Source organism: Chryseobacterium sp. AG363 (genome assembly GCF_003610675.1).
Taxonomy (GTDB): Bacteria; Bacteroidota; Bacteroidia; order Flavobacteriales; family Weeksellaceae; genus Chryseobacterium; species Chryseobacterium cucumeris.
This window is the reverse complement of the sequence record NZ_RAQF01000002.1, coordinates 2,056,228-2,286,913: the sequence shown is the minus strand read 5'-3', so window position 1 is coordinate 2,286,913 and position 230,686 is coordinate 2,056,228. Positions and strand designations below refer to the sequence as shown.

The window sequence follows — 230,686 nt, the reverse complement described above, 5'->3', positions numbered from 1 at the left end:
CATCAGCTGGAAATAAAAAGCAACGGAAAAGAATGGTCATTGGAAGAAGATGCACTTGCATATCTTACCGATGCCGGATTGGTAGGGAGGAATGTAATGTCCCATCAGAAAACATGGCTGAAGAAAGATTCAGCAGAAGAACTGGAGCATAAATTAGCCGAAAATATCTGGTGGCTGATTGTTCTGGCAGACCGTACAGGAATTAATATTAACGAAGCCATGGACAAATTTTTAACGAAAACAGAAAATATATTGTAATGAGTTATTGTTTAGCAATAGAAGGAATGCAGCCCGAAAGCAGAAAAGGACTGCACAAAAATTACCATGACCATTATTATGGGTTTCCTATTCATGATGATAATGAATTGTTTGGAAGACTGATTCTTGAAATCAATCAGGCAGGATTAAGCTGGGAAACGGTTCTGAAAAAAGAAGGCAGTTTCAGAAAAGCATATGACCAATTTGATATTCAGAAAATAGCAGATTATACAGAAGAAGACCGTGAAAGATTATTGAGCGATCCGGGAATTATAAGGAATAAGCTAAAAGTAAATGCTGCCATTGAAAATGCTAAAACAATCATTGCATTACAAAAGGAATTTGGTTCTTTTGAAAAATGGCTGGAGCATCATCATCCACTGACTTTGCAGGAATGGATGAAGCTTTTCAAAAAAACATTCAAATTCACTGGTGGAGAAATTGTAAACGAATTTCTTATGAGCACCGGATATCTAAAAGGCGCTCATCATGAAAGCTGCCCGATTCACGCAAAAGTATTAGCTCAAAAGCCTTTGTGGAAGAAAAAACAGTGAAATAATATATAGGGATTACTACGGAGTGACAGATAGAAGTATTTAACATTATGCATACACTCAGTCATTCCGCAGGAATCTCATTTTTCAATTATCTTTTGATGCTTGTTTCATCAGTTCTTTATGCTCATTTCCCCATTTTTCAAATTCAAGAATGATAGGCTTCAACTTATAGCCAATTTCTGTAAGTTCATATTCTACTCTTGGCGGAACTTCTGCATATACGGTTCTGGTAATAATTTTGTCTTCTTCCAGTCTGCGGAGCTGAAGTGTAAGCATACGTTCAGTAATATTCTGAAGCTTTTTTCTAAGTTCTCCGAATCTCATTTTCCCATTGATCAGATAACAACAGATGGCCAATGCCCATTGCCCTCCGATAGTGTTGGAGGCATAGATTTCCGGACATTCATCAGCAAGGGCTTTCTTATTGGCAAAATTGGTAGAGGTTTCCTTTATTTTAGTCATTACTTACATTTTTTATAGTACCATACAATAGGTTGCTAATGTACAAAATGTAAGTTACATGTTGTAATTTTGTAACAGAAATTTAAACAGAATGAAGACTTTAGTAATTGTTACCCATCCTGATATTGAAAAATCAGTGATTAATAAAAAATGGATTGACGAGTTAAAAAAATATCCTGAAAAATACACGGTTCATCAACTGTACGAAGCTTATCCTGATGGAAAAATCAATGTGGCAGAAGAGCAGAAGATGATGGAATCGTATGACAAGATTGTATTTCAGTTTCCTTTTTATTGGTTCAGCAGCCCGCCGCTTTTAAAACAATGGCTGGATGAAGTCGTTTTATACGGCTGGGCGTATGGAAGCAACAGCGGTTTCAAACTGGCCGGAAAGAAAATGACACTGGCTGTTACCGCAGGAATAGATGAAGATGGATATTCTGAAACAGGGGAATATAAATACACGATGAATGAACTTTTCCGACCTTATGAACTGACTTTCGATTATATAAAAGCCGATTATAAAAAACCATTCGTGTATTATGGAATTGAAAGAGATTCTTCCGATGAATGGATCAACAGAAGTGTTCCGATGTATCTGGAGTTTCTGGACAATTTATAACTGAATGAGAGTAAAATTGAACTTGAATTAAAACGGGTTCAATTTACTTTTGTATGTATTCAAAAGGTTCCACATTCCAGTCCTGTACATATTTCTTTATGATATTACTGTCAATATTAAAGGGAACATCCTGATATTTCCAGCCTTTTGAAGGAACTTTTACATCTATAAGGTAGTTTTCAATAGAATAGATGTCAAGTATCGCTGAATTATTGGGTTTTATAGAATCAAAAATGATCAGAAATTTATCTCCTTTCTTATAAGAGAAATTGGCCGTTTTAGAATAGGTAATACCATTAACATCATATTTGTAATCTATTCCTACGCCATTATTGTTTTTGTGATGCCAGTCTGATATAGCTTCTCCAATGGTATATTTAGGGTTTTTAAGGATGCCATTATTTCCTAAATTGGCACTAATTAAACAGAATATGATACATCCTAAAGTGAGTATCAAAAGAATAATATGAAATTTTTCTGAGATCAATTTTTTCATGCTCCAGTTCTATATTTCTCGTTGAACTTCTGCAGATCTATTGCCTGCTCCTGGAAGTATTCTTTAAATGTATCTGAAAGATTTATATCTTTAAATTTCACAAGGGTATATCCGCTGTCAAAAGCAATAATTTCTAAAATGCTTTCCTGAATTAAAAAATGATCAGGTTTCCAAACACTTGTATCTTCAACAGATAAGATAGAAAAGGCTGAAGTATCGGGTTCAATAGTATTTGGAACGGCTGAAATGATCCCCCAAATGATCTGAGTATTACTTTGATAGAGCTGTTCAAATTCCGGATGATCCAACACAAAATAATCTTCATCAAAATTAATGGGAAGAGTCTGATCAGATATAAAATCTAAATCCGTCAAAATCCATTTATAAATGGCAAGATCATTCCATATAGGTTTCAAAACCTCTTGAAGATTGGTATGGAATTTAACCTTTTTTGTACTTCTGATAATCCAGTTCATTTATTCTTTATTTAAAACCCTATTTATTCTTTTCTCTGCTTCTTCTTTTGTAATGCCATTATAAAAGTCGTATACAAACGGATGCTCATAGCTTTGGTGAGGATAACAAATGGACGCCCGATAGAATTATTGACTACCACGGTTGTAGGAACACTTTCCTCAAACTCATAATCCGGAAGATAGGTGGAAAGCCATCCGAAATATTCAGCTTCAAATTCCTTGTTATCATAGTTTTCAACATATTCATTAAAGTTTTTTTCACTCAGTGAAACCCAGATTCCATAATCCAGATCTCTGCAGTCATCCGTAACTTCCTGTACCAGAACAGTACGGATAAATCTATGGGTATCTTCAGGATCTTCAACGACACATACATCTGAGGTAAGTTCAGTATTTTTTAACTCCTCTTCCGATAAGCAGTAATAGAAATAAGGGGCATTATAGGCTATCGCAGGCCAGTCTTCTTTCTCTTCACCGCAGCATTGGCAGATGTATTTCGTCATCGTATTTTATTTGTAATGTTGGTAAAATTTAAAAACTAAAATCCTTATCCCACCGTAGGAGTATCCTCTTCTTTGAGTATTTTTTTCTCCTTCATCGTAAGCATCATTCTTTCATATTTGTACTTTTCCCAATCAAATGTGTTGAGAAAATCAAGGGCAGCCTGAAAACCTCTGTTGAAGAGTTCTTCCTTTTCTTCTCTTTTCATAAAGAAATTCAGCCAGCTGCTGGTCCCACAGTTAACGGTCTGTATGCTGTATAGCTTATAAAAAGTATGTTTGGTAAGGAATGTTTTATCATTAAACCCTTTCAGAGTGCTGATGATATTTCCAGCATAGCTGAACGGTGTTTTAAGAATTTCTTCACTGGTTTTCCCTTTTTCAGAAAGAATGGCAGAATCACTGGTTAGCTGTACCCCAAAAAGTGGCATTCTCGGATAAAAAACTTCATCAGCATGAAATAAGTCAATAGGAAAATTGGAAATACTGCCGCCATCAATGAAAACTCCTGCAGGGTTGATGTCTTCAGGTTGGGTATTCATCCAGTATCTCCATGCATATTTTACAGAATCATCATCTTTATTGATTTGTTTCTGGAAAGGTTCAAAGAAAAAAGGAACTGCCATAGAAGCCCTTACAAATTCAGCAGGGCTGATGTGCTTCAGTTCCTCTTCAGACCAGTAGAGATTAGCCATCGTAGGAAGTTCTACTTTAATTTTAGCATTGATATCTGTGGTAATAATTACATATTCAGACTTCAGAAGGTAGAAGGGATTGTTTTTATAATAATCATTGTTGACGGCGCTTTCGTAGAAAATTCTGTATCGGGTTTGGTCGATATGTTCCTGATTTTTGACTTTAATTTTTTCAATGCTTTGCAAAGCCATAAGATAATATTCCTGCCCGTTCCCATAGCGGTAGCTGAGATTAAGGTCTTTTTCTTTCTGAATGAATTTTTCGTTAAGATGGGCAACTGTTTTTATTCCAAATTGATCCAGCGCATTTTGCATGGTATTTTGAAAAATATTTCCGGGATTCAGTCCGCTGTTTTCTTTCCTGAAATTATTATACAGTTTTTGGATGCAGAAAAAGAGGATGACAGCCGGAATCAAGGGAATCAGAAACATCAGTTTGGCATTCTGGATCGTAGTTGAAGGTGCCAGAAAAGGAATGCTGATCAGAATTATAAAAAGGATAACGGCAATAACAGCATTGATCTTAAAGAAATCCTTATTGTTTAGCATAGCATGGAGCGTCGTTTTTACATACGTTTTCCCATCCATAAAATCCGCAAAATTCCAGCTGAAAAGTATATCCTTGATCAGCTCACTTTTAGCTTCTTCTTTGGTTTTGCAGGCTGCAATAAGCATGGTGTTAATAGCTCCGGCACTCGTTCCTGCTACTTTCAGAAAACGGATCCCGAATATTTCCAGACCATAAAGATAGCCAACCAGTGCACTTCCCCAGACACCGCCACCTTCCTGTACAAATTCTATATACTGATTACCGGACTGATCCAGAAGATCAGAGAATTCTTTGGCAGCTATATTTCCGTGTAAAGCAAGCAATTTATCTTTGGATGTCTGTGAAAGAGAAGGATCTTCCAGAATTTTGTTGAGGTTTTCGGTAGTCATGGTATTTTGTTTTGAGGATGTGCCGGTAAAAGACAAAGATGATCAATTGGGTGATCAAAATCTTTGTGCCTATGTATTGATATAAAAACGAATCACCACTGTTTTCGCCTTACATAAATAAATGTACTGATCACAACAGTAGCCATCGCTCCCAATGTTATAAAATAGCCATACTTATGATGAAGCTCAGGCATATTATCGAAATTCATCCCATAAACCCCGGCAATGAAAGTGATGGGTAAAAAGTAAACAGAATAAATGGCCAACACCTTCATCACCTGGTTGGCTTTTTGGTCCGAAAGTGCCAGGAACATGGAAATAAGGTTGGTAATTTGAATGTTTAAATGATCAAAATCGGCAACTACATCCTTATGCTTATCTTTCAAATCGACAATTTCTGAGTCCTGTAAATTCAGCAGTTTAAATTTATCAATAGCATCCGTGGAGATTACCAGTACGCGGGAGTTTAATCCAGATTTTCTTTTCAGCTTGTAAAGGCGGCGGATCTGGCTGGTATGATTGGTATTTTTAAGGAAAATCTCATTCTCAATATTGTCCATCGTTTCGAACAGGCTTAAAGATTCATCATCAAAACTTTTCATGATCAATATAGCAATCATCAGCATGATTTGCTGAGGTTTAAGATCTTCCTGAATCAAAGACACTTTTTTCTTGGTCTCGGAAATACTTCTGGTTTTCATCCTGTGGATAGTAATAATGGTATTTTCCACAAGAAAGATTCCGATTTTGGTGCTGATATCACTGATGGTATTCAAATTCTTTCTTTCCAGTTCGGTACTTTCTCGGAGTAAAAAGAATTTTACATTCCCGTCTTCTTCATATTTCGGAAGGTGATTAGGATCCATCGTATCTTCCAGAAGAAGGTTGTTGATTTCATATCTTTCATGAAGAAATTTCAGGTCTTCTAAAGTAGGAGCCTCTACATCTACCCATTCGCACTGGGAGGTTCTGTATATCGTATCAATTGGCATAAAGTAAAAATACTAATATTTTGAAAAACTATGTGTTAAATAAGTTTTATCTTTGCCAAAATTAAAAAACTATATGATTAAAAGTACAATAAAAGGTGTGGGATTTTATGTTCCAGATAACGTTGTTACAAATGATGATTTAGCAAAACTAATGACTACCAATGACGAGTGGATTACGGAAAGAACAGGTATCAAGGAAAGAAGACACAGAAAAAACAGATATGACTCTCAGGAAACCAGCGCTTATCTAGGTTTTAAAGCTGCAGAAAAAGCCATCCGTAATGCTGGTCTTACCTCAAAAGATATTGATTACATTGTTTTTGCAACACTTTCACCGGATTATTATTTTCCGGGATGTGGTGTCCTGCTTCAGGATATGCTGGGATGTGATACGATCGGAGCATTGGATGTAAGAAATCAGTGTTCAGGATTTGTGTATTCTATGAGTGTGGCCAATGCATTCATCAAATCAGGTACCTATAAAAATATTCTTGTGGTAGGAGCAGAGGTTCACTCCTTCGGACTGGATTTTTCTGACGAAGGTAGAGGAGTGTCGGTTATTTTTGGTGATGGGGCAGGAGCAATCGTTCTTTCTGCATCAGAAGATGAAAATGCAGGAGATATTTTAGCGATGAATATGCATTCTGAAGGAAAATATGCTGACGATCTTTGTACCCAGTTCCCGGGTTCAAAATTCGGATGGAGTGACAGAATGAGAAAAGATCCTGAAAATGTAACGAACAAAGAAGTATATCCGATCATGAATGGAAACTTCGTATTCAAGCATGCGGTAACAAGATTCCCCGAAACCATGATGGAAGCTTTGAACAAAGCCGGAAAGACGGTTGAAGATCTTGATATGTTTATTCCGCACCAGGCGAACCTGAGAATTGCCCAGTTTGTACAGGAAAAATTCGGCTTACCGAATGAGAAAGTCTTCAACAATATCCAGAAATATGGAAATACAACAGCAGCTTCTATTCCCATTGCTTTAAGTGAAGCAATTGAACAGGGAAAAATAAAAAGAGGTGATCTTGTACTTCTTTCAGCATTTGGAAGTGGATTTACATGGGGAAGTGTTTTGTTTGAATTTTAACTTTTTGAATATATTGTAAATTAAATGAGTTGATTTCATAGATTTTTTTCGATTAACCGTTGTGTTTTTATTAATTGTTACAGATGTTGTATTTTTTAATATAACTTTGTCCCGGTAATTTTATAAAAACACAACGAATGAAAAAACACTTATTTTTTGGGACTTTATTATTCCCTTTGTCCCTATGTGCTCAAGTAGGTATTAAAACTGCAACCCCTCAAAAAAGCTTACATGTCAATGGTTCATTACAGGTAGTAAATGAAATAAATGTAGGAGGAAATGCCACTACAGCTGGTTCTCCGGGTACAACAGGGCAAATTTTGACTTCTCAGGGGAGTGGTGTTGCTCCGGTATGGCAAACACTGAATACAATAAGCGGAACCATTAATAACGCTTATTATGTACAGGGAACTACTGAAGCAACAGCAGCTCAGGGTACAACAATTGACGTACCTGGAGCAACAATTACCTTAACAGTACCAACAGGTCGTACCCAAACTTTTCTGTTTACCATTCTTGGATATGCTACTAATTTCCCTAGTGGTGGTGTTTCCAGTCAAGGAGTTTTTATTCTGGCCCAGAATAATGTTAAAATATCGTCAGCGTATACCACCAAAATAGGAAATGGAGGAGGATTGGTAGACCTTCCCGTTCCGGTAACTTTTCTAAAATCGGTGACGCTTCCTGCGGGTACATATACTTTTAAAGTACAGTATGCTGCGTGGTCAGGTACTGCAAAAGTAAATGTAAATCCTACTACTTACGGTGGATATAATGGGGATACAGAGTCTATGCTTACCAAGATGCAGGTTTTAGTCTATAATAATTAAATATTAATAAGTAAACAAAAACCATTAGCTTTAGTTTATGGTTTTTGCTTTATAAAGGCTTTTGACCTCTTTTTATGTTAACCTTAATAATTGATTTAGGTATTTGAACATGAAAAAATCATGAAGCTTTTGTTAATTTTGAAAATATTATTTGTATTATAGAATTTATAATACAATTTATTGTTTTTGATTGAAAATATTCATTATTGTGTAATTTTTTCGATTGTTTTTTGTTGTAATTTTATTTTGTTAAAAATTCTAAAAACAAAAAAATGAAAAACTATTTATTACTTGGAGCTTTTTTAGTTCCCTTATCCTTCTGTGCACAGGTGGGGATACAGACCTCTACTCCTCAGAAAACCTTGCACGTTAACGGTTCATTACAGGTAGTAAATGAATTAAATGTAGGAGGAAATGCCACAACTGCAGGTTCAGCAGGAACCACCGGTCAGATTTTAACTTCTAATGGTGCAGCGACAGCTCCTTCATGGCAAACCCTGAATACGATAAGCGGAACCATTAACAGTGCTTATTATGTGCAGGGAACTACAGAAGCAACCGCAGCTCAGGGAACAACAATTGACGTACCTGGAGCAACAATTACCTTAACAGTGCCAACAGGACGTACCCAAACTTTTTTGTTTACCATTCTTGGATATGCCACTAATTTCCCTAGTGGTGGCGTTTCCAGTCAGGGGGTTTTTATTCTGGCTCAGAATAATGTTAAAATATCGTCAGCGTATACCACCAAAATAGGAAATGGAGGAGGATTAGTAGACCTTCCCGTTCCGGTAACCTTTCTAAAATCGGTGACGCTTCCTGCGGGTACATATACTTTTAAAGTTCAGTATGCCGCCTGGTCAGGTACTGCAAAAGTAAATGTAAATCCTACTACTTACGGTGGATATAATGGGGATACAGAGTCTATGCTTACCAAGATGCAGGTTTTAGTCTATAATAATTAAGATCAAAATAAAAACCATAAGCTTTAGTTTAAGGTTTTTGCTATATAAAGCTTTTAACTTTTTTATGTTAAATGTAATAATTGGTTTGGGTATTTGAATGTGAAAAAAGATCATGAAACTTTTTATTAGTTTTAAATTATAGATATTGTAATGAAATTTATTTTTTATAATTTAAAATATTTATCATAATGTAATTGTTTTTAATTATTTTTTATTGTAATTTTATTTTGTTAGGAATTCTAAAAACAAATAAATGAAAAACTATTTATTACTTGGAACTTTTTTAGTTCCCTTATCCTTCTGTGCGCAGGTGGGGATACAGACCTCTACTCCTCAGAAAACTTTGCACGTTAACGGTTCATTACAGGTAGTGAATGAATTAAATGTAGGAGGAAATGCCACAACTGCAGGTTCAGCAGGAACCACCGGTCAGATTTTAACTTCTAATGGTGCAGCGGCAGCTCCTTCATGGCAAACCCTGAATACGATAAGCGGAACCATTAACAGTGCTTATTATGTGCAGGGAACTACCGAAGCAACCGCAGCTCAGGGAACAACAATTGACGTACCTGGAGTAACAATTACCTTAACAGTGCCAACAGGACGTACCCAAACTTTTCTGTTTACCATTCTTGGATATGCCACTAATTTCCCTAGTGGTGGCGTTTCCAGTCAGGGGGTTTTTATCTTAGCACAGAATAATGTTAAAATATCATCAGCCTATACCACTAAAATAGGAGCTGGAGGAGGTTTGAATGATCTTCCTACACCGGTAACTTTTCTAAAATCGGTGACGCTTCCTGCGGGTACATATACTTTTAAAGTTCAGTATGCCGCCTGGTCAGGTCTTGCAAAAGTAAATGTAAATCCTACTACTTACTCTGGATATAATGGTGACGTAGAATCAATGCTTACCAAGATGCAGGTTTTAGTCTATAATAATTAAGTATTAATAAAATAAACAAAAACCGCAGGACCTCAGTTCTGCGGTTTTTTGTATTATAAACAGAGCCTTATTTAAAGGCTTTTTAATAATTTTTCTGTGTCGGAAGAATCTTGTCCTGTGCTTTTTGCCAGTTCAATAGACTTTTCGGCCCACATTTTTGCATTTTTCTTATCACCAACCTTATTGTAAAGATTAGCTAAGGTATCTGTATTGGCAAAGTTCTGGTCTTTCTTTACAGATTCCTGCGCCCATGCAATGGCCTTTTCCAGAGAAGCTTTATTGCTCACATTTTCAAAAAAGTTCCAGGCAAGAGAATTCAGTTCTTCAGAGCCAACTGCAGAATAATCTTTGTAAAGGTCAAGAATTAGTTTTTCGTATTCAGGAATATCTTTATTCTTCAAAGCTCTGTTGGCTTTCATTCTTTTTAAGATCTTGTCAGCTTCCTCTTTGCTTAGAAATTTTTGGGTTTCAGCCATGAAATAGTTATCATCCCATTTCTTTGTATCCGGATTATAGGCTTTTTTAGAAACAGTATTCAGTTTAATATTTTTATCAAACTTTTCATATTTATCTTCCGGGAAGAATTTAACGATATCAGCTTTCTTATCCTGGAAAATTTTATACAAAGGACTATCTGTAGTTTGTACTCCTGAAAGAAGCATTTGGATATCTTCCTGGTCTAAACTTGTTTTCTGCTGAAAGTAACGGTTAAGAACTTTCCCGGCAAACTCAGCATCGTTATACATGGTAAGGCCCGCAAGATTCTTTAAAAACTCAGGATCTTTTTCTCCTTTTTCAAACTGTTGCTTCAGAGAAGTCAGTCTTTTGTTGGGATCTTCCGCGTCTTTTGCAAACTGGATAAAGTCTTTTTCTTCCACATATCCTAAAGTTCTGTGTACAGCTTCACCATTTCCATCAATAAACAGGTAAGTAGGGAATGCTTTTACATTATATTTTTTGGCCAGCTCAATTCCTTCTCCTTTTTCCATATCAATTTTAGCATTGATAAAGTGAGAATTGTAATAATCTCCTACAGACTGAAGTGGAAAAATATTTTTAACCATCAGTTTACAAGGTCCACACCATGAGGCATATGCGTCAATAAAGACCAGTTTTTTTTCTTTTTTTGCTTTGGCCAGAATAGAGGCAAAATTGCCTTCTTCAAATTTAATTCCCTGTGCCCACGCAAGGACCCCTATAAAGATTGAGGAAAGTATTGCTATTTTTTTCATAAAAACTTTTTATTCCATGCAAATGTAATAAATATGATGACACATGAGCCGTTCATATTGAAAATAATTATACAGGAACTTTGGTTTTAAAACAGGCATCAGATTATATTAAAGATAATCATCTATTATTTTAGTCTTATTATTAAAATTAATGTAAATTGCTATTCTGGGTTAAATGATTAAATTTCAATATAATATTTTAATAAAAAATAAAATATCACTAGTTTTGTAAAAAACAAAAAGACACTCCGTGAAATCAATGATGAATTATTATAAAATCAAAATAATAATTTATTTTTCTATGCCTAAAAGTCTTTTGCAATTTTTATTTCTGCTGGCAACAGCAGTTCCCATATTCGCTCAGAAAAAAAATAACTTTGATCTTATCTGTGAGAAGACCTCTTCTGTTACAGCGTATAAAGATTTACCCAAAGCAATCAAAACTGCAGATTCGCTCTATATGAAGGCGCAAAAACCTTCAGAGAAAATAAAATGCCTTGTGCTTTCTTCAGAATTATACCATCATGCAGGTGAACTTAAAAAAGCAATCTGTTACAGTGAAAATGCCCACTCGGTAATCAATCAGATCAATGACCCGGAATGGATGGCTGTGGTGACCAGATTACTTGCGCGGCAATATAGACAGGTAGGGTTATACGAAAGATCAAAAAAATATATTATAAAAGGACTTCAGGCTTCAGGTCAGATTGTTGATTTTCAGAAAAGGAGTGAAGCTGCAGGATTGCTGAATCAGGAAATGGCCTTCTATGAAATGGAAATGGGAAATTTTCCCAATGCAATACGTAATATTGAGTCTTCTCTGAAATATTTTGGAAAAATAAACAGCCAGAACGGAAACAGAACAGCCGCAGCTTCTTATCAGCTGCTGGGAGATGTCTATTTCAAGCTTAATGATTATACTGTTTCCGAAGACTATTATCGAAAAGCAGAAAGCCTGCTGAACAATGGAAGTTGTACACTGGGGTTGGTGTATAATGGATTAGGAGGCATTCGCCTGAAGCAGAAAAACTGGAAAGATGCTGAGCTATATCTTAAAAAAGCAGAAAAAATTGCAGATACATCCAGGAGCCTTAAGCTTAAAAAAGCTGTTTATTCCAATATTAATGATTATTACGAAGGAATTGGAGACAATTTTAAAGCTTCATTATATGCGGTGAAATATATACGTGCTTATGATAGTATTGCAGCCCGTAACCAGAGTTTTGCCATAAAAGATTTTGAAAATCCAAAAGGAAAGGCTAATAAAAAAAATGCGCAGATGAATGGAGTAAAGAATGCCGCTATTGTCATTCTGTCCATTTCATTGGTTGGTCTGTTTATTTTTATTAGAAGGAAACAGAAGAAACAGCGGTCAAGGCTTAGAAATATCATCAGAACTCAGTTTAACATGATCGGTAACAGGACACACTATCCTTTAAAACAATCTGGTGATTTTGAGTTTTCCAATATTTTTGTGGAAGAAATAGATGAGAAAGATTCAGAGACAGACAGAAGAAGAAATGATTCTCTGATGACCCCTGAAACAGAATCAAAACTGCTGGAACTGCTTGAGGATTTTGAAAAAGGTGATCTTTATAACAATAAAGGCATGTCCCTTTCTTTTCTTGCAGGTGAACTGAATACCAATACAAAATATCTTTCGTATGTAATCAATCAACACAAAAATGCGGATTTCAAAACCTATGTCAACCGTTTAAGAATCAATTATATTGTAGACAAACTGATCAATGATGAGAAGTACAGACAGTATAAAATAAGTATCCTTGCTGATGAATGCGGATTTTCTTCCCACAGTAAATTTGCTGCAGTCTTTAAGGCGGTCACAGACCATTCTCCATCAGCTTACATTAAATATCTGGATAATGAACCCGGATCATATAAAAGTAGTCATTTTCCCGAAAATGATTAAAAACGGGCATTTTATTCAATTCTATATTGCTATTTTCACGAAAATGAACAACCTATTATTTTAAAGGAAAGCCTTGCTATCATATCTTTGCGCCAGTTTCGCAGTGCACAAGACAATTCTGTTACAGCTTATCGCTTTTATTTCATTTCTGAACTAAGATCATTATAAGAGAAACTGCATTCCCATTTTTAAATTTTTAAAGGAAATATTCTGATCAGAATATCTGCTATATGCTATAATCGGGGTTGATTGCCCGGTTTTTTTTCAGTCAAGTTTTTTTAAGTGCAAATCCACAGAACTTCTGTGGATTTGTGATTTTATTTAACTTTTATACTGTCGGTTTTTACTTTTGCAGTATCGGAGGTTGCGGGTGAAGGTATGGAGTTCGCTACGGCAGAATCACCCATTCTGTTTCTTAAAGAATCTTTATCGTGAGCATCTTTATATTCCTCTCTTTTTTCTTTGTTTTGAGCACAGCTTCCAAGGAAAAGAAGTCCAAGAACTGTTCCTATCCATAATTTTCTCATAATAGTTAATTTTTATTGTTGATGTTAATCAAATATAAGGATTTAATTAAAAGATAAAAGATAAAAGATAAAAGATAAAAGATAAAAGATAAAAGATAAAAGATAAAAGATAAAAGATGTTTTAATAAGATTCAAATAGGGCTGGGCTTAACCTAGCTAACCGTAAATAATCTATCCATTTGTTTTAGGAAAACTTAAAAAAATAAGCATCTTTCAAAACAAAACTTAATTATCACTTCATATTTTAATTTCTGATCTTTCAACAAAAAAAATCTGCAGAGCTTTCATCTGCAGATTTCCATTTTTAGATTGAATGTTATCATTACTACTTGACAGGAGACGTTGCCATAGAATCCCTTTTTATCTTGGTAGTATCAGGATTCGTCATTTTTGTAGTCATTGTATCAGTAGTGGAAGGTGTCATACTTTTCTGCGTATTACCTACTGCCGCTGAATCCCGGCTACTCGTTGACATTGTCGATTCTTTGGTTCCACAGCTCACTGCAAATATTCCTATTCCAACGGCTGTTAGCAATAACTTTTTCATATTCTTCTATTTTGTGGTGTTGTACTAATGAAAAATCAACAATTATTCCTAACAGGGTCTGCAGAATCGTAAAATATAGGTAAAGTTTGTTAAAAGATGTTAGGTAACAGGTAACAGAGATTAGATATTAGGAGTTTAAAGTTTAAAGTGATAATCCGGAATACTTTATTGCCACCATACTCTCCACTCTCAAACTCCCAAACGCTACAAAAAAGCCCCGAAACCGAAATTCCGAGGCTGTATTCAAAGAACTGACAACAATTACTCATTGCCTATTACTCATTATTTATTAATTACCCAAGGTATGGATATTTGTAGTTTTTTGGAGAAACAAAAGTCTCTTTTACGCTTCTTACAGACGTCCATCTTAGAAGATTCATTTTTGAACCTGCTTTATCATTAGTTCCTGAAGCTCTACCACCACCGAAAGGCTGCTGTCCTACTACGGCACCCGTTGGTTTATCATTGATGTAGAAGTTACCGGATGCGTTCTCTAAAGCCTTGTAAGCTTCGTTAATTGCGTAACGGTCTTGTGAGAATACAGAACCTGTCAATGAATATGGAGAAGAAGAATCTACTAACTTAAGGGTCTCTTTCCAGTCTTGATCTTCATATACAAATACAGAAAGGATTGGGCCGAAGATCTCTTCTACCATACTTTCGTATTGAGGATTTGTAGTTTCAATTACTGTTGGGTGTACAAACCATCCTTTAGAATCATCTACTTTACCACCGATAGCTACAGTAGCTTCACCTGAAGCATTAGCTCTGTCGATATATCCTTTACATTTCTCGAAAGAATTCTTGTCGATGACAGCGTTTACGAAGTTAGAAGGATCTTCCGGAGAACCTATTTTGATGGTGCTCATCTGAGCTTCCATCACTTTTTTCACATCAGCCCAAAGAGACTTAGGAATATAAGCTCTTGAAGCAGCAGAACATTTCTGTCCCTGATATTCGAAAGCACCTCTTACCAATGCAGTTGCTACAGCTTCTACGTTAGCAGAAGGGTGAGCAATCACAAAGTCTTTACCCCCTGTTTCTCCAACGATTCTTGGATATGTTCTGTAGTTGTGGATATTATCACCGATCATTTTCCACATTCCCTGGAATACTTTTGTAGACCCTGTGAAGTGAAGACCAGCGAAATCTCTGTGCGCTAATACTTTTTCAGCAGTTTCCTTTCCATCAGTAAAGATCATGTTGATAACTCCTGCAGGAAGACCCGCTTCAATTAATACATCCATGATGACTTTTGCAGAATATACCTGTTTGTCAGACGGCTTCCAAACCACTACGTTTCCTAGCATGGCCATACAAGTCGGAAGGTTTCCTGAAATCGCTGTAAAGTTGAATGGAGTTACCGCAAAGCAGAACCCTTCTAATGGTCTGTACTCAACACGGTTCCAGATTCCGTTGTCAGAAACCGGCTGCTCAGCATACATTTCTGTCATGAACTCTACATTGAATCTTAAGAAGTCGATAAACTCACAAGCAGAATCAATTTCAGCCTGGTGAACATTTTTAGACTGTCCGATCATTGTCGCTGCATTAATTACATCTCTGTAAGGACCAGCCAAAAGATCAGCTGCCTTTAAGAAAATTGCTGCACGCTGTTCCCAGCCTAGTTCATTCCATTCCTGTTTAGCTGCCAATGCCGCGTTGATAGCGTCATCCACATGCTGCATACCACCCTGATAGTAGAATCCGAAATCATGCGTATGATCCTGTGGAGACTGAAGCTGTACTTTTGTTTCAGTTTTTACTTCTTTTCCGTTGATGATCATTGGGATTTCTACCTTTTCAGCCCACATTTTTTTATACGTGTCGATAAGGCTTTTAACTTCCGGAGATCCCGGTTCATATGAGTTTACAGGCTCGTTTACCGCTAATGGTACTTGCGAAATTGCTTTTGACATATTACGTTTTATTATTTTATTAAATTAAATAAGATGTGTATACAAATTTACAATAATTATAAAGAAAGAAAAAATGACATCTGTTTTTGTCAAATAAAATATAAAATGAATTTTCTGATGATATTTAAGCTTTTTTTGATGATAGATTTTATTAAATCCTGGAATGTTTTGATGATTTTTTAGCTTTTAGAAAAAAATGCGTCATTTTATTGTAATTATAGGAATTAGGACAATAAAATATTTGTCATAGTTTAAAAATAGCTATTAATGGCTGTAAATAAGGGATTTATAATGGAATGTTAAAATTATATAAATTCACTTTTGTTGCGATTTTGAACATTTTAAATAATTTTTTTGATACCCGGAGGGATAAGATTGTTCTAATTTTACACCATTATTATCAGGTATGAAAAAAAGAGTCTTATTTTTCTCTTTTGTGATATTTTTCTCAACGTTGTGTGCAGGTCTTTTTGCACATAAGGGGAAAACTCAGCCATATTCTGATATCCTTTCAAAAATTCATCTTTTACAACAGAAATCTGATCAGCAGACCCAGCCTGAAATCTATAGTTTTTCAGATGCGCAGGATGTACAGGATTCCAATGACTGGGAGAAAGTAAAATTTGATTATTCAATACTTGCACAGCAGTGGTTCCACTATTTCTTTGCAGATTATACTTACAACACACGGGTTGCGGCCGTTCAAAACCGTATTTACATTACAGCGCCAAGGTACATTCTGTATCATTCCCTGCAGATAGCGGGCTGCTAATTCTTTTTAATTTTTAATGATCCGCTATGGTTTGTATTCCCATGAGTACAGACTCGTAAAAATCATTCCCGATTTACATTTTTGAACATGTCTGTTTGCCTTTACGGAGAGGTGAATAGGACATTGTTTGTCCAATTTTAAATAAAAAATATTATGCACTTAACACCGAGAGAAACGGAGAAGCTTATGCTATTTCTGGCAGGCGAACTCGCTCTGAAAAGAAAGGCAAGAGGCCTTAAATTAAACTACCCGGAATCAATAGCTCTGATCAGCCACTTTCTGCTTGAAGGAGCGAGAGATGGGAAAAAAGTAGCTGAACTGATGCAGGAAGGAGCCAACCTTCTTACCAAAGAAGATGTGATGCCAGGCGTTTCAGAAATGATCCACGATGTTCAGATTGAAGCAACCTTCCCGGATGGGACAAAACTGGTAACCGTACACAATCCAATCCGCTAATACTACTGATTATGATACCAGGAGAAATTTTTGTAAAAGAAGGAACAATTATCTGCAATGAAGGCAGAGAAACTGTGAAAATAAAAGTAACCAATACAGGTGACAGACCTATTCAGGTAGGTTCACACTTCCATTTTTTTGAAGTTAATAAAGCGATGAGCTTTGACCGGGAAAAAGCTTTCGGAAAGAGACTGAATATTGTAGCAAGTACTGCAGTACGTTTCGAACCGGGAGAAGAAAAAGAAGTGGAATTGGTAGAAATAGGAGGAACCAAAAAAGCAATGGGCTTCAATAATCTTGTCGATGGGCAGGTAGATTCTGAAGAACAGAAAAAAGTAAGCCTTGCAAAAGTTGAAGAGTTAAACTTTAAAAATCATTAAGATGAGCTTACACGTAGACAGAAAACAATACGCCAATATATTAGGTCCTACAGCCGGAGATAAAATCAGACTGGGCGATACTGAAATTATTATTGAAATCGAAAAAGATTTCACCCATTACGGAGACGAAGCCGTTTTCGGCGGAGGAAAAACCGTTCGTGACGGGATGGGACAGAATGTCACGGCCAAAAGAGACGAAGGCGTTCTGGATCTTTGCATCACAGGAGCGGTAATTATTGACCATTGGGGAATTGTAAAAGGAGATATCGGAATCAAAGACGGAAAGATCGTAGGAATCGGAAAAGCCGGAAATCCTGATACGATGGACGGTGTAACACCTAATATGATCATCGGCGCCTCAACGGAAGTTCACGGAGGGAAAGGATATATTGTAACTGCCGGAGGAATTGACACTCACATTCACTACATCTGCCCTCAACAGATTGAAACATCTCTTTACAGCGGAATCACCACAATGATTGGTGGTGGTACAGGCCCCAATGACGGAACCAATGCTACAACAGTTACTCCCGGAAGATTCAATATGCAGAAAATGCTGGAAGCAGCAGAAGAATATCCTATGAATCTTGGTTTCTTCGGAAAAGGAAACTGCTCGGCAGAAGAACCTATCGAAGAACAGGTAGAAGCAGGTGCTTTGGGAGTGAAAATTCACGAAGACTGGGGAGCAACTCCTGCAACCATTGATGCTGCATTGAAAGTAGCTGATAAATATGATGTTCAGGTGGCCATCCACACCGATACTCTGAATGAAGGAGGATTCCTTGAAGACACCATGAGAGCCATCAACGGAAGAGTAATCCATACTTTCCACACAGAAGGAGCAGGTGGAGGTCACGCACCGGACATTATTAAAGCTGCTATGTATCCGAATGTATTGCCGGCTTCAACAAATCCTACGCGCCCTTACACCGTAAATACAATTGATGAGCACCTGGATATGCTGATGGTTTGCCATCATTTGAGTAAAAACATTCCTGAGGATGTAGCGTTTGCAGATTCACGTATCCGCCCCGAAACCATTGCAGCAGAAGATATTCTTCATGATATGGGCGTTTTCAGTATCATGAGTTCAGACTCTCAGGCGATGGGAAGACCGGGAGAAGTGATTACCAGAACATGGCAGACGGCAAGCAAAATGAAAGAGCAGAGAGGTGATCTTACTGAAGATAAAGACAGTGGAAATGACAATTACCGTGCAAAAAGATATGTAGCGAAGTATACCATCAACCCGGCTATTGCTCATGGTATTTCAGAATATGTAGGATCTGTTGAAGAAGGAAAATTAGCGGATTTGGTGATCTGGAAACCAGCCTTATTTGGAGTAAAACCGGAAATGATTGTAAAAGGAGGATTTGTTATTGCTGCTAAAATGGGAGATCCTAATGCTTCTATTCCAACACCTCAGCCTATTATTTACAGAAATATGTTTGGAGCCCATGGAAGAGCTAAGTTTGGTACTTGTGCGAACTTTGTTTCTCAGATTTCTATTGACAATGGAACCATTGCTTCTTACAAACTTGAAAAAATGATTCTTCCGGTGAAAAACTGTAGAAATATTGGTAAAAAAGACCTTATCCATAATGATAAGACACCTTTAATTGAAGTGAATCCTGAAAACTATAAAGTAACGGTAGACGGAGAATACATCACTTGTGAACCGGCAGAAACACTTCCTTTAACACAGTTGTATTACTTGTTCTAAGATAAATTTTACAAATAAACCTAACAGGTTTCAAAAACCTGTTAGGTTTATTTAACAACAAAAAAAGATTTATCAGACTCTATTTTAAACAATTATAGAACTAAGTGTAAAATGAAATATTTAAATAAAACAGTTGTTTCTCTTGCGATAGCCGGAATGTCATTACTTTCCGGTAATGTAAGTGCCCAGTTTTTGGGCGGACACAGGCTTAAAAGTGATGAAGACGGACCAAAAGGGCAGTTTATGGTGTACGGTTCATTAGACTATTCTAAAATTACAACACCATCAAGCAGCAGCAGTACCGTTTCCAGTGCACCGCTTGGAGTAGGGTACTTCATCAATAATAATGACCTTATCGGAGTTAATTATGCTTACTCGCAGAATACAGTGGACCACAATGTAGTTTACAAGCAAAATGAAGCAGGAATCTGGTATAGTCCTTCAGTAATGCTTGGAAAATATTTTATGTTGATTGGTCAGGTGGATGCCCACTATGTTTGGGGACAGCAACTTTCAACAGCAGCGGATGCTATGCAGAATTTTAACGGATTCCGTCTTCGTGCCTATCCTTTGATCGGAATAGTATTAGGAGGAGGCTGGGCCCTGAAATTCAAATTTGCAGAACTTTCAATGCTTCAGACCAAAACAAAAGAAGAAGGCTGGACGAAAAGCTACGTAGCAGGAATCAGCGGTTCAACATTCGGGGTGGGAATCTCCAAAAACTTAGACTTCAGAAAAAAAAACAAAAATGATCATTAATCAAATCATAGGCAATCTTGCTGAAAATCCTACGGAGAAAGCCATAGACTATCTTGATCTGGAATGGTTTGAAACCACCAAAAGAATCCAGCGTAAAAAAACCAGACAGGGAATTGATGTTGCCATCAAATTTCTCAGAGAAGGACAACGATTACGTGAAGGAGATATTCTTTTTGAGGATGCCGAAAAAATAATTGCAATCAACGTTCTGGAAACGGAAGCTATTGTGATGTCACCAGTTTCACTGCTGGAAATGGGAACTGTATGTTATGAGATCGGAAACAAACATATTCCGCTTTTTATTCAGAATGACAAAGTTTTGCTCCCTTTTGAAATGCCGATGTTCAGATGGCTGGAAGCAAGTGGTTTCAAACCGGAGAAACAATCTGTGAAACTGCTTAATCTTCTTAAATCTAATGTAGAGCCTCATGGACATGGAAGTCTCGGCTCCACAATCTTTACAAAAATCTTAAAAATGGCGGCTCCGAAAGATGAATAATATAAATTTCCTGTCAGGATTGCTTCACCTTGCAGATCCTACACTTCCCATCGGAGGATATACCCATTCCAACGGACTTGAAACGTATGTGCAGGAAAGAATTGTACATGATCTGGCAACCGCGAAAGAATTTGTACAGAACATGCTTCAGTACAACCTTAAATTCAATGACGGTGCTTTTGTAAAACTGGCTTATGATGCAGCACAAAAGGGAGATTTGCAGCAGCTTTTAGAACTGGATAATGAATGTAATGCTATAAAATGTCCAAAGGAAATCCGCCAGGCGAGCCAGAAACTGGGTCTCAGACTGATTAAAATCTTCAAAAGAAGAGAAAATTCTCCTTTAATGGAAGCTTTTGAGAAAGCCATTCAGCATAAAGAAGCCAATTCTCATTACTGTATTGTGTTCGGAGTGTATGCTTATTTAATGAAAATTCCTTTGTTCGAAGCCCTTTTAGGATTTTATTACACTTCGGTTGCCGGGATGATTACCAACGCTGTAAAGCTTGTTCCTCTTGGACAGCTGGATGGACAGGATATTCTATTTTCACTATATCCCGTCATGGAAAAAACAGCTTTAGAAACTATAGATCTGGACAGAGACATGGTGGGACTTTGTAATACGGCCTTTGATATCAGATGTATGCAGCATGAGAGGCTTTATTCAAGACTTTATATGTCGTAGAAGGTAAAAGGTAAAAGAGCAAATTGACGAATTGCCCATTGAGTGAAACGTCCTTGCGATCGAAAAATATTCACAATCAAAAAAACTTAGCGCATATAGCGTTAAAAAATAAAATTTAAATAAAATGGAAAACAGAAAATATATAAAAGTAGGAGTAGCAGGACCTGTAGGTTCAGGAAAAACTGCATTATTGGAACGTTTAAGCAGAAAATTATTCGGGACTTATGATCTTGGAGTCATCACGAATGATATTTATACCAAAGAAGATGCTGAATTTATGGCGAAAAATAGTCTTCTTCCTCATGACAGAATTATCGGAGTAGAAACAGGAGGCTGTCCTCATACCGCCATCCGTGAAGATGCAAGTATGAACCTTGAAGCGGTAGACGAACTGGCAGCACGTTTTCCGGAAATCGAACTGGTTTTGATTGAAAGTGGAGGTGATAACCTTTCAGCGACATTCAGCCCGGACCTTGCAGATGTTACCATCTTTATCATCGACGTAGCAGAAGGAGAAAAAATCCCTAGAAAAGGAGGTCCTGGTATTACAAGATCAGATTTACTGATCATCAATAAAATTGATCTTGCCCCTTACGTAGGTGCCAGCCTTGAAGTGATGGAAAATGATGCCCGAAGAATGAGAAAAGGAAATCCTTTCGTGTTCACCAACCTCAAAACAGATGAAGGACTGGATAAAGTAATAGGTTGGATTAAAAAATATGCCCTTTTAGAAGAAATTGAAGAACCGAATTTGGTAAGATAAATGGATAGTCATTTAAAAATTATTGCAGGATTTAAGGGAGGAGAATCCTATGTGAAAGACCTTTATGTCTCGCTTCCTTTCAGAGTAGTTTCTGTTGGGCAGCGAAAAAGTGACAAAAAGCTCTATCAGATGGTGATGAGCTCCTCTCCGGGAATTCTGGATGGAGATCACTATCATTTGGATGTTGCGCTTGAAAAAGGAGCTGCGCTTCAGTTGCAGTCACAATCCTACCAAAGGCTTTTCAACATGCAGAACAAAGCGCTTCAGGAACTCAATGTTTCTATGGAGGATGAAACTTCTTTCGCTTATGTTCCTCATCCGATTGTTCCTCACGAGGATTCCAACTTTAAAAGTAAAGCCAATATTCATGTTGGTAAAAACAGTCAGATCATCATCAGCGAGATTATTACCTGTGGGAGAAAACATTATGGAGAAGTTTTTAAACTGAAACGTTTTCAGAATATCATGGAAATCTATCATAACAACAAGCTTGTAGTGAAAGATAACGTTCTGATTCAACCTGACATGATCCCGATCAGCAGCATCGGAAATCTGGAACAGTATACGCACCAGGGAACTCTGATCTTCTATAGTACAAAGGAAAATGTAGACAAAAATGGATTGATTGAAGAGATTGTTGAAGCCGCCGCACAGCACCATGAGCAAATGGAAGTAGGGGTTTCTGCAATGGATGAAAATGGTTTTGTAGTAAGAGCTTTGGGAGATGGAGGAGAGTTGATGTACAACTTCTTCCTGCATATTCAGGAGATTCTCTGGTCGTTGGAGTGAAAAGAGGTCCTTGTCAAGGTTCAACCTCATGATGATTCGTCTACAAAATTTGAAAGAAGCATATTCAATAGAAGCGGGCTTTAGACCGCTTAACAAAAAGAAATCTTCCATTGGCTTCAGTCAAAACTTAATAAAAAATCTGAAATAACAGAATTAATAAAAAATGGATAGTACAGTTTGGGCACTTCTTGTAAGCGCCGTTTCAATAAGTTTTATACACACCGCTTCAGGGCCGGATCATTACCTGCCTTTCATAGTGATCTCAAAATCTAAGAAGTGGAGTGGCATGAAAACAGCCATATTAACGGTTGTCTGCGGTTTCGGACACGTATTCAGTTCTCTGATTTTAGGTTTTATCGGAGTTTTCCTCGGATGGCAGCTGAATAAAATCTCCTGGTTTCAGGATATGAGAGGGAATTTCTCAGGATGGGCACTGCTGATCTTTGGCGGTGTTTACCTTGTGTACGGCCTCATCCAGGCGATCAGAAACAAACCGCATAAGCATTTTGATGTAATGGGTGATGATGTGTATGTATACGAACATAACCACAGCGAAATCGTAATGCCTCAAAAAAGAATAAAAGTAACACCACTTGTTCTGTTCATGATTTTCGTGATGGGACCAAGTGAACCTTTGATCCCCCTATTATTTTATTCAGGAGTAAAACATTCCATGTCTGAAATTGCCGTACTGGTAACCTCTTTCACAGCAACTACAGTATTAACCATGCTTGGGATGGTTCTTTTGGGGCGTTATGGTTACTCAACATTATTCAATACGGAAAAACTTGAAAGATATATGGGAGTAGTAAGTGGAGCAGTAGTAACCGTTTGCGGAGTTGGAATGGTCTTTCTTGGATGGTAAACGGGTTTCGGGTTTCGGGATTCGAGTGGGAGAGTTTGAGGGTAAGAGAGTTTGAGAGTTTTGATGTGGATTCCGAAACCCGCACCTCGCAACCCGTAACAAAAAACAGCCCGCAACGAAAAACAACCCACAACCCCATTATTAATAAATTAAAAAAACTATGGACGAATTTTTCAAAAAACTGCCTTTTTTAGACAATATTTTAAAAGGAATCGGGCAGATTATGCTCCAGGAAAACAGATGGACAGGACTTCTGTTTTTAATAGGAATTTTTATGGGAAGCTGGCAGTGCGGAGTGGCGGTATTGCTTTCAACAGCAGCCGGAACTTTTATCGCAATGAAGCTTAATTATGACAAATCTGAAATCAATGCGGGACTTTATGGTTTCAGTGCAGCTCTTGTAGGGGTAGCATTGGCATTTCTATTTGAGACAACCTTGCTGATCTGGATTTTAATAGTTTTGGGCGGAGCGTTAGCGGCTGTTATTCAGCATTTCTTTATCCAAAAGAAAATACCGGTGTTTACTTTTCCTTTTATCATTATTACATGGATATTGGTATTTGTACTCCATCATCTTACCAATATTCCGCCTTCTGAAATGCTAAGCAGTGAAGTGGTTCCTTCAGAATATGATGACTTTCTTACCTGTACCAATGGCTTTGGGGAAGTGATATTTCAGGGAGGAGTGCTTTCCGGGATTATTTTCTTTCTGGCTGTTTTTATTAGCTCTCCGATAGCTGCTTTATATGGATTGGCAGCGTCTATTTTGGGTGCAGGATTATCACAGTTGAATGGCGAACCCATCAAAGAAATCCACATGGGATTATTTGGTTTTAATGCAGTGCTTTCCGCAATTGTTTTTTCCGGAGTCAAAAAAACGGATGGTTTATGGGTATTGATCGCCATTCTCATTACCATTGCCATTGATGATCTTTTAATAGACAATCACTGTCTGGATATGGTGGGCGGAGTATTTACTTTCCCATTTGTAGCCGGAACATGGATTACACTTTTGATTCAAAAAATATTTCTTAAAACAAAAAAATAAAAAGTTGAAGAGTCTTAGAGTTTAAGAGTGAGAAAGTTCAATGTTTAAGGTTTTTTCATAATGATTGACAATTCACTTGCGAAGCAAAATTCACCATTGATATTCCTCTAACTTCTAACCTCTGGTTTCTAAAATCAAAATATAATTAAACTAAAAAATGAAAGTAACAAAAATAGCAGCCGTATTTCTGGCTATGGCATTCAGTGGAAAAATGATGGCGCAGGAAGCAGAAAAACAGTTGCTGATAAAAGATGCAGATGACAAATTTCCCATTGCCGATGCTTTGGTAAAATATGACCACGGAAACAGCCATACCCACACAGGAACAGACGGAACATTTGCCGTTCCTGTAAAATCCCTTCCTGATACCCTTGTGATCAGCCGTCAGGGATACGATGAGGTAAAATGGGTGGTGACCAATGATGATGATAAAAATAAAGTTATTTTTTTACAGCATAAGCCCTTTCAGATTTCTGAAGTAGCCATCAATCACAGTTCATTTCTGTCTGCTATTACAAAAGTTGATCTGAATAAATTTCCGGTCAATTCAGCGCAGGATCTGTTGAGAAAAGTTCCCGGATTATTTATTGCACAGCATGCCGGAGGAGGAAAAGCAGAACAGCTTTTTCTAAGAGGATTTGATGCGGATCATGGTACCGATGTAAGCGTCAATGTAGACGGAATGCCTGTGAACATTGTTTCTCACGCCCACGGTCAGGGATATTCTGATTTACATTTTGTGATTCCTGAAACAGTAAACAATATCGATTTTGGAAAAGGAGCCTATTACATGGACCGTGGGGACTTTAATACCGCTGGTTATGTTGATTTTCAGACTTACAATGGCTTGAAAAACAGTATGATTAAACTGGAAGGAGGTTCTTTCAACTCCAAAAGAGTATTGGGAATGTTCAATATCTTACATGATGATCTGGGAAGAAAAAATGCTTACATAGCTGCAGAATACAATTATACAGACGGACCTTTTGATGTAAAACAGAATTTTAACAGGGTTAATATCTTCGGTAAATACAATCAATGGCTGACTGACAAAGATTACTTCAATATCCAGTTCTCAACATTCAATTCTTCATGGAATGCTTCCGGACAGATTCCGGAACGTGCTGTAGACGAAGGAATCATTGGCCGATGGGGAAGTATAGATCCTACTGAAGGTGGGAAAACTTCCAGAACAAACCTCCAGATGAACTTTAAGCACATTATTTCTCCTTCCGAGCAGATTGATGCGATGGCTTTTTATTCAAAATACAATTTCAACCTGTATTCCGATTTTACCTTTAATTTAAAGGATAAAGAGCATGGAGACGAAATTCAGCAGACGGATGGAAGAAATATTTACGGTGCTGAAGTAAAGTATACAAAGACTTTTTCTTTTGCCAACAGCTCTTTAAACTGGACTTCAGGAATCGGACTAAGAAATGATGATATCAATACCTTACAGCTTAATCACGTTTATCATAGAGACCTTCTGCTGGACAGACTATCCGATGTGACAGGAACGGAAACCAATCTTCATGCCTATTCAGGATTGATATGGAAGACAGGAAAATGGACCATCAATCCGGCTTTGAGAGTGGATCATTTTATATTTAATATGCACAATCTGCTGGATGTGGAGCAATTACCTTCCGGACAGTCGAAAGAAGCAACAAGGCTGAGTCCCAAACTGAATTTTTCCTATGCTCAGAATGACAATGTCATGTGGTTCCTGAAAACAGGAATGGGTTTCCACTCCAATGACCTGAGGGTTGTAGTTCCCAATAAGAACGAAAATACCCTTCCGTACTCCATCGGAGCGGACTTCGGGGTGAGATTACACCCGTTAAAATCCTTGATCATTACTCCGGCATTATGGTATATGGATCTTCAGCAGGAATTTGTGTATGTAGGAGATGATGCAGTAGTAGAACCTTCCGGAAAATCAAGACGTTTCGGGGCTGATCTTGGTGTTCGTTTCCAGCTGTTGGAAAATTTTTACCTGAATGCAGATATCAATTATTCCCATGCCAGATTTACTGAAGAAGAAAAAGGTCAGGACTACGTTCCACTGGCTCCGGTAGTTACCAGTACCGGATCTGTCAACTGGGACTTCCTGAATGGTTTTTCTCTGGGACTTCAGTACAGATATCTGGGAGCAAGACCCGCTGTTGAGGATAACAGCATCAGAACAAAAGCCTATTTTGTGAATGATTTGATGCTTTCCTATAACCGTCAGAAATGGGGAGCGAATATTCAGATGAACAACCTTTTCAATGTAAAATGGAATGAAGCTCAGTTTGCCACAGAAACGCAGTTAAAAGGAGAAGCAGAACCCATTACAGATCTTACTTATACACCAGGAAGTCCTTTTGGAGTGAGAGTAGGAGTGTATTATAAGTTCTAAACATGAGAGTGGGAGAGTAGTAGAGTGAGAGGGTGAGAGAGTTTGAGAGTAGAAGGGTTGAAGAGAGTAAATTATGGGTTTCGGGATACGTGTTTCGGGGTCTTTACTCTTTCCACTTTAGCTTTTTCACTCTTTTACTTACCTCCTTTGCTTTAAAATATTTTGTATAACTTTAAATAATCATAACAAGGATATGGAAGTACTATCCAATTTTCAATATAAAAAGCTCTTTCTTCCGAATATTACGGATAAGATATTGGCTAATAATGCTGATATACAACTGTATCGGATAGAAAATTATCTTAAAGGTATTCTGATGCCGGTGATTCCGTATCGTACAACGTTCAATTTTATTATTTTCGTTACCAATGGCCATATCCGACAGTATCTTGAAAATAAAGAATATCATGCTGAAAAAGGAGGCGTGATCTTTATTAAGCAAGGAACAATTACCGCAACTGTTGAATTATCAGACGATATTGAAGGCTTCTTCCTTGCTTATGAAAATAATATTCTGTCTGAACAGGAACTGCCAAAACATAAAAGCAGTATCTTTTTCATGACCCCTTTCCTTAATCTGGATAGCCTGACCTACGGAACCATCACACAGCTTCTTCCGATAATGGAACAGGAATTATGGTTGAATAATCTCAATGTGAATGATGTCGTTGTGACAATGCTTCATTTGATTCTCATCAAAATGCTGAGCACAGATTCTGATACTCATCACAAATCTGCAACCCGTCCCATGGAACTGTCTCTTCAGTTCCGGGATCTTTTGTTCAAATACCATGTCGGAGAAAAGAGAGTGGCTTTCTATGCTGATAAATTGTCTGTTACAGAAAGTTATCTGAATAAATGTGTCAAAGGAGTTACTCAGAAATCCCCAAAACAGTGGATCAATGAGATTGATATCAATTACAGCAAAGCATTGCTTCACTCCAGTAAAGATATTGCAGAGATTGCCTACGAACTGAATTTCCATACGGCTTCCCATTTTACCCAGCTTTTCAAAAAAATTGCAGGAATTACGCCAAAGGAATACAGGGTTCAGTTTTTGAATAACAGCAGGATTTCAGTCTGATATAAAGAATCGAATTTGTGTAATGTCAATGGTCAATTTTTGCTGCGTAAGTGAATAGTCAATGATGCTGAAGTACAGAATAAAAAATTCACTGCGAAGCAAAGTCACCATTCACTATTGATTGGTCTCCCTTACATCTTTTCATTTTCCAGAATCTTCAACACCAGTCTTTCTTCTTTCGTAAGATCTGCTTTTCCGTCATTTTCTTCTATGACTTCCAGTTCATCAAGATATTTTTTGATGCTATTATTCTCATAAAGGTTAATGACTAAAGGATGAACATAATACTTTCTGCAGACAGCCGATGTATTTCCCAGGTTTTCTGCCACGATATCCAGGGCTTCTTTTACCTTCTTTTTATATTCAGTGTCATTTTCCGCATACCCGATCTCTTTAAAAGCGATCAGGGCACTTACGGTTCCGGACCATGTTCTGAAATCCTTTGCTGTAAAATCTTCACCACTGATCTCTTTGATATAGTCGTTCACCATCCCTGAATCTACAGAATGACGGTTTCCTTCATCATCAAAATACTGAAAAAGCTCTTTCCCGGGAATATCCTTGCATTTCTGAATAAGCCTTGCCAGCCTTGGACTCCTGAGGTCGATTTGATGCATGATGCCTTTCTTTCCTTTAAAAGAAAAAGAAATTTTTTGTCCTTTTACCTTTACATGTTTATCCTTTAATGTGGTCAGGCCGAAAGAACCGTACAGCTTTTCGTATACATTATTTCCAATACGGATATTGGTTCTTTGCATAAGGCTTACAATTAAGGCAAGGATTTTTCGTTTCTCAAAATTTCTCAGGGCAAGATCCTGTTCTATATGCAGACGGATGTCCGGTAATGCATACCCGAACTGAAGCATTCTGTAAAATTTTGTATGATTTCTTAAAGCACTCCACAGAGGGTGGTAGCGGTACTGTTTTCTTTTTTTTACATCAAAACCTGTTGCCTGAAGATGGCCGTTATCAAGAGCACATATCCATACATTTTCCCACGCAGGCGGAATCACCAGTTTATTGATCCTGGTAATTTCTTCTTTATCCTTTATTTTTTCTCCGTCCTTATAATAGGAATATTTCTTTCCGGTTTTCTTACGGGTAATTCCGGCGGTTTCCGCATCGGTGGTATATACGAGATGTACCGCCTTTGCAGAAGCTTCCGGATCCTTCATTATTTTAACAATTTTTGAAGGCTTAAGGTGAGAAATCATCTCCAAGTCTGTATTCTTCTCCATAAAAACATGGTTAAGAGTTTTTACCCTTCGAAAAAATCAGTAAAAGAATTCCTACTATCACACAGACTAAGATTATTCCCCACCACATTCCTGCCTTAAAAATCGTTTCTACGGCTTCACAACTTGTGAGTGTCAACAACATTAATATTGTAATACTGTAAAAGCTCCATTTTTTCATAGGTGTCAATTTTTGTGGGTGTACTAGATTCGGAGCCGGTCAGCTCTCCATTTTTTGATAGACCTTTTAATTTCATCTCCTGAGATGTTTTCATGCAGTGCTCTGTATAAAAGCTCTTTGAATTCATCATCATAGGTAAATCTCAGGGCAGCAATCTGATCGAATTTCAGTTTCTCAGCAGTTTCATCAGACCTTTTATTGAAGATCTCAAAATAACGCTGTTTAAATTCCAGAACTACCATACGGTTTTGAAGTCCCAGTGCATAATGCTGCCTTGTCATAAATGCCAGATAAAAAAGCAAAAAAATCAAGACAGAAAACAATATCCAGATCAGTTGATTTCCGGGGTCGTCCCAGATTTTATAAATTCCTAAAATCTCCAATATAATGAGCAATGGAAGATAAATAAAATGATGTGGCGGATAAAATTTCCTGTGGTTATTGTAGTTTTGCTGTTTCATGCAATAAAATGTAGCAATAATCCTTCCAAAAATTTATTATTTTAATAATGTGGTAGTTTTTTTTACTTAAAAATGGTTTGTTTTGTTAAATATATTTAGTTGTTTAGTTTTTTTCAGAACACTTTAAGAATAAACAATTATTAAGCAAAATAGCCGGTAGATTTACCTTCAGACATCAAATTTTTTGTAACTTTCGGTGGTTAAAAATAAAAAGAATGACTTCAAAGGAAAAAGTTGCTGCGCTTCGTGAAGAAATGCAGAAAAATAATGTTGATGCATTTATAGTATATTCTGCAGATCCGCATATGAGCGAATACCTTCCTGAAGAATGGCAGGAGAGAGCCTGGCTGTCAGGTTTCTTAGGTTCTGCCGGTTTCGTGGTGATTACCAAAGATAAAGGTGGACTTTGGACAGACGGAAGATACTTTACACAAGCTGCTATTGAACTGGAAGGTTCCGGAATTGATCTTTTTAAAGATGGAATGGAAGGAACTCCTAATTATATCGACTGGATTATTTCAGAAATTCCAGCTGGTGGTAAAGTGGCGGTAAATGCTGTTGCAGCTTCTCATGCTAACTGGGAACTGCTTTCTCAGAAATTCAATTCCAAAAATATTACACTTGCAGATGCTCCGCTTTTAAAAGAAGTATGGAAAGACAGAGGAACTCCGTCTGCTAATCCTATTTTTGTTCATCTGGTAGAAAGAGCTGGTAAATCAGTATCCGATAAAATTGCTGCAATCCGTCAGAAAATGGAAGAGCAGGAAGCTACCGTACACATTATCTCAAGTCTGGATGATGTGGCATGGACAGTGAATTTGAGAGGAAGTGATGTAGAAAGCAATCCGGTATTCTTAGGATACATTGTGATTACTAAAAATGATGCTGTTCTGTTCACAGGATTAGAAAAGATGGAAGTGGCTGCAAGAAAACAAATGGATGATTCCTTTGTAAAAATGATGCCTTACGAAGAATTCTACAATTATCTGAAAACTTTCAAAAACGAAAAAGTTTTGGTTTCTCCGAACAGCAACCAACAGATTTTTGAAACATTAAAATCAGACAATCAGTTTATCAAAGCTCCGGTTCCCGGCAACCTGATGAAAGCTCAGAAAAACGAAGCTGAGCTGAATGGTTTCAGAACAGTAATGGTAAGAGACGGAGTAGCAATGGTGAAATTCCTTTACTGGCTAACGCACAATGCAGGAAAAGAAGCCATGAATGAATATTCTATCGGGCAGAAACTGAGAGGATTCCGTGCAGAAGGTGAAAACTTTGTCGGAGAAAGCTTTGGTTCTATCGTTGGATATAAAGATAACGGTGCTATCATGCACTATTCTGCTAAAAAGGAAGGAAGCAAAGAAGTGACCAACGAGGAAACAATTCTGGTAGATTCAGGAGGCCAGTACCTTGAAGGAACTACAGATATTACGAGAACTTTTGCTTTAGGAACCCCTTCGGAAGAGTTTAAAAGAAATTCAACATTGGTGCTACAGGGATTGATCCGTTTATCTATGGTGAAATTCCCGAAAGGTACAAAAGGAGTACATCTTGATGCTATTGCAAGACTTCCGCTATGGATGGAAGGTAAAGATTTCAACCACGGAACAGGACATGGGGTAGGAAGCTTTATGAATGTACACGAAGGACCGCAAAACATCAGAAAAGATCTGAATCCTCAGGAACTTCTTCCGGGAATGGTTTGTTCAAATGAACCCGGATACTATCTTGAAGGACACTATGGAATTCGTCATGAAAACCTGATTGCAGTAAAAGAAGCAGAGAAAACAATTCACGGAACATTCTATGAATTTGAAACATTAACATTCTGCCCGTTCTTCAAAGATACTGTGGTGAAAGAGATGCTTTCAGAAAGTGAAATTGCATGGCTGAATGGTTACCATAAAACTTGTGAAGAAAAGCTTGCTCCACACCTGGATGGAGAAGTTAAAGAATGGTTCCTGCAACTGGTAAGCCCTCTTTAATAAACATTCAAAGGTGAAATCAGGTGTCAATCATCACTTTAAACCTTGAATGATAAACATTAAACTGGATATTGTTAGATAATCCAAAAGTCCTGTAAGGTATTTCCTTCAGGGCTTTTCTTTTTATACAACCGTATTTTTACGGATATAATTTTAGGGATTCCACTGATGCATAAAAAATAAGGTTCACCTATCTTTGTTACAACAAAACATCATTCATATCTTCATAAATAACTCAAGTAAATTCAAAACGGTAGATCATCTCGTCCTGAGATGATTTTTTTTGTTTTCAATTGAAATTTGTATGACTATTCCTTCTCTTAAAAAGAAGCTATCCCAAGTCTAAAAGTATCATTCTGAACACAGACTGAAAGTCTGCGAACGCAGTTCAGGAATGTAGTGAAGAATCTCACGATTCTGATTATTAATGAGATTTTTCCTTCGTCAGAAATCGAAGATTCGACATAGTCAATGACAAAAGCCAAATTATTTCACTTTTGAGATAGTCTCCGTGTTTGCTTTCTTAAAATAGAATTTTATAAAAATGAAAATGCTGCGTTTACAAAGAAGTATTTTATTTATTTTCGCTGAAACTTATTTGATATCATGGAACGTGACTATTTTCGAAGCTTTAATCTGTTTTCAGAAGATGAAATTGAAGAATTTCTGAAGTTTTCTGAGTTCAGACTTATCAATAAAAATGATTATTTCATACAGGAAGGAGAGCTTTGTAAGGAAGTAGGCTTGGTGAAGTCTGGTATTTTCCGTTCTTTTTATACTTCTGACGAGGGAAAAGATATGACATATTGCTTCAGGTTTCCCAATCATATGATCGCCGCCTATTCGTCATTTGTTTCCGGTTGTCCAAGCAAAGAAAGTATGCAGGCTATTACCAATGCTGAGGTGATTATCTTTAAAAAAGAAGCGGTAGATGAACTGGTAAAAAATAGTGTAAGCTGGACGAAATTTTTAAAGATTATCGCAGAGCAGGAATATCTTGAACTTGAAACACGGTTTTTCCAGCTCCAGAGAGACAGTGCCGGCCAGCGGTATGAAACATTATTAAAGAATCATCCTGATTATATTCAAAACATTCCATTGCAGTATCTGGCTTCCTACCTTGGCATTACCCAACGTCACCTGAGCCGTATCAGAAAGGAAATTTCTTTTTAGACATTTGTCCTGCTTATTGAAACAGCAGCGCTCTACTTTTGTCAAAAAAAGTTATGGAGCAAAATATTCTTATAATTGGAGGAAATGGATTGGTAGGTAAAACAATTTCCCGTATTCTGAAATCAAGAAATCCTCATCTTACTGTTTTCATCGGAGGAAGAAAAGGGGGGAAAACAGACAAAGACCTGAAAATCGATGTCACAGATCCTTCCTCTTTTAAAGTGATCATTGAGAAAAAAATACAACTCATCATTCTTTCTGTGAATGATAAAGAAGATCATGTACTTCGTTTTGCCATTGATCATCAAATAGATTATCTGGATATTACCAAGCCTACTCCGGCTTTGGTGAAAGCTTATGATATTGCCAGAAAATCAGACATCAACAGCAGAATTGTCTTCAGCTCAGGATGGATGGGCGGGATTGTCCCGGGATTGGCTAATATTCTTTCAGACTCAGGAGATATTAATGAAGTAAAACTCTTTGTCTATTATTCCGTAAAGGATCTTGCAGGCGAGAGTTCTGCTCACTTTATGGCAGAAAATGTAGCCGTTCCTTTTGTGCATTATAAGAATGATAAAGCGGTTTCTATCAGACATTTTTTAGATACAGAAGTTTTTAATTTTTCCTTTGGAATAGGGAAGAGAAGCGCCTATAATTTTGATGTGCCCGACTTGTATATTCTCAACAAAGTGGAAAGAATTTCCGATGTGACTGTGAAGATGACCTACAATTCAAAATTCATTACCTGGCTGCTGGGAGCATTTCAATATCTCAGAATCTACAATATTTTGTCTTTAAAAGAAAGAAAAATGATTTTTGGGTCCAGTGGAAACGGAGATCAGGCGGTCTTTGAAATTGTAGTTGATGATCATTCAGGACAAAAGAAACTGAGTTTGCAGAGTGAAAAAGGACAAGCAGAATTAACCGCTTTATCTGCTGTTTTGCACACCGAAGAACTGCTGAGAAATCCTCATGAAAACAAGGTGTATTTCAGCCATCAGCTGCATGAGCCTTTATCATTAATGGCACAGCTTAATGCCTACGATTCTATCAATATTAATGTGAAATCATGAAAAAAATAGCCATTATCAACGGGCATCCCAATAAAGATTCGTTCAATTTTGGGGTAACAGAAGCTTACAGGTTGGGAGCCTCAGAAGCAGGAGCAGAAGTGCGGGAAATCGTTATACGGGATCTCAACTTCAATCCCAATTTACAGTTTGGATATCAGAAAAGAATGGAGCTTGAGCCGGATTTACTGAAAGCCTGGGAAATTATTCAGTGGGCAGATCATCTCGTTTGGGTACATCCGGTTTGGTGGGGAGGATTTCCTGCCATAATGAAAGGATTTATAGACCGGCTTTTTTTACCGGGAATGGCTTATAAATACCGTGAAAATTCGGTATGGTGGGATAAGCTTTTAAAAGGTAAAACAGCACATATCATAACAACATTAGACCAACCGGGATGGTATTACCGTCTGTTTTTTGGCAGACCAAGCGTAAATCAGCTTAGAAAATCTATCCTTGAATACTGTGGGGTAAAACCGGTGAAAGTGACTTATGTAGGTATTATCAGAAATTCTAAAGATGAACAGAGGACTCAATGGCTTAGGAAAGTGAAGGAATTAGGAAAGAAGCATAAATAGTTTGCACCTTATTTTTTTGGTAACAGAAAATGATAACTTTATCTGGTAATAGGGTCTTTTATTATCAGATAAAGTTTCATTATTAAAGTGAAGAAGCGTTTGTTTCTCCATTTTTATAGTCCTTTTTTGCCCTCAATCCAATATGCCTGTGATTTGATACATTTTGGAGAGACGCCTCTGGCTTTAAGAAATTTTCTGATTAATGACATTCTTTCTCCGTTTCCTGTGAGATAAAAGATAACCTCATCATCAGAGATGGATTCTTTTTCTTCCCGCAGAAAATCATTCAAAGCTTCAATCATTCTCATGGTATTGTTTTTAGGACAGTGATAGCCATATAAATTAAGCTTTTCAAGAGCAGAACAATCATCAAGCTCATGAAGACAAATGAACAAAGAACCGGATTCCTCCACAGCTTCCTTGATCGAAAGAGAACTTCCCAATGATGTTTCATCTCCCAGAGAAAAATGAATCCGGGCACCTTGAGTAAAGAATTGTTTTCCTCTGGGCATTAAAAGTTTTATGGAATCTCCTTCTCTCAGTCGGGTTACAAAATGACTTCCTGCAGCAGACATGTCATGCAAATGAAACAAAACATCGAAAGTTCCTGCTTCTTTGTTAAAATTAAAAGGAGAATAATTTCTGAAATCCCTGTCGTTGATTCTTATTCCGATGGCATAGGCGGGTTCATAAGGAACATTCTCTAATTCTGTTTCAAAGCGTATCAGTCGGAGATCATTGGTGATCTGTTCTATATGGTTAACGGTGCATTCTTTGAATTTTGAGGACCAGACATTTTCTACCGTGTCGTTGATCCATTTTGGAAGGCTTGGCATACGTGATTTTTTATTGCAAAGGACGTTGCAAAATCAGAAAATACCGATAGCGGTTTCGGGGAATTAATTGGACTATTCGTGGTCGAGTATTTATTGGTGCTGATTCCGGAATTCTGATGGAGACCGGTCTTCCAGTTTTGAAAACAAACGGCTGAAATAGGTGTGATCGCTGTATCCCAGTTCATAAGCTACCTCTTTTATACTCAGATTGGTAAAGACCAGTAATCTTTTGGCTTCAATCAGAATTTCCTGGTGAATCCAGTGTTGTACAGGCTTTCCTGTGACTTCACGAACCGTTTCCGTTAAATATCCTCTTGTAATGTTTAAAGCTGCAGCATATTCAGATGGACTTTTCATGGTTTTAAAATCTTTCCGAACCAAAATTCTGAATGCTCTTGACAGCTGTAAAGCACGGTTTTCATCTGAAGCCGGAGAAATATTCTTCCGGGAATACATCAGAGCAAACATTCCGAGAAAAGCATTAAGCAGCGATTGAACGATGAGAAATCCTTCTTTAGTGGAAAGCATTTCGTTTGTATATGAGGCATGAAGTAGGCCGGCTGTCGTATTAAGGTTTTTGACAAGGTTCTTATCCACAGACAGAGGCTGTATTTCACCCAAAGATTCATCAAAAAAAGAACGTACCGTGTCAGGAACAAGTTCTGCTTTTACTGCCACAAACCATCCGCAGACATTTTTCATTAAAAGTCCCTGATGTACCTGTCCCGGCAATACGCAGAAAATAGTAGACTCTCTTGCTTCAACTGTTTTAAAATCGACCATCATTCTTACATGCCCGCTTTCCATGCAGGTGAAAATATAATGACTGTCCCGATGGATTCCTTTGTCCAGAAGAATATCCCCAGAATCATAAGGCTGTTTATCCATCCTTTTGATATGGAACTGATGATGGGTAATACCATTTAAATCATAGGTGGGAATGGTCTGTTTCATCTTTAAACCTGTTGTGATGAGGATAATACGGAACAGCAAAATTACGTATTTTCACGGTTTTACATCCCGGATTTTAATCTCAAATTCGCGGTGCATAACCATGATGCTTCTTCAAGTCAGATTTTATATGAATATACACCGGAATTCGGAACAGAAAGAGAACCTGTTCCGGATTTTATTTTGCTTTTGAAAATGCCATTTTTATAGCTAAATAAGTTAATACGCTGGCCATAAACCATTTCTGGACCTTTATCCACACCGGATTATTGGAAAAGAATACAGCAACTTTTGCAGCTGTTAATACAATGATAAAGTTGATGCTGAAGCTGATCAGAACCTGAATGATCCCTAGTTCCAGACTTTGGGTAAATATTGAGCCATACTCGGGTTTGATGAACTGAGGAAAGAAAGACAGGTAAAACACAGCCACTTTCGGATTCAGTACATTCGTTAAAAAACCAATGGTGAAAAGCTTTTTGGGACTATCATGAGCAACATTTTTGTCAACATCAAAAATATTTTTGCTTTTGGGTTTAATAGCCTGATAAGCAAGATATAAAAGATAGATAGTTCCCAGTGTTTTAAGAACGGTATACGCGAGTGGAACAGCCAGCAAAACAGCTGTAAGACCAAATGAAACCATGATGATATGGAATAAAAATCCACATACGACTCCGGCTAATGAGATAAATCCGGATTTTTTTCCCTGCGTTATAGATTTTGAAATCAGATAAATCATATTAGGACCAGGGCTGATGACTAAAATAAGTGCGGCTAGAATAAAAAATATAAGCTCGTAAAATGGAATCATGTTAGTACATATTTAAAGGGATTTCCGGTACAAAGATAAGTGGTGTTTCCGGTTTAATTTTATCAGAGATAGAAGAAAAAGTATTTTTTTCTCAAATTATATTTTATTTTCCACCTGAATGTGATTTAAAAAATAGATCAGTCTGTTTTTTTTGTAAATTTCAACTCATAAAATAATTATCATTCACAAATAAATATTATCATGACTACTGAAAACATCTTTGAAGCTATCAGAAAATGGAAACATCTTATTGATTCCTACAAAAACGGAATTGATACCAATGGAGCAGAAATTTTGAATTATTTGAATCAGGGAACTCACTTCAGCGTTTCAGGTGAAGACATTGCACTGTGGGAAAAAAATTTTGGAACTGATGACTTCAAAATGATTCATGCTTATGTAGGAATTCATGAAGGTCGGCTGAAATTTTTCCTGATTGATTCTAAAAGTGATAAAGATGCTCATTTCAATACCATTCTTGTTAAAGATTTCTTAGTAGAATTCAGTGAATCAAAAATAGAAAGCAGCAATGACATTGTGATAGATGTTCCTCCCATTACTGCTGAATCAGCCATTAACCGTAACTTCAGATGGAACATGTTTGGGACTTCCTGGCTGCAGGCTCAGAAAACAGATGATATCTTTCAATTGATTTCCATACCGTTTTCAGATTATGAGAATATTGGAATTACAGGTGGGCAGGCGTGTACCAGTTTCTTTGGACTTACAGATGATCTGGAAAAAAAAGATCCCGACTTCCCTTATCATATCGAAATCATTACAGTGAAAAGTCTGGCCATTAATCATATGAGCGAGACTGCTGAAAATTATTCCACCCCAAGGCCTCCTTTTACGATTATTGATACTCTTAATGATTATCAACTTCTGAAGCAAAGTACCAGTGTTTTCGTATAACAGCCTATCCCTGTATTTACAAATTATGATTAATCTGGTCTTATGTATCGGGCTGATTGTATTGATAAAGGAAGGGATCAAGACAAAACTTCCTGTGATTATACTGCTCACAGGAGAATTGATGCTGGAGCTAACGGACTTAACGGACCGGCTGATGAAATTAAATACACTCAATATCTACAATTATACATTAAGTCAGTTTTTTGGTTTGATGACTCTTACCGTGATTTATAATCATTATTATATCCAGCTTTCGCTTAAATTAAGATGGATGATCTATTGTTATGCTATATTGGCATTGATTACTAATCTGTTATATGTGCAAGACAATACACGGATTACTTTTTATTCCAATATTATCACCAGTATTATTATTTGTAGCTATGCCGCCTCTTATTTTATGAAAATCATCAGGCAGGGCAGGGCAGACAGGAATATGTTTATTGTGAACATTCTTGTTTTCCTGTTTTTTTCTATAGAATGTATCATATCCACTACCTTTAATTTTTTAATCAGCAATCACCTGAGCTGGGTAGCACCTATCTGGCTTTTTAGAGGGATCTTATTATTGTCTTTTTATATAGCATTTATTAATCTGGGATGTGGCGTTGGGAAAATCAGGATCAGATAGTTCTATGGATATGGATCGGTATTGGGCTGTTTTTTTTAACAACGCTATTCGTTACGTTATTGGTGATTAATTATTTGAAAAGTATAAAGAAAAACAAACAAAAGGTTTCAAAGCTGGTCCGAAATACCCAAAAAGAATATCGGGATAATATGCTGCTTTGGCAGGAACAGGACAGGGAACGCCTGGCAGAAGAACTTCATGATAATATTATTTCACAATTGAATCTTATCCGTTTGAATATCAATGATAAAAGACCGGAAGATCTTAATCATGATTTAAAAAAATCAATGCAGCTGATCCGGGAGTTATCTCATAATCTTACGCCACCTGATCTCGATGAGATAGAACTGGAAGATTTAATTGCAGACTATCTTGATCAGATCAATAAAAATGTAGAGGTTATTTTCCGTCATATGACAATAAGGACGGCCATCAGTAATCCTGTAAAACTTAATCTTTTCAGAATTGTTCAGGAACTCATCGCCAATATTTTAAAACATGCTGAAGCTACCAGAGTAGATGTTTCCCTAAGAATCTCTCTGAATTATCTGATACTAACCATAGAAGATAACGGCTGCGGATTTATCATAGAAAAACATTCAGGAGGGATCGGGCTGAGGAATATTCAGTCCAGAGCTCAAAAAATTAAAGCAATTTATAAACTTAAGACACAGCCTCAAAAAGGTACAAAATTCATTGCCTGTCTGGCATTACAATAAAAATAAACATGGAACACTCAAAAATTAAAATCGGAATTGTAGATGATGACCTGCTGTTTGTACAGCTTTTGAAAAATTATATTGAAAATAATGGAGACTTTCAGGTGTTGCTTACCTCAACAGGCGGATATCATTTTCTTAAAGAACAGGATTCTGCATCTTTAGATATCCTGATTCTGGATCTTCGGATGACCAATGGAGATGGCCTTGAAGTCATGGCTGAACTTGCTAAAAAAGAAACCGAAACAAAAATAATTGTTCTTTCCAGTTTCTACCGTCGTTCATTCATGGGGCAGATGCTGAAAATGGGTGCTCATGCTTTTTTACCCAAAGAAATTGAACTCGAAGAATTATTATCCGTAATCAAGACAGTTCATCATACCGGACATTATTTTTCCAATGACCAGATTAATGTTATGAGAACCCAGCTTTCCAATAAGCTTCCGGAATTTCATGCTTTTTCCAGAAATGAACTCACAGAAAGAGAAATAGATGTTTTAAGACTGGTCTGCCAGCAGTTGAGCACCAAAGAAATTGCAGATTCTCTGTTTATTTCACCCAAAACGGTAGAAACTCACAAGACCAATCTTATGATCAAAACCGGAGTGAAAAATATGGCAGGACTTGTTATTTATGCCGTACAGAATAAGGTGATAGATCCGGATGAGATTGTATTATTTGATAAATAGTTCGATCCAAAAAGAATCAGGGAGCACATTAATGTACTCCCTGATAACAAGAAATCTAAAAACACTATAATTTAGGATGTAAAATTTTAGCAATAGACACTGCATCTGCCACAGTATCCAGGCTGTAGATCTGGATAACACCCTGTGTAGTGGCTGCCTGACCTAAGATGTTCTGCTGGTTTTGTGCATTCACTGCATTTTCAAACATAATTCCTGTAGAATGGGCAGCAGATTGATATACGTTGGCAAGAGCCATTGCTGGAGATTCTCCTACTACTTTTACGTTCGATTGCGTTACCGCGTCTGTGATTTGTTCGTTTACTGGCATAATGATTATTGTTTATTTGGGTTAAAAACAACCGGAATTTCCGGTTGTTACGGTAATGGTATTTAAGCTATTCGCAAAAACCAATTAAGGATTAAGGATCTTAGCAATAGAAACTGCATCTGCCACAGTATCCAGGCTGTAGATCTGAGCAATACCTTGTGTCGTTGCTGCTTGCGTAACAATGTTTTGCTGATTTTGAGTATTCACTGCATTTTCAAACAGGATTCCTGTAGAATGGGCCGCTGATTGATATACGTTGGCCATCGCCATTGCAGGAGATTCTGCTACTACTTTTACGTTGGATTGCGTTACCGCGTCTGTGATTTGTTCGTTTACTGGCATAATGATTATTGTTTATTTTGGTTTAAAAAACAACCGGAGTTTCCGGCTGTTCAGATAATTGATTATAATAGTTTCGTAAAAAGTGATTACGGAGTAAGGATTTTAGCAATAGAAACCGCATCGGCTATCGTATCCAGACTGTAAATTTGAGTTACTCCCTGTGTAGTCGCTGCCTGGGTAACAATATTCTGCTGGTTTTGAGTGTTGATTGCATTTTCAAACATGATTCCTGTGGAATGTGCTGCAGATTGATACACGTTGCTTAGAGCCATTGCAGGAGATTCTGCTACTACTTTTACGTTGGATTGCGTTACTGCGTCTGTGATTTTTTCGTTTACTGGCATAATGATTATTGTTTATTTGGGTTAAAATCACCGGGTTTTCCGGCGGGTTAATGTATTCTGCGGTCTGCAGAATTGGTTTAAGGTTTAAGAATTTTAGCAATAGAAAGAGCATCAGCGATGGTGTCTTTGCTGTAGATTTGAGTCACACCCTGAGTAGTGGCTGCTTGGGTAACAATATTATGTTGATTTTGAGCGTTTGTTGCATTTTCAAACATAATTCCTGTAGAATGTGCAGCAGATTGATACACATTACTTAACGCCATTGCGGGAGATTCTGCTACTACTTTTACGTTAGACTGCGTTACCGCGTCTGTGATTTGTTCATTAACTGGCATAATGAGTAAGGTTTATTAGGTTAAAAACAACCGGGCTTTCCGGTTGAGGTTATTACTTGGATCAAATAGCTTAAAAATTAAGGCTTAAGGATCTTCGCAATAGAAACTGCGTCAGCTACAGTATCCAGGCTATAGATCTGCAGGATTCCCTGAGTGGTCGCTGCCTGGCCTAAAATATTCTGCTGATTTTGCGTATTTACCGCATTTTCAAACATGATTCCTGTAGAATGGGCTGCAGATTGATACACGTTGGCTAGTGCCATTGCAGGAGATTCTCCTACTACTTTTACGTTCGATTGTGTTACTGCGTCTGTGATTTGTTCATTAACTGGCATAATGGTAATTGTTTTTTTTGAGATCGGATCTCGGTTAATAAATTATTGAGGTAAACTAGTTTTATGTTGGAGTTTTAAACTCACCACAGATCCTGCAGATGAACATATTTCAAAAGCATTGGTATTAACAGGTTATGAATAAACTGGATCTGAAGGGTGGCTCTGAATACAATGGTTGAAACCCTATCTGTAAAACCTGTGCGAGTTTAAAGCATATTTTTTTTGTAAAAGGATGCGGTCTTTATTTTTAATATATGTCTCAAAAATAAATTCCTGCTGCGGGTATACTGGCAATGCCGGATTCCTTTGGGCTAAAGACGGATTCTGAATGATTGCTTTTGTACATTGACAGCATCTGAAAGGCGGTGCAAAAATAAATGTTGACCTGATTGTATATATGCTGAGAGCACCGGATTTCATCTTTGCAGAGAAATAAACCGCATCCGTAGTCTTTAGAGAGCTGGATTAAAAACGTTCTTTTTTAATGGCTTCCATTTGCCTGAGCTTTATATTTTTGGGACTCATTTTTTTTAATCCCATCACATAATGGCTGATCCCGGTCATAGCATTCCGTTGCTGGTTCAATGCAGAATTGATTTGCATCTGTCCGGTGGAATGTGCGCTTACCTGTGCAGAAATAGCCTGAGGTACTGCGGTAGACATTCCGGTTACGATTGTATCAATTTCGTTCATATTCATTCGTTTTGTTGGTTCTAAGGTTTGATATTACCCAATCTTGTATTCAGCTTATTCATTCGCTCCATTATTTTAAGTTCTTTCTCCTTTATTTTTGCTGTTGAGGCTTCCTGCAGTTTTTTCAGCTGTTCTTCATAATTCATTACAGGAGCATCAGGTGGTGGTGGACTGGCCACAGGAACAGGAGCTGCTTCATGCTGTTTTACGGCTTCCTCCAGTTTTTCAAGAAGAGGAGCCAGGGACTTCATGGTCTCTTTGATGGCTTTCTCCTTGATATAAGTAATGATTTCGTCTTCATGTCTTAAAACAAAAGGCATGATTTCTTTTTCTACCATTTCAGGTTCTGTCACAGGCACCGGTGGTCTGGGAGCAGGAGATTTCTTACTGATTTTTCTGCGCATACTTTATATTTTTATGAGATTAGAACATCTGTTTTTTACAGCAGATAATTAATAAATGCAGCAGCAGATCTCCAGTCCCGGTTGATTTCTTTCACTACATTATATCCGGTAATCTCCAGAGCGATACATGCTGAGATGGCACTGGCCGACAACATTTCTTTAAGCTGGTTAGAAGGAAGAGTCAGGACATAATCATCCGGAATCACGGGTGGTGTACCGTTATTTGGAGTTGTTTCGTTTACTATAATACTCAGGATTTCCTGAAAATAGTGGGCAATCAATTTGGAAGCCTGGAATTCCAGTTCTCTTTTTAATTCTATGATTTCATTCTGGCTTACCAATTCCGAAATAGCTGACACATCCACATCATGTACCGCATACTGTGCTTCCCCTGTATTAGACGGTGTAATCGTAATATCGGTTTTGAGTATACATTTTGATTTTTCAAGATTGATGGTAAGAAGCTTTGAGTCAATTTCCGGAGAAGCTACTTCACTTAAAGTGCTGAGAGGTAAAATTCTAACATTACAGTAAAAGGCTTTCGGATCATCCAGTTTGACCATGATCACAGCTATTCCCGTTGATTGATCTTTAGGTTCTACTACAAAACACTGAAAATGATTGTACCTTTTCCCTAATCTGTTGATACAGCTGACGAGTCTTATGGAAGGCTGAATATTAATGTCCGAGGTCTGAAGATTAAATATAAAACGTTCCGAATGATCGCTCTTTTTTATATCTGTACTTTTGGGATTCAGATAAAGAATATCATTGCTTCTGGTCAGATAAAGTCTTTCATTCAAATCATTTAAACTTTCCAGGTTTAAAATTTTGGCAGGTTTGGTTGCTGAGGAGTAATTCATCTCTTATTTATTTTAATTTTTTCAATGAGTTGGGCTATTATTGTTCTTTTCTTGGGATTAACTTCCGTTTCTATAGAAGAAATTACCGCTTCTTTAATCTCTGGTTTTACGAGTGGCTGTGTCAGTTTAACTGACTTTAATACTAATTTTCCCCCATGATCAGCCTTAATAGAGCTTTTTCTCATACTCTCTTTTTCTGATGAGACTTCTTCCGGAACCGGATCTACTTGTTTTTTTTTTCAGGATCTTCAGCCTCAGAGGAAACTTCCGTGTAAGATGGTGGAGAAGGAAGGGCTTCTGAGACAGGAAGCGCGTTGACATTATAAATAGTATTGGAAATTTTTGCCTTTACTTCAGCATAATCACTTACCATTTTGAATAAGTCTTTCATCATTTCATTGCCTTTTCCTGCATCCTGGCCTTGAATATTTTCAGCCATCTGAACAGAGGTCTCTTTATTGCCCGGAGCCGGCCCGAAAGTCGTTCCGTAGGTCAGGAGATTATTGGCCAATCTGCTCAAAGCAATTAAACCTACCTGCTCAAATCCTTTTAAGAATGACTGTAAATCCTGAACCATCATTCCTGTAGACTGTTCTATCATTACTTTGGTTACTCCGGTCATTGGAGAAGCTTTAGGCGGAGCCAATACCTCACTGTTCACAAATACTACAGCTTTCTCCGCCGGAGTGGTAGCATTGGCTGCCTGGAATTGTTGGGTTTCACTGTTGTTTTCACTCATGATGGTAAGGTTTTAAATTATCCTTTTAAAATTTTAATGGCATCTGCAACAATCGCAGGGTTGAGCTGGTTCAAGTTCTGCTGGTTTGTCACAGAATTCTGAATGGAAATTCCACTGGCATGCGTGGCCATCTGGTAAAGCATACTCATAGCCTGTGCGGGAGACTCACCAAGTACCGTAACGTTAGTCTGCGTTACTGCATCTGTAGTCTGGGTGTTTACTGTTTCTGCCATATTCTGGTTTTAATGGGTTACTATTTTTTTTGATTTAAATATTGACTATGAGATTGTTGATCTCTTTTGTCTGATACAAATTTCATTAAATAAAATAAATCTTCATTAAGGGAAAAAACGGAATTTTAAAAAATAAGGGAATTCTCCTATGAGTGAAATTTTAATCATGACTCTTTATGATATCTAAGAACTTAATGAATGAAATACACAAATACATTACCTGTAAATAAGGGTAAACCCCTAGTTTCTGAAAATGGGTTTTTCCCCTTTAACGAGTCAGAATGTTTCCGCAGAAATTTGTGTTATTAATATGGATAAAAACTCTGGAAGTCAGAATAGAGAAAAATTTCAGAAATCAAATAAATAACCTTAAATAAAACGATTATGAGCATTATAGGAAAATACAACAATTTGTTTTTCAGTGCAAAAGGAACAAATAACAAAGCTAAGATAGGAATCAGGCTGAAAAACGGAAAGATAAAAGCAATGACTGTGCAGGAGGTCTTCAATACCTACTTTATAAACAGCAGGGAAAACGAAAGAAAGATGCTGGAAACCCTGGAGCTGATGGGAGGAGATATAAAAGATATCATTCAGGTACTTGACATTTATAACGCAGACTATCTATCTGAAGGAGACTATAAATTCAACCATGATCAGTGGGAAAGTGACAAGTATGAAAATGAAAGAAAAGAAAAGTATGGGGATGTCAGCGAAAAGGAAAGGCATGAAGTTAATATCATTATGAATACCCAGGTTGTTACATCTTCTGTATATCGGGATCTGCAGCAATTGTTTTTTATCAAAAAATTTCATGAAAGAAGATGGGATAACGGAAGTAAAAGTAAAGAATTTATGAGGCAAAGACTTGGTTTATTGAGGAACGGAACAGAAGGCAGTCCTGATCTCCATACGATGACATTCTACAGAACAATGGGAGAAACAGAGTTTAAAGGAATAAGTGAATGGGCTGAAAAATATAGGACAGAAGGTGGAAATATTAAAACTGATCTTACTTTCCATCATGAAATAATGAATACAAAGGTATTTGCCAACGATAATATCCCGAATGAGATACCCGTTCGTCATCATTTGGGCGGATACAGCCAGGCCAGATGGTATGCGAGACCTGATAAGCATCAGTTTAAATTTCTCGTGCAGTTTGTATTGAATAAGAATGCTAAAGGATTCTTTGGAGAGCCGGAGCAGTTAGTTTTACAAAGAACATCCAAAAATAGTAATTCTGCGGTAGCAAAAATTAAATCATGGTTTGAAGATAACGAAATACCGTTTGAAGAAATAAGTAACAGTGAAGGCCAAAAAGCAGGTAGAATAGGCCTTAAAAATGAAGATAAGGAAGGAGAGGGATTAAGTATTTCGTTAGGGGAGAGCGGAGATACCCAGGAAGTATTTCAAGGTTTGCTCAGCAGAATACGGCTTATTGAAGTAATTGCTCCGGATTAGATTTTTCAAAATTAAGAATATAGTAAAAAGACAGCCCCTATCAATAAAAGGCTGTCTTTTTAATAAACAGATTACGCTGAAAGTGGGCGATCCTCCAGTTCTTTCCTCTTCCTCCAGAAGAAATAAGCCACAACAGCTGTTGCAATAGGCAGCGCAATACCAAACTCATCAATATAATAATTCGTATTTCCCGTATCTGCAGTTAGAGGAGTAAAAATAGACTGTATAAAAAGATTATGACTGGCATGTAAAATAACACCTGTCCATAAACTCCCGGATTTTAATCTTAACCATGTAAAGATGAAACAAGCTGCAAATATCATAACCGTAAAACATAGAAGAGCCAGCCATTTAGGTCCGCCTGTATTATAATTGGAAAAAAGCAGGAGAGGATAATGGTAGATCGACCAGATTACACCCATCCAAAGAGAAGTAGCGGTATAAGAATTCATTTTGGCCAGCTGAGGAGTTAAAAGACCACGCCAGCCTATTTCTTCACCTAATGCAGAGCCTACTGAACGTACCATGCCAAAACTGCTCATCAGAATAACATACAGAATGATCGTGAGACCATCTGGAAGATTCCAGCCCATTCCTTTGCCAATTTCCGCGACAAATTCATGATTATAAAAGCCGCCGGCACCGCTGATCCAGATGATGAGGTAAGGTACCAAACTATAAAGAACAGGAATACAATACGCCATAATCTGGTATTTTGTCGGTTCCCATTTCCATCCCAGGGAAGAAATGGGAATATTTCTGATACGGCAGGTAAGAAATGCAGCAATAGCGGGGCACCACATGACAATTGTTGCATAAGAGATCATTCCGCCGCCAAGTTTTCCTGTACGAATACACATATAATAGACTGGAAGACAGAAAAGCAGAGTAAGAATCAGATAAGTAGCAATATTCTTCCTGATTTCGGATTTGGATAGTGTATTTTCCATAAACTGATGTGGTGTTAGTGTTTGTAAATAACTGAAAAATAGAAAGTTATTTTTAAATAAAAATACACTTATTTTTTATATGATTAATAATTTAAATATCAGCAGAAGTAAGAAAAAATTTTAATAAGGAAAACTGTAAATTAGCCAAAACATTTTTTTCAGAATATCCCCAACGATGTCCAAGCTAAAAGCCATAAGAGAACAAAAAAATCTGACCCAGGAAGAGCTGTCAGAACAATCCAAGATTTCCGTAAGAACCATTCAAAGGATAGAATCCGGAACAGAGCCGAAGGGACATACGTTAAGATCACTGGCTCAGGCTCTGGAAATAGAAGAGATTGAATTGCAGCAGGATCAGCCGGCAGCAATTTCAGAAACAGATGAGGTTGAAATAGAAGCAAAAGAAGAGAACGCTCCAATCAATTATTCATACATTAAAATCATTAATCTTTCCTCACTCATCTTTACCCTTTTACCACCACTGAACATTTTCGTTCCACTTATTCTCATGCATAGTATGAAGCAGAGAAACAGCCTGGCCAGACAGATTATTTCAGTTCAGATGATCTGGACAGTGATGGCGCCTATTACCTTCATGCTTGGCATCTTTTTAAAGTTCGGAAAACAGTTTACCCTGATCCTGATGATCCTGATTGTGCTTTCCAATGTATTTATCATCCTTAGAAATGCAGCCGAAATAGATAAGAATAAAAAACTCTATTTCAGACTGAAATTCAGTATGATATAAAGCCTGTCATGACTTTGTCGGGTTTTTGTCGGGTTCATTTTTAGCAGAAAAACAAAAGGAAATTGAATCTTTGTCAAAAAATAACAATGACAAAGTTTTCAAGGTTCACCCTTCCTTTTTTAATGCTGTTCATGAGTGTCATGCAGGCACAGATAGAAAAAACAGATCCTCTTTATAAAACCATTATGTCGAAAGACAGCCTGTTTTTTTCTATAGGCTACAATACCTGCAACATCAAGCAGATGGAAAATCTGTTGAGCGATAGTTTTGAATTTTACCACGACAAAGGAGGTTTCGAAGACAGGAAAAATTTTATCATTGATTTTAAAAACGGATTGTGCAAATCCCCGGAAACTTATCAGCTCAAAAGAGTACTGGTTGATAAAAGCACAGAAGTTTATCCTATGTATAAAGACGGGAAGATCTATGCTGCCATTCAGAATGGAGATCATCTGTTTTATGAAAAGATGGGGAGCCAGGCGGAGAAACTAGTAGGGGAAGCAAAATTTACCCATTTATGGATACTGGAAAATGGTGAATGGAAGCTTAAAAATTCATTGAGCTTTAATCACCATCCGAAGCAGACTACCGATAGTGAAACTATGTTTGATAACGATCAGTCCATGCAAAGCTGGCTGAAAGAAAATAATATTCCAACGCTGGGATTAGGAATTATCGAAGATGGAAAATTACAGCAGGTAAAAGTTTTTGGCGGGATCAGGAAAGGAATTCCAGCAGCTCATAACGCCTTATTTAATGTAGCATCACTCACCAAACCTGTTACAGCTATGGTAGCCTTACGCCTGATAAGTTCAGGCAAGTGGAAACTGGACGAACCTCTTGATACTTACTGGATAGATCCCGATATTTCGCATGATCCAAGGCATACAAAATTAACCACCAGAATGATCCTGAGCCACCAGACAGGTTTCCCGAACTGGAGATGGATGAATGCAGATAAGAAACTGAACTTTCAGTTTGATCCCGGCACCAGATACCAATACTCAGGAGAAGGGTTTGAATACCTTCGGAAAGCACTGGAAAAGAAATTTGGGAAAACGTTGGAGAAGTTAGCACAGGAACTCATCTTCCAGCCTCTCAAAATGAAGGATACCAGTTATATTTGGGGTAAAGATACTGACGAAGCAAGATTTGTAACAGGATATAATGAAAAAGGGGAAGCTTACCCCATCGAAAAAAGTACTACAGCCAATGCTGCCGATGATCTGCATACAACGGTAGAAGATTACGGAAATTTTATGGTCAGCATTATGAAAGGGAAAAATCTGAAACCGGATGTTTTTCAGGAAATGATCAAAAAGCAGGTAAAGGTTAAAGAAAATAAATATTTCGGATTAGGTTTTGAGGTATATGATCTTGGAAATGGTGAATATGCATTATCTCATGGCGGAGCAGATCAGGGAACAAGATGTATCGCCATTGTATTGCCCGATTCAGGAAAAGGAATTGTAATTTTTACCAATGTGGATGATGGTTATAAGGTGTATGAAAAGCTTGTACTTCATTACTTAGGAGAGCAGGGACGAAAAATTATTAAGATAGAAACTAAATGATTATATCAGTGATAAAGATATTATCGCAATAATCATTGTGTATCTTTGAAAGATTAGAAATACTTGATATATAAATAATTTCTATAGTATGCTTTTAGAAAAATTACTTGAAGAGTTTGATGTAGACCCCAATACCTTTAGTTCGGAAGAATCTAAGTTATTTGATCAATATTTTGAACAGATCTCAGTCAGGAAAAATACATTTCTGATTAAAGAGGGGGAAACAGAAAAGTACAGTTATTTTGTTTTTGAAGGCTTATTGCGTTGCTGGATAATTAATCATAAAGGAGATGAACAAACGTTTTGGTTTTGTAAGAAAGGAACTTTTTCATTGTCAAATATATCCTTTACATTACAGGAAAAATCCGCTTTTAATGTACAGACCATCGTAGACAGCGTTATCTACAGGATAGACAAGAAGAAGGCCGCCGAATTATATTCTGCTATTCCCAGATTAAAGACAGTTTTTGATGACTTAACAGCTATATTACTTAATAAAATACTGAATAGAAATATTGACCTGATTAAGTATTCCCCCGAGCAGTATTACCTCCGGATGATTGATGAATATGGTGTCACTTTAAATTATATCCCCCTAAAAGACATAGCCTCTTATCTGGGGATCACACCACAAGCGCTGAGCAGAATTCGTAAACGCATTTTTTAACCTGGGTTCAGTATTTTAGATGAATAAGTTCTGACCTTTGTGATTCTAAATTTACAATTATGATCAGAGAAATTACGGTAACAGATTATCCACGTTTGATTGAGATCTGGGAGAGCGCAGTGAGGAATACCCATGATTTTCTTAAAGAAGAAGACTTTGCTTATTATAAAAAACAGCTTCCTGGCTATTTCCCGCATGTCACCCTTTCAGGGTTTGAACAAGAAGGTATTTTAGTTGGGTTTGCAGGTGTTGCGGAAGGAAACCTTGAAATGTTGTTTGTAGACAATAACTACCGAAGTACCGGAATAGGAAAAAAATTAATTGAATATGCAATATCTCATTTACAGGTAACCAAAGTGGATGTAAATGAGCAAAATAGCCAGGCTGTTGGTTTTTACAGACATATGGGGTTCAATATACTGAAGAGATCCGAACAGGATGGAGAAGGTAAAGAATATCCCGTCCTGCATATGCAATTATAGCCTATAAATAAACAGAAAATCCCTGCGTTCAAAAGAGCAGGGATTATTTTTATATAAATCTAAATTTATTTTACCTTTTCAAGGAGATATAATTTTGCTCCGGAAAAACCTAATTTAGGCATGATATTGCCTTCCAGAACCATAGTTTTATTAGTCACATCAATCACAGATATATAATTGTTGGAATTATACTCTATATAATTCTCCTTTTCTTTTGTGGATGGATTTTTTCCGAATTCCATAGAATATTTTACCCAATCTTCATCCTGTGTACTGCAGTGTACGGGCTTGAATTTGGACCTCTTAGCCTTGAAAACAATCTGATCAAAACCTTCCGTACATTCCGAAGTAAATGTTCCGTCCGGATTCTGATCTTTTGAAAAATCTTCAAAAGAACCACGGTAAACACCTACTACTTTCCAGGTACCATCCAGACGGTCTTCATCTATCTTTCCCTTAGCCTTGCTTACGGCCCAGCTAATCCCGTTTACTGTACCTTTTACCGCTTTATAACTTAAGCTTACTGCACCTGATACTACTTTTGTAGCCGTTCTTACCACACATGATTGGAGAACCAATACAACCGAAGCCAGCAATAGTATTTTTTTCATTTTGTCAATTTTTTCAGATACGAAGATAGGGTTTTTAAAAAAACTGATGGATTTCAAAGACTATTGATCAAAATAATGGGTAAGATCAGATATATTTTTGATATGAAGATCTTCAGCCTGCTTTCTTCGCATCATCAGAGCATAAGCATTATTAAATCCTAACGGTTTCAGCCATTGAATCCCATATTGTTTTTCAAACTCGGTATTCACATATTCATAGGTTGTCTCAGGACTTTTGGACACATTGCTGATGGTCTCTGTGGAAGGTTTTAAAAGCACCAGAAGCCCTGTTCCCGTATATTCAGGATAAAAGTCTATGGCATCATTCATTAACGCATCAAAACATATTTTTGTTCCCCCTAAACCCGTTTTCGTTTCCACTTTATAATCTGTATACCCTTCAATAAGCATAGTATACATTTCTGCGAGAATATATTGCTCACCAAAGATTTTTGAACCAATTCTGACTGTTCCGGAATTTCTTTTTCCAGGACTTTTATACAGATTATTTCTGATGAGAAATTCCTTTGCAATCTTTTCCGGGGTTTCATGGAGATGATCAGCTATGTAATTCAGGTCTGTCATAATGGAATCTGTGAACTTTCCTGCCAATAGATTTAAGGTTCTCTCCAGCTCCGGAAATTTTTTCAGCGTTTTGGTCTTGATAATGGGAGCCGCATAATAAGGAGGAAATATTTTTTTATCATCATCCAGTACATACAGATCATACGCTTTGATTCTGCCGTCTGTAGAATATCCGCTGATCAGATCCAGTTCATTCTCATAAGCAGCCTTATACATAATCGCATCACTTACCACAAGAGGATTTACATTGAGTCCATAGACTGAGCGAAGCCCGATATCACCATCCTGTCTACCCATAAATTCCGGTGTAAAACCCGCTTTAATCGTACGGTGTGACCCAAAAATCAGAACATATCCTATTCCCAGAATAATAAGGATAACAGGAAGAATATATTTTAGTTTTTGAAAGAACCGATAACCCGATTTCTGGATCATGGCAATAATCTGATCCAGAAAAACAGCTAATAATGCCGCCGGAATGGCTCCAGCCAGAATCATATTCGTATTGTTGAGCGAAATTCCCCCGAAGATAAACTCTCCCAAACCTCCTGCTGCCACAAAAGAGGCCAGAGTAGCCACTCCAACATTAATAACAGCAGCGGTCCTGATACCTGCTATAATAACCGGCATGGCCAAGGGAAGCTTTACCTTAAAAAGAAGCTGGTTTCTGTTCATTCCCATGGCCTTTGCAGCCTCAATCACAGCTGGATCTACACCCGTAATTCCGGTATAGGTATTCCGGATAATGGGAAGAAGGGCATAGATCAATAAAGCAGCAATGGCGGGCTTCGGACCAATGCCTAAAACAGGAATCATAAATCCCAGCAAGGCAATACTCGGAATAGTCTGTAAAATTCCGGCGATGCCCAGCACCGGACTGGAAAGCTTCTTTTTTCTGGAAATCAGTATTCCTAATGGCACTCCCACAATGATAGCCAAAAGCAGAGACAAAAAGGTAAGCCCAAGATGCTGAATGATCTGGGTGGTTAATTTTTCGTGCTGTTCCGCAATAAATTGCCAAAGACTCTGCTGCTGCGTCATACCATCTGTGATTTTCTATACTGATTAAACGCTCTAACCACTTCTTCATACACTTCAGCGTTTTGGTGATCCGAACTCAATTGCTGTAAAATATCCCATACACTTTTACTACCCGTACCGTTGGGTCTGTAGTATACATTTTCTGGTGTAAGAAACGGGCTGATGTGATGTAACGATGTTACTTTATACTCTAATAAAAGACGGTTTTTGGTGAAAAAATCACGCACAAAGTCATTTTCAGGGTGGTAAAGCATTTCTCTGGGAGTACCGGTCTGTATAATTTTTCCCTGATCCATCAGACATATCCGGTGACCCAGCTCAAAGGCTTCCTGTACATCATGAGTAACCAATATGATAGTTTTACTTTTAAGTTCTTCCAGCGATTTAAATTCCGAATGAATATCAGCCTTGGTAATCGTATCAAGCGCTCCGAAAGGTTCGTCCATCAGCAAAACAGGATTATCTGCAATCAAAGCTCTTGCAATACCTACCCGCTGCTGTTGTCCGCCGCTCAACTCGTGGGGAAACCGGGAAAGTACCTCTTCAGAAAGATGGAGTTTGGCCAAAAGCTCATCCGTTTTCCTTTTCGTCTTCTTTTTGTCCCATTTCAATAGCTCAGGAACTACTGCAATATTCTGCTGAATTGTATAATGGGGAAATAACCCCGAATGCTGCATGACAAAACCAATTCCCATTCTCAGTTCCTCAGCCTTCTGATCACGGATATTTTTGCCATCTATGAAAATATTTCCGGAATCTGCTTCTATGAGACGGTTGATCATCTTAAGCGTGGTTGTTTTCCCGCATCCGCTGGTTCCTAAAAGAACAAGAATCTCCTGATCAAATGCCTGAAAAGAAATTTGATCTACTGCCTTTTTTCCGTTAAAACTTTTTGAAATTGATTCTACTGTAATCATCGGCAAAAAATTACTGGGCAAGTCTGATTCCTGTGAACTGCCATTTTAAATTAGGCTGAAAAAAATTGCGGTATGTATTTCTGCTGTGTCCCGGAGGAGTAGCTTCCGATGCTCCTCTTAAGACCATTTGATTGATCATGAATTTTCCGTTATATTCTCCTACAGCTCCTGCTTCTTTCTTAAAATGAGGGTAGGGCAGATAAGCAGAATTCGTCCATTCCCAGCGTGTTCCCCAGTCAAAATAAACGGAAGCCGTTTCCCATTCTTCTTCAGTAGGCAGACGCATTCCTTTCCAGGAAGCAAAAGCAGACGCTTCATAGAAATTGATATGGCACAATGGGGCGTCAGGGTCTATTTCCTGTAAGCCATTGAGGGTATAATACATCCATTTATTTTCGATATAATGCCAGTACAGCGGGGATTTTGCAGCATTCTGTTTCACCCAGTCCCATCCTTCAGCATGCCAGTGTCTGAAATCTTCATATCCGCCTGCTTTCATAAATTCTAAATATTCACTATTGGTGACAAGCCGGCTGGCAATTTTAAAATCTGTAAGATATACTTTATGCCTTCCTAATTCATTATCAAAGCAAAATCCATCTCCTTTATATCCAATTTCATAGACTCCTTCAGGAAACCTGAGCATTTCCAGATCTTCGGAGTTGTTTTTTCCGGGTTTTTCTTCTTTTGTATACGCCGGGAAAAGCGGATTGTGCCCTAAAATATATTTAATGTCAGTCACTAATAATTCCTGGTGTTGCTGCTCATGGTTAAGCCCCAGTTCCAACAGCGGTTCAAGAGCTTCTGTCAGAAATGAGCTTTCAAGAAAAGCTTCCATATGCTCATCTACATATTTTCTGTATTGATACACCTCTGAAACAGAAGGACGGCTGAGGTTTCCGCGGTCGGTCCGGATCACCCTTGCTCCGATAGTTTCATAGTAGCTGTTGAAAACAAAATTATACTGTGGATCAAAAACCTTGTAATCCGGAAAATGCGGGGTAAGGATGAAAGTCTCAAAAAACCAGGTGGTATGACCAAGATGCCACTTCGGAGGGCTTACATCTACAATCGGCTGCACTACATAATCCTCGATTTCCAGCGGAGCACAGATTTCTTCAGAACGTCTGCGGATGTTCCGATACTTTTTGGTAATATCTTTTGCGATGATCTCTGGTGTCATGTCTTTTAGTTTTTAATGATTACAATTCTATGAAATAAGGATGTTTTATTTTTTCACTTTTGCAGATTGGCTGTGTGTATCATCTCTTTTTATTTTACCTGCCAGATGCTGTCTAAAAACCATTTTTTAGCATCTTTGATTTCTCCTGTGATGGTAAAACCTGATTTCTCGCCCAATTCCCTGATGTTTTCAGGAGAAAATTTCTGTGAAATTTCCATATCGATAAGTTCGTTTTCTTCAAAAGAAATCTTTGTATTGTCAATCATAACATCCTGGCTGATAAGGCTGATCAGAAAACTTCTGCAGGCTCCGGTAACAGGATCATAAGTCTGGTAATGCTGAAATTGTTTCACATCGAAATTACCACCCAGTTCATTGTTGATACGGGTCAGAAGATTAAGGTTAAAAGAAGCGGTAATTCCTTCTTTGTCATTATAAGCCTCCAGAATAATGTGCGGATTTTTCTTGAGGTCAAATCCTACCAATACACGATCTTTTGTGGATAGATTGCTATTCAAATGCAGACAGAAGTCTTCAGCCTCTTCAGGAGTCATATTCCCGATATTGCTTCCTAAAAATAAAACAACTTTTCTCCGGTCCGATAATGAAGCGGCTTTTTGAAGCATTTCAAAATAATCCCCTTCCAGACAGGTAATTTTCATTTTCGGAAGCTGATTGCTTAGTTTTTTGTGGAGTATCGAAAGGATATTTCCTGAGATATCAATCGGCATGTAAGTAAAGTCAATCCCTTTCCTGATCAGCTGTTCAAGTAAGTAGGTGGATTTTATGGCGTCTCCCGCTCCTAATTCAATCAGGTCGAAAGATTCATTTCCGGGAATAAGCAGATCAATAAGTTTATCTGTTTTATTTTTGAATATATCCAGTTCACACCGGGTCAGATAATAGGAAGGCATGGCCATGATTTCCTGAAAAAGATGATCACCTATCTTATCGTAAAAATACTTTGAAGATAATTTTTTAGGAGTATTTTGAAGTCCGTTCAAAACATCTGAACGGAAATGATCAACAGCATTCTTTTCAGTCTTAGATTGTGGGTCTAACTGTATATTCATAAGTCTTATTTTGTGTGATTTTGTAGATTATTGCAATTATCCTGCCTTTTACAACATGAAATTTTTTTGCATATATCTAATTAAATATAAACAATTTTACTTTTAATAGAATGATTATCATGATGTTTTTACAAGATGTGGTACTTTTTTATACCCCGGAAATTCTTTCTCTTGAAATTAAAACAATGAAGAAGAGTAGGGAAGTTGTCCGGTTTAACGGCCGAAAATCAGTATTCAACGTTTGATATGACCTGTTCAAAGTATTTGTTCTTATTCCGATCTCTGCTTTGCCATAATTTTACCATCACAAAACATCATTATTATGAATACTACATTGAATTTCAGTAAAAAAATACAATCCGTTTTATCCCTGTTTATTTTGATGGGAATGGGATTTTTGTTTTTAAAAGCACAGACGTATACCAAGGGTGAAAAAGACCTGGAAACATCCGTTACCTCCGCGTTTCAGAATACAAAGAACATCAGAGCCGGATTGCTGAACGTTGGATATGCAGAAGTAGGCCCGGCCAATGGAAAACCTGTTATTCTTCTTCATGGATGGCCTTATGATATCCATAGTTTTGAAGAATCCTCCGCTATACTTGCTGAAAAAGGATACCGTGTCTTAGTCCCTTATTTAAGAGGCTATGGAACCACTACCTTTATCTCACCGGATACAAAACGCAACGGTCAGCAGAGTGCTGTTGCATTGGATATCATCGCTTTTATGGATGCCCTGAAAATAGATAAGGCCATCATTGGCGGTTTCGACTGGGGTGCAAGAACCGCAGATATCATGGCTGCACTGTGGCCTGAACGATGCACAGGACTGGTAGCGGTAAGCGGCTATTTGATTGGAAGTCCAAAGGCCAATGAAAAACCTTTGCCTCCGAATGCCGAGTTGTTATGGTGGTATCAGTATTATTTTTCAACAGAAAGAGGGTATAAGGGGTATAAAGCCAATACTTTAGCCTTTAATAAACTGATATGGAAAACGGCTTCTCCAAAATGGACTTTTGATGACCAGATCTACGAGCGTTCTGCCAAAGCATTCGATAACCCTGATCATGTAGATATTGTGATCCACAATTACCGCTGGCGTCTGGGATTAGCAAAAGGAGAAAAACAATATGATGCACTTGAAGCCAGGCTGGCAAAATCTCCGTCCATTTCGGTCCCAACGGTTACTCTGGAAGGTGATGCCAACGGAGCCGCATTTCCCGCACCGGAAAGTTATGCTTCCAGATTTACAGGTCAATATGCACATCATACTTTAACGGGCGGAATTGGTCACAATTTGCCACAGGAAGCTCCAAAAGCATTTGCAGATGCAATCATAGAAGTAGATTCCATGTCACAATCCAAATAAAAATCTGAAAGAATAAAAACAAAACCACTGCTCAATAACAGTGGTTTTTTATCTTTATAGTATTCTAAACTAGTTTTTATACTCTTCTTCAACCTTCAGTTTATTCACCAAAGGATTGGCATACATTGCTAAGAAATACTCTCTGGAAACAGGATCTGAAGGATCTATGCGCATTTCAAGTCTGCGGACAAATAACTGTTTTTCCTGTTCCGTATATTCGGAAGCATATGTATTTGTGTTATGAAGCAGATCGTAAGCGATGTACTTGGTTGGCCAAAGCTTATAATTACTGATGATAGAACGGTCAATTACCTGTGCAATGGCCTGCAGCTGTTTGTTTTTATTATCAATGCTAGCTGCTATTTCATCCAGTTCTTTATCCAGAACATCACCGGCATGAAGGTGGATGCGTTTCTTTTGGCCCAGAATTCCGCTGATAATGTTGGTGAAATCTTCATTTTTCCCTTTAATGTATTCCTCATCCCTGTGCTGTGCCAGCAGTTGAGGCATTTTTAAGGAATCTGTAGGATCATATTCATAAGAGATGGAGATCGGAACAATCTTTAATATTTTAAAATAATCTGTCAATGATTGGTCTCCGGCTGCCATGGCAAGCATTTTCAAAACACCCTGCTGGGTAGAATCGTTACCATTTTTGGTACGGCCTTCACGCTGGGCAATCCATACAGAGCGGTTTTCCTGAAGGAGCAGCTCTTTAATATACTCAGACATCGTCTGTGAACTTGTCAACTGTTCACGAAGCGGCAGTCCTCTTTGTACTAGAAAGTTACGGTTCAACTTGGCCAGTACATTTAAGAAATTCTTACGTACAAGATTATCACCAATGGCAGAAGCTGTCATTACATAACCCCCTTCCAGCAATACCAGATTAAGCAGCGAAGTATCCAGAACGATATCCCTGTGGTTCGAGATGAAAAGGTAAGCAGTGTTTTTGTCCAGCTTATCAAAGCCAGAAGTCGTTAAACCGTCAGAACTTTTTGCAAGGATCTGGCGAACGGCAAAGGCCACAAACTGATGCTGAAAATCACTGATGGAATGAACATTCTTAAACTGTTCCAGCCAAACCTGCTCATCTGTATCAGGAAAAGTAAAATTCATAAAGGCTTTCATCATGGGATCACGGGCGATGCTCTGTAATCTCTCATTCACTTCCTGATCATAGAAATACCGGATTTCATCAAACTTAGACATGCGGTTAGGTAAAAATTAAAACTTTTTGCAAAAGAACGAAAATTTATCGGGGGAGAGGCTATAAAGGGTGTTAAAGTATTATGAAGGGCGTAGGAGTTTGGGTTCGGCAGCACTCTTCTATCTTAGTCTGTAGCAGAAATTCAATAGAAATGGGCTTTAGCCCATTTTAATAAGAAAACATCCCTTTGGCTTTAGCCTAAACTTAGAGGTGTTATATTGAGATTCCTGCTGAATGACAAATGTTGTGGATAGGCTAAATGAACAGTTTGTATTTTGTCTGGGGCAAGTAAGTGGCTATGCACCCACATAGAAACACTCATTCTGCAGGAATCTAAACTCTTATTTTATCCTCATTCATTATCCAATTTAAGATTTTTGATCCTATTTGATCATTTAATAGTGTATTGCAATCTTTAAAAATAGAAACTTTCCCCAGACCACATTTATGTTGATCAGCAGTATTGTCAAGTGAAACAAAACGTATGTACCCATCAAAATCATCATTACTTGACGGATACAGTAAAAGTGATTTGCTACTTTTCCAATATTCATTGTAGACGTACATTTGTCTTAGATCATGTATTGATGGTTTGTTATTGCCTATATTTTTCCATTTAGTATCAATAATAAATTGTTCTTTGTCACACAGTAATACAATATCCGGGTGTATTGAAACATTCCTCCAAAATGTTTTAGAATTTTGTCCGTAAACTTGTATATTATTATCTTTAGATGCCTGTTTTATCCGAATTAAAATATATTCTTCCCATAATTTATTCATGTCAAATAATAAGGCCAACATTTTTTCAGTTCCCTTTGAAATGTTTGGTGCATAGTTTAATATGATAAGTCTTGCTATCGAAATTGCAGTTTCGTAAGGTGCATTTTTCCTAGATCTAGGAAGCTTTGTAAATGTAGATTCAGTGGCATTAATTGATTTTACCTCTGGAAAATCTAGCTTTAATGTTTTACATTTAGCATGAAGATAACTTCCTTTAGATAAATTAGTAATAATATCTAAAGCTTGTCCTAAGACCTGATGAATAAGATGATCTTTTCCATACACTTGATGTGTAGTATAAAAACGTTCTTTGTGAGCCAGGTTTTTCTGTATATGAATTGCAAATTCCAGCTTTCCTTTTAATGCTTTTACATTTCCTGTTTGCTTATAATATTGTTTTATTAATCCCTGATGAATTAATAGTTGTACTTCACTTAAAAACCATTCAAAATAAATATCCAAAAGGGTTATGGACTGTCTTGCAACATTTGTTTGACCAGCCTCATGAATCTTTAATTTTTTAGTTAAGTGTAACATTTCAATAAGAACACTCTGCCATTTTTTTTTATTCTCTTCTGGTTCATAACGATCTATTTTGGGAAGAATCTCAATCGTAAGATTATCAACCTGAAGAACTCCAACGAATTGTTTGAAAACGACACCATTATGTTTCAAATCAAAATATTGATAGTTGTGTAAGGCATTAAGTTTAGACAACGCTATGAAATGTTTTGTATCAAAATCTCTTTCGCCTATTCGTAAAAAACTATGTTCATAGACCTGTATTCTTTTATGAGAAATCATATTCTTAGTAAAAGTTTTATTGCGTCGTCAAAATTTAATTCATCGAACGGAATTAATTCAAATGTTTTTTGAATATCAATATCATCTACGTCGTAAAAATCAGCAAAAATTTCTTTGTCTTTATGTCTGTCCTTTTCTCTAACAAATCCTTTTCCTAAAATTAATCCAATTTTGCTGTAATCACTGTAGAAATACTCCTGAAACAAAGGTATTATCTCATTTTTGAAAGAGTTTTTAAAGTCTTCTTTAATAAAGTACGAATGTCCCAGAGTATAATTTCTATCTAAAAGGAGTTCAATTCGGGTGTTGATTTTTTCCATAACATCTGCCCGTGGGTAATCATTAAATGCTTTATCCTCAATCACCTTTCTATCAGGAAGCATTTCAGTGAAACAGAATCGTCTTCTTAAAGCAGTATCTAAAGCTTCAACGCTTCTATCTGCGGTATTCATGGTTCCAATAATATATAGGTTTGGAGGAACACAAAACTGAATTTCACTTTTAGAATAGGGCAAAGTAACCCTTGTTTCATTAAGTTGGCCTAAACGCTTATCTTTTTCAATTAAAGTGATGAGTTCCCCAAATATCTGAGAAATGTTTCCTCTGTTTATTTCATCAATAAAAAGATAAAATGGCTCACTTACTTCAAATTTTGCCTTAACAACTTCTTTTGGACTTTTTAATGCGTCATTTAAATCCTCAAATCCAGCAAGATTTGCAGCCCTATCACATGCAATTTTAAAGATGCCGTCTTCAACATTATACCTTAATTCATCATCTTCATCTAAATCTGGTTTGATTCCTTCAATGAAATCTTCATAAGAGAAGGACTGATGAAAGGTTGTAAAAATACTATTATTAGATTGGGGAATCAGTTTTACAGATTCAATAGTCGTAGTATCATCAAAAACAATGTTATTTTCCTGTAATGCCTGTATTAAGGAATTCCATCTTTTACCTCCATTCAGTTTACCAAACGTAGGTGTGTAAGAAGCAGATAATAATTCAGGAGTGTCAAAAATTTTAATCCATTTTACTTCAATGGTTTGAAAATCAAAACCATTTACAACAGCTTTTGAAAAGTCATAATTATGAAGGGCTTCAGCGATACCATAAAACTTTTTACCGGAGATAATACATAGATAATCTCCTTGTTTTACATCTGAGAAATAGGTTCTCATCTTGAAATTTTCCGTATGCTTTTTATCCAGATCATTTAAATCACCAAGTCCAACTGAACACCATTCATAGCCTAGTCTGGTGCCATTTTTTAGATCATTCCATAAATATCCTCCTTGCCCTGGAGCCAGATGCCAGAATGTTTTATGGCGATCAATTTTTATAGAAGAAGTAACAGGTTCTTTAGTTTCAGTCTTTTTAGTAGAGTTTAAAAAAGAATTGATTTTATAAGTTTTCCCGGTTCCCGGAGGTCCATAGAAAATTTGATTAGGATAACTAAGATCAAAACTAGTATTTTCCTCAATGTTTATGTTCTCATTATTTTCTGTTTCACTTTTATTCCATAGGAGCTGAGTAAAATCAAAATAATCCTGATCGGCCCCTTTCTTTTGTATAATAAAACTATTGAGTGCAGGATAACTTTTGATATCCTCATCAAAACCTAAAAATTCAGCAGCATTATATAAATTGTCCCACTTATAGATATTAACAATTTTGAAATCGTTATATAAAAAGGCAATTTTCCATTTGTAAGCATCACCTAAGTTAATTTTATCAATGCTTTCCAGATCATTATTTTGTGCACTCTCAACAATTTCCAATAAAATTAATTTGATTGTTGAAAATGCTTCTTCTCTTGTTTTACCATATTTTGAATGCCAAGCATATTCATCATCTGTCATTCTATTCCCACTCACCACCTCTTTACTTTTATCTCTACGTTTGTAGATACCAAATTTATAAGAAGAGCCTCCCCAAATACTTCCTAAAAGATTTGTCTTTGCTTCAACCCAATAGCAAAAGGATGTTTTATCCAGATTAGTATATTCCTCTAATTTTAAATCCTGGATTCTTGATAAAGGCCATTCGTTAAGAAATTCTTCTTTTAATTTGTAATACTCTAAGTTTTTCATTGATTTTTGTGTAGATAATTTAATGAAGTAGGTGCTGAATCAACTATGGTTTTAATTCCTTATTATAATTTTCAAGTGTTATGGTATAATAAATATAACTGAAATAAGAACTGGAAATGAAGGTATGTAAATATTAAATATTCTATTACCATTATGTGTGATATGAAATAGTATTTGTTCTCATGGTTTTATAATTATAGATTGCAATGATAGTAAAAATCTTTAGCTCCCGCTTACGGGAAAGCGTAAATTTTCTTAAAAGTCACTATAAATATTGCTTAGAAATACCCATAGACCCTTCGGAAGTCCCTCTAGCCCCTTCACCAAGCCTCTGGAGGGCCTTCATGAACGGTCTCCACCTCCTTCATGAAGGGGCTATACCCCCTTGGGTAAGGGGGTAGACGGACTTGGATAAGGGGCTCCACCTGCTCATATAAGAGGGTAGAGACCGTTGTTCAAAGGGGTAGAGAGGGTTGCTGTACTGCCTGGAGGGTGTCAGGAAGGAGGTAAGAGGGGTAGTAGATTATTGTAAGAATCATGTGTACTATTCATATGACTTCATCAGTGGCGTAGCCGCCATTCTTTGCTCCCTCCAATCATCAATTCGAATCAATAAAACATTTGCATTTTAAAATATTCTGTTTCTTCAGATGCAATGGCTTATTATTTTGTTTTAAACGCAGGGTCGCAAAGTTTTCAATATTGGTATGTTTTTTAAGACGCAGGAAAATCAAAGATTTTCAGCAGGTAAGTATATTGGGTTATAGCAATTTTATCGGAGATAAAATCCTTGCGCCTCAAACAGCGTCCCTATAATAAGAACTTGCGTCTTTGCGATTTCCAACCAAAAATCAGCAAATGGGCGAGCACAAAAAAGCACGTTTCTCACGTGCTCTCAAAAAAGTATTTATTCTTACTGATTGTTGTTTGAACCGGATGCAGGCGGTGTTTCAGTGGGTCCTGAAGTCTGTCCCGTCACAAAAAACTGCTTCATATCATCATAAATAACATTAGTCCCCGGTACATTCTCTTCGGAAAGGTATCTGATGCTTCGGTAGAAACTGATGGCGTTATGATAGTTATCGTGATCCAGCAATACCTTGGTGTCTGAAAGCTGTTCTGTTAAAGAATCCAGCTGTTGCAGCCTTTGTTCGATCTGTTCTCTGGCGATATAATCTTTATCGAATTCTGCTTTATCCAGGAAGTTAGGAACATATTGGGCATATTGTTCCATGTAGATTTTGGCTTTATTGACGAAAAGTTTGTTCTGTTCGGCAATTCTTCCATATTGCTGTCGCTGATCCGGAGTAAGGTTGATGGTTTTTCCCAACAGTACAGACTGGATGTCCTGAATTGCTTTATCAATAGTTTCCAGATCACTTGTTGAAAAGCTTACACTGATTAAATTGTCTAGTGCCATAATATTGTGTTTTTTGGATTTGTATGATCAAATATAGCGAGTGCCAGGCATAGAAAAACAGGGGATTGTAAGATTTTTAACGCATGTTCGTCAGAAAGTGAAAACCAGATAACAGCGTTTGTTTTTTCTAACTTTTTGATGAAAAAAAGCGGGCATAAAAACGGAAATAGCGAAATAGGGGAGAAAGACCGTTTCACGGTATCAGGATGAAGAACAGAGATTGTAATTAAGCTGTTTTTTAAGGGGCATTTTTATAAATATTTTTCTATATTTAAACCTCATAAATGTTGATTTATCATGGAACATACAATACATCAGGGACGCAATGTAAAACGATTCAGGGAAATGCTGGGCATCAAGCAGGAAGCACTGGCTTTTGACCTTTCGGACGACTGGAACCAGAAGAAAATTTCTCTGCTGGAACAGAAAGAAATTATTGAAGACCCTTTACTGAAAAGAATTTCTGAAGTATTGAAAATTCCGGTGGAAGCATTTCAGAATTTTGATGAGGAGCAGGCGGTGAATATTATTTCTAATACGTTTACAGCCAGTGATAATGCTACAGGTTTTATGTATAATCATCATCCTACATTTAATCCAATAGACAAAATTGTAGAATTGTATGATCAAAAGATTGAACTTTATGAAAGGATGCTGAAGGAGAAGGATGAGATGATGGGGAGGCTGGAGAGGTTGATTGAGAAGAGATAATTTAAGATACAAAAAAGGTTCAGCACACGCTGAACCTTTTTATTTTTAATTTAAATGCAGACTTTCTTGTCTGCTTACAAAGCTGCTTACAGTCAATCTGTGTACCCCTAAGATTCTTCCAATTGCAGAATATGATACCTTTTTATCCAGAAGTTCCTGAATTTTCTTTTCTTGTCCTGTAAGTTTAGTTTTTGAAGATTTGCTTCCTCTGGGTCTGCCTAATATAACTCCTTCCGCCCGTTTTCTTGCCAATGCTTCTTTAGTTCTTTGAGAAATTAAATTTCTTTCAATCTCTGCGGAAAGTCCAAAAGCAAAAGCTAGCACCTTAGAGCTGATATCACTTCCTAACCGGTAATTATCTTTGATCGTCCAAACTTGGATATCCCGATTCATGCATTCATTAAGGATTCCCATAATCATTAATAAATTCCTTCCTAATCTTGAAAGCTCAGAGCAGATAAGGATATCTCCTTTTTTCATCTTTTTTAAGAGCTTACCAAGTTTTCTGTCATCCACATTCTTTGCACCAGAGATAGTTTCTTCAATCCATTTGTCTACTATCGTTTCTTGATGTTGGCAAAATTGATTGATTTCAAAACGTTGGTTCTCTACTGTTTGTTTGTCTGTACTTACTCTGATGTATCCGTAAATCATTGTATTTGTTGTTAAAAATTATTATGCTATTTTGATTTAATTTATACTTATACTGTCTAAAATAATTCTATGCAATAATAATAACAAGAAAATGAGCGATTATTTTAGACAGTTTGCTGTAAAATCTTTTTTTTTAAGTGCTGAAAGTTGGGTAATCTTAAGTGATATTGAGCAAAGTATAAAAACTAAAATTGAAGCAATTGGAACTCCATTAAAGGATTGGGAAATTCGTATTAATTATGGAATTAAAACTGGATATAATGAAGCTTTCATTATAGATGGAAAAAAGAAAGAAGAATTAATAGATGCAGATCCAAAATCTGCCGAAATTATTCGACCTATTTTACGTGGCAGAGACATCAGGAAATATGGATTTGATTTCGAAGATTTATGGTTAATTAATATTCATAATGGATATCGAGACTATGATGGTAATCAAATTGATATGGTAGTTATAGACCAATACCCGGCAGTAAAAAAACATTTAAATTCATATTGGACAGAAATTGAAAAAAGGTATGACAAAGGAAACACTCCTTATAATTTAAGAAATTGTGCTTATATGGAGGATTTTTATAAACAAAAAATAGTTTGGGGGAACCTTAACCTAAAAGCGTCTTACTGTATTGCCCCTGAAGGATATTTTATTAATGCTCCTAGTTCTTTTATTACTCCCGTGAGTAATTATCTTTTGGCTATATTAAATTCAAAATTGGCAGACTATTATATAAGAAGCTTAGGCGTAACTAGAAATGGTGGATATTTTGAATATAAACCTATGTTTGTTGAATTACTTCCTGTTCCATTTGCGCAAAATGAGATTGAAATATTGTTTAATAACCTTATGAAAAATAAGATTTCTGTTGAAATAGAAGAAAAGATAGATAGAATTATTTATAATATTTATAATTTAACAGAAGAAGAGATTGGCTTTATTGAATCTCAATAAAACCAATCTCTTCTTTTTCTTTGTTTGATAATTGATATAGATTAAAAATGATTTGATCTATTTCCTTCTCAATATCTGTAGACGACTTATTAATTGATTTTAAATATTGTAAATCAAGTATTAATGGCCTAATTTTATTTTCAATCTTCTCATCAATAGAAATTACAGGAATTTTTTCGAGAAAAATTTTTCTTAATTCTCTAGTTCCTCCTATTAATTCTGGAAAATTATCTATAAAACAATATTTAAATAAACTAGAATTAAAAAATGCTGTTAAAAAAAAGATATATTTTCCGGTCAGAATAAAACACTTGTTATTAACTAAAAAATTGTTCTCGTCATAAAAAAAATTTAGGAATTTGGTTATTTCGGGATAAATAATTTTTGGTCTAAAGAAATCCTCCCAATAACCTATCGCATCTTGTGTTTCAAACCATTGATTATTAGTCTTTTTACGAGCTCCTATATCACCCGTTTGCTTCAATCGGTCATAGCCAAATAAGCTAAAATGTTGTTTTATAGCTGGATACTGTTCAATATCTACTTTTAAACTGGGAAATGTTTTAATTATATATAAATCTGAAAAATCATATCCATATTTCCTGATGTCTCTACCTCTTAAAAGTGGTTTTATGATTTCAGCAGATTTTGGATCTGCACCTATTAATTCTTCTTTCTTTTTCCCATCTATAATGAAAGCTTCATTAAAACCAGTTACAATCCCCCGATAAATATTAATATCCCAATCTTTTAAAGGTGTTCCAATTGACTCTATTTTCCTTTTAATTTCTTTTTCAATAGATGATAATACCACCCAACTTTCCGAAGAACTGAAATCTGTATTTACAGCAAACTGTCTAAAATAATCGCTCAAATTTTTTAACTCCTTTTCTTTTATAATACAAGCTAAAGTTTGTTGTCTATTTTTATCCCTTGAAAACATTAAAATATTAGTATCAACAGTAGCTGTATCAAATATCTGGGTACCACCAAAATCTATTAGAATTTCTGGATTTGTTTTATCTACAAAAAATTTTCTGAGGCTTTCCCCATAAGCAGCACGCATCCATTTGTTAGAAGTGATAAATGTGAGAAGTCCTTTTTCTTTTAAGACATTATATCCTAGCTCATAGAACAAGCTGTAAATATCTCCCGTTCTGGCAAAAGTTTCATAACCTAATGTTTGTAATGCATCACTTGCAGCTCCCATTTTCTGTAATTGAATATACGGAGGATTCCCAATAATGACATCAAAACCTATGAAGTTGCCATCATTATCCAATACTTCAGGAAATTCAAAACGCCATTCAAAAGCATTGCGATAAATAACATTATTTAGAATTTCTTCTTTTTGTTTTTTAGCTTGTTCAGCCTTGATTTTGAGTTTTTTGAGTTTATCTTTTTCTGCTTTTTTTATGGTTTCACCAAAAGCAATTAAGTTATTTTGTCTTTGTTCTTCATTTTGATATTCTCCTAATGCTTTAGAAACTTTCTCTTTTTCCTTGTTGTCAAGACTAGATTTGAGATTGTTTTTGATAGTACTGATAATATCTTCAATCTCTCTCTTTTTAGTTTTGGAGTTGGTAGTTTTATAATCTTTAACAGCTTGTTTATAATCTTCAACGGAGAATGTAATTTCTTTGCTTTTAAACGCACTCTTTAAACTGTCATTCAATTTAAACTTGCTGATGAGTGAATTTCCGCATTTAATATTAATGTCAATATTAGGGAGGGTTTGCAGTTCTCCTTCATCTGTATAATAAGCATTTTTAAGGAGCTCGATCCAGAGTCGCAATCTACAGATGTTTACTGAATTAGGATTAATATCTACACCAAACAAACAGTTTTCAATAAGAGTTTCCTTTTCATGAAAAATTGCTTTTTGAATTTTTAAACTTTGTGGGTCTTTGCGGTTATAGCTGAATAGTTCTCCATCAGCATCAGAAATATAAATTTCATCATTATCAATTTCTATCGTACATGGCAGTTTTTTCCCATCTTCATCTCCCAAAATTCCTAATTCACTTTTAATAACAATCATTTCATTTAGAGCGGAAACAAGAAAATGTCCTGATCCTACCGCAGGATCACAAATTCTAATAGAGTTAACTACTTCATTGAATTTTTTACGATCTTCCTTCTTGAAAAAAGTATTACAATAATCAATAACATCTTCAAACGTTTCAATGGTCCCAGTAATTTCTTCTTTAAATTTTTGAATCACAGATTTTCTCAATGTTTCTCTACACATAAACATGGTAATAGTACCAGGAGTATAGAAAGATCCATCTTTATAACCATTAATTTTTTCAAAAATCAATCCCAGAACAGAGGCATTAATTAATGTTTTATTTTGTTGCTTATCATTAATTTCAACAGATGCATCCGCGGAAAAATCATAAGCATCTAAAAATTTAAATAGATATTCTAAAGTATTAAGCTTTCCTGTTTGTTTTTTTCCATTGGAATTTTTTAATACTGTAGATGAATAAACCTCCATTTCTTCATCCATTAATGCTGTAATGTCAAAAGTAAGATCTTCAAGTTCACTCTTTTCAAATAAGCTACTGTTTAGATAAGGAATATATTTAAATTTTTCTGCGTATCGTTGGTGACGTTCTTTTATTGGCTTTGCTAATGCTGAGAAAAACATTTCATTCAGTGCGTCAAAACCAGGAATGAATTCTGAATTTAAAAATTTATATTCCGGAGAATCATTATTATAACTTCTCAATTGAGATTCTAATAACTTTAAGAAAAGAATTCTGTTAACCCATGTCAGACAAAGTTCTAACCCAACGGTAAAAGATTTTTCTTCACTGTAAGGAATATTTTTAACCTTGATAAGATAATCTTTGTCTTCAAGGGTAAAAATTGCATTCTCTAACAAAGGACCATAATCTGCTTTTTTATTCTTTTTTCTTTGGATAATTTTTTTACCACTATCTTTTACTTCTTCAAGCCCAATGATGTGAAGTAATTCATTATAAAAAGCTTTATTAAGTTGATTACTGTCATTACCAAAGCTTTTTCCTAGTAAATGAACATCAGAGAATAACTTATAAATATTAACAAGCTCTTTGTCTTTGAATTTTGAAACTTCTTTATTTCTAAAATCAAGATAAACAAACGGAAGAGTATCTTCTACCTGTTCTATATATTTCTTTGCTATTTCATTATAGAAAAGTTCGTTCTTTATGGTGTCTTTTAGACCATCTCTAAACGCTTTGTATTCTTTAATTAATTCACTGTTTTTATAAAATAAGTTGTAGAAATCACTTGCATTGAAAAAGAACCATTCAAAACCATTGGTTATAATAAGGTGCTTAATATTGTTGTTCTTATAATCAACTCTTTCTCTAAGGTAATACAACAGCATTTCCTGAAATGCCTTTTTATTAAGTTGTTTTTCTGTCGGGAATTCAGCTCTGTTACTAGGTTTTTTGGCTTCTATTAAAACTCCCACGTCAGAAGTTGCATCTTTACCTAAATAAATTGCCAGATCAATTCTTTCCTTTGTATTTATTTCATTTTCAGAATAGAAAGTAGATGAAAGGAATTTCGATATTGGAGATTTTAAATGCTCTTCACTTTCATTTCTGCTGTCAACTAAATTAATAGCATTGATACAGTCCTGAAGTTTCACTGAAAAATCATCAATATCAGCTCTAAAAGGTTTAAATTTTTTATATGCAGGATTTAATGCTTTCTGAGGTTCGAGTTTATTAATTTTCATGTATTATTGTCTAATAAAAGAGGGGATTAATTTAGACAAAAATGTGGTACAAAACAAACGGGAAACCTTTATGTATTGATAAAATATTTGATTAATAAATAAAAATGTCAGGGTTATTCATATTGGTATCTTCAATCTCAGTATAAATATAATGAGAGATAAAGTCATTACTAATGCAGAGGAAATGCTGAGATGTCATAATTTAATTTCCAAACTTCTTCACCCTAATCACCTTTTCCCTTACCTTAATCACAAAAGGCTCCAATTGTACTATTTTCCCGGCTTCCACTTTGAAGGTATCAGTAGAGCGTTCGCAATAGGTATTGGACGGCAGGGAGTTTTTGTTCAGTTCAATCCTGTAATTTCCGGAAGGTAGGAAGGAGGCAAATTCACCATTGTCATCGGTGATGATATGATGTACTAACTGTTCATTGCGGTAAATATTGAAGAGAACACCACCGACTTTGGGCGTGAAATCTACTGCTGTTTTGGTGTCAAAATCATAGGTTATTTTTCCCTGGGTCGTTCCGTTTTGATGAAGAGGGATCTCAAAAGAGTATTGGTGTTTGTCTACCGTAAATTCGGTTTCATCGTAATACCAGCCTTGCTGGATCACCTGTTTCAGGGCATACTTTCCGTAAGGGATAGAACGATAGCTGATAGAACCTGACGGGTCGGTTTTAAATGAAATATTGTTGAGCATAATGAGATAGCCTGCCGCTTCTTTGTCGCCCTCATCATAGATATTGTTTTCGTTCAGGTCATAATAGACAAATGCTTTGATATCACCCTTTTTACCCGGATCAAGGGTGCTGTTTCTAAGGTTGACGGTCACACCGGCTTCCACGGTCAACAGATTATTGGTGAAGCTTCCTGCAGTATAGCTGAAGTAGGAAGAGTTCAGGTACAGGGCGTACTTTTCCCTTGAATACTTCAGGTTCATAAAGCCGGAAGGCGATTTTCCGTACAGAACATCATCCGTATAAGAAACCCCTGAGGTGACATTCAGTTGACGATTGAAGAAGTTTTTATTGACAAAAGCAGAAAGGGAAAGCTTTTTGTAAGGAGTGCTCTGATTCATCATTTTTGAAAAAGCATATTCGGAAAGGAAATAACTTCCATGCTGATAGATCCCGTTCACGGTAAGCCATTTGTAGCTGTAAGTTCCGCTTGCTTTCATCTGAAACTGCTGTTTGTCGTTATCCGGATATTGAACCAAGCCTGTTTCCATGCTCAAGATGGAGGAGTGTTGTTTATCAGGGCTTAGCCAGGTAAGGTATTCCGTAAAACGCTGTGCTTTCAGCTGTTTTGTGTTCTCGTAAGGCTGGGCATTGAAGAAATTATTATAAGAATTGGAGTTTTCTTCCTGGTACTGATAGCCAAGTCCCATCCCGAAATTTCCTTTTTTAGGGAAGTTGATTCCTGTATCCAGTCTTAGATTACTCGAATTCAGGGTGTTGTCGTAAAAGTAGAACTTGGGTGAAAAATGGGAAGCCGTAATGTTGGCATACACATTATGGTCTTTGAAAATCATGGTAGAGAAATTCTGCTGAATCTGCAAAATTCCCCTTCTGTTTCCGGGATAATAATCTGTGCTGTAGAAATAATTTCCGTTCAGATTGACCTTTTTGATCATTCCGGAATATTGTGATTCCAAAGCTAAAGAAGGCTTGGAGGGCTGGTTATTTTCGTAGAAACTCAGTCCGCCATACACCTTGGTGTTGGTTCTCCAGTCTTTGCCGAAAGCATACTGAAGATCTGTTCCCGCTACATGATGTGTGGCTTTTTCGTAAGGATCATCCCTGAAAATATACGTTCCGGAGATATTACGGGAAGCGTTTTGAGCCCCAAGGGTTCCTCTGGTGTAAAATCCATAACCATATTTCAGAAAAGAATTTCTTTCGATCAGGCTGTAGGTCTGGTCTACAAAACCTGCTTCAATTTTTTTGTCTTTATCCGGAGAAGTGTAGGCATATTCGAGCCCTCTTCCGAATAGGGAAAGTTCCAGTAATTTATTGATGTTTCCGATGGTGAATTCACTGTTTTTCCTGTGATAGGTCAGATAGGTATTGTTGACAATGGGATCGCTCTGGTTCTTCATGGTATAGATATTCCCCCGGATGAAAATATATCCTGAAGGAAGGTTGAAACCTCCGGAACCTACCAATTGATACATGTCCAGGTTTTCTCCGGCATGCCTGTAACTTGCCGTGATGGTATTCCTGGTAAAGTTGGAAAAAGCGGTGGATTCCATATCCTCATAACGCTGCACCGAAGAAACATTCTGGACGGAAACACTGGTATTGCCGAATATTTCTCTGTCCGGCTCTCTGAAACCTGCAATATTAACGGAAATCTGAGTGCTTCGGGATCTGATTCTGGAAGGCAGAAAACGGAACACAAAGACTGAATCTTTCTGCACGCCAATACTTCCTGTTTTCTCTATAAAAGCATTTCCCTGCTCAGCTTCTGGAATTTTAAAGACAACCGTTACATGCTGCTTTCTGTTTCCAAGATTGGAAACCCTTGCCCTTACTTCTACCGAATCGGTAGCCTTATTCACATAAATCAGAGGAGTTTCTGCCGTGATGCGCATGGCATTGTTTTCAGTAACGGTGTAAGGTATTTCTTTTTCCGCCATTGTTTTATTCTGCTGGTCCGAAAGACGGAAAGCCATACGGGATTCACCCGAAACGGCATTATTACTGACTACAATTTTTACCGGAATGAAAAGATGTTCACCGGATTTCATTTCGACCTGAAGACTGTTGCCCGAAATATTTCTGAAACCTTGAGGAATGGTAATGTTTATTTTTCCTTTGAAATCATTTGTGCTTTGATTGTCAAGGACAATGATCAGATCCAGAATGCCTGTTTTATCTGTTCTGGATTCATTACGGATATCAAGACTTATCCCGGAACTGCTTTGCGCCGGAATCCATATCTGAAACGAAATCAAAAAAATGAAAAAGATTTTTTTGAACAGGTCTTGAAGCATGGTTATTGGGGGATAATCTCGTATTGAAGAGTGGTGGAATATTCTTCCGATTTGGCATTAATCAGTCTTTCATCATTGGCTTTGGTGGAATATCGGATATCGTAATATAAGCTTGAATTTCCGGTGGAGCCTCCAGTCGCAATAAGCTGGGGAGAAGCACTCAGCAGGATAGGATATACATTCCCATTGTTTCCAGAAACGGGGATGAGATTCATTTTTACGGTTCCTAAAGCAATGTAGTTTCCGGCTGGAGAGCTGAACTGCCCCTGAAGAGAACGTAATTTGATCTGGTAATTGGTATTGCTTTTTACAATCAGTCCATTGGAATAGGTGACACTTACTCCGTTGATATAATCCGGCATACTTTTGAATTCCAGTGATCCGTTGACTGCTTTTGCGGAAAATTGAAGCGACATTTCGGGTACATCGGTCGGAGTTCCGCTGAGTGTTCCGATGTGAATCTGGAAATTATGATCAGCCCTGCCGATAATATTGTTGTACTGGTCATACGCTGTAAACTGAACCGGAACATTAAATCGGGTCCAGGAAGGATAGCTTCCCAGATAAGATCCTCCCATAACGGTCAGGCTGTATTTTACCTGCAGGTTATAATAACCGTTGGGCTGTGGGGGCTGATTGTACAACGCTGCATTGGACTGTGGAATTAAAAAGACTTCCTGGTTGGCCTGAAGAAAAGTATTTAATGGCATTCCGATCTGAGGAATGGTGGGCACAGGTCCCGGATAAGCCTGTCCTGAAGTGGAAACCGGTTGAAATGATATTTTGTTAGCAGGCATCGTATAATTTCCGTCCGTAGAAGTGATAGGCTGCTTCAGCTTCATGGATATTTTCCAGTAAGGGATATTAAATGCGCCGTTACCAGCCAGGGTAAAGGTGTATGCATCCGGATTGGTATTTCCGCTGTAGGAATTAATCTGCAGGTAACTGTTCACCCAGGAGTTGTAATTGATCTGTGAGAAGCAGTTCAGGGAAATCAACAGAAAGAAACAGAAGAGTTTTTGACTATTCATAGCTGAAACTTAATTCTCCCAATTCCAGATTGTTGTTGTCTCCATAATCAATCATTACAGAAGCGGTGTACTTTCCTTTTTCAAGGCTTGCCGGAAGAGGGATATTCATCTCTCTTTTGTTTCCGGGCATGGAATAAAAGATAACCGGATCCAGTGATACTTTTTTTCCGGTTTGGGTATTCACAAAGTCAGTGTAAATTTTTCCGTCGCCCCATATATCGCCCTGATTTTCAAAAAAGAGGTTGACTGTATTGGTTGTTTTTCCGTATACCAGATTCTGGATTTCAAGTTTTTTCGTTTTGGCGGCAGGCAGCTTGTGGAATAATTTGATTCCTGAACGGATGCTTACCTTGATGTTGGCGCCTTTATGATCCACATCATCTACCGGATTCATCTGGCTTACATACAAAACAGCCGTATGGGTAGACAGTTGATTGGAAAGTGTATTAGGAACGGTAATAGTAACCTCAATATCTTTTTTTTCTCCGGGAGCCAGCGTGAAGTAATTCTCCTCTTTTTTGACCGAAACCCAACTTGCGCAGGAAGTGGGAAGGGTATTGGCGGGATACGTTACATTCTCACCTTTGCCGTCATATTCCCAGTCTCCTAAACTTACAGCCAGATCCAGAGAATTTTTGGCACTTACATTCGTTACCGTTATTGTCTGGGTATTGCTGTTTCCGTTTCCTGACTCAAAGTACAGTCTTGGCGGTGAAACCGAAACCCCTGTTTGTGCATATCCGTGAAAAGATGATAGGAAAAGAAGACTGAAAAGGAGAAGAGAGAGTCTGCTCATGACGGAGATTAGTTTTTAAGTGTTGATAAAGTGCTGTGGTAGGTACAACACTTTATCATTACAAAATGATGTCTATTATTGAGAAATAATGGTATACGTAAGTTCAGTAGTGTATACTGTAGGATCTTGTCCGGCAATATAATTGTTCAGGTACTTATTATCTCCGGCTCCTTTGTATTCAATGTTAATTTTTTTGTCTACCCCTCCTGTAGAAGAAGTTACCAAAGTAGCTTCGTTAGTTGATAATTGTACATTCTGAGCATATTGAGCACCGTTTACAGCGTCAGAACCTGCGCTTGCTTTAATCTGGATGGTGTTAGCCTGGATGTTTTTACCTCCATACTCTAATACATCGTTACCGCCTCTTACTTTTACCTGGAATCCTCCTGTGCTGTAAATGCTTAAGTGATCTGCGTTTACAGAAGATACACCGTTGGCATAGTCATCTTTAGTGATGTAGTCTAAATTAACGACTTTTTGAGCGTTGTTAACAACAAGCGTCTGGATAGGCTTAAGTCTGACATTCAGCGTTACATTTTGTGCCTGTAATGTTGAGAATCCAAGGATAGCAAAAGATGCTAAGATAAAATTTTTCATAAGGTTAAAGACGTTTTTTTGTATTAATTGTTTTTAAAATTGCGGATGCAAAGGTAAATACAAAGAACATCAGGATCTTTGTGAAAAAATACTTATTATTTGTGAATTTTTACGAAGAAATAGGCGCGCACTGACCAGTACTTTTTATGAATAATTACATAAAAAGTATCATTTAAATGCTGATAAAATCACCATAAAGTAAAAAGAATGCTTTATTAATCTTAAACATTAATTTTACTTAATATATAGGGAATGAATAAATTGCAAGATTGTTATTCAGTGCATAGTTATTTTTTCAGGCCTTGCTTTATTTTTTACTGAGAAATTAGAGTTAATATTAAAAAATTTTCATCGTCACTTCTGTTAACGCTTAAATTTTCCATAGCATTTTCAATCTCATGTTGGATAGGATATTGCTCCTGAACCACTCCTTTAGAATGGTTGATAAGAGGATATTCTTCAAACTTTTCTCTGTTGCTTTCGGAATTACCGATTGTACTGCGATATTCATTATATTTTGCATTCAGCTGAAACCCTGTCGGACTTGAGATGGTTACAGACTGAACCTCCCGGAAGGAAGCTTCGTTTCCATCGTCCGAAAATCCTGAGCCTATAGCAAGCATCTGTACCGGATAAAGCCTTACATTAAGCCTTAAACCGTCTGCTGCCTGGGCAAATGATTTTGTAATAGCAAAATAGAACAAAATGAATATAATGTACTTTGCAAGCATATAACCTGTATTTTTCCCCAAAAGGTTACTTATGTAAATATACAAATTATTTCATTTCTGAGGGATTTTTTCCGGTATGTTTTTTAATAAAATTGGTGAAATTTCCTTCATTGCTGAAACCCAGATCATAAGATATTTCAGAGATGGTGGAATTTGAAAAATTCAGCGCTTTTTTGCATTCAATAATGAGTTTTTCAATGATGATATGCTTGGCTGTTTTGCCCAGTACATACTCTGTCATCTCGGTAAGTTTCCTTGAAGAGATATTAAGTTCTTCCGCATAGTAAGCCACTTTCTTTGCCTTTTTGTAATCTCTTTGCAGCAGAATTTTGAAGCGGTTGACATAGTACATATAGTCAAATTTGATGTCCTTTTTGATTTCTTCGGTGGGAATATGTAAAAGGGCATCCAGCATTAGCCTTTCTATGGCATTGTGGGCAGCAGATATATACAGGCTTTCATCCTTTTTTCTGAAACTTTCCATACGTTCCAGGAATATTACCCTCATCTGTTCTGCATTGAAGAAAGGAGCAATAAATATTTCAGAATTATAATTATAAAAAAGCTGTGAATTGATAAAAAGGCTGTCTTTGGTTGATCTTTCATAAAAACTGGATGAAAAAGCAATGGAATACACATCTGATCTTTTGGTCTCCCCAAAAACGATTTTCTTTTGGGGGCCAACAAAGGCAATATTTCCCCCTTTTAGCGGGTAGGGAACATTGTCTATCGTTAACTGGATATCTTCCAGAATGATATAGATACAAAAATATTCCAGGGTATTGAATTCTCTTTTGTTGTTATTTCTATTGATAAGGTAATCTAAACGATTGATACTGAATCCTATATTCTTTAACTGATCCGTTATTTTGTACATACATTGTTAGTCATTCTGTCCAAGAAGAATTCTTGTAAATTTTTCATATAAATATAAAAAATTTACCAAATATCTGGTTTTAAAGAAAAAAATTAAGTAAGTCTTTGCTTAAAAATACCCGGTGACCTTATGATCATCCGGGCATTGTTATCTTTTTTTTGATTTTAATAAAATGATATACAGTGTTATAGCTGCTTTTGTTTAAAAATCATGAATTTACCTCTGCTGGTACTGATTTCACTTTGCACATCCATCTTCTCAACCTCCAAACCGGCAGATATACAAAAATCACTGACAGAATTCCTGCCAATGTTCCCACCACGACTGCCATTGCTGTGGCGTCCAGTTTATAATCTTTTGAGAAATTATATTGTCCTATGAATAGGAGAGATAAAACTAATAGTCCTGTAATCAGACCGTGTACGATGCTAAGCCTGGTCATGAGTTTTTTAATATTCAGCTGTTCATCTACCGTAAACTCTATCGCCTCCTGGCTGGCGGCATCCGTTACTCTTTTGATGATATCAATGGTGAGAACTACCGGAAGGAAGATGGCCATCGGCAGGGTAAGACGGGCCAGATTTTGGGTTCCTGAGAAAAAATGCGTGTAGCCTAATTCTTTGAAACTGGCATAGGCAATAATGAAATTAAAAAATACATTCGGAAGGACATAGTAAATTGTACGCTTAATGAGAAAGCGTTTGAGGGTGGTTTTCTTTATTGGTTTGGGCTTCGGAGGCTTTATTTTAAATTTCATAGAGAGGTGGTCAAAAGCTCAATGGCTTTATCTTTTATCAGATGAGCTTCCTCTTTGGGAAGAAAATTTTCATTGGACATGAAAGTGAAGTCCATCTGTTGGTTGTATGTACTGGTGACTAACGTATTAGAATTCAGCCATGGGAAAGCCACGGTAGGACTAAAAACTGTTTCCAGATTGAAATTTTTATAATCATTCGGGATATTGATCTTTCCCATATTGGATAAGGTTATATCATGCCCGCCTTCGCTGGACTTCAGCATGTTGATCATCCGTTCCACAACAGGATGCATATGTTCACCCATCCAAAGGAGTTCACGGGCTTCCAGCTTGTTGATTTTCTCAATAAGATCCTTTTTGATCTCTTTGGCATTACTCAGAACATCCTGGCTGCCTTTTTTTAAGGAAAGTTCTACCGTTGGGGCAAAAGCAAACAAATGATCATCTTTAATTTCCGGGATAAAATGACGTACATCTACAGGACTGATTACCTTACCTTTGGCGCGGTCTCCCTGAACATCACGAAACGCCTGCATCACCGAAGAACAAAGTAAAGCATGCACGGAAATTCCGTTGGCTTTACATTTTTCAGTGATCATTTTGGTGTCCTTTGGAGTCATTTTCCAATGAATGGCGTAGTTTTTTCCCTGATTTCTCTTTTTACTTTTCTTCTGTATGGAAAAGAATATTTTAGCAAACAGAAGGTAAAGACCGGCCTTATATTTTTTTATTCCGATGTTAAAATCCGAAGGCAGGAAGTCATCAACAGATTCAAAAGCAACATAAGGAATTAACGGACCATAAGGATTGTCCAGTAAGCTAAGAAGTTCACGTAGTAAAGTGACCCCGGTGGTTCCATCAGATATACAGTGAGGCATAATCCAAAGGATTTCGGAAGTACCCTGTCCTTTTACCCATACTACTTCGGCCAGTGGTTTTTTGGGAGTTTCAAAAAGTTTAAACCATCCTTTTTCAGATTCTTTAAACCAATCTTCGTCTGTTTTACGCTCCACAATACGAAGGGGAATAGGTTCAATATCTCTTTGTCCCATAAAAAAAGGGTAGCGCCCTTTGTTATGATCAATATTGGTTCTCAGAATAGGATGCTTCTGTTGGATTCTTATTAAAGCCGTTTTAAAATTTTCTTCAGGAATTTCTCCCTTGATTCTTGCTGTATAAATACAATTTAAAGGTGTTTCCGGATCTACATACATGATCCTTTCCACCATCATTAAAGGTCTTTTGATCATGATACTGCAGTCTGTTTTATTTGTGATTGAATTGTTCTGATAACTTCATCACGGATGGCTACTACTTCAGTATGAGGTATATAACCTTCGCTTCCCATGATTGAAAAATCCATCCTTCCACGGTAAGTAGAAACCACCAGAGTTGTGGTATTTCCGAGCGGACCAATGACTGACGGACTGAAGATGGTCTCTACTGTAAACTCTTTATACTCATGAGGAATCTGAAGTGGTCCCAGATTAGAAAACATACAGTCGTTGGAAGATTTTCCGTTCTTTAAAAGCCTTGTGAAACTTTTCAGTGCATCATGTCCGGACTCCATCACCATCATGGTGATATAAGGATCCAGTTTTGAGGCTTTTTGTTCTACAGATTTCTGCATGGCACGGAGATTCTCTGTGAAGCTTAGCTTTTCATCCAAGGAAATCACAATCATCAGCCCGAAAGCGAAGATATGATCTGCTTTAATCTGTTTGGCAAAACGTCGGATGTCTACCGGGCAGGAAACTTTATTGAAAGATTTTTTACCTCTTACTTTTTTAAATGAATGTAACAATGCAACACTCAAAAATGTATTGACAGTAACTTCCTGCGATTTGCAATAAGTGATCACTTGCTGACTTGTTTCTTCATCCAGTTTTCCATGGATCAGGTAGTCATTCTGTCTTTCAACAGGTTTTTTGTTTACCGGAAGCCATTTGATGGCAGTAGCAGCCAGTCTTCCGATAAATCTGGCTTTCAGTTTCTGTCTTCTGCTGTTCAGAATAGGGGAAGGAACCACATCCTGAATTCCCATTATGGGATTTTCTATCCCGATATCGGCAGACGGATTGTCCAGAACGATAAGAAATTCTTTTAAAAAGGCCATTGCGGAACCACCATCGCAAAGACAATGGTGGAACGCAAACAGCATGTCAGAAACGTCTTCCCCTTTGATCCAGATAAACCGGATCAGGGGAAATTTTTCGTAATTAAAAATGGTGTTCCATTCTTTCCTGGATTCCTCCTGCCATTGATCTTCACTTTGTCTGGTGATGATTCTTACAGGAATAGAAACAGGTTTTTCAGGAACATTAAACCATGGAATATTTTTTTCATCATGGCTGATCAATGCTCTCAGCCATGGGTGTTTATTTTGGATTCGTGCCAGAGCCTGCTGGATATCTTTTAAAGTAAAGGTACCTCTCAGTCTGAACGGAATAACTGCGTTAAAGGGTTCTGAGCCGTCTCCCAATAACATACGTTCTCCAAATAGCAATCTTCTTTTAATAGGTTGATTCATAGGCTACACTGAAGCTAATATTGAATGTTCGTGTACAAAATTTTCTAATAGTTCTACGGCTTTATCATTTCCTCCGGCAAGCGTGAATGTATTGCGGACTTCCTGAGCAGCGGTTCTGTATTTTGGATTTTCCAATAATTCAAAAACAGTTTCACGAAGGGCATCTACACGAAGTCTTTTGTATCGGATGCTGATTCCGCAGCCTGCCTGCTCAATCAGTTTTGCAATATGGAAGTGGTCATATGCAATGGGAGTGATCAACATCGGTAAACCGTTACGGAAAGTATCGTTTACGGTATTGAAACCACCGTGGCAGATCACCATATCCATTTTCTGCATCACTGCAGATTGAGGGACGAAGCTGTTCACAATAAAGTTGTCCGGCCATTCTTCAAAAATTTCCGGTGGAGTAGCGGCAATTACCGTTACCGGCTGGTCTTTGAATGCAGCAATGATTTTTTCGAAGAAAGCTTTTCTGATATCTACCAACAGGGTTCCCAATGACACAAATATCTTTGGAGTGGTGGATGCATTCAGTTTATCCCAGTCAAACGGAGCATCGTTCGGACGTCCTTTTACCGGGCCTACAAATTTCATATGAGGCGGAACGGTTTCAAATCCGGCGAAAGCCTGAGAGGTAAATACCATATTCAGTTTGTGAGAATGGATATAAATTCCCTCCTCATGAATTCCCACTTCTTTTTGAAGGTCTTTGATCAGTTTTTGTTGCCATTCCCAGATTTTAGGGGCACTTTTTTCCGTGTCTCCCATCACATCCGGAGGAACAGGTGTTGTCGTTACACAAGGAATATGATGTTTATGAGCGAAAAGCGCCCCTCCGAAAGTGATACAGTCGTTCACGATCACATCCGGCATCCAGCTTTCTGTTAGTCTGGTTAATCCCGGCATCATCATTTTAGCGAAAGGAACATAGGTTTCTTCCAGAGCCAGTTTCATTACTTCAGGACCGGAACATGCAGGTCCGTCATCCTGCCTTTTCAAGATACGGGCGATTTCCTCCTGATACGGAACAAGATCTTCTTCAGGGTAGAAATGAGAACCTCCTTCAGGAATATGTTTACTGTCTAAAGGGGTTATCCCGAACCATTTAACTTCATGTCCGCGGGCAATCAGACTTGCTCCCACACTCAGAGTCGGGCTCACATGTCCGAAAAACGGAGGAACTACAAATAAAAATTTAGACGGTTTTTCAGGTTTTGAAGCCTTTGATATCGCTTGTTCCAATAAGTTAGCTGCTGTAGCTGCTCCTCCTGCTTCCACAAAAGAGTGACCTACTTTCTGAGCTGCTTCACGGTAGCTTGGAGTATTTAAAATCTGTTGTACCGCTTCTCTCAGGTGATTGGCTTTAAATCGGTTAAAATTCAGGCGCTCACCCGCTTCTGTACGCACCACACGTCCTGCAACATGCGACTGATCATACGCAATCGGAATCACGACCAAAGGAATACCGTTGGATAATGTTTCAGAAACGGTATTATGACCGCCATGGCAAACTACGCCGTCAAGATGAGGCAGCAGATCCAATTGCGGAACTTGTTGATACACCATAAAGTTATCCGGCCACAGCTCAAAAAGCTCTGGATCAGAAACGACTACAACGGTTAAATCTTCCTCTTTAAAAGCATCGATTACCTTTTGGAAAAATGCCTTTTTATGATCGTGATCGAAGGTAGTTCCGATACTTACAAAGATCTTTTTATTGTCTTTGCTTTTTAATCTCTCCCAGTCGAATTCACATGAAACACGTCTTTCCGTAAGAACCGGACCTGTGAACTGGTATTGAGACGGCAGATCCTCCATTTCCCCAAAGAAATAACCGGAAGTCAAAACCAGAGTCAGAAGGTCAGACGTCGCCAGAGAACGTTCTTCCCGGAAACCGAGTTCTTTCTGCAGATCAATGATTTGATTCACTTCCCATTCGTGTACTTTTGGAAGCTCATTCATAATTTTGATGGCTGCCGGAGCGGTAACAGAAGTGGCATAAGGAATACCAAGAGTTTTGGCTGCAACCGGAGCTGCAAATAACTGATGATCTCCGATAATCAAATCGGGCTGCTCTATTTTTAATAAAGTAACAATACCATTGTAGCAATGTCTGTTCAGCGGGATAAGAACCTCTTCATACAGGAACTTAACGCTGTCTATACCATACACTACTTTTTTGGAGATAATATCGAGATATTGTTCACTTTCTTTTTTTTCTTCGTCGGTCTGATCGTACTGGATCAGTAATAATTTTCCTCCTTCGGGAAGTTTGGCCTCTAAAGTAGGGTCAAGGCTGATCCAGGCTACTTCATGTCCTCTTTCCAGCAGCGTAGCACCGATGCTTAAGGTAGGGTTGACATGTCCTGTCAATGGTGGAACTATAAATGCAAATTTAGCCATGGTTTTGTGTTAGGATTTTAGATAAAAATTGAGCAATCGTTTCAGCGATAAGCTGAGGTTCCTGGATAGGAATATTGTGATCGCCCGGAATTAATTCAAGTTCAGATCCGCTGATTTGAGATTGCAGCCATTCACCTGTAGGTCTGCAATTGGAATCAGCGCCATAAAGCAATAGAGTAGGAGCTGTCAATTTGTTGAAGTCGGTTTCACCCAGGAAATGTTTTTCCTTAATCATATCTGCTTTAATGCTGGTTTGGTTAAACAGAAATTCATACATACGGTGGTTCTTATCCATTTGTCTTTTGCCCATCTGTACTTTGGTGGTATCTGTAAAATTGGCTACATAGTGCTCAAGAAATTCCTTGCTGTATTCATCAATGATGTTACGGGCTTTTTCATCCTGAGGATCCGGCGCTTCCATCACCACTAGCTGATTCACGCGGTCCGGGTATTCTAAAGCTGTTTTTAAAGCAATAAGACCTCCGAAGCTATAGCCGACAAGGTGTATTTTTTCCAGTTGAAGGTGATCTATTAAACCTATTAAATCGGATGACATATTGTCAAGGTCGTACCCATCCAGAAAGCGTTCACTCATACCGTGGCTTTTCAGATCGTACATCACCACATGGAAATGTTTTGCCAGAATTGGGGCAATATTAAAATAATAAATGGACAGGTTACTGAACATACCGTGGATGAGTACCACGGTTTGTTCGGCTCCTTTGTTGAGTTCCTGTATATGAACTTGTCTGTTATTGACAGTGATTATTGGCATTCGTAGATATAATTGATGATCATACTAAGGTCAAGATTAATAAGCTGGTCAAGATCCATAGATGATAACCAACCTGTAAAGTCGATCTGATCGCCAAAATGCGCCTTGATCTTTTCAGAGAAAGAGACAATCTCGATGCTGTCCATCTCAAGATCTCTGGTGAATGAACTTTCAGGAGTAATGTCCATCTCTTCTACAAATTCAGCACCTATCACTTCAGTAATAAAACCTTTTAATAAAGTAAAAAGTTCTTCGTGGTTCATTTTTAATGTTGCGTTTACAGTGTCCATCCGATAATATAATTTTTATGTTTAATAGTTTTGATTTCAATGTTGTTGATCCACAGGTGATCGTCTTTTATCAATTCGACTTCGAAGGCTTTAGGATTTCCTTTCAGTCCTGTTCCCAGAAACTTTCCATAAGCTTCTTTGGCTACCCAGAAACGGGTGGTCCATTCTGCCTGATCTCGGTCTTTTAATAAGGTTAATTCTTTGTCGGTAAATACCATGTCGTAGAATCCTGAACTGCGTTCTTCTATCAGTTCCATATCAATTCCTACAGATTTTCCATATCTCGCGATTCCCACGGCTTCTTTTCCTTTATGAGCCAGAGAAATATGGATGTTATCTGTAAAATCACTGATAAGGTAAGGTTTCCCCACTTCATCGGAACGGATTTCAAACGTAATCGGGAAGCAGGCATGATTTTTTTCTTTGCGAAGAAGATTTCTTACGGCATCTTTCACTGCCACACGGCTTACCATCCAGTTTTTCTTTTTATTAGGTAACAATTGCTGATGATGCTGTTTTTCCGTTTGGTTGAAATATCTTTTCAGGATAAAATCCCATGAAGCAACTCTTGTATAGGCCTGATGGAAGAAGAAAACTTCAGGGGCAATCTCTTCCGAAAGGCGGTTGTGCAGTGGTGACATGGAAACATTCCATAAAGCGGCATCAATTTCCAGTCTTCTGTTCTGCCATCCGGTAATCGCACACCATACTTTACCGTCTCTTTTCAGGATAATGTCTGCAATGGCGAATTCATCATTCAATTCAGTCAGCATGCAGGTACATTCAAAAATACCTTCCTGATCATGCATATCGCCGAAGAATTCAATATCTCTGATTTTTACAGGGAATGCAATACGGTCTTTCACCAACGTAAGCTGAAGCCAAAGTCCGAACAGCTGTCCTGCATTGTCAAGCAATGATCCTTTACCTCCGTTTGCTTTTATCTTCCCGATGATTCCTTTATCTCCTACGGCAGAAACTTCTGTAATTCCCTGATATTGGTCCCCATGGAACATGTGCATGTCGTAGATTTCTTCAGGGGTTCTTTCGATAGGTAAAAGATTACCGATGGAAAGATTGAAGTCAGGTGTTGGAACAGGAGCAGATTTTAAGACTACTTCTGCGTTGGCAAAATTTTCAATATCGAGATAAGCATGATTCGGTGAACGCCATTCTCCTTTTACGGTTTTTTCGAAAGGTTTGGCCACGTTCATCCATTGGAATACACTTACATTCATGATTTTATGAACTAATGTTCCCGGGATCTCTGCTTCTGCAATTTCTGCAAGCTGTTCAAAGATCATCGTCATCGGGATTACCGGTTCCATATCTGCTACATGAGCCCATCCTTTAGGCTGTCTCAATAAGCTGTGATCGATCAGGTAAGGATGACTTTCCAGCGTTACATATAAATCTTTTGTAAAATTTGTACTTCTTACGGGTTGTGGAGCAGCATGAACTACAGGTGCAGGTCTTTGGATGGTGATTTCCGGACGTTTCTGGAATAAAGTCAATACTTCTTCCTGCATACGGATCATATCGGCAACGTTATCCTGAAATGCCTGTACCAGAGGATGTCCGCTTTTTGTAGCAATAGCTGAAGCTGTTGCTGCATATTGTTTTGGCGTGTCAAAAGACTGAGCCAACGCTTTCACCTCTTTAAAATTACGGATGATAGGTGAACCTAATTCCAGCTTAATACCTTTTCCTGAAGCTTTTTTCGAATGATTCTGAATCTCCAGAAAATCAAGAGCAATTGTTTTTCCTTCTACAAATAATGAAGCAACTACTCTTTGTAATTGAGCCAATGCAGAACGGGTAGGAACGCTGGAAGCAATCGTACTGAATGCTTTTCCTTTTAACGTATCATCAATAAATCCAATCAGACCGCCAGTTCCGACCTGAATGAAGACTCTTGCGCCTTCTTCGTATAATTTATCGGTCAGCTCACGAAAACGGACAGGCTGAACCAAATGTTCTGCACTCAGTTTTCTAATCGCTGCCTGATCTGCAGAATAAGGTTCTAAAGTGGTGGCAGACCACAATGGGATTTTCGTCTGCTGGAACTGTGCTTTTTCCATTCCCGCAAGGATCACATCCAATTTATCAGCGATAAAAGGAGAGTGGAATCCAGACTGGAACGGCAATACCTGATGGAAGATCTGTTTTGCTTTTAACAAGGGAACCAACTCATCCAGAGCAGTATTGCTTCCGCAAAGAATCACCTGATTTGGGCAGTTGTCATTGGAAACATAGAGGTTTGAAATTTCTGAAATAAAAGGTTTTATCACCTCAATTCCGGCTCCTATGGCAATGAACTTGGAATCTTTTAGTTCAAAAGTTTCAGGATTCAGTACATCAATTAAGGCTTTTACAGAATTGGCTTCCGCTAATTCCGAAGAGTAACCGGCCAGCCATTCTCCTAAGCTGTGTCCTGCATTCATATCCGGAATAATTCCCAGTTTTTTAAGTGAATTATCAAGGATACTGCAGTTGTTGAAAATGTTTAAGGCATCGGTTAGAAGCCCTTCACCTTCTGTTTCGATAGGTGCTGACAATCCGAAATAACGGCTTACCGTTTCTACCTCACCTTTTGCCAGACCATCTAATCCAGGGAATACAAAGGCTACTTTACCTCCATCTTTTAATAATGGGGTAGAAGTGTACCAGATATCCTGTTTGTTTTTCCAGATGATATTTTTGGAAACAATTTTTATGGCTTTTTCTATTCTGGCAGGAGTTGGATCGAATATCGCAACTCTGAAATCTCCTTCGCCGATAGTTGTTTCATTATTTTGTAATGCAGATAGCAGTTCTTCATGAGTAGGTCTGGCCAAGATCAATACCTGATCTTTTTTAGGCATATCATACCCTTCCAAAACAACGTGTGCATTGATTCCTCCGAATCCGAAAGCATTCACTGCCGCTACTTTTGGCAGTCCTGTTTTTGACCAGTTTCTGGCTTCCTGTACCGGTTCAAACCTTGTATTCTGCATCTCCGAAGTCGGATTTTCGCAATATAGGGTTGGTGGTAAAGTATCGTGATGTAAGGCAAGACAGGTTTTAATTAATCCTGCAATTCCGGCAGCTGGCATGGCATGTCCGATATTGGACTTTACAGATCCGATACCTGCAGCCGGAGCAGCTTCTTCTTTTCCAAAGAATTGAGCCAAGGTCTGAAGTTCTGTTTTATCTCCAAGCGGTGTTCCTGTGCCGTGAGCCTCAAGATATCCCACTTTATTTTTATCTAAATCAGCATTGATCCATGCCTGTTCCAACGCTTTCAACTGACCTTTTACAGATGGGCTCATCACGCTGGTTCCGGTACCATCACTGCTTACGCCAACGCCTTTAATAACCGCATAGATCTTATCCTGATCGCGAACGGCATCTTCCAGTCTTTTTAACACTACGAAACCACAACCTTCTCCGATTAACAGACCATCAGCATCCATACTGAAAGGTTTAATCTGCTGCTGACGTGACATCGCTCCCAGCTGGGCAAAAATACTCCAGAAGGCAGCATTCTGTCCTGTGTGTACACCTCCTGCGATCATGATATCTGAACGGCCTCTCTGAAGTTCCTGCACTGCATGATCTACAGCAATTAAAGCAGAGGCACAAGCGGCATCTACAGTGAATGCAGCACCTCCCAGATTGAAACGGTTGGCGACAAGTGAAGCAACAAGATTGGGAATTAATCCCATCGCAGTATCTGCTGCAAAACGACCTTTACGTTCCTGAAATGCATGCTTTACCTTTTCAATATCGGAAGAAGAAACGTGAGGCAGTAACTCTTGTAACAATGAAGAAATCTGTTCTCCGGTTCTTACAATTTCTATAGCTCGGGTCGCACCTGGGCCTGTGTAGTTTCCTTTACCAATGATGATTCCTGTTTTTTCAAGGGAAATGTTTTTCTGAAATATACCTGCATCTTCCAGTGCTTTCTGTACCAGATCAAGGGTAAGCAGATGATCAGGTTCCGTTCCTTCAACGGCTAATGGCAAAATACCAAATGCGGTAGGATCGAAAGTATAATCAGGGATAAACCCTCCACGCTGACAGTAAAAACGGTCAACGGGACTTGTGGCATCACTGAAATGAACCGGATCTATCCGATCCGCCGGAGCGAGTTCGGTAGAATCAACTTTATTGACAATATTCTGCCAGAAAGTGTTGGCATCCTGAGCCCCGGGAAAGACACAGGATAAACCAATTACAGCAACATCTGTTTTTTTCATACTTTGTTTATACAGTGTTTTACCAATTATTTCCTGACATGATCAGCACCTGGCTTTCTGTTCCGTATTTAATTTCGTTAAGGAAGATTTCTTTTCCTTCATCCAATGGGATCATGGAAATACCTCTGCGCTCGTACTCAGATTCCAGGGTGGAAGAGACCATTCCGGCACCTTTCCATGGTCCCCAGTTGATAGAGATTACTTTTCCTTTTAACCTTTTGTTTAAAGCATTTGCGTAATCATCCAGTACACTGTTGGCTGCGGCATAATCTGTCTGACCTTTGTTACCGTATACGGAAGCAATACTTGAGAATAATACTACAAACTGACAGTCTGAACGAAGCTGTTCTGCCAATACACGAAGCGGTTTTACTTTGGTATCAAATACACGTCCGAAGGAGCTTGTCGTCTTTTGTTTGAATAATTTATCTTCTAAAAGACCTGCTCCGTGGATGACTCCATCCAGACGGTTGTATTTCTCATAAATACTGCTGATCAGATTGCTTAAACCTTCTTCATCACAAAGATCCAATGATTGGTAAATGATGGTATTTCCAAGGTTTTCCATGTCACGGATAGTACGCAGGATCTGATTATTTTTGAAAATCTTCGTCGTTTCTTTTTCTATTTCTGCAGGAGAAGTGAATTGACCAGACTTGATCAGGAAACTTCTGATTTCTTCTTTGGTTTTCATCCCCTCAAAGTCTTTAGCCGAAATCTCATTTCTCGGGTCTGCCGATCTTCCTACCAGAATATAGGTGCAAGGATAAGCCTGAGACATATGTTTTACCAATTCAGCAGTAATTCCCTGTGCGCCTCCCAATACCAATACCACAGATTTTTGATCTAGCTGGATATGGGCCTCATGTAAACTCGTGGATAACGGAGAAGGAATGATGTCTACCTGGTGTCTCTGATCATTTTTATAAATCACTTCAGCAGGTTTATCGTTGGTAAGGATCTCTTTCAATGTAATTTCAGCAATCTGATCTACTTCCTGAGGGGTGCTCAGGCTGATGAGTCTGCATGTTGTATTATCAAATTCTCTGGCTAAACTTTTGAAAAGTCCCGGATATCCCTGATGATGACGTAATATACTTGCATCTGTAATTTCCTGAATATGTGCAGGAATATCAGAAATAAGATATACCCATTTTGCTTTATCAAAATCCAGTTTCTTGATCAGATCTACATGATCGATAATACTTGGCTTATCAACGGCAGAGAATAGGTCTAACATAATTAATCCGTCGATATTTGAAAGATCTTTATCCGTATCTACTACTTCTACGATAGTTCCATGTTCTTCCAGAGTTTCTTTGATCGCAGAAGTTTGTTTGCTGTCATCCTGTGTAATGGCAAAACGTTTTCCCTGCAATACTTCAGTATTTTGTACTTTAGAAACATCGGTAGGAGTGATGTCAAAACGAAGACGTGACAATACATTTTGAGTTGGCTCTGTAGTATTTTCTTCTTTTGCTTCCGGAGCTGCTTCGTTGGTTTCCCCATTCATTTCGCTGATCCAGCTTGCCAGACCACGAAGGGTTTTAATGGCCGCCAGTTTTTCCATCACATCATCAGCCTGTTCAAGGTTTTGACCAAATCCGATCTTAGTTTTAAGATCACCGATGATTTCCATACGTTTGATGGAATCTATGCTTAAATCTGCTTCCAGATCAAGATCAAGCCCCAACATTTCTTTTGGATATCCTGTTTTTTCGCTCACGATATTCAAAATTGCATTTTGAAGGTCCTCCAGTGAGAATGCCGGCTGAGCCTGTGGTTTTGAAGGCGCTGATTCGGCCGCAGATCCATTTTTTTCTGTCGCAGCAGTTGTTTCAGCACCTGAGAATTCAGTAAGCCATGAAACTAATCCGCTTAATGTTTTTATGCCTGCCAGCTGTTCCATAACGGTGTCTTCGCTGGTGTTTCCGTTGCCCAGAGTTCCCAATTCGTTACGAAGTGTTCCGATGATCTCAACTCTCTTGATAGAGTCGATACTTAAATCCGCTTCCAAGTCCATTTCCATACCCAGCATTTCCTGAGGGTATCCTGTTTTGTCACTTACTACCTGTAGTAATAGGGATTTAATATCTCTTGACGGAGCTTGTTTTACAGGAGCTACAGCTACAGGTTGCTGATGAACTGGCTGAACCGGAATCGTAGATATAGGTTGGTGTGCAGCAGCCGGTGCTGGTGAATGGTATACAGGAGCAGGGAACGCCTGAGGATTCTGTCCCATAAAGGAAAGCATCACATCGCGTTGTGCCTGTATCATTAATTTCATGCTGTTCAAATATTCCTGCAACATGCGTTCAGCAGTAGACTGGGCTTCCGTTGCGGGTGCCTGTGGATTATTAGTAAAATTGTTCATGGGAATTGGGTTTATAAGTGGTAATGCACCATTAGATGGCAGATTACCGGTAGTTGGGTGGGCAGTTTGCCCGTTAACACGCCAGATAGCAGGGCTTTTCTTGTAAAGCTCAGGTTGGTTAAGATCAATAATCGTAACACTTCTGCCGTCAAAAAGTTTATCAATGTTAAAGCTTCTGCCTGTTCCTAAATATTGTGCCAGCATGCAAAGCAGATGGCTGAATTTATTACGGCTGTTGTCTTCAACATATAGGGTGAGCTGATCTTTTTCAAGACAGGATTTAGTCAATCCGGTAAGTACTTTTCCCGGTCCTACTTCGATGAATATTCTTGCACCGTCATTGTACATGGCCTGAAGCTGTTCTACAAATCTTACAGGCTGTACCAGATGATCAGTAAGTCTTTCTTTTATTTCTGATGGATTCGTTGGATATACTTCTGCAGTGGTATTAGACCAAACAGGAATCTGCATTTCCTGGAAAGGAACATCTTTTAAGACTTCAGCGTATAAATCTTTGGATTTCGCTAGTAATGGACTGTGGAATGCACAGGCAACTTCCAGTTTTTTAGCAGAAATACCTTCCTGTTTAAGCACTTCAAGTAATTTATTGATAGCTTCCGTACTTCCAGCAATCACACATTGAGTCGGAGCGTTGAAATTCACAGGATAGCATCCTTCAACTTTAGCAATAATAGGTTGTAAACGTTCTGCAGCAGCACTTGCGGCTAACATTGAACCCGGATCTCCGCCTTCTACTGAATCTAAGATAGATTGAGCTCTCTTAACACTCAGGTCCACCAGTTTATCCTCTCCAAATACTCCTGCAAAGCATAAAGCCGGAATTTCACCATAGCTGTGGCCTGCCAGCATATCAGGGATAATGCCTAATGATTCTAGGAATTTTGCCAATGCAAGGTCTACAATTCCTAAAAGCGGTTGTGCTAAACGGGTATCTTTAATGGTTTCTTTCTGTTGTTTTAAATCAGCTTCGTTAAAGGTTTTAGAGGGGAAAACTACTTTTTCAAGTTCAGGATATTCATCAATAATTTTACGCATAGCCGGGAAAACTACAAATAAGTCACGAGCCATATTGATTCTCTGGCTGCCCTGTCCCGGGAAGGTGAATGCTACTTTACCTTCTTTTTTATTCACGGTGAAAGTATCTTTTGTCTCAATCCCTAGCAGTACTAACTCAAGCTTCATCATCAGGTCTTCAGCGGTGTCTGCGACAATACTGAACTGGATTGGTTTTTCTGAGCTGATGCTTAAACTGTAAGCAATATCTTTTAATGGAATACCATCATTAATTTCTAATAATGCCTTAACCTGGCTTGACTGTCCTTTCGCTTCTTCATAGGTATCTCCGCGGAAGACAAACAATTCTGAAGGCCACGACTGCATGGCAATTGAATTGTCCTGTTTAGGATGGTTCGCAATAACGGTATGGAAATTCGTTCCTCCAAATCCGAAAGCACTGATTCCTGCATAACGGTTTTTCTCGCCCCATAATCCACTTTCAGCATGGAAGGCAAACGGACTGGTTTCTGCGTTATAATAAGCATTTGGCTGCTGAAGATGAAGGGTAGGTGGCTTTACACCATGATAAACGGCAAGGGAAGCCTTGATCAATCCTGCTAATCCTGCCGCACATTTTGTATGGCCGATCTGTGTTTTCACGGAACCTAAATGCGTCTGTCCTGGTAAAGCTCCTGAGCGACTGAATAAATTAGTCAGTGCACTTAATTCAGTTTTGTCACCTACTACCGTTCCTGTACCATGCGCTTCTACAAGGCCTACAGAAGCAGGACTGATCCCAGCCTGGGAATAAGCACGTTCCAGAGCTCTTACCTGACCTATTTTTCTAGGAGCAGTCAATCCAAGGGCTTTTCCGTCGCTGGATCCTCCAACTCCTTTGATTACTGAATAAATTCTGTCACCATCACGTACAGCATCTTCGTATCTTTTTAAAACAAGGATGGCGATACCTTCTCCAAGAGCAATACCGTCTGCGTCATCATCAAATGTAGCACATCTTCCTTTTCTGGATAGGGCATGCGTGCTCGAGAACATCAGGTAATCGTTAATTCCATTGTGTAAATCTGCTCCTCCGGCAAGAACCATATCAGATTTTCCTAATACAAGTTCCTGACATGCCAGATCAATGGCTGCCAAAGAAGAAGCACATGCGGCATCTACCGTAAAGTTTCTTCCACCAAGGTCTAATCTGTTCGTAATCCTACCTGCGATTACATTTGCCAGAATACCCGGAAAAGAATCTTCAGTCGTATGTGGGAAGGCTTCTTTTACTTCTTCATGAAGTTCTCCGAAAACCTGCTTATAATATCCTCTGAAACTATAGCTGTTGGCAAGGTCATTACCTCCTTCAGCACCTATAATGACAGAAATGTTTTCTCTGTTGATGTGTTTTTCTCCATATCCAGCATCTTCCATGGCACGCTTGGCAACCAATAAGGTTAACAACTGTGTAGGTTCAATAGCAGCAAGGGATTGTGGCGGAATTCCAAATGCCAATGGATCGAAATCGATTTTAGGAATAAATCCTCCCCATTTGGAATGGGATACATCCGGTTCGTTGGAATCCGGCTTATAATAAAGTTCTTTATTCCATCTTTCATCCGGTACTTCGGTAACACTGTCTTTTCCTAAAATGATATTTCTCCAGTATTCATCAAGGTTTTTAGCTCCCGGGAAAATACATTCCATTCCTACGATAGCGATGTCCAGCGGTTTTTCCGTAGAAACGGGTTCTTCCGGTAATGCCGCCTCCTGAATATGTTTGTAATTATCTACAACACTTTGATGAAGAGCAGCCAATGAGATCACACGATTCTGCATGGTGGCTACCTGTCCGATCATATACATTCCTAAGTCCAGTTGGTCATCTTTAGGAATGTTGACCAATTTATCACCCTGACGTTCTATACCTTTAGCCGCAATACGTAAACGGCCTACATTCAATTTTTCAAGTTGTTCCCATACCTGCTTTTTATCCATTCCGGCAGCAAGAAGTTTTGCCTTTTCGGTATTGAAATGGTGGGCAAAAGCTGTATTTAAACAACGGGTTTCATGTCCGGGAGCTGTTTCCAGTAAAACGGTATCCTTCGCCTGCATTGCCTGAGATTGGAATTCTTCCTGAATAGCTCCGGTTTGTACAGCTTCGTGGGTATACAGATACGCTGTGCCCATCAATACCCCGATTTTTACTCCTCTTGCAGCCAATGGTGCAGCCATGATGGAAACAAATGCCGTTGAAAAAGCGTTATGAATTCCTCCCGCAAAAAAGACACTGATGTTTTCAGGATGATCTTCTTTTAAAATACGTTCAATTTGTTTTTCCCAAAGAACTGTACTGGACAGGGGTCCTACGTGACCTCCACACTCTCGTCCTTCAAAAATGAAGTTTTTAGCTCCTTCTTTCAGGAAAATATCCAGAAGGGCAGGGGAAGGAACGTGTAAAAATGATTTAATTCCTGCTTTTTCAAATACTTTAGCCTGTGCAGGTCTTCCTCCGGCTATCAAAACTACAGGAGGTTTTGCTTCTAATATATAGGATGTCTGTTCATCTCTTAATTCCTGTGGAGCAAATCCTAAAATTCCCACACCCCATGTTTTTTCACCAGCCAGTTTTTTGGTATCCATTACCAAAGATTTTGCAGACTCTCCTTTCAATAAGGATAAAGCAACAAAAGGTAAGGCTCCTGCATCTGCTACTGCATTGGCAAAGGAAGGAACATCACTCACACGGGTCATTGGGCCTTGGGCGATAGGATAACTCAGGCCCAGTTCCTGTGCTAAAGAGTTGTTTTTATCAATTACTTTAAGTGCTTTGGCTTGTTTCAGATGTCCATACATGGCTTCTTTGAAACCGAAAACAAGTTTTTTCAGTGTTTTGAAGTCTTCATACAGATCCGTTGCTAATGAAATATCTTGTCCCATAGGGATATAGCATGTACTAAGGTCGAAACCTGTAAAGTGTTGTTTCAGATCTTCAGCGGTTGCATTTTCAGGTAAAGCAGGTGAGTTAGGTCTTACCAATACACGATGGTTAGCAATCACCTTAGTTTCTGTACCATTCAGTTTTGAGCATACTTCTTTCAGATCCTTAGGAACTGAACTTTCCGGGAACAACGCCAATTGGCTGTCCAGAACAATTCCTGTTGCTCCCAAAGCTTTTGATGCGGCGGCAGTATGGAGACCAATTCCTCCCTGTATCCACACCGGAATCCTCTGGATTTCTTTGATCACACGCTGGAATAATACAAACGTGGATTCATAGCCTACTAATCCACCGGCTTCATTTCCTTTGATAATGATTCCTTGTGCCCCTGATTCTTCAGCTTGTCTGGCCTCTTCCAAACTGGTTACCTGATAAATAGCAGGTACATTGAATGGTGTGGACATTCCGAACGGTAGGATCGCAAATCTTACTTTTTCCGGAATCTGCAGAGTGGTGAAATTGTCGTTAGAAAAATAAATACCATACGATGGTACGTCTATCTCGTCAAGTTGATGTAACGCTTCCTGGGCTTTCGTTAGCTCATTTCCTAAACTTAGTACGGGGAACGCACCCGCCTGGTGCAATCGGGATATAAGGTTAACGTCCGGCTTTTCAAAAGGCGTCAGTCCAATAATGGTTAATTTTTTCATGGCGTGTTAATTGAATTATTGAATGATAGCAAGAGTTTCATAACAGAATGCAAGGTCTTTCGCTAAGACCATTACTTTTTGCTATGATATAGTAAAAATTGTTTTTGTTAAATCGTTAACAATATGTATTGTTTTATGGTAATTATTTAATAATCTATCGTTTGTTGATAGATTTTGGATTGTAGTAATTATATCCGGCTTTTCAAAGGGCATCAGCCTGATTTTGGTCAAGTTTTTCATAGCATTTACGGTATAGAAATAGTTAATGATATCTCATAGCAAAACACTAATGTTATTCATATAAATAACAATTTTCTGTTATGAGGAAATAAAAATAATAAAACAATCATATATCTTCAATTATAAACGCTATTTGATAATGATTTTTTAATATGAAAATATCAATTGTTCAAATGCTATTAAAGTATATTTATTGTTTCCTTATTCTTAGAAACATGGCCAGTACAATCTTATAAATTTTAACTATAAATGGTTATAGTTAAAAAAATGTTAAGCAAATATAGGAATAAAAAATAAAATATTTCAAAAACAAGAGATTTGTTTTTAGGTATATTACAAAAAGATAATATACAATGAATACGGTTCTGAAATGTTAGAATTACCTTTATCAATCTGATAAAATGACAAAGCGAATTTAAATAAAATTAATCAATATATTGTGATTTAATTTGAATTATTTATGAACTTTTTCTATCTTTTTGATAAATAAATAGATAGGTATTTTTAAGAATAATTTAAATATCTTTCCGAAATTCATAAAAAAAGTAAATATAAAAGGTGGGTGTTTTTTTAATTTTTAAGGTAAAGGATCTGTTTATTAATGTGTTATGTCTATGGGTGATCTTTCTGGGATTTAATAAAACAATTGCTTTTTATTGTATTTTATGATTAGTGTATAAAACTTTTGTATTTTTGTACTCCTAAAAACTCAATCATAATTTGATTTGATGAAATTATGATTTATACATGCCTGTGTTTGTAATAGTAAGCTCGTTTTCTCTTGTTTTTGCAATTATGATGATTTAACGGGTTTCTAATCTTATCCATACTCAATTCGTATTGACTTCCTTTTCAGAAATTGGCCAATTTCCGGTCGATCTTGAATAACTGTAGTCAGATTCAAGAGGTCTTACTTTTGGGGTGTGTCATACAGAAATTTGTTTTTGGATTTAAAAAATACAACAAAAGAAAACAGGTATATATGAAACAGACAACAACTTTCAGATCAGGTGCTCACAAAGAAAGGGTGATGGAGCAATATGATGGTGCATTAGCAAATTTTAAAGGAAATATCCGTCAACAAGCGGTCCCAACAAGCTTTGGAGAAACCCATGTTATCAGTTATGGAAATGAAGATCATCCTAAACTTATATTACTTCATGGAGCTAATTCTAACGCTGCATCCTGGATGAAGGATCTTGCTTTGTACAGCAAAGAATACAAAGTATATGCTATTGATATTATCGGGGAACCAGGTAAAAGTGAACAAAACAGACTTCCTTATAAAGGCAATTATTACAGTGATTGGCTGTTTGAGGTTTTCCAACAACTGAAAATAACAAAATTTTCTTTGGTGGGATTGTCACAAGGCGGATGGCTTGCGATAAAGTTTGCAGCCAGATATCCGGAAAAAATCAGTCAGCTTGTCCTTCTTTCTCCAGGAGGAATTGTAAAAACACAGCGCAGCTTTGTGTTTAAAGCGATATTCTTTTCTCTACTTGGAAATGCCGGGAAGAGAAAAATCAATAAACTGATAACGGGTTCACAAAAAATAGATCAGTCTGTTCTGGACTTTATGAGCCTCATGCAGTCCTCTGTGAATGCAAGGATAGATAAGGAGTATATCTTTTCTGATGAAGAATTGAAAAATATGACCATGCCTGTCTTTTTTATAGGTGGAGCAGGTGATGTGGTCAGGGATTCTCAACAAATAAAAGAAAGACTTGAAGGGTTACTTCCTGATTTTGAATCCTATGTTGATCCTGACAAAGGACATGTGCTGGTTGGTCTGGCAGATAAAATAAATGCATTTTTATTAAAGAGAAGGAATGATTAATCCTTTATGCAAAGGCTCCAAAACATTTTGTTTTGGAGCCTTTGTGATATTTTATGTACTTGAATCTTTAAAAGATACTTAATCCATACTGTTTTGCCAGATCTAAAATCATATGATATCCGGCCAGAGAATTTCCATGTTGATCTAAAGCAGGACTGAAAACTCCGATTCCTATTTTTCCCGGAACACTTACCGTAATACCTCCTCCTACACCGGATTTGCTTGGTAAACCAACGGTTCTGGAGTATTCTCCACTGAATTCATACATTCCGGCAGTCAGCATCTGTGATTCTACTAATTTTGCCATATCTGCATTTTTATAAGTGGCATCACCGTCAAATCTTACACACTGGTTGGCAAAGAAGTATCCTATTTTTGCGAGATCTTCAGCAGTAAGTTCAATAGAGCATTGTTTGAAATAGTTGTCCAGCTGGTCTTCATTTCCTGAAATCAGTCCGCTGTTTTTCATGATGTAAAACATTCCACGGTTACGGTGTCCTGTTGACTTTTCCGATTCGTAAACAGACTTATTATATTCTATGGATGGGTTTTTGGTAATATACCTTACCATATCCAGGATTTTAAGGAATGGTTTTTCTCCGTCTCCTGAGATCAATGAAGTGGTAAGGATTGCTCCGGCATTCATCATTGGATTAAGCGGCTTTCCTGTGGTTTCAAGATTGGAAAAATGGTTGAAAGGCTTGTCTGATCCGAAATATCCCATTTTATCAAAAATATGAGTTTCTCCTTTTTCATTGACGGCTACCATTAAGGATATGATTTTGGAAATGCTTTGCATGGTAAATTTCTTACTTACATCACCGGTGTTGAATACTTTTCCATTTTTATCAACCACTGAAAAGGCAATTGCTTTAGCATCCATTTTCCCTAGTTCAGGAATGTAATCTGCCACTTTTCCCTGAGTATAATAAGCTCTGTTTTTTTCCAGAATGGTATTTAATGTTTTTTCTGAAAGGGTTGAGAGATCTGCTGTCTTCTGTGCATAAAAGATTGTGTTTAAGGAAAGAAAAGCTGCAGTACAGATTCCTTTGGCGGAAAATAAAAAATTTTTGTTTCTCATATAAGAGTTGTTGAATATAATGTTTATGATAAGCCTTGAAAAACAAAGATAAATTATTTTAATCTTGTCGGCAATTCTAATGATTGTCCTTATGGATATTGATATGAATAGGAAATGCTTAATGAAGATTAAGTTGTCGAAATACATATAGTTTTTTAAGAATTAAGGAATGGGTAAAACTTATTATTCTATCTGTTTTGAATGTGATTAATTTTAATACAAATTGATATTATTTAGTAAAAAATAAATTAAATTTAATTTTACTTGTTGATTTTGGGATTTATTGGTAGAAAAAATAGGATTTTATTTGATTGAAAATGGCTTGGAGACCCTGAAATTAAAAAAAAGATGATTTTTTTTATATAACTAATGAGTTGGTGAAATAGCATATAAGTATGAATTTATCTATATTGTTGAAATTCAACTGTGAAATAATGTTATTTTTTCACGATTAAATGAGTTTTATATTATTATTTTTACTAATTTGACAAAAAATTAATAACACTTTTTTAATAACTATGAAAAACAACACCTATTTTGGTAGGCAGCACATCTTCAGATGGCTCCTGCTATGTTGGCTTCTGGTACCCTGGGTACTACAAGCTCAAGCTCGAATTACATGGACCGCTCAGGTCGGATGCCAGGAATTCCGTGGCGAAAAAGATGGTCAGATCCCTGACAACGGAATCGCTTATTCCTACATCAATTCATCCCAATGTCTCCGGGTCTGTGAGCAATCAACCGTAAAATACGAGATTCAGGGACCGAATGTTTCCAATGTCCAATGGACGGTTTCAGGAGGTACAGCAGCTATTTCAGGACCTGCGAATACCGTAGCGAATGTAAGCTGGGGAGCAGCGGGGAACGGATCTTTACAGGCGGTTATCACCTACAATGATGGAACTGTGGAAACCCAGACCATTTGTATCGAAAAGATTAACAGGCCGATTGCTAAATTTGAAATGTTAAACCTGACTGATACTGTATGTAGGAATACAACGATCTATTTTGATAATCTTTCTGAACAGAACGGCGGATCGGATATCATTAACTACTTCTGGGACTTTGGGGATGGTACAACTTCTACCGCTTTTGAGCCGTCTCATTTGTATGCTAATCCCGGAAACTATACAATTACTCTGACGGTTACCAACAAGTGTGGCTGCCAGGATAAAATTAAAAAACAGATCAAGGTATTAAAAGCTGATCCTGTACAGATCAACTGTGCTTCCGTAGTATGTGAAGGGAGTACTGAAAAATACAATGTACAGGATGGATGCAACAAAGGACAATGGAAAGTTATCGGAGGATCAATTGTCAACATTAACGGTAATGAAATTGAAGTGGTTTGGGATCAGGTAGATCCGCTTGAAGGCTTTGGATATGTAATGTACATGTCAGAATGTGCATGTCCTGAGTGGACGACAATTAAAATTCCTGTAGTTTTAAAAAATGCAAAAATTAAAGGACAGGGAGTGATATGTACTGGCAGACAGTATACTTATTCAATTCCTCAGTGGCCAACAACCAAAGTTAACTGGAATGTGACAGGTCCTGCGGGAGGTCTGCTGACGAATACTCAACAGAGAAACGAAATTGTTTTCTCCGCAAATCAGCCAGGGACTTATCATCTTACAGCAAATTATTTTAATACTTTATTGGGATGTGAAGGACAGGCTTCTATAGATATCGTAGTAGAAGCACCAGTATTGGTAAGTGGTGGTGTGGATGAAATCTGTGCCGGAACAAGCCAGGGATTTACAGCTGTCCCTAATGTACCGGTGATCTGGAAAGTAACAACAGGAACATCTACGTATACTTCTCCACCGATGACAGGAATATTCAACTATAACTTTGCTACGGCAGGAACATATACTGTGACGGCTACCAAGCAAGGTGGAGGTTGTGAAAGTAATGGAAGAATTATTAAGGTATTACCAATTCCACAGGCACCTAACGGAACCATTTCCGGAGAAACAAAAGTATGTCCTGGAAAACCTTATGTTTATACCATCAGTTCAGTGGATCCCGGAATGGTACCGGTTTGGACTGTTACCAACGGAACTATTCAAGGAAGTAATGCAGGACAATCTGTTACGGTGATATTTAATGCCGGCGCTACGTCATATATAGTGTCTGCACAGAACAAATCTATCAGCAGTGCAGCATGTCTTTCAGCTCCGAAAACGTTTAACGTAACTAAAATAGACCTTAGTACTATTGTTATTAATCCAAAACCAGGACCTTTCTGCCCAAGCAGTACTCAAACTTTCAGTGCTAACCTGAATGGTATTGTTCCTGACTTTATGGAATGGTCGTTTGCCAGTTCCAACTTCGGAAGTGTAGTAGGCGGACAGGGTACAGCTAATATTACCGTAAACTTCAACGAGATTTCTTCAACGAGTACTACTGATCTTATTCTGAAAGTAGTAAAATGTGGAGTAACACAGATTATTACTATGCCGGTATCTTTAATTACGCTTCCGGTAGTAAGCTTTACCAATGTTGGCGGAATTTGTTTAGGATCAAATCTTACTTTTACAGTAAATCAGGGAACTATTACTTCAGCCACAAGTGTTACTTTCACTTTTGCTGGCGGAACGTTTACGACAGCCTTTAATCCGTCTGGGGTTTACAGCTTCCCGAATAACGGATATATCCAGAATAATTCAGGAAATAATGTTTCCCACACAGTTACTGTAACTTATGCAGGTACTAACGGATGTAATTATAAACCTACTGCAAGTGCTAATTTTATTGTATATCCTGAAACCATTATTACTGTTTCTCCGGTATATAATATTGCAGTTTGTGATCCTACCACAATGACACCGTATACTATTACGGCTAACAGCTCTACAGGACTTACCAATATCATATCCTGGCAATGGTATAAAAATAATGGTATTATATCTGGTGCAACTACCAACTCGTATACCATCTCAGGAGCAGGTGCTTTTGGAACCTATAGAGTGCAGGCTGTAGATATTAACGGTTGTGTGGTTTCTTCACAGAATATTAATGTAACACAATCATGCCCGAGCAGTGGAAGTTGTACAGCAAATCCTCAGATCAACTTCGTGCCGGCATGGACTGCTTGTAATAACATTACGGTTTCTGGTTTAACGTACAATGGAACTCCGGATGAAATCCAATGGTTGTCTGATACTTTCCTTACTTTAGTTTCAGGTCAGGGAACAGCTTCACCGGTATATCAGACTAATCTTGCAGGAGCACATCTTGTTTTTGTACGCCTGAGATACGGTTCATGCTGGTACAGCAAAGGGGTAGAAGTGAGAAAAAACTATGAACCTAAATTCAATATCAGTACAGTATGTAGTGGAAATGGTTATAGTGTAACACTTTTTAATACTTCTACAATATTTGAAATCAATCCGGCGTCTATTACCTACACGTTCACTTCGCCGGGACAGCCTACCCAAACAGGACAGTCTGCTACTTATAATCTTGCGCCAGGTACTTATACCTTTACAATGACGGTTTCTGCACCAGGGAAGCCAACATGTACTACTACGCAGACTATTACATTAGCTCCTATTCCTGATACATCTTTCTTGGTTCCAGCCTGGTTGTGTGCCCGTTCGCCTATAACATTCAGTCCAATAAATTATGTTCCCGGAAATACCTACACATGGATTTTTGATGGTACATCTTATATTACGACAGGATCAGGTGCTACAATAACGTATAATACAGCAGGAACAAAAACCATTCAGCTGAAAATTAAAACACCTATGGGATGTGAATATACTTCTGCTGTCATTGGTGTGAATGTAAAAGAAGCTACTCTGGATGGTACTATAGCACCTCCTTCTCTTGTGGCTTGTATAGGAAGTGCTCCTAATATTGTATTTACCAGTACACTTGGATCTCCTAGTCAGTATATCTGGATGAATGGCTCTCAGCCTGTTGCAGGTGCACCAAACTCTCCGGTATTCACACCTACGCAATCTGGTAATTACTGGCCGGTGCTGGTATCATCAGATGGATGTACAACAAGTATTATGAGTACCAAAGCAATCCCGGTAACGCTTAAAAATCCTCCATATGTAAATATATCAGGAACAGCGAATATCTGTGAAGGATCTTCAACGGTACTTACCGGTATTGTAACGGATAACACCTTAGAATATCAGTGGAAAAAAGGAAATTCTGTGATTGTACCATGGGCTTCTTCTCCTTATCCTATTGCTATAAGTACAGGACCATTATCTGCTGGTACTTATGTGTATACGCTGGAAGTAAGAACTCCGGGTACATCAGGATGTACAAGCAGCAAAAGCTTTACAGTTACTGTAAATAGCCCGCCGGCACCGATTTCTGTAACCTATAGTATGGTAGGTTGTCAGCCTTATCAGGTGATGTTAACAGCATCAGGGCCGTCTGCAGGTGTTTATAACTGGAGCAACGGAATGACAGGTCAGTCTATTACAGTAAATGAAGGTGGTGCTTATCAGGTTATCTACACGGCACCAAGTGGATGTAAGGTTGTAGGTAATGTACAGGTTCCATTAAGCCTTGAAAGTCTGATGTGGGTATTCCCAACAGGATGCTATGATGAATGCCTTAGAAAGAACTATGTTTTAGGACCAAAAGGAGTCTTCGATCATCATGATTGGCTGTTGTTTGGAAACAGCATCCAGAGTGGAAACAATGATTATATTTATCCGTTGTACATTGGTGCTGCAGGAACTTATCAGTTGCAGATTGACCATCTGGGATGTCAGTTTACTTCCGGAACCATGAATTACTATCCGGGTAAAGAATGTGGATACGAAACAGAATGTAAACTGGAAGCAAGTATCAAAGACATGAAATGGGTAGGAGATCACTATAATGTGTATGGTGTGATCTACAACGGCGGAAGCCAGCCGATAAGTCTTACCGTTTCAAGTCTTAATGGATTTGGAATTTATCTTCCATCTATTATTACAATTCCTGCTGGTGGAGTGTATGATATGAACGCTAATCCATTGGCATTCTATCCAAACTCAAACTTCCAGGGTGCGGATGAGATTTTATTCTCCAATGAAACATGTAAGTTTACTACCAAAGCGGTAGATCCTAACTGGATGGGTATGAAAAATGCAGGAAGAAGTGTGACGGCAACGTCAGTTTCTTCTCTGAAAATGACACCAAATCCTGCGAAGGAAAAAGTGAAAATCTCGTATAATACGGGCAATGAAAAATTACTGGCAAAACAGGTTACAGTTTTTGACGCCATGGGCAATGTCAAATTCCGTAAGGAACTGAAAACGGCTTCCGGAGAGGTAGACGTGGAGGTTACCAGCTGGCTGCAGGGTGTTTATATTGTTATCGTACAAACGGGAGACACCTCATTACAAGGAAAACTAATTAAAAATTAGTAGCTTATAAAGCAGTGTTCTCTTCGGAGAGCACTGTTTTTTTATAGTATGTGATAATTAAATGAAATTTTATGATACGATTAAAAAACAAACTTTGGGGATTACTTCTGATAGTACCAGGATTATCTTTTAGTCAGGCTTATCAGTGGCAATGGGGAAAACAGGCAGGAGGATTAACAGGTTCAGCTGATCCGGGTTTTCATTATGTCTTTGATGAATCCATAAGGGATATTGTAGTAGACAACAACAATAATACCTATTTTCTTGCCACCATGCGTGAACAGGAACAAAACCTGAATGGCGCTTCTGTAACCAATTACGGTTTGAGTGATCTTTTTCTGTTCTCTGCTGATTGCGCAGGAAATATACGATGGTCCAGGCCAATAGGCGGTTCAGGAGATGGAGAAAATGCATGGCATATTAAAGTAGATAATAATGGTGGATTATATGTGTTGGCAACCCTTTATAACAATTCATATGCAGGAGATCCTAATGCTGTTCCAATGCACTTTGATGATACTCATACACAACCGCTGTATACTTATTATGATCAAACGATAGAACCGGCCCATAAAGCGGCTTTTCTGTTAAAATACAATACTTCGGACGGTACACTGGCATGGAGCAAATCTTTACAGGGAGATGTTAATTATTTCTCCCGCATGTGCGATGTTCAGATGATGTATATGGATTCTTCCAAAAATATTCATGCTGTAATGGGATTCAGAGCAGGAACACATCTGAATGGATTAATTACAGTGCCTTCAACCTTCACATCAACCTATCAGTATTATGCGGTAAAGTTCAATTATGATAACGGAAATATGACCCCTGCAACTCCTTTGTTACTTCCTATTACAGGAGATGCAATAAATATTGTAGGTAGAGAGGGAAAAGTGAATGTAGTATACGATGAAAGTTTGAATCGTTATTATATTGCTGGTAAAAGAATGGATCCTGGATTCAGTAATCTGGTTGATCTTTCCTATAATAATGTTCCCTTTACAAAAGCGGCTTATGTGTTTGCTTTTGATGGTACTACCGGAGCTGAGGTATGGAGAAAAGAACTTAATAACGGTACAACGAGTACTGATGATGAAATTCATTCTATTATCAAAGATCCCGTAACTTCAGATATTTATATTTCAGGACGATATTTTAACGGAATAACAGTGCCTGCAACTTTCGGAACTTATACATTTCCTCTGAGAAGTTATGTGGAAGCCGTTCCGTTTGTTATGAAAATGAATGCTGCGGGTGCAGTACAATGGGCAAAAACTCCGGAAGCAATGTCTGGTCTTCAGTTTGGTTATCGTTTTACCAAAGGAACAATTGCCATTAATGGAAATGAAATAGCCTTTGCCAAAGGAAGCTGGTCTGATGTCTGGGGAAGCTATGCAATGATACGTCCTGATGGAGACAGATCCGATCCTTTATTGGTGAGACTTAATAAAGATACCGGAGAGGTCTTGGGAACAGGAGAAATCCGTAGTAACTATTATGTTATAGATGAATTTACAGCAGTTGCTGCAGATAACGATGGCAATTACGTAGTGGGCGGTTTTTTTCACGATCAGCTATTTACGGATGCCAATGATAACGTCAACACAATGGCGGTTAATGTAGCAGGAGGGAAATCTCAGTCTTTTTTCACAAAATTTGCTAAATCAACATGCAGCCAGATGTCAGTAGAAGAAACGGCTGCTCAGGCAGGAATGCAATTATACCCTAATCCGGTTCAGGATGTATTGACGATCAAAAGTAAAGAGCCTTTGGTTTCTTATGAGATCTTTGGAGCAGCAGGACAATTGGTCAAGCAGGGAACTTTGAATATGATGCAGGAACAGATCGTATTATCTTCTCTTCAGACAGGAGTATATTACATTAAACTACATACAAAATCTTCAACAGTAACAGAAAAGATATTGAAGAAGTAAAAAAACAAAACTGAAAATTAATAACCTTATATATAAAACGGTGTTTTCCAGGAGAGGACACCGTTTTTTTATTGAAAAATATCGGTTTGTTCGCAATTTTACAATTTTTGGGTTTGAGGAATGTTTTGCTTTGTATAAAAATTTTACAATGAAAAAAATACTTATTCTAAGCTTATTATTACTCCTTACTTCATGGTCTGATGCCCAAAACAAAGATCTTAAGCCGGTAAGGGAGATTATAGAAGCCAGTAATGCAATCTACGCGGAACTTGCCAATAAAAATGACGGTTCTATTCTTAGCAGATATACCGATGATGCATGTCTTTTTCCACCCAATACCGCCCCATTATGTGGAAAAGAGCAAATACTTGATTTCTTTAAAAACGGCCCGAAAGTACATGTTAAGTTTATGATTCAAAATCTGTATGGAGATGGCAGAACCTCAGTAACCGAAGAAAGTTATTATGAGATGACAGATTTAAAGGGCAACAAACTGGACGATGGAAAAGTGATCGTTATCTGGAAGAATACAAAAGATGGCTGGAAGATGCACCGGGACATGTTCAGCAGTAATCATCCTGCAAAATCAAACTAAAAACCAATATTAACAGCCTGTTGGAGATCAGCGTCGTTTTTGATCAGCGAATGTCTGGATGCAGAAGGGGTAATGCCAGTGAATTTTTTAAACTCTTTGATAAAATGAGCCTGATCATAATATCCGCAGTGGTAAGCTATCGTTGTGAGTGATTCCGGGGTGTTGAGAACCATTGGCAGACTTTTGTTAAATCTTGTTACTGAAGCAAAAGAAGAAGGGCTTATGCCCATATTCGTAAGGTAAAGTTTTTGAATATATCTTTCCGATATCCCTGAGCTTTGTGCTATAACAGGCAAATTCAATACATTCTGATTCATGAAAAGCTGCTGATTAAGCGCGTGGAGGATGGCCACTTTTTTAAGATGAGATTCATTTTTTTTCAGCTTTTGAAGAAAATACTTTTCTAAAACATTTATTTTTGAACAAAGATCCCCTGTATCCATAATGCGGTCATACAAATTTCTGTTTTCACTCCCCGTTACATCATACATATCAGTGGCATAGTTCGTGAATTCTGAAAGAGGGTCAGAAAAAATAAAGTAGCGGCATGCGGAAATATCCTCGCAATAAGCACCGAAGTCCCTTTCGCTGCACTAAGCCGGGTGGGAAGTGTGAGATGTCCCAATAATTCTATATCGGGAGTGTTTTTGTGTTGGCCATTGATAACAGTAGCGGCAAAACCACCGGAAATATTGATAATGAGATCTATATATCCACTCGGATAAAATACTTCATCTCTGAGATCCTTATCAATGGTAACAACGGTGTAACTTTTTATATAAGGTGCAAGGCTGGCGGATGGTGAAATCTGCATAACGGTTAATCAGATTAATTCGTTGACGATTAGCTTGTTCTAAGTTAGGAATAAATACGATATGAAGAGAAAAGATCAACCTGGAAATTAAATTTCCATAATAAAACTTATCGTAATTTTTGTAACGGAGGTTTTGAAAAACCTATTCCGTATTTTTGTACAGAATTAAGCGGCTAAACTGTTTATTCCAATATATGAGCAATAGGTTTTCTGATCATCATCAGGTAGGTGTGGTTTCTTCTTTTTCTGAACTTGTAAATACCCGTTTTCAGGGCGTTATGAATGCCATTTGCTGGCACAGGAATTTAGTGGGTGACTTTAAAGAAATTGTCACAAAGCTTCTGCTGAAAGATAATATTACGGAAGTTTCCAGTGAAGATCTTTTAGCATTGGAATTGTCAGAAGAGGGGAGTATGGCGAGAGAAATTATTTTAAATGACCTGCAGTTATTAACAGATTTCGGAGCATCTCCCGTCCTTAATTTGCTTAAATGTTATGAACGCGATGAGGAGCTCGGTTTTATTTCAACAGATGTGTACTCCTATCATGTCGACCGTTCACCTGTCGGGACGGATACTTTTCTTTGTACTTATCACGGGACGGCAAGTGATATCATCGCTAATGATCAGGTGGAACAGAAAATTTTAATTCCTGAAATCCGGGAACAGCTCAGAAAATTACACGACGGTACTGAAGATGAATTTGAAGACTTCCTGAAAGAGTATTTCTTTGATCTTCATTATCAGCCTAAGCCTCATGCAGAACCTGTCAATTTAGGGGTTGGTCATCTTTGGCGCATTGCAGTAGATCATCCTGATCAGGAAGCATTGCCTTGTGTTCACAGAGCACCTGTCGAAAATGATGGAGAGTATAGACTGCTGTTGATCTGTTAACTGATCTGTTATATCTTCAACGATACAAAAATCCAATATCAGAAAGATGTTGGATTTTTTTTATGATTAATCATAAAGTCGTGCTTTTAATTGTTTTAAATATTAAAAATAACAGGCAGTAAATCAGTTGATTGAATTTATTTTTTTTAATCCCAAGCAAGGATATGGAAATTCTGTATTTATATAGATGAGTACTCAATACAATATTTTTTAATCAAAATAATAAATTCAAAATCAAAATGAAAAAATTCAATCATGTAAAATTGATATCAATGCTTGTGGTCTTACTGGCTATTCCTTTTGTTCTGGCAAGCTGCAGTAATGATGATGATACTCCAAAACCTAACCCTGTGACGATCAGTTTTGATGATCTTAACGGTGAATACACTGGAAAAGCTGGGATATCCCAGGGAACTGTGAACGGAGAAACGGCGGTTGCTTTTTCGGCCAAGAAAAACCTGATTTCCTATTCGGAATTTCCTATGAAAGAGGTTATTTACTCAGTAATTTCTGATCCTGCGAAAGCTAATCAGGCCTTAACAGCCATCGGAAAAATAAAATATGACCTGGATTATACTGCGGTTCTATATCAGTATAAAAAGGAAATAGAACTTAATCTTCTTCCTAAAGAATTAACGGTTCAGGTTCCTGTGGATGGAGTAAGCAAGAAAGTGGTCATAACATTTACGGCTTCCAAAAAAGGGTTGTTTACCAAGCAGAACACACAAAATATGAATTTTGAACTGCTTGCAAGTAAAATAACCGTTGAAGGGACGGCTGTCAATCCTTTCAATCCTATAAAATATAATTTTCAAATGCTGAAGAAATAGATGCAGTGAGAATATTGTACAGATGCACTTAGACAAGTGCATCTGTTTTTATTTTACCTTCTTGATTACCATTTGATTTTTATTTTGGGAACTACTTTTTTTATTTCTTTAGCTACATTAGTTCCCGCTTTTCCCAGTTCGTTGCTTATGTTTCTGACCACTTTTACCGCTTCATGATTTTTCCCGGGGCCATATTGTAAATCATGCACGGTAGTATTCCATGTTTTGACGATATCGTTATTAGGACCAAACTGACCTTTTAAAGCGTCTCCAATTTGATTTAGTCCTTTAACGATCGTATTATTTTTTCCGAAACATCCATTATCACCGCCAACTCCGTTTGTTAGACATTTATTTAATTCACGATAGGTTAACTGGCCGCCCGCACATCCTGCAAATGCATACGGCTGTCCTCCGGTGCTTACCGCGCACTCAACGGCTATCTGGGCTTCTGTATTCAGATTAAGTTTACTTGCTCCATAACACACGGCAGTTCCCATAAAAGATATTTCGCCACTGTTGGCCTGATCTTTAAAGCAGGAAACTAATTGCTTGAGTTCAGGATCATTGACTTTATCAGCAAAACAAAGGGGATACATTTCATAATTGCCGCCATATTCTTTATAGCACTTCAACATATCCTGAGTAATCTGCTTTTCTTTTGAACCGCCCAATATACTCAGCATACAAAGACTCTGTTCCTCCATGGTTGCCGAGTTTTTGGCACATTTATAAATTTCAAGCTCTTTCTGTCCTGCCATATTCGTTACCATACAATCCCCGAATTTCATCTGATTTAATGATCCGTCAAAATTCAAAGAATTCTTATAACAGTCTACGGCATTCTGCTCACTGGTCATCATGACATCCCCATAAGGTTTTTGCTCGTCAATAATCTGGGTAGGTAGCGGTCTTAGTCCTTCAGCGGTTTCAATTCCTATTTGATTATCATACGTAGGTTTTGGCAGATACATAACTGGCGGAGGAGGAACAGGAATATTGGAATAACCCACGACGCGGTATCCATATCTGTAATCCAGCTCTATAATGTTTTTATTGAAATCCAGGAAAAAAGCCTTTTGATAGGGAACAGCAGACGGTAAGCGCAGATAATTAATTCCGGTCTGATCATATACGGCCTGGCCTGCATTTCCCGGATTGCCATCCTGAACAATTACGCCCGTATTATACATCGTAAAAGACTGACCATAAGTAGTCAAAAACATCTGTCCGATTGGATAAACCTGTGCCAACAGGAAGGAACAGAAACTCATCAGTGAAATCAGTACACTTAAAATGGATAGTTTTTTAATAATTGCGTTCATGGTACTTATTTTTTGATAAAGTTACCGTGTAGATTATTATAAGGAAATTACCCTTTTTCGCTATTTTTGAAGTCTGTTATGCAAAGTCTCCTGATTTTGGAGATCGGACGTTTCAGGAAATCAACAGATGGGCTGAGTTTGGATGCTGATATAAAGATTGCTTTCCCCAATCCTTGCTCAGATTAATTTTTAATACTCAATCTTATGAATACAATTTTACAAATAATACTTCTTATCATTATATTTTCAAATTCAATATTTTTAATGTTGGAAAAAAATATATCGTCCTTTAAAATATTTAAATTAAGTTGGATTATCGCATTAATAGATATTTTAGTAATCTTATTCTTTTTTGAACTAAAGCAATCTATTATCCTTTATATTACCTTTACATCAATTATAGTTGTATTTACTTTAGGGCTAAGAAGTTTTGTAAATAGTTATAGTACTAATACGTTGCAAAATCATGATAATAAAAAACGACTTGTCAATTTCTTCGCCTATTTTTTACTCTTCTTTTTAGTGATGCTTACAATTGGCGTTATGAAAAATCTTTTATTTGATACACCTTTATAATAAATGATTTAAAATTATAAAATATTTGTTTTGCAAAACAAAGTCAGTAGACTTCGGAAAGCGTGAGTTATGTGTGGATAGACTTAAATAAATTTAAAAAACAGCCTTGAAAGGGCTGTTTTTATGTTTTTGGATTTGAATTTTTTGATTGTGATAGAGGAAATTGGATCTACTTTCGATAACGGAAATAGTATTACAAGAATAACAAAAAGAAAAAATTAGTCTTTACTTTAATGTTGGTAGTATCAACGCTTTATTTTTGCACAAGAAACGGGAAAAGACAAAAAATGTGATTTACCAGCAAACTGTCTAGAACCTACGCCAGATAAGAAAATCCAATCTTTTTTGAAAAAAGTCGATGCAACTATTGAAGACCTTAGAAAACATGTTGCACTAGATAATGACTGCAACGAAAGTGATGTTTTTTATACATTTCAGAACAGAAAGCAAATGGGATTTACGATTTATGTACAAATGGTAAGCTTATGAAGTATAAAAGGATGGGATCTGTGTTTATGAAAAATAACCAAACCCCTTTTGATGTACCAAAATGATGTTACATATACCACAATTAAAATTTAAACCGTACGGCATTTGGGATGATGTCTCATTTGTTTCGATACTGTTCGCGTATTTCATTTTGTATATCGGTTGCGCATATTACCTCATGAGATCTTTAAAACTCACCATAAATGCAGTCCAAAAGTATTTCAAAAAAGGGAAATGCTAAATAGCTCAAAACCTTTTTTTAATACGACATGTTTTGAAGTTGATGCAAAATATATTTGTAACAGTTAAGACGAGAAAATTTGCTTCAATAAATCTTTTTAATGTGAAAAATTTGTCTCGAATAGTTTAATTTTTAAATTTGCAAAAAAACAAAAATGATGAAACTCTTAAATTTAAGAGCAGATAATTTCGAGCTTGGTAATTATCTGCTAAAAAAGCATACATGCTACAAATTGTAATAATATCATTAACAATAAAAATCTATTTGTCGTTGTATGTAAAGTACAAATGAGATAAAATTATTTTGAACAAATGAAAAATTTAAATCTATTTAAAATAGCTATTTTCAGCCTATTAGCTTTTACAACCTCCTGTCGTGAAGAACTTACCGACACATCGTCTGATAAAACTAATATAATTGATCAAGCGGCTGTAAAAAATGGAAGATTATATTTTCCAAACAAAGAATCATTATCCGCTACTTACAAAAACCTAAAAAAAGAGAACCTTGAATCAGTTCAAAATTTTATTGACGAGAAAGGAATTGAGTCTTTAGTTCCAGTCATTACTCAAAAAAATGAAAATAAAGTTATTTCTGAATTAAAATCTAGAAAGATAGAATATTTAGAAAAAAAATCATCTAGTGCCATGAAGACAGTTTCGGTTTCTGACGAAGACATTTATGATGATATAGATGATCTTGAAGAAATTGTAGGTGATGAAGTATACTCTACTATGCTAAATGGAAAGGCTGAAATACAAGTTGCAGATAAAATATACAAATATACTGATGTTGGATTATTTGTTACAACAGAAGAAAATTATTCCAGGCTCGAAAATTATCTTGAAGTTAGAAAAATATCTTCTAATCTTTTAGTTCCAACTGAAACATCTACAAGAGATAGTTTCATCTCTGATAAAGCAAATGATGAATTGATCACTTTGCCAAATACTGATAATAAAATTAGCTATTTTAGATCATCTGTACCTAGAAGAAGTGGAGGCACTGGTGGTTTTACTGGTGGCGGCAGCACAAGTGGTAATAATGGTGGTTTTAGACCTCCCACTGTTCCTCAAGAGCCTTCAATAGCTTCAATAGTTGAAAAACTGCCAATTGGTGAAGTTAAAAAGCCATGGTTAGGAAATATTTTTGGAAAAACATGGACAACATATGATAAGTATGAAAGCAGAAGAAGAGTTAAAGTTAAATTCTATTCACAGAATTTATATCTTGTTTATGCGATAGGTTGCAAGGTTAAACATCAATATAAAGGATGGACTGGATTATGGAGAAAAGAAAATGCAGATCAACTAGGTATAGGCGTTAATTCAGTTAAATGGACTTTTAACCACTCAATGAATATGAGTGCTCCTGCGGGAGTCCCTAAGCAAGCATACTGGTTTGGTAGCAATATGTACACCACATCGGATGGTATTTCCTTTACTTTTTCAAAAAACCAAAACATTCCGTCGTTACCATTTGCCTCTAAATTAGATGGGCTTATTCAGTTTACTGTTGATTTTACAGGTCTTACAGAAGAAAAATTGGATAAGTTGTTTTGGGAAACTGCATGGAAACAAGTAAATAATTTTATTGAAGGACAAAACAAAAAGCTGAATAGAGTTCTTTTTGTTGTAGATTCATATAGTGCATCATACGTACGCTATTACGATTTCAGCCAGATAGAAAACAACCAAGATGTTATCGAAAGAGTTTTCGATTTTGGGATTGCTTCTCCTCAGGTTACTTACACTTTTGGAGGAGGAACGGGGAATGGACTTGATGTAACAAGCTATAAGTGGAATTTTTCAAAACCTGATGCTGTAGCAGTTAGTATGTATGGAATAGCCAAGAAAAATGGAGCTTGGCATGGAGTAAAACTTAACGCTAATTAAAATTATGAAATATTTTTTTCTTGTATTTTTCCTTGCAATTACCTCTTGTATTTCAGATGAGAATTTAAGGTTACAATCGAACTCTAAATATCAAGGGAATTACATCGGAAACTTTAAGGGAGATTTATCTGGCGAAATAAAATTTAACGTATCTGATACAGGTAACATGGAAGGAACGATATATTATACTACTTCCAATATTTCTGAAAGTATATCAGGATATGTAATGATTAGTGGTAAATTTGATGCAACTACAAAAGCTGGATTAAGTTTTTCAGGATATTTAAATGATAAATCAATGAATGGTAAATGGACAAAAGGTAATCTCACTGGGAATTATGAATTTTATAAAAAATAATATGATGAAAAAAATATTTCTAATTTTATTAGTATTTACTGTAACCCTAATGTATTCGCAAGAAAAATCATCAATAAAAAAATCATTCTTTGGAGTTCAAGCTGGACTTTTTGGTGCAAATGTCTATAATGAAGTCAATCTTTCTGAACAATTTACACTTAGAAGTGAGATCGATTTGAATGCGGGGATTTGGGGAGGAGATTTGTACTCTAAAACAGGTTTTGCATTAGCACCTGCTTTGTCCGTAACTCCCAAATGGTACTACAATATTAATCAAAGGCATAATAAAAGCAAGAGTACTAAGTATAATTCCGCAAACTATCTTTCTGCAAAACTTGGATTCGTTCCTGATTGGTTTGTTATTTCAAATGTTGATGGAATAGAAGTAAATCCAATGATTTCATTGATTCCTACATGGGGATTAAGAAGAAATTTTGCAAAAAATTTCAATTATGAACTTCAATTAGGATTAGGAGTGGGTAAAATTTTAAAATCTGACTATTCACTTCAGGTAGTTCCTAATTTAAGTTTTAGGATTGGGTATGATTTTTAAAATCAATATAAAAAGACAGGCTTTAATTAGTCTGTCTTTTTTATAGAAATTAATCCTTTAAAGTTTTAAATACAACTAGGTTGCAAGTCATAATATTGACTATATTATTTAATTCAAATAAATATGCCACTCTATCTCTCTATTTGGATCCCATTTCATCTATTATGTTGAGATTTGAGATATACACCGCTCCGCAAAGTCTCCAGACTTTGAGACAGTAATAAAGCTCCAAAGCTCAGAGACCACGAACAGGAAATTCAATAAATAAAAAAACAGCCTAAAAAAAGGCTGTTTTATATTTTGAATTCAAAATTCTTAAGATATGATAAAGAAGGTTGTATCTACTTCCCAATACAAAACTTAGAAAAAATATTCCCCAACACCTCATCATTGGTCACCTCTCCGGAGATTTCTCCAAGATGTTCCAATGCATTTCTAAGCTCGTACGCCAGTAATTCTGTAGAGATCTGGAAAGAGATCGCTTCTTTTACTTTATGAACGGCATCCATGGATTTTCTCAAGGCTTCAAAGTGTCGTTGATTCGTGATCACAACATTATTTTCTTCAGTTTTTAAATGTTCCACATACGAAGAAAGTTCATTTTTCAGATCCTGGATGTTCTGATTTTCAACTGCAGAGATTTTGATGAAATCAAATTCGTGAGAAATAGCACTTCTGAAAATATCTTCTACCGTTTCGTATTTGGTAGGAGTCACTTCATCAATTTTTGTCGCACAGATAATCAGCTTCAGATCTTCTCTCAAAAGAGACTGGATCATTTCAATATCCTCAGAAAAATCCTCGGTAGCAGCATCTGCCAGATACACTAAAATATTGGCGTTTTCTACTTTTTCTTTAGCTTTTTTCACTCCGATTGCTTCAATTTCATCCACTGTTTCACGCAGTCCTGCAGTATCAATTAATCGGAAAGCATGGCCTTTAATATGAAGAACTTCTTCAATCGTATCTCTCGTTGTTCCCGCAATATTACTCACAATCGCTCTTTCTTCCTTCAAAAGGGAGTTCAACAGCGTAGACTTTCCAGCGTTCGGTTTTCCAATGATGGCAACCGCAGTTCCGTTTTTAATGGCATTTCCGTATTGGAAACTTTCAATCAACGAATTTAGTTTGACTTCAATTTTATCCAGTAATCCGCTTAGGGCACTTCTGTCTGCAAATTCCACATCTTCTTCTGCAAAATCAAGTTCCAACTCAATTAAGGAAACGAAATTTAAAAGGTCAGTCCTCAATACAGAGATTTCATTGGTGATTCCTCCTTTCAGCTGGTTGATGGCTACTTTTCTCGAAGCTTCATTTTCAGAAGCGATCACATCGGCAATCGCTTCTGCCTGGGAAAGGTCAATTCTGCCGTTGATAAAAGCACGAAGAGTAAATTCTCCTGCTTTAGCCATTCTCGCCCCGTTTTTGATCAGGGTTTCAAGAATTCGTTTTCCGATATGCGGAGAGCCGTGAAAAGCAATCTCCACAGAATTCTCAGTGGTGAAACTTTTGGGAGCCAGGAAAATAGAAAGCATCACCTCGTCAATAGCTTCCTCCTCATCCATAAAATAACCGTAATGAATGGTGTGAGATTTCTGTTTTTCCAGATTTTTGGCCGGAAAACTTTTCTGAACCACAGATAAAGCTTCATTTCCTGAAACACGGATGATGCCTAAAGCACCTATCCCATTGGCCGTAGCCAGTGCACATATCGTATCGTTATTCATGCTGCAAATTTACGGTTTTTAATGTGAATTTGAATGGACGTCTGTTATTCAGATTATCTATTGTTGTATTCAGTTAAAAACAGCTAAGGTTAAAAAAAGGCTATGTTTTAAGGATGTGTTTGTATGAAAGATGTATTTGCTATATCAATAAATGCCTAATTATTTCTATTAAACATGGAAAGAAAATACCATTTGAAAAATAAAATCCAGAAAATAATTCTGTTGAATATAGGTGCGATGTGAAGAGTGTAATTTGTTGTGGTGTAACAATTATAAGTGTTTTTTGATAGCCTTGGCAGTCATATATAGTGTTTAAATATCATATAAAAACGAAAAAATTAAACAGTTGTTTGGTATGTTAATTGTTGTTAGTGGGGTCGATGATGTTGAAAATTTAAATATTTTTTATTTAAACAATAATAATTTGTTAAAGTATTATAAATGTGTATGAATAACCTATTTTTTTTAAATATTAATAAAAAATTATCTTTTTTATTAATGTTCGTCTTCAGTACAACGGCTTATGCCCAGTGTATTCCTTACACCGGACAGGCGCTCACAAGCGGAAATACCTATTGTCTTAACGGAACCCTCAGTGTGACTACCAATATCAGCATCCCGAACGGAGCAACCCTTATCATTCAATCCGGACAATTGCAATCCAATAGTATCCAAGTCGATGGAGTGTTGGAAATTGGTGATGGTGCAAGTGTTAAATCCACAGGAACAGTGAAAGTAGGAACTTTCGGATCTCAGAAGAATTCAAAAATTAGATTAGGAGCGAAATCTTTTCTATCCCTTGTAGGATCAGTGATTCAGGAAGATCCGTCATTTGGTGGTTTTTATCCCGGAACAACTTCAGTTATTGAAATGGGAACAAGCAGTGTGGTAGAGATTTGCGGAACATTTACCCAGCAGTCTACCACCTATCCTTCTGTTGAATATGTAGGTATTCCTACCGGGAGAGCGTACTGTATTGCAAAAGCAGACGTAAGTGGCGGAGGAGGAGCTTCCATCATCAGTGATGACAGCCAGATCGTAGCTATTGTCATGGGATCCGTAATAGGACTAGGAATGGGAAATTCCAGTTTCTGTGGACCAAATGCAACAAAAGCAATGTGTCCCTCTCTTTGGCCTGAAGGATTGTCTGAAGCTAAAACAAGTTGTGGAAATGCACCCCTGATTATTGATGAGATCGATGGATTTTGTACAAAACCCGGCATTTCAGGAACCCCTGACGGATATACAAAATTCGGAATTACCGTACAGCAGAAAAGCGATTCGTGGCCTGAAAATATTCCTAATGGATTTCTGGCTATGGAATCAAAAAATAAAGGTTTTGTGATTACCAGAGTTCAGCATGTAAGCCAGACTCCACAACCTGGGGATGCCATCGCAGAACCGAAAGAAGGAATGCTTCTGTATGATATTCAGGATAAATGTGTAAAGCTTTATAACGGTACGGAATGGAAATGTGTAGAAAGAAGCTGTAATGATTAATCTAACCGATAAATAGTATGAAAAATATAAGAAATATAAGTATAGCAGTTGCTTTAATCGTTTTCAATTCAGTTTTTGCGCAAGTAGCGATTGGTAAACAGACTGTAGATGGAAACAGTACTATATTAGATTTTGATAATACATCAGGAAATACAAAAGGTTTAATTCTTCCCGCTACCTCAGGATTTCCTGCAGGATCTCTGGTGAACGGAACATTCATCTTTGATGTAACAGATAATAAAGTGAAGGTCTACGAAAATGATGCGTGGAAATCCTTGTCAGATACCGGAAGTTCAAGTGCAATTGCTGCTAATAATTCTGCTGAAACAGGGAAGGGAGTGATTATGGGTGAAGCTACAAGTTCTGCTGATGGCGTATTGGTGCTGGAATCTCAGAATAAAGCGATGATTCTTCCTCAGATAGCCACGCCGCATCTTAATGTAAAAAATCCATATCCGGGAATGATGTGCTATGATACAACCAGTAAAACACTGGCGGTATTTGACGGCTCAGTCTGGAATTACTGGAAATAAACAATAAGCTAATCCGGAATATTCCGTTGAAAAGAAAAAAGCAGCCATGTACAATACGCGGCTGCTTTTTAGCTTAAATAATCTGCACACTTTCCTTAATGCTGTTCATGACAAAAATGCTCTTCGTCTGGCCGATTCCTTCAATTTCTGATAATTTGTTCACGAAAAACTCATGAAATTCATCCATATTGGGAGCAAGGATCTTCAGCATAAAGTCAAAATCCCCGCTGATATTGTAAAATTCTACCACTTCCTTCAATCTGCCCACTTCCTCAATGAATTTTCCCGCAGTTTTCTTGTTGTGAACATTTAAAGCGATCATACAGATCACCATCATCCCTTTATTAACCTTTTTACGGTCAACCACAGCAGTATACTCTTTAATGATTCCCTGTTTTTCCATACGTTTGATACGCTCATGCGTAGGTGTAGGACTCAAATTGATCCTGGCCGAAATATCACGGATACTCATCTTCGCATCTTTCTGAAGAAGACGGAGGATAGATAAGTCTTTTTCATCAGGAATATAGTTTTCAGTTGCCATTTTGTTCTGTTTTTATAGGTTTTTCCTGGTAGATCAGATGTTTTGTTCTTTTAAATATTTGAAATATTTAATATTGTTCCAAATTTAAGGTTAAATTTTCAAATACGTTCTGTTAATTTTAATTTTGCAGGAAATTTGAAACATGGGTACAAGGAAGAACTTAATATTAATTTTAGCATCGGTAGGAACATTTGTAGAGGCGTTGGATATTGCCATTATTAATTTGACCATTCCTTCTATTCAGCAGCAGTTTCAGATTGGAGCAGAGACGGTTCAGTGGCTGCAGACGCTTTATGTACTGTTCTTTGGAGGATTTCTGATTATTGGAGGAAAGCTTTCCGATCAGATAGGAAGAAAGAAAATGTTTCTCCTTGGAGCATTGATCTTTATGCTCACTTCACTAGGAGCAGGATTATCTCAAAACTTTGAAGTGCTTGCTATATTCCGTGCTTTGCAGGGATTGGGAGCAGCGTTAGTGATGCCGTCAGCATTATCCATTGTGACCAATACCTTCAGAGGGGAACAGGAGAGAAACCGTGCTATCGGAATTTTCAGTTCATTTGCTGCCATTGGTTCAGGAAGCGGTCTTTCAGTAGGAGGAATTATCAGTACTTACCTGAGCTGGCATTGGGTTTTCCTGATCAATGTTCCTATTCTTTTAATTACATTGGTGTTGTCGTACTATTATCTGCCGGCAGATGAGAAAAATGAAACCGCTCAGAAAACAGATATGGTTTCAGGAATATTGATGGTCCTTGGGCTTTTAAGTCTTACTTACGGAACGCATGAATTGATTCATATTAAAGAACAGCCTTTCCTGATAACTAGTTCTTTGGTTTTAGCATTAGTACTGCTTGTTATGGTGTACTGCCGTTTAAAATCCGTTGCAGAGCCTTTGGTAGATTTAAAACTGTTTAAACATAGATCTTTAGTAGTTTCCAATGCGGTATTTTTTACCCTGGGAGCGTTTTTTATCGGATTTTTATTCCTGATTTCACTGATGCTTCAGAAAGATATGGGCTACAGCGCTGCTTCTGCAGGGTTAATGCTTGTTCCCTTCAGTATTCTGTCTGCGTTAACGGCCAAATTCATTCTGCCGCACATATCAAAACGTCTGAGTTCCTCTCAAATGGGTGTTTTAGGATGGTCATTTATGCTGGCCGGAGGATTATTGCTGCTGATTTCTGTTTATGCAGGACATCCGCTAACCATAGTTTTATTGGGAGCTGCATGTATCTCCGGAGTTGGAATGACGTTTTGTTTTACCGCACTTTCAGTGATGGGAATCCAGGATGTGGAACCTGCACATTACGGATTGGCATCAAGTCTGAGCTCTACAAGTTACTTTCTGGGAGCAGGTATCGGATTGTCATTCATGACGTTAATGAGTCAGATCTTTCCGTCAGAATTATCAGTGGGAAGCTTAAATTTGATTATTTTGATCAGTTACGCTTTACTGGCTCTCGGAATGTTATTTTATTTTATATTGAAAAGCGTAAAAGTGAAGCAGGCAGAAGTAGCCGTTTCATAACAGGCGGCCTTAAAAATATACAAACTATATGAGGAAGGAATCGGTGCTTAGGTGCCGGTTCTTTTTTTTGATTTTTGCTATTCTGTTTCCCTTTATTACCTTTGCTGTTTAGTATATATCATGAAAATACAGGTCATCAGCGATCTTCATCGGGAATTTGGAAGTACGGAATTATGTTTTGATCACGCAGATGTGGTGGTGCTGGCAGGTGATATCAATCTGGGGACCAAAGGATTTGAATGGATTAAAGAAGCAATACCCAATAAACCTGTGATCTATGTTTTGGGCAATCATGAATACTATAAAGGTTCTTACCCTAAAACACTTCATAAGATCAAAGAGGCGGCGTCGAACTCCAATGTTCATGTGCTTGAAAATTCACATGTTGATATTGAGGGAATTCGTTTTCACGGGGCAACGCTGTGGACTGATTTTTCCATCTTTGGAAATCCTGTTCAGTACGGAATGCTTTGTCAGCCCAAAATGAATGATTATAAGATGATCAGAAGAGATCCTTCTTATTCGAAAATGAGAACTTTGGATACCTTTAAAATTCATCAGCTTTCAAAACAATGGCTAAAAGAAAGTCTTGAAGACTCAAAAGAATTTAAAAATATTGTCGTTACCCATCATGCACCCAGTATACAGTCTGTTCCTGAACATTACAAAGAAGATCCGTTAACAGCGGCTTACGCTTCAGATTTGGAAGATGTAATTAAAGAGTACCAACCCTTATACTGGATTCACGGGCACATTCATACTCCCGTAAGATATAAGATCGGAGAAACGGAAATTATCTGCAATCCTCATGGCTATATTGACGAAAAATATAATGGATATGATAAGGATCTGATGATTGTTGTTTAAAAAATAGAAGTAAAATTTCCACAGAATTCTTTTTTTGTCTTAAAAATGATAAAGTAAAATTGAGTCTGCTTCGTCTGTAATGCTAAAGCTGGTTTTTAATCCATTATCATTATGAAGACAAGTATACAAGAGGGGATTATTCTCATTCCGGATTTCAGCGGATTTACCGAATTTGTGTTCAATACAAAATTGTACACAGGTGAGTATATTGTGAGACAATTATTGTCTACACTGATTGATGTGAACGATCAGTATTTTGAAATTTCCGAGATTGAGGGAGATGCCATTTTATTTTACCGTTATGATAAAAATCCATCCTACCAGAGTATTTCAACCATGTTGTGGAAGATGAGAAGTGCGTTCAACAGGAAGATAGAGGAGTTGAGTAAGAGTTTGAGTACGAAAATTGATCTGGCTCTCAAGTTTATTGTTCATTACGGTTCCTTTTCACAGTACAATATTGGAAACTTCAGAAAATTATATGGAAAAACAATTGTGGAAGCCCATCAGCTTTTAAAAAACGGAGTGGCAGAACAGCCTTCTTATGCGCTTTTCAGTAATTCTTTTCTGGAAAGCAGTAAAAATAAAGAATCAGATTTTAATCAAGACCCGCTTCGTTTGCCGGAAGTAGGCGTTATCCATTATTTTGAAAATGTAAACTAGCATATATTTTTTAATATTATTCCTTGTAAATTTGCTATTGCTAACGGCCAGGGTGAGATCCTGGCTTTTTTTATGGGGTTTCTTTTAAATAAAAACTGATTTTAGACATTGGTAGTAAAATATTCCTGTAATTATGATGGATTTTAAAACATTTTTAAGTTAAATTGAAATTATGTTTAAAATACTTTTTTAAGAATATTTATTATAAATGTGATTTATATTACTTGTTTTTATTGAATAATGTGTAGTGTTTTTGAATTTATGTTTAAATTCAGTATTGGTATCTTGTTGGTAATTAAGTGTTTATTTTAATTTTTTTCTTTTTTGATGTAACGAAATTATGGAGTTAGTGGTCTTATAGATAAAACTATAATTTCACATGAAAATACTATTATTTCCAATAGCACTATTAACAGGCTCATTAGCAATAGCTCAGCAAGCTCCAGCTCCGGCAGCCAACGATACTGTAAAGGGAAATGCAAAAGAAATCGAAGCTGTTACTCTGGTAGCCAGAAAACCAACAGTAGAATCGAAAATAGACAGAACTGTATTCAATGTAGCCAATAGTGCAATTCTGGCAGGAAATACAACATGGGATGTTCTTAGAATGACGCCTTTGGTAAGTATTGATAACAATGATGAGGTAAAAGCCGAAGGGCAAATGGTAACGGTATACATCAATGACAGAAAATCGGTTTTTACTGGGAAAGAATTGAAGGAATATCTTAAAACAATTCCAGCTGATAACCTGATGAAAATTGAGGTGATTACCAGCCCGTCTTCCCGTTATGAAACTTCAGGATCCGTGATCAATATTGTCCTTAAAAAAAGAGATGACGAAGGGATAAAAGGAAGCATCTCCCTCAACAACAGACAAAGTACGAAGAACTCACAATACACGAACTTCAACCTGAACTATCATAAGAAAAGGTTTACCCAAACCTTTATAGGAGGCTACAATAGCGGAAATTATGTACAAAAGACTCAAACATGGGATAACCGTTATGCAACGAATAAACTGACTCAGTTTAATTTGGAGAATGTGATGAGAAACGAAAGTCCGTCTATTTCTTCCACTTCAGAATTTGAACTGAATGATAAAAATAATATCGGATTTGTAGCAGAGTATTCACAGAGCAGAAATTTGTCTTTGTCTGAATCTAATGGAATGATCTTCAATAACGGAGAGCCTGGAGATTCTTTTCTTCAGACTCAGAATACATGGGGATTCAACCGTAACCTGGGAACCAATGCTTTCTATAAATATTATGATAAAGAAAAGAACAGAATTTTAGATATTAATTTAGGAACCAATTACTCCAGTAATGACAATGACAATTTAATTGATAAACAAATTCATAATCAAACTGGCAGCTCAAATCAGCAGCTGGGAGTTATCAGTTCAAATCAGATGCGTAATTATTATCTGAAAGTAGATTATACACAGCCTTTAGGGAAATCCGGCGGTACGATGGAAGTAGGAGGGAAAACGGAAATTAACAACCATGTTATTCCAAATAGTCTGTATGGATTCAGTATGAATGATAGTAACTCAGAATTTTACAATCTTGCGAGAAATGATACCTTTCATTATGAGGATAATCTGAGCTCTTTATATCTTAACTATAGTAAGACATTCTTCAAAAAACTGGAAACAAGAATCGGAGTACGTTATGAATACATTGATTATAAAGTAAGGCAGGATGTTGCAGGCACAGAGAGAAAAGATTCATACGGAACCTTTCTTCCCAATTTATTGCTGAAATATAATTTTTCAGAGAAATTTGACTTAAGTCTTACCTATAACCGAAGCATATGGAGACCTTGGTATTCTGAATTTAATCCTTTCCTCGTTCCTGAAATTAACGGAACCTATTCCAGAGGAAATCTTTATCTGAATCCCAATCCTAATGACCGGCTTTATCTGAAATTGGGAATCCTGAAAAAATACTTTATCTCTGCAAGATATATGCATACGAATCAGGATTACTGGACAACTTATGTTACGGAAAACGGAAGAACAGTTTCACTGCCAGGGAACTTCGATGGAAAGGTTGAAAAATATTACCTTTTTGCCAATACCAATCAGAATTTCCTGAAAAATAAACTGAATGTGAATGCCGGATTCGGGTGGTATTACATTAATAATAAGGATTTCAACCAAAAGAATGATCTAAGGGGTAAAGACTATATCAGTTATTGGGGAGCTTCTGCCAACGTATCTTATACGAATCTTTTCAATAAAAATATTAATCTGAGTGCATGGGTAGAACTGGCCAATCAGAATAACGGAAACTCTTATGCGAATAATACCAATGTATTCCATAATATTTCAGTGACCAAAATATTCCCGAAAACGCAGATGGAACTAAGCATGCAGCTGATGAATATCTTTAAAAGACCTTATGGTGATAACACAACTTATAGCCCGGACGGAACGTTCAGAGAGTACTCAAAATGGGACTGGTACGGTGTTTCCCTTACTTTTGTAAAACGTTTTGGAAACCAGAAAGTAAAAGAAAATACAAAAACCGACGTAGAGAAAAACGGTGGCGGTGGAAAATAATTCAGGAATTGTTAGATAAAAATGAAAGCAGGTTTCCAATTGGAATCTGCTTTTTATTTTTAGTTAGAAGCTAGAAGTAGTGAGGCACGTCCTTGATTGTCTATAAAAATGTGTGAAATCTCTGTGATCTTTGGGTGAAAAATTAAAAAAAACAGACCCCAATCCGGGATCTGTTTGCATTCTATCAAATAATTATAAATAGAGTTTATACTCTTAAATCTCAGTTTTATTTAAGGGTAAACTTTACTTTGGTTTTAATAGCATCGGAAGAATTTCCAATCTGTGCTTCAAAGTCTCCCGGTTCAGCTACCCAATCGTGTTTTTGAGCATCAAAATAACTTAAAGCCGTTTTATCAATAGTGAAACTCACTTCTTTCTGTTCTCCCGGATTCAGATATATTTTTTCAAAACCTTTCAGCTCTTTTGCAGGGCGTGGAACAGAAGATTTTAAATCACTGATATAAAGCTGGGCCACTTCAGCTCCTGCTTTTTTACCTGTGTTTTTAACGGTTACTGTAAATGTAATTTTACCGTCCTGTGAAATAGTAGTCTGGTCTGCTTTTGCCTTTCCGAATTCAAAAGTCGTATAGCTCAATCCATGTCCGAAACTGAAAAGAGGTTTTATATTCTTCATGTCATGCCAACGATATCCTACAAAAATGCCTTCATTGTAAGTAATATTGATGGGATTTTTCTGGTCTTTTCCTTTTCCTGCAGCCAGCTCATCTTTCTGTCCCGGATATTCTCCCAGCTGATGGGCGGAATTGTCTTCAAGTTTTACAGGGAAGGTAAACGGCAGCTTTCCTGATGGGTTGGCATCTCCTGCTAAAATGGCTGCAATAGAATTTCCGGCTTCGGATCCAAGATACCAGGCTTGCACAACCGTCGGAACGTCTTTAATCCAAGGCATTGCCACAGCATTTCCTGAAACTAAAACAACGGCAAGGTTTTTATTCGCTTTCGCAAGAGCAGAAATCACGTGATCCTGATTATATGGGAGTCCGTAACTTTTTCTGTCGTTTCCTTCACTGTCCTGGAAATCTGCTTTGTTCAGCCCCCCTACAAAAATGACATAATCTGATTTTTTAGCTAGTTCTACGGCTTCATTCAGTAATTCAGCTTCAGAACGGGTGTCTTTTAAGTCCTGTCCGGATTTTACTCCGTTATATTCTCCTCCGATATCGCCCACATACCCTCTTGCATACTGTACATCTACCTGTTTTCCGAATCTGGATTTGATTCCGTCTAAAGGAAGTGTTTCATATTTCACTTTTAAAGATGAAGAACCACCGCCAACAGTCATTATTTTGATGGCATTCTCTCCGATAACCGCTATTTTTTTAGCCTTATTAACATCAATCGGAAGAATATTCCCCTGATTTTTTAATAGAACAATTCCTTCTTCTCCGATTTCTTTGGCAACCGCTTTATGCTCTTCGGAAGCAATATTTCCGAAAGGCTTGTTGCGGTTCATTGTTGTTTTGTAGGCAAGACGAAGTAATCTTGTTACTTTGTCATCTAATTCTTTAGTTCCTACTTTTCCTGCTTTAATCAAATCAAGGTAAGGCTTTGCCAGATAATAATTGTCATAGGCATTTTTAGTTCCTGCAGAAAGTCCGTTGGTCCATGAACCGAATTCAAGATCAAGACCATTGTGGATAGCTTGTTCTGTATTGTTTACAGCACCCCAGTCGGATACCACTACGCCTTTATAATTCCATTCTTTCTTTAAAATATCGTTTAAAAGATATTGATTCTGGCTGGCATACTGGCCTTTATACATGTCGTAAGCTCCCATGATCGTCCACGAATCACCTTCTGTTACCGCTGCTTTAAAGGCAGGAAGGTAAATTTCATACAATGCTCTGTCATCCACATTCACATTGCTTGTATGACGGAACATTTCCTGATTGTTTAAGGCAAAATGTTTTACAGAAGTTGCCACGCCATTAGACTGCACACCTTTAATATAAGGAACTACCATTTTGGACGTCAGATAAGGATCTTCACCCATGTATTCAAAATTTCTGCCGTTCAGCGGAGTTCTGTAAATATTCACTCCAGGTCCCAGAAGAATATCTTTTTTTCTGTAGCGGGCTTCTTCACCCAACGCTTTCCCATAGTTCCATGACATTTTTTTGTTCCATGTTGCGGATAAAGCAGTCAGGGCAGGGTAGGCGATAATAGAATCGTTGGTCCATCCGGCCTGATCCCATTCGTCCCACATTACTTCAGGACGAACCCCGTGCGGGCCATCTGTTGTCCAGAATTCAGGAATTCCCAATCTTGGTACACCCGGTGAACTGAATTTCGACTGTGCGTGAAGCATAGCCACTTTTTCTTCCAGTGTCATTCTTGATAATGCATCCTGAATACGCTGTTCTACAGGTTTGGATTCATCTAAATAAACGGGGATGGTAGTATTGGTCTGAGCCATATAAGAAGCAGAAATAAAGGTGAGTAAACTTATAATGACGGTTTTCTTTAACATAATGCCTTTCTATTTGATTAAAAACAAAAATAGACAAAAATTTTATTATCTCAAATTGAGAAAATAAAAAATTCACAAATAAAAAAACTGCCCACCCATTTGCAGACAGCTTATTATTAAATATTGCAGGTGTAAATGCGAAAAAACTGAAGAGAAGTTATCAGGTGAAAAAGAAAAACCCGAATCCACTCTCACAACTCTAATATCCTCAAACCCTCTCACTCATCAATCCCATCCTTTTACCGCACCTCCTTTGAAAATTTCTTTGGCTTTCTTTTCCACTTCGGGAGACTGATAGGCCTTTACAAAGTTTTTTACTTTCTGGCTGTTTTTATTATCTGGTCTCGCAACGACTACATTCACATAAGGTGAGTCTTTATCTTCCACAAGAATACCTTGTTTTTCCTGATCCAACCCTGCCTGAGCTGCGAAATTATTATTAATTACCCCTACAACAACATCTCTGTCATCCAAAACTCTTGGAATCTGAGCACCTTCGATCTCCATGATCTTCAGTTGTTTCGGGTTTTCTGTAATATCTGTTACTTTGGGAAGAAGTCCCACACCATCTTTCAATTTCAGCAAGCCACTTTTTTGCAGAAGCAGTAAAGAACGTCCTCCATTGGTAGGATCATTGGGAATAACAATCGTATTACCTGCCTGTAATTCACCAACGTTTTTAATTTTTTTTGAATAGGCTACAATAGGATAAACAAATGTATTTCCTACAGGCACAAGGTTATATCCTCTCTGCTTTGACTGTTCTGTTAAATAAGGAATATGCTGAAAGGCATTGGCATCAATATCTTCGTTAGTCAAAGCTTCATTGGGAACTACATAATCGTTGAAAGGGATCAGTTCCACTTCAAGATTGTACTTATCTTTAGCCACTTTTTTAGCTACTTCAGCAATTTCCTGCTCCGGGCCATAAGTGATCCCGACACGGATAAAGTTCGGATCATCCTTTCTTCCCGAACAGGCACTGAACAGCAATATTCCGGCAGCCACTAAACCAAAAATCTTTATTTTTTTCATTCTATTTTTTTATTTAAATACTATTGAAGCAAAAGAGTAAAAAATGATCTCATTCATCCCCATATCCCGAAACTCGCACCCCGGATCTCAAACACTCCTACTCTCAAACTCTCTCACCCAAAAACTACCTGTGATCAAATCTTTTTGACAATCTGTCGCCCATAAACTGAATGATGAAAACCAAAAGAACAAGCAGAATCAAAACGGTATTCATAATAACAATATCATATCCGATATATCCGTACTGGTAACCCACCTGTCCAAGTCCGCCAGCTCCTACAGCACCACCCATTGCAGAGTAACCTACCAGGGTAATCAAAGTGATGGTTGCATTATTGATTAATGAAGGAAGTGCTTCAGGAAGCAAAACTTTTCTGATAATCTGTAATGGAGAAGCACCCAGAGCTCTTGCTGTTTCTATAAGACCATGAGGAACCTCAATAAGGCTGTTCTCTACAAGTCTTGCAATAAAAGGGGCAGCTCCCACACTTAGAGGAACCAAAGCGGCATTTACTCCAATAGAAGTTCCTGCAAGAATTCTTGTGAAAGGAATCATCCATACAATTAAAATAATGAAGGGAATGGCACGGAAAATATTAACCAGAATAGATAATCCTCTATGGTAGGCGGTATTTTCCAGCAGTTGTCCTTTTCTGGTTAAAAATAACATGATTCCTACCGGAAGTCCAAGTACAAATCCAAAAAATCCGGATAAAAATGTCATGTAAACCGTTTCCCAGGTTCCTTTTGCCAAAAGGGCAATTACCGTATCACTAAGCATATCCTTTTACTGTATTTTGAATTTTATTTTGGTTGAAATAATAGATCGCCTGCTGGTTTTCTTCAGTCTCACCCTGAAGCTGTAAAAGTAGTTTACCGAAATTGGAATTTCCAAAATATTCTACATCTGCCTTTAACAATTTATAAGGGATTTTATATTGGCTGTATAGTGTTGAAAGAATCTGTTCAACACTGATATTTTCGTTAAGTTCTATTTCGACCAGCGGAAATAAACCTTCTTTTGGTTCTTTCTGCAGTCTGCTGCTGAGTTCCTGTGGCAGGGTCATGATGTCTGAATTGATGAACTGGCGGATGATCGGGTGTTCTTTATCTGAAATAATCTCGCTTAAAGTTCCTTTTGTTAATAATTTTCCTTTGTCGATCACAGCAACGTGGTTGCAGACCGATTTGATGACTTCCATTTCGTGGGTAATTAAAAGGATGGTAATTCCCAGTCTCTGATTGATATCTCTTAAAAGCTGCAGAATAGACTGTGTTGTTGCCGGATCCAGTGCGCTGGTTGCTTCATCACAAAGCAAAAGGTGAGGATCATTGGCTAATGCCCTGGCAATGGCCACTCTTTGTTTCTGCCCGCCTGAAAGGCTTTTTGGATAATCATTGGCTTTATCTTCAAGGCCTACGATCTTCAGGAGTTCGTTTACTTTTCTGTTGATTTCGTCCTTGCTGGTATGATCCAGTTCCAGAGGAAGCGCTACATTATCAAAAACAGTTCTTGAAGAAAGAAGATTGAAATGCTGGAAGATCATTCCGATTTTTTTACGCTCCTCAGCAAGTTGTTGGGAACTGAGCTTTGTAAAATCCTTTCCATTAATAATAATTTGTCCTTCATCCGGTCTTTCCAATAGATTTACGGTACGGATCAGCGTACTTTTTCCTGCACCTGAAAAACCGATAATTCCTACGATATCTCCTTTATCTATAGTAAGACTTACCTTATCCAGTGCTTTGAAAGACTGTTTTTTCTGATGAAATGTTTTTGATATGTTTCTGATTTCTATCATTCTGATTTTATATACTTTTTAAATAGGCTGATATCTTCTGCCCGTTCTGTTTAAAAATCTCCTTACTCTTCTGATTTTGACCTTGGCCCGTTTTGAAAGTCTGAAATACTTGGTGACATTCGTTAGAAGTACTCCCAGCAATATGATGAATAAACCATACAGCTGACCTCCATTGATGCTTTGGTGGGCAACAATCCAGCCTGCAATCACTGTTACAATAGGATTGATGTAGGTATGGGTGCTTACCAAAGCAGCGGGTTTTACGGACAGAAGCCAAATGTACGACAAATAAGCGACTATCGATCCAAAGAAGATCAAAAATAGAACCCCAAACCATGCCGATAATGGAACCGCAGAAACTGAAAAATCAGTCCATTCTCTTCTGAAAAAAGCGATGAGGAAAGAAGCTAATCCCGCTACTATAAGCTGTTGGGCAATATTCATAAAGGTAGATTGGGATGCCGGATTTTTCTTTGAATATAATGAACCGAGTACCCAGGCAATGGAGCTTAGTCCTAATACCACAAACGCAGTAATACGCAGGTTTCCATCTGCCAATGCATGGGTATTAGAATTTACACTGCCCTTTAAAAACATAATCAGCCCTACGAAACCGATAATCAATCCTATCGGAATGAATTTATCCGAAAAATAATATTTCCAGTTTTTCTTATCGATAGCAATGAACCAGAATGGTCCTGTTGCAATAGAAATGGCCGCCTCGGAAGCCGTTACATACTGTTCTCCCCAGGCAACAAGCCCGGTTCCTCCGGTAAGAATAAGAATACCGGTTATGGCATTTTTCTTCCAGTTGATCAGAGAATTTGCTTTTTCCCCTTGAGACAGAAGATAACCTATCATCAGAATTCCGGCAACCAGAAATCTTAACCCCGAAAGAATGAATGGCGGAAATCCTTTTAAGCCAAATGAAATAGCTAAAAACGTAATTCCCCATATCACATAGATGTTTGTAAACGCCAATGGAATTAACCATTTGTTTTTAGAATTGCTCATTTTTATGTTTTTAATGTTGTTGTGTTCAATGAAAAAAGGCTCTACCACGTGGTAAAGCCTTTGAAAATATATCTAAATAAAAGTAAGGTCAACCACAGTATTCTTGATGTATAGGCATACATATATCCTTCATCATATTTTTGATGTTATGTTTCTTAATTGAATTATATTTTAATTCTGCCTTCATTTTGTCTTATTTCCTGAATACGTTTGCAAATATATAATATAATTTTTATTAGTCCACTAAAAAAGTAGGCTTTTTAAATATTAAATTATTGTTAATGGATTAACTGTATTTAATTCAGTGTTTTATGTGTTTTTATTTTTTGATTATTTTAAAGTGTTTACCAATGTTTTATGCTTTTTAATTCAAATACTATAGAAATTGACCGGTAATTGGGGTTGTGGAAAACATAAAATAAATTGAATTTTTTGAGAATTGTGTAAAGGTTGGTTATGAGATGTTTAAAAAATGATTTAAATGTGTTTCCGAAAAGAGAGTTTTGCATTTATTAAACTAGTTAAATGCACAGGATTTCTGTTCAATGTAATTTAGCATCAAAATTAAAAGACATGGACAATAGAATTTTAGGTCTGCATCATATTACTGCTATTGCAGACAACGCCAAAAGAAATTTAGATTTTTATACCAAAGTTTTAGGCGTAAGACTGGTAAAGAAAACCGTAAACTTTGATGATCCGGGAACGTATCATTTTTATTTCGGAAATGAAAACGGAACTCCGGGAACCATTCTTACATTCTTTCCGTGGGAAGGAATAGGAAAAGGAACCAATGGAAGTGGAATGGCTACTCATATCGGGTATTCTGTACCCAAAGGAAGTCTTGACTTTTGGAAAAACCATTTACAAAACCTTAATGTAACCACGGAAGAAGGCGAAATATTCGGAGAAAAGATGATTTCTTTTAAAGATCCGGACGGACTTCAGTTACAGTTAATAGAACCATTAGTTGAAGACAACAGAAAAGTATGGACCACGGATGATATCAAAGATGAAAATGCATTAAAAGGTTTTCACAATGTCACTCTAACCTTAAAAAAAGCAGATCCTACCATTAAAGTTCTGACCGATATTTTAGGATATGATTTGCAGAAACAGGAGGGAGAAAGATACAGATTGGCAACTGATGCTATTGATACCGCTAATATTGTTGATATTATTGAAAATGACACCATTCCGGCAGGTAGAAATGCAGCTGGAACCAATCACCATATTGCATTCAGAGTAAAAGATGATAATGTTTTGATGGAATATCGTGAGAAAGCCTTATCCGCAGGACTAAGCATCACTCCGAAAATCAACAGAGATTATTTCTACTCACTGTACTTCCGTGAGCCGGGTGGAGTTTTATTTGAAATTGCAACCGATAATCCTGGATTCACTGTAGATGAGCCTTTGGAAGAGTTGGGAACAAACCTTAAACTTCCTGTTCAATACGAAGGAATGCGTGAGAAAATAGAAGGAGTATTGCCGAACTTATCATAGGTCATCGGTCAGAACTTATAAAGATGCTAATTTTGAATTAACAATTAAAAACAAGAAAAATGGAAAGAACAGAAATAGTTTTAGAAGGAAGAAAAGGGGAGATTCAGCTTTTCTCAGACGATCATAAAGCAGGTAAAATGGATATTTCAGTTATAGGAAAAAAACTGACCGTTTACCATACCGAAGTAAATCCGGAATACGAAGGAAAAGGCTTTGCCAAAATCTTACTGGAAAGACTGGTTTCCTACGCAAGAGAAAACGATTTAAAGATTCTGCCGCTATGTCCCTATGTTCACGCACAGTTTAAGCGTCATCCGGAAGAATTTAATGATGTATGGTTGAAGGAAGAACTGTAGGGAGTTTGAGATTCGAGATTCGGGTTTTTGAGATTCGAGTTTGAGAGTCTGAGGGGAAGAGGGTTTGAGAATCTTGAGCTAAAAACAGAAGATGAATAAAGTTATTCTCGAACTTATCAACTCGAATCCCGAACCCCGAAATCTCGCCTCCATTATAATAACCAATTAACAATTTTATCACAATGAAACTTATCACAGGATTGCATCACGTTACGGCAATTACGGGCAATGCACAGGAAAATATAGACTTTTATACAGGAGTTTTAGGACTTCGTTTAGTCAAAAAAACGGTTAATTTTGATTACTCGGATGTTTATCATTTTTATTTCGGTGACGAATACGGAACACCGGGAACGATTATGACTACTTTTCCATATGGTAAAGATCTGATTAATGGCAGACATGGCAAAGGAATGCTTAATACCACTGCTTTTTCAGTTTCTATAGACGCCCTGGATTATTGGATGAACCGTCTGGAGCAGTTTAATATTCCCTTCAAACAGCCGCAGCAAAGATTTTCTGATGAAGTTTTCATTTACCTGGAAGATTTTGACGGACTGGGACTGGAATTGGTTTTTAATGATAAAGACGAAAGAAAAGGATATTACAATGGTTATATTCCAAAAGGTTATGCCATCAAAGGAATTCATCATGTGGAAATCTGGCAGGATGCCTATGAAAGAACAGCAGCACTTCTGACGACCCAGATGGATCATAAAGTAATCAAAGAAAACCCTGACCGATTGAGATTGGGAACCGACAACATGCCGGGAAAATATGTAGATCTGCTTTCTACCCCAAATGCCTTAAAAGGTTTAGGAGGAAGAGGTACCGTTCATCATGTGGCTTTTGCTACTCCCGACGCAGAGTCCCAGCTTGAAATGGTAAAGAGACTGAATGCATACGGACTGGAACATACCGAAGTGAAAGACAGAAAATATTTTACTTCCGTATATTTTAAAGAACCGGGAGGCGTTTTGTTTGAAATAGCAACTTCAGGCCCAGGGTTCGACGTGGATGAAGAAGCCGCATTTTTAGGTGAAGATCTGCAATTGCCGCTACAGTTTGAAAAAAGAAGAGAACGTTTGAAAGAAGTTCTTCCCAAAATCGATTATCCAACAGAAAAATTCAGATAGAAATAATGAGTCATACTTTAAATATAAAAACAGCAGGAATACCTTTGAATCAGGCAGAAAAAGCTTTGGTCATGATTCATGGACGCGGAGGAAGTGCTCAGGATATTCTGAGTTTATCCCAGCATTTGAATGTAAAAGACTATGCACTGCTAGCCCCACAGGCTTTGAATCACACCTGGTATCCTTTTTCATTTATAGCTCCGGTGGAACAAAACGAGCCGTGGTTATCATCAGCTCTTGAAATGGTTGAAGAGACTGTAAAAGCAGCCGTCAATGCAGGAATAAAACCTGAAAATATATACTTTTTCGGATTTTCCCAGGGAGCCTGTCTTACCCTTGAATTTTTAGCCCGCAATGCTCAGAAGTTCGGTGGAGCGGCAGCTATTATTGGTGGCGTGATTGGAGATAAAATCAACCGTGAAAATTATAAAGGTGATTTTGCAGGGACTCCGGTTTTCCTGGGAACCAGCAATCCTGATTTTCATGTTCCGGTAGAAAGAGTATATGCTACAGCTAATATTTTAAGAGAAATGAATGCGGAGGTAACAGAAAAAGTATATGCCAATTTTGGACATTCTATTAACGAAGAAGAAATTGAATTGGCCAACTCGGTTATCTTTAAATAAGTACTTTTAACTTTGAATATATTCAATAACGGCGGGCTTTAGCCCGCCTTTAAAAAAATAAATTTACCACTGGCTTTAGCCCAAACATAAATGATCAGAATCTGAAATCTAACTTCAAAAAACATGCACGAACAATTACTTTTAATATTAGGACTTTTATTACTGGTCATGCTGCTGGTCATGCTGGCACAGCGGATTAAAATTGCTTATCCCATCTTTCTGGTACTTGCCGGATTGGGGATCAGCCTTATTCCCGGAGTCCCTGTTTTAAAGCTGGATCCGGAGATTATATTTCTGATTTTCTTACCACCTCTTTTATACGAAGCAGCCTGGTACACTTCATGGAATGATTTCTGGAAATGGAAACGTCCCATCAGCTTGTTGGCATTTGGGTTGGTATTTCTTACATCTTTGGTCGTTGCTTACACTTCACAAATGCTGATTCCGGGATTTACGCTGGCTTTAGGCTTTTTATTGGGAGGAATTGTTTCGCCACCGGATGCGGTAGCAGCCACAACAGTTTTAAAAGGATTAAAAGTACCGAAACGTACCCTCGCTATACTGGAAGGAGAAAGTCTGATTAATGATGCCTCTTCACTGATCGTTTTCAGGTTTGCTCTGGCCGCTGTAATGACAGGTGCTTTCTCAATGCATGAAGCTACAGGACAGTTTTTTCTGGTAGCAGGAATGGGAATTGTCGTAGGAATTGCCGGAGCACATATTTTTTATGCCATTCACCGTTTTTTACCTACAACACCTGCTATTGATGCGGCACTTACCGTAATGACGCCATATATTTTATTTCTTTCTGCAGAACATTTCCATTTTTCGGGAGTGATGGCGGTAGTGAGTGGAGGATTGTTTATGTCATTCCGTGCTCATGAGATTTTCAAAACCGGAACTACCAGAATCAATATGACAGGAGTCTGGAACACGCTTATCTTTGTGATGAATGCTTTGGTTTTTGTATTAATAGGTCTTGAACTTCCTGATATCATCAATGGATTGGGTGAAATTTCAGTAATGGAAGGTATCAAATATGGTTTGGTTATAAGTTTGATTGTCATTGTGGTACGTCTTTTATGGATCTATCCCGTAGCTCACCTTCCAAGGTGGTTCAGTGAAAAAGCCCGCCGTGATCCGAGTCCGGGATGGAAAAATCCTTTAATCATAGGCTGGGCAGGAATGAGAGGAGTGGTTTCCCTAGCAACAGCTTTGTCTATTCCGGTGATGATGAATTCACAAGCTGAGTTTCCTATGAGAAATCTGATCATTTTTATCACATTTGTCGTCATTTTTGTGACATTAGTGTTTCAGGGATTGACATTACCTCTGATTATTAAATTAACAAAAATAGGGGAGATCGATCATATCCTTCCTTCCCATGAACAGCAGGCCGGGATTCAGATGAGACTGGATAAACTTGCCGTTCAGAGGCTTGATAACGAATACAATGAGGTGTTGAACAGCAATAGTCTCCTTGAAAATCTTAAAAATACGCTGGAAAGTGATATCAAACTTCACCAGAATCATCTCAATTCTATTGAAATGTGTACCAACAGGCAAAACGATATGGCAGAATATCATAAAGTAATGCTGGAGATATTTGCCTTACAGCGAAAAGAACTGTTTAAAATGAAACGCGAAAAACTTTTCAGTGATGACGAGATTCGAAAAGCAGAATCACAACTGGATCTGAATGAATTAAAAATTACAGGAAATAAGCATTTATAGAGATATTACGAGATGGGGTTTCGGGCTTGAGAGTCGTAAGGTTTGAGTGTTGTTAGGGTAGAGCAGGTTTCCAGATTCGGGTCATTGATTGGGTGCATTTGGGAGTAAAAGTGTTTAGATTTCTACGAATGGAAAAACTAAGCACTTTATCTATTCACACACTATGTCATTCTGCAGGAATCCAAATCGTCATTTTACCCTTTACATAAACAGTATAAATATTAAACTCTGAACCTTGAACCTTGAATTTTAAACTTTAAACCTTCAACAACATGAAAACATTACATTTTTTAGTCATAGGAAAGAACCAGGAAATTCTGGATACTTTAAAAAGAATTATAGAAAACAATGAAGGCTGGACAGCAGAAATACAAAGTGATGAAAATTTCTGCTATGAATATATAAAAGAAAATGTGGTAGATATTGTCCTTTTAAGCTCTGGATTGGAAGAAGATTTTGAGAAAGATATAAAAATATTCTGTGCCGGTTTGGATAAGGACGTTAAAGTAATCGATCATTACGGAGGAGGAAGTGGACTTTTAAAGAATGAAGTTTACAGTCTTTTTCCTAATTTGCAGGGATAAACCTGACGCCATGTTTGAAAATATCATCAAAAATATTACACGATTTATTTCAATCACTCCTGAAGAAGAAAAAACCTTTACAGATCTGCTTGTTTGCCAGTCGTTTCCAAAGAAAACGGTTTTGCTCAGAGAAGGAGAAATCTGCCAGTTTGAAGGGTATATTCATAAAGGATGTGTGAGAATGTATTGTTTGGATGATAATGGTTCCGAAGTAACGTTACTGTTTGCCATCGAAGACTGGTGGATCAGTGATATTGCATCATTTCATGAACAGAAGCCTTCTAAGGTTTTTATTGAAACACTGGAAGACTCGGAAATCTATATGTTGAACCCGTCAACAAAAGAAAAACTGCTGCAGGAAGTTCCCAAATTTGAAAGAGTTTTCAGAATGCTGGTTCAGAGGAACCTGGCAACCCTGCAAAGCCGACTGGTGAATACCATTTCCAAGACTGCATCAGACAGATACCTTGAGTTCATCAAAGTATATCCTTCAATTCCGCAAAGAGTTGCGCAGTATTATATTGCTTCTTATCTGGGAGTTTCAAAAGAATTTGTAAGTACCATTAGAAAGCGTCTTGGTTCAAAGGAGAAATAAATCTTAGTTTTTTATACTTGCAGATTGCAGAGATTTCAAAAAAAGCAATCCAATTTACTTCATACTGCCAGATACAAAAGTATCCGGCATTTTTTTTTGCTGAAAAGTCATTTATTAAACTAGTTAAATGTGCAGGGTTTCCGGTCTCTCTAAATTTGTCCTATCAAACAAGAACAAATAACAATCTGATATGGACAGAAAAGATTTTTTAAAGAAAGGATTATTGGGAACAGGAATGTTTGTAGCATCAGCTTCTTTGGCCAGTGCTATGAAAAATGACATCGATGAGATCGAACCACTAGAACCGATCGGATACAATCATCTTCCCAATACAGAATCAAAAATAAAAGAAAACTCTGTGATCCACAGAGCTGATACAAGAGGGAAGGCAGATCACGGATGGCTGTTGAGCCAGCACACTTTCAGTTTTGCCAATTATTATAATCCTGAAAGAATGCACTTTGGAGTATTGAGAGTCCTGAATGATGATAAAGTGGAAGCAGGAAGAGGTTTCGGAACCCACCCTCACGACAATATGGAAATCATCAGTATTCCTTTGGAAGGTGACCTTGAACACAAAGACAGCATGGGAAATACAGCGGTGATCAGAAGCGGAGATATTCAGGTCATGAGTGCAGGAACAGGAATTATGCACAGCGAATTCAACAAAAACAGTGATAAACTTGTAAAATTCCTTCAGATCTGGATTTATCCGAAAAAAAGAAATGTGACGCCGAGATATGATCAGATTGCATTAGATAAAACCAAAGGTCATAATCAATTTCAACAGATTCTTTCCCCCAATGCAGATGACGAAGGTGTATGGATCCATCAGGACGCATGGTTTCATCTGGGAACTTTTGAGGAGAATAAAGAAACACAGTATCAAATCAGAAAAAAAGGAAACGGAGTCTATGCTTTTATTTTGAAGGGAAGCGCAGAAATAGGCGGTGAGATTATAGAAGAACGAGATGGATTCGGAGTCTGGGATATTCAGGAAATTACGATCAAAACCCTTCAGGAAGGTACAGAAATCCTTTTAATGGACGTACCGATGACACTATAAAAATTAAACAAAAATAACAACTCTTAAATTTTAAATTATTATGAAAAAATTAATCCTATCATTTGCAGCTGGTTTATTATCATTAACTGCATCAGCTCAAAACCCTGGAAAATCATTATTAAATCCTACCAATCACGCAGTAGTACTCATCGACCACGAAGGTCAAATGGCTTTTGCAACCAAAAGCATCAGCATGGAAGAGTTAAGAAACAATGTGGCACTGGTAGCAGGTGGATCAAAAATATTCAATGTTCCTACAGTAGTAACAACGGTGGCAGAAAAGTCATTCAGCGGACCTGTTTTTCCAGAAATTTCAGAAGTATATCCGCAAGCAACAAGCGGATATGTAGACAGAACTACCATGAATACATGGGAAGACGTTAATGCCCATAAAGCCATTACAGGAAAAAATAAAAAGAAACTGGTTTTCGCAGGATTATGGACAAGTGTATGTATCGTAGGACCTGTATTATCAGCGATTGACGAAGGTTACGATGTATATGTAGTAACAGATGCTTCTGGGGATATTTCTAAAGAAGCGCACGATCAGTCAATCACCCGTATGGTTCAGGCAGGAGCACATCCTATCACTTCTGTTCAGTATGTATTGGAACTGCAGAGAGACTGGGCTAGAAAAGAAACATACAAACCGGTTAATGATTTGATGAAAAAACATGGTGGAGCTTACGGTATTGGAATTCAGTATGCTCAGGAAATGTTAAAACACTAATGGGACTGTTTCGGCAGGCTGAAAGCCTGCCGAAACCTTCAAACTTAAATATTGAAATTATGAAACTACTGAATATACTTACCCTTTCCACAGTTTTGGCAGCAGGAATTCTGAATGCTCAGAAAGCAGACATGATCATTACCAATGGAAAGATTACCACAATGGATGATAAGAATCCGGAAGTACAGGCTGTGGCCATCAAAGACCATAAAATCTTACAGGTAGGAACCAATGCCCAGATTTTAAAATTAAAAAACGGCAATACAAAAGTCATTGATGCTAAAGGAAACAGAGTCATTCCAGGCTTATTTGACAGCCATTTGCATGTAATCCGAGGAGGAAGATTTTACAATACCGAACTTCGTTGGGATGGTGTGAAATCTTTAAAAAGAGCTTTGGAAATGCTGAAAGAACAGGCTCAGAGAACACCGAAGGGACAATGGGTAAGAGTCATTGGAGGCTGGAATGAATATCAGTTTGAAGAAAAAAGACTTCCCACACTGGCTGAAATTAATGAAGCTACGGGAAATGTGCCTACTTTCATCATGTATCTCTATGGAAAAGCCTGGTTAAACAAAGCCGGATTAAAAGAACTGAATATCAATGGAGATACCCCAAACCCTGCTCAAGGTTTAATTGAAAAAGACAATAACGGAGATCCCACAGGATTATTGGTGGCAGAACCGAATGCATTTATTCTTTATTCAACATTAGCGAAACTTCCGGAACTGAAAGAAGAAGAAAAAGTAAATTCTACCCTTCAATACATGACGGAACTGAACAGATTGGGAGTGACTGCAGTAATGGACGCAGGTGGAGGATTCCAGAATTTTCCGGATGACTACGGAACAACAGATCAGCTGAACAAACAGGGGAAAATTACCGTTCGTCTTCCTTACTATTTATTTGCCCAGAAAAAAGGATCTGAGCTTGCCGATTATACCAAATGGATTGGAATGGTAGAAATTGACGACCATGGTCATAATGATTTTAATGAAATCGATTATCATGTCAACGGTGGAGGGGAAAACCTGGTATCAGACGGAGCCGACTTTGAAAACTTTCTTTTCCCACGACCGGAACTTCCGGCTACGATGGAGAAAAATATGAAAGAGGTGGTAAGTCTTCTGGTAAAAAACAAATGGCCTTTCAGAATTCATGCAACCTATAATGAAAGTATCACCAGATTTTTAAATGTCATTGAAGAAGTAAACAAAGAAACTCCTTTGAACGGATTAGTATGGTTTATCGACCACGCAGAAACCGTTACCGAAGATAATATGAAAAGAATCAAAGCGTTGGGCGGAGGAATTGCAGTACAGCACAGAATGGCGTATCAGGGAGAAAGCTTCATCCACAGATATGGTAAAAAGCCGGCTTTGGCATCTCCTCCGGTGAAAAAAATGCTGGAAATGGGAATTCCGGTTGGATTAGGAACAGACGGAACAAGAGTCGCAAGTTACAACCCATGGGTAGCTTTATACTGGATCACCACAGGAAAAACAATAGGAGGAACTCAGGTGATGGGTAAAGAAAATACGCTGGACAGAAAAACTGCTTTATCACTTTCTACTTACGGAGGATACGAACTCATTAAAGACTATCAGAAAGGAAAAATACAGAAAGGATACTTTGCAGATCTTACCATTCTGGATAAAGATTATTTCACAGTCAATGATGAAGACATCAAAAACATCACCTCAAAATTGACGATCGTAGACGGAAAAGTCGTATATGGAGATGAAACCTACAAAACAGCAGCTCCGGCACCACTTCCAGTCATCCCCGACTGGTCACCTGTAAAATATTACGGAGGCTATCAGACAAAATAATTTTTTAGCCATAAAAGTTTTTAATTATTCAAGTATCAACCAACGTTCCAACTGAAGGGGTGAAAATTCCCCTCCTTTGGAGGGGTGGCAAAAATTCAAAGAATTTTTGACGGGGTGGTCTTACACACAAAGCCTTCAACATTAACATATTACAATAACCCAAAAATTCATTCCAATCATGAAAAAGTTAATCCATATCATCACCAATACCAATCACGGAAGAAAATTAACAGATGCTGCCCTTCTAGCTTTTAGAATCTTCCTTTCTGTAGAATTAATCGTAGCGCACGGATTAAAAAAAATAGGAGTAGGCGTTTCAGAAGCAGAGCAGGTACCCAACCCGCTGCATCTTCCTGAAGCTTTCAACAATCTTTTTGCTGATGCAGCCAATCTGGTATTTCCGGTATTTGTGATCTTTGGTTTTTTCACAAGAATTGCAGTATTACCAATCCTGGCAGTGACCCTTACAGGATATTTTATACTTCATTGGAATGATGCTTTATTGGTGAAAGATACACCTTTTATGTACAGTTTATGTTATCTGTTTTTACTGTTTATGGGAGCTGGAAGATATTCGGTGGATCATTATTTAACAAAGAAATCATCATGAAAAAACTGATCGCCATTGTACTGTTGCTGCAGATTTTTATTCCCGTTCAAATTTCTGCTCAGTTTAAGCTGATGAGGTTTGATGAAGATTATGCTTCCTATAAAGACTCTGCAAAAACTTTTTACAACTCCATCAAATACATACCGATTGCAGAAAAAAGCAACAATTATCTTTCATTGGGAGGAGAAGCAAGACTGGAATTTGTAGACTTTAATAATGAAGATTGGGGAAGAATGGGAATTGGAAGCAATCCTTTTCTGATTCAAAGATACAGTGTACATGCAGATTTGCATCTGGGCTCAAGAGTAAGAATTTTCGGACAGGTGAGAAGTGCATGGGAAAATGGAAGAAAGAACGGTCCGAGACCTATTGACGAAGACCATTTGAATATTCAGAATCTTTTCATTGATATTGATATTTTAAAAAATGATAAAGAAAAGTTGACCGTGCGTGCCGGAAGACAGGAACTTGATTATGGAAGCGGAAGACTGATCTCGGTAAGGGAAGGTCCGAATTTAAGACTCTATTTTGATGGATTAAAATTCATGTACAAAAGAGGGAACTTCAGATCTGATAACTTTATGATGGCTGCCAGTGAAATAAGCCCGGGAGCATTTGATAACAAATCTTCAAAATCAATCAACCTTTGGGGAAGTTACAACACATGGATTATTCCCAGAAGCGGAAATCTGGAGCTCTATTATTTAGGCATTCACAGAAAAGATGTACGTTTTGAAGACGGGCTTTCCGATGAGAACAGACATACTTTTGGCGGAAGATTCTGGAAATATGGAGGAGGTTTTATTTACAATTTTGAAGCTGCCTACCAGTTTGGTAATTTTAATAAAGGAAATATCAGCGCGTGGACGGCTTCTGCAGACATCGGATATATGTTTGAAAATGTAAAAGGAAAACCGACCATCAACCTTAGAAACGATTATATTTCAGGAGACAGTAATAAAGGAGATGGAACATTGGGAACATTCAATCCATTGTATCCGAAAGGAGGTTATTTTGGATTTAATCCTCAGATCGGCCCGGTGAATTTAATTGATATTCATCCTTATGCAACGATTGATTTAGGTAAAAAAATAACAGTGCAGGCAGACGTAGTTTTCAACTGGAGATATTCTATCCAGGACGGGATTTACAGACCCAGCGGAACACTAAACCTGGCGTCTTCCAACTCAAAAAAGAGATACATCGGAACCGCATTTTTAGGAAGTTTCAATTATAAGATCAATCCATTTTTAACCTTTAATACAGGAATACAGTATTTCAATACCGGAGCTTTCATTAACGATGTAATCGACAACCACAAAGGCGGACTCTTCATCAATTCCAGAATTGTATTTAAATTTTAAACACACACAAGGAATTTGAAATTTGAAAATGAGATCATTTGAAAATAAATTGAACAATTATCCCACATCAATGCACCTCTCCATCACAGAAACTACCTTTGAAAAGAAATAAAATTAGCCGGAGCGAAGCGACTCGCGCCTTAACAATATAAACCTTAAAAAACTTAGCGCCCTTGCGTTATTCCAACAAACAAAAATTAAAACCAGCAACAAAAATAACCCGCAACTCGCATCCCGAACCCACAACAAACAACAAAAAATAAATCACATGAAAAATACACTAAAACAATCACTGGTAATTGCAGCTTTAGCATTATCTACCTTAAACTTTGCACAAACTACAACCACAGCTCCTGCAAAAACAACAGCCATCGGAACTTCCAAAACCTGGGGAACCGTAGACGGAATCTCCATGATAGGATTGGTACAGGGCCCATCGTCTGCTGACGCCCAGCTTCAGGTAGCCTGTGTTTTCGAATATACAGAAGGTGATATTTTCAGTCCTCAGGCATTACCCGCTAAATTGAACGGATTGGTTCACCTGGATGAGGCCTTAAAAGGAGAACTGACCAACCTTAGAAAAACAGGACAGTTTCAGGGACATTCCTTGGAAACGATTTTAATTACGCCTCCTGCAGGATCGATGTCTGCAAAGAAATTATTGCTGATCGGTTTAGGTGACCGTAATAAATTCACACCCGATTTAATGACTTCCGTAGGCGAAGTGGCAGCCCGTGAAGCTATGAGATTAGGCGTTACCAATTTTGCATTCGCCAGCGATCTGAAAGACGCCGGAATAGATTCACCCACCGCTTTGGTAGCAGGAAATGTAGTAAGAGGAATCGTACATGCCAACCGTTCTGAAAATTACCTGAAAGAACACAAATTATCCACCACCAAAAAATTAGAAAAAGTATACCTTCTGGCTGGTCCTGCCTTCTTTGAAACCGCAGGCGGAGGAATTTCCGATGCCATTTCAGAAGTAAAAAAGAAATAATGAACTAGTTTCATTACATTGTTGATCCGGCCCTCTTTTTTAGAGGGCTTTTTGTATAAAAATAATTACGATTATATATCTAAAAAGCAATTTGTTAAACGCAAAGTTGAATATATATTCCCTTAAATTTTAAGAGAGCAAAGATGGAATCAATGAAATTGATTCTTTCCAAGCTTATGGATTATCCTTCTGCTTCATCAGCGACTTTAGCCGCATTTCTTTGCTCCCTCAAATAAATAATAGAATCCAATAACCTTTGCGTGAAAATATATTGTAAAACTTTACTCCTTTTATAGAACAAAACGTAATTTACTCTTTCTCAACGCTAAGACCTCAACATTCAACGAAATTTGCAAAGTCAAAAAAAATCCCGATTTTTGCACTCCTTCAATAAACCCGAGTTCATGAAATTATGTATTGCCGAGAAACCCAGTGTTGCCAGAGATATCGCCAAAGTATTGGGCGCTACCACGCCTAAACAAGGCTATATGGAAGGAAACGGCTATCGCGTAACATGGACGTTCGGACACCTTTGTACTTTAAAAGAACCACACGACTACGGTCCACAGTTCAAATCCTGGAACCTTTTTTCACTGCCGATTATTCCCAGCAGCTTTGGAATCAAGCTGATCCATAATAAAGGTGTTGAAAATCAGTTTAAAGTCATTGAAAAATTAGTTAAAGAATGTGATGAGGTCATTAACTGCGGGGATGCCGGGCAGGAAGGAGAACTGATTCAGCGTTGGGTATTGCAGAAAGCAAAATGCAACAAACCGGTTCAGCGTTTATGGATTTCTTCACTAACGGAAGATGCTATTAAAGAAGGATTTGCCAGTTTAAAACCGGCAGAAGATTATAAAAACCTTTATCTGGCCGGAAATGCTAGAGCCATAGGAGATTGGTTATTGGGAATCAATGCTACGAGACTTTTTACGAAAAAATTTGGGGGAAATAAAGCAGTTCTTTCCATTGGAAGAGTGCAGACCCCTACACTCGCCATGCTGGTGCAGCGTCAGAAAGAAATTGATGCCTTTACTACGGAAGAGTATTGGGAACTGAAAACCAAATACCGTGACGTGATTTTCAATGCAGCCATTGACCGTTTAAAAACGTTGGAACGTGCAGAAAAAGGATTGGAATATCTTAAAGTAAATCCTTTTGAGATCGTTTCTTTCGAAATTAAAGAAGGAAAAGAAAAAAATCCACGGCTTTTCGATTTGACCGGACTTCAGGTAGAAGCCAATAAAAAATACGGGTATTCAGCAGAAAATACCTTGAACTATGTGCAAAGTCTTTACGAAAAGAAGCACGTAACCTATCCTCGTGTGGATACGACCTATCTATCAGACAGTTTATATCCGAAAATTGCAGGAATTCTTCAGAAAATGTATCCGTATCAGGATCTGATTGCTCCGTTGCTGGAAGCTCCGATTCCAAAATCAAAAGCGGTTTTCGACGATACCAAAGTAACCGATCACCATGCGATCATTCCTACGGAAATTCCGCCTTCTCAGAATTTGAGCAGAGAAGAAAAACTGATTTATGATCTGATTGCAAAACGTTTTATAGCAGTATTCTATCCGGAATGTAAAATTTCCAATACTTTGGTAGAAGGAAAAGTAGGAACCATTCCTTTCAAAACCAGCGGAAGACAGGTTCTTGAAGCAGGATGGCGAGCAGTTTACGCCAAAGAACCTAAAGAAGAAACCACCGATAAGGAAAAAGAAAAAGAGGAAGAACAAACCATCCCTGAATTTACTGTAGGAGAAACCGGGCCCCACGATCCGATGATCCACCAGGGGAAAACGACGCCTCCAAAACCTTACACCGAAGCAACACTGCTGAGAGCGATGGAAACTGCCGGAAAACAGGTTGAAGATGAAGAATTGCGTGAAATGCTGAAAAACAACGGGATCGGAAGACCATCCACGCGTGCCAACATCATCGAAACCCTTTTCAAAAGAAAATACATCGAGAAGAAAAGAAAAAATCTGATCGCTACCCAAACCGGAATCCAGCTGATCGATACCATTGAAGACGAACTGTTAAAAAGCCCGGAACTGACCGGAGAATGGGAATCCAAACTTCGTAAAATTGAAAAAGGAGAGTATGAAGCTAATCTTTTCAAAGAAGAACTGATTCAGATGGTGACAGAACTCACTGAAAAAGTGGTGTACGGAAAAGGAAAAGTAATTACCCTCCAGGAAGAAGAAAAAGAAGAAGTCAAGGAGAAGAAAAAAAGAGAACCTGCGCAGAAAAAAGAACTTCAGTCCTGGGAAGAAACGAAATGCCCGAAATGTAAAGAACATAATCTGATCAAAGGAAAAACCGCCGTAGGCTGCTCCGATTTCAAAAACTGCGGTTTTAAAATTACGTTCGAAATCTTCGGCAAGAAACTATCCGATAAACAACTTTTAGATTTGGTATTAAAAGGAAAAACTTCAAAATTAAAAGGCTTCTCTACCCACCCGGAAGCAATCACAGAAGGTGTTTTGACTTTAAGTGATGATTTCCAGGTACAATTGAGCTAATCAATAGTATACTTGGTCCAAATTATCAACTACCATTTGGAAAAAATAAACTAAGTAGAATTATCAAGTGGAGAATACGGGATTCGAACCCGTGGCCTTTTGACTCCCAGCCAAACGCAATAGTTTTTTGTATACGCTATACATAATGGAATGAGATAAACATTCTCTCAAAGATAATAAAATAATTGCATGAACTTGGCGCAGATAGGTGATTCAGCTTTTGATGTTATCACATTTTATCGGAGATAAAATCCTTGCGTCTTACAATATAAAACTTAGGAGCCAAACTTGCGCCTTTGCGTTTTCCAACCCATCTATACATAGATTCTATGGAATGACAAAGTGTACGGACAAGCAAAACGTTGTATTTGTCATTCAGCGGAAGCCAACCATACACTTATCTTTAGAATTAGAATAGTTATCCTATTTACAAATACCCCAACTAAAGACGTAAAAATTCCCCTCCAGTGGAGGGGTGGCCAAAATTCAAAGAATTTTTGACGGGGTGGTTTTACAGTTTCTTAAATACCGTGTCATCATGAAACTTCAACATTCTCTCTTTTCTGTTTGATAAACTGAAAAACAGATCCAACAATAAAAAGCAGTAAAATAACAAGAAGAGTCTGCCCAATGATCGGATCTTTGATATCTTTGGCCAAAGGATGTCCAATCGGAACCCGTGTGAATGTTTCGTTAACAGTTGGGACAAGCGACAGAAAAAAGCTGAATGACAACAGGAAATTCTCAAAATACCGGGCTTTCTTACTTTCTTTTTTATTGGAAAAAAGAAAATAGGCCACAGTGATCAAAACAAGGATAAATAATGAGAACACATGTCCTGCATTAAAACCTCCGTTTTTGGAGATACCTAATGCTGTAAGTGAAGTGACGGCCGTCGCATAAAAATAGACTTTTCCTGACGGCTGAGCCAGATTGATTTTACCATATCTGATAAATCCTATCACTGCGCCAATAAGAGCTGTTACGCCAATAATAGTGTGAAAAATTCCTAAACCTGATAGATTCATATTGATTGTATTTTAAAATTGATACTTATAAGCTGCAGGTATATTACTGTTCCCTGTAACTGACGGTACAAATTTGCGATAGAAATACAGAAATGATTTTGTGATTTAGTTCAAGAATTTGGGATTTTGGTTCAAAAAAGAACTCCTTATCAAAACAGGAAATACATTTATAATCTTTAAAAAGGTACGATTATCATCCTTTCCGTTCCTGGCGGTAATTGGAGGGCGTTATATGAAATTTATCGCTGAAGTTTTTGGTAAAAGTGGCCAGATCGTTGAATCCGCATTCGAACGCGATATCGGTAATGCGTTCATCGGATATTAAAAGTAATTCGGCGGCTTTTTCCAGTTTTTTGTTTCTTATATAATTGGCGGGGGTATCGTTGTAAAGTTTTGCAAATTCTCTTTTGAAAGATGATACACTTAAATTGCTTTGCTCAGCAAGCTGTTCGATTGTTAGCTGTGAAAATAAATTCGCTTCAATGATTTGCTTAAAAGAATAAGTGGTGGGAGAGAAAAGCTGTGACAGGATCAGCTGAACGGCCTTAGCATTCTGTGACTGAGCCAACAGCAAAATGATTTCCTTGAGTTTTAGAACCAATATATCTTCATTAACGAGGGAAGGGTTTTCAAAATAAAAAAGCAGCCCTTCTACGTACTTCTGAATCAGAAAGTCATTGTTTATTTTCTCATTGGATTTATTTGAAACGATATCGGAAGGTTTTTGCAGTAATAAAGGCAATTCTCTGTCATAGATTTTTTTCAGGATTTCAGGATAGAACGTAACGATCACAATCTCACAATGATCTTCTGACGCTGAGTTCTGAATATGTTTTCCGGAGCTGATACAGTTCAGAAAAAGAGAATAATTTGCAGAAACATCAAACTCCTGTTCCTCTGTTTTGTACTGAAAATCACCTTTAAGCACATACAGAAAGCAGGCTTGCTCCGAAACCGGAAAATCATACCTGAAGGACCCTGATATATCAATTTTCTGTATCAGGGTTTTCCCAAACAATTCGTGTTTTTTGTAATCATTCAGCATAATGGAGTACGTGAGTTTTTGAATTCAATAATAGGAAAGTTAAATAAATTTTTTTGTAAATGTAAAGCAATATTATATTTTATCGGAGATCAAATCTTAACGCCTCAAAAACAAATAGTTTGGCGACAATTGGCGACTTTGCGTTTTCCAACCTATCTATCCAGAGATTCTTACGAAACGACATTATGTACGAATAAACTAAACGTCGTAAATTTCATTCCGAAGAAATCCGGCCTTACACTTTTTTTGACAGGTAGTTTTACCGGAATAACTTCTCATACCAGCCATCCACATCGCTTTTAATCTCCTCATGATGCTTACATAAAATCATAGCCAGCTCCAGTTCAGATCTCTCAGATTGAAAAGGATTCTTTCTGAAGAATCCGATCTGGAAGCCCTTTATCAATGTGTTGAAATATGCCGCGAAATGGGAAAAACAAAAGAGGAAGTGATAGATCATATCAAAAAATCATGTTCCACCTATCATCATATGACCGGAACCTGTAAAATGGGAATCGACAGCCTTTCTGTAGTAGATCCGAGACTGAGAGTATATGGAATAAAAGGATTAAGGATAGCTGACGTATCGATTATGCCGGATGTGGTTTCCGGAAATACCAACGCACCTACCATTATGATTGGTGAAAAAGAAGCCGATATGATCAGAGAAGATCATCATCTGAAAGTGTCAGGTTTATCTGAAAAGTTATCGTTTGTTGTGTAAGAAGGGTTTAAAACCTTGAAAAGAAGCCGTTTCATATGCATGGAGCGGCTTTTTAATGAAAAATTGAAAGATCATTGAGATCAAAAACTTTATAGCGCTTACCTTTGTTTAAAATAAAATTCATGACACCAGAAAAAAAGAAACTCATTACAGACAGCTTCAGCCGCTCGGAAACCTTGAAATTCTATAAAGCAGAACTGCTGGAAGTAGAAACTGATTTTATATCGATGAAGATCCCTAAGATGGAAATGATGACCCGAAAAGCAGGTATGTTCAATGGCGCAATGATCGCCTCTCTGGTGGATGTTTCTTCAGGATATGCCGCTGTGAGCCATTATCCGGAAGACTGTTATGTAGTGACCGTTGAATTGAAAGTGAACTACCTTCGTCCGGCAATGGGTGATGCTTTGATTTCAAAATCCTATGTTATCAAAGGGGGAGGGAAAATTGTTGTGGTGAGAACGGAAATCTATGTCCAGACCGAAGGTTCTGATTCTGAAAGTCATGTAGCCACTTCATTAGTAACGATGATGAAAATAAAATAAGAAATTAAGAGAAATAAAAGACAAGATATTCCTTCAATAAAGGGTTTCAAAGCATTTTTTTTTCGGAATGGAATAGCTTTTGCTCAACAAACCCCATAAACATTAAAAAATATCACAATGAACTTAATTATCCGACTTTTTATTACAGCAATTGTTGCTTATCTTTTAACTAAAATTTTACCGGGAGTACAGTTTGAAGGATTTTCTTCAGCCATCATCTTTGCGATTGTGCTTGGGGTTCTTAACATATTTGTAAAGCCAATTTTAAGTCTGTTTGGCCTTCCGCTGACTATTCTTACCTTAGGATTCTTTGCGCTGGTAATTAATGCCGCAATTGTCCTTATTGCAGACTATTTCATAGACAGTATGGTTGTAGATGGCTTCTGGTGGGCATTTATCTTCAGTATATTATTATCAATTGTAACTTCTCTGGCGAATTCAATGTTCTCAGATGGAGATTAATTAAAATCATAAAGATCAAAATAGAAATCCGCTCAACGAGCGGATTTCTTTATTTTTTAATGAACTTCAGTAACACGAGGTCTCCTTTCGAATCTTTAAGCTTTAAAAAGTAATTTCCTGAGATAAGCTGACTAATTAAAATTTCTTTCATAAACTGATCTTTTAAAATCACCCTTCCATTCACATCTGTAATCTCATATTCGTTGAAGTTCCGGTCAGTATTTACTTTTAAAATATCTGAAACAGGGTTCGGATAAACTTTGATTAAAACGCTTTTATTTTTAGAGACTGATTCATTAGATATTAAAAATAAACATGAAGGCGGAGTGGTTATTACTCCATCTGTAAAATCATAATACAAAGTACTTCCCATCGGAATCAGATTGGTACTGATGGTAGCAGGAATATTCTCAAATAGAGTACAGTTATTAAAACGGACATTGGCACTTTCAAAATCTCTCGTAGTCTTATACCATGATTCACATCCGGCAGGTTGCATTACAACTCCGGGCCAGAATGTATCGATTGCAAATCCGTCTATAGAATTGGGACTGACCATATCAACCATTACACAGCTTCCTGATGCCCATGTGGAAGGTGCTTTAAAATAAATAGCAGCAGTAGGAATACTTCCTGTATAATACTTTTTACTGATTACAGGAGAAGAACTTCCTTGTCCGTTAACAAGAAATGCCTTGATCTCTTTATTCTGATCAATAGAAATCTGAACATTATTTACGGCAGAGGAAGAACTAATCGTCGGAGTGCTTCCGTCAGTGGTGTAATAAATAGTCCCGTTTCCATTAATTGTGACCTGATAAGGATTATAATAATGATTGGGAAAAGGGCTCATCGTAAGCTGTGAAAAAAAGAATGAAGATACACAGAGTGAAGAAAAAAGTATAAATTTTTTCATAGAAAAATGGGTATTAGTTTAGTCTTTTGTAAAACTAGTAAACTTTTGCCGTACATAAATCAATTATTTATCAACTTTAAAAACTTAATGTTAATTCTTTCGTCCGTTTTTATTTTAAATATTAACTTTGGCAATCTTTGAATTTAATAAAAGGATGTAGGAAATCAACTGATTTTGTACATCCGTTAAAAATGAATATCAACATATGAAACTTAAGTACAGCCTGCTGGCTTTGGCAGCTCCGCTTTTAATGAATGCACAACAAGTAATGACGCCTGAAATTCTTTGGACTTTGAAAAAAGTTGGGGTACAGGCAGTTTCACCAGATCAGGGTTCTCTTATCTATAAAGTAGGGCAGGTAGACCTGAAAACAGAGAAAACGAAAAATGAAAACTATTTTCTGAATGTTCTTAATAACCAGTCTTCCAAAATTGATTTCGGTAAAAAAGCCCTTATTCAGTGGGATAAAAACGGGATCTATGCTCAGGAAGGAGATAAAATCTATCTTTCTAAAGATGCCGGAAAAACCTGGACAGAATTTTATACCATTGGTGAAGCAGATAATATCGTAATTTCTCCTGACGGAAAGAAAATTGCTTTCAGCAAGCAGGTATTGGTTGAAAAAGTAATGGGAAAAGATAAATTCAGTGATACTCCTAAAACAACGGCTCAGGTATACACAGACCTGAACCACAGACACTGGGATTACTTCAATGAAGGTAAGTACAACCATGTATTTGTAGTGAATACAGCCGATAAAGTAGAAGGAGCGAAAGATCTTCTGGAAGGAAAAACCTGGGATTCTCCGCAAAGACCTTTCGGTGGTGCTGAAGATTTTATCTGGAGCCCGGATTCTGCACAGCTTTTATATGTTACAAAACCTAAAAGTGGTAAAGAATATGCTACAAGTACCAATACCGATATCTTTGCTTATGATCTGGCATCAGGTACTACCAAAAACCTTACGGAATCCAACAAAGGATATGATGTAAACCCAAAATTCAGCCCGGACGGAAAATCTCTGATCTGGCAGAGTATGGCCAGAGACGGATATGAAGCAGATAAAAATGATGTGAAAATCTTAGACTGGAAGTCAGGGAAGACGACTAACCTTACTTCAGGTTGGGACGAAAGTGTTTCAGGAGATGTACTTTGGGGAGCAGATTCAAAAACAATCTACTTCACAGCGGCATTCAGAGGTACAAAACAGCTTTTCTCGCTGGATTCAAAATCAGCAAAAGTACAGCAGATCACCAAAGGAGATTTTGACGTTAACGAAATCTTTACAGATAATAAAACTTCACTTCTGGTAGGAAGAACAGACGTAAACCATGCCACAGAATTATTCTCTGTAAACGTTAAAAATGGAGAAATGAAGCAGGTTACTGAAGCCAACAAGGAAACTTATGCTAAGCTGGCTCAGGGGAAATCTGAACTTAAAATGGTGAAAACTTCAGACGGTAAAGAAATGGGAGTTTGGTTCCACTATCCACCGAACTTTGACCCGAACAAAAAATATCCTACTTTGGTATACTGCCAGGGTGGACCACAGTCTGCACTTACTCAATATTTCAGTGTAAGATGGAACTTTGCTCTTATGACAGCTAACGATTATATCGTAGTAGCTCCAAACAGAAGAGGAATGCCGGGCTGGGGAACAAAATGGAACGAAGAAATTTCAAAAGACTGGGGCGGACAGCCAATGAGAGATTATCTGGCAGCAACAGACTTTGCGAAAACTTTACCATACGTGGACGGTGACAGGGTAGCAGCTGTAGGAGCTAGTTACGGAGGATACAGTGTATTTATGCTGGCCGGAATCCATGAGAACAGATTCAAAACATTTATAGCTCATGATGGTTTATTTGATATGAAATCATGGTATCTGACTACCGAAGAACTATGGTTTGCCAACTGGGATCTTGGTTCTCCATGGGAAAAACCACTTCCAAAAGCATACACAGAATTCAATCCAAGCAACTTCGTAGAAAAGTGGAACAAGCCGATCATGATTGTTCAGGGAGGAATTGATTTCCGTGTTCCCTACGAGCAGGGTCAGGAAGCTTTCCAGGCTGCAAAATTAAGAGGATTAAAATCTAAACTGGTGTACTTCCCAAACGAAAACCACTGGGTACTTCATCCACAAAACGGATTGGTATGGCAGAGAGAATTCTTTGACTGGCTGAAGGAAACTTTGTAGACAAACAATATAAAATATCAATAGAAACGGGCTTTAGCCCGTTTTTTTTAATTAAAAAAACAATGACTTTAGCCAAAACCTCAATAACTTCCTTCTTCAGGCTCCCGGTTTCCTGCCTAATTAAAATAAATTAAATCTTTATATTTGAATATGCAAAAGCGTATTTCTTCATTTCCACCCATTATTGACGCTCAGTCTGAAATTCTGATTTTAGGATCAATTCCCGGAGTGAAATCACTGGAAAAACAGCAGTATTATGCCCATCCGCAAAATAAATTCTGGAAAATCATTTTTGAATTACTGAAGGAAGAATTTACTGATGATTACACACAAAGAATTGAAACGATAAAGAAACATCATATTGCCCTGTGGGATGTCATTGATTCCTGCGAGAGAAAAGGAAGTCTGGATTCTGAAATCAGGAACGAAGAAGCCAATCAGATTGCTGAACTGTTGGAAAAACATCCGAATGTAAAAGCTATTTTCTGCAATGGCGGAAAGTCTTACAAAAACTTACAAAAGTTGTTGGGGAAAAATTATAAACTTCCCATTTTTTTATTGCCTTCTACAAGTCCGCTTCATACCGTTTCCTTTGAAAAAAAGCTGGAAGAGTGGAGGAAAATACTGGATTTTTTGGTTTGAGTGTGGGAGAATTTGAGAGTTTTGGAATGACAGGGTTTGAGAGTGAGAAGATAAAGCTAGATTTCTGAGAAATGACAAACAGAGCGCTTTATTTATATGCACCCTTTGTCATTTTTTAGAAATCTATGGTCTTACAAAACTAACCCTCAAACTTTCCCACTCTGAAACCCATTAGCTTCCAGATATTCTCTCAATCCCTTCAACAGTTCCAGCTGGTTTTTTGTCCTGTCCAGATTATGTTCAGGATGCATGATAGAATAGTAGGTACTTCCGTTAAGGTAATCTGTTAAAAAGCGAAGTTCCTGAATATAAATAGCGACTTGTGCTGCATAATCAAGATTCTCATATTCTTCAGGCGTCAGCTTTTCCTTTAAATGAAATAAGAATCCCTCTTTTACTACCTTATACATTTCAGGGTTGAAATTGTTTTGGGCTGTCCCGTCATCTTCCTGTGTTGTATTGGTGTAAGACTGAATCATGGTTCCAAAATCATACAAAATAGTAGAAATCATCATGGTATCAAGATCAATCACAGCTAATGGATTACGGTTCTGATCAAAGAGAATATTACTGATTTTTACATCGGCATGAATAATCCTTTTAGGAATCTGGTTGTTTTTCTCCATTTCAATCCATCGGTCAGGTAAGGACAAAAGCTGGTTGGTGATTTCTATTTCAGTCTTAGCATTTTCTATAAAATAAGGCTCTGCATTTTTTAGAGAGTCTTTATAATCTGCAACCCTCTTCTCAAAATTGAGGAAATTGGGAAGAGAATCTTCAATGGCAGGTAATTGTTCAGTATTTACCGTATTGAGAAAATAACTGAAGGTTTTAGCCGCATCAAAAGCCGTCTGTAAGGAGGGAGCAGTAAGGAATGTAGTGCTGTTTTCTACAAAACTTAACATACGCCATGGCTGACCATTTTTATCTTTTACCAGAATTTTACCGGTAAGAGAAGGAATAGGTTCTATAATTTCAAATTGATAATTATTTGACCTGAGCACTTCATTGATCATTAAATGGTTATTAACGACCACTTCCGGCTGTTTAAAAACATGATTGTTGATTTTCTGCAGAATAAACTTTTTTCCCTGATCTTTATTCTCCAAAAGATAAGTGGTATTGATCAATCCATCAGTAATAGAAGTGAGTTCGTAATTATTCGTAGTTATAAAAGCAGCAATAATATCATTTAGCTCCATAAATCTTCCGGGTATCTGTTATTTTTAATCTCTGAAGTCAGAAAATCTATAATTTCCTTTTTATCGTCAGCATAGGTAACTCCCATCCATCGGGATGGAGATGTTTTCACTTTTACTTTGACTCTGTTTTCGTTCATCATTTTTTGTACTGCGGAAGGAATGTAAAATTCCTGATTGGGCAGTGGATCAGATTCTATGAAATCATAGAAATAGGCTTCCAGATAACAAAAAATATGAGGATGGAAAATAAAAAAGTTCATGGATACCAATGTTTCGGGATCTAATTTTATATTTTCTCCGTTTTCAACATAAATGATTGAATGATTGATCTTTTGAATAGAAGTTTGTTCCTCTACTTTAATCAGATAATTTTCAGCATCCAACGTACATATTCCTCTTGCTACAGCACCGTTGCCACTCAATGTTGTACCCACAGGATAAGCAATCATCCCTAATTGTGTATCTGAAATATAATGATGATTAATTTCATCAGCAGCCAGTCGATAGGCTTCTTTTCCGTAGAAATCATCTGCATTGATCATCACAAAAGGTTCCTGTATTGAATATTTGGCACAAAGTACAGCATGAGCAGTTCCCCATGGCTTCTCACGATCGGGATAATCAAAGCCTTCCAGTGAAATAGGAATGGTGTCTATCTCCTGATATACCCAAAGCAATTCAAAATTTTTAGCTTTTGAAATGCTGTTGAGCCTTTCAATATAACTTTCAGGAATCAGTTTGTTGACAATAATAACTACTTTTTGGAAACCGGCTTCCAAAGCATCAAAGATAGAATACTCAAGAATCGGGGAACCGTTATCAAGTATTCCGTCTATTTGTTTAAGTCCTTTGTACCTACTGCCTAACCCGCCTGCTAATATGAGTAATGTCTTCTTAGAACTCATCAGTCATTCCAAATACAGGTTTACGGGTTTTCCATTTTCCATTGGTAAAATCAGGGATATCAACTACCTGACCACCTTTGGCAATAGACTCTTCACTCAATGGGGTTATAGAATACCATAGGGCAAGATCATATACATCCATCGGGAATTCTATATTTCGTTTGATACATTCAATAAAAGTATTCATTACAAAGAAATCCATCCCGCCATGTCCGGCGCCTGCAGCGGTAGTTTCAAACTTCTTCCACATTGGATGATCATATTCTTTCATCCATTTTTCAGTATTATCCCAACGGTGGGTATGGTTCATTGTTTTTTCAAAATAGATATGTCCCTGGTTGAAATCTCCCCATCCGAAATCCTGCCACAATCCCTCAGTTCCTTGAACTCTGAAGCCAAGATCATATGGTCTCTGCAAACTTGTATCATGAGTAAGAAGGATAGTCTCTCCATTGGCACAGGCAATCTGTGTGGTTACAATATCTCCCTGGTTGAATTTTACTTTGGCACTAGGATGGTTTTCTCCTCCTTTTGGATGTTCAACAATATATTTATGAAGGCCTACAGATTTTGATGAGAATGAAGAAAGCCTCGTTAAACGATTTCCTCTATTGATATCCATCATCATCGCAACCGGACCTAATCCATGGGTAGGATAAAGCTCTCCATTACGCTTTACATAATGTTCGGTTCTCCATTTTGCTTCACTGAATCCTTTTTTTCCAAATTCAGCCCCGGAATTGTACGGATTAACTCCATCATTGAAAAGAACGCCTCTCAGATCATGCTGATAACCACCTCTTCCATGCACCAGCTCTCCGAACATTCCTTTACGGACCATATTCAGGATGGCCATAATATCTCTGCGGTAACACACGTTTTCCATCATGAAGATAGGAACTTTCGTTTCCTCATATACCTTTACAAATTCCCAGCAGTCCTGAAGCTTTATAGCCCCGGAAACTTCCATGCCCACAATTTTTTTAGCACGCATAGCTTCTACGCCCTGGGTAAGATGCCATTCCCATGGAGTAGCAATCACAACAGCGTCTATAGTTTTTAATTTTAAAAGATTTCGATAGTCATATTCCCCGTTGGAAAACTCCTGAGCAGCCGGTTTATTGTTGTCTTTTAAGATTTTTTGAGAAGCAGCAAGCATTCTTTTCTCCGGATCTGCAAACGCAACAATCTCTACATCATTACGTTTTGCCAGTAATTTTACATGCTCCTGGCCACGAAGGCCTACGCCGATAAAACCGACGCGGACTTTTTTATCCGTTTTAAAATCATTGGAATAAGCAAATAAAGAATTGGGTAAAACCAATGCCCCAAAGCTTGCTAAAGCTGCGGTCTTAAGAAAGTTTCTGCGGGAGTTACTATTGTTCATCTATTTTTTTTCTTAAATATATTAAAACTTTTGTAAATCCCGATAAAGTGATAGATAATAGGAGAATGAAGAAACAGAAGTAGTTGGTGAGAATTTGTAGCTTGTTGGATTTTAAAGTTGAATGATTTTGGAATTGTTGACGTATGGATTATTAATTTTCGCTTTTTTCTCTATTTTGATCATTTATATTTTTTTTACATACTTTGTTATATGCGTAAAAATTTATTGATTGATCCAGGCTTTTCTTAATGCAATTTGTTTTGAATCGGGGTTGGAAACAGGAGTTACCTTTCCGGTAGCTTCATCATAGTTGAATCCTGCTTTTTCCAGATACTCTTTTAAAGGAATGGGTTGAGTACCCTCTACATAATCTCTGAAAAATGTACGGATTTCCGGAAAGGTCATTTTGGTAATCTCATTAAAAAGCTCATCATCATTAAAATATTTACCCGCTCCATATTTTTTCATAAGCATCTGCATCAGATCCTGAGTTCCTGTTTTACCGTTAGAAAGTTCTCTTAGTCTTATATCCAGACACAATGCGATTAATGCTCCTTTCATATAAAAGTTCATATACTGATCCTGTCTTTCCATAGATTTTTTACTCATTTCCGTTAAAGATAGAGTGTTGTCAAATGCTTTCATACCCTCAATCTTTTCTTCCAGGCTTTTTTCAAAATCTTCCAGACTGATCATTTTTTGTTTGATAGGCATATGAACGGTAGCATACTCCGTCATTCCTTCGTATAGCCACAAATGTTTAGACATAACAGGATTCAGGAAATCATAATGCTGAATTTCCCCTGAATGAATGTTGAGTGGAGTAACAACATGGAAAAACTCATGGGAAGCCACTCTGTTCAGAGCATTTGGAAGAAACTTCATACTTCCGGAACGGTACAGGCAGACCGTAGAGTGGGAATGTTCAAGTCCGTCCCCTAAAAATCCGTTCTCATTGGAAGATTCATAATAAATCAGAAAAGCATATTTGTTGACAGGTAATGTTCCGCCAAGATAAGCCTGCTGATTTTTCAGAATATTTTCTATTTCGTGAGCAATCGTTTTGGAGTAATGTCTTTCCTTTTTATTGTAGAATGAGACAAGTACTTTGGTATGACCTATTTTCAGCCAGGTGGTATCAGGAACGGAATATAAAACGGGAGAATCTACCAGTTCACGGTAATCCTTTGCCCAAACCATATCCGTATTCTTATTTTTCTGTTGATAATTTAAAGCAGAAGATGCGTAGAAATCCTTATTCTTTTTAATGGTAATCTTATAAGGAATATCTTTTAGTTCTTCAAAATATCCCACTAAAGAATTATAATTGATGACAAAAACACTGTCTTTTATAAACATGCTGCCGGCAGATCTGGCTTCGTTAGATTCTTTTTCCAGAGAGTCCCACCCGTCAGCTACCTGATAAGATATTTTCTTTACACGATTGAGATCATGTACCATCCAGCTGTCTTTATCCAGACGTTCGGTCACTATTTTTTTACCGTTTTTATCGGTGGCGGTGAAATCAGAAACATATTGTCCGAAATTCATAGCCTGATAAAACCCGGGTACCAGTTTGGGAATGATAAATTTGCCCTGTTTAAGATTATTCTTTGGAGGCGAAAGAGATACCCGGACTTCATCATTGGACATATGAAGAAGATCTATAGAATATTCGTAATTTTTCTTTGAAGTCTGGGCAATCATCAGGCTAGGTAGTATGATGACCACAAAAAATAGCTTTATAAGGGTATTCATGGGCTGCAAATCTTAATTATTACGAAAATTCTAAATCACTTCTAAGTTTTGTTGGTCTTATTTTTCCATATAGTATACCTCCTCATAAGGCTGAATCAGTACCCATCCATGTCCTGAAAATTTCATCTGAAACTCTTCGCCGCTTCCTCTGCCGATAAGACTTTTGAAAGAAACATTCGTTTTCAGTTCCGGGCTTAGGTTTCCGGACCATGCCACAGTAGCATTCGGATCTGTAAACACAGGAGTATCTGGAGTAACCAACAATGTAAGAGGATCTCCGTGAGTTGTAATGGCAATATGTCCAGTTCCTGAAAGTTTTGCCTGAAAAAGTCCTCCGGACATCATTCCTGCAATACTTTTCAGCATGGTGATATCACTTTTGACGCTTTGTTCGTGGGCAAGGATATCATTTCCGTTTACACAAACAGATTCATTATTCAGATACAGAATACGGACTTTCTTCCCGGAATCTGCAACATATAGTTTTCCGGTTCCTTCTGCTTTCATCAGCCTGGCTCCTTCACCGCTGATAGCTTTCTTTAAAAGATTTCCAATTCCTCCGGACAGCATTCCCTGTCTTTCAAAATTGATATTTCCCACATAGCTTACCATGCTTCCTCTTTTCGTCCATACTGCCTGATTGTTAAGGTTGATTTCCAGAAGATGTTTCGTTTCCAGTTCAAAATAATCTCTTTGCTGCGGATTTTCTTTCGTTTCGTTGATAAATGCTTCAATTGAATATTTACTCATAATGATATTTTTTAATTGGCTGTTTTTATAGTGTTATTACTTTAGTTTGTCGAGTTTATACTCCCTTTTGTTACTTTTAGGATTCAGATCTACAAATTCATACGCTTCAAAATTGGCAAGTCTGGTTTTGAACATTTCAGTTGCTTTTTCTAATGACCATGTTTTAGGATAATGAAAACCTTCAAATTCAGTATTGAAAATTTCTGCTTTGAAATCATGTGAAAACTCATAATCGCCTGCGTAGGTCAGTGCTATTTTGCCCGTCCATGTAATATCATACCGGTTATTCTCTTTTTTTGAAAACCGGATCTGATGTCCTGCACAGCTATCATGTCCCAGCAGGTAGATGTTGAAAGCAAGATCATCATCATCAGAATGTTGTTCAGACGGAAGATCATTACTGAAAAGATCATTTTGAACAACAGCATCGAAATCTAATTTTTCATCAAGGTTATTAATTCTGATTCCTCTCTGTTCACCCCAATAGTTGGACGAGAGTGTACAGGCATGATAGTTTCTCCATACGATTTTGGAGTCCCAGTCGGACAGATCTTTGTCGTCTTCTTCCCTGTTTTCATCGTCATTGGCGTAATAATTTTCAGTTTTTAAATGAAAATCAAACCAGATAAATCCATATTCATCAATCCGCCCGCTCCAGCTAAAGGTTTCAATTTTGTGGCCATTAGGATACGGATTATCAATGAAGTATATTTTACTTACAGATTCCATGTTGAATTTTAATTTTTCCAAAAATACTCTTTTTATGCCTTGGAAATCCCCGTAAAATCACGGTTTTATATTTGATTGTAAATAATACTTGACAAAGGGGTGTTCAATGTCGTATATTTGCACTCCGAAAATTACACCTTGTAATTTCAGTAATTTTTAAACCGTAATTTAAAAAATGAAAACATCAGATTTTAATTTTGATCTTCCTGCGGAATTATTAGCAGAACACCCATCAGAGCACAGAGACGAAGCGAGATTAATGGTACTTGATAGAAAAACACAGACTATCGAGCACAAATTATTCAAGGATGTTGTGGATTATTTTGATGAAGAAGATTTGTTCATCTTCAACAATACAAAAGTTTTCCCTGCACGTCTTTACGGAAATAAAGAAAAAACAGGTGCTAAAATTGAGGTTTTCTTATTAAGAGAGCTTGATAAAGAAACCAGAGTTTGGGACGTTTTGGTAGATCCTGCAAGAAAAATCAGAATTGGTAACAAATTATTCTTCACAGAAGATGAGTCTTTGGTAGCTGAGGTTATTGATAACACAACTTCAAGAGGAAGAACATTAAGATTCTTATTCGACGGTTCTTACGACGAATTCAGAACGAAATTAAAAGAATTGGGAGAAACTCCACTTCCAAAATATATCAAAAGAGCAGTAGAGCCGGAAGATGCAGAAAGATATCAGACAATCTATGCAAAAGTAGAAGGAGCAGTAGCTGCCCCTACAGCAGGTCTTCACTTCTCCAAGCATTTGATGAAGAGATTGGAGATCAAAGGAATCAATTTTGCTGAAGTTACCCTTCACGTAGGATTGGGAACATTCAACCCGATTGAGGTAGAAGATCTTTCCAAGCACAAAATGGAATCTGAAGAGATTATCATCGATGAGAAAAACGCTGCCATCATTAATAAAGCAGTTGAATCTCACAGAAGAGTTTGTGCTGTAGGAACTACTACCATGAGAGCACTGGAAACTTCTGTTTCTTCAAACAAAAAAATATCTGCTTTCAACGGATGGACAAACAAATTCATTTATCCTCCTCACGATTTTGGAGTAGCGAACTCAATGATCACGAACTTCCACACACCGAAGTCTACTCTGATCATGATGATTGCTGCATTTGCCGGAAGAGATTTCGTAATGCACGCTTATGAAGAAGCCGTAAAAGAAAAGTATAAATTCTATTCTTATGGTGACGCAATGTTAATTCTATAAAAAAAAGTAAAAAGAGCCAAGTTAAAGGTAATAGAAGTAGAGATGAGACAAAATGATTTACTTATAAGAACTTTTACATTTGGAGTTGATTGTCTTAAGTTTTTAAGAACGCTTCCCAATGATTCTGAAAGTAAATTAATACGATTTCAGCTCGGAAAATCAGCTACTTCAATAGGCGCTAATTATGAAGAATCCCAGACAGGATCTTCTAAGGCAGATTTTAAAAATAAAGTAAAAATTGCTTTGAGAGAAGCCCGAGAAAGTCATTTTTGGCTTAGAGTTTTAGAAGAATTAGATGGTTATGATTCTGAGGAATTTAAAGCTTTATTGAATGAAAGTAACGAATTGAAAAACATTTTGGCTGCAATAGTTAACAATACTAAACTTTAAACCTTTTACTTTTAACTTGGCTCTTTAATATTATGAAAGATATCCGTACATTATCACTAGACCAGCTTAAAGACTACTTTGTGTCTTTAGGAGAAAAGCCGTTTCGTGCGAAACAGGTCTATGACTGGCTATGGAGTAAAAACCTCCATTCGATTGACGAAATGACGAATCTTTCAAAATCACTTCGTGAGAGAATTTCGGAAGAATATACCATTAATCCTGTTTCCGTAGACCTTCTTCAGAAAAGTTCTGACGGAACCATCAAAAACGGAGTGAAACTTCACGACGGGCTGATGGTGGAATCTGTTCTTATTCCTACAGAAACAAGAACTACAGCCTGTGTCTCTTCACAGGTAGGATGCTCATTAAACTGCGAATTCTGTGCTACGGCAAGGCTGAAAAGGATGAGAAACCTTGAAGTTGCTGAAATTGTAGATCAGGTAGCTCTGATTGACAGCCAGAGTAGAATGTATTTCGACAGACCGCTTTCCAATATCGTATTTATGGGAATGGGAGAGCCGATGATGAATTACAAAAACGTAGTGGAAGCCATCAAAAAAATTACCCAGCCGGAAGGTTTGGGAATGTCCCCAAGAAGAATTACCGTTTCTACATCCGGTATTCCTAAGATGATCAAAATGCTTGCAGATGACGAACTGCGTGTGAAGCTGGCTTTATCCCTTCACTCTGCTATCGAATCCAAGCGTAATGAAATTATGCCTTTCTCTGATAAGTTCCCATTGACGGATATTATGGAGGCTCTTCAGTACTGGTATCAGAAGACCGGTTCTGTTATTACATTTGAATACTGCGTATGGAAAGGAATCAATGACGGAGATGAGGACATTAAAGCTTTAATCAAATACTGCAAACAGGTTCCTTCAAAAGTAAACCTGATTCAATACAATCCGATCGGGGACGGAAAATATGACCAGTGCAACAAACAGGCAGAAGAAAATTATATCCGTCAGCTTGAAAATGCAGGGATTACTGTAATGGTCAGAAGAAGCCGTGGAGGTGATATTGATGCCGCTTGCGGACAGTTAGCCAACAAAACAACAGATTAAAATTTCCTTAAAAAAAGCCTAAAACTTTCTTAAAAAATAGCTTAAAACCCTACCTTTGCACAAATTATTTTGTGATGATGGATTTTCTTATGAGCGAGGACGGGCTGGAAAATGTGTATGCATGGGCAATCCCATTGCATGCCACTGTTATTTTAGCTGAAATGATTTACAGCCACGTTTCAGAAGCTAAGTTATATAGTGGAAAAGATCTTGCCACCAATGTTTATCTTGCATTGATGAACTTTGGTCTTGACCTTATCATGAAGGCATTTGCCATGGGCGTAATGTTCTTCTTTTACCATCACAGGCTTTTCTCTTGGGACCTTAGCGTATGGTACTTGCTGGCATGTTTTATCATCACAGACTTTGCCTATTATGTGCTGCATTATGTGGACCACCGTTCCAGAGCATTCTGGGCAGTACATATTACGCATCACAGTTCAGAATATTTTAATCTGACAACAGGATTCAGAAGCCCTGTATTACAGCCGCTTTACAGATATTTGTATTTTTCACCGCTTGCATTTTTAGGATTCAATCCCTGGCACATCATGGTGGCATACGCCATCGGACAAGTGTATGGGACATGGGTGCATACGCAGACTGTGAAGAGTATGGGATTTCTTGAATATATTCTGGTAACGCCTTCTCATCACCGTGTACACCATGCTTGTAACGTAAAATACCTGGATAAAAATATGGGAATGTGTCTCATTATCTGGGATAAAATATTTGGAACCTTCCAAAAAGAAGATCCGAATGTACCCGTGAAATATGGAATCTATCCAAAAATGCCGGATAACAGACCGGATACGGTATTATTTTATGAATGGAGAAAAATCTGGAAAGATCTTAAGCAGCCAGGACTAAAATTTACAGATAGAATCAATTATATCTTTAATTCTCCGGGATGGAGACATGACGGAACAGGAAAAACCGTAAGGCAGTACCAGAAAGAGTATTTTGCAAGACAGGCACAAAAGAAAGAACAACAGCAAAATCAGAAAGAGCAGAAAACTGCTTAACTTTTGATTTAAAATCAATAGAAATCTAAGTGAAAAACGGGCTATTTTAGTCCGTTTTTCTATTTTTAGAATTGGCATTTTCGAAGGCTATACAGTATTTATATTCCGCAGGAATCCACACTCTCCCCTCAAACCCGCATCCCGCATCACTTGTAAACGCTTTTAGCTCAAACCCTCCAACTCTCTAACTCACAATAAAACCTTATTTTTGTCTTATGAAAAAACTCCTTCTGATTGTTACTCTTTTCGTTGGCCAATCTGCATTTTCCCAGCGGACTGATTTTCTGAAAATAAAAAAATACAGAATAAACTACCTGGATGATAAAATTCAGGAAACTTCAGGACTGAATATTTTAAACGGAAGATTGTATACATTCAATGACAGTGGAAATCCTGCCGAACTTTTTGAATTGGATAAAAAAAGTGGGGAAATTATCAGGATACTGAAAACCAATTTAATCAATACAGATTGGGAAGCGTTAGCCAATGACGGAGAAAATTTTTATATCGGGGATTTCGGAAACAATACCGGAACAAGAAAGGATCTGACGATTTACAAAGTTCCATACGAACGTCTCGATGAGTCTAATGCCATTAAAATTCCAGGTTCGGAAAGGGCCTTAGATGGAACGAAAATTTTGTTTTATTATCCTGAACAGACCGAATTTATTGCTAAAAACACAAAGAACGATTTCGATGCAGAAGCTATGATTTATCTGAATGGAAAATTGCACCTATTTACCAAAGAATGGGCTTCAAAAGCAACCTCGCACTATATTGTAGATCCTGAACTCTCAGAACTGCAAAAAGCAGAAAAAATAGAAACCTATAAAACAGGTTTTGTAGTTACAGATGCCTCTTATTTTGATAAAAAGCTTTATTTGATAGGATATACCAAGAAAACAGAAGTCTTTTTAGATATTTTTACAGAAACAGAACCCGGAATATTTTTTAAAGAAAAACCAAAGCACTATTACCTCGGGACTGCGCTTTCATTAGCACAGATTGAGGGAATAAGTGCAGATGAAACGGGAATTTATATTTCAGGGGAAAAGTTCAGATCTCCGTTGGGAACTACAAAACCTTCATTTTATTTTATCCCGAAAGAACAACTCAAAGATTAATTTGTCTTTAAATTGAGCGAAAAAAATTATCTTTGTGAGAATTAATAATTATTCACCCAGCATCGCAGATTGTGGCAAACATTGTAGAAGAGATTAAACGACCGATCAATGATGAAATGAAACTTTTTGAACAGAAGTTTTATGAGTCAATGCAGAGTAAAGTAGCTTTATTGGATAAAGTAACCCGTTTTATTGTTACCACCAAAGGAAAGCAGATGCGTCCTATGTTTGTCTTTCTTTGTGCCAAACTGGTGGGTGAGGTGACGGAAAAAACGTACCGCGGTGCTTCTATGATCGAACTGATTCACACCGCTACTCTGGTACATGATGATGTGGTGGATGAAAGCTTTAAACGTCGTAATTTCTTTTCAATCAATGCATTGTGGAAAAATAAAATTGCGGTTTTGGTGGGGGATTACCTTTTATCAAAATCAGTTTTACTATCTACAGATCACAAAGATTATGATCTGCTTGGGGTTATTTCCAGAACCATCCGTGAAATGTCTGAAGGAGAACTTCTGCAGCTTGAAAAAGCAAGAAAACTGGATATTACGGAAGAGGTTTATTATGAAATTATCCGGCAGAAAACAGCTACTCTGATTGCTGCATGCTGTGAAATAGGAGTTCTTTCCAATAATGCGGATGAAGTTTTAGCCAAAAAGATGATGGATTTTGGCACTTATACCGGAATGGCATTTCAGATCAAAGATGATCTTTTCGATTATTTAAGTTCAAACGTGATCGGTAAACCTGTAGGAATTGATATTAAAGAACAGAAAATGACCCTGCCTTTGATTCATACCTTGAAAATAGCGTCTGAAAAAGATAGAAAGTATTATTTCGATACCATAAAACGATATAATAACAATCCCAAACGTGTAAAGGAGCTTATAGAATTTGTTAAAAGTTCAGGTGGATTGGATTATGCCATTAAAGTGATGAAAGAATTTCAGCAGAAAGCAAAAGATATCCTGAATGAATTTCCGGATTCTGAAGCAAGGAAATCGTTGCATATTATGCTTGATTATGTTATTGAGCGAAAATTCTGACATTAATATTTTATCCGTTCTGATTTTTTTATTCATTAATTTTCTTCCCGTATGGTACGTAAATTTTATTGAAATAAATAGAGCTATCTTTCAATAATTCAATAAGTTGTGATTATCTGTGTGTTTTTATGATATTAAATTGCTGTAAACTAGCATTTTGCATAATTCACATAAAGTGCTTGTTAACAATTCATTGATGTTCCATATAATTTTTGTTAATTTGTCGTAAGAAAAAACAACAAATAATGAAAAAAATTCAGACAATGATGATAGCGTGTGCTATCAGCTCAAGCTTTATCACGTACGCACAAGTGGGAATAGGTACTCAAAATCCCCAAACAACTTTTCATATTGACGGCTCTAAAGACAATCCTGCAACAGGAATTCCTTCTGTGGCTCAACAGGATAATGATTTCAGTGTAACTTCAGGTGCAAAAGTAGGGATTGGCACAATTTCACCCACTGAAAAATTAGATGTGGCGTCCGGAAATGCCCGTATTCGTAATATTAATTCAAATATCGGGGTCGGAGGAACTGACAGGGTGGTTGTAGCTGATGCTACCGGAGTACTGAAGACTATAGACTTTACTGCTTATTCACTATTTCATGCGCGTTTAGCAGCGAATCAGAACATCAGTTCTTCTACGATCACGACTTTATTATTCGCTGCACCAATAGCAACTTCTCCTTTCTATTCCTATAATACCGGAACAGGAGTGATGACTTTTAACCAGCCTGGAAATTATCTGGTAACGTTACAGGCAAGTTTTACCAATATGCCTGCAGATACTCAGTTGCTTATTGGTATCAGACCTGTACCGGATGCTAATTACCTGGGAAGAGGAAGCCATTATAATGCAGTTGCTGCTTCAGGAACTGTAGGTGAGCTGATGAATTATACGACTGTAGTGGTAGCTCCCACAGCTGGATACCAGATTCGTTTTACAGCAGCTCCGAATCAAAATGCTACGATCATTTCAACAGAAACAGGATCTACTGGAAGCGGTAATGTCACCAATGTAACTGTTCAGAAGATATAAATTTATCTTTTATTATAATTAAAACTAAAGTGTTTTGTATATGTTTTCAGGAAACTGGAAATGTATACAGAACACTTTCTCTTTTATATTCAGAATCTGATATGGATTCAGTGTAAAAAATGAGAAAGAGCTTTTTATTGAATTCTCAAATTTTTATATGATTGCCCCTTATGTATTACTCTAAATTACGGTATTGAGCGAAATTTTTAAATTAAATAATTTTCAGAGTTACAATAATAACGGCTAGAACTATACAAAATAAAGCGATTAAAAATAAATAATCCGCAATGTTCTCAAACGTAGATTCCCGCTTTCTATTACGAGTTCTGATCGCCAGAAATGAAAAGAAACAGCTACAGGCAAAAAGAATACAGGCAAATCCCGCAAATTCGTCCAAATACGTATTCTGACTGATCTTAGAGATTTTCAGTGACGTAATAATGATTAATGAAAATCCTAAAAGATTGCTGGATGCATTCAAGATATGGGGTGATTTTTTTTCCATCTTTTACAATTTTTTTCAAAATAAAGCACAATTTTTTTTATTATCAAATTTTTAAAAAAGATTATTAAAAATTAAAATTAATTTAAAAAGTGTATATTAGCAAAATACTTGAAGATTAAAAAACTTTTTTACTTAGCTATGCAAACAACCTATATTGAAACACAGCAAATATCCTTTCAAGATTTTAAAAATCAGATACTTGGAGACTACAGGTTAGGAAGGATCTCTCGTGAAATGTCTTATCTCGGAAGGAGAGAAGTACTCACTGGAAAAGCTAAATTTGGAATTTTTGGGGATGGAAAAGAACTTCCTCAGCTTGCAATGGCGAAAGTTTTCAGAAATGGAGACTTCCGTTCAGGATATTACAGGGATCAGACTTTTGCATTGGCAATAGATGCCTTAACAGTAGAAAGTTTCTTTGCACAGATGTATGCAGATACCAGTGTGGAAAGAGAGCCTGCTTCAGCAGGAAGACAAATGAACGGGCATTTCGCAACAAGAAGTTTAAATGAAGACGGAAGCTGGAAAGATTTGACAGCTCAGAAAAATATTTCTTCCGATATTTCTCCTACAGCCGGACAAATGCCAAGATTATTGGGATTGGCTCAGGCTTCAACGATCTATAAAAGCGTAAAATTTGATGGTTCAGAAAAATTCTCAAGAGAAGGTAACGAAATTGCTTTTGGAACTATTGGGGATGCTTCTACAGCAGAAGGACACTTCTGGGAAACTCTGAATGCAGCATGTGCTCTTCAGGTTCCTATGATCGTTTCTATCTGGGATGACGGATATGGAATTTCAGTTCCTACGAAAAATCAGAGAGCAAAAGCTGATATCAGTGAAATGCTAAGTGGTTTCCAGAGAAAAGAAGGAGAAAACCAGGGATGTGAGATTATCCAGGTAAGAGCTTGGGATTATCCTGCATTATTAGATGCCTATGCTAAGGCAGAACATTTTGCAAGAACAGAAAGTGTACCGGTGGTAGTGCACGTGGTAGACGTTACTCAGCCTCAGGGACACTCTACATCAGGATCTCATGAAAGATATAAAAACGAAGAACGTCTGGCTTGGGAAGCAGAGTATGATGGACTGGCAAAATTCAAAGAGTGGATTCTGAACTATTCTATCGAAATTGATGGAAAAGAAGAAGTAATTGCTACTGCTGAAGAATTGGAGGCGATAGATGAAGAAGCGAAAAAAGCAGCAAAAACAGGACAAAAAGTAGCTTGGGAAAACTATCAGAAAGCTATTTCAGAACTTATTCAGTCTATTTTACCTTTAGTAGAAAATCTTAAAGGACAAAATGCTGAAGTGGAAACTTATATTGCTCATTTCAACAAATTAGTTTCAAAAGCTAAGAAAGATATTTTCCATTTGGTAAGACAGACTTTACTGGCGACAAGAGGAACAAATTCTGCGGAAAGAAATCAGCTGATGCAGAAATACAATGAAGTATCTGCTGTTGAAAAAGACAACTATTCTTCTCACTTATATTCTCAGTCTGAATGGAAGGCTGAAAACGTACAGGAAATCAAGCCTGTATATTCTGACAGCTCTGAGGATGTAGACGGAAGAGTGGTGATCAGAAACAATTTTGACAAAATTTTTGAAAAATATCCTGAAACTTTAATCTTTGGAGAAGATACCGGAAACATTGGTGACGTCAACCAGGGATTGGAAGGAATGCAGGAAAAATATGGCGCTTTACGTATCGCTGATACAGGAATCCGTGAAGCAACAATTCTTGGACAGGGAATTGGGATGGCGATGAGAGGTTTAAGACCAATCGCTGAAATCCAATACTTAGACTATGTTCTTTACTGTTTACAGGGAATGAGTGATGACCTGGCAACCGTGCATTACAGAACAAAAGGAGGTCAGAAAGCTCCGTTGATTATCAGAACAAGAGGTCACAGATTAGAAGGAATCTGGCATTCAGGTTCTCCAATGGCTGGTATTCTGAACCTTTCAAAAGGTATTTTGGTATTGGTTCCTAGAAACCTTACGAAAGCAGCAGGATTCTACAACACAATGCTTCAGGCTGACGAACCTGCGATCATCGTAGAATGTCTTAACGGATACAGATTAAAAGAAAAACAACCGGATAACTTAGGCGAATTCACTGTTCCTGTAGGGAAAATTGAAGTAACAAAAGAAGGAAAAGATGTTACTTTGGTCACTTATGGATCTACATGGAGGATTGTAACGGAAGCCGCTAATGAATTGGAAAAATTAGGAATTTCTGCTGAAGTAATTGATATCCAGTCGTTAATACCTTTCGATTTATCTCACGAAATTGCTGAAAGTGTTAAGAAAACCAACAGATTAGTCGTGATTGACGAAGATGTACAAGGGGGAACTACAGGATTTATCCTGCAACAGATTCTTGAAAAGCAAAAGGCATTCAGATATCTGGATTCAGATCCGTTGACGATCTCTGCCAATGATCACAGACCAGCATATGCAAGTGATGGTGATTATTTCAGTAAGCCGTCTGCAGACGATATGGTAGAAAAAATCTACGCAATGTTTAATGAAACAAATCCTCAGAAATATCCAGCGATATTCTAATCGGGATTTTAGATAAATTTAAAACCGCTTCCTTTGGGGAGCGGTTTTTGTTTGCTAATCTTCTTCCGCCAAAGCAATTCTTAGTGTATTCAAAGTATTCATCAGCGTTATACTTGCCGTAAGCTCCACAATCTCCCGTTCTGTGAATTGCTTTGCAAGTTTTGTTTTAATTTCCAGCCAGTCATCTTTACCATAATTGAGAGCTTCTGCCCATTCTAAAACAAGCTTTTGTTGGTCATTAAAGACATTGGTGTGTTTCCAGCCCGGAAGTCTGTTGATGAGATCCTGCTCAACGCCAAAATCAAAAAGTTCTTTAGCATGATAACTACAGCAATAGGCACATCCATTGATCTGAGATACCCGAAGCTCCACTAAGGCAATCAGTTTTTCATCAATACCGGATTTTCTAATGCTGTTATGGGCTCTGTACAGATTTCCAATCGTTTCTTTTGCAATTTCTTTGTAATTCATAATGAATATTTTTGTGCAAATTTGCATCAGAAATAGTTTTGAAACTATATACTTACATTTTGGTGATATACTTACCTTTTGGAAAGCTTCTTAAATTAATTATTAAACTTTACCACTATCAAATAAGTCTGTTATTCCATTGATTAATTCTGTCCCATTTTCCCAAATCTGTCCATTGTTAAATAATCTATAATCTTCTTTCTCAAAGGGTTTTTATATTTGTGACACCAGCAATACTAAAATCTTGCGCAGTTTCTTTATATAATTCAGGAAATATATCAGCTAAGTATATTAAAGTTCCTTCTGTAACAGGCAGATCTGGATAAGATTTACTATATTTTTCAGTACTTCTTTCTTTTATTTGGTTTCTTAATTCTGCCACTTTAACAGCGCCTAAATACTCCAAGTGGTTCAATCCACTGGTAGTGATGTCCTGCCTGAAACCGTCTCAGAAGTTTCGTCCTGCAATGGTAGAGGATATAACATCGGATAAGCCTCTCATAGCAAGTACGTTGGCTTTCATAAAGTCTTTGTCAAATTGTTGTAAACCTACAATCAATCATATTAAGGAGATATAATTTATGGAACTAAAGGTATTTTTGCTATAATACTATCTTCTAAAACTTTATATCCTTTTTTTTCTACCAATTCTCTTATATAACTTTGGCAACCTAAAAGAACCACTGTATAATTATTATGTGTAGAGTTTAGTCTTAATATGTACTTTTTTTCTTTATCGAGATTATACCATCCCTTAAGATTAATAATACTTAGTATGGCATATTTTTCTTCTTTTGGTTTTAAAATTATTAAATCATTGAAACAATCTTTATCATCAAATCTCTTATAAAATCCCTTTAAAATTGCTTTATCTGCAGTAACAATATTTTCATCACAAGTCATTACGAAATTGTCATTTTTAAAACCATAAGGATCAATAATGTAAGTATTATTTGTATTATTTACAATTTTAAACATATAGGGATCTGTACCATCAAAAATTTTATCTAACGAAAATTCTTTACCTTGGAATAAGATATCAACTTCTTGTTTAGTATTTAATTTTATTTGTGCATTAAATTGCACAAAACTAAACAGTAATAAAATTAGCAACTTCATATTTTTAAAATGAATAGTTTAATAAAAATTTAGGGGTATATCCCATTTCAACCTTAAAATTATCTTGGTTTGGATCTTTTATACCTGTCCAATCATATACATATTTATACGCTCTATATTCCATTAAAGCGGTAATATTTGGTAATCTCCAAAAAGTTTTATAAAAACCAGTAACATAGTCAATTGAATGTACTAATTCATGTAAAAATACTTCTGCAAATCTATTAATAGGTCCAGTATGTAAAGATATTGCATATATCATTTGCCCTTTACTGTTAGTAATGCCCCAAGCCGGATTTCCGGCACCAGCAACTAAATTTCCATTGTTATTTACTGAAATTTTTTGACTGTCATTACTCTCCCATTCTGCGATAGCTCCTGCTTCATCAGCGAATTTTGCCCACCCAGAGCCTAAGCTCCACATATCTTTGAAAACTATTTGTAGAATTTCCAAAGCTTGTTTTGTTGTACAATCATTATTAACTCCGCTATCTCCTAATGTTTTTTCCAATCTATTCTGTAAAACTTTTTTAATAACTGTATTGCCTCCTAAATGCCCCAAGTGGTTCAATCCACTGGTAATGACGCCCTGTCTGAAACCATCCCAGAAGTTTTCTCCTGCAATGGTAGAGGAGATACCGCCGGATAAGCTTTTCATTACAAACATAGTGACTTCATAAAGCTCATTAAAGTATAATAAGCTACTATCAGCTATATTTTAAAAAAATACAATCTAAGGAACTAAAGGTATTTTTGCAACAATACTATCTTCTAATACTTTATATCCTTTAGCTTCTAAGTCGCTTACATAATTATCACAACCTAAGATAGTAGCATTATATCTATTATGAAAAGATTTTACAAATAATATATAGCTTTTTTCTTTATTATAATCATATATGCTATTATCTTTACTATTTAAACTTAGCGCAACTTCTTTTGACTCTTTAGGACCAATAATCAGTAAATCTCTTTTACAATCGTTATTATCAAAACGACTGTAATAGCCTCTGGTAAAATAATTAATTGGAATAATTTTTCTATTATTCTCCAAAGTATAAGACGTCCCATAAAATCCATTGGGGTCTATTATATAATAATAATTCGTATTGTTTATAATTACATACTTTTTTTTACTATTATCACTTATATTATATTTTCCTTCTTTTAGAATAATATCAATATCTTTACCTTTATTTATTTTCATTTGATTAGAGCAAAAGATAAATAATAAAGAAAACGGTAAAAACAACATTTTTTTCATAATTCTATCAGTTAATGATGCAACAAATTAAAGAAAAATAAGGAAACATTCTGTGCATGTACATATCCTTGCTTTTCCATAAAACCAGTCCATTGGGCAGCAGCATTATATGCAGATAATTCATTCATTTCTTGTGCAATATAGCTATTTCCTTGCAAAAGCCCCATTTGGAAATTACAGTAATGATCCTGCTCATGAATAATTACTGATGCAGCCTTAAAATTTTCTTCTATAGTATCTAATAGTTTTGGTGCAAGTATAATTTTTCCATTAATAGGGTTAGTTATTGCCCAAGAGACTCTAGCTTGTGAATTTGGACTATTTATTAACAGCTCCAATAATTTATCATTATTAATTTTATATGGTAGATATCCTTCTGACCAGTCTGCCAATGTTTTTTCATCTGCAACTTTTACCCATTGTCCATCTGTTGTAAATAATGCTATTATTTTCTTCAAACTTTCTGTTGTAGCAGGGTCATAAGGCATAATTCCATTTTTTACTAAAAACCCTGCCAGTCTGTTTTTGTACTCTATGGCTGTACCTGCTAAATGCCCCAAGTGATTCAATCCACTAGTAATAATTCCCTGTCTGAAACCATCCCAGAAGTTTCCTCCTGCAATGGTAGAGGAGATTCCGCCGGATAAACCTCCCAGGGCAAGCATTGTTGCCTTCATATAATCTCTTCCAAAGATATTATAAACAGTTCTGGTATCGGTACTTGCACCAAAATTTATACCTAAACTTTGTATTCCACTGGCCATGAAGGAAGAAATTGCACCGCTCAATGCTCCTGCTTCAAATTTTCCACCATCAATAGCAGACATAGCACCGCTTGTAAGGGCATGGGCTCCTGCCTCAAAGATTGCTTTTCCTACAGTAAGAACCTGACCAAACAGTGAGGTAGCTGCTGCTCCTATCCCAAAACTTATAGCTCCAGACACCGCTCCCATTACCGCTGCTTTCCCCATACCGTACCATACCGGGATACCGCTTATCATGTTCATGATGGCTTTGGTCGTGATAGCCACTGCCACCCCAATAATTACAGCTGCAGTAAGCGATATAAACTCATTACCATCTATATCCACATACAACAAAGGATTATTATATACATATCCGAACCGGTTATAACTCTGGGTATTGAAAGGGTCTTGCACCAGATTATCCGGGCTTAGGAATCTCCTCAGGACAGGATCATACAGGCGGGCATTCATATTGATAAGTCCGGTTTTCCAGAGATGTTCATGCCCTGTATACCCTCTATCCAGGAATAATGTATAATTGCTAATGGCTGTATGATCAGTAATCATCTGCCCTGCCGCATTTACAATGCCTTTCAGATTACCCCATGCATCAAAGAAACGTTTTTCTACTACTGAACCATCCGTTTTAGAGATGGCGACAATACTTCCTATATTATCACGGTGCAGGTAATAGTTCGCATTCTCAGCCAGTGTTCCTCCATTCAGTACTTCTTTTTTGATATAGTTGGCGGTGTATGGATCTCCGGTAATGTAGGTAATAAGCTGAGTCTTTCCATTAGCTTCCTTGGTAATCTCTACCGCAAAATCAGATGAATAGAACTTTTGCCGCCCTGTAACAGAGGACTTCATAGAATACCTTGTTTTGAGAATGTTGTAGTCAAAACTCAGATCTTCTTTACCTGCCAGAGTAATCTGGAGCGGGCTTTTAAAAGCATTATATTTTATGGTAGCAAAACCTCTCTGTGTATTTACATTCTGCCCGTTGGTATTGAAGTCAATTCCCTGAAGCCTGTAATCTGTTTCGTTATAATTGTATTTACCAAGCTCTGTATTGGAGGTTATTCTTCCTCTCTTATCATAGGTGTACTGGTTGGTTATAACACCATTTACAGCTTCTGTCAGCAGCCTGTTGAGCTGGTCATAGGTGAAATCCTCTTTCTTTCCAAAAATATTATTTTTCCTTAAGATCAAAATTCCCCTGTCTGAATTATGGAAATAATCTATGTCCATGGCTAAATTACCATTGTTGGTATTCTGATGCCTGATATTAAACAAAGAATAATCAAGATCATAGTATTGGTTTATCAGGGTATAGCCATTTCCATATTCAGTCTGTTTTATCTGCCCTCTCGCATTCACGTCAGACAAATGCCATATCATAGCCCCTGTGGCATTGTCATTCTGCTGGATCAGAATTCCATTGGTATCATATACATTTTTAACAGCAGAGCTTGAAGTATAGTTGGGGTTTACTATGGTAGTAGACATACTTACAATATCGGCTCTTCCCAATGCATCAAAGGTAGTGGATGATGTATAAGTAAAGTCTGGAGTCTGCTCTTTCTTACCCTTTATCCTGAAGTATTGATCATAATAAGTAGTGTAGGTAAATGTTTTTCCGTTGCTTAGTCCTGTAATGGTTTCAGGAAGCTTGGTCTGCCCGTTATAAGTATAGGTTTTCTCTATCGTTGTATTTTCAGCAGGAGTATTCCCATAGGTCTTTTCCGTAAGAGGTCTTCCCAGATCATCATAGCTGTACAAAGTATATCCTTTGGGGGTAGTTTCTTTGGTAAGTCTACTTAAAGCATCATATTCATAGGTGAAAGTTCCGGCAGAGGGATCTGTCATTTTCGTTTTATTGCCCCAGCCATCAATTTCAAAGGTTGTTTTTATTCCTTCATAATTTGTTTCCTTAATGGCTCCGTTAGGATAATAATAATAGTTGATAACACCACCCTGATCCTGCTGTCTTATGGTATGTCCCATAGCATCAAGGGTTTTGGAGGTCTTCTTAGTGAGCAGATCATCTACGGTTACTTTCAACCCTTCATAGCAGGTCATTATTTCGTATCCTTTGTAATCGGTATTCTTTGCAGGGCGACTCAGCTCGTCATATTCTATCAAGTTCCACCTTACAGGCTCCCCTTCGTAGAATGGTTCTGAAAATTTGATTTTTCTGCCTAAAATATCATATTGGGTTTTTACAGCAGTCCATTTTCCATTAATAGACTGTGTTTTAGACTGGACCTCCCTGTCAAATTTATCGAAAGTAACAACAGTCTCTGTTCCCCCTTCTCTTTTCTTATGAAGATTATATACACCTCCTGTGGAAGCATCGGCTGCAGATTTGGATATTGTTGTTTTCTTCCCAAGGAAATCAGTTATTTCTTTAATATTTCCCCATGAATCGTATGCATAAGATGTGGTAAGCCCCAAGGGAGATACTTCAGAGGATGTACGTCCCAGCGCATCAATTACAGCAGTGGAGTACAGCCCATCTGGAGTAATAGTTTTATTTACATACCTGCCCGTGGTTTCATATTCATACGTAGTGGTTTGTGATGTTACCCCGTCAGCAGATAAAGTCTGGGTTTTCAGGTTCCCGATGTTATCGTAAGTATATGCTGTAACAACAGGTGCTGCTCCAGATTGGTTACCATATTTTCTTACCTGCGAAACACTTCCATCAGGAAAATAGTCAGATTCATCCCTGGTGGTAAAGGACAGTCCGTCTTTAGAAACTATATTTTCTACAGATGCTATTTTGCTATAGAAATAATGTTCTCCATTTGAAAATTCAGGTTTATAAATATAATTGGATATGGAAGATCCGGCTCCGCTGAAATCTGTGTAGGCTGTCTTAAGTTTCAGATCATCTGCTTCATCATAAACATATTTTTTTCTAATGGTAACATTTTTCAAATAGTCTATTGAAATTTCATCTGTGGCTAGGATCAGGTACTGGTGATTCCCTATATCAAATTTTTTATTTTGACTTATATTCTCAGTAAAAAACTTAGTAATTCCCCCATAAGTGGAACTCATCACAGCATTATCCATTTCCGGAAATCTGGTTGTGATATTCCAGAAAACAGCATTTACAGGATTTTTATTGATGTATTTCCCATCTTTTATTTCAGATTCGTATGCATCGCTGGAATAGGTTTTCTGGAATCCCATAAAGCCTTTCCCCTCCAGATGCTGTATACCGTTTTCATATCGGTATTCCTTCGTTAAGATTTTGTTATCAAAGAGTGTATGAATCTTTCCTACAAGGTAAAGTGCTGGATTCTCCTTGTGAACATAATAGGGGTATATTTGAGCACCCTGTGGTCTATAAAGGTAAGTGACCTCACTGTGATCCTGAGAGAAATACTTATCCTTAGGAATCATGTTTCTGTATTCCACTTTTTGTAAGACATCTGTACCATTATTTACCTCCTGAATTTGCTTTTCAAGGAAATTGCTGTTATCAATAACAATATTACTGGAAAAGCCTATCAAAGGATCATAAATATAAACTCCAGATTGGGATGTGTTGAGGTAATCAAAATTTTTAGTAGAAAGAATAAGAGAAAGGGGAGATATTTTATTGTTCTCTAAGGAAAGAGTCGATAACTGCTGAAATGTACCTCCATTCAGATTTTTATTTTCATAAAAATTAATCCGGTTAGCAATTACAGAATTAAATGACTCATATACAACAGGGGCAGTCATTCTGGTTAAATTACTACCCACATTGTCTATTGGAATACCAGCCAGTGAACCATTGGCATTGTATTTAGCCTTTCCAATTTTGTTAAAGGTGATAATGTCTGATCGACCGTCATTATTGAAGTCAGTAATAATAATATTATGCGTAGAATATCTCGTATATGCATATTCATCTGGCTTCCCATTCCAGAACTTTTGCCAGAAAGTGGTTCTTTTAATATAATTATTCTGAGAAGGCTTCAGGTAGGCAATTTTTTGTAGGGTATAATCTTCCTGTTTTTTTTCCAATGAAACCCCGTTTCCTGTGTATTTCCACCAAAGAAGTGTTTCAGTCTGCATTCGATAATAAGTATCTGCAAGCTTTAATCCAGAGTTATCATCCTCAGGAATTTCGTACACGGTTTGCGGAGTAATAAAATCAGTTAAGCCGTCCCCATTAAAATCTCCTAGAAAGAGAGGTGTTTTACTTCCAAAATTGGAAAGAACAGCATTTGATACTAAAGTACTCAAAGTATTGTTGCTGAAATTTATTTTATAAACTGAATACTTTGCGTTATACTTATCTACGATGAGTAATTCAGGAATACCATCTCCGTCAAATTCTATAGGATAGATGTCTTTACCATGAAGAAATAAGGTTTCATTAAGAATAACAGGAGTTGCTTGAACCGACATTCCTGAGTTTTGCTTTCCAACTTCTACCCAATAGAGACGGTTTCCCCTGGTCAAATTTTTAGGTTCTATAATTAAGAAATCTACCAGACCATCATTATTAAAATCTCCTTGTACATATTCTCTTCTGGTTTCATCACGTGTATAGGATGTTTCATAGGTTCCATCACGGTAATTATCATATGGGTCTGGTGGAATGTAGGTCTGAACTTCTACCATTCCTCCTTTTACTGGAACAATTACTTTTCTTTGTTCACCGGTAATCAGATTTTTGATTTCAAAATTAACTTCATCTTTCAGCTGCTGGTTTGAGGGGTTGTTGGGGTTAATTTCGTCTGCAGTTCCCACAGGTATCTCATTAACGACTATGAGCTGATCTTTTTCCATTATTCTATTGTTCAGATCCAATACTTTACCAGAAAATAACAAAGTACCTGAATTATTAACAGAAATACCAGAAACATGAGTAGAGTTCTCTCCTGCACCTACTTTTATATTATAGCCACTAGTAAGCCTTTCCTGGAATACAGGTTGCATTTTATCATTATCACTAGACAGAAAATTTCCAACTGTTACACTTCCCAGCCCTGTAGTATTGCTTCCTAATGTAGATTGTGGACTTCCACTGGTTATTTTTACTGTTCCCTGGGAAGATATATTATAATTAAAATTGAGCGGTTTTAGACTTTCTCCATTTTCATTTGTGACAATAACTGTTCTTAAACGCTCTACAGTGTTATCCTCAATAAAGTCATGAGTAAATATATATTTTCTGTATAGAGGGGTATATGTAGATCCTGTAATTACTTCTGATAAGACCTTTGATGTGATATAGGATATACCTTTTCTAAAGATCTTAATATTTTTTTGTCTAGCTTTATATGTGAAGTTGATATAAAATTTATCATTGGCAGAACTTGTTCCTCCGTACGAAATTTTTGTAATGACCGGAACATTATTTTCAGTCTGGTAAGAATAATGTATTTCATTATTAAATGAATCTGTGAAAGAGGAAATATAAAACTGTCCGTTTATCAATTCTTTATATTTGGCAACTTTTCCATCGGGATACTGGATGATAAACTGATATTCTCCTAATGCAGGCTTGCTAACCTTAAGTTTGGAAAACCTTTCTGTGCTAAAAGTAGTTTCATTAATTTTGATCAGTCTTTGGCCATCTAAATAATAAGGGTCTGTATTATCAAACTGGCTTCCTATAGTAATACCATCTATTTCCTTACTTTTACCACCACGTGAAATCATAGAGAGTCCTATTATATTCCATCCCCAACCCGCCTGTCCGTTTCCTGCCAAGCTATTATAAGTAAGAGAGATATTAGGTTGAAAATTATTCATTCCCTTTATAACTTCTATTGGAAGCGTATAAGTAAGAGCTCCGGACTCATTCACATTCATTTCTGCTTTCACAGAGGGAACCAAAATATCAGATGGGATTATTTTCTTGGAAGAAAGATGGCTTTCCGCATAACCCGAAGTACTGTATTGTAATGGAATCTCCTTAGTCTGCTGAGAAGGAAATAGGGCTAAGAGGATAAATAATGAAAATAGGGAATATATTTTTGATCTCATTGTGAAATTACCATTTTAAAATATTTTTAGATACTACCTGTCCAGAATTTAAAGTGAAATTGGCTACAAATGTTCCTGGAAGTTGGTTCTGTATATTGAATGAAGTACTACTGGATCCAGGAGTATAATTGTATAGTTGAACTCCTGTAGAAGTAAAGATCTGAAGTTTTTGAATTTTACCTAAAGCAGCTCCAGACCAGGAAATAGTCACATTGTAACCACTAGTGGAGGTAACAGGGTTAGGATATATGGTGATATTACTTTTTATATTTTCCAGTTCGTCAGCTGAAAAGCCAGGTGATCCCGAAGGTGGGGTAGTACTACTACTGCAGTTAGTACCTGAAATCATATTTCCTGCACTGTCATAGGAGAAACAACTGCTTCCATTGCCACTATAATAACCGGAAGGGTTCTGAGATATTTTTCCAATATTGATTGAACATATTTTATTAACAAGGATACTTACATTATTTGACCAGTCCAGAAAAGAATAATAATGTTGGTATTCATCCTTTACAAGTTCATCATAACTTGTCATATCCGGAACATATGTTGCATCTAAAGGATTAGGTGTATCAGTATAATTATAGATATCGTAACCATTTGGTTGATTATTAGGGTCTATTGTAGACTGTGGATTAGGATGGTGTTGTATAGATTTTATAGTATAGTATGCTGAAGGTGTATTCCATATTCTTGGAACAAGATTGGTTTTGGGTTCATCCCTGAACTCCCATTTTATGAAACTTTTTTCAAAAAGTATATATCCATTAAGAGAATATCCCAATGCAATACGATCTTTTCTATTTCTTAAAAGGATTTGATCCTGATAGATGATCTGGTTTTCTTTTCCTGCTGTAGTAGCAAACAGTTCCGGGAATACTGAAGTATTGTAGGTAGGTGGACTGTAAGCAATGATCATAAACTCTCCTCTCTTAATGGTTACTTCAGGAAACCAAAATATTCCCTGTAGATCTTTTAAGTACCAGTTTTTAAGGTTAATATCCTTATCACTGTAATTATAAATTTCAACAAATTCTCCCCTGTGATGTCTTTTAGAGTTCACTTCTGTAATTACTCCGTTGATTTCTTTGTCGTAACGAAGCATTTCATTGAAGGGAGTATTATAATAAACCTCAGTAATAAGAAGCTGAGAATAAAATAAACTTCCGCCAGATATAAATAAAATAAAAGAAATAATAGATTTCATTCTCATGTATGTTTAGTATTTTAATATAATTGTTGTTGCTGATTTTTACGTCATCCCAATTAATATTATTTATAGCTTACTAATCAGTCTTTGAAGATTTTGAGTATGAATGATTTTAGCAAAGTTTCTATTCTGATTGATTAATGCTAGTGATTGTATGAGACTGTCAGAAGATTCAATAAACGACTGTGGATTAACAACAATACTTAATATTCTATTTTTTCCCTCGATATCTCCACCTTTTACATAATAGTGTGCAATCAGCATATTCATACGGTCTATTGTATGTGTATTGGAAATCCCATACATATTCCTACATTGCTTTAGTATTTTATCTTTTGCGCTATTGAGCTGATTATTTAATATATCAACTTTAATTTTGCGGGTAATAAATTCAAATTTTTTTTCAGGAGTATCTGTTTCGGTTTCTAAAAACGAAAATAAAGAAGTTACTAAAGTAGGAAGGGCAATGTGTTGATATTCAGTTTTTTTTATATGGACATCAAGTAAAGCTAAGGCAGACCAGAAAGTTTTTTTAAGGGTGTGGTTTTGGGTTTCTATAGTAATTAGTGTATCATATTTATGTTGAAGTTTTGATAAATCCCGGATGTATTTTAAAAATAAAGGATCGTTTTTATCTACTGTATTATAATATGAAATTGCCTTATTCAATGCTTCAGAATTATTTTTTTCTTTTCTGTGCTTCTTGCAGGAGCTTGAATAAAGTTCTCGTATATGTTGATTACGATCTTTAGAGGAAGGTTTAGCCAGCAATGTATCGAGCTTCGTGTCTACTTCACTTGATGTAAGAAGTGCAAATCTATCTTTAAATTTTTTACAATTTTCTTTTTTATAAGTTTTTAAAGCTTTATTTCTATGAGGATTTTCAGAATCTGCATTACATTCAACCATTTTGCAGATTTTTGAATATTGCTTGTCATTTTTTTTGCCTCTGGTATTTATATTAGTAAGTCCTTCATATTTCTCTTTCACTTCAGTAAGCAGATTTCCATCAAAGGCAATTAATTTTTTTATTTTCTTATTGCCTAAAGCAGCATTCATATATTCTCTGTAGAGTCTTTTTTTAAGATCTATATTTTCCGGTTTTAAGACTAAAGCTGCTCTAAACATAAGAATAACTTCCCATTCTTTGTTTTTTTGAGATAATAAAGTTTTTCTCATCCCATCATAAGCTCTTATTTCGTTTGGAAACTGGCTAATAATGTGTGCATAAACCTGCTTTGCTTGATTATATTGTTTTTGTTTTCTGAGATCAGATGCTGATTTCAGTAATACATTAACATCTGGTGGAAAATGTTTGAATTTTTCTTTTGAAAATAAAAAATTTGGAATTAATAGTGAAGTAATCCCTAAAGAACCTAAGGATAAAAATTCTTTTCTGGTCATCATTATAGTTTTTATAAAAGGAGAAGAGAGGATTACAAGCCCCTATTTTGGCACCACAAGAGTTATAAATTCAAATGTTTGACTTCTCCTTGGTTGTAAATATAATATTATTTTATAATAAATTTATATTTAATTTCAAAAAAAATCATGTATTATTTGTAATAACTGCGAGAGCTAATTTTTATATTTCTTATTTTAATTTATAAAACATCACAACCCTCAGAATATAGTCCTTTCACCTGATATTTAGCTTCCCATTCCTCCAATAAATAAAGAATAGGCAGCAGAGCCAATCCTTTTTCTGTAAGAGAATATTCTACTCGGGGAGGAAGTTCCTTAAACTCTTCACGAATAACCAATCCATCGGTTTCCATTTCTCTAAGCTGATCAGTCAGAACCTTCCTGGAAATGACATTAATGCGTACTGCCAGTTCTCCAAAACGTAATTTTCTGTCTTTAATCACCAGAACAATAATAGGCTTCCATTTGCTTCCCAAAGCGGCCATTGCCTTCCCTAAAGGACAGCTGTATTGCATTAATTCATTCTTTTTCATAGAGAGATCTTTATTTTAATGTCATATGAAACTGCAGTTTCATATGTTACTTTGATGTTACTAATGTAAGTTACTGCGAAGTTACCACTATTTTTTTATAAAAGATACAAAAGTGAACTATTATTAGTTACTTTGTGTAACAATTATAAAATATAAATTTAAATATGAGCACATCATCATTATTTAAACCGTTTCAATACAAGAATTTACAGCTTAAAAATAGAATTGTAATGGCTCCAATGACCAGAGCGCAATCTGATAATGGAGTTCCCACTCAGAATATTGCAGATTATTATGGAAGAAGAGCCGCTTCAGAAGTAGGATTGATTCTTTCCGAAGGAACTGTGATCAACAGACCTGGATCAAAAAATATGCAGAATATCCCGGATTTCTATGGAGCAGAAGCTTTGAATGGCTGGAAAAATGTTATTGATACTGTACATCAGAATGGAGGTAAAATGGGACCTCAGATCTGGCACGTAGGAGATACGAGAATGTCTGAAGACTATCCGTTGGTTCCAATGGAAAAAGCTTCTACGATGACGATTGAAGATATCCAGGATACGATTGCTCAGTTTGCAGCCTCTGCAAAATCAGCAAAAGACCTTGGTTTCGACTGTATTGAAATTCATGGTGCACACGGATACCTTATCGACCAGTTTTTCTGGGAAGTAACCAATACCAGAACCGATGAATATGGCGGTAAAACATTGAAAGAAAGAAGCAGATTTGCTGTAGAAGTAGTAAAAGCGATCAGAGCAGCAGTAGGAGAGGATTTTACCATTATTATCCGCCTTTCACAATGGAAACAACAAGATTATAAAACCAGACTGGCATTTACTCCTAATGAAATGGAAGAGTGGTTATTACCATTAAAAGAAGCTGGAGTAGATATTTTCCATTGTTCACAGCGTCGTTTCTGGGAACCGGAATTTGAAGGTTCTGACTTAAACTTTGCAGGATGGGCAAAAAAAATTACCGGGCAGCCAACTATTACCGTAGGTTCTGTAGGCTTGAACGGAGATTTCCTTAATGCTTTTGCAGGGCAGGGAACAGAAAAAAGAGATCTTACGGAACTAATCAGAAGACTTGATAATGAGGAATTTGATCTTGTTGCAGTAGGAAGAGCTATTTTGCAGGATCACCAGTGGGTACAGAAGATCAAAGATGGTAATACGGAAGCCCTTCTTGATTTTTCAGCAGAAAGTATGAGCGTTTTATTTTAATATCAATAATGAATTGTGAATTTGTTTCGCAGTGGTTTTTTAACAGCATAATTTATTCACTTGGGAAGAGGAATTGACGATTCAATATGGTCATAAATTAGCGTAATTCACTTTATTTTATATTTAATTTTCACCTATTTATTAAAGAACCCGATTTCAGAATTTCTGAAATCGGGTTTTTGTTTGTTTCTACTTCCTTAGAATCTGCATCCTGTTTCTGAAGGTTCACATGTCCAGTAAGCAGGAATACCATTTTCAGCTCTGTGGCGACATGCAATAAAACCAGGTTCACATACAGGAGCATTTCCTCCTTTAATTTTCTTTAAATCAGTTTTTGTCAGTTTTCTTAGATTTTTCATGTTTAATAATTTATTGATTGTACGTGTTATTATTCAGATTGATATTTGATTGAATCTGTCAATCAATTTTAAGGACATTCCATTGTATCAGGAACACATCTCCAGCGAGGAGGGATTCCATTGCTGCCAGGAATGTAGCAGGCTGTAGTCCCTTCCGGACAATCAGGAGCATTTCCACCATTGATTTTTTTTAGATCCGATTTTAATAATTTTCTTAGATTTTTCATAGGTAATAATTTGTTGATTCATACAAATATAATATTTTTTGAAAGCCGGACAATTATTTACATTCAAAAGTGAAATGTACTTTTTCAAAGATGGAATGATAAAATAAACCCGCTTCCGGAATTTCCAGAAGCGGGTTTTAACAGATTTAAATATCTAAAACTACCTTTTAATTAAATGGCAGAAATGATTTCTTTATCTTATAAACCAATATTCTTAGTTGGTTTCAATTGCTTTAAGATGCTTTTGGGAATTGCATTTTTGTGAACAAGTATTGCTGTTGATTTATATTCAACATAAGGTCTTGTTACATACAGATATCCGGCAAAGTCATTGGTTACTCCCCATGAGTTTTTCACCATATAATATTCTTTACCCGTTTGATCTTTAGCCAAACCTACGATGTGCATCCCATGGTCATCCGTTGTAGAAAGGTTGTTAAGTGCTTTCTGACGCATGTCTTCAGTGATGGTTTTATCTTTTTTAGGCTCTGTAAACAAAGTCTGCTTGTTCTCTGCAGTAATCTGGTCAAGATCCATGTCCGGAACGTATGCTACCCCGTTTTTGTAAGAGAAATAAGGCTCAGAAACATCCGTTGCCCAACCTACAGAATATCCTTTATTTACAGCGTTATCAATAATTGCAGTAAGATCTTTCATCGGAACATTCCAATCAGAATCGTGGCTCCAGTTATCAGGAATCGGAACTACAAATTTCTGAAAATATGGATAATCTTTATAAGAAGATAATTCCACATAATCTTCAGGGTTGATTCCTACTACTTCTTTAGCAAATGTTTTCGGAGTGTAGTTTTTCCCTTCATATGTGAAGTTAGAAGGTACTTTGCCTAAATATTCATCAAGAATAGCATCTACAGAATCCATCCAGTTATCTGTCAGTTTTCCTTTTGAAGAAGCCTGAACAAGGCTGTCAAGAACTGGTTTCAGTTTGCCCTGCATTTCCTTGAAGTTATTGGTAGTCTGTCCAGCTTTTAATCCTGTGTAAACATCCTGAGGAACTGCTCCGTATTTTTTGTACATATTGATTACGTCGTGAAGTTCTCCTCCGTCACCCCAGCTGATAGCGCCATTATTCAAAACATATAATTTTGCTTTATCGTGGTAAGAATTTCTTGCAGTAAAGATTTCAGCAAGATCTACAGGTTTTTTGCCCATTCTCTGCATTTCAGATTCAAGGAAAGAGTTTCCGGAGTAGCTCCAGCAAGTTCCTGATGAACCCTGGTTCTTTACAGAAGTTGCACCCACGTCTTTTAACGTTGTGAACTGAAAATTAGCATTTTGTGATTGGTTGTTTTTTAACTTGTTGATTAAGTCATCTTGGGCAAACATCATACTTCCTGCAGACAAAACAAAAAGTAATGATGCAATTTTGGCATTTTTCATTACTATAAAAAGATTATTTATATTAAAAGTCGTTGATAATAGAGATTTGTTACAGATGGAAAAGTTAAATTTGAAATTAAAAAAATTACAAAAAGGGTGAAATAATATAGGCATATCAGCTCATTTGCCCCTTTGCTTAAAAATGTTGATCATGTTTCCAACCCTCACAAATGTTTCTGCATCTATAATAGTATAACTCCTGACTATGGAACAAGAATTATTATTGGAATGCCAGCGTAGCAACCGCAATGCCCAGCGGAAGGTTTACGAGAAAATGGCGGGCAGACTCTACGCAGTCTGCAGACGCTATCTGAAAAACGACGAAGATATAGAAGAAGTATTGGCAGATACGTTCTATAAAATCTTTACGAAAATTACTCAGCTTCAGAATGCCGATACCTTTGAAGCATGGGCAAGAAAAATTGCTGTAAATGAATGTCTGCAGAAATTAAGATCCAACAAAGGGATGTTTATTTCCCTGGAAGAAAACTTCACTGATCATTCTGAAGGAACTGCAGAAAACCTTTCTCTGGAAAAAGATATTCTGAGCTTACTGAACTTTCTTCCTGAAGGCTGCAGAGCCATCTTTAATCTTTTTGCTATTGAAGGATACCCTCATAAAGAAATAGCGGCGATGCTTTCCATCAGTGAGGGAACATCAAAATCCCAGCTCAATTTTGCAAGGAAAAAGCTGCAGGAACTTCTCGTAAATCAAAACGTTTAAACTTTTACAACAATGGAAAATAATCATATAGATCAACAATTCAATGAAGCTTCCAGGCTTTCAGAAGAGCCAGCTGTTTTTCCTGGTTTTGAGAAAGTATGGGATAAAATTGAAGAGAAATTAGATAAAAAAGAAGATAAAAAGAAAACAATTCCACTTTGGCTGCCGTATGGTATTGCCGCAAGTTTGATGATTGGCCTTGGGGCTTTTTACTTTATGAATAAAAAAGAGACTGCAGAACCTTTACAACCTGTAATTGCAGAGAATACAAGTTCAAATGGCCCGATTAACAAAACGGATATTGCAAAGATAGACAGGACTATCAAGGAGAATATCAGAAAAGAAGAATTGCCTGTAACGGTACCTCTTCCCACAGAACTTAAATCTTCATCAGTTGCAGGAATAGATCCTTATAAATCTCATCCTACCTGTAATATACCACCATTGGAAGCTTCTGACAGAGTAACAGCATCTCTGCATCAGATATACAGTGATACCTTAAAAACACAAGAAATTGATGAAGTTGTTGTCACGGCGTATGGGATTAAAAAGAGTTATGAGTCCGTCACAGCATCTTCAACGGTTATGATTGCTTCTACAGACAAAACTCCTGTGCATGCTCCGGCTGCCGTTTCTTCACTAGCTGGAAGAGTTGCCGGGGTAGAAGTGTCAACCGGAATTAAAAAGAATGATGCTATATTAATACGGGGAACAAAAAGTATAGATGGTCGCTCGACGGCTCCTTTATATATTGTTGATGGAGTTGTGTTAGGCAGAGAATCTGGGTTTTTAAATACTCTGGATCCTAAAAAAATAAAAGAATTGAAAGTACTGAAAGGGCTTGAAGCTACTGCCCTGTATGGAAGCAAAGCTAATAACGGAGTAGTTGTAATTACCACAAAAGGTTTATCTAAAGATGAAATAGAAAAACTCAAAAAGTTATCTTCAGATAATGCTGAGAAAATACTAAAAGAAGCTGAAGAACCTGAAAAAGAACTTCCCAAAGCAGGCCAGCTCACAGCAGGAGAAGTTAACGATTTTTCTAAGTGGGATTATTGGAAAGATATTGCAGTTCCTACACTGGATCAGTATAAAAATACATGGAAATTCTTTCCTGATAAAAGGATTTCAGTTCAGTTGGTCAATAAAGACAGAAAACCGGTAACAGGGGAGAAAATAAAACTATTGGATGATAAGAAAAATATTATCTGGGAAGCCGTTTCAGATAATCTGGGCAATGTGGAATTATGGATATCACCGATGACTGATGAGAAACCTGACTCAGAGAAATATTATTTATCTGATGGTTCAGGGCAGATCATCAGTAGTAATCTCAGAACCTTTAAAAATGGACAAAATCTGATTATTCTGGATAAACACTGTCTGCAAAAGCGTGTATTGGATCTTGCCTTTGTAGTGGATGCTACCGGTTCTATGGGGGATGAGATTTCTTATCTTCAGTCTGAACTTTTGGATGTTTTAAAAAAGATCGAAGGACAGCTTAAAAATACAACAGTAAGGTATGGATCCGTTTTTTACAGAGATCATGGAGATGAATATGTGACCCGAAAATTCGATTTTTCAAATAAAGCAGAAGATCTTGTTGGATTTATTAAAAGACAGAAGGCCGGTGGTGGTGGCGATACGCCGGAAGCTGTTGTAGAAGCACTAAAAGTTTCTGTTGATGAGCTGAAGTGGAGTGATGAAAATTCTACTAAAATAATGTTTTTGATTCTGGATGCACCACCACACCATTCAGAACAGAATATAGAGAATTTATATAATACAATAAAAGCTGCAGCAAAAAAAGGAATTACCATTATTCCGCTGGCTGCCAGTGATACTGATAAACAAACGGAATATCTGATGCGTACATTTGCTTTACTCACCAATGGAACTTATACTTTCCTTACAGATGACAGTGGAATAGGAAACAGCCATATCAAACCTACCATAGATTCTTACGAAGTTGAAAAACTGAATGATTTATTATTAAGATTAATCCTTCAGAGAGCTGTTTTACCAGAATGCAGCGCAGGAATTTCAAATGATAACATCAACAAAAAAATGGAAAAAGAAATTGATAGTCAGATTGATATTAAAACCGTACTATTTCCAAATCCTACAAAAGGTCAAATGCAGATAAAAACAAGAAAACCAATTGAAGAACTGTTTATCTATGATCTTGCCGGAAAGATTATTATGAGAAAAGAAAAACTGCCGGAAGGTAAAAATACAATTGATTTAACTTCTTATCCTCAAGGGATTTATCTTGTACGTATTCATACTAATGATCTGTGGGAGACATTTAAGGTCATAAAAAATTAATTATCTTAAAAAAAGAAATTTCCCCGGAAATTTCTTTTTTTATATTTTTAAGCATACTAATAACTGATGAAAAAGAATTATTTGCTGTTATTGCCATTTACGATTACCTTATTACAGGCACAAAATTCACAATTGTACTATTCCGGAAAATTTTTAACATCTAAGGATAAAGAACAGAACTTTTTAAAGGTTTATAATAAAAACAGTGGTATTTATGAACTGACTGATGAAAAAGGATTTGCCATTATTGCAGCTAAACCTTATGATACCCTAGTGTGGAACCAGGGGAAAAATACCCATGTTATTTCTTCTTATGAACTCAGGGAATTAAAAACGATTCTGGAAAATCAGACAGGAAGTAAAAGTGTAGAAAATGTTTACAGTAAAGCCTATGACAGTCTTGTTTCAAAGGAGATTAAAGACGATTTCAGTATTGAAAAAACTAAAACCCAACTCAGTAAAAGATCACATTCTTATTTTGATAAAATAAGAAAATTAAAGCAGAAGAATGATAGTGTTTATGTTTTAAAAAGGATCAATAAGACAACATTGCTCTTTAACGGAAGCTTTACCACGTCTTTTGATATTAAAAGCAGGAATGCTGTTCCGGGGACTCAAAATAAGTATGTCCAGGGAAGATCTGAAAATGGAAATCTTGTTTGGAAAGGCCCTGAAACGAATGAAATGTTCAGTTTTGGACCAGAGCTATCTACCCTTGGATTTAACGGATTACCTTATGAGTATGATCAGAATGGAAAACTGATTCCATGGGTTGATGGACTTCAGGGTGCAAAAAGATATGATAATAACCTTTTTAAAACCACAATAGGATATAATAACCAGTTGAATGTAAATGCTTTTATACAACAGGGTAACAATGAAAAACTCCGTCTTGCACTGAATCTGGGGCAGCAAAAGAATCAGATGTATTTTATTGACCAGTTTGATATCACCAATACCCTTAAAGCAAAACTGAATGCAGATTTGGGTAGGTATTACATTAATCTGGCTTTTAATTACGAAGAAGATAAAGCTACGAATACCAATAGAACAGGCCTGTTCAACAGAGCTTACCAAAACTCATTGTTAACACCGGTTTCTTTTTCAAATGAACAAAATACTTTGCTGAATAACGGTTTACAGAGAAGCTACAGCAAATATGCAGACAATCCTTCATTCCTTTTTGCACAGGATAGCAAATACCGCTATAAGAATCGGGACAGACAGTTTAGTCTCAACGTAGCGAAAGACTGGGATCAATTTAAATGGAATATTACTCAGTCCTATGAAAGTATTACGATCTGGAATCAGGATCAATATAAACCTTCTACTTATGGTTTCATCAGCGGTGTATCGAATGAAAGGATTCAAAACAACAGCTCCTATCATTCCAATATACAGGGCTCTTATTCATTGGGAAACTATGACTTTAAAAATACTTTCAGCCTGAATTTTATTTTAAATGATAAAAAATCTGACATTTATAACAGCCTGACCCATCAAAGATATCTCTATCAGAGAACTTCACAGGATCATATTTTTAATTATAATATGAACATCCGCGATTATGATTTTGAAGCAGGTTTTAATCTTGGGAATTCATTTTATATTTCCAATACTTCACTTAAAAATAATTATTGGCTTCCAAAAGCTAACTTTTATTTGAAGTTCAATGGCATCTTCAATTGGTATAATTACAATTTTAAATTATTGGGAAGCTACACGCAATTAAGCTCTGAGCCGGAAATTACAAGATCCTATGCTTCGTATTCTACTACTTTGCTGAAAGCAGAGAATTACAATCAATACTTTCCGGTGCAGGAAGTAGAAAGCTTCCGGGGTTTATCTAATATTAATACACAGGAATGGAAAATTGGAGCCAGGCTGAATCTTGGGTATAAAATAAGTGTAGATGGAGAATATTTTAATAAAAAGAATACTGACGATATATTTCCTGTCTTTGAAAACAATCAGCTGAGGTTAAAGAATGCAGCAGATCATACCTACAGCGGATATGAATTCAATTTTGCTTACGAAAAGTTGCAGCTTGGATATGATTTGTATATCATCAATAAAGTTTCATTCTTTAAATACAAAGATATTGTAGACCGCACGGCTCCCGGATATCAGAACCTTGCCGTTTCGGGATTTAAAGACATTTATAAAACACTATCGGAAGGTCAGGCTTTGGGTGCTGTGATGGGCAGTTACTTTGAAAGAAATGCAGCCGGACAATTGGTCATTGATGAGTTTGGATTTCCTAAAAAAGCAGACGGAATGAAAATTATTGCAGATCCTACACCGGATTTTGTGATGAAATTCAACCACAGTTTTGCCTATAAAAACTGGTCTTTAGATATCAATTGGGAATGGAAAAAAGGAGGGCATCTTTGGAACGGAACCCAGGCTGTCCTTGATTATTACGGACGTTCTTATGGCTCGGGAGAAGAAAGGAATATCAAAAATTATATTTTTGAAGGCGTACAGGCCAATGGAACTGTCAACCAGATTCCTGTGGATTTCTATGATCCCAACAAGGATGTTATGGAAAACAGATGGTCGAGGTACGGTTATTTAGGGGTGGCTGAAAATTATGTTCAAAAAGCAGATTATATAAGAATCAATACTATATCCCTTTCCTCAGATTTCCCGATTAACCATAATAAACAGGCTCTCAGACTGACTTTTTATGTAAATAATATCATGCTTTGGCAGGCTAATAAAGGCGCAGATCCTAATCAGAACTTCTACGATATGAATAATGGAAGAGGACTGGATTTTTTTAATCTTCCCTCTTTTAAAACATTTGGCTGTATTGTTTCACTTAAATTTTAACTCATGAATCTCAAGTTTATATCCATCTATATCATCCTGCTGTGCTTATTGTTTTCAGCCTTTTCTGTGAAAGGGCAGCAACCATTTCAGGATTTTGAAAAAGAAAAGACCTACATTCAGACCAATCATGTTTTTTTTAAACCTGGGGAGCAAATGTATTTTAAAATATATGTTGTAAAAGGAAACAATAATTTACCGGTCGAAGAAAGCAGGGTCGTAAATTTCGAAATAACAGATCCTGCAGGAAGTGTTGTGAGAAAATTGAAATACGAAATTACCAATGGATATGCCCAGGGAGACTTCTATTTTGCTGAAGACATGAAGGGGGGTATCTATAAAATCAGAGCTTTTACCAACTGGATGCAGAATGAAGAAGGAAAAAATACCTTCGAAAAAGAAATTACCCTCCAGAAAATTGTATCACCAAGAATTTTAATGAAGCTTGATTTTCCTAAAAAAGGATATGGCCCGGGAGATGAGGTAAGTGCCGATTTTTCAATGAGAAGTCTTAGCAATCTTCCGATTCCTTTTTATGAAGCTGATTATACCATAATGCACAACGGAGAAACTATTTCAGAAGGAAAACTCATTACCGATAAAGAAGGTAAAAAACTGTTGACCTTTAAGCTTCCTGAAGTTTTGAAATCCTCTGATGCTCTTTTGAATATCAAAGTGAATTTTGATGGATTTACAGAATCTATCTCCAGAAATATTCCTATTGTTCTGAATAATCTGGATGTGAAATTCTTACCGGAAGGCGGAACTTTTATCAATGGAATAGAACAGAATATCGCCTTTAAAATTCTGGATGAGTTTGAAAAGCCTGTAGATGCTGTCTTGGCTGTTTACAATCAGAATCATGAAAAAATAAAAGAAATTTCAGCCTATAATTTTGGAATGGGAAACTTCCTGTTTACGCCTAAAATAGGAGAAACTTATTATGCAAAAGTGCTGAAACCGGAAAATATTACCCAGACTTTTGATCTCCCGGCAGCAAAAAATGAAGGACTGGTTTTGAATATTCAGAATGAAAATAAAAACCTGAATGTTAACATCGTTTCTACCCAGGAAAAAACAATTACCCTGCTGGGAAGTTTCCGCGGAAAAGACGTTTACAGCAAAATCATTTCGTTGAAAAAAGGAATGAATTCTTTGGAAATTGCAGAAAAGAATTTCCCCACAGGAATCTGTAGGTTTACCATTCTGGAAAATAATATGCCGCTTGCAGAAAGGATTGTTTTTACCAATAAAGTAAACCATCTGAATATAAAAGTTACCCCTGTAAAGCAGCATTATCTGCCAAGAGAAAAGGTGGTTCTGGACATTGAAACCACGGATGAGAATAACAAACCTGTTCCTGCTAATCTTGGAGTAAGCGTAGTAGATGATAAACTATGGACCTATGCTGACGACAAACAGAATCATATTATTTCCTGGCTTTTGATGGATTCTGAGCTCAAAGGGAAAATTGAAAGGCCTCAGTTTTATTTCGATAAAAAAGAAGAAAAAGCAGATAAAAGCTTAGATCTTGTGATGCTGACAAACGGTTACCGATATTTTGAGCCTATTCCGGAAATTCTGAAGACCAATAAATACCAATACCTTCCTGAAAAGAAAAACACAATCTATGGCGTGGTAGAAGATGAAAACAAAAAACCGGTGAAAGCAGATGTTTTTCTTTTGGATATCTATAATAAAAAGATTCTGAAGCAGGCCGTTGCAGAAAATGGAAAGTTCTATTTTTCGGATTTAAATGCAAATAATTCTTATAAAATTATTGCAAAGTCCTTTCAGCCTAAACATCAGCTGAAAATCAAAATTCTGTCTTACAATCTGGATATTAATCCTTTAGTAAAACAGAAACTTACCAACATAGACGTAGAAGAAATTGTAAAGGAAGCTGAAAGAAAAGAAGAAATAAAAACAGAAAATAAAAACAATACCACTCAGTTAAATCAATCACGAAGATCAAAAACTGATACAATCAGAAAGAATACAAGTATTGAAGAAGTAGTTGTTGTGGGCTACAGTGTAAAGAATGATAAAGCAGCAGTGGCTTCTACAACAATAACATCTTCTATGGAGATGCAGAATGCCAGCGTAACTTCTTTGTTGAGTGGAAAAGTTGCGGGATTAATGGTAACAAGTGCCGGGCAGCCGGGAGCAGGAGAGCAGATCAATATCAGAGGAACGGCCTCCATTACCAATAAAAACCCTTTATTCATTGTGGATGGTATTCCTGTCGAAAATTTTAATACGACGATTAATCCAAATGATATCAACAGTATTACCGTTTTGAAAGATGCTGCTGCTACCGCTATTTACGGAAGCAGAGCTGTGAATGGAGTGGTGATCGTCAACTCAGCTAAAAATAGAAAATCAGAAATAAGTATTGATATTACCCCGAAATCTTACCTCGCCATACAAACTGTGCCCTATGGAAAGCTTATTTCATATGCCGGAGCAAGAGAATTTGTTTATCCCGAATATAAAACAACCAATACCTCTTACCGTTTTGACTATAGAGAAGCGCTTTACTGGAATCCGGTAGTAGAAACGGATAAAAATGGGAAGGCCAGAGTGGAGTTTTATAATTCAGATGCGAATTCCACTTTCAGAATTATAACAGAAGGAATTGCTGCATCAGGACTTTTGGGAAGAGATGAAACGACGTATGCTGCCCAGAGCCTGATTTCGATAGATACTAAAATTCCTCAGTACCTGACGAGAACAGATCAAATGACAATTCCTGTGGTAGTTAAAAATAATTCTCCAGAAACCCGCAAAATGACCATGGATGTGATTGTTCCCAACCATGTAAAACTCATCAGCTCTGATAGCCTGATTACCCTGAAACCCCTAGAATCAGGAAGATTATTTGTAAAAATACAGACTGATGAGATTGTGAATTCTGATATTCAGTTTTCGGTGAGATCAGGAGAGTTCAGAGAAACGATGATTCTTCCGTTTAAAGTAGAAGAAAAAGGATTTCTCCATCAGTTTTCCATCATTAATAGTAAAACAGAAGATCTCAAAATCAATATTCCGGAGTATATTAATGGAAGCCTGTATTCATCCTATTATGTATTTGAAAATACAGCTCTGAAGATGTTTGGAGACATAGAACAACTGAAAAAAGAACCTCATGGATGTTTTGAACAGCTTTCCTCAACAGTATATCCTAACATTTTTATTCTTGACTATTTAAAATCAAGTAAAAAAATAGACACCGCAACTGAAAATCTGGTGATAAAAAATCTGAAAAAAGGCTTCCAGAAGCTGCTGAGTTATAAAAATAAGGACGGAGGTTTCGGATATTTCAGCTCCGCAGAATCAGATGTCGCCCTTTCAGCATTTGCGTTATTGGAATTTATGGAATTAAAGAAGTACGTGAATCCGGATGCTAAGCTCATCCAGGAACTTTCCTCATTTATTTTGTCAAAAAAGAATGCAAACGGATTATTCGAAGTAAGAAAACCCTATGAATCCAAAAAAGACTTTTCTGAATTTTCCTGGTCGAGAAATATGTATGTTGTATATGCTCTGTCCAAACTTGGGTTTAAAAATGAAATTGAAGATTCCTTTCAGGTAATGCTGAAAAGAGCTTTGGCTACAAAAGATTCTTATCAATTGGCTTTACTTGCTAATGCAGCAGCATATCTTGGGAAACAAAAAGAATATGATGATATGATAAAAATTCTGGACAAACAATATGAAACAAAGAAGGTAAAATCTGAAGTTACTTTTACAGGTTCATGGGGAATGTCTGCGGATGCGGAGACACTTTCATTATATATTATGGCGCTTCAGAAAGATGAGAAACTCAACCAGTTGAAAATTGCTGAAGCAGCTGATCAGCTTATTGGTTTGAATGGTTATTTCGGATTCGGCTCTACACAGGCCACAACACTGGCAATCCAGGCATTATCTGATTTTTTCTCTAAAAATGAGAAATTGTATGGAACTGAAAAACCGGTTATTAAGATTAACAAAGCGAATACTTATCCTAATATAAGTCTGTCATCAGCATATAAAACAGGGGAAAATGATATCAATATTCATTATCTATCACAAAAAGGACTTCCTTATAAGCTGGAATATCAATATTACACGCTGCAAGCTCCGGAAAGCAAGGATATTCCACTTACCATGGAGACCAGATTAAAATCCGGAACGTCAAAAATAGGGGAGACCAAGAGAATGATCATTACCGTAAAAAACAAAATAAACGGTGAGCTGCCAATGACCATAGCAAAAATTGGTATCCCGGCAGGATTGACGCTGCAAAATGCCTTGCTGAAAGATATGGTGGACAAAAAACAGGTTTCTTACTATGAGATTTTTGACAACTATCTGGTTTTATACTGGGAACATTTCAATGCTGAGGAAACAAAGACTATTAATCTTGATCTCAAAGTGGAATTTGCAGGAACGTATACAGGAAAATCAAGTAATGTTTACCTCTATTATATGCCGGAAGCTAAGTATTGGAACCAAGGAATTACAACCAGTATTGAACCTTAATTTTTTATAAACTGAAACAGACATCCATTGATCCTTGTGATAAGTTTGGAACCTTGACAAGGATCATAGAAAATCTTTCTAAAATTAATTTTCAATAATTATTGAAAATTCAAAAAATATAATTACATTTGTTACAGAAATTAAAAAGGAAACAAAATGCAACTTTCAGAAGCAAAAGAAAAATACATTCAGACCTGGGGAACCTTTGCTACCAATTGGGGAATCAACCGTACGATGGCACAGGTGCATGCATTGCTTCTGGCGAGCGGAAAACCTCTTTCTACGGATGAAGTTATGGAACAGCTGGAGATTTCAAGAGGAAATGCCAATATGAACCTTCGTGCTCTGATAGACTGGGGAATCGTGAAGAAAGAATTTGTAAAAGGCGACCGTAAAGAATATTTTGTAGCAGAAAAAGATGTATGGTATTTGTTCAAGCAAATTACCAAAGAAAGAAGAAAAAGAGAAATAGAGCCTGTCATTTCCTTTCTTGAAGAGTTAAAAAATATTGAGGATAAAGATTCAGAAGAAGCTCAGGAATTTATCAAGCTGATGAATGATTTCAGTTCTGTCACCGGAAAAATCAATAACATCATGGATCTGGCAATAAAAAGTGATGACCACTGGCTGGTAGGAAAGATTACCAATCTGTTGAAATAAATTTTCGAAAAATGAGAAATCTTCTGTTATTATGTCTTCTATGCTTTGCAATGAGTTGTCAGAAAAATGTAATTGCCAATTTTGATATTCATATAGAAAATTCAGATTCATATGATTATAAACTGCATGATTTACATAAAATAGAAATCTATAAAGATGAGAAGATATTCAAAATTTTAGAACCTGAAGAATTTGCTCCTTCCCTGTATTCCAATATAAAGCTGGACAGTTTAAAAGAAGGAAAATATTCATTTGTTTATGAAAATCTTTTTGGAGAAACCATAAAAAAAGAAATAAAAGTTGATGAATCTAAAACATACAGAGTTAGTATTAATCCTGATTATTTATTAAAAAAAAATAAAAAAGCTGTTTTTGAAAATCTAAAAGACTCGGAAGCAAAATTGGTATTTCAATCAAGAGGATGTTTTCATCAGGGTAAAGATTCAATAATCATCATTAATAAGGGAAAGAATTACTTTCTCCGCCTGAAAAATGGTAGTTTGAAAATTTTGGATAAAGAAGCATGGGCGTATTTGGTAAAAACGGAAAATATAATAAGAGAAATTCCTGAAGATGGAGAGTGTACCACAAGAGATGAATATATTTTCTATCATAAAGGAAAATCGGATACCATTAATGACACTACATGTAGATTTTCTACTTGGTATACGCTGAAAGACTATTTAAAAAAGAATAAGCTACAATAAAATAAATCTGGATGAAAATCCTTTTTTATTTTAAATTAACTTTCAAAAATTACTGAAAATATAAAACTTATAATATCATGAAGAATTTTTTTAAACGTTATCTCTATTTAAGTCTCTTTCTGACTGTTGTTTTAATTGTTGCCGTATGGTTTTTTCTGGTTGCCAAAGGTGAATATGGAGTGACACTGTTCTTCACCATTCCGGTTTCTATTGGATTTATCATTGGCTATGTAAAGTATTTTAAAAACATAGGATTAATAAACGTTTTAAAGACAATCTTAAAAATAGTCTTGGGATTAGTCATTTTCTCTCTTATTTTAATAGGAGCTGGCGTTGAAGGAGCTATTTGTATTATTATGGCTATTCCATTTATTGGCTTTGCGATGTTCGTGGGCTTCAATATTGGATTTATTATTGGAGTATTTGACGAAAAACGACATACCGGAAGTGTTATAGTATTTATTCTTTTTATCAATCCCGCATCTTATATTTTCGATACCTATACAAAACCCATTGAGGAAACTATTACAACAGAAATGATTGTGAATTCTTCCAATGAAAAAGTTTGGAAACTTTTAAATACACAAATCAATTTCAATACTCCTGATTTTATCCTGTTTGAAAAAGGAGTCAGTTATCCAAAGAATATAAAACTTGTTAATGAAAACGGAAAATTGGGCTATAGCTGTCAGACCAATAATGATGATTTACAACTTAACATCAATGAATTTATTGAAAATAAGAAAGTAAAATTCTCCTTGGAAAATCAGACTGTTCCAATGAAAGAAATAACACCTTATAAAGATATTGATGCAAAACATTTACATGATTATTTTATTGTAAAATATGGTGAAATTACTTTAGAAAAACTATCAGAAAATAGAACAAAGATAATTGCAAAAACAAAATACAGTTACAAAATTGCCCCTACCTGGTATTGGAAAAAATGGTCCGGCTATATCATTGATAAAATGCAAAGCCATGTATTACAATCTATAAAAAAACAATCTGAAAATGAATGATCTGCAAGAATATTTTGACAATCTGCAACCCAGATATTATATTAATGAAATTGCATCTTTAGGGTTTACCAGACTGTTTAGGAAAATGGCTGTTCAAAAGGTGAAAAGCTACGGGAATAAAAGAGTTTTGGACTTGATGAGCGGGCAGGGAGAAAATTTAGAATTTATACAGGAACACAATGATAATACAGAAATTGTAGCACTGGATTTCTCATCAGCAATGCATATGAAATTGGCTGCAACATTCAAAAATAAATTGTCAATACAACAGATCCGGAACGATTTTTTCGAAAGCCAGATTCCTGACCATTCTATGGATATTATCCTTTGCTCTTACGGGACAAAGACGATAGAAGAAGACCAGAAGCCAATTTTTGCGGATAAACTTTCAAAGATCATTGATGAGAAAGGTGAAATTATCATTGTAGAATTTGTTAAACCCAAAACAAAGTGGAGATTCAATTGTGTGAAATGGTATATAGAGGTTCTTGTGACAAAGGTTTTTGGGAATGAATTTGGAAAATTGTTCCATTATATCAATAAAAATGAAAGCCTGGAAGATCTTAAAAATCAGTTTATCAAAAACGGACTCTCCATCATATCGCACAAAAGATATCTGGATCTGGTTGAAATTCTTCATGTGAAAAGAAACTAGTTTTTATTTGAACATATGTTTCAAAAATTACTGAAAATTTTAAATGAATAATAATTATGAAAAATTTAATCATTCACTTATTCCTGATTATTTATTTCAGAAGAAAAGGATCACTTTAAAACCATTGCTGCCATGAAAACATTTGTAAAATATGATTATTACATTCAGTTATTCTTTATAATAATTGGGCCTCAGGCTTTTATATTTGGTGGTTTGTCTGGATTTGTTCTGTTTTATTTTATAGTAGGAATTCCTCAATTGGTAAGTTTCCTGATCAAACTGTTTTTCAAAACAAAAAAGTCAGCATTGTATATCGCGTATGGAATTGTAATAGTACCGATCTGGATTATTGTAACCATCTTGTTTACAGAGAAACACATCAATGATTTTTTTGGATATGTTTTATTGGTCGCTCTTTTATATAGCCCTGTGATGGCAGCGGCGTATGTTTATGACTGTTACACTACTTATGAACCTTATAAATCACAATTATGAAAACGCTCAAAAACCACACATTAATCTACGACGATGAATGTCCTATGTGTAATCTCTACTCCAAAGGTTTTACAAAATGCGGAATGCTGGATGAAGAGGGAAGAGAAGCCTTTACAGAAATCACATTGAGAAATAAAACCCTGATAGATTCCAACCGGGCAAAGAATGAGATTGCATTGATAGATCATAACAGAAACGAAGTTGTATATGGATTAGACAGTCTGCTTCTCATCATTGGAAACTCTTTTCCATTGTTAGAGAAAATAGCAAGAATGAAGCCTTTGTATTGGTTTTTCAAAAAGTTGTATTCCTTAATTTCTTATAACCGGAAACAGATCATTCCTTCTCAAAAAGACGATACAGAACAATCCTGTGTTCCGGATTTTAACCTGAAATACAGAATGGCATACATCAGTTTTGTTGTTATTTTTTCAGCATATATCCTAAGTATATTTTCCGGTAAACTGAACTTGAATTTAGAGCGGAATTTCGTGAGAGAATTTGCCGTTTGCTTTGGCCAGATCCTTTGGCAGACTATCTTTTTAAAAACTTATCTCAAAGATAAAATCTGGGATTATCTCGGAAATATGATGACTGTTTCTTTAATCGGAACATTACTTTTAATTCCTGTGCTGATGACCAGTTTTACTCCTGCTTTTTATATGATCTATTTTGGAATTGTCATATTGATCATGTTTCTGGAACATATCAGGAGATGCAGAATTCTAAAGCTGAATTATCTTCCCACCATTTCATGGATATTGTTTAGAATAACAGCATTAGTATTAATTATTCTGTCAACTATATAAATTAAAATGTAATCGCTAAAACCTATTAAAAAATGTCAACCATCTATTTAAACACAGTCATCAAAGCAGATATTTACTATGTTTTTGATCTGGCAAGAAATATTGATCTCCATCAGAAATCCACTTCTAAGTCTCATGAAAAAGCCATTGGAGGACGTACCTCTGGATTGATCGAAGAAAACGAAACCGTAACCTGGCGGGCAAAACATCTTGGGGTTTATCAAAATCTCACCACAAAAATTATCAGCATGGAAAAACCGTTTCAGTTTATTGATGTCATGCAGAAAGGAGCATTCAAATCTATGCGTCACCGACATATTTTTAAATCTGTAAACGGAAATACGTTGATGACAGATATTTTCGAATTTGAATCTCCGCTTGGGATTTTAGAGAAATTATTTAACTCAATTTTTCTTAAAGGATATCTAAGGAATTTTTTACTAAGAAGAAATGAAATGATCAAAACTATTGCAGAATCTTCTGTCCGTGACGGAATTGCGATTTTTTAACCTAAAAAAACAGAGTTATGAACTTTTTAAAAGCAGAATGGCGAAAACTGGCCATCATCAATTACGAGATCAATCCTGAAATTTTGCAGCCCTATCTTCCAAAAGGAACAGAACTCGATTTTTATAAAAGCAAATGTTATGTAAGCCTGGTAGGATTCATGTTTTTAAATACCAGACTACTGGGGCTGCCAATTCCTTTTCACCGAAATTTTGAAGAAGTGAATCTAAGGTTTTATGTAAAGAAAAAAGAAAACGGAATCTGGAAAAGAGGAGTGGTGTTTATTAAAGAAATTGTCCCCAAACCTGCATTAAGCATGGTCGCCAATTCTATTTACAAAGAAAATTATCATACCATGCCCATGAAAAATCAAATGGAAAAAAGAGAGGATGAACTGCTGATCCGCTATTCATGGAAGGATAAAAACTGGCACTCCATTCAGATTATGGCTGAAAATGTAACAAAACCTATGGAAGAAAATTCAGAATTTGAATTCATCACAGAACATTATTTTGGCTTTACCAAAAAAGAAAACACAACTTCTGAATATGAAGTCTGTCATCCGAAATGGGAATGGTATACTGTAAAAGAATATCAGTTAGAAGTAGATTTTCAAAAGATCTATGGAAATGATTTTGAATGCCTGAATCATCAGAAACCTCTTTCTGTAATGCTTGCCGAAGGTTCAGAAATTCAGGTCAAAACCAAAAAATACATTCATTAAAAAGTACAAGAGTAAAGAACATCTTTCTATATCCAGGATCATCTGTGCCAATCAGTGAAATCTGTGGACAAACCATAAACCTTAAACTTTGAACCCCAAACATTAAATCTCAAAACATGAAAATAATCATAGCCGGAGGCTCCGGATTTCTCGGCGAAAACTTAGAAAAATACTTTACAGAAAAAGGAAATCAGGTTTACATCCTTACCCGCAATCCTCAACGTAAAAACGAAATCTATTGGGATGCTCAAACATTAGGTGAATGGAAAACCAGCCTTGAAAGCGCAGATGTTCTCGTCAACCTTACAGGGAAATCTGTGGATTGCCGCTATCATGAGAAAAATAAACAGGAGATCTATTCTTCAAGAATCAACAGCACAGGAATATTACAGAAAGCGGTGGATGAATGTTCTGAAAAGCCAAAAATATGGCTGAATGCCAGTTCTGCAACCATTTACGTTCATTCTGAAAAGCACCTCAATACAGAAGAAAACGGAATTGTAGGAGATGATTTTTCCATGAATATATGCAAAAGCTGGGAGAACGAATTTTTTGCAGTTAAAAATGAAGAAATACGAAAAGTTGCTCTCCGAACTTCTATTGTTCTGGGAAATACGGGCGGTGCTTTTCCCAAACTGAAAATGATTACAAAACTGGGTTTAGGAGGAAAACAGGGAGGGGGAAATCAGATGGTAAGTTGGATTCATGTTGATGATTTCTGTAGAGCCGTAAACTGTATTATTCAGAATGCGAATCTTTCGGGAACAGTAAATATAACCGCTCCGAACCCTCTTTCCAATCAAAGCATGATGAGAAAACTGAGAAATAAAATAAGAATTCCTTTTGGACTTAATGCTCCTGTATGGCAGCTCGAAATAGCCTCCATATTCCTGAATACAGAAACGGAATTATTATTAAAAAGCAGAAACGTCTATCCGGAAAAACTTATAAAAAACGGATTTAAGTTTTCATATTCTACATTTGATGAAGCGATTCTTAATCTCCTGGAATCCTAATGTTTGTGGGTTTCCCAAAGGATAATTAAATTAGCGGAAAACTATTCCATATGCTGGTTATATCCAAAATAAAACCCTTTTTTCTTTCATCCTTTTTAATAAGTTCAATCGCTTTTTCACAAGCTCATAATGTATCAGAAGGTTATCAGAAGCCTACAGACCCGTTGGTTGTCCAGAATCTGGAGCAGTGGCAGGATATGAAATTCGGGCTGTTTATGCATTGGGGAACCTACAGCCAGTGGGGAATTGTTGAAAGTTGGAGCTTATGCCCGGAAGATGAATCATGGACACAGAGAAAACCTGAACACGGGAAATCTTACTACGAATATGTGAAGAATTATGAAAATCTTCAGACAACTTTTAATCCAACCCAGTTCAATCCTCAGAAATGGGCAGATGCAGTAAAAAAGGCCGGAATGAAATATGTGGTTTTTACCACCAAGCATCATGATGGTTTTGCCATGTTTGATACCCGTCAGTCAGATTATAAAGTCACTTCTCCTAAAACCCCTTTTTCAAAAAATCCAAAATCTGATGTGACGAGAGAAATTTTCAATACCTTCAGAAAAGAAGGATTTAAAATAGGAGCTTATTTTTCAAAACCAGACTGGCATTCCGATGATTATTGGTGGTCCTATTTTCCACCCAAAGACAGAAATGTCAACTATGATCCAAAAAAATATCCGGAAAGATGGGAGAGTTTTAAAAAATTCACCTTCAATCAGCTGAACGAAATTACTTCCAATTATGGGAAAGTTGATATTCTCTGGCTGGATGGAGGCTGGGTACGTCCTTTTCATACCATAGATCCAAAAGTAGAATGGCAGCGTACCATCAAAGTAGAGCAGGACATCAATATGGACAAAATAGGCACGATGGCTAGAAAAAATCAGCCGGGAATCATCATTGTAGACCGCACCGTTCCGGGAAAATGGGAAAACTATGTTACTCCTGAGCAGGCAGTTCCGGAACATGCTCTTTCCATTCCCTGGGAAAGCTGCATCACCATGGGAGATTCCTTTTCTTATGTTCCCAATGACAACTATAAGACCTCCCAGAAGATCATTGAAACATTGGTGAAAATCATTTCAAAAGGTGGAAATTACCTTATGAATATTGCACCAGGACCTAACGGAGATTACGATCCCATTGTATATGAAAGGTTACAGCAAATTTCAGGCTGGATGGATAAAAATCAGTCTGCGGTTTTTGCAACAAGAAGTATTGCACCTTATCACGACGGAAATTTTTATTATACACAAAGCAAAGATGGAAAGACATTGAATATTTTTCACTTGGATGAAAAGACAAATTATGAGTCTCCATCAACATTAAGGTTTACCATTCCTGATCATTTTAAACCGAAATCTTTGAAAGTTTTAGGCTTATCAAACAAAATTCAATGGAAAAAATCAGGGAATTCAATTGAAATTAACTTGCCGAAAGAAAGAACTCAATTAAAATATTCAACTGTAATTCAAATCGTTCAATAATGAGATGTATTTGTTTTAAACTTGCCGGAGCCGCATTATTGTTGAATGTTGTGATTACTTTTGCTCAAAAACCTTTGTATAAAGATCCCAAGCAGCCCATTGAAACCAGAATTCAGGATCTGTTGAAGAGAATGACCCCAGAAGAAAAATTCTGGCAGTGTTTTATGATTCCCGGAGATTTGGATAACGTCCCGAAAGGACAATATTCACATGGGATTTTTGGACTTCAGGTGAGCGCAGGAAATCAGGGGGGCGGAGCAGCAGGACAACTGCTAAAATACAATGCCAGCGAAGATGCAGAGAAATTGGTGAGAAAGATCAATGCCATTCAAAAATATTTCGTTGAAGAATCAAGATTGGGAATTCCCATCATTCCTTTTGATGAAGCCTTACACGGATTGGTTCGGGAAGGTGCTACCGCTTTTCCGCAGGCAATAGGTCTGGCAGCTACTTTTAATCCGGAATTAATGACCAATGTGTCAACAGCCATTGCAAGAGAATCAAAATTGAGAGGAATCCGCCAGATTCTGACCCCTGTAGTAAACCTTTCCAGCGATGTGAGATGGGGAAGAACAGAAGAGACCTATGGTGAAGATCCATTTTTGACCTCCGTAATGGGAGCCAGCTTTGTCAATTCATTTGAAAATATGGGAATTATTACCACACCTAAACACTTTTTAGCGAATGTAGGAGAAGGAGGAAGAGATTCTTACCCTATTCATTGGAGCAAAAGATATCTGGAAGAAACCCATTTAATTCCTTTTCACAGTACTTTTACAAAAGGAAAAAGCCGTTCTGTGATGACTTCTTATAATTTGCTTGATGGAAGACCTTCAACCGCCAATCATTGGTTATTGACTGAAAAACTAAAAAAAGACTGGAATTTCAAAGGCTTTGTTATCAGTGATGCAAGTGCGGTAGGAGGAGCCAATGTTCTCCATTTTACAGCAAAAGATTATGATGATGCTTCTGCACAGGCTATCAATGCCGGGCTTGATGTGATTTTTCAGACGGAATATAAACATTATCAACTGTTTATTCCTCCTTTTTTGGATGGAAGAATCTCAAAAGAAAGAATTGATGATGCTGTTTCACGAGTATTAAGAGCGAAATTTGAACTTGGATTATTTGAAAACCCCTATGTTTCTGTTAAGGAAATTGAAGAATTAAAAAAACTCAATCACAAATCTTTGGCAGAAAAAGCAGCTGCAGAGTCTTTTGTTTTGCTTCAGAATAATAATCATACGCTTCCTATTCCTGGAAATGTTAAAAAAATTCTTGTAGTGGGAACAGATGCTGTGGATGCAAGATTAGGAGGGTATTCAGGGCCCGGAAACAAAAAAATAAATATACTGGATGGCCTTAAAAACTATGTGAACAATACAGACCTTGAAGTTATATATTCGAAAGGAATTGATTGGAATGTAAAAGACTTTACCTCCATTTCAAATGAATATTTATCCTCCGAAAATAAAAAAGGATTAAAAGGAAACTATTTTTCCAATACGGATTTAAAAGGCAATCCGGTCTTTGAAAAGCAGGATGAACAGTTCAATTTTAAATGGACTTTGTATTCTCCTGATCCGGAAAAATTGCAGCCGGATAATTATAGTATCCGGTGGACCGGAAAACTGGAAGCTCCCAATTCCGGAAAATATCAGATAGGCTTACGTGGAAATGACGGCTTCAGATTATACCTGGATGGGAAATTGGTGATTGATCAATGGGAAAAGCTAAGCTATTCTACAAAAACAGTGGATGTAGATTTTATAAAAGGGAAAAAATATGATATTAAGATTGAATTTCATGAAAATCGCGGCGAAGCCAATTTAGAATTGATCTGGAACTATGGTTTATATGATTATCAGAAAGATTTTAAGGAAGCTTTAGATCTTGCCCAAAAAGCAGACTATATTCTTGTTACGGCCGGAATTCATGAAGGAGAATTTCAGGACAGATCATCGCTAAGTTTGCCCGGAAATCAGGAAGCGTTTATTCATGAGGTTTCAAAACTGAATAAACCTGTAACAGTTCTTCTGGTAGGCGGCTCTGCCATAAAAACAACAGCGTGGAAAGATAAAGTAGGAGCCATCTTAGACATTTGGTATCCGGGAGAAGAAGGCGGAAATGCGGTAGCAAAAACGCTTTTCGGAGCTGAAAATCCATCCGGAAAACTGCCGGTCACTTTTCCGGTTCAGGAAGGGCAGTTACCTTTAACTTACAATCACCATCCAACAGGAAGAGGAAATGATTATTATGATCTGAGTGGAGAACCACTATATCCGTTTGGCTTCGGACTCAGTTATACCTCTTTTGAAATTTCTGACCTGCAATTGAGCAAAGCCCAGTATTCAGAAAATGACACTGTGATTGCTAAAGTCAAAGTACAAAATACAGGTTCAAAAGCTGGGAGTGAAGTCGTTCAGCTATATGTAAGAGATGTATTGGCTTCAGTGTCAAGACCAATTATTGAGCTCAAAGGCTTTCAGAAAGTCGAATTACAACCGGGAAAATCAAAAACGGTCACTATAGAAGTTCCGGTAAAACAACTACAGTTTTTAAATGAAAACATGGACTGGACTGTAGAAAAGGGAACGTACAGAATTATGATCGGTAATTCATCGAAGAACCTTCCTTTAAAACAAAATATTGAAGTTTTATAACCATAAAAAAGAGCAGAAAAGTCTGCTCTTTTTACATATTATATTGAAGGTATTTAATACTTTCTTGCCAGCAGCACGTTCAGTAGGAATGTTCCTGCCCAGTTACTGTTATTGGTCGTGGCACCATTTGTACCGATAAAGTCTACACGGGCAACAGATACAGTAAGCCTGGTTCTACCACCTGTACCATTATTGGCCAGACTTACAAAAGATGCTGTAAACACATCCGGGAAACTTGAGTTGTTTCCTGCAGTAAGAATAGGATACATATTGGTAACATTGAAAGGAGTTCCCTGATATTCATAAACAAGGGTCATTCTGCTGGCATTGGAGTAGGAAGCAGTTTGGGCTCTGTCCACAGATGTTTTACTCACGATCCACCATCTGTCTGTTGCAGTACCTGAATCGTAACCTGCATTAGCGTGATTGGTCCAGTCAGCAAGAGCCGCCGTTCCAAGGGCATGAGGAGGAATGAAAAGCTGTGTACCGTAAATCTCTACATTGCTTGGTTTAGGCAGAACTGTGAAAGACAGGTCCCATGTTCCTCCGGAAGTATTGCTGTTGTTTACTACCTCAGCATATGCTCCTGTAGGAATTACAAAAGATGCCACCGGTGTGTTGTCTATTCTTAAGGTATTTCCACTGGAAGCCTGCAGTGTAATAGCATTTGCTGAAATGTTCTTGATCTTATAAATTCTTCCTGTAAAACTGGTGGTCCCTGTTCCTATGACGGGAAGAGTAAACGTGGCATCCGCAGTTCCATTATAAGTAATATAATGATCAGTAGCCAGAATATTATACGTTGTAGCAGTAATCTGAGTGTAACCAGCCCTTAAAGAACCGTTTACGGCAAGCGTACTGTTAGGTGTTGTTGTATTAATACCTACTTGTGCGGTTAAGGGAACAGCAGCCAATAAAAAAATCGAAATGTATTTTTTCATATTGTATAATTTAATTAAGACAAAAATATAAAAAAAAGTAGCTAAAAATCACTCAGAAATGAATATTTAAGATGATTTTAATAAAAATCACTCGTTGGTGATAGGAGTTATTCTTTGAAAATTAATTAAATCAATCTGCAAGGGACTTCCAAGTCTTCAGTAAGATAATAGCTGGAACACAGGCGATGATAACCATCCGCAATGATCAGCTCATTTTGCCCTCTGACAAGCAATATCGGGGAAAGTTTTTTGTTTTTCTCTACTTTTTTAAGGTTTTCTTTCACATGAATATTGGTTTCCGGTAACAAGGTAAGTTTACTGGCTCTTAAAATGTCTTTCGACTTCTTTATAATAGTAGGAGCAGCCTTTAATTTTTCAACCATTTTTTCAACTTCATCAGGTTGAAAAAGCAATTCCAGATAGTCCTGAGCTGCCGGAAAATCATGATCTTCCGGTTCTTTCAGCCAGATATTGTCTCTGGTAAGATGAGTTTTTTTTGGAAAAGTCTTCATAAGTGCTTATTTAAAAGATGAATAAATGTATGAAAAATAGATCGTCCTTTAATAAATAACCATGAATACATTCCCCTTTTTATTTCTTATGAAAATCTTGGTATGATATATGCAAGATTTATCATGAACCGGAATGAATTTCATTAATAATATTGAATTAATTGAAATCATTCAAAAATATGAGCATTATGAAAAAGTTATTAATTTCAACAGTACTGTTATTAGGTTTATCCATGAGTGTTTCTGCACAGAAACATCCACCAGTTCCCCCGCACCCTTCAAAAAGCGAATTGGTCAATATTAAAATGCAGGAGCTTACTAAAAAATACAATCTTGAGAAAAAGCTGATCCTTAATCATCCGCTTGCTACCAAACAGATGAAGAGAGACCAGATGAAAGCCTTAAATCAAAGATATGCGACTGAAAAGCGATTACTTAGACAGGCGAAATAATACAGAATTTTTACAGTTATTAAAATAAAAAAAGCTGTTTTTTATATTTTGGAATTTAAGAAGTTTTCAATGTAAAGGAAAATTTATTGAAAGAGAATGCGTTTTGTGTTATCTTTCTTTATTTGGAATTGAATAAAAATGGCTTTATTGATGCATTTTAAGATCGGTCTGAAGAAACATGAAACATCCAATATTTTTCCTTAAATTCGCATAAAAATTTTTAAAGTAATGAATTACGATATTATTGTCATTGGAAGTGGTCCTGGTGGATATGTTACTGCGATCAGAGCAGCGCAATTAGGTTTCAAAACCGCAATTATCGAGAAAGAAAATTTAGGAGGAATTTGCCTTAACTGGGGATGTATTCCAACTAAAGCTTTATTGAAATCTGCTCAGGTTTTTCATTATATCAACCATGCTGAAGATTATGGTTTGAATAAAGTGGAGGCAAGCTTTGAATTCCCGAATGTAATTCAGAGAAGCCGTGGTGTTGCCAGCAAAATGAGCAAAGGAATCGAATTCTTGATGAAAAAGAATAAGATTGACGTAATTCTTGGTACTGCAAAAGTACAGAAAGGTAAAAAAGTTTCTGTTACAGATAAAGAAGGAAAAGTAACTGAATATACAGGTACTCACATTATTATCGCTACAGGAGCTCGTTCAAGAGAATTACCAAACTTACCGCAGGATGGTAAAAAAGTAATCGGATACAGACAGGCATTATCTCTTCCTGAGCAGCCGAAATCTATGATCGTTGTAGGTTCTGGAGCTATCGGGGTAGAATTTGCAGATTTCTATAACACAATGGGAACTAAAGTAACTGTTGTTGAATTCATGCCAAACATCGTCCCTGTAGAAGACGAAGAAATCTCTAAACACTTAGAGAAATCTCTTAAAAAGACAGGAATTGAGATCATGACAAACGCTTCTGTAGAAAGTGTTGATACAAGCGGAGATGGAGTAAAAGCTACTGTGAAAACAGCTAACGGAAACATTACCCTTGAAGCTGATATTTTATTATCTGCTGTAGGTATTGCTGCTAATATCGAGAACATCGGATTAGAGGAAGTAGGAATCCAGACAGACAAAGGAAGAGTATTGGTAAACGAATGGTATGAAACTTCAGTACCTGGTTACTATGCGATCGGTGATATCATCCCAACTCAGGCATTGGCTCACGTGGCTTCTGCAGAAGGGATCACTTGTGTTGAGAAAATCAAAGGAATGCACGTTGAGAAAATCGACTATGGCAATATCCCTGGATGTACTTACTGCCACCCTGAAGTAGCATCTGTAGGTCTTACTGAAAAGCAGGCTAAAGAAAAAGGATACGAAATCAAAGTAGGTAAATTCCCTCTTTCTGCAAGTGGTAAAGCTACTGCAAACGGAAACACAGACGGATTTATCAAAGTGATTTTTGATGCTAAATATGGTGAGTGGTTAGGATGCCACATGATCGGTGAAGGAGTAACTGATATGGTTGCTGAAGCTGTTGTAGCCAGAAAACTAGAGACTACAGGTCACGAGATCATCAAGTCTATCCACCCGCATCCAACAGTTTCTGAAGCGATTATGGAAGCTGCTGCTGCTGCTTATGGTGAGGTAATTCACATTTAATATAGTATTGGCTGTCATCGATTGACATCAATTAAATAATAAGGAGACCGGAGAAACAATAGTTTTTCCGGTTTTTTAGTAATTATAATTATCCCTGCGCATGTATTGAGGTGGTTTTTTTATGGAAAATGTTTACTGTTTATTCCATATTCACGTTAGAAAATATAATAAATAACCCAGTAACGCTCCTCCAATAACTACAAAAGCACTATTTATTTTTTTTAATCCGAATACAACAGCTATACTTATACAGGCGATAAGAGTTGTTTTCCAGTCGGTAATGCTGTCAATTCCCATCGTGATGCATACAGACAGAATGAGAGCTACAGAAGCCACATTTACACCGTTAAGAAAAGAAGAAAATGTTGCAGAATTTCTCATTTTATTTACGAAAGGACCAGATAAAGCAACAAATATAAAAGAAGGAAGGAATATGGCTAAAGTAGATACCAAAGCCCCCGAAAGTCCATTGATCTGATATCCGATAAATGTCACCGAAGAAAACACAGGCCCCGGAGTAAACTGGCCTACGGCGACTGCATCTATAAGTTCCTGACGGGTAATAATCCCTCTTGAAACAAGCTCTGTATCCAGAAAGGCGAATAAAACATATCCGCTTCCGTATAATATGGCTCCGATTTTCAGAAAGATCCAGAATAATTTTAAATTAAGCAGAGAAGAAGCATCGGATAGTAAAAACTGAAGTGGGCTAATAAAAATAAAATTGTTGAGTTTTTTATTTCTTTGATACTCTATTATCAATATTAAAAGTCCGGCTCCGAACATTAATACTATCTCATTGATTTTAAAAAAAGAACATAGGAGAACAATTCCTCCCACAGCTGCTAATGGGAAAGTTTTTACTGATTTTTTTGCCAAGGGGAAGGCAGCACCTATTATAATCGCTATAATGGCAGGTTTTATTCCATAAATAAAAGGAGATACTTCAGGAAGCTGGCCATATTCTTTGTATAGCCATGCAAAAATACCGGTAATAATAACCGCAGGAAATATAAAACAAAAACCGGCCACTATCAGCCCTTTCCAGCCCGCTCTTTCACGTCCTATATGTATTGCCATTTCAGTACTGTTAGGACCAGGAATAAGATTGGTAGCTCCAATAAGATCCAGAAATTCCTGATCTGTCAGCCACTTCTTTTCAGCTACCACTTCTTTTTGCATCATTGCAATATGGGCTGCAGGGCCTCCAAATCCAATGATTCCCAGCTTCAGAAATAATTTGGCAAGGTCTTTTAAGTCATTATTATTGTTCACTTTAAATGATTTGTTTTACAAGGCTCATTCTTAAAAATTGATTTGATAAAAGTAAAAAACTACAGTATATATTTTAATATCTGAATGATCATTTTTACATTAATTTTGAAAAGTATGGGTTTTAATAGCAGATAGAAGGACATGCTGCTTAAGGAGTTAAAATTATTTTGATTGAATTTTGATGTGATTTTAATGATTTTTCTTAAAATAATTTTAAAATCAGCATATTTATAAAAATTAACTTAATTATTTCAGCCTGTTTTCTTACATTTATTCAATGAATTTTGAGAGAGTAGGACTTGTTTTATCAGGAGGCGGTACCAAAGGAATCGCTCATGCAGGAGTATTAAAATTCTTACAGGAAAAAAGAATTGAAGTCGATATCCTTTCCTGCTGTAGCGCAGGTTCTATTGTAGGATGTCTGCATGCTATAGGAAAAACTCCGGAAGAAATCCTGGAATTTTTCAATTCCGTCTATTTTTTCAACTGGAAGCACTTTACCTTCAATCAGCCGGGCTTGGTTTCTTCAGTGATCTTCAGAAACTATCTGAAACCTATTTTCCATGATATGAAATTGGGAGATCTTGATATCGAGGTGAAAATTGTAGCCACAGAGCTTGTTGCTGGAACCCAGAAGATTTTTGATAAAGACTTTGAGATTGTTGATGCCATTATTGCTTCATGCTCTATTCCGGGAATTACCACTCCTTATATCATCGGTGATGAAATGTATTGTGATGGAGGAGTACTGAATAACTTTCCGGCAGATATCATCAGAGAAGACTGTGATAAGCTGATCGGTGTATTTGTATCTCCACCCAATGAAGCAAAGATTAAGGATCTAAACTCTATTAAAGCTATTGTTTCCCGCTCTTACGACCTTCTGTCCTACAGAATCGAAAAAATAAAATTTGATTACTGCGACTGGTTCATTTCTTCCCAAAAATTATCTTCCTACGGAACTTTCGAACGGAGAAAAGACAGACTGGAAGAGATTTTCAATATCGGTTACAAAGCAGCAAAAGAAAGCTATGAAGAAAGCACTTTTTTCACAGAATTAAAACAATCCGGAACATAAAAAAATCCTGCATTAATCAATACAGGACTTTTATTTTATAAGAAAGGAAAACAATCTTGGGTTCTAAAAGAGAAGTTATAGGCAGACTATAACAACTTTTCAGCCTCATTCTTTCAGCCTCCTTCTTTTATAATTCTAATTTTTCACGACATATCCGTCCTGGCGAACGATTTCACGGTCATCCGCATCATTTACAACTAATGTATAAGGTGCTTTTTTCGGAGAATCTGTAAGATAATTTCTCCAGATCTGATAACTGTGCCCCTCATTATTGAAGTTGATATAATAGTTGCCTCCTGTACCATCAGGAATCAACTCTCCGTCACTGATGATCATGCTTGGTTTTGCCGTAATCTTTGCGTTGGCATTCCACGACTGGTAAAGGTACTTGCCATTCGGTTGTTTGTCGATTCTAATCTTGAACTTTTTGGTTTTAATAATAACAGTTTTCGGTACCTGCTGAAGGGCAGAAGAAGTTATAAAACCGTCTGTCTTCGGAGCGGGAACTTCTTTAGCATGAACAAAAGAAAACTGAGCTAAGCAGAAAGTCCCTAATAAAATATGCTTTATCATATTGAGTGGTTATTGGTTAACATTTCAGACTCTATCAAATATAGAGCCAATTTTCGTTAAATAGACCGGGTATCGTTCTGAAAAAGAAGTTCTTAGGACTTTTATTTATGGGTTATTGAAAATAATATTGTTGATTTTCAGTTGATTACTATTTTGTTGGCGAAATAGTATCAAATTCTGAAACAACTGAATACTTTTCTTATGTACATTTGTATCATCAAAGGATCTCGTTCCTTTATTATCAAAATGAAACTAATTAACTTTAAGTTTTTTCTATTAAAAGTATCAGAAATCATCTTCACGATTTTTAATACATCTCCTCCTGTAATTTCTTAATTTTTTCGAAAGAATTATCACATAATTCGTACTCTGTTTTTTCGTATTCTGAAGAATCAGAGCGCAATCCCCGTTTTAAAATTTAACTAAAAAACAAAAACAAACTATGGAATTAGGTTTTCATGGCTGGATGATTCCGGCCGTAATGGCGCTTTTGTGCGTACTTTTTTACAAATTCATTTTAAGAATTTTCTTTGGATTGATTATTGTTCCCCAGGACAAAATCGGTTTGGTGACCAAAAAATTTGTGTTGGTAGGAAAACAGGAACTTCCGGAAGGCAGAATTATTGCCACCAACGGAGAAGCAGGTTTTCAGGCTCAGACATTGGCTCCGGGAGTATATTTTGGAAAATGGATCTGGCAGTATTCTATCGATTTTCAATCTTTTACAGTGATTCCGACGGGTAAAATAGGGTTACTGTTGGCAAAAGACGGTATAGAACTGGAAACGGGAAGGATCTTAGCCAGAAAAGTAGACTGCGATTCTTTTCAGGATGCTGAAGCCTTTTTAAAAAACGGAGGAAGAAAAGGCCGCCAGACTGCGATTATTGCACCGGGATCATATAGGATCAATACATTATTATTTGAAGTAGAATTAATGGAGATGACTCAAATTCCTGACAATGCGGTGGGAATTATCACAACAATGGAAGGAAGTCCTTTAGAAGAAGGTCAGATTGCCGGTAAAATTATCAATGATCATAATAAGTTCCAGGATGTGGACACTTTTTTAAGTAACGGAGGATATAAAGGCCTTCAGGAGCAGGTAATCCTGGCTGGTTCCTATTTTCTGAATCCCTGGTTTACAAAAGTTGAAATGGTAAAAATGACGGAAATTCCGATCGGTCATGTCGGAGTAATCATCAGCTATGTAGGTGAAGAAGGAAAAGACCTCAGCGGAGTCGATTTTAAACATGGAAATATCGTAGAGAAAGGCCATAAAGGTGTATGGGCAGAACCCATTGGTCCGGGAAAATATCCTATTAATCCTTATATTATGAAGGTTGAGCTTGTTCCTACCACCAACTTAGTTTTGAACTGGGCGTATGAAAGAAGCGAATCTCATCAACTTGATAAAAATCTTTCAACGATTACCGTTCGAAGTAAAGACGGTTTCCCTTTTAATCTTGATGTTTCCCAGATCATTCATATTCCAACTTATGAAGCTCCAAAAGTAATTGCCCGTTTCGGGAATATGATCAATCTTGTAAGTCAGGTTTTAGAGCCTACGATTGGGAATTATTTCAGAAACTCAGCGCAGGACAGTGATGTGATTGCATTTTTAGGGACACGAAAAGAAAGACAACAGTCGGCAAAAGACCACATCAGCAGTGTTTTGGAACAATATAACGTGAATGCTGTTGATACTTTGATTGGAGCTATTGTTCCACCGGAAAGTTTAATGAAAACTCTAACAGACAGAAAACTGGCGGAAGAGCAGAAAATAACTTATGAAACTGAAATGCTGGCTCAGGAAACCCGTCAGGCGCTGGAAAAAGAAACAGCTGTTGCAGATATGCAGAAAGAAATTGTAAAAGCAGATCAGGGTGTTGTGATTGCAGAAAGGATTGCAGATGCATCGGTGAAAAAAGCAACCGGAGACGCCAATTCTGTAAGACTGCAGGCAAACGCGGAAGGAGACCGATTGAAACTGCTGGCAACCGGAGAAGCTGAGAAAACTAGACTTCTCGCAAAAGCCGAAGCAGAAAAAATAGAGTTGCTGGCCAAAGCAAGTGCTGAGCAGATTTCGTTGACCGGTAATGCTGAAGCAGAAAAAATTCTGGCTATCGGTAAATCTAATGCAGAATCTTACAAACTGTCTGTGGAAGCAATGGGCGGCAATAATTTTACCCAATTAAAAATCATGGAAAATATAGCGAATCAGAATGTAAGAATAATGCCTGAAGTGTTAATCGGAGGAAGCGGAGATTCTGCGAATGGAGGAATCAGCGGGCTTTTAGGACTTCAGCTGTTGGAACAGGTTCAGAAGAAAAATGGAGAGACTGTTTCTACTTCTGAAGAAAAGCCTGATAACAATTCTTAACTCAATTGACAAATAATTTAAACTTAACTCAAATTTTGAATTTTTAAAATGATTTATATCGTTCAGCTCATTATAACATTACTGATTATTAGTTTTTTTGTTTTCTCTATTATTGAAATCTATTGTGAAATTGTGAAAAAAAGTTCTTGGGCCTTTTTGGGTATGCTTATCAGCTTGATTTTATTTTTTTTAATGATTACAGTACGCAATCATATGGTTAAAAATGAACTTGTAAAAAATATAAATGCTTCAAAAATAGAACAGAAAAATTCACTTTTTTCAAAAAGAGAATTGTCGGATATTCATCTTGTAAGCGAGAAAATGAGAGTTGTTGATAAAGATATTTATGTTGTGCTTATGCCTCAAAAAGATACACTTTACATGAATCAGGATTTTAATAACAAGAATAAATTCTGGATCCACTATAAAAAGTATGAGATTTTAAAATTTACAGCACCTGTAGGATATATCATTAAAAACTAAAAAATCGCCCGAAAAACTTTCGGGCGATCTCATACTTTTATGCGGTATAACTTGCAAAAGCATCTTCCAGGCTTTCAAATTTACCTTTAAACTCATCAATAGGGCAGTCCTGAAGAATATTTCCTTTATGGATCAGAATGACTCTAGAGCAAAGCGCCTCCACTTCCTGCATAATGTGGGTAGAAAGTAAAACAGTCTTTTGCTGTCCGATTTCTTTTACCACATTACGGATTTCAATGATTTGGTTAGGATCAAGACCGTTGGTAGGCTCATCCAGAATCAGTAAATCCGGTTGATGAATAATGGCCTGCGCAAGCCCTACACGCTGTTTATATCCTTTAGATAACTGGCCGATCTTTTTAGATTTTTCGGGAGTAATTCCTACCAGTTCGATCACCTCATCTACCCTGGATTCAGAAATTTTGTGGATGTTGGCAACAAACTGAAGGTATTCTTTCACATACATCTCCAGATAAAGCGGATTATTTTCAGGAAGAAAACCGATTTTCTTTTTGCTTTCGATCTCATGGTCTGAGATATTCATTCCATTGAAAATAATTTCTCCCTGATCAATTTTCAGTGCACCGACAATAGATTTCATCAGGGTAGATTTTCCGGCACCGTTTGGGCCAAGAAGACCGATGATCTCATTTTTATCAATAGAAATGTTGATGTTGTCAAGGGCAGTCTGTTCACCAAATTTTTTGGTTAAATTGATTATCTGAAGCGGCATAAGTTTTACTATCTTTCTGCAAAAATAAAATAAAAAAACTCATCCGATAGAATGAGTTTCGCAATATTTATAAAATATAATTATTTTCTTGATTTTTTCTTGGCTCCGCCTGATGCCGGAGTTGCTGTAGAGGCTGTATTTGTGGTTCCCTTATTACCCGTTGGGTTTATCGTGGCCGGTTTGTCATACATCGCATACTTTCCATTGGTTCTTCCAAAAATTTTTTCGACCTGTTTTTGGGTTAAAAACTGTGATTTTCCAATGTACTTTCTGTTTTTGTTGATCACCTGGATAAACTGCATGGTTTGTTGACCATAGTTTTTTTCATAATGAAGTTCTATGATGTCATTGGGAAGTTCCAATACAACATTTTCTTCTGGAGTGGTAACAAAACCATCCATAATAAGCTTATATAATCCGGCCACATCACCATTAAGATTCTGGAATGAAAAAGAGCGGATTGTGTTCAGGTTGCTGGTGTTCAGATCCTGGTAGTTGACTGTAAATTTATCTTCCTTTTTATAGAGACCAACGGAATTATCTTTACCAATTTCCACCAAACTTTCATTTTTCAACACTTTGATCTGTGAGAAAACTGAAATACCGAACATACATGTAATAAGTAGAATTATTTTTCTCATGGAATGAATTTTAATGTTTTATAACTTGGTGCACATAAATTTACTCATAAAAAAGCTAAAAAACAATTTTAATCGTTAAAGCAAAAGTAACACTTTTTTTTAATATTGATACGTGATCATCTGCTGATGCTATGGATTCCATGGTTTATATAAAAGTTTGGTAACCATGAGATTAATTCTTTTTTATTAAAGTGCTGCGATGCTTGTTTGCGATAGGTTTTTGATCGTTGGAAGGATGTAATGTATTGAAAAACAGTTTGAAAAACCTTTACGTAAGATTTAATTAAAAAATTAATTTAAAATAAATAGTAAAATTGAAATTTTGTGAAATAAAATTAGAGAAATTATAACAGTTTGTTTTTAGAAACAGTGGCTACAAAAGCATCAAACTCTTGTTTGTAGCTTCTCCCAACAGTGATCTGGTGTTTGTTGACAATCAGTTTATTATTGTTGAAAGCAGTCAAAGATCTTATCTGCGATAAAATTAAATACTGTTTGTTTTAAAAGCCTTTGGTGGATATTTTTTAAAAGCTTTTTGTGGTTTACTTAGAAGTTATTGCCTTCAGAACAGCATTTTTTATTGCAGCTTCTTTGAAACTCCAGTATTCACGGTTTTCAGGCATCTGATTTTCAAGGATGATCAATGTTGTATCTGTGGAAGGAAAGTAGGTGTTAAGACAGGTGAAGCCATCGCCAAGACCAGTCACGGCAAAATAATCCAGACCTGATTCTTTGATGAACCTTATATTGTACCCGAATCCCATGCTTTCTTTTCCAAATACATCATGCTGAGAACGTGTGGAAGGGGTCATCATTAATTTCTGAAATTCCGGGGAGAGAAGTTTACCTTTAAATAATGCCTGATCCCATTTTGCCAGATCCTGTACGGTGGAAATGATTCCTGCGGCAGGAGCGATGTCATCATTCAGAAAAGACTCTTTTACTTTCTCAAACTGATTGTTTTCATTCATATAACCGGGAACGAGAGATTGATTATTCTTTGGGTTATAAACAAAAGTTTGATCCATTCTTAGTTTTTTAAAAAGAAAACCGGCAAGTTCTGTGAAACTTTTTCCTGTAGTATTTTTAAGAATTTCTCCAAGCATCATATAAGAGAGATTTCCATATTTAAACTGTGAACCGGCTTTGAAAGCTGAGGATTTTTCCAGTTTGGTAATTCCGTGAGTATGGTTCAGGAGATGATGGATTGTTACTGTATCTGCCCAGGTTTGTGTAAGAGTGGGAAGATATTTTTTGATAGGAGTATGAAGATCCAGTTTTCCCTGTTCGGCAGCCTGTAGAACCAAAACAGCGGTCACCTGCTTGGAGTTTGACATGATTTCAAACTGATCATCTGTTTTCAAAGGAATTTTTTTTTCAAAATCCTTGTAACCGTTGGATTTCAGATATTGTATATTTCCTTTTTGAGTAACCAGAACAACGCCATTGAACTGTATCGGGCTGGAAGCTGTGATAATGCTGTCAATTTTATGGGCATAAGTGTCTTTTCTCTGAGCTGTCGCGTTAATAGATAGCAGGGTAGAAATTGCACCTGTGAAGAGTAATTTTGTTATGGTCATCATTTATTTTTTGTTGTAATATTCATAGGCTGCTTTGGAGATATCAGCAATAATAGCTTCCGCATCACCGAATTTTTCATAAGTATCATGAATAAAAACAGCGATGTAGAACTTTTTCTTACCGGAAATTTCTATAATACCAAAATCATTAACAGCGCCCGTCATTCCTTCTTTATTTGTAAAGGAAGTTCCTGTTCTATGGGCTGTTTTTACATGTTGTGGCAAATTGCCCTTCAGCCTTTTTGTTCCTGTAGTGTTGTTAAGAATGGCGTTATAAAGCCACAATGTATGTTTTTTGTTGAGAATTTTTCCATTGTTGAATGCCTCAAGCAGTTTGGTAGTCTCATTGGGTGTTATTTTGTTTACAAATTGAGATTCCCAGTCTTTATGCATATCTTCTTCATTGTTCCTAATTATGAAATCTTTACTATTGATGAATTGTTGTACAGGCTCAGGCCCGCCAATTAACCTTAGCAAAATATCAGTTAAATTATTATCACTGTAAGAAACCATCCATTTTATAGCTTCTTCCAAACTGATTTCTATATTACCATCAGGATATTCTTTCCTGAATGGGCTCCAGGTATCTTCCAATAATTCCTCTTTTTTAATGAGCAGTTTTTGCTGTAAAGAAAGTTCACCTTTTTCTATTTTGTTCAGAACCGTTAATGCAATTGGAAACTTTACGGTACTGAGCATTGGATAAAGCTTATTGCCATTAATCTGTATTCTTTCTTTGTGGTAAGGATCAATAATTGAAACTCCTACATCTGCCTTTTTATTGGAGATAATGGATTCAATTGTTTTTTTTAGATCCGGAAGTTTAGAACCCTGAGAGAAAAGAGATAAGTGGAATAACAGAGCGAAGAATGTGAAAATAATTCCTTTTTTCATGTGAGTTTGGTCTTAATTTTTAGGTTTCCAAATATATTTTTTTTTGATTACACAATAAAATATTTTCGTCAATTATTATGAGTATAAGCATAAACCTGTCAGATAAATAGTATTATTTTTATCACAAGTTTTTGAATTATATAATTATTTACAGTGCCCTCTCTTATGGAAATTATGAAGCATAAAAATGAAGTCTCTTCTTTAAAAGAAGATAAAAAACATTCAATTAATTCTTCTGTAATGTACAGCCGATTTGTACTTATGGCTTTGATGATGTTCTGTTTTATGTACATCATTATGTACACGATGATAGACAACCCGAGAAATTTTATTTCAAATATTAATAATTTATACATGACTCTCATGATGGTTTCAGCCATGTTACTTATTGAATTATGGGTTATGCGAAAGAGGTATAGAAACAGAAAACTCAATTGTATCATTGTAAGTATTGGAGTGATGACAAGTCTTTTTTCCTGGTTTGGAATCAGAGAACAGGTGAATGTGGATGACAGGCAGTTTGTAAAAAGTATGATTCCTCATCATGCAGCTGCCCTTTTGATATCTGAAAAAGTACACCTCAGCGATCCACAACTGATTATTCTTCAGAGAAATATTTTTAAAACCCAATCTGCAGAAATTAAGCTGATGAAAAGAAAACTTAAGGAGTTTGAAAGAAGGTAGAGTAGGAGGCAGAAAACAACAAGAATGGTGATCTACTGTTATTTTATTCAGGATATTTTAATAATTTAGTTCGTATGAAAATTAAAATTATCTGCTTTTTTGTACTTCATTTCTCCGTTATTTCCTGTAAAAAAGATAAAGAATACCCTAAATATGTTGAATTGGAATCGGGAAATGGAAGCTATTCACTTTATATAAAAGATGGGAATTTTGAGTTTTTAAAAACAGAACTTGTAAGCTATGATCAAATCTTAACAGCACCTTTTTCAGAAGGTAAATATAAGATATCAGGTGATGAACTGATTTTGAATAGTGACAAAGGGAAAAAATATATTTTCAAAATCGGGAATGACTCTGAACTGATCCCTGAAAAAGTGGATTTCCTGAAAGACCTGAAAGGATTGTATCCTGTTAAGATTCTTCATAACAACAAAATGCCGAAAGAAATGGGACGTCTGGATTCTTTAGGAAGAAAAAATGCGTTGTGGCTTTATTTTAATGAAAAGGGAAAAGTGGTTAACCAGAGATTGTATAAAAATGGTGAACTCGTAAAAGATCATTACAAGTCTGATATTATTATAAAATAAAGAATCTGTAAGAGGCTTTGAAATAAACAGTATTCAATTTTATCGCAGATAAAATTCTTGCGCCTTATAGCAGTCTTCTTAATAGAATTTGCGTCTTTACGTTTTTCAATTATACCTTTATTATTTGTGTTTTTTGAAAACGCAAAGACGCAAAGCTTTTTAATTCTATGCATAATTTTAAGGCGCGAAAAAATCAAAGTTTTTTAGCAAGTAAAAGTCAAAAATATATCAGCAACTTACCTTAGTCAATAAAAAAGGCGCCACTTACAAGTAAATGGCGCCTCGTCACTGAATATATTTGAATGTAAAATTGTTTCTGTTTATCTACTCATTCTGTTTGATTTGTGGGTTATTATTAATCTCTTTATTAGGAATCTGGAATCTGAATTTATCAGGAGTCAGGTTGAATCTTCCAAAAGTATGATTCGTTCCGGTGTATACTCTTTCTAAAGGAGTATTAAGTCTTTTCATATCAAACCAGGCGTAGCCTTCACCCCAAAGTTCTATTCTCTTTTGTAGGACAATTTCATTAATCAGCTCGCTGCCTGATTTCGTAGATAATGTGTAAGCCTGATCTCTTTTGGAGGTAATGTCAAATAATACCTGTCTTGCTTCTGCTTCTCTTCCTTGTCTGGCAAGAGCTTCCGCTTGTATATAATATAGTGAAGATGCTCTGATGTAAATATAATCTCCTTCAAAAAGCGTGGGATCTTTAAACTTCCAGCTTACGTAAGGCGGATAATTCTTCGTTTTTCCGTTGAATGTATATGCAGCATTCTGGTTTCCATTGAATACTTTTTTACGGTAATCCGTTGCCGGAATGGCTTCATAAAGACGCTTGTCAATCAGCTTACGGATCTGTGCGGCTCCGGCATATCCTTCATTCGTATTATCAAACATGGAGAAGAAAGAAGCATAATAATTTCCGATGCTCATTGTGGAGATCGTATTATGAAAACCCCATATTACCTCAGGATTATTGATATTGGAAAATCCGGTATTGGTATAATCATCCTCGGTCATAAGGGCAATTCCCTGTTTACTTTCCTGAGCATATTGGGCTGCCTTGATATAATCCCGTGTTTCCAGAAATACTTCTGCGGCAATAGCTTTAGCAGTTCTTTGGTCTATCTGGGCTCTGGAAGGTCTGGTGTAAGTATCCAAAAGCGTTACAGATTCTTCTATATCTTTTTTGATTTGCGTATATACCTCAGCAACTGTTGATCTCGGAAGTCCCTGACTTGGATTAGCTGCGGTAAGAACCAATGGAAGGCCGGGCTCAGACTGATGTCCGTTATAATCATTGGCATAAAAACGCACCAGATAAAAGTAGGAATAAGCTCTTAAAGCGAGCAGCTGTCCTGCAATGGCTCTGTTTTTTGCATTGGCATTTTTATCCAGACCATCCAGCAGCTTGTTGATTACGAATATTCTTGCATAAAAAGTAGTCCATACAATCTCAGAAGCAATATTACTGGCATTAGTGGCTTCATAATTATAAAACATTCCTAAATGCTGGTTGGTAGACTGGATCACATCATTAGACATCAGATCAGCACCTGCTTTAATTCCCATGATTCCGAAATCTGAGTGAACGGTGGTACCGCCTGCACCATTGCTTCGAAGATCAAGATAGATTCCACCCAGAATTTTTTCCGGACTGTTTGCATCGTTATTGAGCTGCTCCCCGGAAATATCCCCTTCCGGTAACGTATTGAGATCATTAGCACAGCTGGTAGCCAAAAAACTTAGGGTTACAGCTGTTATAAAGTATTGTATTGTGTTCATTCCTGTTCTTTTAAAAGTTAAGTTTAAAGCCTAAAGAGACGCTTGACAACAGAGAATACCGGTACGAATCTGAAACTCCCGTCAGCGAAGCTCTCGGATCATAACCTTTTCTCTTGGACCATAGGTACAGGTTGTTTCCTGTCACATAGATTTTCAAACCTGATAAGCCTGCCTGTTGTGCAAAACCATCGGGAAGCTGATAGGAGAGGGTTACGTCCTGAAGGCTGATATAATCCGATTTGATCAGATACAGCGTTGAATTTCCGTTCTGGTTTGTAGCGGTAAGATCTACTCTCGGTAAGGCAGCCGTTGGATTTTCCGGAGTCCAGGTTTTATCCAGATCTGTTGAATAGTTGGAACCATAGCTGTCAGAATGGAATAAGCTTCTGTAAATATCATCATATCCATAGCCTCCGAACTGGTAAGCGAAATTCACTGAAAGATTAAATCTTTTAAAGCTGAAATCTGTTCCGAATCCTCCATATACCTTTGGAATCGCTGACTTTCCGGTGTTATAGTCGGTGGCCTCCTTATAATTATTGGTCACTGTTCTTTCTTCCTTTTGGGTAGTTGGGTTGATGGTTGTGTGATACCATAAAGCATCACCGTTCTCAGGATTTACTCCGGCAAATTCTTTTAGGAAATAGGTGTAACGGTCTCCACCTTCTGTCAGGATAAATAAACCTGAAACAAGTCCTGTATTTCTCTGCTCAGCCGGTAATCTGGTAATCTTATTTTTATAGTGAGTGGCATTCGCATAAAAACTCCACTGGAACTCATCACCGCGAAGGATATCTACATTGACATTCGCCTGAACACCTCTGTTGGTCATATCTCCGATATTTCCATACTTCACATAGGAGCCTGCATTGGAGGGAGGAAGAGGAAGCGTGTAAATCATATCCGAAACTTTCCTTTCAAAATAATCAGCATTCAGGTTGATTCTGTTTTTCAAAAGTGAAATTTCAAAACCGGCATTCAGGTTTTTGGAGGTTTCCCATTTCAGATCCTTATTTCCCTGTTTTTTAAGAGAGAGTACAGGTTTATCATTTCCGAAGTTATTGATTCCGTAGATATCCTGATAAGCATAATAATCTCTACTGGAACCGCCTAAAAGAATGTTGTCATTTCCCTGCTGGCCATAAGAAGCTTTTAATTTTAAAGAATTAATCACGCTGTTGTCTTTAAGGAAATCTTCTTTTGCGATATTCCATGCCAGTCCCAGTCCGTAGAAATTTCCCCATCTGCTCTCCGGAGAAAATACAGAAGAACCGTCTCTACGGATATTGGCATTAAAGAAATATTTCCCGTCATAATTATACAATAACCTTGTGAAATAGCCTTCTACTGCATATTCATAACCGCTTCCTGATAAACCGGTAATTTTCACGGCATTATCAAAAGCTTGTGAGTCAGGTAATAAAAGCTGCTGCTTTGATCCGGAGAATCCATTATCTTTTATCTTATTCAGTTCATGTCCTGCAAGAAGATTAAAGCTGTGATTTCCCAGTTTTTTCTGGTAGGTAAGCAACTGCTGGTGGTTCAGTGTATATTTGAAATTAGAACCTTGAGAAATGGTTCCTCCTACAGAAGATGAAGTTCCACCTTCCGTATTTCCGAACTGCAGGTTTCTGTTATTTTCGAGATAAGCACCGAAATTATAGGTAAAATCCAGTCCTTTGATGATTTCATAATTTAAACCAAGATTAAGATTGGTCACATTGCTTACCGTCTGCGATTTGTTTTTTTGCAGATTGCCTACAGGATTTTCAAATACAGCATAAGATCTTGTAGCACCATTAGGTCCCTGACCGTCTCCATAGTCGTATAAAGCATTTCCATAGCTGTCATAAAGCCTCTGATAGTTGTTGTCCCTTAAGAAAACAGGATAGAAAGGTGCAATATTTCGGGCAAACTGGAAAGGGTTGGAGAAACCTCCGGCCTCACCAAAATCCTGCTTGCTGTACGTGTAGGATAAAGCACTGGTCAGCTTCAGTTTTGAAGTGATAGCGTAGTCTACATTTGACCTGATCCCGAATCTTTCAAAACCTGAAGAAATCAGATATCCTTTATCATCCAGATAATTAAGGGATGTATAAGATTTTATCTGATCCCCATTGGCATTGATACCTACTGTGGCTTCTCTTCGCAAAGCAGGTCTGAAAAGCAGTTTCTTCCAGTCATCCTGATATAATAATTTCGCATCGGGATTGAAAGAGCCTTCTTTTGAAATCAGCTGATTAAAAGGAACATTATACACATTATATCCCAGTTTGGTCAGCGCTGAAAGTCCCACATCATGAGGAGAAGGACCGGAAGGAACCGCTCCCGGTTGTTTCAGTCTTGCGATTTCACCAATTCTTGCTCTGTTATAATAAGCGGTATAATAATCCTGAGGAGAAGTATAAACCGAATAATCTTCAATAGATCTGAAATTAACCCCTGTTTTTACATCAGCCTCTATACTTACGCCTTTACTTTTTCCTCTTTTGGTGTTCACAATAATAACACCATTAGCCCCTCTGGAACCGTATAAAGCATTCGAAGAAGCATCTTCAAGAAAAGAGATGCTTTCAATTTCCGATGCGGCAATACTGTTCAGGTTTCCGCTGTACGGAATGCCATCCAGTACAATTAAGGGGTCACTGGAAGCGTTGATAGAGCCTATTCCTCTCATTCTGATGGTGGGCTGGGAGCCTGGCTGTCCTGAGGAAATCACCTGTACCCCCGCTACTTTTCCTCCAATTCCCTGAAGAATATTTCCGTTTTGAAGATTAGAAAGATCTTTAGCCTTCAGCGACTGTACAGATCCTGTAATTTCTTCTTTTTTTTGTTTTCCGAAGGCTACCACCACCACTTCTTTTATGGAGGTTTCTCCGGAAAGACTGTCTTTGCTTTGTGCAAAACCATATTCCGCGAACAGCAATAAGGCCAGTACACCAAGCTTGCATTGTTTCTTTTTCATTATATTAATCTAGGTTTAAAACTGAATTGTGTATTACTGCTGATCTCTCCGTAAGAAATAATAATCCCCTGCCTCCTTTTTCAGGGAGGATATAAAAAAACAGAAGATTAAAATTTACAGGAGATGTACCCGGATGAAAGAAGCCTTGAACTCTTAGGCTTTAATTCCTACAGTAATGAATGTATCTCTTAAAAAGTTAGCACATCATCATCATGCCCATCATATCAAAGCACATGTCTTGGGAAATACTGTTGTGCTGTGAAAAGTCAGACATTCCATAACACATATCTTGTGCAGGAGCTGTCGCCATAATGGTGCATAGGTAAGAATTAAAGGTATTCTTATTCATGAGAATAAAGTTTATGATTTTTTTAACTGGGTCAAAATTATTTAATAAATGACAAACCCCTATAAAAGGAGCATATGAGATAAATCATATTAGTCTACCGAATTAGTAGATTAATATGAAAAAAAATGAAAGATTTGAGTTTATTCAATTGACAATCAGTGTTTTATTTTATTGTGTGAAATGTTAAAAAATGATAAAAAAGTAACATTTTGGAGTATGAATTAAAATTAACAGCATTAAGTCTATTGATTTTGTAGACTTTTGCTTATTTTATAGCTGTATTTTCATGGGAATAAGGATCAGGAGCTTCATCCTGCTATCCGCTCATACTCCTCGCACCTGGCTGAATCCACTTTCTGCTGCGGGGTAACCGCTGCTATCATGGCTAAGGACGGTTTGAATTATAATTGATAAATGATCAATGATCAATGATCAATCATAATATAAAATTATCCCAAACCTCTGTGTCAATCTGTGAGATCTGCGGTAATAACAAAAAAGAAGCCCATCTTTCGATAGACTTCTTATGAAAACAAGATTAAAATATGGATTTATTCTTTCTTAATATCCGGAACTGCCAACGGAGCCTGATCCCAACCACCGCCAAGCGCTCTGTAAACAGCAACACTCGCTTTAAGTTGGTTCACTTTCTTCTCTACCAGCTCAAACCTGGATTCCAGGGCATCCCTTTGAGTCAGTAAAACTTCCATGTAATCAGCACGGGCATATTTGAACAGGTCGTTGGAAATATCTATAGACTTTGTTAAAGCATCCACTTCCTTCGTTTTGATATTCACACTGCTTTCCAGATTATGAATTTTAGCCAATTGATTGGCTACCTCAATATAAGCTCCTAAAACAGTCTGCTCATAATGATACACTGCCTGAATCTGTTTGGCGTTGGCATTATAATAAGCCGCTTTAATCGCTCTTCTGTTGATCAATGGTGCCGTAAGTTCTCCCGCAAGAGAAAAGAGAAACGACTGAGGTTTGATGATATACAACGGATTAAAAGCCTGTAACCCGGCTCCTGCAGAAAGATCAAGAGAAGGGTAGAACCTTGCTTTGGCCACTTTAATGTCAAGCTTGGCAGCAGCCAGTTCATATTCAGCCTGTTTGATATCCGGACGGTTTTCCAATAGTTCGGAAGGCATTCCTCCATACACAGCTTGCGGAATAACAGAATCAAAAGAATCCTGACTTCTTTCCACGGGTTGTGGAAATCTTCCCACCAGATAATTAATCCTGTTCTCCGTTTCAACTATCTTCTGCTGAATGTCATACTGCATTCCCTGAGTTTTCAGAACCTGGGCTTCAAATCTCTGTACTGCCAGTTCATTGGATCGCGCATTCTTTTTTAACTCTTTGATAATATCCAGCGCATCATTCTGAATTTTAATATTCTGATTCAAAATAACCAGCTCATTATCCAGTGCCAACAGTTCATAATAAGAATCTGCAATTTCAGAAATAAGATGAGTGGTCATGAAGTTCTTTCCTTCAATGCTGGCAAGATATCGCTGTACCTGTGCTTTTGTCGCATTATGCAGCTTTCCCCAGATATCCGTTTCCCACTGTGCCTGAACACCTGCTCCAAAATCAAATAAAGGTTCCGGCATTTCTCTGCCGGGTTCTATTTCAGTATTGGCCTCCATGGCTCCGATATTGGTGTACCGGCTTACCTTGTCTACACCAGCTCCGGCTTTTAAACCTACAGAAGGAAGATACTCCCCTTTCCTGGCTTTGATTTCATTTTTAGACATTTCAATTTCCTGAAGGACAATATTCAGTTCCTGATTATTCTGAAGGGCCTGGGTAATCAGTTCCTGAAGATGAGGATCACTGAAATATTCATTCCACTTCATTTTTCCGGTATTGATAGTGTCGTTTTCTGCTGAACCGTATTTTTCAGGGACGGTTTTATTTTCAGCACGCTGTGCTATTTCTATAGGTTTACAGGCAGTAAGACTTAATAAGACGACTGCCAGACCTGCATATTGATATATTTTTCTTTTATTCATAATGGATCATGTCTTCGCTTAATGGAGATTCATCTTCGTCTTTGATCATTTTTTTACCATCAGACCACTTGGCAAATATGTAGTAAAGCCCTGGAATGACAATCACTCCGAACAGTGTTCCTATCAGCATTCCTCCCAGTGAAGATGCCCCAATGGTATGGTTTCCGATCGCTCCCGCACCTCTTGCAAAAACAAGCGGAACCAATCCTGCAATAAAGGCAAAAGAAGTCATCAGAATCGGTCTGAAACGGGCTTTGGAGCCTTCTACGGCAGCTTCGAGAATAGAATCTCCTGCCTGACGCCTTTTCACGGCAAATTCTACAATAAGTACTGCGTTTTTACCCAGTAATCCGATAATCATGATCAATCCTACCTGTGCATAGATGTCATTTTCAAGTCCCATTGCTTTTAATAATAAGAAAGACCCGAAAACTCCCACCGGTAAAGAGCAAAGTACCGCAAACGGAATCAGGAAACTTTCATATTGTGCCGCCAGAACCAGATACACGAATACCAAAACAACAAGGAATACATAGATCGCTTCATTACCACGTTGCGCCTCATCATAAGACAATCCTTCCCATGCAACTTTATATCCGTGAGGAAGTGTTTTGGCCGCGGTTTCATTGATGGCCTGAATAGCATCTGCCGTTGTATAGCCTGCAGCCGGAAGACCACGGATTGCTGCGGAATTGTACATGTTGTAACGAGTGATTTCGTTCGGTCCCTGTGTCTTTTTCATCGTCATAAATGCTGAATAAGGCACCATTTCATCACGGTCATTCTTCACATACAGGTTCATAATATCCGTAGGAAGCCTTCTGAATTCCGGAGACGACTGCACATACACCTTGAAGAACTGCCCGAAACGGATAAAGCCCTGTTCATAGGTACTACCGATCAGAATGTTGAGGTTGTCCATCGCTTTTCCGATAGAAACTCCTTTCTGCATGGCTGCATTATTATCAAATACCAGCTCATACTGAGGATAATTAGCCGCAAAAAAGGTGAAGACTCCAGAAAGCTCCTTACGCTTTTTAAGCTGTGCGATGAAATCTTTATTGGCTTTATCAAATTCCTGATAATCTGTCGTTCTGTTCAGATCCAGAAGTCTCATAGAGAAACCTCCCGAAGATCCGAATCCTGGTACAGCTGGTGGTTCAAAGAACTCAATGGTAGCTCCAAGATCTTTTGATTTTTCTTCCAGTTCTTCCATGATCTCCTTCACAGAATGATCACGGTCGTTCCAGCTTTTAAGGTTGATCAGACAGGTTCCTGCATTCGAACCACGGCCTTCCGTCATGATTTCGTATCCTGCCAGGGATGATACAGATTCCACACCGTCTACACCCATACAGATTTTCTGCAATGTTCTGGAAACCTTATTCGTCTGCTCAAGGGTAGAACCCGGAGGAGTCTGGATAATAGCATAGATAGTTCCCTGGTCTTCATTCGGGATAAACCCGCCAGGAAGTACTTTATTGATCATCACAATTCCGGCACAGAAAGCAATCAGAATTCCCCATGTTACCACCTTTCGGC

General features: G+C 37.0%; 201 protein-coding genes (2 of these 201 running past the window's edge). 103 read left to right on the top strand and 98 right to left on the bottom strand.

Features of this window, described 5'->3' with window-relative positions; translation table 11 throughout:
- Together DEU39_RS10375 and DEU39_RS10370 are read left to right on the top strand one after the other, a co-directional pair.
- Nucleotides 1-258: the 3' portion of a MazG-like protein gene (locus DEU39_RS10375; RefSeq protein ID WP_120231885.1), read on the top strand. It extends 60 nt beyond the left edge of the window; only the last 258 of its 318 coding nucleotides appear in the window; its start codon lies off the left edge, out of view; the stop codon is at nt 256-258.
- Complete coding sequence (locus DEU39_RS10370; RefSeq protein ID WP_120231884.1) at nt 258-812, top strand: DNA-3-methyladenine glycosylase I; 555 nt, start codon at nt 258-260, stop codon at nt 810-812. Before DEU39_RS10375 ends, DEU39_RS10370 begins: the two co-directional genes overlap by 1 nt.
- Nucleotides 813-899: 87 nt before the next feature.
- Here DEU39_RS10370 and DEU39_RS10365 read toward each other — a convergent pair whose 3' ends face one another.
- Complete coding sequence (locus tag DEU39_RS10365) at nt 900-1,277, bottom strand: winged helix-turn-helix transcriptional regulator (protein WP_062674569.1); 378 nt, start codon at nt 1,275-1,277, stop codon at nt 900-902.
- Between the two features lie 91 nt (nt 1,278-1,368).
- Between DEU39_RS10365 and DEU39_RS10360 the strand changes: the two genes are divergently transcribed.
- Nucleotides 1,369-1,899, top strand: coding sequence for an NAD(P)H-dependent oxidoreductase (locus DEU39_RS10360; RefSeq protein ID WP_120231883.1), 531 nt, complete (start codon nt 1,369-1,371; stop codon nt 1,897-1,899).
- A 43-nt stretch (nt 1,900-1,942) separates the two neighbouring features.
- On the opposite strand, the gene DEU39_RS10355 is transcribed toward DEU39_RS10360, so the two are convergent.
- From DEU39_RS10355 to DEU39_RS10335, 5 genes are all read right to left on the bottom strand, one after another.
- Nucleotides 1,943-2,395, bottom strand: a complete 453-nt coding sequence (locus DEU39_RS10355) for a hypothetical protein (RefSeq protein ID WP_120231882.1) — start codon at nt 2,393-2,395, stop codon at nt 1,943-1,945.
- Nucleotides 2,392-2,871 (bottom strand): hypothetical protein, encoded by a 480-nt coding sequence (locus DEU39_RS10350; RefSeq protein ID WP_120231881.1) that lies wholly within the window; start codon nt 2,869-2,871, stop codon nt 2,392-2,394. Before DEU39_RS10350 ends, DEU39_RS10355 begins: the two co-directional genes overlap by 4 nt.
- Nucleotides 2,872-2,894: 23 nt before the next feature.
- Nucleotides 2,895-3,374: a DUF2199 domain-containing protein gene (locus DEU39_RS10345; protein WP_228436736.1), complete on the bottom strand. Its 480-nt coding sequence runs from the start codon at nt 3,372-3,374 to the stop codon at nt 2,895-2,897.
- 44 nt (nt 3,375-3,418) lie between these two features.
- The gene (locus DEU39_RS10340; protein WP_120231880.1) at nt 3,419-5,005 is read right to left on the bottom strand and encodes a patatin-like phospholipase family protein; all 1,587 of its coding nucleotides are present in this window, start codon (nt 5,003-5,005) and stop codon (nt 3,419-3,421) included.
- Between the two features lie 92 nt (nt 5,006-5,097).
- Nucleotides 5,098-5,997, bottom strand: coding sequence for a CorA family divalent cation transporter (locus tag DEU39_RS10335; protein ID WP_062674576.1), 900 nt, complete (start codon nt 5,995-5,997; stop codon nt 5,098-5,100).
- A 73-nt stretch (nt 5,998-6,070) separates the two neighbouring features.
- On the opposite strand from DEU39_RS10335, the gene DEU39_RS10330 reads away from it, so the two are divergent.
- From DEU39_RS10330 to DEU39_RS10315, 4 genes are all read left to right on the top strand, one after another.
- Nucleotides 6,071-7,093, top strand: coding sequence for a 3-oxoacyl-ACP synthase III family protein (locus DEU39_RS10330; RefSeq protein WP_120231879.1), 1,023 nt, complete (start codon nt 6,071-6,073; stop codon nt 7,091-7,093).
- A gap of 137 nt (nt 7,094-7,230) precedes the next feature.
- Nucleotides 7,231-7,923, top strand: coding sequence for a hypothetical protein (locus DEU39_RS10325; protein ID WP_120231878.1), 693 nt, complete (start codon nt 7,231-7,233; stop codon nt 7,921-7,923).
- Between the two features lie 272 nt (nt 7,924-8,195).
- Nucleotides 8,196-8,888 carry a hypothetical protein gene (locus DEU39_RS10320; RefSeq protein WP_120231877.1) on the top strand — a complete coding sequence of 231 codons (693 nt, stop codon included), beginning with the start codon at nt 8,196-8,198 and terminating at the stop codon, nt 8,886-8,888.
- A gap of 253 nt (nt 8,889-9,141) precedes the next feature.
- Complete coding sequence (locus DEU39_RS10315; protein WP_120231876.1) at nt 9,142-9,834, top strand: hypothetical protein; 693 nt, start codon at nt 9,142-9,144, stop codon at nt 9,832-9,834.
- Between the two features lie 71 nt (nt 9,835-9,905).
- Here DEU39_RS10315 and DEU39_RS10310 read toward each other — a convergent pair whose 3' ends face one another.
- Nucleotides 9,906-11,066 carry a thioredoxin family protein gene (locus DEU39_RS10310; RefSeq protein WP_062674587.1) on the bottom strand — a complete coding sequence of 387 codons (1,161 nt, stop codon included), beginning with the start codon at nt 11,064-11,066 and terminating at the stop codon, nt 9,906-9,908.
- 301 nt (nt 11,067-11,367) lie between these two features.
- On the opposite strand from DEU39_RS10310, the gene DEU39_RS10305 reads away from it, so the two are divergent.
- The gene (locus DEU39_RS10305) at nt 11,368-12,996 is read left to right on the top strand and encodes an AraC family transcriptional regulator (protein ID WP_183037400.1); all 1,629 of its coding nucleotides are present in this window, start codon (nt 11,368-11,370) and stop codon (nt 12,994-12,996) included.
- A gap of 317 nt (nt 12,997-13,313) precedes the next feature.
- Here DEU39_RS10305 and DEU39_RS10300 read toward each other — a convergent pair whose 3' ends face one another.
- From DEU39_RS10300 to pruA, 3 genes are all read right to left on the bottom strand, one after another.
- Nucleotides 13,314-13,523 (bottom strand): hypothetical protein, encoded by a 210-nt coding sequence (locus tag DEU39_RS10300; RefSeq protein WP_120231874.1) that lies wholly within the window; start codon nt 13,521-13,523, stop codon nt 13,314-13,316.
- A gap of 325 nt (nt 13,524-13,848) precedes the next feature.
- Nucleotides 13,849-14,070, bottom strand: coding sequence for a cytochrome C551 (locus DEU39_RS10295; protein ID WP_120231873.1), 222 nt, complete (start codon nt 14,068-14,070; stop codon nt 13,849-13,851).
- A 293-nt stretch (nt 14,071-14,363) separates the two neighbouring features.
- A complete protein-coding gene (gene pruA / locus DEU39_RS10290; RefSeq protein ID WP_062674595.1) occupies nt 14,364-15,989 on the bottom strand; it encodes an L-glutamate gamma-semialdehyde dehydrogenase in 1,626 nt (541 codons plus the stop codon).
- A 406-nt stretch (nt 15,990-16,395) separates the two neighbouring features.
- On the opposite strand from pruA, the gene DEU39_RS10285 reads away from it, so the two are divergent.
- The 13 genes from DEU39_RS10285 (at nt 16,396) to DEU39_RS10225 (ending at nt 28,216) form a co-directional block, all read left to right on the top strand.
- Nucleotides 16,396-16,761 carry a hypothetical protein gene (locus DEU39_RS10285; protein ID WP_120231872.1) on the top strand — a complete coding sequence of 122 codons (366 nt, stop codon included), beginning with the start codon at nt 16,396-16,398 and terminating at the stop codon, nt 16,759-16,761.
- Between the two features lie 153 nt (nt 16,762-16,914).
- The gene (gene ureA / locus DEU39_RS10280; protein ID WP_034697260.1) at nt 16,915-17,217 is read left to right on the top strand and encodes an urease subunit gamma; all 303 of its coding nucleotides are present in this window, start codon (nt 16,915-16,917) and stop codon (nt 17,215-17,217) included.
- A gap of 11 nt (nt 17,218-17,228) precedes the next feature.
- Complete coding sequence (gene ureB / locus DEU39_RS10275; protein ID WP_034697259.1) at nt 17,229-17,597, top strand: urease subunit beta; 369 nt, start codon at nt 17,229-17,231, stop codon at nt 17,595-17,597.
- A 1-nt stretch (nt 17,598) separates the two neighbouring features.
- Complete coding sequence (ureC, locus tag DEU39_RS10270) at nt 17,599-19,320, top strand: urease subunit alpha (RefSeq protein ID WP_120231871.1); 1,722 nt, start codon at nt 17,599-17,601, stop codon at nt 19,318-19,320.
- 111 nt (nt 19,321-19,431) lie between these two features.
- Nucleotides 19,432-20,079: a hypothetical protein gene (locus tag DEU39_RS10265; RefSeq protein ID WP_062674600.1), complete on the top strand. Its 648-nt coding sequence runs from the start codon at nt 19,432-19,434 to the stop codon at nt 20,077-20,079.
- Complete coding sequence (gene ureE, locus DEU39_RS10260; protein ID WP_062674602.1) at nt 20,069-20,578, top strand: urease accessory protein UreE; 510 nt, start codon at nt 20,069-20,071, stop codon at nt 20,576-20,578. Before DEU39_RS10265 ends, ureE begins: the two co-directional genes overlap by 11 nt.
- Complete coding sequence (locus DEU39_RS10255) at nt 20,571-21,263, top strand: urease accessory protein UreF (RefSeq protein ID WP_120231870.1); 693 nt, start codon at nt 20,571-20,573, stop codon at nt 21,261-21,263. Before ureE ends, DEU39_RS10255 begins: the two co-directional genes overlap by 8 nt.
- 124 nt (nt 21,264-21,387) lie before the next feature.
- Nucleotides 21,388-22,026 carry an urease accessory protein UreG gene (gene ureG, locus DEU39_RS10250; RefSeq protein ID WP_047094673.1) on the top strand — a complete coding sequence of 213 codons (639 nt, stop codon included), beginning with the start codon at nt 21,388-21,390 and terminating at the stop codon, nt 22,024-22,026.
- Complete coding sequence (locus DEU39_RS10245; protein WP_120231869.1) at nt 22,027-22,815, top strand: urease accessory protein UreD; 789 nt, start codon at nt 22,027-22,029, stop codon at nt 22,813-22,815.
- A 163-nt stretch (nt 22,816-22,978) separates the two neighbouring features.
- Nucleotides 22,979-23,680: a hypothetical protein gene (locus DEU39_RS10240; RefSeq protein ID WP_120231868.1), complete on the top strand. Its 702-nt coding sequence runs from the start codon at nt 22,979-22,981 to the stop codon at nt 23,678-23,680.
- A 160-nt stretch (nt 23,681-23,840) separates the two neighbouring features.
- A complete protein-coding gene (locus tag DEU39_RS10235; protein WP_120231867.1) occupies nt 23,841-24,728 on the top strand; it encodes an urea transporter in 888 nt (295 codons plus the stop codon).
- Nucleotides 24,729-24,885: 157 nt separating this feature from the next.
- The gene (locus DEU39_RS10230; protein WP_120231866.1) at nt 24,886-27,132 is read left to right on the top strand and encodes a TonB-dependent receptor; all 2,247 of its coding nucleotides are present in this window, start codon (nt 24,886-24,888) and stop codon (nt 27,130-27,132) included.
- A 193-nt stretch (nt 27,133-27,325) separates the two neighbouring features.
- The gene (locus tag DEU39_RS10225; protein WP_062674616.1) at nt 27,326-28,216 is read left to right on the top strand and encodes an AraC family transcriptional regulator; all 891 of its coding nucleotides are present in this window, start codon (nt 27,326-27,328) and stop codon (nt 28,214-28,216) included.
- Between the two features lie 131 nt (nt 28,217-28,347).
- On the opposite strand, the gene DEU39_RS10220 is transcribed toward DEU39_RS10225, so the two are convergent.
- From DEU39_RS10220 to DEU39_RS10210, 3 genes are read right to left on the bottom strand one after another with little or no spacing between them, the layout of a single operon-like run.
- A complete protein-coding gene (locus tag DEU39_RS10220; RefSeq protein WP_120231865.1) occupies nt 28,348-29,454 on the bottom strand; it encodes a DNA topoisomerase IB in 1,107 nt (368 codons plus the stop codon).
- A gap of 10 nt (nt 29,455-29,464) precedes the next feature.
- Nucleotides 29,465-29,632, bottom strand: coding sequence for a phosphatidate cytidylyltransferase (locus DEU39_RS24710; protein WP_081906489.1), 168 nt, complete (start codon nt 29,630-29,632; stop codon nt 29,465-29,467).
- A gap of 23 nt (nt 29,633-29,655) precedes the next feature.
- Entirely contained in the window at nt 29,656-30,093 is a 438-nt protein-coding gene (locus DEU39_RS10210) for a DUF6526 family protein (RefSeq protein ID WP_062674619.1), read from the bottom strand.
- Nucleotides 30,094-30,308: 215 nt separating this feature from the next.
- Here DEU39_RS10210 and DEU39_RS10205 point away from each other — a divergent pair, with 215 nt between their 5' ends.
- The 4 genes from DEU39_RS10205 (at nt 30,309) to DEU39_RS10190 (ending at nt 34,902) form a co-directional block, all read left to right on the top strand.
- Entirely contained in the window at nt 30,309-32,078 is a 1,770-nt protein-coding gene (locus DEU39_RS10205; protein ID WP_120231864.1) for an aminopeptidase P family protein, read from the top strand.
- Between the two features lie 606 nt (nt 32,079-32,684).
- Nucleotides 32,685-33,251: a Crp/Fnr family transcriptional regulator gene (locus DEU39_RS10200; RefSeq protein ID WP_120231863.1), complete on the top strand. Its 567-nt coding sequence runs from the start codon at nt 32,685-32,687 to the stop codon at nt 33,249-33,251.
- A 53-nt stretch (nt 33,252-33,304) separates the two neighbouring features.
- Nucleotides 33,305-34,327, top strand: a complete 1,023-nt coding sequence (locus tag DEU39_RS10195; RefSeq protein ID WP_120231862.1) for a saccharopine dehydrogenase — start codon at nt 33,305-33,307, stop codon at nt 34,325-34,327.
- On the top strand, nt 34,324-34,902 hold the full coding sequence (locus DEU39_RS10190) for an NAD(P)H-dependent oxidoreductase (protein WP_120231861.1): 579 nt from the start codon (nt 34,324-34,326) through the stop codon (nt 34,900-34,902). Before DEU39_RS10195 ends, DEU39_RS10190 begins: the two co-directional genes overlap by 4 nt.
- A gap of 113 nt (nt 34,903-35,015) precedes the next feature.
- Here the strand turns inward: DEU39_RS10190 and DEU39_RS10185 are convergent, their stop codons facing one another.
- The 3 genes from DEU39_RS10185 to DEU39_RS10175 all read right to left on the bottom strand — a co-directional run bounded on the left by DEU39_RS10185 (nt 35,016) and on the right by DEU39_RS10175 (nt 37,503).
- Nucleotides 35,016-35,738: a siderophore-interacting protein gene (locus tag DEU39_RS10185; RefSeq protein WP_120231860.1), complete on the bottom strand. Its 723-nt coding sequence runs from the start codon at nt 35,736-35,738 to the stop codon at nt 35,016-35,018.
- A gap of 90 nt (nt 35,739-35,828) precedes the next feature.
- On the bottom strand, nt 35,829-36,692 hold the full coding sequence (locus tag DEU39_RS10180; RefSeq protein ID WP_120231859.1) for a helix-turn-helix domain-containing protein: 864 nt from the start codon (nt 36,690-36,692) through the stop codon (nt 35,829-35,831).
- A 175-nt stretch (nt 36,693-36,867) separates the two neighbouring features.
- The gene (locus tag DEU39_RS10175) at nt 36,868-37,503 is read right to left on the bottom strand and encodes a LysE family translocator (RefSeq protein WP_120231858.1); all 636 of its coding nucleotides are present in this window, start codon (nt 37,501-37,503) and stop codon (nt 36,868-36,870) included.
- 201 nt (nt 37,504-37,704) lie between these two features.
- On the opposite strand from DEU39_RS10175, the gene DEU39_RS10170 reads away from it, so the two are divergent.
- The 4 genes from DEU39_RS10170 to DEU39_RS10155 are packed head-to-tail and all read left to right on the top strand — an operon-like array spanning nt 37,705 to nt 40,457.
- A complete protein-coding gene (locus DEU39_RS10170) occupies nt 37,705-38,418 on the top strand; it encodes a hypothetical protein (RefSeq protein WP_120231857.1) in 714 nt (237 codons plus the stop codon).
- A gap of 25 nt (nt 38,419-38,443) precedes the next feature.
- The gene (locus DEU39_RS10165; protein WP_120231856.1) at nt 38,444-39,049 is read left to right on the top strand and encodes a hypothetical protein; all 606 of its coding nucleotides are present in this window, start codon (nt 38,444-38,446) and stop codon (nt 39,047-39,049) included.
- A complete protein-coding gene (locus tag DEU39_RS10160; RefSeq protein WP_120231855.1) occupies nt 39,019-39,768 on the top strand; it encodes a sensor histidine kinase in 750 nt (249 codons plus the stop codon). The genes DEU39_RS10165 and DEU39_RS10160 overlap by 31 nt, the downstream gene beginning before the upstream one ends.
- 8 nt (nt 39,769-39,776) lie before the next feature.
- Nucleotides 39,777-40,457: a response regulator gene (locus DEU39_RS10155; protein ID WP_062674641.1), complete on the top strand. Its 681-nt coding sequence runs from the start codon at nt 39,777-39,779 to the stop codon at nt 40,455-40,457.
- A gap of 64 nt (nt 40,458-40,521) precedes the next feature.
- On the opposite strand, the gene DEU39_RS10150 is transcribed toward DEU39_RS10155, so the two are convergent.
- The 11 genes from DEU39_RS10150 to DEU39_RS10095 form a co-directional block, all read right to left on the bottom strand.
- Nucleotides 40,522-40,785, bottom strand: a complete 264-nt coding sequence (locus DEU39_RS10150; protein WP_034697228.1) for a RebB family R body protein — start codon at nt 40,783-40,785, stop codon at nt 40,522-40,524.
- An 84-nt stretch (nt 40,786-40,869) separates the two neighbouring features.
- A complete protein-coding gene (locus DEU39_RS10145; protein WP_034697227.1) occupies nt 40,870-41,127 on the bottom strand; it encodes a RebB family R body protein in 258 nt (85 codons plus the stop codon).
- A gap of 86 nt (nt 41,128-41,213) precedes the next feature.
- On the bottom strand, nt 41,214-41,471 hold the full coding sequence (locus DEU39_RS10140; RefSeq protein ID WP_034697225.1) for a RebB family R body protein: 258 nt from the start codon (nt 41,469-41,471) through the stop codon (nt 41,214-41,216).
- A gap of 77 nt (nt 41,472-41,548) precedes the next feature.
- On the bottom strand, nt 41,549-41,806 hold the full coding sequence (locus DEU39_RS10135) for a RebB family R body protein (protein ID WP_034697223.1): 258 nt from the start codon (nt 41,804-41,806) through the stop codon (nt 41,549-41,551).
- 77 nt (nt 41,807-41,883) lie between these two features.
- On the bottom strand, nt 41,884-42,141 hold the full coding sequence (locus tag DEU39_RS10130) for a RebB family R body protein (protein ID WP_034697220.1): 258 nt from the start codon (nt 42,139-42,141) through the stop codon (nt 41,884-41,886).
- 465 nt (nt 42,142-42,606) lie between these two features.
- A complete protein-coding gene (locus DEU39_RS10120; RefSeq protein WP_123279494.1) occupies nt 42,607-42,834 on the bottom strand; it encodes a RebB family R body protein in 228 nt (75 codons plus the stop codon).
- Nucleotides 42,835-42,854: 20 nt separating this feature from the next.
- Complete coding sequence (locus DEU39_RS10115) at nt 42,855-43,238, bottom strand: hypothetical protein (RefSeq protein WP_120231852.1); 384 nt, start codon at nt 43,236-43,238, stop codon at nt 42,855-42,857.
- A 35-nt stretch (nt 43,239-43,273) separates the two neighbouring features.
- A complete protein-coding gene (locus tag DEU39_RS10110) occupies nt 43,274-44,101 on the bottom strand; it encodes a hypothetical protein (RefSeq protein WP_120231851.1) in 828 nt (275 codons plus the stop codon).
- Nucleotides 44,098-44,286: a hypothetical protein gene (locus DEU39_RS10105; RefSeq protein ID WP_120231850.1), complete on the bottom strand. Its 189-nt coding sequence runs from the start codon at nt 44,284-44,286 to the stop codon at nt 44,098-44,100. Before DEU39_RS10105 ends, DEU39_RS10110 begins: the two co-directional genes overlap by 4 nt.
- Nucleotides 44,287-44,324: 38 nt before the next feature.
- Nucleotides 44,325-44,840, bottom strand: a complete 516-nt coding sequence (locus tag DEU39_RS10100) for a hypothetical protein (protein WP_120231849.1) — start codon at nt 44,838-44,840, stop codon at nt 44,325-44,327.
- 17 nt (nt 44,841-44,857) lie between these two features.
- Nucleotides 44,858-45,073 (bottom strand): RebB family R body protein, encoded by a 216-nt coding sequence (locus DEU39_RS10095; protein ID WP_034697211.1) that lies wholly within the window; start codon nt 45,071-45,073, stop codon nt 44,858-44,860.
- A 384-nt stretch (nt 45,074-45,457) separates the two neighbouring features.
- Here DEU39_RS10095 and DEU39_RS10090 point away from each other — a divergent pair, with 384 nt between their 5' ends.
- Nucleotides 45,458-46,537 carry a hypothetical protein gene (locus DEU39_RS10090; protein WP_120231848.1) on the top strand — a complete coding sequence of 360 codons (1,080 nt, stop codon included), beginning with the start codon at nt 45,458-45,460 and terminating at the stop codon, nt 46,535-46,537.
- 71 nt (nt 46,538-46,608) lie between these two features.
- Here the strand turns inward: DEU39_RS10090 and DEU39_RS10085 are convergent, their stop codons facing one another.
- On the bottom strand, nt 46,609-47,487 hold the full coding sequence (locus DEU39_RS10085; protein WP_120231847.1) for a CPBP family intramembrane glutamic endopeptidase: 879 nt from the start codon (nt 47,485-47,487) through the stop codon (nt 46,609-46,611).
- A 175-nt stretch (nt 47,488-47,662) separates the two neighbouring features.
- Between DEU39_RS10085 and DEU39_RS10080 the strand changes: the two genes are divergently transcribed.
- From DEU39_RS10080 to DEU39_RS10065, 4 genes are all read left to right on the top strand, one after another.
- The gene (locus DEU39_RS10080; RefSeq protein ID WP_120231846.1) at nt 47,663-48,235 is read left to right on the top strand and encodes a helix-turn-helix domain-containing protein; all 573 of its coding nucleotides are present in this window, start codon (nt 47,663-47,665) and stop codon (nt 48,233-48,235) included.
- Nucleotides 48,236-48,321: 86 nt separating this feature from the next.
- Nucleotides 48,322-49,809, top strand: a complete 1,488-nt coding sequence (locus DEU39_RS10075; protein ID WP_120231845.1) for a serine hydrolase — start codon at nt 48,322-48,324, stop codon at nt 49,807-49,809.
- Nucleotides 49,810-49,897: 88 nt separating this feature from the next.
- The gene (locus DEU39_RS10070) at nt 49,898-50,476 is read left to right on the top strand and encodes a Crp/Fnr family transcriptional regulator (protein WP_062674665.1); all 579 of its coding nucleotides are present in this window, start codon (nt 49,898-49,900) and stop codon (nt 50,474-50,476) included.
- 59 nt (nt 50,477-50,535) lie between these two features.
- A complete protein-coding gene (locus tag DEU39_RS10065) occupies nt 50,536-50,958 on the top strand; it encodes a GNAT family N-acetyltransferase (protein ID WP_062674667.1) in 423 nt (140 codons plus the stop codon).
- 65 nt (nt 50,959-51,023) lie between these two features.
- On the opposite strand, the gene DEU39_RS10060 is transcribed toward DEU39_RS10065, so the two are convergent.
- The 5 genes from DEU39_RS10060 to DEU39_RS10040 all read right to left on the bottom strand — a co-directional run bounded on the left by DEU39_RS10060 (nt 51,024) and on the right by DEU39_RS10040 (nt 56,368).
- The gene (locus DEU39_RS10060; protein WP_120232233.1) at nt 51,024-51,569 is read right to left on the bottom strand and encodes a hypothetical protein; all 546 of its coding nucleotides are present in this window, start codon (nt 51,567-51,569) and stop codon (nt 51,024-51,026) included.
- Nucleotides 51,570-51,629: 60 nt separating this feature from the next.
- Nucleotides 51,630-53,195 carry an ABC transporter permease/substrate-binding protein gene (locus DEU39_RS10055; protein WP_120231844.1) on the bottom strand — a complete coding sequence of 522 codons (1,566 nt, stop codon included), beginning with the start codon at nt 53,193-53,195 and terminating at the stop codon, nt 51,630-51,632.
- Nucleotides 53,192-54,112: an ABC transporter ATP-binding protein gene (locus tag DEU39_RS10050; RefSeq protein WP_120231843.1), complete on the bottom strand. Its 921-nt coding sequence runs from the start codon at nt 54,110-54,112 to the stop codon at nt 53,192-53,194. Before DEU39_RS10050 ends, DEU39_RS10055 begins: the two co-directional genes overlap by 4 nt.
- Before the next feature lie 10 nt (nt 54,113-54,122).
- Nucleotides 54,123-55,295, bottom strand: coding sequence for an ergothioneine biosynthesis protein EgtB (gene egtB / locus DEU39_RS10045; protein ID WP_120231842.1), 1,173 nt, complete (start codon nt 55,293-55,295; stop codon nt 54,123-54,125).
- Nucleotides 55,296-55,384: 89 nt separating this feature from the next.
- Nucleotides 55,385-56,368 carry an L-histidine N(alpha)-methyltransferase gene (locus DEU39_RS10040; RefSeq protein WP_120231841.1) on the bottom strand — a complete coding sequence of 328 codons (984 nt, stop codon included), beginning with the start codon at nt 56,366-56,368 and terminating at the stop codon, nt 55,385-55,387.
- A 322-nt stretch (nt 56,369-56,690) separates the two neighbouring features.
- Between DEU39_RS10040 and DEU39_RS10035 the strand changes: the two genes are divergently transcribed.
- Nucleotides 56,691-57,737, top strand: coding sequence for an alpha/beta fold hydrolase (locus tag DEU39_RS10035; protein ID WP_120231840.1), 1,047 nt, complete (start codon nt 56,691-56,693; stop codon nt 57,735-57,737).
- Nucleotides 57,738-57,806: 69 nt separating this feature from the next.
- Here DEU39_RS10035 and DEU39_RS10030 read toward each other — a convergent pair whose 3' ends face one another.
- From DEU39_RS10030 to DEU39_RS10015, 4 genes are all read right to left on the bottom strand, one after another.
- Nucleotides 57,807-58,949: a 1-acyl-sn-glycerol-3-phosphate acyltransferase gene (locus DEU39_RS10030; RefSeq protein ID WP_120231839.1), complete on the bottom strand. Its 1,143-nt coding sequence runs from the start codon at nt 58,947-58,949 to the stop codon at nt 57,807-57,809.
- Between the two features lie 331 nt (nt 58,950-59,280).
- Nucleotides 59,281-60,534, bottom strand: a complete 1,254-nt coding sequence (locus DEU39_RS10025) for an McrC family protein (RefSeq protein WP_120231838.1) — start codon at nt 60,532-60,534, stop codon at nt 59,281-59,283.
- On the bottom strand, nt 60,531-62,627 hold the full coding sequence (locus tag DEU39_RS10020; protein ID WP_120231837.1) for an McrB family protein: 2,097 nt from the start codon (nt 62,625-62,627) through the stop codon (nt 60,531-60,533). The genes DEU39_RS10025 and DEU39_RS10020 overlap by 4 nt, the downstream gene beginning before the upstream one ends.
- Before the next feature lie 913 nt (nt 62,628-63,540).
- Nucleotides 63,541-64,047: a hypothetical protein gene (locus DEU39_RS10015; RefSeq protein WP_120231836.1), complete on the bottom strand. Its 507-nt coding sequence runs from the start codon at nt 64,045-64,047 to the stop codon at nt 63,541-63,543.
- Between the two features lie 297 nt (nt 64,048-64,344).
- On the opposite strand from DEU39_RS10015, the gene DEU39_RS10010 reads away from it, so the two are divergent.
- The gene (locus tag DEU39_RS10010; protein WP_120231835.1) at nt 64,345-64,758 is read left to right on the top strand and encodes a helix-turn-helix domain-containing protein; all 414 of its coding nucleotides are present in this window, start codon (nt 64,345-64,347) and stop codon (nt 64,756-64,758) included.
- Between the two features lie 45 nt (nt 64,759-64,803).
- Here DEU39_RS10010 and DEU39_RS10005 read toward each other — a convergent pair whose 3' ends face one another.
- Entirely contained in the window at nt 64,804-65,412 is a 609-nt protein-coding gene (locus tag DEU39_RS10005) for a master DNA invertase Mpi family serine-type recombinase (protein ID WP_110010533.1), read from the bottom strand.
- 91 nt (nt 65,413-65,503) lie between these two features.
- Here DEU39_RS10005 and DEU39_RS10000 point away from each other — a divergent pair, with 91 nt between their 5' ends.
- Nucleotides 65,504-66,361: a TaqI-like C-terminal specificity domain-containing protein gene (locus DEU39_RS10000; protein WP_120231834.1), complete on the top strand. Its 858-nt coding sequence runs from the start codon at nt 65,504-65,506 to the stop codon at nt 66,359-66,361.
- On the opposite strand, the gene DEU39_RS09995 is transcribed toward DEU39_RS10000, so the two are convergent.
- From DEU39_RS09995 to DEU39_RS09925, 15 genes are all read right to left on the bottom strand, one after another.
- Nucleotides 66,345-70,097 carry an Eco57I restriction-modification methylase domain-containing protein gene (locus tag DEU39_RS09995; RefSeq protein WP_120231833.1) on the bottom strand — a complete coding sequence of 1,251 codons (3,753 nt, stop codon included), beginning with the start codon at nt 70,095-70,097 and terminating at the stop codon, nt 66,345-66,347. The genes DEU39_RS10000 and DEU39_RS09995 overlap by 17 nt on opposite strands.
- 202 nt (nt 70,098-70,299) lie before the next feature.
- Nucleotides 70,300-73,056, bottom strand: a complete 2,757-nt coding sequence (locus tag DEU39_RS09990; RefSeq protein ID WP_147367583.1) for a hypothetical protein — start codon at nt 73,054-73,056, stop codon at nt 70,300-70,302.
- A gap of 41 nt (nt 73,057-73,097) precedes the next feature.
- Nucleotides 73,098-74,126, bottom strand: coding sequence for a hypothetical protein (locus DEU39_RS09985; RefSeq protein WP_120231831.1), 1,029 nt, complete (start codon nt 74,124-74,126; stop codon nt 73,098-73,100).
- The gene (locus DEU39_RS09980; protein ID WP_120231830.1) at nt 74,119-74,922 is read right to left on the bottom strand and encodes a molecular chaperone; all 804 of its coding nucleotides are present in this window, start codon (nt 74,920-74,922) and stop codon (nt 74,119-74,121) included. Before DEU39_RS09980 ends, DEU39_RS09985 begins: the two co-directional genes overlap by 8 nt.
- 75 nt (nt 74,923-74,997) lie before the next feature.
- Nucleotides 74,998-75,519, bottom strand: a complete 522-nt coding sequence (locus tag DEU39_RS09975; RefSeq protein WP_114819220.1) for a hypothetical protein — start codon at nt 75,517-75,519, stop codon at nt 74,998-75,000.
- Between the two features lie 314 nt (nt 75,520-75,833).
- The gene (locus DEU39_RS09970; protein WP_147367582.1) at nt 75,834-76,250 is read right to left on the bottom strand and encodes a hypothetical protein; all 417 of its coding nucleotides are present in this window, start codon (nt 76,248-76,250) and stop codon (nt 75,834-75,836) included.
- A gap of 46 nt (nt 76,251-76,296) precedes the next feature.
- Nucleotides 76,297-77,127 (bottom strand): helix-turn-helix domain-containing protein, encoded by an 831-nt coding sequence (locus DEU39_RS09965; protein WP_120231828.1) that lies wholly within the window; start codon nt 77,125-77,127, stop codon nt 76,297-76,299.
- Between the two features lie 208 nt (nt 77,128-77,335).
- On the bottom strand, nt 77,336-77,884 hold the full coding sequence (locus DEU39_RS09960) for a hypothetical protein (protein WP_120231827.1): 549 nt from the start codon (nt 77,882-77,884) through the stop codon (nt 77,336-77,338).
- Nucleotides 77,881-79,134 carry a phthiocerol/phthiodiolone dimycocerosyl transferase family protein gene (locus tag DEU39_RS09955; protein WP_120231826.1) on the bottom strand — a complete coding sequence of 418 codons (1,254 nt, stop codon included), beginning with the start codon at nt 79,132-79,134 and terminating at the stop codon, nt 77,881-77,883. Before DEU39_RS09955 ends, DEU39_RS09960 begins: the two co-directional genes overlap by 4 nt.
- Nucleotides 79,131-80,414, bottom strand: a complete 1,284-nt coding sequence (locus DEU39_RS09950; RefSeq protein ID WP_120231825.1) for a condensation domain-containing protein — start codon at nt 80,412-80,414, stop codon at nt 79,131-79,133. Before DEU39_RS09950 ends, DEU39_RS09955 begins: the two co-directional genes overlap by 4 nt.
- A 3-nt stretch (nt 80,415-80,417) precedes the next feature.
- A complete protein-coding gene (locus tag DEU39_RS09945; protein ID WP_120231824.1) occupies nt 80,418-82,820 on the bottom strand; it encodes a glycosyltransferase in 2,403 nt (800 codons plus the stop codon).
- Nucleotides 82,813-83,595 (bottom strand): alpha/beta fold hydrolase, encoded by a 783-nt coding sequence (locus tag DEU39_RS09940; protein ID WP_120231823.1) that lies wholly within the window; start codon nt 83,593-83,595, stop codon nt 82,813-82,815. The genes DEU39_RS09945 and DEU39_RS09940 overlap by 8 nt, the downstream gene beginning before the upstream one ends.
- Complete coding sequence (locus DEU39_RS09935; RefSeq protein WP_034696900.1) at nt 83,586-83,885, bottom strand: acyl carrier protein; 300 nt, start codon at nt 83,883-83,885, stop codon at nt 83,586-83,588. Before DEU39_RS09935 ends, DEU39_RS09940 begins: the two co-directional genes overlap by 10 nt.
- Nucleotides 83,873-88,126: a type I polyketide synthase gene (locus DEU39_RS09930; protein WP_120231822.1), complete on the bottom strand. Its 4,254-nt coding sequence runs from the start codon at nt 88,124-88,126 to the stop codon at nt 83,873-83,875. The genes DEU39_RS09935 and DEU39_RS09930 overlap by 13 nt, the downstream gene beginning before the upstream one ends.
- A 19-nt stretch (nt 88,127-88,145) precedes the next feature.
- Complete coding sequence (locus tag DEU39_RS09925; RefSeq protein WP_120231821.1) at nt 88,146-95,168, bottom strand: type I polyketide synthase; 7,023 nt, start codon at nt 95,166-95,168, stop codon at nt 88,146-88,148.
- A 1,222-nt stretch (nt 95,169-96,390) separates the two neighbouring features.
- Here DEU39_RS09925 and DEU39_RS09920 point away from each other — a divergent pair.
- Nucleotides 96,391-97,245, top strand: coding sequence for an alpha/beta fold hydrolase (locus DEU39_RS09920; protein WP_120231820.1), 855 nt, complete (start codon nt 96,391-96,393; stop codon nt 97,243-97,245).
- A 67-nt stretch (nt 97,246-97,312) separates the two neighbouring features.
- On the opposite strand, the gene glsA is transcribed toward DEU39_RS09920, so the two are convergent.
- On the bottom strand, nt 97,313-98,326 hold the full coding sequence (glsA, locus tag DEU39_RS09915; protein WP_120231819.1) for a glutaminase A: 1,014 nt from the start codon (nt 98,324-98,326) through the stop codon (nt 97,313-97,315).
- A 518-nt stretch (nt 98,327-98,844) separates the two neighbouring features.
- Here glsA and DEU39_RS09910 point away from each other — a divergent pair.
- From DEU39_RS09910 to DEU39_RS09900, 3 genes are all read left to right on the top strand, one after another.
- Nucleotides 98,845-103,713, top strand: coding sequence for a PKD domain-containing protein (locus DEU39_RS09910; RefSeq protein ID WP_120231818.1), 4,869 nt, complete (start codon nt 98,845-98,847; stop codon nt 103,711-103,713).
- 71 nt (nt 103,714-103,784) lie between these two features.
- Nucleotides 103,785-105,650, top strand: a complete 1,866-nt coding sequence (locus DEU39_RS09905; RefSeq protein WP_120231817.1) for a T9SS type A sorting domain-containing protein — start codon at nt 103,785-103,787, stop codon at nt 105,648-105,650.
- Nucleotides 105,651-105,798: 148 nt separating this feature from the next.
- Nucleotides 105,799-106,245, top strand: a complete 447-nt coding sequence (locus tag DEU39_RS09900; RefSeq protein ID WP_228436734.1) for a YybH family protein — start codon at nt 105,799-105,801, stop codon at nt 106,243-106,245.
- On the opposite strand, the gene DEU39_RS24705 is transcribed toward DEU39_RS09900, so the two are convergent.
- Nucleotides 106,242-106,736: a helix-turn-helix domain-containing protein gene (locus DEU39_RS24705; RefSeq protein WP_228436732.1), complete on the bottom strand. Its 495-nt coding sequence runs from the start codon at nt 106,734-106,736 to the stop codon at nt 106,242-106,244. The genes DEU39_RS09900 and DEU39_RS24705 overlap by 4 nt on opposite strands.
- Nucleotides 106,724-107,059 (bottom strand): DUF6597 domain-containing transcriptional factor, encoded by a 336-nt coding sequence (locus DEU39_RS24700; protein WP_228436730.1) that lies wholly within the window; start codon nt 107,057-107,059, stop codon nt 106,724-106,726. The genes DEU39_RS24705 and DEU39_RS24700 overlap by 13 nt, the downstream gene beginning before the upstream one ends.
- Before the next feature lie 194 nt (nt 107,060-107,253).
- Here DEU39_RS24700 and DEU39_RS09890 point away from each other — a divergent pair, with 194 nt between their 5' ends.
- Together DEU39_RS09890 and DEU39_RS09885 are read left to right on the top strand one after the other, a co-directional pair.
- Nucleotides 107,254-107,952 (top strand): DUF1826 domain-containing protein, encoded by a 699-nt coding sequence (locus DEU39_RS09890; RefSeq protein ID WP_120231815.1) that lies wholly within the window; start codon nt 107,254-107,256, stop codon nt 107,950-107,952.
- Nucleotides 107,953-108,191: 239 nt separating this feature from the next.
- A complete protein-coding gene (locus DEU39_RS09885; RefSeq protein ID WP_120231814.1) occupies nt 108,192-108,782 on the top strand; it encodes a DUF4840 domain-containing protein in 591 nt (196 codons plus the stop codon).
- Nucleotides 108,783-108,847: 65 nt separating this feature from the next.
- Here DEU39_RS09885 and DEU39_RS09880 read toward each other — a convergent pair whose 3' ends face one another.
- Complete coding sequence (locus tag DEU39_RS09880; protein ID WP_062674740.1) at nt 108,848-110,107, bottom strand: hypothetical protein; 1,260 nt, start codon at nt 110,105-110,107, stop codon at nt 108,848-108,850.
- A 921-nt stretch (nt 110,108-111,028) separates the two neighbouring features.
- On the opposite strand from DEU39_RS09880, the gene DEU39_RS24380 reads away from it, so the two are divergent.
- The 4 genes from DEU39_RS24380 to DEU39_RS09860 all read left to right on the top strand — a co-directional run bounded on the left by DEU39_RS24380 (nt 111,029) and on the right by DEU39_RS09860 (nt 114,219).
- Nucleotides 111,029-111,172, top strand: a complete 144-nt coding sequence (locus DEU39_RS24380; RefSeq protein WP_183037399.1) for a hypothetical protein — start codon at nt 111,029-111,031, stop codon at nt 111,170-111,172.
- Nucleotides 111,173-111,724: 552 nt separating this feature from the next.
- On the top strand, nt 111,725-113,308 hold the full coding sequence (locus tag DEU39_RS09870) for a hypothetical protein (protein ID WP_120231812.1): 1,584 nt from the start codon (nt 111,725-111,727) through the stop codon (nt 113,306-113,308).
- Nucleotides 113,309-113,312: 4 nt separating this feature from the next.
- Nucleotides 113,313-113,666: a hypothetical protein gene (locus DEU39_RS09865; RefSeq protein WP_062674747.1), complete on the top strand. Its 354-nt coding sequence runs from the start codon at nt 113,313-113,315 to the stop codon at nt 113,664-113,666.
- Nucleotide 113,667: 1 nt separating this feature from the next.
- On the top strand, nt 113,668-114,219 hold the full coding sequence (locus DEU39_RS09860; protein WP_147367581.1) for a hypothetical protein: 552 nt from the start codon (nt 113,668-113,670) through the stop codon (nt 114,217-114,219).
- A 341-nt stretch (nt 114,220-114,560) separates the two neighbouring features.
- On the opposite strand, the gene mnmE is transcribed toward DEU39_RS09860, so the two are convergent.
- Nucleotides 114,561-115,946, bottom strand: coding sequence for a tRNA uridine-5-carboxymethylaminomethyl(34) synthesis GTPase MnmE (gene mnmE / locus DEU39_RS09855; protein WP_120231810.1), 1,386 nt, complete (start codon nt 115,944-115,946; stop codon nt 114,561-114,563).
- Between the two features lie 498 nt (nt 115,947-116,444).
- Between mnmE and DEU39_RS09850 the strand changes: the two genes are divergently transcribed.
- Both DEU39_RS09850 and DEU39_RS09845 read left to right on the top strand, forming a co-directional pair.
- The gene (locus tag DEU39_RS09850) at nt 116,445-117,446 is read left to right on the top strand and encodes a hypothetical protein (protein ID WP_131797486.1); all 1,002 of its coding nucleotides are present in this window, start codon (nt 116,445-116,447) and stop codon (nt 117,444-117,446) included.
- Between the two features lie 17 nt (nt 117,447-117,463).
- Nucleotides 117,464-117,979 (top strand): hypothetical protein, encoded by a 516-nt coding sequence (locus tag DEU39_RS09845; protein ID WP_120231809.1) that lies wholly within the window; start codon nt 117,464-117,466, stop codon nt 117,977-117,979.
- 73 nt (nt 117,980-118,052) lie between these two features.
- Here the strand turns inward: DEU39_RS09845 and DEU39_RS09840 are convergent, their stop codons facing one another.
- Nucleotides 118,053-118,523: an Lrp/AsnC family transcriptional regulator gene (locus DEU39_RS09840; protein ID WP_062672121.1), complete on the bottom strand. Its 471-nt coding sequence runs from the start codon at nt 118,521-118,523 to the stop codon at nt 118,053-118,055.
- Between the two features lie 142 nt (nt 118,524-118,665).
- On the opposite strand from DEU39_RS09840, the gene DEU39_RS09835 reads away from it, so the two are divergent.
- The 4 genes from DEU39_RS09835 to DEU39_RS09820 all read left to right on the top strand — a co-directional run bounded on the left by DEU39_RS09835 (nt 118,666) and on the right by DEU39_RS09820 (nt 124,150).
- A complete protein-coding gene (locus DEU39_RS09835) occupies nt 118,666-120,054 on the top strand; it encodes an MFS transporter (RefSeq protein WP_120231808.1) in 1,389 nt (462 codons plus the stop codon).
- Nucleotides 120,055-120,174: 120 nt separating this feature from the next.
- Nucleotides 120,175-120,921: a metallophosphoesterase gene (locus DEU39_RS09830; RefSeq protein ID WP_120231807.1), complete on the top strand. Its 747-nt coding sequence runs from the start codon at nt 120,175-120,177 to the stop codon at nt 120,919-120,921.
- Nucleotides 120,922-121,032: 111 nt separating this feature from the next.
- A complete protein-coding gene (locus DEU39_RS09825) occupies nt 121,033-121,584 on the top strand; it encodes a DUF2652 domain-containing protein (protein WP_120231806.1) in 552 nt (183 codons plus the stop codon).
- A 379-nt stretch (nt 121,585-121,963) separates the two neighbouring features.
- Nucleotides 121,964-124,150, top strand: coding sequence for a TonB-dependent receptor domain-containing protein (locus DEU39_RS09820; protein WP_120231805.1), 2,187 nt, complete (start codon nt 121,964-121,966; stop codon nt 124,148-124,150).
- A 226-nt stretch (nt 124,151-124,376) separates the two neighbouring features.
- On the opposite strand, the gene DEU39_RS09815 is transcribed toward DEU39_RS09820, so the two are convergent.
- The 5 genes from DEU39_RS09815 to DEU39_RS09795 all read right to left on the bottom strand — a co-directional run bounded on the left by DEU39_RS09815 (nt 124,377) and on the right by DEU39_RS09795 (nt 130,492).
- A complete protein-coding gene (locus DEU39_RS09815; protein WP_410493209.1) occupies nt 124,377-126,587 on the bottom strand; it encodes a glycoside hydrolase family 3 C-terminal domain-containing protein in 2,211 nt (736 codons plus the stop codon).
- Nucleotides 126,588-126,866: 279 nt separating this feature from the next.
- A complete protein-coding gene (gene metQ, locus DEU39_RS09810) occupies nt 126,867-127,676 on the bottom strand; it encodes a methionine ABC transporter substrate-binding lipoprotein MetQ (protein ID WP_120231803.1) in 810 nt (269 codons plus the stop codon).
- 124 nt (nt 127,677-127,800) lie between these two features.
- Nucleotides 127,801-128,457 (bottom strand): methionine ABC transporter permease MetI, encoded by a 657-nt coding sequence (metI, locus tag DEU39_RS09805; RefSeq protein ID WP_120231802.1) that lies wholly within the window; start codon nt 128,455-128,457, stop codon nt 127,801-127,803.
- A complete protein-coding gene (locus tag DEU39_RS09800) occupies nt 128,450-129,478 on the bottom strand; it encodes a methionine ABC transporter ATP-binding protein (RefSeq protein ID WP_120231801.1) in 1,029 nt (342 codons plus the stop codon). The genes metI and DEU39_RS09800 overlap by 8 nt, the downstream gene beginning before the upstream one ends.
- Before the next feature lie 18 nt (nt 129,479-129,496).
- Nucleotides 129,497-130,492 (bottom strand): EamA family transporter, encoded by a 996-nt coding sequence (locus DEU39_RS09795; RefSeq protein ID WP_120231800.1) that lies wholly within the window; start codon nt 130,490-130,492, stop codon nt 129,497-129,499.
- A gap of 573 nt (nt 130,493-131,065) precedes the next feature.
- Between DEU39_RS09795 and DEU39_RS09790 the strand changes: the two genes are divergently transcribed.
- The 14 genes from DEU39_RS09790 to DEU39_RS09720 all read left to right on the top strand — a co-directional run bounded on the left by DEU39_RS09790 (nt 131,066) and on the right by DEU39_RS09720 (nt 146,159).
- A complete protein-coding gene (locus DEU39_RS09790; protein WP_120232232.1) occupies nt 131,066-131,998 on the top strand; it encodes a ring-cleaving dioxygenase in 933 nt (310 codons plus the stop codon).
- A 59-nt stretch (nt 131,999-132,057) separates the two neighbouring features.
- Nucleotides 132,058-132,354, top strand: coding sequence for a GNAT family N-acetyltransferase (locus DEU39_RS09785; RefSeq protein WP_120231799.1), 297 nt, complete (start codon nt 132,058-132,060; stop codon nt 132,352-132,354).
- A gap of 182 nt (nt 132,355-132,536) precedes the next feature.
- On the top strand, nt 132,537-133,490 hold the full coding sequence (locus tag DEU39_RS09780) for a ring-cleaving dioxygenase (RefSeq protein WP_120231798.1): 954 nt from the start codon (nt 132,537-132,539) through the stop codon (nt 133,488-133,490).
- Between the two features lie 5 nt (nt 133,491-133,495).
- Complete coding sequence (locus DEU39_RS09775) at nt 133,496-134,116, top strand: alpha/beta hydrolase (RefSeq protein WP_120231797.1); 621 nt, start codon at nt 133,496-133,498, stop codon at nt 134,114-134,116.
- A gap of 123 nt (nt 134,117-134,239) precedes the next feature.
- A complete protein-coding gene (locus DEU39_RS09770; protein ID WP_120231796.1) occupies nt 134,240-135,850 on the top strand; it encodes a Na+/H+ antiporter in 1,611 nt (536 codons plus the stop codon).
- 272 nt (nt 135,851-136,122) lie between these two features.
- The gene (locus DEU39_RS09765) at nt 136,123-136,434 is read left to right on the top strand and encodes a hypothetical protein (protein ID WP_110010608.1); all 312 of its coding nucleotides are present in this window, start codon (nt 136,123-136,125) and stop codon (nt 136,432-136,434) included.
- Nucleotides 136,435-136,444: 10 nt separating this feature from the next.
- Nucleotides 136,445-137,029, top strand: coding sequence for a Crp/Fnr family transcriptional regulator (locus DEU39_RS09760; protein ID WP_120231795.1), 585 nt, complete (start codon nt 136,445-136,447; stop codon nt 137,027-137,029).
- Nucleotides 137,030-137,219: 190 nt separating this feature from the next.
- The gene (locus DEU39_RS09750; RefSeq protein ID WP_120231793.1) at nt 137,220-138,095 is read left to right on the top strand and encodes a pirin family protein; all 876 of its coding nucleotides are present in this window, start codon (nt 137,220-137,222) and stop codon (nt 138,093-138,095) included.
- 40 nt (nt 138,096-138,135) lie between these two features.
- Nucleotides 138,136-138,825: a hydrolase gene (locus DEU39_RS09745; protein ID WP_110010611.1), complete on the top strand. Its 690-nt coding sequence runs from the start codon at nt 138,136-138,138 to the stop codon at nt 138,823-138,825.
- Nucleotides 138,826-138,884: 59 nt separating this feature from the next.
- Nucleotides 138,885-140,657, top strand: coding sequence for an amidohydrolase (locus tag DEU39_RS09740; protein ID WP_120232231.1), 1,773 nt, complete (start codon nt 138,885-138,887; stop codon nt 140,655-140,657).
- Between the two features lie 178 nt (nt 140,658-140,835).
- Entirely contained in the window at nt 140,836-141,267 is a 432-nt protein-coding gene (locus DEU39_RS09735; RefSeq protein ID WP_120231792.1) for a DoxX family protein, read from the top strand.
- Nucleotides 141,264-142,631, top strand: a complete 1,368-nt coding sequence (locus DEU39_RS09730; protein ID WP_120231791.1) for an alginate export family protein — start codon at nt 141,264-141,266, stop codon at nt 142,629-142,631. Before DEU39_RS09735 ends, DEU39_RS09730 begins: the two co-directional genes overlap by 4 nt.
- 268 nt (nt 142,632-142,899) lie before the next feature.
- Nucleotides 142,900-143,628, top strand: a complete 729-nt coding sequence (locus DEU39_RS09725) for a M17 family peptidase N-terminal domain-containing protein (protein ID WP_120231790.1) — start codon at nt 142,900-142,902, stop codon at nt 143,626-143,628.
- 404 nt (nt 143,629-144,032) lie between these two features.
- On the top strand, nt 144,033-146,159 hold the full coding sequence (locus DEU39_RS09720) for a type IA DNA topoisomerase (protein ID WP_120231789.1): 2,127 nt from the start codon (nt 144,033-144,035) through the stop codon (nt 146,157-146,159).
- A gap of 536 nt (nt 146,160-146,695) precedes the next feature.
- Here the strand turns inward: DEU39_RS09720 and DEU39_RS09715 are convergent.
- Complete coding sequence (locus DEU39_RS09715) at nt 146,696-147,187, bottom strand: hypothetical protein (RefSeq protein WP_120231788.1); 492 nt, start codon at nt 147,185-147,187, stop codon at nt 146,696-146,698.
- 193 nt (nt 147,188-147,380) lie between these two features.
- Nucleotides 147,381-148,232, bottom strand: a complete 852-nt coding sequence (locus DEU39_RS09710; RefSeq protein ID WP_120231787.1) for a helix-turn-helix domain-containing protein — start codon at nt 148,230-148,232, stop codon at nt 147,381-147,383.
- 358 nt (nt 148,233-148,590) lie between these two features.
- Here DEU39_RS09710 and DEU39_RS09705 point away from each other — a divergent pair, with 358 nt between their 5' ends.
- From DEU39_RS09705 to DEU39_RS09695, 3 genes are all read left to right on the top strand, one after another.
- Nucleotides 148,591-148,956, top strand: a complete 366-nt coding sequence (locus DEU39_RS09705) for a GMC oxidoreductase (protein ID WP_228436728.1) — start codon at nt 148,591-148,593, stop codon at nt 148,954-148,956.
- A gap of 122 nt (nt 148,957-149,078) precedes the next feature.
- Nucleotides 149,079-149,501: a PaaI family thioesterase gene (locus DEU39_RS09700; protein ID WP_062672074.1), complete on the top strand. Its 423-nt coding sequence runs from the start codon at nt 149,079-149,081 to the stop codon at nt 149,499-149,501.
- 117 nt (nt 149,502-149,618) lie between these two features.
- Entirely contained in the window at nt 149,619-149,963 is a 345-nt protein-coding gene (locus DEU39_RS09695; protein WP_114821738.1) for a phage holin family protein, read from the top strand.
- Between the two features lie 49 nt (nt 149,964-150,012).
- Here DEU39_RS09695 and DEU39_RS09690 read toward each other — a convergent pair whose 3' ends face one another.
- Nucleotides 150,013-150,879, bottom strand: coding sequence for a chitobiase/beta-hexosaminidase C-terminal domain-containing protein (locus DEU39_RS09690; RefSeq protein WP_120231785.1), 867 nt, complete (start codon nt 150,877-150,879; stop codon nt 150,013-150,015).
- 205 nt (nt 150,880-151,084) lie between these two features.
- Here DEU39_RS09690 and DEU39_RS09685 point away from each other — a divergent pair, with 205 nt between their 5' ends.
- Together DEU39_RS09685 and DEU39_RS09680 are read left to right on the top strand one after the other, a co-directional pair.
- A complete protein-coding gene (locus DEU39_RS09685; protein ID WP_120231784.1) occupies nt 151,085-153,079 on the top strand; it encodes a S9 family peptidase in 1,995 nt (664 codons plus the stop codon).
- A 150-nt stretch (nt 153,080-153,229) separates the two neighbouring features.
- Nucleotides 153,230-153,721, top strand: a complete 492-nt coding sequence (locus DEU39_RS09680) for a DNA-deoxyinosine glycosylase (RefSeq protein WP_120231783.1) — start codon at nt 153,230-153,232, stop codon at nt 153,719-153,721.
- 146 nt (nt 153,722-153,867) lie between these two features.
- Here DEU39_RS09680 and DEU39_RS09675 read toward each other — a convergent pair whose 3' ends face one another.
- The 6 genes from DEU39_RS09675 to DEU39_RS09650 all read right to left on the bottom strand — a co-directional run bounded on the left by DEU39_RS09675 (nt 153,868) and on the right by DEU39_RS09650 (nt 160,473).
- A complete protein-coding gene (locus DEU39_RS09675; RefSeq protein WP_120231782.1) occupies nt 153,868-154,923 on the bottom strand; it encodes a phosphotransferase enzyme family protein in 1,056 nt (351 codons plus the stop codon).
- The gene (locus tag DEU39_RS09670) at nt 154,914-155,828 is read right to left on the bottom strand and encodes an NDP-sugar synthase (protein WP_120231781.1); all 915 of its coding nucleotides are present in this window, start codon (nt 155,826-155,828) and stop codon (nt 154,914-154,916) included. Before DEU39_RS09670 ends, DEU39_RS09675 begins: the two co-directional genes overlap by 10 nt.
- The gene (locus DEU39_RS09665) at nt 155,818-157,215 is read right to left on the bottom strand and encodes a Gfo/Idh/MocA family protein (RefSeq protein ID WP_120231780.1); all 1,398 of its coding nucleotides are present in this window, start codon (nt 157,213-157,215) and stop codon (nt 155,818-155,820) included. The genes DEU39_RS09670 and DEU39_RS09665 overlap by 11 nt, the downstream gene beginning before the upstream one ends.
- A 222-nt stretch (nt 157,216-157,437) precedes the next feature.
- Nucleotides 157,438-158,973, bottom strand: coding sequence for a peptidase M61 (locus tag DEU39_RS09660; protein ID WP_120231779.1), 1,536 nt, complete (start codon nt 158,971-158,973; stop codon nt 157,438-157,440).
- Nucleotides 158,974-159,030: 57 nt separating this feature from the next.
- Complete coding sequence (locus DEU39_RS09655; RefSeq protein ID WP_062672057.1) at nt 159,031-159,723, bottom strand: AIM24 family protein; 693 nt, start codon at nt 159,721-159,723, stop codon at nt 159,031-159,033.
- A gap of 36 nt (nt 159,724-159,759) precedes the next feature.
- A complete protein-coding gene (locus DEU39_RS09650) occupies nt 159,760-160,473 on the bottom strand; it encodes a hypothetical protein (RefSeq protein WP_228436726.1) in 714 nt (237 codons plus the stop codon).
- Nucleotides 160,474-160,627: 154 nt separating this feature from the next.
- On the opposite strand from DEU39_RS09650, the gene queA reads away from it, so the two are divergent.
- From queA to DEU39_RS09615, 7 genes are all read left to right on the top strand, one after another.
- Nucleotides 160,628-161,677 carry a tRNA preQ1(34) S-adenosylmethionine ribosyltransferase-isomerase QueA gene (gene queA / locus DEU39_RS09645; RefSeq protein ID WP_034696367.1) on the top strand — a complete coding sequence of 350 codons (1,050 nt, stop codon included), beginning with the start codon at nt 160,628-160,630 and terminating at the stop codon, nt 161,675-161,677.
- A 42-nt stretch (nt 161,678-161,719) separates the two neighbouring features.
- Nucleotides 161,720-162,067, top strand: a complete 348-nt coding sequence (locus tag DEU39_RS09640; RefSeq protein WP_120231777.1) for a four helix bundle protein — start codon at nt 161,720-161,722, stop codon at nt 162,065-162,067.
- Between the two features lie 32 nt (nt 162,068-162,099).
- Nucleotides 162,100-163,134: a 23S rRNA (adenine(2503)-C(2))-methyltransferase RlmN gene (gene rlmN, locus DEU39_RS09635; RefSeq protein WP_120231776.1), complete on the top strand. Its 1,035-nt coding sequence runs from the start codon at nt 162,100-162,102 to the stop codon at nt 163,132-163,134.
- A 74-nt stretch (nt 163,135-163,208) separates the two neighbouring features.
- Nucleotides 163,209-164,159 carry a sterol desaturase family protein gene (locus DEU39_RS09630; protein ID WP_062672048.1) on the top strand — a complete coding sequence of 317 codons (951 nt, stop codon included), beginning with the start codon at nt 163,209-163,211 and terminating at the stop codon, nt 164,157-164,159.
- Nucleotides 164,160-164,374: 215 nt separating this feature from the next.
- Nucleotides 164,375-165,283 carry a hypothetical protein gene (locus DEU39_RS09625; protein ID WP_120231775.1) on the top strand — a complete coding sequence of 303 codons (909 nt, stop codon included), beginning with the start codon at nt 164,375-164,377 and terminating at the stop codon, nt 165,281-165,283.
- Between the two features lie 71 nt (nt 165,284-165,354).
- Entirely contained in the window at nt 165,355-166,332 is a 978-nt protein-coding gene (locus DEU39_RS09620) for a polyprenyl synthetase family protein (protein WP_120231774.1), read from the top strand.
- Nucleotides 166,333-166,577: 245 nt separating this feature from the next.
- Nucleotides 166,578-167,372 (top strand): hypothetical protein, encoded by a 795-nt coding sequence (locus DEU39_RS09615; protein WP_120231773.1) that lies wholly within the window; start codon nt 166,578-166,580, stop codon nt 167,370-167,372.
- A gap of 211 nt (nt 167,373-167,583) precedes the next feature.
- Here DEU39_RS09615 and DEU39_RS09610 read toward each other — a convergent pair whose 3' ends face one another.
- The gene (locus DEU39_RS09610; RefSeq protein WP_034696473.1) at nt 167,584-167,877 is read right to left on the bottom strand and encodes a hypothetical protein; all 294 of its coding nucleotides are present in this window, start codon (nt 167,875-167,877) and stop codon (nt 167,584-167,586) included.
- 138 nt (nt 167,878-168,015) lie between these two features.
- Between DEU39_RS09610 and DEU39_RS09605 the strand changes: the two genes are divergently transcribed.
- Nucleotides 168,016-170,448 (top strand): thiamine pyrophosphate-dependent enzyme, encoded by a 2,433-nt coding sequence (locus DEU39_RS09605; RefSeq protein WP_120231772.1) that lies wholly within the window; start codon nt 168,016-168,018, stop codon nt 170,446-170,448.
- A 54-nt stretch (nt 170,449-170,502) separates the two neighbouring features.
- On the opposite strand, the gene DEU39_RS09600 is transcribed toward DEU39_RS09605, so the two are convergent.
- From DEU39_RS09600 to DEU39_RS09560, 9 genes are all read right to left on the bottom strand, one after another.
- Complete coding sequence (locus tag DEU39_RS09600) at nt 170,503-170,919, bottom strand: carboxymuconolactone decarboxylase family protein (protein WP_120231771.1); 417 nt, start codon at nt 170,917-170,919, stop codon at nt 170,503-170,505.
- A 202-nt stretch (nt 170,920-171,121) separates the two neighbouring features.
- A complete protein-coding gene (locus DEU39_RS09595; RefSeq protein WP_228436724.1) occupies nt 171,122-171,301 on the bottom strand; it encodes a hypothetical protein in 180 nt (59 codons plus the stop codon).
- 197 nt (nt 171,302-171,498) lie between these two features.
- Entirely contained in the window at nt 171,499-172,038 is a 540-nt protein-coding gene (locus tag DEU39_RS09590; protein ID WP_120231769.1) for a hypothetical protein, read from the bottom strand.
- Between the two features lie 4 nt (nt 172,039-172,042).
- Nucleotides 172,043-172,696 (bottom strand): hypothetical protein, encoded by a 654-nt coding sequence (locus DEU39_RS09585; protein ID WP_120231768.1) that lies wholly within the window; start codon nt 172,694-172,696, stop codon nt 172,043-172,045.
- Between the two features lie 75 nt (nt 172,697-172,771).
- Nucleotides 172,772-173,302, bottom strand: a complete 531-nt coding sequence (locus DEU39_RS09580) for a hypothetical protein (RefSeq protein WP_120231767.1) — start codon at nt 173,300-173,302, stop codon at nt 172,772-172,774.
- 11 nt (nt 173,303-173,313) lie between these two features.
- Complete coding sequence (locus tag DEU39_RS09575) at nt 173,314-180,045, bottom strand: RHS repeat-associated core domain-containing protein (RefSeq protein WP_120231766.1); 6,732 nt, start codon at nt 180,043-180,045, stop codon at nt 173,314-173,316.
- 7 nt (nt 180,046-180,052) lie between these two features.
- Nucleotides 180,053-181,255, bottom strand: coding sequence for a lamin tail domain-containing protein (locus DEU39_RS09570; RefSeq protein WP_183037398.1), 1,203 nt, complete (start codon nt 181,253-181,255; stop codon nt 180,053-180,055).
- A 69-nt stretch (nt 181,256-181,324) separates the two neighbouring features.
- Nucleotides 181,325-182,665, bottom strand: a complete 1,341-nt coding sequence (locus DEU39_RS09565; RefSeq protein ID WP_147367579.1) for a tetratricopeptide repeat protein — start codon at nt 182,663-182,665, stop codon at nt 181,325-181,327.
- 197 nt (nt 182,666-182,862) lie between these two features.
- Nucleotides 182,863-183,216, bottom strand: coding sequence for a winged helix-turn-helix transcriptional regulator (locus tag DEU39_RS09560; protein ID WP_120231763.1), 354 nt, complete (start codon nt 183,214-183,216; stop codon nt 182,863-182,865).
- Between the two features lie 164 nt (nt 183,217-183,380).
- Here DEU39_RS09560 and DEU39_RS09555 point away from each other — a divergent pair, with 164 nt between their 5' ends.
- The gene (locus tag DEU39_RS09555; RefSeq protein ID WP_120231762.1) at nt 183,381-184,442 is read left to right on the top strand and encodes an NADH:flavin oxidoreductase; all 1,062 of its coding nucleotides are present in this window, start codon (nt 183,381-183,383) and stop codon (nt 184,440-184,442) included.
- A 197-nt stretch (nt 184,443-184,639) separates the two neighbouring features.
- Here DEU39_RS09555 and DEU39_RS24375 read toward each other — a convergent pair whose 3' ends face one another.
- From DEU39_RS24375 to DEU39_RS09550, 3 genes are all read right to left on the bottom strand, one after another.
- Nucleotides 184,640-184,801: a bacteriocin-like protein gene (locus tag DEU39_RS24375; protein ID WP_172617138.1), complete on the bottom strand. Its 162-nt coding sequence runs from the start codon at nt 184,799-184,801 to the stop codon at nt 184,640-184,642.
- A gap of 68 nt (nt 184,802-184,869) precedes the next feature.
- Nucleotides 184,870-185,028: a hypothetical protein gene (locus DEU39_RS24370; protein ID WP_183037397.1), complete on the bottom strand. Its 159-nt coding sequence runs from the start codon at nt 185,026-185,028 to the stop codon at nt 184,870-184,872.
- 198 nt (nt 185,029-185,226) lie between these two features.
- Nucleotides 185,227-186,429: an aminopeptidase C gene (locus tag DEU39_RS09550; protein WP_120231761.1), complete on the bottom strand. Its 1,203-nt coding sequence runs from the start codon at nt 186,427-186,429 to the stop codon at nt 185,227-185,229.
- A 205-nt stretch (nt 186,430-186,634) separates the two neighbouring features.
- Here DEU39_RS09550 and DEU39_RS09545 point away from each other — a divergent pair, with 205 nt between their 5' ends.
- The 15 genes from DEU39_RS09545 to DEU39_RS09475 all read left to right on the top strand — a co-directional run bounded on the left by DEU39_RS09545 (nt 186,635) and on the right by DEU39_RS09475 (nt 207,591).
- Nucleotides 186,635-187,153: an RNA polymerase sigma factor gene (locus DEU39_RS09545; protein ID WP_120231760.1), complete on the top strand. Its 519-nt coding sequence runs from the start codon at nt 186,635-186,637 to the stop codon at nt 187,151-187,153.
- A gap of 12 nt (nt 187,154-187,165) precedes the next feature.
- Nucleotides 187,166-189,481, top strand: coding sequence for a T9SS type A sorting domain-containing protein (locus tag DEU39_RS09540; RefSeq protein ID WP_120231759.1), 2,316 nt, complete (start codon nt 187,166-187,168; stop codon nt 189,479-189,481).
- Between the two features lie 66 nt (nt 189,482-189,547).
- Entirely contained in the window at nt 189,548-192,316 is a 2,769-nt protein-coding gene (locus tag DEU39_RS09535; protein WP_120231758.1) for a hypothetical protein, read from the top strand.
- Nucleotides 192,317-192,319: 3 nt separating this feature from the next.
- Nucleotides 192,320-196,840 carry a TonB-dependent receptor plug domain-containing protein gene (locus DEU39_RS09530; RefSeq protein WP_120231757.1) on the top strand — a complete coding sequence of 1,507 codons (4,521 nt, stop codon included), beginning with the start codon at nt 192,320-192,322 and terminating at the stop codon, nt 196,838-196,840.
- 156 nt (nt 196,841-196,996) lie between these two features.
- Nucleotides 196,997-197,500, top strand: a complete 504-nt coding sequence (locus tag DEU39_RS09525; protein ID WP_034696386.1) for a GbsR/MarR family transcriptional regulator — start codon at nt 196,997-196,999, stop codon at nt 197,498-197,500.
- Nucleotides 197,501-197,511: 11 nt separating this feature from the next.
- The gene (locus DEU39_RS09520) at nt 197,512-198,207 is read left to right on the top strand and encodes a hypothetical protein (RefSeq protein ID WP_147367578.1); all 696 of its coding nucleotides are present in this window, start codon (nt 197,512-197,514) and stop codon (nt 198,205-198,207) included.
- A gap of 77 nt (nt 198,208-198,284) precedes the next feature.
- Nucleotides 198,285-199,229: a hypothetical protein gene (locus DEU39_RS09515; protein ID WP_120231755.1), complete on the top strand. Its 945-nt coding sequence runs from the start codon at nt 198,285-198,287 to the stop codon at nt 199,227-199,229.
- Complete coding sequence (locus DEU39_RS09510) at nt 199,222-199,884, top strand: class I SAM-dependent methyltransferase (RefSeq protein ID WP_120231754.1); 663 nt, start codon at nt 199,222-199,224, stop codon at nt 199,882-199,884. The genes DEU39_RS09515 and DEU39_RS09510 overlap by 8 nt, the downstream gene beginning before the upstream one ends.
- A 132-nt stretch (nt 199,885-200,016) precedes the next feature.
- Nucleotides 200,017-200,379, top strand: coding sequence for a hypothetical protein (locus DEU39_RS09505; RefSeq protein ID WP_120231753.1), 363 nt, complete (start codon nt 200,017-200,019; stop codon nt 200,377-200,379).
- Nucleotides 200,376-201,188, top strand: a complete 813-nt coding sequence (locus DEU39_RS09500) for a DCC1-like thiol-disulfide oxidoreductase family protein (RefSeq protein ID WP_147367577.1) — start codon at nt 200,376-200,378, stop codon at nt 201,186-201,188. The genes DEU39_RS09505 and DEU39_RS09500 overlap by 4 nt, the downstream gene beginning before the upstream one ends.
- A 32-nt stretch (nt 201,189-201,220) precedes the next feature.
- Nucleotides 201,221-201,697, top strand: coding sequence for an SRPBCC family protein (locus tag DEU39_RS09495; protein WP_120231751.1), 477 nt, complete (start codon nt 201,221-201,223; stop codon nt 201,695-201,697).
- Nucleotides 201,698-201,714: 17 nt separating this feature from the next.
- Nucleotides 201,715-202,419 (top strand): YqjF family protein, encoded by a 705-nt coding sequence (locus DEU39_RS09490; RefSeq protein ID WP_120231750.1) that lies wholly within the window; start codon nt 201,715-201,717, stop codon nt 202,417-202,419.
- Nucleotides 202,420-202,535: 116 nt separating this feature from the next.
- Nucleotides 202,536-203,435 (top strand): TIGR01777 family oxidoreductase, encoded by a 900-nt coding sequence (locus tag DEU39_RS09485; protein WP_120231749.1) that lies wholly within the window; start codon nt 202,536-202,538, stop codon nt 203,433-203,435.
- Nucleotides 203,436-203,485: 50 nt separating this feature from the next.
- Nucleotides 203,486-204,928, top strand: a complete 1,443-nt coding sequence (locus DEU39_RS09480) for an alpha-L-fucosidase (RefSeq protein ID WP_120231748.1) — start codon at nt 203,486-203,488, stop codon at nt 204,926-204,928.
- Nucleotides 204,928-207,591 (top strand): beta-glucosidase, encoded by a 2,664-nt coding sequence (locus DEU39_RS09475; RefSeq protein WP_120231747.1) that lies wholly within the window; start codon nt 204,928-204,930, stop codon nt 207,589-207,591. The genes DEU39_RS09480 and DEU39_RS09475 overlap by 1 nt, the downstream gene beginning before the upstream one ends.
- A gap of 53 nt (nt 207,592-207,644) precedes the next feature.
- Here the strand turns inward: DEU39_RS09475 and DEU39_RS09470 are convergent, their stop codons facing one another.
- Nucleotides 207,645-208,532 (bottom strand): hypothetical protein, encoded by an 888-nt coding sequence (locus DEU39_RS09470; RefSeq protein ID WP_062672003.1) that lies wholly within the window; start codon nt 208,530-208,532, stop codon nt 207,645-207,647.
- 125 nt (nt 208,533-208,657) lie between these two features.
- Complete coding sequence (locus DEU39_RS09465; protein WP_062672001.1) at nt 208,658-209,044, bottom strand: hypothetical protein; 387 nt, start codon at nt 209,042-209,044, stop codon at nt 208,658-208,660.
- 188 nt (nt 209,045-209,232) lie between these two features.
- On the opposite strand from DEU39_RS09465, the gene DEU39_RS09460 reads away from it, so the two are divergent.
- Nucleotides 209,233-209,496, top strand: a complete 264-nt coding sequence (locus DEU39_RS09460) for a hypothetical protein (RefSeq protein WP_228432475.1) — start codon at nt 209,233-209,235, stop codon at nt 209,494-209,496.
- A gap of 228 nt (nt 209,497-209,724) precedes the next feature.
- Nucleotides 209,725-211,113, top strand: a complete 1,389-nt coding sequence (gene lpdA / locus DEU39_RS09455) for a dihydrolipoyl dehydrogenase (RefSeq protein ID WP_120231746.1) — start codon at nt 209,725-209,727, stop codon at nt 211,111-211,113.
- A gap of 150 nt (nt 211,114-211,263) precedes the next feature.
- Here lpdA and chrA read toward each other — a convergent pair whose 3' ends face one another.
- On the bottom strand, nt 211,264-212,388 hold the full coding sequence (gene chrA, locus DEU39_RS09450) for a chromate efflux transporter (protein WP_120231745.1): 1,125 nt from the start codon (nt 212,386-212,388) through the stop codon (nt 211,264-211,266).
- Between the two features lie 277 nt (nt 212,389-212,665).
- Here chrA and DEU39_RS09445 point away from each other — a divergent pair, with 277 nt between their 5' ends.
- Nucleotides 212,666-213,466 carry a patatin-like phospholipase family protein gene (locus tag DEU39_RS09445; protein ID WP_120231744.1) on the top strand — a complete coding sequence of 267 codons (801 nt, stop codon included), beginning with the start codon at nt 212,666-212,668 and terminating at the stop codon, nt 213,464-213,466.
- Between the two features lie 135 nt (nt 213,467-213,601).
- Here the strand turns inward: DEU39_RS09445 and DEU39_RS09440 are convergent, their stop codons facing one another.
- Nucleotides 213,602-214,039 carry a hypothetical protein gene (locus tag DEU39_RS09440; RefSeq protein WP_120231743.1) on the bottom strand — a complete coding sequence of 146 codons (438 nt, stop codon included), beginning with the start codon at nt 214,037-214,039 and terminating at the stop codon, nt 213,602-213,604.
- 442 nt (nt 214,040-214,481) lie between these two features.
- On the opposite strand from DEU39_RS09440, the gene DEU39_RS09435 reads away from it, so the two are divergent.
- Together DEU39_RS09435 and DEU39_RS09430 are read left to right on the top strand one after the other, a co-directional pair.
- Complete coding sequence (locus DEU39_RS09435) at nt 214,482-216,419, top strand: SPFH domain-containing protein (RefSeq protein ID WP_120231742.1); 1,938 nt, start codon at nt 214,482-214,484, stop codon at nt 216,417-216,419.
- Between the two features lie 48 nt (nt 216,420-216,467).
- A complete protein-coding gene (locus DEU39_RS09430; RefSeq protein ID WP_062671990.1) occupies nt 216,468-216,902 on the top strand; it encodes a hypothetical protein in 435 nt (144 codons plus the stop codon).
- A gap of 37 nt (nt 216,903-216,939) precedes the next feature.
- Here the strand turns inward: DEU39_RS09430 and DEU39_RS09425 are convergent, their stop codons facing one another.
- The 4 genes from DEU39_RS09425 to bla all read right to left on the bottom strand — a co-directional run bounded on the left by DEU39_RS09425 (nt 216,940) and on the right by bla (nt 220,750).
- Complete coding sequence (locus DEU39_RS09425; RefSeq protein WP_114821775.1) at nt 216,940-217,635, bottom strand: ABC transporter ATP-binding protein; 696 nt, start codon at nt 217,633-217,635, stop codon at nt 216,940-216,942.
- An 80-nt stretch (nt 217,636-217,715) separates the two neighbouring features.
- Nucleotides 217,716-218,276 (bottom strand): hypothetical protein, encoded by a 561-nt coding sequence (locus tag DEU39_RS09420; protein WP_062671985.1) that lies wholly within the window; start codon nt 218,274-218,276, stop codon nt 217,716-217,718.
- Nucleotides 218,277-218,818: 542 nt separating this feature from the next.
- Complete coding sequence (locus DEU39_RS09415; protein ID WP_120231741.1) at nt 218,819-219,859, bottom strand: serine hydrolase domain-containing protein; 1,041 nt, start codon at nt 219,857-219,859, stop codon at nt 218,819-218,821.
- Nucleotides 219,860-220,750, bottom strand: coding sequence for a class A beta-lactamase (gene bla / locus DEU39_RS09410; protein WP_120231740.1), 891 nt, complete (start codon nt 220,748-220,750; stop codon nt 219,860-219,862).
- A 174-nt stretch (nt 220,751-220,924) separates the two neighbouring features.
- Between bla and DEU39_RS09405 the strand changes: the two genes are divergently transcribed.
- Together DEU39_RS09405 and DEU39_RS09400 are read left to right on the top strand one after the other, a co-directional pair.
- Nucleotides 220,925-221,434, top strand: a complete 510-nt coding sequence (locus tag DEU39_RS09405; RefSeq protein WP_228436722.1) for a DUF305 domain-containing protein — start codon at nt 220,925-220,927, stop codon at nt 221,432-221,434.
- A 74-nt stretch (nt 221,435-221,508) separates the two neighbouring features.
- Complete coding sequence (locus tag DEU39_RS09400; protein ID WP_120231738.1) at nt 221,509-222,021, top strand: hypothetical protein; 513 nt, start codon at nt 221,509-221,511, stop codon at nt 222,019-222,021.
- Between the two features lie 324 nt (nt 222,022-222,345).
- Here the strand turns inward: DEU39_RS09400 and DEU39_RS09395 are convergent, their stop codons facing one another.
- From DEU39_RS09395 to DEU39_RS09380, 4 genes are all read right to left on the bottom strand, one after another.
- Nucleotides 222,346-223,809, bottom strand: a complete 1,464-nt coding sequence (locus DEU39_RS09395) for a RagB/SusD family nutrient uptake outer membrane protein (protein ID WP_062671974.1) — start codon at nt 223,807-223,809, stop codon at nt 222,346-222,348.
- 10 nt (nt 223,810-223,819) lie between these two features.
- A complete protein-coding gene (locus DEU39_RS09390; protein WP_120231737.1) occupies nt 223,820-226,774 on the bottom strand; it encodes a SusC/RagA family TonB-linked outer membrane protein in 2,955 nt (984 codons plus the stop codon).
- Between the two features lie 900 nt (nt 226,775-227,674).
- On the bottom strand, nt 227,675-229,144 hold the full coding sequence (locus tag DEU39_RS09385) for a TolC family protein (protein ID WP_120231736.1): 1,470 nt from the start codon (nt 229,142-229,144) through the stop codon (nt 227,675-227,677).
- Nucleotides 229,137-230,686 carry the 3' end of an efflux RND transporter permease subunit gene (locus DEU39_RS09380; protein WP_120231735.1) on the bottom strand. The gene runs 1,612 nt beyond the window's last position, so 1,550 of the gene's 3,162 nt are visible here — the last part of the coding sequence; the start codon falls outside the window, past its right edge; the stop codon is at nt 229,137-229,139. The genes DEU39_RS09385 and DEU39_RS09380 overlap by 8 nt, the downstream gene beginning before the upstream one ends.

What these genes read in the sequence shown, in the direction of transcription:
- DEU39_RS10370 (WP_120231884.1), top strand. Translation starts at nt 258, where the DNA reads ATGAGTTATTGTTTAGCAATAGAAGGAATGCAGCCCGAAAGCAGAAAA.
- DEU39_RS10365 (WP_062674569.1), bottom strand. Translation starts at nt 1,277, where the DNA reads ATGACTAAAATAAAGGAAACCTCTACCAATTTTGCCAATAAGAAAGCC.
- DEU39_RS10360 (WP_120231883.1), top strand. Translation starts at nt 1,369, where the DNA reads ATGAAGACTTTAGTAATTGTTACCCATCCTGATATTGAAAAATCAGTG.
- DEU39_RS10355 (WP_120231882.1), bottom strand. Translation starts at nt 2,395, where the DNA reads ATGAAAAAATTGATCTCAGAAAAATTTCATATTATTCTTTTGATACTC.
- DEU39_RS10350 (WP_120231881.1), bottom strand. Translation starts at nt 2,871, where the DNA reads ATGAACTGGATTATCAGAAGTACAAAAAAGGTTAAATTCCATACCAAT.
- DEU39_RS10345 (WP_228436736.1), bottom strand. Translation starts at nt 3,374, where the DNA reads ATGACGAAATACATCTGCCAATGCTGCGGTGAAGAGAAAGAAGACTGG.
- DEU39_RS10340 (WP_120231880.1), bottom strand. Translation starts at nt 5,005, where the DNA reads ATGACTACCGAAAACCTCAACAAAATTCTGGAAGATCCTTCTCTTTCA.
- DEU39_RS10335 (WP_062674576.1), bottom strand. Translation starts at nt 5,997, where the DNA reads ATGCCAATTGATACGATATACAGAACCTCCCAGTGCGAATGGGTAGAT.
- DEU39_RS10330 (WP_120231879.1), top strand. Translation starts at nt 6,071, where the DNA reads ATGATTAAAAGTACAATAAAAGGTGTGGGATTTTATGTTCCAGATAAC.
- DEU39_RS10325 (WP_120231878.1), top strand. Translation starts at nt 7,231, where the DNA reads ATGAAAAAACACTTATTTTTTGGGACTTTATTATTCCCTTTGTCCCTA.
- DEU39_RS10320 (WP_120231877.1), top strand. Translation starts at nt 8,196, where the DNA reads ATGAAAAACTATTTATTACTTGGAGCTTTTTTAGTTCCCTTATCCTTC.
- DEU39_RS10315 (WP_120231876.1), top strand. Translation starts at nt 9,142, where the DNA reads ATGAAAAACTATTTATTACTTGGAACTTTTTTAGTTCCCTTATCCTTC.
- DEU39_RS10310 (WP_062674587.1), bottom strand. Translation starts at nt 11,066, where the DNA reads ATGAAAAAAATAGCAATACTTTCCTCAATCTTTATAGGGGTCCTTGCG.
- DEU39_RS10305 (WP_183037400.1), top strand. Translation starts at nt 11,368, where the DNA reads ATGCCTAAAAGTCTTTTGCAATTTTTATTTCTGCTGGCAACAGCAGTT.
- DEU39_RS10300 (WP_120231874.1), bottom strand. Translation starts at nt 13,523, where the DNA reads ATGAGAAAATTATGGATAGGAACAGTTCTTGGACTTCTTTTCCTTGGA.
- DEU39_RS10295 (WP_120231873.1), bottom strand. Translation starts at nt 14,070, where the DNA reads ATGAAAAAGTTATTGCTAACAGCCGTTGGAATAGGAATATTTGCAGTG.
- pruA (WP_062674595.1), bottom strand. Translation starts at nt 15,989, where the DNA reads ATGTCAAAAGCAATTTCGCAAGTACCATTAGCGGTAAACGAGCCTGTA.
- DEU39_RS10285 (WP_120231872.1), top strand. Translation starts at nt 16,396, where the DNA reads ATGAAAAAAAGAGTCTTATTTTTCTCTTTTGTGATATTTTTCTCAACG.
- ureA (WP_034697260.1), top strand. Translation starts at nt 16,915, where the DNA reads ATGCACTTAACACCGAGAGAAACGGAGAAGCTTATGCTATTTCTGGCA.
- ureB (WP_034697259.1), top strand. Translation starts at nt 17,229, where the DNA reads ATGATACCAGGAGAAATTTTTGTAAAAGAAGGAACAATTATCTGCAAT.
- ureC (WP_120231871.1), top strand. Translation starts at nt 17,599, where the DNA reads ATGAGCTTACACGTAGACAGAAAACAATACGCCAATATATTAGGTCCT.
- DEU39_RS10265 (WP_062674600.1), top strand. Translation starts at nt 19,432, where the DNA reads ATGAAATATTTAAATAAAACAGTTGTTTCTCTTGCGATAGCCGGAATG.
- ureE (WP_062674602.1), top strand. Translation starts at nt 20,069, where the DNA reads ATGATCATTAATCAAATCATAGGCAATCTTGCTGAAAATCCTACGGAG.
- DEU39_RS10255 (WP_120231870.1), top strand. Translation starts at nt 20,571, where the DNA reads ATGAATAATATAAATTTCCTGTCAGGATTGCTTCACCTTGCAGATCCT.
- ureG (WP_047094673.1), top strand. Translation starts at nt 21,388, where the DNA reads ATGGAAAACAGAAAATATATAAAAGTAGGAGTAGCAGGACCTGTAGGT.
- DEU39_RS10245 (WP_120231869.1), top strand. Translation starts at nt 22,027, where the DNA reads ATGGATAGTCATTTAAAAATTATTGCAGGATTTAAGGGAGGAGAATCC.
- DEU39_RS10240 (WP_120231868.1), top strand. Translation starts at nt 22,979, where the DNA reads ATGGATAGTACAGTTTGGGCACTTCTTGTAAGCGCCGTTTCAATAAGT.
- DEU39_RS10235 (WP_120231867.1), top strand. Translation starts at nt 23,841, where the DNA reads ATGGACGAATTTTTCAAAAAACTGCCTTTTTTAGACAATATTTTAAAA.
- DEU39_RS10230 (WP_120231866.1), top strand. Translation starts at nt 24,886, where the DNA reads ATGAAAGTAACAAAAATAGCAGCCGTATTTCTGGCTATGGCATTCAGT.
- DEU39_RS10225 (WP_062674616.1), top strand. Translation starts at nt 27,326, where the DNA reads ATGGAAGTACTATCCAATTTTCAATATAAAAAGCTCTTTCTTCCGAAT.
- DEU39_RS10220 (WP_120231865.1), bottom strand. Translation starts at nt 29,454, where the DNA reads ATGGAGAAGAATACAGACTTGGAGATGATTTCTCACCTTAAGCCTTCA.
- DEU39_RS24710 (WP_081906489.1), bottom strand. Translation starts at nt 29,632, where the DNA reads ATGAAAAAATGGAGCTTTTACAGTATTACAATATTAATGTTGTTGACA.
- DEU39_RS10210 (WP_062674619.1), bottom strand. Translation starts at nt 30,093, where the DNA reads ATGAAACAGCAAAACTACAATAACCACAGGAAATTTTATCCGCCACAT.
- DEU39_RS10205 (WP_120231864.1), top strand. Translation starts at nt 30,309, where the DNA reads ATGACTTCAAAGGAAAAAGTTGCTGCGCTTCGTGAAGAAATGCAGAAA.
- DEU39_RS10200 (WP_120231863.1), top strand. Translation starts at nt 32,685, where the DNA reads ATGGAACGTGACTATTTTCGAAGCTTTAATCTGTTTTCAGAAGATGAA.
- DEU39_RS10195 (WP_120231862.1), top strand. Translation starts at nt 33,305, where the DNA reads ATGGAGCAAAATATTCTTATAATTGGAGGAAATGGATTGGTAGGTAAA.
- DEU39_RS10190 (WP_120231861.1), top strand. Translation starts at nt 34,324, where the DNA reads ATGAAAAAAATAGCCATTATCAACGGGCATCCCAATAAAGATTCGTTC.
- DEU39_RS10185 (WP_120231860.1), bottom strand. Translation starts at nt 35,738, where the DNA reads ATGCCAAGCCTTCCAAAATGGATCAACGACACGGTAGAAAATGTCTGG.
- DEU39_RS10180 (WP_120231859.1), bottom strand. Translation starts at nt 36,692, where the DNA reads ATGAAACAGACCATTCCCACCTATGATTTAAATGGTATTACCCATCAT.
- DEU39_RS10175 (WP_120231858.1), bottom strand. Translation starts at nt 37,503, where the DNA reads ATGATTCCATTTTACGAGCTTATATTTTTTATTCTAGCCGCACTTATT.
- DEU39_RS10170 (WP_120231857.1), top strand. Translation starts at nt 37,705, where the DNA reads ATGACTACTGAAAACATCTTTGAAGCTATCAGAAAATGGAAACATCTT.
- DEU39_RS10165 (WP_120231856.1), top strand. Translation starts at nt 38,444, where the DNA reads ATGATTAATCTGGTCTTATGTATCGGGCTGATTGTATTGATAAAGGAA.
- DEU39_RS10160 (WP_120231855.1), top strand. Translation starts at nt 39,019, where the DNA reads ATGTGGCGTTGGGAAAATCAGGATCAGATAGTTCTATGGATATGGATC.
- DEU39_RS10155 (WP_062674641.1), top strand. Translation starts at nt 39,777, where the DNA reads ATGGAACACTCAAAAATTAAAATCGGAATTGTAGATGATGACCTGCTG.
- DEU39_RS10150 (WP_034697228.1), bottom strand. Translation starts at nt 40,785, where the DNA reads ATGCCAGTAAACGAACAAATCACAGACGCGGTAACGCAATCGAACGTA.
- DEU39_RS10145 (WP_034697227.1), bottom strand. Translation starts at nt 41,127, where the DNA reads ATGCCAGTAAACGAACAAATCACAGACGCGGTAACGCAATCCAACGTA.
- DEU39_RS10140 (WP_034697225.1), bottom strand. Translation starts at nt 41,471, where the DNA reads ATGCCAGTAAACGAAAAAATCACAGACGCAGTAACGCAATCCAACGTA.
- DEU39_RS10135 (WP_034697223.1), bottom strand. Translation starts at nt 41,806, where the DNA reads ATGCCAGTTAATGAACAAATCACAGACGCGGTAACGCAGTCTAACGTA.
- DEU39_RS10130 (WP_034697220.1), bottom strand. Translation starts at nt 42,141, where the DNA reads ATGCCAGTTAATGAACAAATCACAGACGCAGTAACACAATCGAACGTA.
- DEU39_RS10120 (WP_123279494.1), bottom strand. Translation starts at nt 42,834, where the DNA reads ATGAACGAAATTGATACAATCGTAACCGGAATGTCTACCGCAGTACCT.
- DEU39_RS10115 (WP_120231852.1), bottom strand. Translation starts at nt 43,238, where the DNA reads ATGCGCAGAAAAATCAGTAAGAAATCTCCTGCTCCCAGACCACCGGTG.
- DEU39_RS10110 (WP_120231851.1), bottom strand. Translation starts at nt 44,101, where the DNA reads ATGAATTACTCCTCAGCAACCAAACCTGCCAAAATTTTAAACCTGGAA.
- DEU39_RS10105 (WP_120231850.1), bottom strand. Translation starts at nt 44,286, where the DNA reads ATGAGAAAAAGCTCTATTAAGGCTGATCATGGGGGAAAATTAGTATTA.
- DEU39_RS10100 (WP_120231849.1), bottom strand. Translation starts at nt 44,840, where the DNA reads ATGAGTGAAAACAACAGTGAAACCCAACAATTCCAGGCAGCCAATGCT.
- DEU39_RS10095 (WP_034697211.1), bottom strand. Translation starts at nt 45,073, where the DNA reads ATGGCAGAAACAGTAAACACCCAGACTACAGATGCAGTAACGCAGACT.
- DEU39_RS10090 (WP_120231848.1), top strand. Translation starts at nt 45,458, where the DNA reads ATGAGCATTATAGGAAAATACAACAATTTGTTTTTCAGTGCAAAAGGA.
- DEU39_RS10085 (WP_120231847.1), bottom strand. Translation starts at nt 47,487, where the DNA reads ATGGAAAATACACTATCCAAATCCGAAATCAGGAAGAATATTGCTACT.
- DEU39_RS10080 (WP_120231846.1), top strand. Translation starts at nt 47,663, where the DNA reads ATGTCCAAGCTAAAAGCCATAAGAGAACAAAAAAATCTGACCCAGGAA.
- DEU39_RS10075 (WP_120231845.1), top strand. Translation starts at nt 48,322, where the DNA reads ATGACAAAGTTTTCAAGGTTCACCCTTCCTTTTTTAATGCTGTTCATG.
- DEU39_RS10070 (WP_062674665.1), top strand. Translation starts at nt 49,898, where the DNA reads ATGCTTTTAGAAAAATTACTTGAAGAGTTTGATGTAGACCCCAATACC.
- DEU39_RS10065 (WP_062674667.1), top strand. Translation starts at nt 50,536, where the DNA reads ATGATCAGAGAAATTACGGTAACAGATTATCCACGTTTGATTGAGATC.
- DEU39_RS10060 (WP_120232233.1), bottom strand. Translation starts at nt 51,569, where the DNA reads ATGAAAAAAATACTATTGCTGGCTTCGGTTGTATTGGTTCTCCAATCA.
- DEU39_RS10055 (WP_120231844.1), bottom strand. Translation starts at nt 53,195, where the DNA reads ATGACGCAGCAGCAGAGTCTTTGGCAATTTATTGCGGAACAGCACGAA.
- DEU39_RS10050 (WP_120231843.1), bottom strand. Translation starts at nt 54,112, where the DNA reads ATGATTACAGTAGAATCAATTTCAAAAAGTTTTAACGGAAAAAAGGCA.
- egtB (WP_120231842.1), bottom strand. Translation starts at nt 55,295, where the DNA reads ATGACACCAGAGATCATCGCAAAAGATATTACCAAAAAGTATCGGAAC.
- DEU39_RS10040 (WP_120231841.1), bottom strand. Translation starts at nt 56,368, where the DNA reads ATGAATATACAGTTAGACCCACAATCTAAGACTGAAAAGAATGCTGTT.
- DEU39_RS10035 (WP_120231840.1), top strand. Translation starts at nt 56,691, where the DNA reads ATGAATACTACATTGAATTTCAGTAAAAAAATACAATCCGTTTTATCC.
- DEU39_RS10030 (WP_120231839.1), bottom strand. Translation starts at nt 58,949, where the DNA reads ATGTCTAAGTTTGATGAAATCCGGTATTTCTATGATCAGGAAGTGAAT.
- DEU39_RS10025 (WP_120231838.1), bottom strand. Translation starts at nt 60,534, where the DNA reads ATGATTTCTCATAAAAGAATACAGGTCTATGAACATAGTTTTTTACGA.
- DEU39_RS10020 (WP_120231837.1), bottom strand. Translation starts at nt 62,627, where the DNA reads ATGAAAAACTTAGAGTATTACAAATTAAAAGAAGAATTTCTTAACGAA.
- DEU39_RS10015 (WP_120231836.1), bottom strand. Translation starts at nt 64,047, where the DNA reads ATGGCACTAGACAATTTAATCAGTGTAAGCTTTTCAACAAGTGATCTG.
- DEU39_RS10010 (WP_120231835.1), top strand. Translation starts at nt 64,345, where the DNA reads ATGGAACATACAATACATCAGGGACGCAATGTAAAACGATTCAGGGAA.
- DEU39_RS10005 (WP_110010533.1), bottom strand. Translation starts at nt 65,412, where the DNA reads ATGATTTACGGATACATCAGAGTAAGTACAGACAAACAAACAGTAGAG.
- DEU39_RS10000 (WP_120231834.1), top strand. Translation starts at nt 65,504, where the DNA reads ATGAGCGATTATTTTAGACAGTTTGCTGTAAAATCTTTTTTTTTAAGT.
- DEU39_RS09995 (WP_120231833.1), bottom strand. Translation starts at nt 70,097, where the DNA reads ATGAAAATTAATAAACTCGAACCTCAGAAAGCATTAAATCCTGCATAT.
- DEU39_RS09985 (WP_120231831.1), bottom strand. Translation starts at nt 74,126, where the DNA reads ATGAATAGTCAAAAACTCTTCTGTTTCTTTCTGTTGATTTCCCTGAAC.
- DEU39_RS09980 (WP_120231830.1), bottom strand. Translation starts at nt 74,922, where the DNA reads ATGAGCAGACTCTCTCTTCTCCTTTTCAGTCTTCTTTTCCTATCATCT.
- DEU39_RS09975 (WP_114819220.1), bottom strand. Translation starts at nt 75,519, where the DNA reads ATGAAAAATTTTATCTTAGCATCTTTTGCTATCCTTGGATTCTCAACA.
- DEU39_RS09970 (WP_147367582.1), bottom strand. Translation starts at nt 76,250, where the DNA reads ATGCTTGCAAAGTACATTATATTCATTTTGTTCTATTTTGCTATTACA.
- DEU39_RS09965 (WP_120231828.1), bottom strand. Translation starts at nt 77,127, where the DNA reads ATGTACAAAATAACGGATCAGTTAAAGAATATAGGATTCAGTATCAAT.
- DEU39_RS09960 (WP_120231827.1), bottom strand. Translation starts at nt 77,884, where the DNA reads ATGAAATTTAAAATAAAGCCTCCGAAGCCCAAACCAATAAAGAAAACC.
- DEU39_RS09955 (WP_120231826.1), bottom strand. Translation starts at nt 79,134, where the DNA reads ATGATCAAAAGACCTTTAATGATGGTGGAAAGGATCATGTATGTAGAT.
- DEU39_RS09950 (WP_120231825.1), bottom strand. Translation starts at nt 80,414, where the DNA reads ATGAATCAACCTATTAAAAGAAGATTGCTATTTGGAGAACGTATGTTA.
- DEU39_RS09945 (WP_120231824.1), bottom strand. Translation starts at nt 82,820, where the DNA reads ATGGCTAAATTTGCATTTATAGTTCCACCATTGACAGGACATGTCAAC.
- DEU39_RS09940 (WP_120231823.1), bottom strand. Translation starts at nt 83,595, where the DNA reads ATGCCAATAATCACTGTCAATAACAGACAAGTTCATATACAGGAACTC.
- DEU39_RS09935 (WP_034696900.1), bottom strand. Translation starts at nt 83,885, where the DNA reads ATGGACACTGTAAACGCAACATTAAAAATGAACCACGAAGAACTTTTT.
- DEU39_RS09930 (WP_120231822.1), bottom strand. Translation starts at nt 88,126, where the DNA reads ATGAAAAAAACAGATGTTGCTGTAATTGGTTTATCCTGTGTCTTTCCC.
- DEU39_RS09925 (WP_120231821.1), bottom strand. Translation starts at nt 95,168, where the DNA reads ATGAAAAAATTAACCATTATTGGACTGACGCCTTTTGAAAAGCCGGAC.
- DEU39_RS09920 (WP_120231820.1), top strand. Translation starts at nt 96,391, where the DNA reads ATGAAACAGACAACAACTTTCAGATCAGGTGCTCACAAAGAAAGGGTG.
- glsA (WP_120231819.1), bottom strand. Translation starts at nt 98,326, where the DNA reads ATGAGAAACAAAAATTTTTTATTTTCCGCCAAAGGAATCTGTACTGCA.
- DEU39_RS09910 (WP_120231818.1), top strand. Translation starts at nt 98,845, where the DNA reads ATGAAAAACAACACCTATTTTGGTAGGCAGCACATCTTCAGATGGCTC.
- DEU39_RS09905 (WP_120231817.1), top strand. Translation starts at nt 103,785, where the DNA reads ATGATACGATTAAAAAACAAACTTTGGGGATTACTTCTGATAGTACCA.
- DEU39_RS09900 (WP_228436734.1), top strand. Translation starts at nt 105,799, where the DNA reads ATGAAAAAAATACTTATTCTAAGCTTATTATTACTCCTTACTTCATGG.
- DEU39_RS24705 (WP_228436732.1), bottom strand. Translation starts at nt 106,736, where the DNA reads ATGTATGATGTAACGGGGAGTGAAAACAGAAATTTGTATGACCGCATT.
- DEU39_RS24700 (WP_228436730.1), bottom strand. Translation starts at nt 107,059, where the DNA reads ATGCAGATTTCACCATCCGCCAGCCTTGCACCTTATATAAAAAGTTAC.
- DEU39_RS09890 (WP_120231815.1), top strand. Translation starts at nt 107,254, where the DNA reads ATGAGCAATAGGTTTTCTGATCATCATCAGGTAGGTGTGGTTTCTTCT.
- DEU39_RS09885 (WP_120231814.1), top strand. Translation starts at nt 108,192, where the DNA reads ATGAAAAAATTCAATCATGTAAAATTGATATCAATGCTTGTGGTCTTA.
- DEU39_RS09880 (WP_062674740.1), bottom strand. Translation starts at nt 110,107, where the DNA reads ATGAACGCAATTATTAAAAAACTATCCATTTTAAGTGTACTGATTTCA.
- DEU39_RS09870 (WP_120231812.1), top strand. Translation starts at nt 111,725, where the DNA reads ATGAAAAATTTAAATCTATTTAAAATAGCTATTTTCAGCCTATTAGCT.
- DEU39_RS09865 (WP_062674747.1), top strand. Translation starts at nt 113,313, where the DNA reads ATGAAATATTTTTTTCTTGTATTTTTCCTTGCAATTACCTCTTGTATT.
- DEU39_RS09860 (WP_147367581.1), top strand. Translation starts at nt 113,668, where the DNA reads ATGATGAAAAAAATATTTCTAATTTTATTAGTATTTACTGTAACCCTA.
- mnmE (WP_120231810.1), bottom strand. Translation starts at nt 115,946, where the DNA reads ATGAATAACGATACGATATGTGCACTGGCTACGGCCAATGGGATAGGT.
- DEU39_RS09850 (WP_131797486.1), top strand. Translation starts at nt 116,445, where the DNA reads ATGTTCGTCTTCAGTACAACGGCTTATGCCCAGTGTATTCCTTACACC.
- DEU39_RS09845 (WP_120231809.1), top strand. Translation starts at nt 117,464, where the DNA reads ATGAAAAATATAAGAAATATAAGTATAGCAGTTGCTTTAATCGTTTTC.
- DEU39_RS09840 (WP_062672121.1), bottom strand. Translation starts at nt 118,523, where the DNA reads ATGGCAACTGAAAACTATATTCCTGATGAAAAAGACTTATCTATCCTC.
- DEU39_RS09835 (WP_120231808.1), top strand. Translation starts at nt 118,666, where the DNA reads ATGGGTACAAGGAAGAACTTAATATTAATTTTAGCATCGGTAGGAACA.
- DEU39_RS09830 (WP_120231807.1), top strand. Translation starts at nt 120,175, where the DNA reads ATGAAAATACAGGTCATCAGCGATCTTCATCGGGAATTTGGAAGTACG.
- DEU39_RS09825 (WP_120231806.1), top strand. Translation starts at nt 121,033, where the DNA reads ATGAAGACAAGTATACAAGAGGGGATTATTCTCATTCCGGATTTCAGC.
- DEU39_RS09820 (WP_120231805.1), top strand. Translation starts at nt 121,964, where the DNA reads ATGAAAATACTATTATTTCCAATAGCACTATTAACAGGCTCATTAGCA.
- DEU39_RS09815 (WP_410493209.1), bottom strand. Translation starts at nt 126,587, where the DNA reads ATGGCTCAGACCAATACTACCATCCCCGTTTATTTAGATGAATCCAAA.
- metQ (WP_120231803.1), bottom strand. Translation starts at nt 127,676, where the DNA reads ATGAAAAAAATAAAGATTTTTGGTTTAGTGGCTGCCGGAATATTGCTG.
- metI (WP_120231802.1), bottom strand. Translation starts at nt 128,457, where the DNA reads ATGCTTAGTGATACGGTAATTGCCCTTTTGGCAAAAGGAACCTGGGAA.
- DEU39_RS09800 (WP_120231801.1), bottom strand. Translation starts at nt 129,478, where the DNA reads ATGATAGAAATCAGAAACATATCAAAAACATTTCATCAGAAAAAACAG.
- DEU39_RS09795 (WP_120231800.1), bottom strand. Translation starts at nt 130,492, where the DNA reads ATGAGCAATTCTAAAAACAAATGGTTAATTCCATTGGCGTTTACAAAC.
- DEU39_RS09790 (WP_120232232.1), top strand. Translation starts at nt 131,066, where the DNA reads ATGGACAATAGAATTTTAGGTCTGCATCATATTACTGCTATTGCAGAC.
- DEU39_RS09785 (WP_120231799.1), top strand. Translation starts at nt 132,058, where the DNA reads ATGGAAAGAACAGAAATAGTTTTAGAAGGAAGAAAAGGGGAGATTCAG.
- DEU39_RS09780 (WP_120231798.1), top strand. Translation starts at nt 132,537, where the DNA reads ATGAAACTTATCACAGGATTGCATCACGTTACGGCAATTACGGGCAAT.
- DEU39_RS09775 (WP_120231797.1), top strand. Translation starts at nt 133,496, where the DNA reads ATGAGTCATACTTTAAATATAAAAACAGCAGGAATACCTTTGAATCAG.
- DEU39_RS09770 (WP_120231796.1), top strand. Translation starts at nt 134,240, where the DNA reads ATGCACGAACAATTACTTTTAATATTAGGACTTTTATTACTGGTCATG.
- DEU39_RS09765 (WP_110010608.1), top strand. Translation starts at nt 136,123, where the DNA reads ATGAAAACATTACATTTTTTAGTCATAGGAAAGAACCAGGAAATTCTG.
- DEU39_RS09760 (WP_120231795.1), top strand. Translation starts at nt 136,445, where the DNA reads ATGTTTGAAAATATCATCAAAAATATTACACGATTTATTTCAATCACT.
- DEU39_RS09750 (WP_120231793.1), top strand. Translation starts at nt 137,220, where the DNA reads ATGGACAGAAAAGATTTTTTAAAGAAAGGATTATTGGGAACAGGAATG.
- DEU39_RS09745 (WP_110010611.1), top strand. Translation starts at nt 138,136, where the DNA reads ATGAAAAAATTAATCCTATCATTTGCAGCTGGTTTATTATCATTAACT.
- DEU39_RS09740 (WP_120232231.1), top strand. Translation starts at nt 138,885, where the DNA reads ATGAAACTACTGAATATACTTACCCTTTCCACAGTTTTGGCAGCAGGA.
- DEU39_RS09735 (WP_120231792.1), top strand. Translation starts at nt 140,836, where the DNA reads ATGAAAAAGTTAATCCATATCATCACCAATACCAATCACGGAAGAAAA.
- DEU39_RS09730 (WP_120231791.1), top strand. Translation starts at nt 141,264, where the DNA reads ATGAAAAAACTGATCGCCATTGTACTGTTGCTGCAGATTTTTATTCCC.
- DEU39_RS09725 (WP_120231790.1), top strand. Translation starts at nt 142,900, where the DNA reads ATGAAAAATACACTAAAACAATCACTGGTAATTGCAGCTTTAGCATTA.
- DEU39_RS09720 (WP_120231789.1), top strand. Translation starts at nt 144,033, where the DNA reads ATGAAATTATGTATTGCCGAGAAACCCAGTGTTGCCAGAGATATCGCC.
- DEU39_RS09715 (WP_120231788.1), bottom strand. Translation starts at nt 147,187, where the DNA reads ATGAATCTATCAGGTTTAGGAATTTTTCACACTATTATTGGCGTAACA.
- DEU39_RS09710 (WP_120231787.1), bottom strand. Translation starts at nt 148,232, where the DNA reads ATGCTGAATGATTACAAAAAACACGAATTGTTTGGGAAAACCCTGATA.
- DEU39_RS09700 (WP_062672074.1), top strand. Translation starts at nt 149,079, where the DNA reads ATGACACCAGAAAAAAAGAAACTCATTACAGACAGCTTCAGCCGCTCG.
- DEU39_RS09695 (WP_114821738.1), top strand. Translation starts at nt 149,619, where the DNA reads ATGAACTTAATTATCCGACTTTTTATTACAGCAATTGTTGCTTATCTT.
- DEU39_RS09690 (WP_120231785.1), bottom strand. Translation starts at nt 150,879, where the DNA reads ATGAAAAAATTTATACTTTTTTCTTCACTCTGTGTATCTTCATTCTTT.
- DEU39_RS09685 (WP_120231784.1), top strand. Translation starts at nt 151,085, where the DNA reads ATGAAACTTAAGTACAGCCTGCTGGCTTTGGCAGCTCCGCTTTTAATG.
- DEU39_RS09680 (WP_120231783.1), top strand. Translation starts at nt 153,230, where the DNA reads ATGCAAAAGCGTATTTCTTCATTTCCACCCATTATTGACGCTCAGTCT.
- DEU39_RS09675 (WP_120231782.1), bottom strand. Translation starts at nt 154,923, where the DNA reads ATGGAGCTAAATGATATTATTGCTGCTTTTATAACTACGAATAATTAC.
- DEU39_RS09670 (WP_120231781.1), bottom strand. Translation starts at nt 155,828, where the DNA reads ATGAGTTCTAAGAAGACATTACTCATATTAGCAGGCGGGTTAGGCAGT.
- DEU39_RS09665 (WP_120231780.1), bottom strand. Translation starts at nt 157,215, where the DNA reads ATGAACAATAGTAACTCCCGCAGAAACTTTCTTAAGACCGCAGCTTTA.
- DEU39_RS09660 (WP_120231779.1), bottom strand. Translation starts at nt 158,973, where the DNA reads ATGAATACCCTTATAAAGCTATTTTTTGTGGTCATCATACTACCTAGC.
- DEU39_RS09655 (WP_062672057.1), bottom strand. Translation starts at nt 159,723, where the DNA reads ATGAGTAAATATTCAATTGAAGCATTTATCAACGAAACGAAAGAAAAT.
- queA (WP_034696367.1), top strand. Translation starts at nt 160,628, where the DNA reads ATGAAAACATCAGATTTTAATTTTGATCTTCCTGCGGAATTATTAGCA.
- DEU39_RS09640 (WP_120231777.1), top strand. Translation starts at nt 161,720, where the DNA reads ATGAGACAAAATGATTTACTTATAAGAACTTTTACATTTGGAGTTGAT.
- rlmN (WP_120231776.1), top strand. Translation starts at nt 162,100, where the DNA reads ATGAAAGATATCCGTACATTATCACTAGACCAGCTTAAAGACTACTTT.
- DEU39_RS09630 (WP_062672048.1), top strand. Translation starts at nt 163,209, where the DNA reads ATGATGGATTTTCTTATGAGCGAGGACGGGCTGGAAAATGTGTATGCA.
- DEU39_RS09625 (WP_120231775.1), top strand. Translation starts at nt 164,375, where the DNA reads ATGAAAAAACTCCTTCTGATTGTTACTCTTTTCGTTGGCCAATCTGCA.
- DEU39_RS09615 (WP_120231773.1), top strand. Translation starts at nt 166,578, where the DNA reads ATGAAAAAAATTCAGACAATGATGATAGCGTGTGCTATCAGCTCAAGC.
- DEU39_RS09610 (WP_034696473.1), bottom strand. Translation starts at nt 167,877, where the DNA reads ATGGAAAAAAAATCACCCCATATCTTGAATGCATCCAGCAATCTTTTA.
- DEU39_RS09605 (WP_120231772.1), top strand. Translation starts at nt 168,016, where the DNA reads ATGCAAACAACCTATATTGAAACACAGCAAATATCCTTTCAAGATTTT.
- DEU39_RS09600 (WP_120231771.1), bottom strand. Translation starts at nt 170,919, where the DNA reads ATGAATTACAAAGAAATTGCAAAAGAAACGATTGGAAATCTGTACAGA.
- DEU39_RS09590 (WP_120231769.1), bottom strand. Translation starts at nt 172,038, where the DNA reads ATGAAGTTGCTAATTTTATTACTGTTTAGTTTTGTGCAATTTAATGCA.
- DEU39_RS09585 (WP_120231768.1), bottom strand. Translation starts at nt 172,696, where the DNA reads ATGAAAAGCTTATCCGGCGGTATCTCCTCTACCATTGCAGGAGAAAAC.
- DEU39_RS09580 (WP_120231767.1), bottom strand. Translation starts at nt 173,302, where the DNA reads ATGAAAAAAATGTTGTTTTTACCGTTTTCTTTATTATTTATCTTTTGC.
- DEU39_RS09575 (WP_120231766.1), bottom strand. Translation starts at nt 180,045, where the DNA reads ATGAGATCAAAAATATATTCCCTATTTTCATTATTTATCCTCTTAGCC.
- DEU39_RS09570 (WP_183037398.1), bottom strand. Translation starts at nt 181,255, where the DNA reads ATGAAATCTATTATTTCTTTTATTTTATTTATATCTGGCGGAAGTTTA.
- DEU39_RS09565 (WP_147367579.1), bottom strand. Translation starts at nt 182,665, where the DNA reads ATGATGACCAGAAAAGAATTTTTATCCTTAGGTTCTTTAGGGATTACT.
- DEU39_RS09560 (WP_120231763.1), bottom strand. Translation starts at nt 183,216, where the DNA reads ATGAAAAAGAATGAATTAATGCAATACAGCTGTCCTTTAGGGAAGGCA.
- DEU39_RS09555 (WP_120231762.1), top strand. Translation starts at nt 183,381, where the DNA reads ATGAGCACATCATCATTATTTAAACCGTTTCAATACAAGAATTTACAG.
- DEU39_RS24375 (WP_172617138.1), bottom strand. Translation starts at nt 184,801, where the DNA reads ATGAAAAATCTAAGAAAACTGACAAAAACTGATTTAAAGAAAATTAAA.
- DEU39_RS24370 (WP_183037397.1), bottom strand. Translation starts at nt 185,028, where the DNA reads ATGAAAAATCTAAGAAAATTATTAAAATCGGATCTAAAAAAAATCAAT.
- DEU39_RS09550 (WP_120231761.1), bottom strand. Translation starts at nt 186,429, where the DNA reads ATGAAAAATGCCAAAATTGCATCATTACTTTTTGTTTTGTCTGCAGGA.
- DEU39_RS09545 (WP_120231760.1), top strand. Translation starts at nt 186,635, where the DNA reads ATGGAACAAGAATTATTATTGGAATGCCAGCGTAGCAACCGCAATGCC.
- DEU39_RS09540 (WP_120231759.1), top strand. Translation starts at nt 187,166, where the DNA reads ATGGAAAATAATCATATAGATCAACAATTCAATGAAGCTTCCAGGCTT.
- DEU39_RS09535 (WP_120231758.1), top strand. Translation starts at nt 189,548, where the DNA reads ATGAAAAAGAATTATTTGCTGTTATTGCCATTTACGATTACCTTATTA.
- DEU39_RS09530 (WP_120231757.1), top strand. Translation starts at nt 192,320, where the DNA reads ATGAATCTCAAGTTTATATCCATCTATATCATCCTGCTGTGCTTATTG.
- DEU39_RS09525 (WP_034696386.1), top strand. Translation starts at nt 196,997, where the DNA reads ATGCAACTTTCAGAAGCAAAAGAAAAATACATTCAGACCTGGGGAACC.
- DEU39_RS09520 (WP_147367578.1), top strand. Translation starts at nt 197,512, where the DNA reads ATGAGAAATCTTCTGTTATTATGTCTTCTATGCTTTGCAATGAGTTGT.
- DEU39_RS09515 (WP_120231755.1), top strand. Translation starts at nt 198,285, where the DNA reads ATGAAGAATTTTTTTAAACGTTATCTCTATTTAAGTCTCTTTCTGACT.
- DEU39_RS09510 (WP_120231754.1), top strand. Translation starts at nt 199,222, where the DNA reads ATGAATGATCTGCAAGAATATTTTGACAATCTGCAACCCAGATATTAT.
- DEU39_RS09505 (WP_120231753.1), top strand. Translation starts at nt 200,017, where the DNA reads ATGAAAACATTTGTAAAATATGATTATTACATTCAGTTATTCTTTATA.
- DEU39_RS09500 (WP_147367577.1), top strand. Translation starts at nt 200,376, where the DNA reads ATGAAAACGCTCAAAAACCACACATTAATCTACGACGATGAATGTCCT.
- DEU39_RS09495 (WP_120231751.1), top strand. Translation starts at nt 201,221, where the DNA reads ATGTCAACCATCTATTTAAACACAGTCATCAAAGCAGATATTTACTAT.
- DEU39_RS09490 (WP_120231750.1), top strand. Translation starts at nt 201,715, where the DNA reads ATGAACTTTTTAAAAGCAGAATGGCGAAAACTGGCCATCATCAATTAC.
- DEU39_RS09485 (WP_120231749.1), top strand. Translation starts at nt 202,536, where the DNA reads ATGAAAATAATCATAGCCGGAGGCTCCGGATTTCTCGGCGAAAACTTA.
- DEU39_RS09480 (WP_120231748.1), top strand. Translation starts at nt 203,486, where the DNA reads ATGCTGGTTATATCCAAAATAAAACCCTTTTTTCTTTCATCCTTTTTA.
- DEU39_RS09475 (WP_120231747.1), top strand. Translation starts at nt 204,928, where the DNA reads ATGAGATGTATTTGTTTTAAACTTGCCGGAGCCGCATTATTGTTGAAT.
- DEU39_RS09470 (WP_062672003.1), bottom strand. Translation starts at nt 208,532, where the DNA reads ATGAAAAAATACATTTCGATTTTTTTATTGGCTGCTGTTCCCTTAACC.
- DEU39_RS09465 (WP_062672001.1), bottom strand. Translation starts at nt 209,044, where the DNA reads ATGAAGACTTTTCCAAAAAAAACTCATCTTACCAGAGACAATATCTGG.
- DEU39_RS09460 (WP_228432475.1), top strand. Translation starts at nt 209,233, where the DNA reads ATGAAAAAGTTATTAATTTCAACAGTACTGTTATTAGGTTTATCCATG.
- lpdA (WP_120231746.1), top strand. Translation starts at nt 209,725, where the DNA reads ATGAATTACGATATTATTGTCATTGGAAGTGGTCCTGGTGGATATGTT.
- DEU39_RS09445 (WP_120231744.1), top strand. Translation starts at nt 212,666, where the DNA reads ATGAATTTTGAGAGAGTAGGACTTGTTTTATCAGGAGGCGGTACCAAA.
- DEU39_RS09440 (WP_120231743.1), bottom strand. Translation starts at nt 214,039, where the DNA reads ATGATAAAGCATATTTTATTAGGGACTTTCTGCTTAGCTCAGTTTTCT.
- DEU39_RS09435 (WP_120231742.1), top strand. Translation starts at nt 214,482, where the DNA reads ATGGAATTAGGTTTTCATGGCTGGATGATTCCGGCCGTAATGGCGCTT.
- DEU39_RS09430 (WP_062671990.1), top strand. Translation starts at nt 216,468, where the DNA reads ATGATTTATATCGTTCAGCTCATTATAACATTACTGATTATTAGTTTT.
- DEU39_RS09425 (WP_114821775.1), bottom strand. Translation starts at nt 217,635, where the DNA reads ATGCCGCTTCAGATAATCAATTTAACCAAAAAATTTGGTGAACAGACT.
- DEU39_RS09420 (WP_062671985.1), bottom strand. Translation starts at nt 218,276, where the DNA reads ATGAGAAAAATAATTCTACTTATTACATGTATGTTCGGTATTTCAGTT.
- DEU39_RS09415 (WP_120231741.1), bottom strand. Translation starts at nt 219,859, where the DNA reads ATGATGACCATAACAAAATTACTCTTCACAGGTGCAATTTCTACCCTG.
- bla (WP_120231740.1), bottom strand. Translation starts at nt 220,750, where the DNA reads ATGAAAAAAGGAATTATTTTCACATTCTTCGCTCTGTTATTCCACTTA.
- DEU39_RS09405 (WP_228436722.1), top strand. Translation starts at nt 220,925, where the DNA reads ATGAAGCATAAAAATGAAGTCTCTTCTTTAAAAGAAGATAAAAAACAT.
- DEU39_RS09400 (WP_120231738.1), top strand. Translation starts at nt 221,509, where the DNA reads ATGAAAATTAAAATTATCTGCTTTTTTGTACTTCATTTCTCCGTTATT.
- DEU39_RS09395 (WP_062671974.1), bottom strand. Translation starts at nt 223,809, where the DNA reads ATGAACACAATACAATACTTTATAACAGCTGTAACCCTAAGTTTTTTG.
- DEU39_RS09390 (WP_120231737.1), bottom strand. Translation starts at nt 226,774, where the DNA reads ATGAAAAAGAAACAATGCAAGCTTGGTGTACTGGCCTTATTGCTGTTC.
- DEU39_RS09385 (WP_120231736.1), bottom strand. Translation starts at nt 229,144, where the DNA reads ATGAATAAAAGAAAAATATATCAATATGCAGGTCTGGCAGTCGTCTTA.